General features: G+C 71.9%; 212 protein-coding genes, 1 pseudogene and 1 riboswitch (2 of these 214 only partly in view). Of the genes and pseudogenes, 85 read left to right on the top strand and 128 right to left on the bottom strand.

Annotated features, from left to right (window positions below; translation table 11 throughout):
- Positions 1-464, bottom strand: partial view of an inositol monophosphatase family protein gene (locus FHR37_RS07735; protein ID WP_175542607.1) — the 5' portion only. 349 nt of this gene lie to the left of the window's left edge; 464 of the gene's 813 nt are visible here — the first part of the coding sequence; its start codon is at positions 462-464; its stop codon lies beyond the left edge, outside the window.
- Positions 465-522: 58 nt separating this feature from the next.
- Positions 523-1,878 (bottom strand): histidinol dehydrogenase, encoded by a 1,356-nt coding sequence (hisD, locus tag FHR37_RS07730; RefSeq protein WP_092884862.1) that lies wholly within the window; start codon positions 1,876-1,878, stop codon positions 523-525.
- A gap of 143 nt (positions 1,879-2,021) precedes the next feature.
- Between hisD and FHR37_RS07725 the strand changes: the two genes are divergently transcribed.
- Complete coding sequence (locus tag FHR37_RS07725; protein ID WP_092884864.1) at positions 2,022-2,876, top strand: LLM class F420-dependent oxidoreductase; 855 nt, start codon at positions 2,022-2,024, stop codon at positions 2,874-2,876.
- Between the two features lie 35 nt (positions 2,877-2,911).
- The gene (gene ybaK, locus FHR37_RS07720; RefSeq protein WP_330831728.1) at positions 2,912-3,448 is read left to right on the top strand and encodes a Cys-tRNA(Pro) deacylase; all 537 of its coding nucleotides are present in this window, start codon (positions 2,912-2,914) and stop codon (positions 3,446-3,448) included.
- Positions 3,449-3,596: 148 nt separating this feature from the next.
- Here ybaK and FHR37_RS07715 read toward each other — a convergent pair whose 3' ends face one another.
- The 25 genes and pseudogenes from FHR37_RS07715 to mraZ all read right to left on the bottom strand — a co-directional run bounded on the left by FHR37_RS07715 (position 3,597) and on the right by mraZ (position 33,174).
- Positions 3,597-5,561, bottom strand: a complete 1,965-nt coding sequence (locus tag FHR37_RS07715; protein ID WP_139239044.1) for a DUF3352 domain-containing protein — start codon at positions 5,559-5,561, stop codon at positions 3,597-3,599.
- 133 nt (positions 5,562-5,694) lie between these two features.
- The gene (locus FHR37_RS07710) at positions 5,695-6,312 is read right to left on the bottom strand and encodes a hypothetical protein (RefSeq protein ID WP_092884868.1); all 618 of its coding nucleotides are present in this window, start codon (positions 6,310-6,312) and stop codon (positions 5,695-5,697) included.
- Between the two features lie 68 nt (positions 6,313-6,380).
- Complete coding sequence (gene dnaE / locus FHR37_RS07705; RefSeq protein WP_092884870.1) at positions 6,381-9,914, bottom strand: DNA polymerase III subunit alpha; 3,534 nt, start codon at positions 9,912-9,914, stop codon at positions 6,381-6,383.
- Between the two features lie 208 nt (positions 9,915-10,122).
- Positions 10,123-10,452: a chorismate mutase gene (locus FHR37_RS07700; RefSeq protein WP_237768901.1), complete on the bottom strand. Its 330-nt coding sequence runs from the start codon at positions 10,450-10,452 to the stop codon at positions 10,123-10,125.
- Between the two features lie 57 nt (positions 10,453-10,509).
- On the bottom strand, positions 10,510-11,469 hold the full coding sequence (locus FHR37_RS07695; protein ID WP_092884872.1) for an RluA family pseudouridine synthase: 960 nt from the start codon (positions 11,467-11,469) through the stop codon (positions 10,510-10,512).
- Positions 11,466-12,110: a signal peptidase II gene (gene lspA / locus FHR37_RS07690; protein ID WP_092884874.1), complete on the bottom strand. Its 645-nt coding sequence runs from the start codon at positions 12,108-12,110 to the stop codon at positions 11,466-11,468. The genes FHR37_RS07695 and lspA overlap by 4 nt, the downstream gene beginning before the upstream one ends.
- Entirely contained in the window at positions 12,083-12,925 is an 843-nt protein-coding gene (locus FHR37_RS32965; RefSeq protein WP_139239045.1) for a TraR/DksA family transcriptional regulator, read from the bottom strand. Before FHR37_RS32965 ends, lspA begins: the two co-directional genes overlap by 28 nt.
- Before the next feature lie 250 nt (positions 12,926-13,175).
- A complete protein-coding gene (locus FHR37_RS07680) occupies positions 13,176-14,042 on the bottom strand; it encodes a DivIVA domain-containing protein (protein WP_092884879.1) in 867 nt (288 codons plus the stop codon).
- 244 nt (positions 14,043-14,286) lie between these two features.
- Positions 14,287-14,580 carry a YggT family protein gene (locus tag FHR37_RS07675; protein WP_092655839.1) on the bottom strand — a complete coding sequence of 98 codons (294 nt, stop codon included), beginning with the start codon at positions 14,578-14,580 and terminating at the stop codon, positions 14,287-14,289.
- A gap of 145 nt (positions 14,581-14,725) precedes the next feature.
- On the bottom strand, positions 14,726-15,250 hold the full coding sequence (locus tag FHR37_RS07670; RefSeq protein WP_092884882.1) for a cell division protein SepF: 525 nt from the start codon (positions 15,248-15,250) through the stop codon (positions 14,726-14,728).
- A 66-nt stretch (positions 15,251-15,316) separates the two neighbouring features.
- The gene (locus tag FHR37_RS07665) at positions 15,317-16,060 is read right to left on the bottom strand and encodes a YggS family pyridoxal phosphate-dependent enzyme (RefSeq protein WP_092884884.1); all 744 of its coding nucleotides are present in this window, start codon (positions 16,058-16,060) and stop codon (positions 15,317-15,319) included.
- Between the two features lie 595 nt (positions 16,061-16,655).
- Positions 16,656-17,624 (bottom strand): annotated as a pseudogene (gene ftsZ / locus FHR37_RS31340) (cell division protein FtsZ); the annotation flags it as partial.
- A 249-nt stretch (positions 17,625-17,873) separates the two neighbouring features.
- Positions 17,874-18,662 carry a cell division protein FtsQ/DivIB gene (locus FHR37_RS07655; RefSeq protein ID WP_092884888.1) on the bottom strand — a complete coding sequence of 263 codons (789 nt, stop codon included), beginning with the start codon at positions 18,660-18,662 and terminating at the stop codon, positions 17,874-17,876.
- Complete coding sequence (murC, locus tag FHR37_RS07650) at positions 18,662-20,098, bottom strand: UDP-N-acetylmuramate--L-alanine ligase (protein WP_092884890.1); 1,437 nt, start codon at positions 20,096-20,098, stop codon at positions 18,662-18,664. The genes FHR37_RS07655 and murC overlap by 1 nt, the downstream gene beginning before the upstream one ends.
- Entirely contained in the window at positions 20,095-21,240 is a 1,146-nt protein-coding gene (murG, locus tag FHR37_RS07645) for an undecaprenyldiphospho-muramoylpentapeptide beta-N-acetylglucosaminyltransferase (RefSeq protein ID WP_202884496.1), read from the bottom strand. The genes murC and murG overlap by 4 nt, the downstream gene beginning before the upstream one ends.
- Positions 21,227-22,495 (bottom strand): putative lipid II flippase FtsW, encoded by a 1,269-nt coding sequence (gene ftsW, locus FHR37_RS07640; protein ID WP_237768902.1) that lies wholly within the window; start codon positions 22,493-22,495, stop codon positions 21,227-21,229. Before ftsW ends, murG begins: the two co-directional genes overlap by 14 nt.
- 37 nt (positions 22,496-22,532) lie before the next feature.
- A complete protein-coding gene (murD, locus tag FHR37_RS07635) occupies positions 22,533-24,053 on the bottom strand; it encodes a UDP-N-acetylmuramoyl-L-alanine--D-glutamate ligase (RefSeq protein WP_092884894.1) in 1,521 nt (506 codons plus the stop codon).
- Positions 24,050-25,135 (bottom strand): phospho-N-acetylmuramoyl-pentapeptide-transferase, encoded by a 1,086-nt coding sequence (gene mraY, locus FHR37_RS07630; RefSeq protein ID WP_092884896.1) that lies wholly within the window; start codon positions 25,133-25,135, stop codon positions 24,050-24,052. The genes murD and mraY overlap by 4 nt, the downstream gene beginning before the upstream one ends.
- On the bottom strand, positions 25,132-26,571 hold the full coding sequence (locus tag FHR37_RS07625; protein ID WP_092884898.1) for a UDP-N-acetylmuramoyl-tripeptide--D-alanyl-D-alanine ligase: 1,440 nt from the start codon (positions 26,569-26,571) through the stop codon (positions 25,132-25,134). Before FHR37_RS07625 ends, mraY begins: the two co-directional genes overlap by 4 nt.
- Positions 26,568-28,271 carry a UDP-N-acetylmuramoyl-L-alanyl-D-glutamate--2,6-diaminopimelate ligase gene (locus FHR37_RS07620; RefSeq protein WP_092884900.1) on the bottom strand — a complete coding sequence of 568 codons (1,704 nt, stop codon included), beginning with the start codon at positions 28,269-28,271 and terminating at the stop codon, positions 26,568-26,570. The genes FHR37_RS07625 and FHR37_RS07620 overlap by 4 nt, the downstream gene beginning before the upstream one ends.
- A 202-nt stretch (positions 28,272-28,473) precedes the next feature.
- The gene (locus tag FHR37_RS07615) at positions 28,474-30,606 is read right to left on the bottom strand and encodes a peptidoglycan D,D-transpeptidase FtsI family protein (RefSeq protein WP_237768903.1); all 2,133 of its coding nucleotides are present in this window, start codon (positions 30,604-30,606) and stop codon (positions 28,474-28,476) included.
- The gene (locus FHR37_RS07610; protein WP_092884902.1) at positions 30,603-31,271 is read right to left on the bottom strand and encodes a hypothetical protein; all 669 of its coding nucleotides are present in this window, start codon (positions 31,269-31,271) and stop codon (positions 30,603-30,605) included. Before FHR37_RS07610 ends, FHR37_RS07615 begins: the two co-directional genes overlap by 4 nt.
- Complete coding sequence (gene rsmH / locus FHR37_RS07605) at positions 31,268-32,260, bottom strand: 16S rRNA (cytosine(1402)-N(4))-methyltransferase RsmH (RefSeq protein WP_092884904.1); 993 nt, start codon at positions 32,258-32,260, stop codon at positions 31,268-31,270. The genes FHR37_RS07610 and rsmH overlap by 4 nt, the downstream gene beginning before the upstream one ends.
- Positions 32,261-32,275: 15 nt before the next feature.
- A complete protein-coding gene (locus FHR37_RS07600) occupies positions 32,276-32,500 on the bottom strand; it encodes a hypothetical protein (RefSeq protein WP_092884906.1) in 225 nt (74 codons plus the stop codon).
- Positions 32,501-32,733: 233 nt separating this feature from the next.
- The gene (gene mraZ / locus FHR37_RS07595; protein WP_092884908.1) at positions 32,734-33,174 is read right to left on the bottom strand and encodes a division/cell wall cluster transcriptional repressor MraZ; all 441 of its coding nucleotides are present in this window, start codon (positions 33,172-33,174) and stop codon (positions 32,734-32,736) included.
- A 940-nt stretch (positions 33,175-34,114) separates the two neighbouring features.
- On the opposite strand from mraZ, the gene FHR37_RS07590 reads away from it, so the two are divergent.
- Genes FHR37_RS07590 through FHR37_RS07580 form a run of 3 tightly spaced genes read left to right on the top strand, consistent with a single transcriptional unit; the run spans position 34,115 to position 38,972 of the window.
- Positions 34,115-35,140 carry an AAA family ATPase gene (locus tag FHR37_RS07590; protein WP_092884910.1) on the top strand — a complete coding sequence of 342 codons (1,026 nt, stop codon included), beginning with the start codon at positions 34,115-34,117 and terminating at the stop codon, positions 35,138-35,140.
- A 5-nt stretch (positions 35,141-35,145) separates the two neighbouring features.
- Complete coding sequence (locus FHR37_RS07585; RefSeq protein ID WP_092885079.1) at positions 35,146-36,618, top strand: DUF58 domain-containing protein; 1,473 nt, start codon at positions 35,146-35,148, stop codon at positions 36,616-36,618.
- The gene (locus tag FHR37_RS07580) at positions 36,615-38,972 is read left to right on the top strand and encodes a transglutaminase TgpA family protein (RefSeq protein ID WP_092884912.1); all 2,358 of its coding nucleotides are present in this window, start codon (positions 36,615-36,617) and stop codon (positions 38,970-38,972) included. The genes FHR37_RS07585 and FHR37_RS07580 overlap by 4 nt, the downstream gene beginning before the upstream one ends.
- 248 nt (positions 38,973-39,220) lie before the next feature.
- On the opposite strand, the gene FHR37_RS07575 is transcribed toward FHR37_RS07580, so the two are convergent.
- The 3 genes from FHR37_RS07575 to FHR37_RS07565 form a co-directional block, all read right to left on the bottom strand.
- Positions 39,221-39,691: a DUF3040 domain-containing protein gene (locus tag FHR37_RS07575; protein WP_092884914.1), complete on the bottom strand. Its 471-nt coding sequence runs from the start codon at positions 39,689-39,691 to the stop codon at positions 39,221-39,223.
- 216 nt (positions 39,692-39,907) lie between these two features.
- Positions 39,908-40,717, bottom strand: coding sequence for a methyltransferase domain-containing protein (locus FHR37_RS07570; protein ID WP_237768904.1), 810 nt, complete (start codon positions 40,715-40,717; stop codon positions 39,908-39,910).
- 110 nt (positions 40,718-40,827) lie between these two features.
- Complete coding sequence (locus FHR37_RS07565) at positions 40,828-41,322, bottom strand: SAV_6107 family HEPN domain-containing protein (RefSeq protein ID WP_175542608.1); 495 nt, start codon at positions 41,320-41,322, stop codon at positions 40,828-40,830.
- 558 nt (positions 41,323-41,880) lie between these two features.
- On the opposite strand from FHR37_RS07565, the gene FHR37_RS07560 reads away from it, so the two are divergent.
- From FHR37_RS07560 to FHR37_RS07550, 3 genes are all read left to right on the top strand, one after another.
- Positions 41,881-43,287: an MFS transporter gene (locus FHR37_RS07560; protein ID WP_175542609.1), complete on the top strand. Its 1,407-nt coding sequence runs from the start codon at positions 41,881-41,883 to the stop codon at positions 43,285-43,287.
- A gap of 288 nt (positions 43,288-43,575) precedes the next feature.
- Positions 43,576-44,250: a DUF4126 domain-containing protein gene (locus FHR37_RS07555; RefSeq protein ID WP_237768905.1), complete on the top strand. Its 675-nt coding sequence runs from the start codon at positions 43,576-43,578 to the stop codon at positions 44,248-44,250.
- A 27-nt stretch (positions 44,251-44,277) separates the two neighbouring features.
- On the top strand, positions 44,278-45,654 hold the full coding sequence (locus tag FHR37_RS07550) for a phytoene desaturase family protein (protein ID WP_092884918.1): 1,377 nt from the start codon (positions 44,278-44,280) through the stop codon (positions 45,652-45,654).
- 89 nt (positions 45,655-45,743) lie between these two features.
- Here the strand turns inward: FHR37_RS07550 and metF are convergent, their stop codons facing one another.
- Positions 45,744-46,667, bottom strand: a complete 924-nt coding sequence (gene metF, locus FHR37_RS07545; RefSeq protein ID WP_092884920.1) for a methylenetetrahydrofolate reductase [NAD(P)H] — start codon at positions 46,665-46,667, stop codon at positions 45,744-45,746.
- A 49-nt stretch (positions 46,668-46,716) separates the two neighbouring features.
- Here metF and FHR37_RS07540 point away from each other — a divergent pair, with 49 nt between their 5' ends.
- Positions 46,717-47,913 carry a polyprenyl synthetase family protein gene (locus FHR37_RS07540; RefSeq protein ID WP_237768906.1) on the top strand — a complete coding sequence of 399 codons (1,197 nt, stop codon included), beginning with the start codon at positions 46,717-46,719 and terminating at the stop codon, positions 47,911-47,913.
- 72 nt (positions 47,914-47,985) lie between these two features.
- Here FHR37_RS07540 and FHR37_RS07535 read toward each other — a convergent pair whose 3' ends face one another.
- The 3 genes from FHR37_RS07535 to FHR37_RS32960 all read right to left on the bottom strand — a co-directional run bounded on the left by FHR37_RS07535 (position 47,986) and on the right by FHR37_RS32960 (position 50,255).
- Positions 47,986-48,411 carry a barstar family protein gene (locus FHR37_RS07535; protein WP_092884922.1) on the bottom strand — a complete coding sequence of 142 codons (426 nt, stop codon included), beginning with the start codon at positions 48,409-48,411 and terminating at the stop codon, positions 47,986-47,988.
- A 150-nt stretch (positions 48,412-48,561) separates the two neighbouring features.
- Entirely contained in the window at positions 48,562-49,002 is a 441-nt protein-coding gene (locus FHR37_RS07530) for an Rv2175c family DNA-binding protein (RefSeq protein WP_237768907.1), read from the bottom strand.
- On the bottom strand, positions 48,999-50,255 hold the full coding sequence (locus tag FHR37_RS32960; RefSeq protein ID WP_175542610.1) for an NAD(P)/FAD-dependent oxidoreductase: 1,257 nt from the start codon (positions 50,253-50,255) through the stop codon (positions 48,999-49,001). Before FHR37_RS32960 ends, FHR37_RS07530 begins: the two co-directional genes overlap by 4 nt.
- Before the next feature lie 76 nt (positions 50,256-50,331).
- Between FHR37_RS32960 and FHR37_RS07520 the strand changes: the two genes are divergently transcribed.
- The 10 genes from FHR37_RS07520 to aroF all read left to right on the top strand — a co-directional run bounded on the left by FHR37_RS07520 (position 50,332) and on the right by aroF (position 62,009).
- Positions 50,332-51,153, top strand: a complete 822-nt coding sequence (locus FHR37_RS07520) for a class I SAM-dependent methyltransferase (RefSeq protein WP_092884923.1) — start codon at positions 50,332-50,334, stop codon at positions 51,151-51,153.
- 198 nt (positions 51,154-51,351) lie between these two features.
- The gene (pknB, locus tag FHR37_RS07515; RefSeq protein ID WP_237768908.1) at positions 51,352-53,340 is read left to right on the top strand and encodes a Stk1 family PASTA domain-containing Ser/Thr kinase; all 1,989 of its coding nucleotides are present in this window, start codon (positions 51,352-51,354) and stop codon (positions 53,338-53,340) included.
- A gap of 93 nt (positions 53,341-53,433) precedes the next feature.
- Positions 53,434-54,351: a GNAT family N-acetyltransferase gene (locus FHR37_RS07510; RefSeq protein WP_092884925.1), complete on the top strand. Its 918-nt coding sequence runs from the start codon at positions 53,434-53,436 to the stop codon at positions 54,349-54,351.
- A gap of 12 nt (positions 54,352-54,363) precedes the next feature.
- Positions 54,364-55,293: a deoxyribonuclease IV gene (locus FHR37_RS07505; RefSeq protein ID WP_092884927.1), complete on the top strand. Its 930-nt coding sequence runs from the start codon at positions 54,364-54,366 to the stop codon at positions 55,291-55,293.
- A complete protein-coding gene (locus FHR37_RS07500) occupies positions 55,290-56,315 on the top strand; it encodes a DMT family transporter (protein WP_237768909.1) in 1,026 nt (341 codons plus the stop codon). The genes FHR37_RS07505 and FHR37_RS07500 overlap by 4 nt, the downstream gene beginning before the upstream one ends.
- Before the next feature lie 179 nt (positions 56,316-56,494).
- The gene (locus tag FHR37_RS07495; RefSeq protein WP_237768910.1) at positions 56,495-57,454 is read left to right on the top strand and encodes a carbohydrate ABC transporter permease; all 960 of its coding nucleotides are present in this window, start codon (positions 56,495-56,497) and stop codon (positions 57,452-57,454) included.
- Between the two features lie 44 nt (positions 57,455-57,498).
- Positions 57,499-58,395, top strand: coding sequence for a carbohydrate ABC transporter permease (locus FHR37_RS07490; RefSeq protein ID WP_237768911.1), 897 nt, complete (start codon positions 57,499-57,501; stop codon positions 58,393-58,395).
- Between the two features lie 44 nt (positions 58,396-58,439).
- A complete protein-coding gene (locus tag FHR37_RS07485) occupies positions 58,440-59,789 on the top strand; it encodes an ABC transporter substrate-binding protein (protein ID WP_092884929.1) in 1,350 nt (449 codons plus the stop codon).
- A gap of 378 nt (positions 59,790-60,167) precedes the next feature.
- Entirely contained in the window at positions 60,168-60,731 is a 564-nt protein-coding gene (locus FHR37_RS07480) for a molybdopterin-dependent oxidoreductase (protein ID WP_237768912.1), read from the top strand.
- Between the two features lie 198 nt (positions 60,732-60,929).
- On the top strand, positions 60,930-62,009 hold the full coding sequence (gene aroF / locus FHR37_RS07475; protein ID WP_092884931.1) for a 3-deoxy-7-phosphoheptulonate synthase: 1,080 nt from the start codon (positions 60,930-60,932) through the stop codon (positions 62,007-62,009).
- 27 nt (positions 62,010-62,036) lie between these two features.
- Here aroF and FHR37_RS07470 read toward each other — a convergent pair whose 3' ends face one another.
- Complete coding sequence (locus FHR37_RS07470) at positions 62,037-63,134, bottom strand: threonine aldolase family protein (protein ID WP_330831727.1); 1,098 nt, start codon at positions 63,132-63,134, stop codon at positions 62,037-62,039.
- Between the two features lie 123 nt (positions 63,135-63,257).
- Here FHR37_RS07470 and FHR37_RS07465 point away from each other — a divergent pair, with 123 nt between their 5' ends.
- The 3 genes from FHR37_RS07465 (at position 63,258) to FHR37_RS07455 (ending at position 66,444) form a co-directional block, all read left to right on the top strand.
- On the top strand, positions 63,258-64,148 hold the full coding sequence (locus FHR37_RS07465) for a phytanoyl-CoA dioxygenase family protein (protein WP_092884933.1): 891 nt from the start codon (positions 63,258-63,260) through the stop codon (positions 64,146-64,148).
- Between the two features lie 170 nt (positions 64,149-64,318).
- Positions 64,319-65,176: an RraA family protein gene (locus tag FHR37_RS07460; RefSeq protein WP_092884935.1), complete on the top strand. Its 858-nt coding sequence runs from the start codon at positions 64,319-64,321 to the stop codon at positions 65,174-65,176.
- The gene (locus FHR37_RS07455) at positions 65,119-66,444 is read left to right on the top strand and encodes a mandelate racemase/muconate lactonizing enzyme family protein (protein WP_092884937.1); all 1,326 of its coding nucleotides are present in this window, start codon (positions 65,119-65,121) and stop codon (positions 66,442-66,444) included. The genes FHR37_RS07460 and FHR37_RS07455 overlap by 58 nt, the downstream gene beginning before the upstream one ends.
- A gap of 90 nt (positions 66,445-66,534) precedes the next feature.
- Here the strand turns inward: FHR37_RS07455 and FHR37_RS07450 are convergent, their stop codons facing one another.
- The 5 genes from FHR37_RS07450 to FHR37_RS07430 all read right to left on the bottom strand — a co-directional run bounded on the left by FHR37_RS07450 (position 66,535) and on the right by FHR37_RS07430 (position 72,085).
- Positions 66,535-67,863, bottom strand: a complete 1,329-nt coding sequence (locus FHR37_RS07450) for a class II 3-deoxy-7-phosphoheptulonate synthase (protein WP_092884939.1) — start codon at positions 67,861-67,863, stop codon at positions 66,535-66,537.
- Between the two features lie 69 nt (positions 67,864-67,932).
- Complete coding sequence (locus FHR37_RS07445) at positions 67,933-68,958, bottom strand: 6-phosphofructokinase (protein ID WP_092884941.1); 1,026 nt, start codon at positions 68,956-68,958, stop codon at positions 67,933-67,935.
- Positions 68,959-69,059: 101 nt separating this feature from the next.
- On the bottom strand, positions 69,060-69,716 hold the full coding sequence (locus tag FHR37_RS07440) for a response regulator (protein ID WP_092884943.1): 657 nt from the start codon (positions 69,714-69,716) through the stop codon (positions 69,060-69,062).
- 33 nt (positions 69,717-69,749) lie between these two features.
- Positions 69,750-71,207 carry a MacS family sensor histidine kinase gene (gene macS, locus FHR37_RS07435; RefSeq protein ID WP_202818185.1) on the bottom strand — a complete coding sequence of 486 codons (1,458 nt, stop codon included), beginning with the start codon at positions 71,205-71,207 and terminating at the stop codon, positions 69,750-69,752.
- Positions 71,208-71,221: 14 nt separating this feature from the next.
- The gene (locus tag FHR37_RS07430; RefSeq protein WP_092884945.1) at positions 71,222-72,085 is read right to left on the bottom strand and encodes a lysophospholipid acyltransferase family protein; all 864 of its coding nucleotides are present in this window, start codon (positions 72,083-72,085) and stop codon (positions 71,222-71,224) included.
- A gap of 265 nt (positions 72,086-72,350) precedes the next feature.
- Between FHR37_RS07430 and FHR37_RS07425 the strand changes: the two genes are divergently transcribed.
- Together FHR37_RS07425 and FHR37_RS07420 are read left to right on the top strand one after the other, a co-directional pair.
- The gene (locus FHR37_RS07425) at positions 72,351-73,205 is read left to right on the top strand and encodes an alpha/beta hydrolase (protein ID WP_237768913.1); all 855 of its coding nucleotides are present in this window, start codon (positions 72,351-72,353) and stop codon (positions 73,203-73,205) included.
- 2 nt (positions 73,206-73,207) lie between these two features.
- Positions 73,208-74,122: a hypothetical protein gene (locus FHR37_RS07420; RefSeq protein ID WP_092884949.1), complete on the top strand. Its 915-nt coding sequence runs from the start codon at positions 73,208-73,210 to the stop codon at positions 74,120-74,122.
- 39 nt (positions 74,123-74,161) lie between these two features.
- Here the strand turns inward: FHR37_RS07420 and FHR37_RS07415 are convergent, their stop codons facing one another.
- The 7 genes from FHR37_RS07415 to FHR37_RS32955 form a co-directional block, all read right to left on the bottom strand.
- Positions 74,162-74,680 (bottom strand): 2,4'-dihydroxyacetophenone dioxygenase family protein, encoded by a 519-nt coding sequence (locus FHR37_RS07415; protein WP_092884951.1) that lies wholly within the window; start codon positions 74,678-74,680, stop codon positions 74,162-74,164.
- Between the two features lie 62 nt (positions 74,681-74,742).
- Positions 74,743-75,492: an SDR family NAD(P)-dependent oxidoreductase gene (locus tag FHR37_RS07410; RefSeq protein WP_092884953.1), complete on the bottom strand. Its 750-nt coding sequence runs from the start codon at positions 75,490-75,492 to the stop codon at positions 74,743-74,745.
- Positions 75,489-76,874 (bottom strand): GH1 family beta-glucosidase, encoded by a 1,386-nt coding sequence (locus FHR37_RS07405; protein WP_092884955.1) that lies wholly within the window; start codon positions 76,872-76,874, stop codon positions 75,489-75,491. Before FHR37_RS07405 ends, FHR37_RS07410 begins: the two co-directional genes overlap by 4 nt.
- The gene (locus tag FHR37_RS07400; protein WP_092884957.1) at positions 76,871-77,887 is read right to left on the bottom strand and encodes an aldo/keto reductase; all 1,017 of its coding nucleotides are present in this window, start codon (positions 77,885-77,887) and stop codon (positions 76,871-76,873) included. The genes FHR37_RS07405 and FHR37_RS07400 overlap by 4 nt, the downstream gene beginning before the upstream one ends.
- An 88-nt stretch (positions 77,888-77,975) precedes the next feature.
- The gene (locus tag FHR37_RS07395) at positions 77,976-78,710 is read right to left on the bottom strand and encodes an endonuclease/exonuclease/phosphatase family protein (protein ID WP_092884959.1); all 735 of its coding nucleotides are present in this window, start codon (positions 78,708-78,710) and stop codon (positions 77,976-77,978) included.
- Between the two features lie 56 nt (positions 78,711-78,766).
- Positions 78,767-79,414 (bottom strand): response regulator, encoded by a 648-nt coding sequence (locus tag FHR37_RS07390; protein ID WP_092884961.1) that lies wholly within the window; start codon positions 79,412-79,414, stop codon positions 78,767-78,769.
- Complete coding sequence (locus FHR37_RS32955) at positions 79,411-80,697, bottom strand: sensor histidine kinase (RefSeq protein WP_202818186.1); 1,287 nt, start codon at positions 80,695-80,697, stop codon at positions 79,411-79,413. The genes FHR37_RS07390 and FHR37_RS32955 overlap by 4 nt, the downstream gene beginning before the upstream one ends.
- 130 nt (positions 80,698-80,827) lie before the next feature.
- Between FHR37_RS32955 and FHR37_RS07380 the strand changes: the two genes are divergently transcribed.
- Both FHR37_RS07380 and FHR37_RS07375 read left to right on the top strand, forming a co-directional pair.
- Complete coding sequence (locus FHR37_RS07380) at positions 80,828-80,965, top strand: hypothetical protein (RefSeq protein WP_175542611.1); 138 nt, start codon at positions 80,828-80,830, stop codon at positions 80,963-80,965.
- A complete protein-coding gene (locus tag FHR37_RS07375) occupies positions 80,962-81,621 on the top strand; it encodes a DedA family protein (protein WP_092884963.1) in 660 nt (219 codons plus the stop codon). The genes FHR37_RS07380 and FHR37_RS07375 overlap by 4 nt, the downstream gene beginning before the upstream one ends.
- 72 nt (positions 81,622-81,693) lie before the next feature.
- On the opposite strand, the gene FHR37_RS32950 is transcribed toward FHR37_RS07375, so the two are convergent.
- The 11 genes from FHR37_RS32950 to FHR37_RS07320 all read right to left on the bottom strand — a co-directional run bounded on the left by FHR37_RS32950 (position 81,694) and on the right by FHR37_RS07320 (position 94,258).
- Positions 81,694-82,731, bottom strand: a complete 1,038-nt coding sequence (locus FHR37_RS32950) for a Gfo/Idh/MocA family protein (RefSeq protein WP_237768914.1) — start codon at positions 82,729-82,731, stop codon at positions 81,694-81,696.
- Positions 82,724-83,641, bottom strand: a complete 918-nt coding sequence (locus FHR37_RS07365; RefSeq protein WP_092884965.1) for a TIM barrel protein — start codon at positions 83,639-83,641, stop codon at positions 82,724-82,726. Before FHR37_RS07365 ends, FHR37_RS32950 begins: the two co-directional genes overlap by 8 nt.
- Positions 83,642-83,731: 90 nt before the next feature.
- Positions 83,732-84,544 carry an ATP-binding cassette domain-containing protein gene (locus FHR37_RS07360; RefSeq protein WP_092884967.1) on the bottom strand — a complete coding sequence of 271 codons (813 nt, stop codon included), beginning with the start codon at positions 84,542-84,544 and terminating at the stop codon, positions 83,732-83,734.
- Positions 84,541-85,632 carry an ABC transporter permease gene (locus FHR37_RS07355; RefSeq protein ID WP_092884969.1) on the bottom strand — a complete coding sequence of 364 codons (1,092 nt, stop codon included), beginning with the start codon at positions 85,630-85,632 and terminating at the stop codon, positions 84,541-84,543. The genes FHR37_RS07360 and FHR37_RS07355 overlap by 4 nt, the downstream gene beginning before the upstream one ends.
- 4 nt (positions 85,633-85,636) lie before the next feature.
- Positions 85,637-86,683, bottom strand: coding sequence for a sugar ABC transporter substrate-binding protein (locus FHR37_RS07350; RefSeq protein WP_092884971.1), 1,047 nt, complete (start codon positions 86,681-86,683; stop codon positions 85,637-85,639).
- Positions 86,684-86,902: 219 nt separating this feature from the next.
- Entirely contained in the window at positions 86,903-88,444 is a 1,542-nt protein-coding gene (locus tag FHR37_RS07345; RefSeq protein ID WP_092884973.1) for a CoA-acylating methylmalonate-semialdehyde dehydrogenase, read from the bottom strand.
- 63 nt (positions 88,445-88,507) lie between these two features.
- Positions 88,508-90,397, bottom strand: a complete 1,890-nt coding sequence (iolD, locus tag FHR37_RS07340) for a 3D-(3,5/4)-trihydroxycyclohexane-1,2-dione acylhydrolase (decyclizing) (RefSeq protein ID WP_092884975.1) — start codon at positions 90,395-90,397, stop codon at positions 88,508-88,510.
- A 67-nt stretch (positions 90,398-90,464) separates the two neighbouring features.
- Positions 90,465-91,334 (bottom strand): 5-deoxy-glucuronate isomerase, encoded by an 870-nt coding sequence (iolB, locus tag FHR37_RS07335; protein ID WP_092884977.1) that lies wholly within the window; start codon positions 91,332-91,334, stop codon positions 90,465-90,467.
- Complete coding sequence (locus tag FHR37_RS07330) at positions 91,331-92,245, bottom strand: Cgl0159 family (beta/alpha)8-fold protein (RefSeq protein ID WP_092885109.1); 915 nt, start codon at positions 92,243-92,245, stop codon at positions 91,331-91,333. The genes iolB and FHR37_RS07330 overlap by 4 nt, the downstream gene beginning before the upstream one ends.
- A gap of 49 nt (positions 92,246-92,294) precedes the next feature.
- Positions 92,295-93,242, bottom strand: coding sequence for a 5-dehydro-2-deoxygluconokinase (iolC, locus tag FHR37_RS07325; RefSeq protein WP_269086090.1), 948 nt, complete (start codon positions 93,240-93,242; stop codon positions 92,295-92,297).
- On the bottom strand, positions 93,239-94,258 hold the full coding sequence (locus FHR37_RS07320) for a Gfo/Idh/MocA family protein (protein ID WP_092884979.1): 1,020 nt from the start codon (positions 94,256-94,258) through the stop codon (positions 93,239-93,241). The genes iolC and FHR37_RS07320 overlap by 4 nt, the downstream gene beginning before the upstream one ends.
- 208 nt (positions 94,259-94,466) lie before the next feature.
- Here FHR37_RS07320 and FHR37_RS07315 point away from each other — a divergent pair, with 208 nt between their 5' ends.
- On the top strand, positions 94,467-95,204 hold the full coding sequence (locus FHR37_RS07315; RefSeq protein ID WP_237768916.1) for a GntR family transcriptional regulator: 738 nt from the start codon (positions 94,467-94,469) through the stop codon (positions 95,202-95,204).
- A gap of 101 nt (positions 95,205-95,305) precedes the next feature.
- Here the strand turns inward: FHR37_RS07315 and FHR37_RS07310 are convergent, their stop codons facing one another.
- From FHR37_RS07310 to FHR37_RS07280, 7 genes are all read right to left on the bottom strand, one after another.
- Positions 95,306-96,346 carry an ROK family glucokinase gene (locus tag FHR37_RS07310; protein WP_092884983.1) on the bottom strand — a complete coding sequence of 347 codons (1,041 nt, stop codon included), beginning with the start codon at positions 96,344-96,346 and terminating at the stop codon, positions 95,306-95,308.
- A complete protein-coding gene (locus tag FHR37_RS07305; RefSeq protein WP_378079732.1) occupies positions 96,346-97,407 on the bottom strand; it encodes an ROK family glucokinase in 1,062 nt (353 codons plus the stop codon). The genes FHR37_RS07310 and FHR37_RS07305 overlap by 1 nt, the downstream gene beginning before the upstream one ends.
- Positions 97,408-97,619: 212 nt before the next feature.
- The gene (locus FHR37_RS07300; protein ID WP_092884985.1) at positions 97,620-98,072 is read right to left on the bottom strand and encodes an SRPBCC family protein; all 453 of its coding nucleotides are present in this window, start codon (positions 98,070-98,072) and stop codon (positions 97,620-97,622) included.
- Positions 98,073-98,245: 173 nt separating this feature from the next.
- A complete protein-coding gene (locus FHR37_RS07295; RefSeq protein WP_092884987.1) occupies positions 98,246-99,979 on the bottom strand; it encodes an ATP-binding cassette domain-containing protein in 1,734 nt (577 codons plus the stop codon).
- Positions 99,980-100,040: 61 nt separating this feature from the next.
- Complete coding sequence (locus FHR37_RS07290; RefSeq protein WP_092884989.1) at positions 100,041-101,027, bottom strand: DUF3500 domain-containing protein; 987 nt, start codon at positions 101,025-101,027, stop codon at positions 100,041-100,043.
- Positions 101,028-101,149: 122 nt separating this feature from the next.
- Positions 101,150-101,509, bottom strand: a complete 360-nt coding sequence (locus tag FHR37_RS07285; RefSeq protein WP_092884991.1) for a VOC family protein — start codon at positions 101,507-101,509, stop codon at positions 101,150-101,152.
- A 104-nt stretch (positions 101,510-101,613) separates the two neighbouring features.
- On the bottom strand, positions 101,614-102,609 hold the full coding sequence (locus FHR37_RS07280; protein WP_092884993.1) for a sigma-70 family RNA polymerase sigma factor: 996 nt from the start codon (positions 102,607-102,609) through the stop codon (positions 101,614-101,616).
- A 144-nt stretch (positions 102,610-102,753) separates the two neighbouring features.
- On the opposite strand from FHR37_RS07280, the gene FHR37_RS07275 reads away from it, so the two are divergent.
- Positions 102,754-103,377 carry a maleylpyruvate isomerase family mycothiol-dependent enzyme gene (locus tag FHR37_RS07275; protein ID WP_092884995.1) on the top strand — a complete coding sequence of 208 codons (624 nt, stop codon included), beginning with the start codon at positions 102,754-102,756 and terminating at the stop codon, positions 103,375-103,377.
- Here FHR37_RS07275 and FHR37_RS07270 read toward each other — a convergent pair.
- The 7 genes from FHR37_RS07270 to FHR37_RS07240 form a co-directional block, all read right to left on the bottom strand.
- Positions 103,279-103,932 (bottom strand): hypothetical protein, encoded by a 654-nt coding sequence (locus FHR37_RS07270; RefSeq protein ID WP_092884998.1) that lies wholly within the window; start codon positions 103,930-103,932, stop codon positions 103,279-103,281. The two genes, FHR37_RS07275 and FHR37_RS07270, sit on opposite strands and share 99 nt — an antisense overlap.
- The gene (locus FHR37_RS07265) at positions 103,932-105,077 is read right to left on the bottom strand and encodes a glycosyltransferase family 4 protein (protein WP_092885000.1); all 1,146 of its coding nucleotides are present in this window, start codon (positions 105,075-105,077) and stop codon (positions 103,932-103,934) included. Before FHR37_RS07265 ends, FHR37_RS07270 begins: the two co-directional genes overlap by 1 nt.
- Positions 105,078-105,161: 84 nt before the next feature.
- Positions 105,162-106,427 carry a M48 family metallopeptidase gene (locus FHR37_RS07260; protein WP_202818187.1) on the bottom strand — a complete coding sequence of 422 codons (1,266 nt, stop codon included), beginning with the start codon at positions 106,425-106,427 and terminating at the stop codon, positions 105,162-105,164.
- Between the two features lie 379 nt (positions 106,428-106,806).
- Positions 106,807-108,213 (bottom strand): gluzincin family metallopeptidase, encoded by a 1,407-nt coding sequence (locus FHR37_RS07255; RefSeq protein WP_092885002.1) that lies wholly within the window; start codon positions 108,211-108,213, stop codon positions 106,807-106,809.
- Positions 108,214-108,309: 96 nt separating this feature from the next.
- Entirely contained in the window at positions 108,310-109,329 is a 1,020-nt protein-coding gene (locus FHR37_RS07250) for a C40 family peptidase (protein WP_092885004.1), read from the bottom strand.
- Between the two features lie 10 nt (positions 109,330-109,339).
- Positions 109,340-109,514: riboswitch (cyclic di-AMP (ydaO/yuaA leader) on the bottom strand.
- A gap of 213 nt (positions 109,515-109,727) precedes the next feature.
- Positions 109,728-110,045, bottom strand: coding sequence for a hypothetical protein (locus FHR37_RS07245; protein ID WP_202818188.1), 318 nt, complete (start codon positions 110,043-110,045; stop codon positions 109,728-109,730).
- A 156-nt stretch (positions 110,046-110,201) separates the two neighbouring features.
- Complete coding sequence (locus tag FHR37_RS07240) at positions 110,202-111,524, bottom strand: NYN domain-containing protein (RefSeq protein WP_237768917.1); 1,323 nt, start codon at positions 111,522-111,524, stop codon at positions 110,202-110,204.
- Between the two features lie 87 nt (positions 111,525-111,611).
- On the opposite strand from FHR37_RS07240, the gene FHR37_RS07235 reads away from it, so the two are divergent.
- The 4 genes from FHR37_RS07235 (at position 111,612) to FHR37_RS07220 (ending at position 115,491) form a co-directional block, all read left to right on the top strand.
- On the top strand, positions 111,612-112,325 hold the full coding sequence (locus FHR37_RS07235; RefSeq protein ID WP_092885008.1) for a phosphotransferase family protein: 714 nt from the start codon (positions 111,612-111,614) through the stop codon (positions 112,323-112,325).
- Between the two features lie 119 nt (positions 112,326-112,444).
- Positions 112,445-113,206, top strand: a complete 762-nt coding sequence (locus FHR37_RS07230; RefSeq protein ID WP_092885010.1) for a class I SAM-dependent methyltransferase — start codon at positions 112,445-112,447, stop codon at positions 113,204-113,206.
- A 143-nt stretch (positions 113,207-113,349) separates the two neighbouring features.
- On the top strand, positions 113,350-115,119 hold the full coding sequence (locus tag FHR37_RS07225; RefSeq protein WP_092885012.1) for a DEDD exonuclease domain-containing protein: 1,770 nt from the start codon (positions 113,350-113,352) through the stop codon (positions 115,117-115,119).
- Positions 115,120-115,209: 90 nt separating this feature from the next.
- Positions 115,210-115,491, top strand: a complete 282-nt coding sequence (locus FHR37_RS07220; RefSeq protein WP_092885014.1) for an Lrp/AsnC family transcriptional regulator — start codon at positions 115,210-115,212, stop codon at positions 115,489-115,491.
- Between the two features lie 77 nt (positions 115,492-115,568).
- Here FHR37_RS07220 and trpD read toward each other — a convergent pair whose 3' ends face one another.
- Both trpD and FHR37_RS07210 read right to left on the bottom strand, forming a co-directional pair.
- The gene (gene trpD, locus FHR37_RS07215) at positions 115,569-116,609 is read right to left on the bottom strand and encodes an anthranilate phosphoribosyltransferase (RefSeq protein WP_092885016.1); all 1,041 of its coding nucleotides are present in this window, start codon (positions 116,607-116,609) and stop codon (positions 115,569-115,571) included.
- 10 nt (positions 116,610-116,619) lie between these two features.
- Positions 116,620-117,075, bottom strand: a complete 456-nt coding sequence (locus FHR37_RS07210; protein ID WP_092885018.1) for a response regulator transcription factor — start codon at positions 117,073-117,075, stop codon at positions 116,620-116,622.
- A 152-nt stretch (positions 117,076-117,227) separates the two neighbouring features.
- On the opposite strand from FHR37_RS07210, the gene ctaE reads away from it, so the two are divergent.
- From ctaE to qcrB, 4 genes are all read left to right on the top strand, one after another.
- Positions 117,228-117,875, top strand: a complete 648-nt coding sequence (gene ctaE, locus FHR37_RS07205; RefSeq protein WP_179770985.1) for an aa3-type cytochrome oxidase subunit III — start codon at positions 117,228-117,230, stop codon at positions 117,873-117,875.
- Between the two features lie 88 nt (positions 117,876-117,963).
- A complete protein-coding gene (qcrC, locus tag FHR37_RS07200; protein WP_456237026.1) occupies positions 117,964-118,791 on the top strand; it encodes a cytochrome bc1 complex diheme cytochrome c subunit in 828 nt (275 codons plus the stop codon).
- Complete coding sequence (gene qcrA / locus FHR37_RS07195; RefSeq protein ID WP_092885025.1) at positions 118,788-119,822, top strand: cytochrome bc1 complex Rieske iron-sulfur subunit; 1,035 nt, start codon at positions 118,788-118,790, stop codon at positions 119,820-119,822. The genes qcrC and qcrA overlap by 4 nt, the downstream gene beginning before the upstream one ends.
- Positions 119,819-121,546, top strand: a complete 1,728-nt coding sequence (qcrB, locus tag FHR37_RS07190; RefSeq protein WP_092885027.1) for a cytochrome bc1 complex cytochrome b subunit — start codon at positions 119,819-119,821, stop codon at positions 121,544-121,546. Before qcrA ends, qcrB begins: the two co-directional genes overlap by 4 nt.
- A gap of 830 nt (positions 121,547-122,376) precedes the next feature.
- Here the strand turns inward: qcrB and FHR37_RS07185 are convergent.
- From FHR37_RS07185 to FHR37_RS07160, 6 genes are all read right to left on the bottom strand, one after another.
- Positions 122,377-123,576 (bottom strand): L,D-transpeptidase, encoded by a 1,200-nt coding sequence (locus FHR37_RS07185; protein ID WP_092882894.1) that lies wholly within the window; start codon positions 123,574-123,576, stop codon positions 122,377-122,379.
- A 253-nt stretch (positions 123,577-123,829) separates the two neighbouring features.
- Positions 123,830-124,225 (bottom strand): cytochrome c oxidase subunit 4, encoded by a 396-nt coding sequence (locus tag FHR37_RS07180; RefSeq protein ID WP_092882895.1) that lies wholly within the window; start codon positions 124,223-124,225, stop codon positions 123,830-123,832.
- The gene (ctaD, locus tag FHR37_RS07175) at positions 124,222-126,000 is read right to left on the bottom strand and encodes an aa3-type cytochrome oxidase subunit I (protein WP_092882896.1); all 1,779 of its coding nucleotides are present in this window, start codon (positions 125,998-126,000) and stop codon (positions 124,222-124,224) included. Before ctaD ends, FHR37_RS07180 begins: the two co-directional genes overlap by 4 nt.
- Entirely contained in the window at positions 125,997-126,806 is an 810-nt protein-coding gene (gene ctaC / locus FHR37_RS07170; RefSeq protein WP_237768718.1) for an aa3-type cytochrome oxidase subunit II, read from the bottom strand. Before ctaC ends, ctaD begins: the two co-directional genes overlap by 4 nt.
- 247 nt (positions 126,807-127,053) lie before the next feature.
- Entirely contained in the window at positions 127,054-128,055 is a 1,002-nt protein-coding gene (locus tag FHR37_RS07165) for a carbohydrate kinase family protein (RefSeq protein ID WP_092882897.1), read from the bottom strand.
- 42 nt (positions 128,056-128,097) lie between these two features.
- Entirely contained in the window at positions 128,098-128,346 is a 249-nt protein-coding gene (locus FHR37_RS07160) for a hypothetical protein (RefSeq protein ID WP_139238897.1), read from the bottom strand.
- Between the two features lie 60 nt (positions 128,347-128,406).
- Here FHR37_RS07160 and FHR37_RS07155 point away from each other — a divergent pair, with 60 nt between their 5' ends.
- The gene (locus FHR37_RS07155) at positions 128,407-128,997 is read left to right on the top strand and encodes a hypothetical protein (protein WP_092882899.1); all 591 of its coding nucleotides are present in this window, start codon (positions 128,407-128,409) and stop codon (positions 128,995-128,997) included.
- 80 nt (positions 128,998-129,077) lie between these two features.
- Here FHR37_RS07155 and FHR37_RS07150 read toward each other — a convergent pair whose 3' ends face one another.
- Positions 129,078-130,397: an enolase C-terminal domain-like protein gene (locus FHR37_RS07150; RefSeq protein WP_092882900.1), complete on the bottom strand. Its 1,320-nt coding sequence runs from the start codon at positions 130,395-130,397 to the stop codon at positions 129,078-129,080.
- Between the two features lie 247 nt (positions 130,398-130,644).
- Here FHR37_RS07150 and FHR37_RS07145 point away from each other — a divergent pair, with 247 nt between their 5' ends.
- The 8 genes from FHR37_RS07145 to FHR37_RS31330 all read left to right on the top strand — a co-directional run bounded on the left by FHR37_RS07145 (position 130,645) and on the right by FHR37_RS31330 (position 142,783).
- Complete coding sequence (locus tag FHR37_RS07145) at positions 130,645-131,646, top strand: aldo/keto reductase (RefSeq protein ID WP_092882901.1); 1,002 nt, start codon at positions 130,645-130,647, stop codon at positions 131,644-131,646.
- Positions 131,636-132,511: an amidohydrolase family protein gene (locus FHR37_RS07140; RefSeq protein ID WP_092882902.1), complete on the top strand. Its 876-nt coding sequence runs from the start codon at positions 131,636-131,638 to the stop codon at positions 132,509-132,511. The genes FHR37_RS07145 and FHR37_RS07140 overlap by 11 nt, the downstream gene beginning before the upstream one ends.
- A 55-nt stretch (positions 132,512-132,566) precedes the next feature.
- Positions 132,567-134,033 (top strand): M81 family metallopeptidase, encoded by a 1,467-nt coding sequence (locus FHR37_RS07135; protein WP_092882903.1) that lies wholly within the window; start codon positions 132,567-132,569, stop codon positions 134,031-134,033.
- A gap of 101 nt (positions 134,034-134,134) precedes the next feature.
- Complete coding sequence (locus FHR37_RS07130; protein WP_092882904.1) at positions 134,135-134,872, top strand: ATP-binding cassette domain-containing protein; 738 nt, start codon at positions 134,135-134,137, stop codon at positions 134,870-134,872.
- Positions 134,865-136,391, top strand: coding sequence for an ABC transporter substrate-binding protein (locus FHR37_RS07125; protein WP_139238898.1), 1,527 nt, complete (start codon positions 134,865-134,867; stop codon positions 136,389-136,391). Before FHR37_RS07130 ends, FHR37_RS07125 begins: the two co-directional genes overlap by 8 nt.
- Positions 136,391-138,181 carry a hypothetical protein gene (locus FHR37_RS07120; RefSeq protein WP_092882906.1) on the top strand — a complete coding sequence of 597 codons (1,791 nt, stop codon included), beginning with the start codon at positions 136,391-136,393 and terminating at the stop codon, positions 138,179-138,181. The genes FHR37_RS07125 and FHR37_RS07120 overlap by 1 nt, the downstream gene beginning before the upstream one ends.
- Before the next feature lie 13 nt (positions 138,182-138,194).
- Positions 138,195-141,170: an ATP-binding protein gene (locus tag FHR37_RS07115; RefSeq protein WP_139238899.1), complete on the top strand. Its 2,976-nt coding sequence runs from the start codon at positions 138,195-138,197 to the stop codon at positions 141,168-141,170.
- A gap of 113 nt (positions 141,171-141,283) precedes the next feature.
- Positions 141,284-142,783, top strand: a complete 1,500-nt coding sequence (locus FHR37_RS31330) for a CehA/McbA family metallohydrolase (protein WP_092882908.1) — start codon at positions 141,284-141,286, stop codon at positions 142,781-142,783.
- Between the two features lie 113 nt (positions 142,784-142,896).
- Here the strand turns inward: FHR37_RS31330 and FHR37_RS07105 are convergent, their stop codons facing one another.
- Positions 142,897-143,262: a HesB/IscA family protein gene (locus tag FHR37_RS07105; protein ID WP_092882909.1), complete on the bottom strand. Its 366-nt coding sequence runs from the start codon at positions 143,260-143,262 to the stop codon at positions 142,897-142,899.
- Between the two features lie 203 nt (positions 143,263-143,465).
- The gene (locus FHR37_RS07100; protein WP_092882910.1) at positions 143,466-144,563 is read right to left on the bottom strand and encodes a glycerate kinase family protein; all 1,098 of its coding nucleotides are present in this window, start codon (positions 144,561-144,563) and stop codon (positions 143,466-143,468) included.
- Positions 144,564-144,668: 105 nt separating this feature from the next.
- Here FHR37_RS07100 and FHR37_RS07095 point away from each other — a divergent pair, with 105 nt between their 5' ends.
- Positions 144,669-145,586 carry a GNAT family N-acetyltransferase gene (locus FHR37_RS07095; protein ID WP_175542460.1) on the top strand — a complete coding sequence of 306 codons (918 nt, stop codon included), beginning with the start codon at positions 144,669-144,671 and terminating at the stop codon, positions 145,584-145,586.
- Between the two features lie 49 nt (positions 145,587-145,635).
- Here FHR37_RS07095 and pspAB read toward each other — a convergent pair whose 3' ends face one another.
- The 4 genes from pspAB to FHR37_RS07075 all read right to left on the bottom strand — a co-directional run bounded on the left by pspAB (position 145,636) and on the right by FHR37_RS07075 (position 148,430).
- Complete coding sequence (gene pspAB, locus FHR37_RS07090; RefSeq protein WP_092882911.1) at positions 145,636-146,205, bottom strand: PspA-associated protein PspAB; 570 nt, start codon at positions 146,203-146,205, stop codon at positions 145,636-145,638.
- A 92-nt stretch (positions 146,206-146,297) separates the two neighbouring features.
- Positions 146,298-147,200: a zinc metalloprotease HtpX gene (gene htpX, locus FHR37_RS07085; RefSeq protein ID WP_092882912.1), complete on the bottom strand. Its 903-nt coding sequence runs from the start codon at positions 147,198-147,200 to the stop codon at positions 146,298-146,300.
- A gap of 130 nt (positions 147,201-147,330) precedes the next feature.
- A complete protein-coding gene (gene pspAA, locus FHR37_RS07080; RefSeq protein ID WP_092882913.1) occupies positions 147,331-147,609 on the bottom strand; it encodes a PspA-associated protein PspAA in 279 nt (92 codons plus the stop codon).
- A complete protein-coding gene (locus tag FHR37_RS07075) occupies positions 147,606-148,430 on the bottom strand; it encodes a PspA/IM30 family protein (RefSeq protein WP_092882914.1) in 825 nt (274 codons plus the stop codon). Before FHR37_RS07075 ends, pspAA begins: the two co-directional genes overlap by 4 nt.
- 346 nt (positions 148,431-148,776) lie before the next feature.
- On the opposite strand from FHR37_RS07075, the gene FHR37_RS07070 reads away from it, so the two are divergent.
- Entirely contained in the window at positions 148,777-149,379 is a 603-nt protein-coding gene (locus FHR37_RS07070; protein WP_202818024.1) for a DUF3043 domain-containing protein, read from the top strand.
- Between the two features lie 55 nt (positions 149,380-149,434).
- Here the strand turns inward: FHR37_RS07070 and FHR37_RS07065 are convergent, their stop codons facing one another.
- Complete coding sequence (locus FHR37_RS07065; protein ID WP_092882915.1) at positions 149,435-149,644, bottom strand: hypothetical protein; 210 nt, start codon at positions 149,642-149,644, stop codon at positions 149,435-149,437.
- Between the two features lie 573 nt (positions 149,645-150,217).
- On the opposite strand from FHR37_RS07065, the gene FHR37_RS07060 reads away from it, so the two are divergent.
- Genes FHR37_RS07060 through FHR37_RS07045 form a run of 4 tightly spaced genes read left to right on the top strand, consistent with a single transcriptional unit; the run spans position 150,218 to position 154,767 of the window.
- Positions 150,218-151,000: an SCO2322 family protein gene (locus FHR37_RS07060; RefSeq protein WP_092882916.1), complete on the top strand. Its 783-nt coding sequence runs from the start codon at positions 150,218-150,220 to the stop codon at positions 150,998-151,000.
- 4 nt (positions 151,001-151,004) lie between these two features.
- Positions 151,005-152,150: a CbiQ family ECF transporter T component gene (locus tag FHR37_RS07055; RefSeq protein ID WP_139238900.1), complete on the top strand. Its 1,146-nt coding sequence runs from the start codon at positions 151,005-151,007 to the stop codon at positions 152,148-152,150.
- Positions 152,147-153,856: an ABC transporter ATP-binding protein gene (locus FHR37_RS07050; RefSeq protein WP_092883205.1), complete on the top strand. Its 1,710-nt coding sequence runs from the start codon at positions 152,147-152,149 to the stop codon at positions 153,854-153,856. Before FHR37_RS07055 ends, FHR37_RS07050 begins: the two co-directional genes overlap by 4 nt.
- Positions 153,853-154,767: an ECF transporter S component gene (locus FHR37_RS07045; RefSeq protein WP_092882917.1), complete on the top strand. Its 915-nt coding sequence runs from the start codon at positions 153,853-153,855 to the stop codon at positions 154,765-154,767. Before FHR37_RS07050 ends, FHR37_RS07045 begins: the two co-directional genes overlap by 4 nt.
- Here FHR37_RS07045 and FHR37_RS07040 read toward each other — a convergent pair.
- Together FHR37_RS07040 and FHR37_RS07035 are read right to left on the bottom strand one after the other, a co-directional pair.
- A complete protein-coding gene (locus tag FHR37_RS07040; protein WP_092882918.1) occupies positions 154,722-155,285 on the bottom strand; it encodes an ATP-dependent Clp protease proteolytic subunit in 564 nt (187 codons plus the stop codon). The genes FHR37_RS07045 and FHR37_RS07040 overlap by 46 nt on opposite strands.
- A gap of 77 nt (positions 155,286-155,362) precedes the next feature.
- Complete coding sequence (locus FHR37_RS07035; RefSeq protein WP_202818025.1) at positions 155,363-155,668, bottom strand: helix-turn-helix domain-containing protein; 306 nt, start codon at positions 155,666-155,668, stop codon at positions 155,363-155,365.
- Positions 155,669-155,895: 227 nt separating this feature from the next.
- Between FHR37_RS07035 and FHR37_RS07030 the strand changes: the two genes are divergently transcribed.
- Positions 155,896-156,570 carry a hypothetical protein gene (locus tag FHR37_RS07030; protein ID WP_139238901.1) on the top strand — a complete coding sequence of 225 codons (675 nt, stop codon included), beginning with the start codon at positions 155,896-155,898 and terminating at the stop codon, positions 156,568-156,570.
- A gap of 34 nt (positions 156,571-156,604) precedes the next feature.
- Here FHR37_RS07030 and gcvT read toward each other — a convergent pair whose 3' ends face one another.
- Entirely contained in the window at positions 156,605-157,699 is a 1,095-nt protein-coding gene (gene gcvT, locus FHR37_RS07025) for a glycine cleavage system aminomethyltransferase GcvT (protein ID WP_092882920.1), read from the bottom strand.
- Between the two features lie 132 nt (positions 157,700-157,831).
- Here gcvT and FHR37_RS07020 point away from each other — a divergent pair, with 132 nt between their 5' ends.
- On the top strand, positions 157,832-159,343 hold the full coding sequence (locus FHR37_RS07020) for a leucyl aminopeptidase (protein ID WP_092882921.1): 1,512 nt from the start codon (positions 157,832-157,834) through the stop codon (positions 159,341-159,343).
- A 65-nt stretch (positions 159,344-159,408) separates the two neighbouring features.
- Here the strand turns inward: FHR37_RS07020 and FHR37_RS07015 are convergent, their stop codons facing one another.
- The gene (locus FHR37_RS07015) at positions 159,409-159,777 is read right to left on the bottom strand and encodes a hypothetical protein (RefSeq protein ID WP_092882922.1); all 369 of its coding nucleotides are present in this window, start codon (positions 159,775-159,777) and stop codon (positions 159,409-159,411) included.
- Between the two features lie 354 nt (positions 159,778-160,131).
- Between FHR37_RS07015 and lpdA the strand changes: the two genes are divergently transcribed.
- The 3 genes from lpdA to FHR37_RS07000 all read left to right on the top strand — a co-directional run bounded on the left by lpdA (position 160,132) and on the right by FHR37_RS07000 (position 164,479).
- The gene (gene lpdA, locus FHR37_RS07010; protein WP_092882923.1) at positions 160,132-161,523 is read left to right on the top strand and encodes a dihydrolipoyl dehydrogenase; all 1,392 of its coding nucleotides are present in this window, start codon (positions 160,132-160,134) and stop codon (positions 161,521-161,523) included.
- Positions 161,524-161,575: 52 nt separating this feature from the next.
- Positions 161,576-163,381: a 2-oxoglutarate dehydrogenase, E2 component, dihydrolipoamide succinyltransferase gene (gene sucB / locus FHR37_RS07005; RefSeq protein ID WP_092882924.1), complete on the top strand. Its 1,806-nt coding sequence runs from the start codon at positions 161,576-161,578 to the stop codon at positions 163,379-163,381.
- Between the two features lie 204 nt (positions 163,382-163,585).
- Positions 163,586-164,479 carry a TIGR01777 family oxidoreductase gene (locus FHR37_RS07000; protein WP_092882925.1) on the top strand — a complete coding sequence of 298 codons (894 nt, stop codon included), beginning with the start codon at positions 163,586-163,588 and terminating at the stop codon, positions 164,477-164,479.
- A 33-nt stretch (positions 164,480-164,512) separates the two neighbouring features.
- Here the strand turns inward: FHR37_RS07000 and FHR37_RS06995 are convergent, their stop codons facing one another.
- Both FHR37_RS06995 and FHR37_RS06990 read right to left on the bottom strand, forming a co-directional pair.
- Positions 164,513-166,138, bottom strand: a complete 1,626-nt coding sequence (locus tag FHR37_RS06995; RefSeq protein WP_092882926.1) for a serine/threonine protein kinase — start codon at positions 166,136-166,138, stop codon at positions 164,513-164,515.
- 126 nt (positions 166,139-166,264) lie between these two features.
- A complete protein-coding gene (locus FHR37_RS06990) occupies positions 166,265-167,884 on the bottom strand; it encodes a serine/threonine protein kinase (protein WP_092882927.1) in 1,620 nt (539 codons plus the stop codon).
- Between the two features lie 94 nt (positions 167,885-167,978).
- Here FHR37_RS06990 and lipB point away from each other — a divergent pair, with 94 nt between their 5' ends.
- Positions 167,979-168,638 (top strand): lipoyl(octanoyl) transferase LipB, encoded by a 660-nt coding sequence (lipB, locus tag FHR37_RS06985; protein WP_092882928.1) that lies wholly within the window; start codon positions 167,979-167,981, stop codon positions 168,636-168,638.
- A gap of 3 nt (positions 168,639-168,641) precedes the next feature.
- Here lipB and yjjX read toward each other — a convergent pair whose 3' ends face one another.
- Positions 168,642-169,223, bottom strand: coding sequence for an inosine/xanthosine triphosphatase (gene yjjX / locus FHR37_RS06980; protein WP_092882929.1), 582 nt, complete (start codon positions 169,221-169,223; stop codon positions 168,642-168,644).
- 103 nt (positions 169,224-169,326) lie between these two features.
- On the opposite strand from yjjX, the gene lipA reads away from it, so the two are divergent.
- Both lipA and FHR37_RS06970 read left to right on the top strand, forming a co-directional pair.
- Entirely contained in the window at positions 169,327-170,271 is a 945-nt protein-coding gene (lipA, locus tag FHR37_RS06975; protein WP_092882930.1) for a lipoyl synthase, read from the top strand.
- A gap of 73 nt (positions 170,272-170,344) precedes the next feature.
- Complete coding sequence (locus FHR37_RS06970) at positions 170,345-171,043, top strand: DUF4191 domain-containing protein (RefSeq protein ID WP_092882931.1); 699 nt, start codon at positions 170,345-170,347, stop codon at positions 171,041-171,043.
- A gap of 57 nt (positions 171,044-171,100) precedes the next feature.
- Here the strand turns inward: FHR37_RS06970 and FHR37_RS06965 are convergent, their stop codons facing one another.
- Positions 171,101-171,562, bottom strand: coding sequence for an RDD family protein (locus FHR37_RS06965; protein WP_092882932.1), 462 nt, complete (start codon positions 171,560-171,562; stop codon positions 171,101-171,103).
- 245 nt (positions 171,563-171,807) lie between these two features.
- Between FHR37_RS06965 and glnA the strand changes: the two genes are divergently transcribed.
- Both glnA and FHR37_RS06955 read left to right on the top strand, forming a co-directional pair.
- The gene (gene glnA / locus FHR37_RS06960; protein WP_092882933.1) at positions 171,808-173,232 is read left to right on the top strand and encodes a type I glutamate--ammonia ligase; all 1,425 of its coding nucleotides are present in this window, start codon (positions 171,808-171,810) and stop codon (positions 173,230-173,232) included.
- Positions 173,233-173,480: 248 nt separating this feature from the next.
- Positions 173,481-174,080 carry a GrpB family protein gene (locus tag FHR37_RS06955; protein WP_175542461.1) on the top strand — a complete coding sequence of 200 codons (600 nt, stop codon included), beginning with the start codon at positions 173,481-173,483 and terminating at the stop codon, positions 174,078-174,080.
- On the opposite strand, the gene FHR37_RS06950 is transcribed toward FHR37_RS06955, so the two are convergent.
- Positions 174,068-175,045 carry a helix-turn-helix transcriptional regulator gene (locus FHR37_RS06950; RefSeq protein WP_092882935.1) on the bottom strand — a complete coding sequence of 326 codons (978 nt, stop codon included), beginning with the start codon at positions 175,043-175,045 and terminating at the stop codon, positions 174,068-174,070. The two genes, FHR37_RS06955 and FHR37_RS06950, sit on opposite strands and share 13 nt — an antisense overlap.
- Before the next feature lie 62 nt (positions 175,046-175,107).
- Here FHR37_RS06950 and FHR37_RS06945 point away from each other — a divergent pair, with 62 nt between their 5' ends.
- Positions 175,108-175,557: a hypothetical protein gene (locus FHR37_RS06945; RefSeq protein WP_092882936.1), complete on the top strand. Its 450-nt coding sequence runs from the start codon at positions 175,108-175,110 to the stop codon at positions 175,555-175,557.
- A gap of 604 nt (positions 175,558-176,161) precedes the next feature.
- Complete coding sequence (locus FHR37_RS06940) at positions 176,162-176,665, top strand: nitroreductase family protein (RefSeq protein ID WP_092882937.1); 504 nt, start codon at positions 176,162-176,164, stop codon at positions 176,663-176,665.
- 37 nt (positions 176,666-176,702) lie between these two features.
- Here FHR37_RS06940 and FHR37_RS06935 read toward each other — a convergent pair whose 3' ends face one another.
- Together FHR37_RS06935 and FHR37_RS06930 are read right to left on the bottom strand one after the other, a co-directional pair.
- Positions 176,703-177,617, bottom strand: a complete 915-nt coding sequence (locus FHR37_RS06935; protein ID WP_092882938.1) for a helix-turn-helix transcriptional regulator — start codon at positions 177,615-177,617, stop codon at positions 176,703-176,705.
- 246 nt (positions 177,618-177,863) lie between these two features.
- Positions 177,864-178,271: a hypothetical protein gene (locus FHR37_RS06930; protein WP_092882939.1), complete on the bottom strand. Its 408-nt coding sequence runs from the start codon at positions 178,269-178,271 to the stop codon at positions 177,864-177,866.
- A gap of 203 nt (positions 178,272-178,474) precedes the next feature.
- On the opposite strand from FHR37_RS06930, the gene FHR37_RS06925 reads away from it, so the two are divergent.
- Positions 178,475-178,981, top strand: a complete 507-nt coding sequence (locus FHR37_RS06925) for a P-loop NTPase family protein (protein WP_202884495.1) — start codon at positions 178,475-178,477, stop codon at positions 178,979-178,981.
- Here the strand turns inward: FHR37_RS06925 and FHR37_RS06920 are convergent.
- The 5 genes from FHR37_RS06920 to FHR37_RS06900 are packed head-to-tail and all read right to left on the bottom strand — an operon-like array spanning position 178,978 to position 181,796.
- Positions 178,978-179,328, bottom strand: coding sequence for a hypothetical protein (locus FHR37_RS06920; protein ID WP_139238904.1), 351 nt, complete (start codon positions 179,326-179,328; stop codon positions 178,978-178,980). The genes FHR37_RS06925 and FHR37_RS06920 overlap by 4 nt on opposite strands.
- 30 nt (positions 179,329-179,358) lie before the next feature.
- Positions 179,359-179,958 carry a class I SAM-dependent methyltransferase gene (locus tag FHR37_RS06915; protein WP_092882942.1) on the bottom strand — a complete coding sequence of 200 codons (600 nt, stop codon included), beginning with the start codon at positions 179,956-179,958 and terminating at the stop codon, positions 179,359-179,361.
- A 3-nt stretch (positions 179,959-179,961) separates the two neighbouring features.
- On the bottom strand, positions 179,962-180,540 hold the full coding sequence (locus FHR37_RS06910) for a GNAT family N-acetyltransferase (protein ID WP_092882943.1): 579 nt from the start codon (positions 180,538-180,540) through the stop codon (positions 179,962-179,964).
- The gene (locus FHR37_RS06905) at positions 180,533-181,216 is read right to left on the bottom strand and encodes a DUF402 domain-containing protein (protein WP_139238905.1); all 684 of its coding nucleotides are present in this window, start codon (positions 181,214-181,216) and stop codon (positions 180,533-180,535) included. Before FHR37_RS06905 ends, FHR37_RS06910 begins: the two co-directional genes overlap by 8 nt.
- Positions 181,203-181,796: a GNAT family N-acetyltransferase gene (locus FHR37_RS06900; RefSeq protein ID WP_092882945.1), complete on the bottom strand. Its 594-nt coding sequence runs from the start codon at positions 181,794-181,796 to the stop codon at positions 181,203-181,205. The genes FHR37_RS06905 and FHR37_RS06900 overlap by 14 nt, the downstream gene beginning before the upstream one ends.
- A gap of 92 nt (positions 181,797-181,888) precedes the next feature.
- Here FHR37_RS06900 and FHR37_RS06895 point away from each other — a divergent pair, with 92 nt between their 5' ends.
- The gene (locus FHR37_RS06895) at positions 181,889-182,341 is read left to right on the top strand and encodes a GNAT family N-acetyltransferase (RefSeq protein WP_175542462.1); all 453 of its coding nucleotides are present in this window, start codon (positions 181,889-181,891) and stop codon (positions 182,339-182,341) included.
- A gap of 117 nt (positions 182,342-182,458) precedes the next feature.
- Positions 182,459-183,619 carry an AAA family ATPase gene (locus FHR37_RS06890; RefSeq protein WP_092882947.1) on the top strand — a complete coding sequence of 387 codons (1,161 nt, stop codon included), beginning with the start codon at positions 182,459-182,461 and terminating at the stop codon, positions 183,617-183,619.
- A 27-nt stretch (positions 183,620-183,646) separates the two neighbouring features.
- Here the strand turns inward: FHR37_RS06890 and FHR37_RS06885 are convergent, their stop codons facing one another.
- Positions 183,647-184,237, bottom strand: coding sequence for a YceI family protein (locus FHR37_RS06885; protein ID WP_092882948.1), 591 nt, complete (start codon positions 184,235-184,237; stop codon positions 183,647-183,649).
- Positions 184,238-184,379: 142 nt separating this feature from the next.
- Between FHR37_RS06885 and FHR37_RS06880 the strand changes: the two genes are divergently transcribed.
- The 3 genes from FHR37_RS06880 (at position 184,380) to FHR37_RS06870 (ending at position 188,973) form a co-directional block, all read left to right on the top strand.
- Positions 184,380-185,123, top strand: coding sequence for an SDR family NAD(P)-dependent oxidoreductase (locus FHR37_RS06880; protein WP_202818026.1), 744 nt, complete (start codon positions 184,380-184,382; stop codon positions 185,121-185,123).
- A 134-nt stretch (positions 185,124-185,257) separates the two neighbouring features.
- A complete protein-coding gene (locus FHR37_RS06875; protein WP_092882950.1) occupies positions 185,258-187,195 on the top strand; it encodes an ATP-binding cassette domain-containing protein in 1,938 nt (645 codons plus the stop codon).
- Positions 187,192-188,973, top strand: a complete 1,782-nt coding sequence (locus FHR37_RS06870) for an ABC transporter ATP-binding protein (RefSeq protein ID WP_092882951.1) — start codon at positions 187,192-187,194, stop codon at positions 188,971-188,973. Before FHR37_RS06875 ends, FHR37_RS06870 begins: the two co-directional genes overlap by 4 nt.
- A 49-nt stretch (positions 188,974-189,022) precedes the next feature.
- Here FHR37_RS06870 and FHR37_RS06865 read toward each other — a convergent pair whose 3' ends face one another.
- A complete protein-coding gene (locus FHR37_RS06865) occupies positions 189,023-189,466 on the bottom strand; it encodes a GNAT family N-acetyltransferase (protein ID WP_092883207.1) in 444 nt (147 codons plus the stop codon).
- 486 nt (positions 189,467-189,952) lie between these two features.
- Between FHR37_RS06865 and FHR37_RS06860 the strand changes: the two genes are divergently transcribed.
- Both FHR37_RS06860 and FHR37_RS32945 read left to right on the top strand, forming a co-directional pair.
- Positions 189,953-191,038, top strand: coding sequence for a 3-deoxy-7-phosphoheptulonate synthase (locus FHR37_RS06860; RefSeq protein WP_092882952.1), 1,086 nt, complete (start codon positions 189,953-189,955; stop codon positions 191,036-191,038).
- A 169-nt stretch (positions 191,039-191,207) separates the two neighbouring features.
- Positions 191,208-192,527 (top strand): DUF2786 domain-containing protein, encoded by a 1,320-nt coding sequence (locus FHR37_RS32945; protein ID WP_092882953.1) that lies wholly within the window; start codon positions 191,208-191,210, stop codon positions 192,525-192,527.
- 26 nt (positions 192,528-192,553) lie between these two features.
- Here the strand turns inward: FHR37_RS32945 and FHR37_RS06850 are convergent, their stop codons facing one another.
- Entirely contained in the window at positions 192,554-195,574 is a 3,021-nt protein-coding gene (locus FHR37_RS06850; RefSeq protein WP_092882954.1) for a bifunctional [glutamine synthetase] adenylyltransferase/[glutamine synthetase]-adenylyl-L-tyrosine phosphorylase, read from the bottom strand.
- Between the two features lie 6 nt (positions 195,575-195,580).
- Positions 195,581-196,927, bottom strand: coding sequence for a glutamine synthetase family protein (locus FHR37_RS06845; protein ID WP_202884493.1), 1,347 nt, complete (start codon positions 196,925-196,927; stop codon positions 195,581-195,583).
- A 134-nt stretch (positions 196,928-197,061) separates the two neighbouring features.
- Between FHR37_RS06845 and FHR37_RS06840 the strand changes: the two genes are divergently transcribed.
- From FHR37_RS06840 to FHR37_RS06830, 3 genes are read left to right on the top strand one after another with little or no spacing between them, the layout of a single operon-like run.
- A complete protein-coding gene (locus tag FHR37_RS06840) occupies positions 197,062-198,867 on the top strand; it encodes an NAD+ synthase (RefSeq protein ID WP_092882956.1) in 1,806 nt (601 codons plus the stop codon).
- A 3-nt stretch (positions 198,868-198,870) separates the two neighbouring features.
- Positions 198,871-199,860, top strand: a complete 990-nt coding sequence (locus FHR37_RS06835; protein WP_139238906.1) for an EamA family transporter — start codon at positions 198,871-198,873, stop codon at positions 199,858-199,860.
- Positions 199,857-200,045, top strand: coding sequence for a hypothetical protein (locus FHR37_RS06830; protein WP_092882958.1), 189 nt, complete (start codon positions 199,857-199,859; stop codon positions 200,043-200,045). Before FHR37_RS06835 ends, FHR37_RS06830 begins: the two co-directional genes overlap by 4 nt.
- 34 nt (positions 200,046-200,079) lie before the next feature.
- Here FHR37_RS06830 and FHR37_RS06825 read toward each other — a convergent pair whose 3' ends face one another.
- The 3 genes from FHR37_RS06825 to FHR37_RS06815 form a co-directional block, all read right to left on the bottom strand.
- On the bottom strand, positions 200,080-201,117 hold the full coding sequence (locus FHR37_RS06825) for a HEAT repeat domain-containing protein (protein WP_092883208.1): 1,038 nt from the start codon (positions 201,115-201,117) through the stop codon (positions 200,080-200,082).
- A gap of 70 nt (positions 201,118-201,187) precedes the next feature.
- The gene (locus FHR37_RS06820; protein ID WP_092882959.1) at positions 201,188-201,898 is read right to left on the bottom strand and encodes a HEAT repeat domain-containing protein; all 711 of its coding nucleotides are present in this window, start codon (positions 201,896-201,898) and stop codon (positions 201,188-201,190) included.
- A gap of 268 nt (positions 201,899-202,166) precedes the next feature.
- On the bottom strand, positions 202,167-203,162 hold the full coding sequence (locus FHR37_RS06815; protein WP_092882960.1) for a TIGR03557 family F420-dependent LLM class oxidoreductase: 996 nt from the start codon (positions 203,160-203,162) through the stop codon (positions 202,167-202,169).
- A 105-nt stretch (positions 203,163-203,267) separates the two neighbouring features.
- On the opposite strand from FHR37_RS06815, the gene FHR37_RS06810 reads away from it, so the two are divergent.
- Positions 203,268-203,993 carry a hypothetical protein gene (locus FHR37_RS06810; RefSeq protein WP_175542463.1) on the top strand — a complete coding sequence of 242 codons (726 nt, stop codon included), beginning with the start codon at positions 203,268-203,270 and terminating at the stop codon, positions 203,991-203,993.
- Positions 203,994-204,269: 276 nt separating this feature from the next.
- Entirely contained in the window at positions 204,270-205,064 is a 795-nt protein-coding gene (locus FHR37_RS06805) for a histone H1-like repetitive region-containing protein (protein WP_092882961.1), read from the top strand.
- Positions 205,065-205,235: 171 nt separating this feature from the next.
- Here FHR37_RS06805 and FHR37_RS06800 read toward each other — a convergent pair whose 3' ends face one another.
- Positions 205,236-205,433, bottom strand: a complete 198-nt coding sequence (locus FHR37_RS06800) for an SPOR domain-containing protein (RefSeq protein WP_092882962.1) — start codon at positions 205,431-205,433, stop codon at positions 205,236-205,238.
- 79 nt (positions 205,434-205,512) lie between these two features.
- Here FHR37_RS06800 and map point away from each other — a divergent pair, with 79 nt between their 5' ends.
- Positions 205,513-206,376, top strand: coding sequence for a type I methionyl aminopeptidase (map, locus tag FHR37_RS06795; protein WP_092882963.1), 864 nt, complete (start codon positions 205,513-205,515; stop codon positions 206,374-206,376).
- Positions 206,377-206,398: 22 nt separating this feature from the next.
- On the opposite strand, the gene FHR37_RS06790 is transcribed toward map, so the two are convergent.
- The 7 genes from FHR37_RS06790 to FHR37_RS06760 form a co-directional block, all read right to left on the bottom strand.
- Complete coding sequence (locus tag FHR37_RS06790) at positions 206,399-207,931, bottom strand: glycosyltransferase family 39 protein (RefSeq protein WP_092882964.1); 1,533 nt, start codon at positions 207,929-207,931, stop codon at positions 206,399-206,401.
- A 53-nt stretch (positions 207,932-207,984) separates the two neighbouring features.
- Positions 207,985-208,137, bottom strand: a complete 153-nt coding sequence (locus tag FHR37_RS06785; protein ID WP_175542464.1) for a hypothetical protein — start codon at positions 208,135-208,137, stop codon at positions 207,985-207,987.
- Positions 208,138-208,456: 319 nt separating this feature from the next.
- Positions 208,457-209,017 (bottom strand): PH domain-containing protein, encoded by a 561-nt coding sequence (locus FHR37_RS06780; RefSeq protein ID WP_237768720.1) that lies wholly within the window; start codon positions 209,015-209,017, stop codon positions 208,457-208,459.
- Positions 209,014-209,859, bottom strand: coding sequence for an ATP phosphoribosyltransferase (hisG, locus tag FHR37_RS06775; protein WP_092882966.1), 846 nt, complete (start codon positions 209,857-209,859; stop codon positions 209,014-209,016). Before hisG ends, FHR37_RS06780 begins: the two co-directional genes overlap by 4 nt.
- 100 nt (positions 209,860-209,959) lie before the next feature.
- Positions 209,960-210,223 (bottom strand): phosphoribosyl-ATP diphosphatase, encoded by a 264-nt coding sequence (locus FHR37_RS06770; RefSeq protein WP_092882967.1) that lies wholly within the window; start codon positions 210,221-210,223, stop codon positions 209,960-209,962.
- A 97-nt stretch (positions 210,224-210,320) separates the two neighbouring features.
- The gene (locus FHR37_RS06765; RefSeq protein WP_092882968.1) at positions 210,321-210,995 is read right to left on the bottom strand and encodes a response regulator; all 675 of its coding nucleotides are present in this window, start codon (positions 210,993-210,995) and stop codon (positions 210,321-210,323) included.
- Between the two features lie 10 nt (positions 210,996-211,005).
- Positions 211,006-212,187, bottom strand: a complete 1,182-nt coding sequence (locus FHR37_RS06760; RefSeq protein WP_092882969.1) for a GAF domain-containing sensor histidine kinase — start codon at positions 212,185-212,187, stop codon at positions 211,006-211,008.
- A 205-nt stretch (positions 212,188-212,392) separates the two neighbouring features.
- Here FHR37_RS06760 and FHR37_RS06755 point away from each other — a divergent pair, with 205 nt between their 5' ends.
- The 3 genes from FHR37_RS06755 to FHR37_RS06745 all read left to right on the top strand — a co-directional run bounded on the left by FHR37_RS06755 (position 212,393) and on the right by FHR37_RS06745 (position 214,961).
- On the top strand, positions 212,393-213,115 hold the full coding sequence (locus tag FHR37_RS06755; RefSeq protein WP_092882970.1) for an SDR family NAD(P)-dependent oxidoreductase: 723 nt from the start codon (positions 212,393-212,395) through the stop codon (positions 213,113-213,115).
- Positions 213,112-214,242: an S-adenosylmethionine:tRNA ribosyltransferase-isomerase gene (locus tag FHR37_RS06750; protein ID WP_092882971.1), complete on the top strand. Its 1,131-nt coding sequence runs from the start codon at positions 213,112-213,114 to the stop codon at positions 214,240-214,242. The genes FHR37_RS06755 and FHR37_RS06750 overlap by 4 nt, the downstream gene beginning before the upstream one ends.
- Before the next feature lie 92 nt (positions 214,243-214,334).
- Positions 214,335-214,961: an SGNH/GDSL hydrolase family protein gene (locus FHR37_RS06745; protein WP_202818027.1), complete on the top strand. Its 627-nt coding sequence runs from the start codon at positions 214,335-214,337 to the stop codon at positions 214,959-214,961.
- A 76-nt stretch (positions 214,962-215,037) separates the two neighbouring features.
- Here the strand turns inward: FHR37_RS06745 and fabI are convergent, their stop codons facing one another.
- Entirely contained in the window at positions 215,038-215,808 is a 771-nt protein-coding gene (gene fabI, locus FHR37_RS06740) for an enoyl-ACP reductase FabI (RefSeq protein ID WP_092882972.1), read from the bottom strand.
- 3 nt (positions 215,809-215,811) lie between these two features.
- Complete coding sequence (locus tag FHR37_RS06735; protein ID WP_175542465.1) at positions 215,812-216,516, bottom strand: beta-ketoacyl-ACP reductase; 705 nt, start codon at positions 216,514-216,516, stop codon at positions 215,812-215,814.
- 182 nt (positions 216,517-216,698) lie between these two features.
- Between FHR37_RS06735 and FHR37_RS06730 the strand changes: the two genes are divergently transcribed.
- Positions 216,699-217,817, top strand: coding sequence for an alpha-hydroxy acid oxidase (locus FHR37_RS06730; protein ID WP_092883211.1), 1,119 nt, complete (start codon positions 216,699-216,701; stop codon positions 217,815-217,817).
- Here the strand turns inward: FHR37_RS06730 and FHR37_RS06725 are convergent.
- Together FHR37_RS06725 and FHR37_RS06720 are read right to left on the bottom strand one after the other, a co-directional pair.
- Positions 217,808-219,592 (bottom strand): ABC transporter ATP-binding protein, encoded by a 1,785-nt coding sequence (locus tag FHR37_RS06725; protein ID WP_092882973.1) that lies wholly within the window; start codon positions 219,590-219,592, stop codon positions 217,808-217,810. The genes FHR37_RS06730 and FHR37_RS06725 overlap by 10 nt on opposite strands.
- On the bottom strand, positions 219,585-221,558 hold the full coding sequence (locus FHR37_RS06720; RefSeq protein WP_092882974.1) for an ABC transporter ATP-binding protein: 1,974 nt from the start codon (positions 221,556-221,558) through the stop codon (positions 219,585-219,587). The genes FHR37_RS06725 and FHR37_RS06720 overlap by 8 nt, the downstream gene beginning before the upstream one ends.
- Positions 221,559-221,738: 180 nt before the next feature.
- Here FHR37_RS06720 and FHR37_RS06715 point away from each other — a divergent pair, with 180 nt between their 5' ends.
- A complete protein-coding gene (locus tag FHR37_RS06715; RefSeq protein WP_092882975.1) occupies positions 221,739-223,361 on the top strand; it encodes a CocE/NonD family hydrolase in 1,623 nt (540 codons plus the stop codon).
- A 19-nt stretch (positions 223,362-223,380) separates the two neighbouring features.
- Here the strand turns inward: FHR37_RS06715 and FHR37_RS06710 are convergent, their stop codons facing one another.
- From FHR37_RS06710 to FHR37_RS06695, 4 genes are read right to left on the bottom strand one after another with little or no spacing between them, the layout of a single operon-like run.
- Positions 223,381-223,995, bottom strand: a complete 615-nt coding sequence (locus tag FHR37_RS06710; RefSeq protein ID WP_202818028.1) for a response regulator transcription factor — start codon at positions 223,993-223,995, stop codon at positions 223,381-223,383.
- The gene (locus FHR37_RS06705) at positions 223,992-225,299 is read right to left on the bottom strand and encodes a sensor histidine kinase (protein WP_092882976.1); all 1,308 of its coding nucleotides are present in this window, start codon (positions 225,297-225,299) and stop codon (positions 223,992-223,994) included. Before FHR37_RS06705 ends, FHR37_RS06710 begins: the two co-directional genes overlap by 4 nt.
- Before the next feature lie 31 nt (positions 225,300-225,330).
- The gene (locus FHR37_RS06700) at positions 225,331-226,062 is read right to left on the bottom strand and encodes an ABC transporter permease (RefSeq protein ID WP_092882977.1); all 732 of its coding nucleotides are present in this window, start codon (positions 226,060-226,062) and stop codon (positions 225,331-225,333) included.
- On the bottom strand, positions 226,059-227,096 hold the full coding sequence (locus FHR37_RS06695; protein ID WP_237768721.1) for an ABC transporter ATP-binding protein: 1,038 nt from the start codon (positions 227,094-227,096) through the stop codon (positions 226,059-226,061). The genes FHR37_RS06700 and FHR37_RS06695 overlap by 4 nt, the downstream gene beginning before the upstream one ends.
- 246 nt (positions 227,097-227,342) lie before the next feature.
- Here FHR37_RS06695 and FHR37_RS06690 point away from each other — a divergent pair, with 246 nt between their 5' ends.
- Together FHR37_RS06690 and FHR37_RS06685 are read left to right on the top strand one after the other, a co-directional pair.
- Positions 227,343-227,672, top strand: coding sequence for a DUF3099 domain-containing protein (locus FHR37_RS06690; RefSeq protein WP_092882979.1), 330 nt, complete (start codon positions 227,343-227,345; stop codon positions 227,670-227,672).
- A gap of 281 nt (positions 227,673-227,953) precedes the next feature.
- Positions 227,954-228,166 (top strand): hypothetical protein, encoded by a 213-nt coding sequence (locus FHR37_RS06685; protein WP_092883213.1) that lies wholly within the window; start codon positions 227,954-227,956, stop codon positions 228,164-228,166.
- 142 nt (positions 228,167-228,308) lie between these two features.
- Here FHR37_RS06685 and moaA read toward each other — a convergent pair whose 3' ends face one another.
- Entirely contained in the window at positions 228,309-229,307 is a 999-nt protein-coding gene (gene moaA / locus FHR37_RS06680; protein WP_092882980.1) for a GTP 3',8-cyclase MoaA, read from the bottom strand.
- A gap of 138 nt (positions 229,308-229,445) precedes the next feature.
- On the opposite strand from moaA, the gene FHR37_RS06675 reads away from it, so the two are divergent.
- Positions 229,446-229,797: the 5' portion of an SURF1 family cytochrome oxidase biogenesis protein gene (locus FHR37_RS06675; protein ID WP_092882981.1), read on the top strand. The gene runs 596 nt beyond the window's last position; the window shows 352 of its 948 coding nt (coding positions 1-352); its start codon is at positions 229,446-229,448; the stop codon falls past the right edge of the window.

Raw genomic sequence — 229,797 nt, 5'->3', positions numbered from 1 at the left:
CGGGGCGTGCCGTCCCGGCCGAACACCTCCGCGCCGCCGGCCGCCGCCCAGTCGCCGTCGGCGGGCCGGACGACCGCGCCGGCCACGATCCGGCCGTCGCGTTCGACGCCCACGGACACGGCGTAGTCGCGGCGGCGGTGGACGAAGTTCATCGTCCCGTCCAGCGGGTCGACCAGCCAGCGCACGCCGCTGTCGCCGTCGTGCACGCCGGACTCCTCGGCCAGCACCGCGTCGCGCGGACGGGCGGCACTGACCAGTCGCAGGATCGCGCCCTCGGCCGCCTTGTCGGCCGTGGTCACGAAATCGGCGGCGTGCGCCTTGGTGTCGATCCGCAGCTCGCCGCCGCGCAGCTCACGCAGGATCGCGTGCGACCCCGCGTGGGCGGCGGCCAGAGCGAGATCGCGCAGATCCTGGTCCAGGGATGCCGGATCCTCCGGCCGCCCGGGGTGTACCGGTCTGGTCATGACTGGCTCGATTCGTCGAGAGGGGCCGCAGCGTGCGCGCCGGTGGGGCGGCGGGCCATCAGGCATACCCGTCGGACGCGGATCCGAACCGCGCCCGGACGGCCTGCCCGTGTGCGGGAAGATCCTCCGCCTCGGCCAGGGCGGTGACGTGGCCGGCCACCTCGCGCAGCGCGGCCTGGTCGTAGTCGACGACGTGCACGGCCTTGAGGTAGCTGCGTACCGACAGCCCGGAGGAGTGACAGGCGCAGCCGCCGGTGGGGAGCACGTGGTTGGACCCGGCGCAGTAGTCCCCCAGGGACACCGGCGACCAGGGCCCGACGAAGATCGCGCCCGCGTTGCGTACCCGCCCGGCCCACTCCCGGGCGTTCTCGGTGTGGATCTCCAGGTGCTCGGCGGCGTAGGCGTCGACGACCGCGAGCCCCTGCTCCAGGTCGTCGACCAGCACGATGCCGGACTGCTCCCCGTCCAGCGCCTCGGTGATGCGCTGAACGTGTTTGGCGGCCGGCACCTGGTGGGCGAGCTCGCCCTCCACCGCCGCGGCCAGGTCCTCGCTCGGGGTGACCAGAACGCTGGCTGCCACGGTGTCGTGCTCGGCCTGGCTGATCAGGTCGGCGGCGACGTAGGCGGGATCGGCGGAGTCGTCGGCCAGGATCGCGATCTCGGTCGGCCCGGCCTCGGAGTCGATGCCGACGGTTCCCTTGACCAGGCGCTTGGCGGCCGTGGTCGTGATCCGGCCCGGGCCGGCGATGAAGTCGACCGGACGGCACAGCAGCCGGCTGTCGCCGGCTCCGACCCCGGCCGGCACGCCGTACGCGAACATCGCGACCGCGGCCACGCCACCGGCGGCGTAGACCTCGTCCACACCGAGCAGCTCGGCCACGGCCAGCACCGTCGGGTGCGGCAGGCCGCCGAACTCCTTCTGCGGCGAGGACGCCAGGGCCACCGACTGCACACCGGCGACCTGCGCGGGCACGACGTTCATCACCACGCTGGACGCCAGCGGAGCCACCCCGCCGGGGATGTAGACACCGACCCGCCGGAACGGGACCAGGCGCTGGGTCACGGTGCCGCCGGGGACGACCCGGACCTCGGAGTCCCGCTCCAGCTCGGCCTCACTGACCGTGCGGAGCCGGCGGATGGACTCCTCGAACGCCGCGCGTACGTCGGGGTCGAGCTCGCGCAGGGCCTGCTCCAGGGCGGCCTTCGGCACCCGGATGTCGGTGAGCTGCACGTCGTCCCACCGCGCGGCGTAGTCGCGCAGCGCCTCGACCCCACGATGGCGTACGTCGGCGAGCGTCGGGCGGACGGCCTCCACGGCCGCCTCCACGTCGAACGGAGCACGCGGGACGAGAGCGCTGTAGTCGAGGCCGGCGCCGGAGACGGCGAGGCCGCGCAGGTCGATGCGACGGATCACCCCACCGAGTCTAGGGCGTGCGCCGAGTGACCCGGGGCGAAGGGTGATCGGCCCCGGCCGCCTGGCGCCGACCGCGACCCGGGACAGCCGGCCGTCGTTTCGGCCTTGACTCTGACATTGATGTCGGGTTTTAGCGTCGGGTCATGCAGATCGGGACATTCAGCTCCATGACGGACGAGACGATCGACCCCACCGGCCTCGCGCGCGCGGTCGAGGAACGCGGGTTCGAGTCTCTCTTCGTACCCGAACACACCCACATCCCTGCCTCGCGGGAGACGCCGTACGAGGGCGGCGGGGAACTCCCCCGCGAGTACTACCGCGTTCTGGACCCCGTCTCCACCCTGGCCGCCGCCGCGGCCGTCACCACCACCCTGCGGCTGGGTACCGCGGTGAGCCTGGCCGCGCAGCACGACCCGATCGTGCTGGCCAAGCAGGTCGCCACGCTCGACCATCTGTCCGGCGGCCGGATCGAGTTCGGCGCCGGCGCGGGCTGGAACCGCGAGGAGATGCGCAACCACGGCACCGACCCGCGCACCCGGGTCCGCCTGCTGCGCGAACGACTGCTCGCCATCCGGGAGATCTGGACCCGGGAGCAGGCGGAGTTCCACGGCGAGTTCGTCGACTTCGACCCGATCTTCTCCTGGCCGAAGCCGGTGCAGCGGCCTCACCCGCCGATCCTGCTCGGCGGTGGAGGACCGACCACCCTGGCCCGCGTGGTCGACCACGCCGACGGCTGGCTCGCGCCGTTCGGGCTCAGCCCGGGCGACCTCGCCCCGCGAATGCGATCTTTGCGCGAGCTGGCCGGCGACGCGGGCCGTCCCGAACCGACGGTCACCGCGACCACGTTCGGGGAGGACCCGGCCGAGCTGGCGGAGTTCGCGGACCTGGGGGTGCACCGGGTGCTGCTCTTCCTGCCCGCCGAGGAGTCCGCGCAGGTACTCAGGCGCCTGGACCGGCTGGCGAAGCTGCTGCCGGAGGTGGCTTCGGCTGCCGTCTGAAAACCGTCTGACAACCGTCTGAAATGGTGGGAGCCGTGGCGAAGAAGAAGACCTCCCAGGGCACGCCCGCGGTGGTGGCGCTGCAGCGAGCGGGCGTGGCGCACACCGTCCATGCGTACGACCACGAGCACGGCCACGAACCCGAGGGTGGCCGGACCGGGAAGGAACGCCCGCACTACGGGCAGGCCGCGGCCCAGGCGCTCGGCGTCCCGCCGGAACGCCTGTTCAAGACACTGCTCGCCCAGGTCGACGACGAACTCGCCGTGGCGGTGGTGCCGGTGAGCGCGTCGCTGGACCTCAAGGCGTTCGCCGCGGCACTCGGGGGCAAACGCGCCCAGCTGGCCGAGCCGGCGGTCGCGGAGAAGGCCACCGGGTACGTGGTCGGCGGGATCAGCCCGCTCGGCCAGCGCCGCCGCCTGCGCACGGTGGTCGACGCCAGTGCGAAGAACCACCCGACGGTGTACGTGTCCGCCGGCCGGCGCGGCCTGCAGGTCGAGCTCGCGCCCGCCGACCTGGTGGAGCAGTGCGCGGCCACCTCCGCACCGATCGCCACCGCACCGATCGCCACCTGACCTGAGCGCCGGACGGGAAGACCTCGCCCGCTGCCCCTGAAAAGAGCACGGTCCCCGCAACTCCCTGAACTCCAGGGTGTTGCGGGGACCGCCGAACCCGCCTGTGGCTTACGGGTCCCTTCGTACGGAATCTCCGTACGTGCAGAACTCAGTCGACCAGCACCCGGAGGGTGAAGGTGCCGCCGTCGGCGTCGGTGGTGCCGGACATGCCGACCGCCTTCAGCACCTCGAGGTTGGCCCGGTCGCTCGCAGGCATGCTGGGGAGGTAGAGCTTCTCCAGCTTGTCCAGGTCGACGAACGCGCCGAACTGCGCCTTGTCAGCGCCCTCCACGGCCTTGGTGAAGGTGTCGTTGCCGCCCAGGTCGCCGCCCTTGACCAGCTCGTCGGCGTAGGCCTGGCTGGTCGCGAGGGCTACCTGGTCCGAACCGGTGGCCTTGCCCAACTGGACGCCGGCGCCGGACGCACCGAGCAGCTGGTCGATCTTCGGCAGCAGCTGCCGCGCCTTGGCGACGTCGGTGGTGGACCGGAAGCCGACCAGCGGAAGCTGCGGGGAGCCGTCCTGGCCCGCCGACCCCTGCCCGGTCAGGCGTTCCATCCCGCGCTCGTCCATGGCGAGGGTGAACTCCTTGCCCAGCAGGGTGTTCAGGTCGGCCGGAATCCGGATCCCGAACTGGCTCTGTGCCGCCTGCACGAAGGAGTCCAGTTGCGCGGCCTGGCCGCTGGCCTCCAGCGTCTTGCGGAGGTCGGGCCAGCCCTTCTCCAGCGCGGGACCCGCCCCGGACACCGACAGCGCCGCGACGGTGGACGAGGGCAGCTCACCCAGCTTGATGCCGGTGCCCTGCAGCGAGGGCAGCTTCGCTCCGCGCGTCTTGGCGACCAACTGGACCGAGTCGCTGGTGAAGCTCAGGCCACCGACCAGCCGGCCCTGCGTCGACATCGTGGGCAGCTGCGCGGCCCGCGCGCCGGTCAGCCGGCTCAGCTTGGGCACGTCGGCCCAGAAGGACATGACGCCCTCGTCGACCTCGCCGACGTCACCCTTGAACGTCTCGTTGGACGACAGCGGGCTGTCCTTCACCGAGGAGGCCAGCGCGTCGGCGCGCGACTGGGAGTCGGCCACCAGCATGTAGTCGTCGACGAACGCGTAGCCGCTCTTGTCGTCCGCTCCGCCGAGCTTCTTGATTCCGACTCGGGCCTTGTCCTCGTCCTTGATCTGGACCGCGGCGACCGTCTCGGTGTCCTTGCCGTCAGCGCCTGGCAGCACCGCCACGCCGGCCCGGTCACCGAGCCAGGGCTCGACGTCCTTCGCGTAGTCGGCGTCCCGCAGCTTCGGGTCGTCCTTCTTGATCGCGTCGAACAGCGCCTTGCGGAGGTCGTCGCCCTCGCCGATCCGCTTGCGCGCGTCGGGGAACTTCCGCACGACGTTGAAGATCGCGGCCTTCTGCTGCACCGACGGGTCGAGGTCTATCCGGAAGAAGGCGACCGCGTTGGCCGGCAGCACCTCCTCCGGCTGCGTACCGCCGCCGCCGATCCGAGAGAACGCCCACGCGCCGCCGCCGACGGCGAGAACGAGGACCGCCGCCAGCGCGGCGATCAGCCACCGCCGGCCACCGCCACCACGGCGGTCACCATCGATCACCTCGGGTCCGCCGGGTTGACCCGGAGTCCACGGAGCGTCACCGCCACCACCCTGGCCGCCGCCCTGGCCACCACCGGCGTACCCACCGGCGGCACCGGCCTGCTGGGCATAGGGGCCCGGTCCGCCCTGACCGGGCTGGGGCGCACCCGGCACCTGCCGGCCGTATGAAGACTGCTGCGCCTGCTGGTCGTACTGATCAGGCCGGCCGTACTGGCCCGAGGGGCCGGGCTGGCCGGGCTGGCCGGGCTGACCCGGCTGCGGACCGCGCGGCGGCTGCTGGCCCTGCTGATCCGGCCGGCCGTACTGACCCTGCTGACCCGGCTGCGGGCCGCGCGGCGGCTGCTGCCCCGGCTGTCCCTGCCCCTGCTGCGGCGCCGGCGGCCGGTCGGCGGGCCGCCACTGAGGCGATGGCCCGCCCGCGCCGGGCGGGCCCGGACGGTCGGGATCGCGAGGTGGTGGCGTGCGGTCGTCGGACATGTGTGGGCACCCCCGGAGGTGACGAAACCGAGGTCACGGAACTCAAGGCCGCGCAACCTTGGCTTGCTCTGTGAAGACGATCTGTGAAGACGAGGAACTCGGCCGGACGAACGTGGCCGATTCGGACGCCAAACTAGCGCATCGGAGCGTCGGGGGTCCGGCTCCGGTCGCGGCCGCTGTGGATAACCCGAGAGAAGTCGCCGTCCCGGCCGGAGCCCGACCAGACCAGCGGAATGACGGGGGCCAGCGCGGCCAGTGGCCAGCTCACCAGCACGCCGTACGCGTGCAACGTGAGCGGCGCCGACAGCGCGGTGCCCGGGGCGGCGTGCGGACTCCAGGTCCAGACCAACGAGCCGTTGGCCACCAGGCTGCCGACGACGACCGCGGCGAACGCGGCCAGCACGCTGCCCGCCAGGAGCCCGGCCACCGTGACCAGGCCGTGCCGCAGGAACAACGTGGCCAGCACCGTCCCGAGGACCAGCGCGGTGCCGGCGCCGAGCGCGGCGTACCAACCGTCCATCGAGACCAGCCGGGCAGCCTGCTCCTCGTCGTTCGGGAAGGGCCCGAGCTCGGTCATGGTCATCGCCACGTGGGGCGACGGGGCGGTCCACGCCCACACCAGCCCGGCGATCGCACCCGCCGCGACCAGCACGACGGCGACCACCCAGAACGCGCGCCCGGCGCCGGGCGCCCTGTCGGGCGGCGTCCGAGGGCCGGGAGCGGAGGCGTCAGCCGGGTACGTGGTGTTCACCGCCCCAGATCCTACGCACGCTTCCCCGGGGGCCTGGCAGCGCTCGGCGCCCCGGCCGACCGGCACGCTCAGGAACGGACACACCCCGGCCCGAGCAGTGCCTTGAGGTCGCCCATCAGCGCCGTCGACGGCGTGACCCGCCAGCGGTCCTCCAGCCGCATCACCATCGTCTTGGTCTCCGAGCGCAGGTGAAGGTGGATCTGGGTCATCCCCGGATGGGTGGAGAAGATCTCCTTGAGCCGGTCGACCACCGGTGGTGTGCACCGCTCCCGGGCCAGGGAGATCGCAAACGGCCCGGTCTGCTGGTCGCTGCTGATGTCGGGCACGGACAACTCCATCGCGATCAGTTGCGGAACGTCGTCGCGCCGGTCCAGCCGGCCCTTCACGACCACTACGGCGTCCTCGGTGAGCTGCAGGGCGGTGAGCTGGTAGGTCGACGGGAAGAACATCACGTCGATCCCACCCTCGAGGTCCTCCAGGGTGACGATCGCCCACGGGTCGCCCCGCTTGGTCATCTTCCGGGTGATCGAGGTGATCAGTCCGCCGACGGTGACGATGGAGCCGTCGGGACGGTCCTCGTCGGCGAGCAGGGTGCCGATGGTGCAGTCGGAGGCGTTCGTCAGCACGTGCTCGATGCCGAAGAGCGGGTGGTCGGAGACGTACAGCCCGAGCATCTCCCGCTCGTGCGCGAGCAGGGTCTGCTTGTCCCACTCCCCGATCTCGGGCACCTGCGGCGACATCAGCGCGGCCACGTCGGCCTGGTCGCCGCCGCCGAAACCGAACAGCGAGTCCTGGCCGATCGCCTCCTGGCGCTTCTGGTCGATGTAGTACTCCACCGCGTCCTCGTGCCAGGCGACCAGCGCGCGCCGGCGGTGGCCGAGCGAGTCGAACGCGCCCGCCTTGGACAGCGACTCCAGCACCCGCTTGTTGCACACGGTCGCGGGCACCTTTGCCATGAAGTCGCTCGCGTCGGCGAACCGGCCCTTCGCCTCCCGCGCGGCGACGATCGCCTCCACGACGTTGGCGCCGACGTTGCGGATCGCGGTCAGCCCGAACCGGATGTCGGTGCCGACGGGGGTGAAGTTGGCCGCGGAGTCGTTCACGTCGGGTGGCAGGACCTTGATGCCCGAACGCCGGCAGGCGTTCAGGTAGATGGCCATCTTGTCCTTGTCGTCCTGCACCGAGGTGAGGAGCGCGGCCATGTACTCGGCCGGGTAGTTGGCCTTGAGGTAGGCGGTCCAGTACGACACCAGGCCGTACGCGGCGGTGTGCGCCTTGTTGAACGCGTAGTCGGAGAAGGGGACGAGGATGTCCCACAGCGTCTTGACGGCGGCGTCGGAGTAGCCCCGGGAGTGCATGCCCTCGCTGAAGGGCCCGAACTCCTTGTCCAGGACCTCCTTCTTCTTCTTGCCCATCGCCTTGCGGAGCAGGTCGGCCTGTCCCAGCGAGTAGCCGGCGACCTTCTGGGCGAGCCGCTGCACCTGCTCCTGGTAGACGATCAGGCCATACGTCGGGCCGAGGATCTCCTCACACGCCTCCTCCAGCTCGGGGTGGATCGGCGTGATCTCCTGCTGGCCGTTCTTGCGAAGGGCGTAGTTGGTGTGGGAGTTGGCGCCCATCGGGCCGGGGCGGTAGAGCGCGCTGGCCGCGGAGATGTCCTCGAAGTTGTCCGGCCGCATCAGCCGCAGCAGCGAGCGCATCCCGCCGCCGTCCATCTGGAAGATGCCGAGGGTGTCGCCGCGGGCGAGGAGCTCGTACGTCTGCTTGTCGTCCAGCGGGAGCTTGAGCAGGTCGATCTGCTCGCCGCGGCTCATCGCGATGTTGCGGACCGCGTCGTCCATGATGGTGAGGTTGCGCAGCCCGAGGAAGTCCATCTTCAGCAGGCCGAGCGTCTCGCAGGTCGGGTAGTCGAACTGCGTGATCACCGCGCCGTCGGCCTCGCGCTTCATCAGCGGCACGTGGTCGGCCAGCGGCTCGGCGGACATGATCACCCCGGCCGCGTGCACGCCGGTCTGGCGGATCAGGCCCTCCAGGCCCTTCGCGGTGTCGATGACCTTCTTGACGTCGTGGTCCTGCTCGTAGAGCGCCCGGACCTCCCCCGCCTCGCTGTGCCGCGGGTGGCCCTTGTCGAAGATCCCGGTGAGCGGGATGTCCTTGCCCATCACCGCCGGCGGCATCGCCTTGGTGATCTTGTCGCCGAGCGCGTAGGGGTAGCCGAGGACCCGGGAGGAGTCCTTGATCGCAGCCTTCGCCTTGATCGTGCCGAAGGTCGCGATCTGGGCGACCTTGTCGTCGCCGTACTTCTCGGTGACGTAGCGGATGACCTCGCCCCGCCGGCGCTCGTCGAAGTCGATGTCGATGTCGGGCATCGAGACGCGTTCGGGGTTGAGGAACCGCTCGAACAGCAGGCCGTGCTGGAGCGGGTCGACGTCGGTGATGCCGAGCGCGTACGCCACCAGGCTGCCCGCCGCCGAACCACGGCCGGGGCCCACCGCGATGCCGTTGTTCTTGGCCCACATGATGAAGTCCGCGACGACCAGGAAGTACGCCGGGAAACCCATCTGCAGGATGATCCCGAGCTCGTACTCCACCTGCTTGCGGTAGGTCTCGTCGTACCCGTCGGCGAACCGGCGGTCCATGCCCCGCCAGGTCTCCTCCCGCAGCCACGAGTCGTCGGTGTGGCCCTCGGGGATGTCGAACCGCGGCATGAGGTTGCGGAACTCGAACATCCCCGTGGTGTCCACCCGCTCCGCGATCGCGAGGGTGGTACGGCAGCCGGACTGCCAGGCCTCCGAGGAGTCCAGCGCGCGCATCTCCTCCGCCGGCTTGAGGTAGTAGCCCGACCCCTCGAACTGGAAGGTCGGCGCGGCCAGCGTGGACGCGGTCTGGACGCACAACAGCGCGGCGTGCGCGGTCGACTCGTGCTCGTAGGTGTAGTGGGAGTCGTTGGTGACGACGTACTGCAGGCCGAGCTCGCCCGCGATCTTCTCCAGACCCCCGCGCGCCCGCTTGTCGATGTCGATGCCGTGGTCCATCAGCTCGACGAAGTAGTTCTCCCGGCCGAAGATGTCGCCGAAGTCGGCCGCGGCGTCCAGCGCCTCCTTCTCCTGCCCGAGCCGGATGCGGGTGGAGATCTCCCCCGACGGGCAGCCGGTGGTGGCCATCAGACCGTCGCTGTACTCCGCGAGCAGTTCCCGGTCGATCCGGGGCTTGCGGAAGAAGCCCTCCATCGACGCCCGGGTCTGCAGCCGGAACAGGTTGTGCAGGCCGACCGCGTTGCGCGCCCAGATGGTCATGTGGGTGAACGCGCCGGCGCCGGAGACGTCGTCGCCCTTCTGGTGCTGCTGACCCCAGCGGACCGGCGCCTTGTGGTAGCGGGAGGTCGGGGCGACGTAGGCCTCCAGGCCGATGATCGGCGTGATTCCCGCCGCGGTCGCCCTGGTGAAGAAGTCGTACGCCCCGTGCAGGTTGCCGTGGTCGGTGATCGCGACGGCCGGCATCTGGAGACGCTGGGCCTCGGCGAACATGTCCTTGAGCTTCGCCGCGCCGTCGAGCATGGAGTACTCGGTGTGGACGTGCAGGTGGACGAACGAGTCCGACATCAGGGAGAAGCGCCTCCTGTCTGCGCCGACGCCGAAGGCGTTGGGCGCCGACCGGGGGAAGGGCGGCGGCGCTTCGCCAACAAGTAAGAGTCAGACTCTATTGCCCTTGCACGTAAGGGCAACGCCGCCCCGCCGAAGAGTTCGTGATCAACCTCTGTTAGCGGCCGAATCGGCCGCGGGCCGACCACGATCCGCCACCGGACGATGATCAACGAGTCGTCGCGGCGCCACGCTCGGCGAGGTCGAGAGACTCCTCGATCACGGCGGTCATGATCCGGCGGAGGCGTTCCCGGCCGAGGCGGGGTGCCTGGCGGGCCATGCCGGCGACGATCTCCGCCTCCCGGTCGGGGTCACGGCCGGCGCGGCCGCCGACCGGCTTCAGCTGCTGGACCTGCTCGGTCAGCCCGGCGCGGTACTCGAGCAGGGCGGCCAGGGCGGTGTCCACCTCGTCGATCGCGGCCCGGGCCTCGGGCAGCGACGCCGGCAGCGGGCGAGCGGTCAGGGCGGCGACCGGCTGGTCGGTCACGGATCGGTGCACCACTCCACGCTAGGTAGCCGACCCCGCGGCGTTCAACATGGCGAGACGATCGTCTCGTCACCTGGACCGTTCGGAGTCGGCCCGGGCCCGCTCCAGCGCCTCGGCGAGATCGTCGGGGTAGGACGCCTGGAACGCCACCCACTCCCCCGTCGACGGGTGCTCGAACCCCAGGCGCGCCGCGTGCAGCCACTGGCGGGTGAGCCCCAGCCGGCCCGCGAGCACCGGGTCGGCGCCGTAGGTCAGGTCGCCGACACACGGGTGCCGGACCGCGCTCATGTGCACCCGGATCTGGTGGGTACGCCCGGTCTCCAGGCGTACCTCCAGCAGGGAGGCGTGCCGCAGCGCCTCCAGCGTCTCGTAGTGGGTCACCGACGGCTTGCCCTCGGCGACGACCGCCCACTTGTAGTCGTGGGTGGGGTGCCGGTCGATTGGCGCGTCCACCGTGCCACGGCTCGGATCGGGGTGGCCCTGGACGAGCGCGTGGTAGATCTTCTCCACCTCGCGTTCCTTGAACGCCCGCTTCAGGACGGAGTAGGCGTGCTCGGACTTCGCCACCACCATCAGGCCGCTGGTGCCCACGTCGAGCCGGTGCACGACCCCCTGGCGCTCGGCGGCGCCGGAGGTGGTGATCCGGAAGCCCGCGGCGGCCAGGTGGCCGATCACGGTCGGGCCCCGCCACCCGGGGCTGGGGTGAGCCGCCACACCGATCGGCTTGTCGACCACCACGATGTCCGCATCGTCGTGAACGATCCGCATCCCCTCCACCCGGGCGGGAGCGACCGGCTCCTGCGGGCGGGGAAGCTCGACCTCAAGCCAGGCGCCCGCACTCACCCGCTCGGACTTCGGCACCGCCTCGCCGTCGACCCGGACCAGGCCGTTCTCGATCAGGTCGGCGGCCTTCGTCCGGGACAGCCCGAAGAGCCGGCCGAGAGCCGCGTCCAGGCGTTCGCCCTCCAGACCCTCCGGCACCGGCAGCCCTCGCCGGTCCGCCGCTCCGGTGGCGGCCGTCGCGCTCACTCCGCCTTCCTCAGCGCCGGCTCGTCGGCGGCGACTCCGGGAGTTTGGGGCGGCTCGTGCGCCTGCCGGGCACTCGTGTCCGGCTTGTCCGAGTCGGGCCGGCGGCCGGACTCCTCGATGGTGCCGTCCCAGCGGCGGCCCCGCATCGCCAGCACGATGATCAGCGCGGCGGCCGCACAGATCGAGGCGTCGGCGACGTTGAACACCGGCCAGTTCGGCAGCGCCAGGAAGTCGACCACGTGGCCGCGCAGGAACCCCGGCTCCCGGAAGATCCGGTCGGAGAGGTTGCCGAACGCACCACCCAGCAGAAGTCCGAGCGCGATCGCCCACGGAGTGCTCCTGAGCGTGCGGGACAGCCGGAGCACGACGACCACCACGGCCAGCGCGACCAGGGACAGAATGATCGTGTAGCCCTCGGCCAGGCCGAACGCCGCTCCGGAGTTGCGGACCAGCAGCAGCGTCAGCAACCCGCCGGCCAGCCGGATGGGCTCCCGGTCGGCCAGCTGGGACATGGCGATGATCTTGGTCACGATGTCGACGGCCAGCACGACGAACGCCACCGCGGCGAAGAGCCCGAGCTGGCGGCGCCGACGGCGGTCTGCGTTGGCGTCGTTCAGCGACGCTCTTCCTTCTGTTTGCATGACACGCACAGTGTCGCACGAGGGAATGCCAGCAACCGAGCCTTGCCGATGGGTTGGCCGCAGCCCTCGCACACGCCGTAGCTGCCGTCGTCGATTCTGACCAGCGCCCGGCGGGTCTGGGCGAGCATGTCCCTGGTGTTGTTGGCGAGGGAGATCTCGTGCTCGCGTTCGAAGGTCTTCGAGCCGGTGTCGGCCTCGTCGTCGCCGGCCCCGTCGCCGCTGTCGCGCAGCAGGTCGGCGATGTCGTCGGCGGCGGAGTGCAACTCCTCCTCCAGTCGGTCGACCGTGCCGGTCAGCTCCTGGCGGACCCCGTCCAGCTCCGCCGGTGTCCACGGCTCCTCGTCCGGACGTACCACCAGCCGCGCGGCCCGCCCGGCCGGGTCGGCCGGCTCCAGCTCGGCGGGCTCCACATCGGCCGGCTCCACGGCGGGCGGTGCGGAGGGCACGGCCTGCTCACCGGGCGCACCGGCCTCGAGCCCTGGTGCCGCCTTCCCGGCCGGGGTGCTCCTGCTCGCGGGCGCCTTCCGGCCCGGGGCGGTCCTCTGCGCGGAGCCGGCCTTCTTCGCCGACGCGGCCTTCTGCGCGGATCCGGCCTTCTTCGCGGAGGCCGTCTTCTTCGCGGCCGCGGCCTTCTTCGCCGACGGGGCCTTCTTCGCAGACGCGGTCTTCTTGGCGGACGCCGTCTTCTTCGCGGCGGTCGCGCTCCCGCCCGGCGCGCCCGTCTCCTCGCCCGTGTCGCCTGCCTGCTCCACCACGTCGACCACCGCCCTGCGTACGTACGGCGAGACCGTCCCGCACTTCCTGCCAGTGTGCACGCGTCTGCCGAGTCCGCACGCTTTCCCCGCGGACGGCCCGGGCAGCCGCGGTGCCGGCGCCCGGCAAACCGGACGAGTCGACCGAAGCATGGACGGAACGGCAGCAGACCGGCACCGGGGACGAGCCCGAACCGCACCGCCGGCCGGGCCGCTGCCCGGCACGTGGCGCCCCGGGCGTTCAACCCCGGGAAACGCCGATGGCCCCCGGGAGCAGTCCCGGGGGCCATCGGTTCGTACGTGCGAAATGCGCCTACAGCGAGGAGTCGTCGTCGTCCTCGAGAAGGGCGTTGAGCCGGGGCGTGCCACCGGAGTTCATCCGGTCGCCACGTCCACCGCGCTCACGCTCCCGCTCGCCGCGCTCCTCCCGGTCACCGCCGGTCGCGAGCGCCGGCTTGTGGGAGTTGCCCGAACGCGGGCCGTTGCCCGACTCCAGGCCGTTCTCCAGGTTTCCCTGGCCCGCGAGAACCCGAAGCTGGCTCTCGAAGTAGGCCTTCAGGCGGCTGCGGTACTGCCGCTCGTAGGTGCGCAGCTCGTCGACCTCACGCTGCAGCCGGGTCTTCTCCTTCTCCAGCTGGCCGAAGAGCTGAGTGCGGCGCTCGGCGGTGTCCCGGTCGAGCTGCTCCGACTTCGACCGAGCCTCGGACTCCAGCCTGCTGGCCAGACCGCGGGCTTCGTTCTCCAGCCGCTCGGCCCGTGCCCGGGCGTCGCTCAGGATCCGGTTGCCCTGCTCCTTGCTCTCCGACACGAGCTGGTCGGCGTTCTGCGTCGCGATCTCCAGCAGGCGGGCCGCGGCGCTGGACGCCTCGGCGATGCTGGACGGGCCCGGCTGCGGCGTCGTCTGCCGGACCTGGGGCTGCTGCGGCTCGGGCTGCTCGGGCTTGCCGTAACCGCTGTCGCGCCCAGTGTCACGTCCACTGTCACGGCCGCGGTCGCGGTCTCCGTCGCCACGCTGCGCGGAGGCGAGCTTCTGCCGAAGGTCTTCGTTCTCGTGGTTGAGGCGTTCGAGTTCGGACTCGACTTCGTCGAGGAACTGGTCCACCTCTCCCATGTCGTAACCCTCCCGCAAACGGACGGGCGTGAAGCGCTTGTTGCGCACGTCCTCGGGTGTCAACGGCATGACCTCACCTCAGGCTCGCAGGGCGGACTTACGTGGATATCGGAGCAACCGTACCCGGTTTGGGTGGCAAAGACCGAGGGGGCTCCGGAAACTACCTGTTCGGCATGTTCTGGTCACCGACCGAACCGATCACCGGGCGGATCCCCGGACGATCGGCGGGCGGATCGGCGGGCTGATCAGCGGACGATCGGCGGCAGAACCGGAACGCCGGCACCGGAGCAGGAGCATCGGCACCGATCCGGGTTCACCGGCCGAAGATCGCCAGCACCAGTGCCTGGAGGACGTAGATGATCACGATCAGCAGCAGGAACGACAGATCCAGGGCGAAGCCGCCCAGCCGAAGGGGCGGGATGACCTTGCGGAGCGCCTTCAGCGGTGGGTCGGTGACGGTGTAGACGCCCTCGAGGATGACGAGCAGGACCCCGCGTGGCTCCCAGGACCGGGCGAAGAACTGCACCCAGTCCACCACCAGCCGGACGAAGAGCAACACGAGGAAGATCCATAGTACGGAGTACAGGATCTCGCCGATGATCTGCACGCGGACTCCTTCTGGTGGCCTTGCCGCCGGGTCTCGAGCCTATCCCGGCGACTCGTCACCTCAGGCCGGGCCGACCTCGGGGATCACCCGGGCAGATCCCGGAGTTCGCGCGGGCGCTTCGCGCGACCAGGGTCCGGCGCAGGCCTCAGCTCTGGTTGAAGAAACCCGCCTCGGCCATCCGCTCCTTGTCCTCGGCCCGGACCTTCACGTTGGCCGGGGAGAGCAGGAAGACCTTCGCCGTCACGCGTTCGATGCTCCCCCGCAGCCCGAAGATCAGCCCGGCCGCGAAGTCGACCAACCGCTTGGCGTCGGAGTCGTCCATCCCGGTGAGGTTCATGATCACCGGCGTACCGTCGCGGAAGTGCTCGCCGATCAGCCGGGCGTCGTTGTAGGTGCGGGGATGCAGCGTCGTGATCCGCGACATCTCCACCTCCGGTGCCGGCTGGACCTGACGTCGGTCGGGAAATGCTGCCACGGTGCCGCCCTTGTCCTCGTCGCTCTCGGCCGGCGACTGGGCAGCCGGACGGGTGCCCCGAGCCTCCCGGGTGTCGCGGTCCTCACCGTCGTCGATGTAGTCGCCCTCGTAGGCCCCGTCGTAGTCGTCCTCGTAACGGCCCTGGTCTTCTACGAGACCGAGGTACACCGCGACCTTGCGCATCGCGCCTGCCATGTGAACCTCTCGCCTTCTGCTGTCAGCTGCGCCGGGCCGAGCATGCAGCCCCGTCCGGCGTCGACGCTACCTGTCGTAACTTCGCTCACCTAGTAACCGACGCCCAAGCCGTACGTGTGTCGCGCCATGGGCGATTGCGTCCTCGAGGTCCGCGCTCATTCCGGCGGAGACCCAGGTGGCCTCCGGATGTTCCGTGCGTACCTCGGTGGCGACCCCTGCCAGCCGGGCGAACGCCGGTCCCGGTGGTACGCCCAGCGGCGCGACCGCCATCACCCCGCCGAGCACCAGACCGGGCGCCGCCGCCACCGCGCCGGCGACCTCGGCCACCTGGTCCGGCGGCACCCCGCCACGTCCGCCCGCACCGCCTGGCCGGTCCACGCCGTCGACGCCGTCGGGGTCGCTCAGGTCGACCTGGACCAGGCACCGCAGCGGTTGTTCGCGGCCGGCCACTGCCCGCCGCAGCGCGTCGACCAGCCGCACCCGGTCGACGGAGTGGACCACCGCGGCGTACTCCGCCACCGCACGCGCCTTGTTGGCCTGAAGCTGCCCGACGAAGTGCCAGGTCAGCTCCGGATCCGCCACCTCGGCCACCTTCTCCTGCGCTTCCTGGTGGCGGTTCTCGCCGAAGTCACGGACGCCGAGTTCGGCGAGCAGGCGTACGTCCTCGGCCGGGAAGGTCTTGGTGACCGCGATCAGCGTCACCTCCTCAGGTGACCGACCGGCCAGCTCGCAGGCCCGCTCGATCTGGGCCCGGACGGCCGCGAGGTTGGCGGCGAGCTGAGCCCGGCGTTCGTCGCTCGCCGGGCTCAACCGCCCGCACCCGGTCCGTGGAGAACCGACTGCCCTCTCACTTCAGGAAGTCTGGTACGTCGAGTTCGTCGTCGTCGATCGGGCGGCGGACCGGCCGCGGCGTCGACGCCGGCGAGGGCGATGTGCCCTGCTGGGTCGAGCCGTTGGGCGCACCACCGGAGGTACCCGAGGTGCCACCCGCACCGGACTCGCCCGGGCGGGCGCCGCCGAGCAGACGCTGGCGAAGCTCCTGGGTCTGTGCGGCCAGGTCGGCCTGGCTCGACGAGCCCGGCGCCTGTGCGGGTTGTGACTGCGCCGGCTGCGACTGTGCGGGCTGAGCCTGAGGCGCCGGGGCGGCCGCGGGCGGCGGCGTAGCCGGCGTGGCGGACGCGTACGACTGGCCGGACGCGTACGACTGGCCGGGCGCCGGCTGGCCGGAGCCGGTGTTGCCGGAGACGCCGTTGCCGACCGGCGTGCCCTGCGGGGCCTGCTCGCCGACCGGCGCGGACTGCGGCCGGCCGAGCTCTCCGGGCCGGCGCCCCGCGGGGGGCGGCGGCACGGCCTGGCTCGCGCCGTTGCCGGCGGACGCCTCCTGCGAACCACGGCGGCGGGGCATGCCGCCGTCGAAGCCGGCGGCGATGACGGTGACGCGTACCTCGTCGCCGAGACCGTCGTCGATGACCGCACCGAAGATGATGTTGGACTCCGCGTGCGCGGCACTGGACACCAGCTGGGCGGCCTCGTTGATCTCGAAGAGTCCGAGGTCGGAGCCGCCGGCGATGGACAGCAGGACGCCGTGCGCGCCGTCGATGGAAGCTTCGAGCAGCGGACTCGATATCGCCATCTCGGCCGCGGCGACGGAGCGGTTCTCACCGCGCGCGGAGCCGATGCCCATCAACGCCGAACCGGCGTTGGACATCACGCTCTTGACGTCGGCGAAGTCGAGGTTGATCAGGCCGGGCGTGGTGATCAGGTCGGTGATGCCGGAGACACCTTGCAGCAGCACCTGGTCGGCCTGCTTGAACGCGTCGAGCACGCTGACCTGGCGGTCGCTGATCGACAGCAGCCGGTCGTTGGGAATCACGATGAGGGTGTCGACCTCGTCGCGCAGGGCGTTGATGCCCTCCTCGGCCTGGCTGGCCCGCTTCTTGCCCTCGAAGGCGAATGGGCGGGTCACGACGCCGATGGTGAGTGCGCCGAGCGAGCGCGCGATCCGCGCGACGACGGGCGCGCCGCCGGTGCCGGTGCCGCCACCCTCGCCGGCGGTGACGAACACCATGTCGGCGCCCTTGATCACTTCCTCGATGTCCTCGGCGTGGTCCTCGGCCGCCTTGTTGCCGACATCGGGCTGCGCACCCGCGCCGAGACCGCGGGTGAGTTCCCGCCCGATGTCCAGCTTGACGTCGGCATCGCTCATCAGGAGCGCCTGCGCGTCGGTGTTGATCGCGATGAACTCGACGCCCTTGAGGCCGACCTCGATCATCCGGTTGACCGCGTTGACACCCCCGCCGCCGATGCCGACGACCTTGATGACCGCTAGGTAGTTCTGCGGTGCCGCCACGACGCTCGCCCTCTCGGTAGACATTCTTCCCCGGCCCAGAGAGGCAACCTCAACCATCAACCCTCACGGTCAAGTAGAGGGTTATAGTTATGTCAACCTCGGCCTGACATGAAGGTACGGAGCGGTCGCGGACGAATTCAACGCAACACGCCGAGCCGCCCGGTTCTTCGATAAACCGGTCGAAAATCGGTCAGCCCGTCAGTCGCGTCAGCACCGCGGAACGCCGGCCGCCGAGGCATGTTCTCCGACCCGCCCGGAGCGCGGCGGCGGTGCTCAGGCCCGGGTGGTCGGGAAGCCGGGAACGCTCACGTCGTAGACCTTCGCCTTGCGGGGAAGGAGTTCGGCGAGCACCTTGGCCTTCAGCTTCGACTGTTCGGCGTTCCCCCACACGACGGTCACGCCGTGCGTCATCCGCAACGTGACCGCGTCGGGAGTCTTCACCTCGATGGTGTCGAGCCTGCGCAGGAGCGACCTGGGCAGCGCCGCGGCCACCCGGGCACCGACCACGCGCAACTCCTCCGTGCGAGCCGGGCTCGGGCGCCCGGCCCGCAACCGCACCAGCGGATGGGCTCCGGCCGCGTCCGGGACCGTACGGAACGGAACACCGTCGGCGTCGACCAGGTGGTACGCCGATCCGTCCTGCCACACCGCGACGGCCTTGCGCTCCACGATGCGCACCGTCACCTCGTGCGGCCACGAGCGGCTCACCTCCGCACCCTTGACCGGCGGCAGCTGCGCCACGATCCGGGTGCGGACGGCCGCGACGTCGACCCGGGCCAGCGGGCGGCGCAGCGGCACCGCGGCCGCCGAGCGCACCTGTGCCGGGGTGAGTCCGGACGCGGAGGTCAGGCCTCGTACGGCAACCGTGCGGGCGTCCAGCAGGCTGGAGAAGCCGACCGCCCACACGCCCGCGCCGGTGACGAGCACGAGGGCGAGCAGGACGAGCAGCGGCCGCATCCGCAACAGCCGGCGCCGCCAGCGCCGGCGGCCGAACCTGTCTTCGGAGCGGCGTGCCGAACCGCGTGCCGACGTACGCGAGACCCCCGAGACCCCCGTCGGCATCAGCGCGCTCCCGGCTCGCTCTCCGCCGCCAGCCGGTCGCCCACGAGTTCGAGGACCTCCGGCCCGACCAGCGCGACGTCGGGTGCGCCGAGGGTGAGGACCAGGTCGCCGGGTCGGACCCGCTCGGCGACCCGCACCGGAGCCGCCGACCAGGACCGTTCGTACACGATCCGCTCCGGCGGCAGCGGGATGTGCGGGATGATCAGCGCGCCGGTGACACCCGGGATCGGGTCGTCGCCGGTGGGGTCCATCACGACCACCTCGTCGGCGAGCCCGAGGGCCTCGCCGAGCTCGCGGTAGAAGAACTGCGTCCGGGTGTGCCGGAGCGGGCGGAAGCAGACGATGACCCGCCCGTCCCCCGCGGCCCCGCGCGCGGCCTGCAGGTTGACCAGCATCTCGGTCGGGTGGTGGCCGTAGTCGTCGTAGACGCGCACACCGCCGACCATGCCTTTGTACTCGAACCGGCGCCGGGTGCCGGCGTAGCTCGACAGTCCTTCGCGAAGCTCGCCCGACGGGAAGCCGAGCGCGATCCCCGCGGCGTACGCGGCGGCGGCGTTCCAGGTGTGGTGCCGGCCGGCGACGTGCACGTCGATGGTGCCCTCGGGGCGACCGTGCACGACGACCTCGAAGCTGGAGCTGAGCGGCTGCTGGTGGACGTCGGCGATGCGGATGTCGGCGTCCTCGGCCTCGCCGTAGGTGTGGACGTCGACCCCGCGGGCGCGGGACGCCTCGGCGAGCCGGCGGGCACCCGGATCGTCGACGCAGGCGACCAGGCAGCCGCCCGGCACGATCCGGTCCACGAAGGCGTCGAACGCCCGGTGGTAGTCCTCCGGTGATTCGTACATGTCCAGGTGGTCGGGGTCGACGTTGGTCACCACGGCGACCTCGGGTGAGTACTGCAGGAACGCCCGGTCGGACTCGTCCGCCTCCACCACGAAGATGTCGCCGGTGCCGTCGTGGGCGTTGGTGCCGGTGTCGTTGAAGTTGCCGCCGATCGCGAACGACGGGTCCGCACCGCAGTGCTGGAGCGCGACCGCGAGCATCGACGACGTGGTGGTCTTGCCGTGCGCGCCGGAGACCGCGGCCACCCGGCGGCCCTCCATCACCGCCGACAGTGCGGCGGCCCGGGAGTACAGCAGCAGCCCGCGCCGCCGGGCCTCCACGACCTCGGGGTTGTTCTCCTTGATCGCGGTGGACACCACCACGGTGTCCACGTCGGCGACGTAGGCCGGGTCGTGCCCGACATAGCAGGTGGCGCCGAGGGCGCGCAGGGCGGTGAGGGTACGGGAGTCCTTGGCGTCGCTGCCGGTGACGGTGATGCCGCGGGCGATCATGATCCGCGCGATACCGGACAGACCGGCCCCGCCGATCCCGACGAAGTGGACGCGGCCGAGCTTCTCCGCGGGGATCAGCTCCGACGGGGGAGGAACGATCATCGGCCAACCTTTCCGGCATTCTTTCCGGCTTTGCCCTGCGGACCCGCGGCCGCCGCCCGGACCATCTCGGCCAGCCGTTCGTCGGCGTCGGCCGGCATGAGGTCCTGGGCGACCTTGGCCATCGCGGTCAGCCGGGCGGGGTCTGTCGCGAGCCCGACCACGTGCTCGCGCACCCAGTCGGGAGTGAGGGCGGCGTCGTCGACGAGCAGGCCGCCGCCGGCGTCCACCACGGGTTGTGCGTTCAGTCGCTGCTCGCCGTTACCGACCGCGTACGGGACGAAGACGGCGGGCAGCCCGACCGCGGCCAGCTCGGTCACGGTGTTGGCACCGGCCCGGCCGACCGCGAGGTCGGCGGCAGCATAGGCCAGGTCCATCCGCTCGATGTACGGCACCACGACGTACGGCGGGTCCCCCGGGCTGGCAGGCGGCACCTCGACGGTGTTGCGCGGCCCGGTGGCGTGCAGCACCTGGACCCCGGCGGCGGCCAGCGCGGGCGCGGCCTGGGAGACGGCCTGGTTGATCCGCTGGGCGCCCTGGGACCCGCCGGTGACCAGCAGCGTCGGACGGTCGGGGTCCAGCCCGAACTCGGCCCTGGCCTGGGCCCGGAGGGCGGACCGGTCCAGGGCGGCGATCTCGCGCCGGATCGGCAGCCCGACGAACTTCGCGTGCCGCAGCGGCGTCGCCGGGAAGCTCACCGCCACCTCGGAGGTGACGAACCGGGCCGCGAACCGGTTGGCGATCCCCGGGCGGGCGTTCTGCTCGTGCACCACGACCGGGACCTTCATCCGGCGGGCGGCGAGGTAGGCGGGCATGGCGACGTATCCGCCCAGACCGACCACGACCTGCGCGCCGGTGCGTTCGATCACCGCGGCCGAGGCCCGCACGGCGCCGGCCAGCCGGCCCGGCACGGTGAGCAGCCGGGGGGTCAGCTCCCGGGGCAGCGGCACCCGGGGAATGAGCGCCAGCTCGTATCCCGCGGCCGGGATCAGCCGAGCCTCCAGGCCCTCCTCCGTACCGAGGAAGGTGAGACCCACGTCGGGGTCGGTGCGCCGGAGCGCGGCGGCGAGGGCAAGTGCCGGACTGATGTGGCCGGCGCTACCACCGCCGGCGAGAACGACGTGCACAAACTCACCCTTCGTCATGGCGGGCCGAACTCTTCCGCCGGGCCCGCGCGGCTGCCCTGGACGCCGCCCTGTTGGCGGACCGCTCGTCGAGCGCGGCACGCGCGGCCGGCTCACGCCGCGCGAACGACACGAGCAACCCGAGGGCGAACAGAGTCGGAAGCATGGCGGACCCACCGTATGACACCAGCGGCAGGGGTATGCCCGCGATGGGGAGCAGACCCAGGACGGCGCCCATGTTGACCAGCGCCTGGGCGGTGATCCAGCCCACGATCCCGGCCGTGGCGAGGCGGGTGAAGGTGTCCTCGGTGCGCAGTGCGACCCGGATGCCGACATAGGCGAGGGTGAGGAACATTCCGAGCACCACCAGGGTGCCCACGAGGCCCAGCTCCTCCCCGATCACGGCGTAGATGAAGTCGGTGTGCGCCTCGGGCAGCCAGCCCCATTTCTCCCGGCTGTTGCCGATTCCGACACCCCACCAGCCGCCGGTGCCGAGGCCGAACAGCGAGTGCGCGGCCTGCCAGCCGGAGTTGCTGTAGTCGGCGAACGGGTCCATGAAGCTCATCAGCCGGCGCATGCGGTAGGCGCTGGTGATGGCGAGGTAGGTGACGAGCAGACCCACGACGCCGACGAACATCGCGAAGTAGCGCAGCGGCGTGCCCACCACGAACAGCAGGACCAGTACCAGCGAGAACAGCACCAGTGCCGTGCCGAGGTCGCGCTGCCCGAGCACCAGAGCGAGCACCAGCCCCGCCCCGGGGACGAACGGAATGACCAGATGTTTCCAGTGCTGGAGCAGCTTCTCCTTGCGGGCCAGCACGTCGGCGCCCCACAGCACCAGCGCCAGCTTGGCCGCCTCGCTGGGCTGCATCATGAACGGCCCGCCGAGCCGCAGCCAGTTGCGGTTGCCGTTGATCTCCACGCCCAGTGGGGTGAAGGTCAGCACCAGCAGGACGAACGCCACGATCAGCATGGGGTAGGTGAACGCCCGCAGCAGGCGCAGCGGCAACCGGGTGGCGACGAACGCGAGCGGTATGCCGGCGGCCACCCACATCAGCTGGCGCAGGGCCATCGTGTAGGAGTTGCCGTAGGTCTCCAGCGAGTCGTAGCTGGAGGCCGACAGGACCATCGCGATGCCGAGGGCCAGCAGCAGCCCGCTCACCCCGACGATCAGGTGGTACGACGTCAGCGGCCGGTCCAGCAGTCCGCGCAGGTCGGCCAGCCAGCTCGACCGGCGTTCCGCCCCTGCGTCCCCGGTGTCCTCGGCGGTGGTCACCAGACTCCCGTCCCTGTGCGCAAGCGCGGCCTCCCGTTCAACTGCTGTGCGGTGCACCTCCGGCGAGCCGCCGCGCCGCCGCGCTGAACGCGTCACCGCGCGCGCCGTAGCTCGCGAAGAGGTCGAAGGACGCGCAGCCGGGCGCGAGGAGCACGGTGTCGCCTGGTCGGGCCAGGCGCCGCGCGTGCGCCACGACGCGATCCATTACCTCAGTCTCGCCGTCGGCGACCTCCACGACGGGGACCTCGGGCGCGTGTCGCGCGAGTGCGTCGAAGATCAGCCTCCGGTCGCGGCCAAGCAGGACGACGGCCCGCAGCCGGTCCTTCACGGCGTGTACCAGGTCGCCGAAATCCTGGCCCTTGGCGAGGCCGCCCGCGACCCAGACCACCGAGTCGTACGACAGCAGCGAGGCCACCGCGGCGTGGGCGTTGGTGGCCTTGGAGTCGTCGACGTACGGGATCCCGTCCACCTCCGCGACTCGCTGGATGCGGTGCGGCTCCAGCGTGAAGTCGGTCAGGCCGGCCCGGACGGCGCCCGTGGGGACCCCGTGCGCGCGGGCCAGTGCCGCCGCGGCCAGCGCGTTGGCGACGTTGTGCGGAGCCGACGACGGCAGGTCGCGGACGTTGCACAGCTCGGCGGCGGAGGTGCGGCGCTGCTCGACGAAGGCCCGGTCGGCGAGCACCCCGTCGACCACGCCGAGCATCCCGGCGGCCGGGATGCCGGCGGTGAAGCCGACCGCGCGGCAGCCTTCCACGACGTCGGCCGCGCGGACGAGCTCCTCGGTGGCGGCGTCGGCGACGTTGTAGACGCAGGCGACCTCACAGCCCTCGAAGATCTTGCCCTTGTCGGCGGCGTACCGGTCCAGCGTCCCGTGCCAGTCGAGGTGGTCGGGCGCGACGTTCAGCACGGCCGCGGCCCGCGGCCACAGCCGGCGCGACCAGTGCAGCTGGAAGCTGGACAGCTCGACGGCGAGGACGTCGTACGGCTCGGGGTCGAGCACGGCGTCCACGACCGGGGCGCCGATGTTGCCGACCGCGGCGGTCCGCAGCCCGGCCGCGGACAGGATCGAGGCCAGCATGCCGACCGTGGTCGTCTTGCCGTTGGTGCCGGTGAGAGTGAGCCAGGGCGCGGCGTGCTCGGGGTCGCGCAGCCGCAGCGCGAGGTCGACCTCGCCGAGGATCGGGACGCCGGCGGCGGCCGCCTGAGCCAGGATCGGGGCGTCGGGCCGCCAGCCGGGCGAGGTCACCACGACGTCAGGGCCGCCGGGGATGGAGCCGGGAATGGAGTCAGGGATGGCGGCGGTCGAGCCGGGGCCGAGCCGGACGTCGGCGCCGAGCGTCTCCAGGATCGTGGCGCGCTCGCGTTCGGCGTCCCCGTCCCGCTCGTCCACCACGGCCACCCGCGCGCCCACCCCCAGCAGACCGGCGGCGGCGGAGTAGCCGGAGACGCCGATCCCGGTGACAAGCGCGGACAGCCGCGGCCAGGGTGAGTTCCGGTCGGCGGCGTCCAGCCAGTCCGGACCCGCGTGCCGGGCGTTGCGCGCGTTCGGCTCGCTCATGCCCCGGACACCCACTCGGCGTAGAAGATCCCGATCGCGCCCGCCACGCAGATCCCGCAGATGATCCAGAACCGGATCACGATGGTGACCTCGTTCCAGCCCTTCAGCTCGAAGTGGTGGTGGATCGGGGCCATCCGGAAGATCCGGCGCGGGGTGCCGGTGCGCCATCGGGTGAACTTGAAGAAGCCGGTCTGCAACATCACCGAGGCCACCTCGATGAGGAAGAGGCCGCCGATGGCGATCAGCAGCAGCTCGGTGCGGGTGAAGACCGCCATCGCGGCCACCCCGCCGCCCAGCGCCAGCGAACCGGTGTCACCCATGATGATCTTGGCCGGTGAGGCGTTCCACCACAGGAATCCGAAACAGGCCGCGGTGACGGCGAACGCCACCACCGCCAGGTCGTACGGATCCCGGACCTCGTAGCACTTCGCGGCCGGCTGGTTGAAGCACGCCTGGTTGAACTGCCAGACACAGATCAGCGTGTACGCCGCGAACACCATCACCGAGGCGCCCGTGGCCAGGCCGTCCAGGCCGTCGGTGAGGTTGACGCCGTTGGACGTCGCCGCGATCAGGAAGAGCACCCACAGCACGAAGACGATCGAGCCGAGCTCCAGCCAGGGGACCCGGATGTCGCGGATGAACGAGACGAACGTGGAACCCGGCGTGACGTTCCGCTCGTCCGGGAACTGCAGCGCCAGGATGGCGAAGATCACCGCGACCGAGGTCTGCCCGGCGAGCTTGGTCTTGGCCCGCAGTCCCAGGCTGCGCTGCCGGGACACCTTGAGGTAGTCGTCCAGGAACCCGACCAGGCCGAGCCCGACCATCAGCATCAGCACCAGCGCGCCGGACGCCGATGGCAGCCGCCAGACGAAGAGGTGTGCGGCGATGTAGCCCAGCACCGCCGCGACGATGATCACGACGCCGCCCATCGTGGGCGTACCCCGCTTGGTGTGGTGCGACGTCGGTCCGTCGTCGCGGATGATCTGGCCGTACCCCCGGGCGGCGAGCATCCGGATCGCGACGGGAGTGCCCAGCAGGGAGATCAGCAGGGAGACCCCGCCGGCGAGGAGGATGGCCTTCACGCGCCGCCCTCCACGGTGCTCGTTCCCGGACCGCCCGCACGACCGGCAGCACCCTCACTCAGGGTGTCGCCCAGATGACGCAACCCGGCGTCTCGCGAGGACTTGACGAGTACGACGTCACCGGCACGGAGCTCCCGCCGCAGCAGCGCGAGCGCCTGATCGGTGTCCGGCACGAAGACCGACTCCTCTCCCGAATAACCTTCCGCCCGGGCCCCGCGCTCGATCGCACGGGCTCCCGCGCCCACCACCACCAGCCGGGACACGCCCAGCCGCACCGCAAGTCTGCCGACACCCTCGTGGCCCTCGTCCGCGGCCTCCCCGAGTTCGAGCATCTCACCCAGCACCGCCCAGGATCGGCCGCCCCTCGCCAGCACCGGCAAGGTCTCCAGGGCCGCCCGCATGGAGTCCGGGTTCGCGTTGTAGGCGTCGTTGACGATCGTCACGCCGTCGGGACGGACGCTCACCTCCATCCGCCAGCGCGACAGCGCCACCGCCGCCGACAGGCTCTCGGCGACCGCGGCGACGTCCAGGCCGACCGCGAGGCCGACCGCGGCGACCGCGAGCGCGTTGGCGACGTGGTGCCGGCCGACCAGGCCGAGCGCCACCTTGGCGCTCCCGGCCGCGGTCACGAGTTCGAACGCCGCGCGGCCGGCGTCGTCGAGACGTACGCCCTCGGCGCGGACGGTGGCGTCGGGGCCCTCGCCCACGAACACGGTCCGGCCGCGGTTTCGCCCGGCCATCGCGGCCACCAGCGGGTCGTCGGCGTTGAGGACCGCGATGCCGTCCTCGCCGAGGGCCTCCACCAGCTCACCCTTGGCCCTGGCCGTCATCTCCTTGCCACCGAACTCGCCGACGTGGGCGAGGCCGACGTTGAGGACGACGGAGATGTCGGGCGGCGCGAGCTCGGTGAGGTAGCGAATGTGCCCGACGCCCTTCGCGCCCATCTCGAGTACGAGGTAGCGGGTCTGCTCGTCGGCCCGCAGGACGGTCAGCGGCATGCCCAGCTCGTCGTTCAGCGACCCCTCCGGCGCCACCGTCTCACCGGCTCCGGCGAGCAGCTGCGCGAGCAGGTCCTTGGTCGTGGTCTTGCCCGCCGACCCGGTGACGGCCACCACCGTGAGGTGGGGCAGCCGGTCCAGCAGATGCCGGGCCAGCCGGCCGACGGCCGCGACGGAGGCGTCCCGGTGGCCCTGCGCCGGCGGGGCGACCACGCACGGCAGGCCGGGCAGCGGCCGGCTGCTCAGCACCGCCGCGGCTCCCTTGTGGACGGCCTCGGCGGCGAAGTCGTGCCCGCGTCCGTCGGCGACGAACAGCCCGCGCGGCGACAGCTTCCGGGTGTCGGCGGCCACTCCCCCGGTGACGGTCGAGTCGGGGTCGGCGTCGTGCAGCTCCCCGCCGACCGCGGCCGCGATCTCCGCCAGGGTCATCGTGATCATCGCTGGGCCCCTTCCCGACCGGCTTCCCGACCGGCTCCGTGCTCTGCTTCGTGTCGTGCTTCGTGTGCTGCTTCGTGTCCTGCTTCGGGCCCGGCGGCCAGTCCGGCCCCGTGGCGGCCGGACATCCGCGCGAGTTCCTCCGCGACGACGACCCGGTCGTCGAAGGGGTGCACCACCCCGGCGACGTCCTGGCCCTGCTCGTGACCCTTGCCCAGCACGAGCACCGTGTCGCCGGGCCGAGCGGCCCCAAGTGCGTACCGGATCGCCTCCCGCCGGTCGGCGACCTCCCGTACCTCACCGCGGTCGGCGGCGGGCACTTCCCGGGCGCCGTGGAGCGCGGCCGAACGGATCGCCGCCGGGTCCTCCGAGCGCGGATTGTCGTCGGTGATCACCGTGAGGTCGGCGTGCCGGGCCGCGGTGGCACCCATCAACGGTCGTTTCCCCCGGTCGCGGTCGCCGCCGCAGCCCAGCACCGTGACCAGCCGGCCGGGTGTTCGCGCCCGCATCGTGTCCAGGGCCCGGGCGATCGCGTCCGGGGTGTGGGCGTAGTCGACCAGCACCACGAAGTCCTGGCCCGCGGTCACGCGTTCCATCCGCCCGGGCAGCGCGACCTCGGCGAACGCCGGCAGGAACTCCTCGGGGTACAACCCCGCGGTGGCGAGCACGGCGGTCGCCAGCAGGGCGTTGGCGACGTTGAAGTCCCCGGGCAGGGACAACGAGACGGCCACGTCGATCCCCCCGGGGCCGCGCACCCGGAAGTCGCTGCCGCCGTCGGTGGCCGCCCGGACGTCCTCGGCCCGCCAGTCGGCCGCCGGGTCGCCTGCCGCGGAGTACGTCACCACCTCGATCGGCGTCTCGTGGACCAGCCGCCGCCCGTGCTCGTCGTCGAGGTTGACGACGCCGACGCGGGCGTGCTCGGAGGTGAACAGGCTCGCCTTGGCCCTGAAGTAGGACTCCAGGTCGCCGTGGAACTCCAGGTGGTCCTGGCTGAGGTTGGTGAACCCGGCCACGTCGTAGATCGTCCCGTCCACCCGGCCGTGGACGAGCGCGTGGCTGGAGACCTCCATCGACACCGCCTGTACGCCACGCTCGAGCATCACCGCGAGCAGCGCCTGCAGATCCGGGGCCTCCGGGGTGGTCCGGGCGCTGGGCAGGATCTCGGTCCCGATGCGGGTGCCGGTGGTGCCGAGCAGGCCGGTCTGCCGCCCGGCGTACCGGAGGGCGGCCTCCAGCAGGAACGCCGTGGTGGTCTTGCCGTTGGTGCCGGTGATCCCGAGCATCAGCAGGTCGCGGGCGGGGTTGCCGTACATCCAGGCGGACAGCTCACCCACCACGGCCCGCGGGTCGGGCACCACGAGCGTCGCCAGCCCGGCCGCCTCGCACCGGTCCCGGCCGGCGGGGTCGGTCAGGGCGGCGACGGCGCCGCCGTCCGCGGCGGTCTGTGCGTAGGTGGCGCCGTGGGAGCGGTCACCCGGGCGGGCGACGTACAGGTCGGCGGGTACGACCGACCGCGAGTCCTGGCTGATGCCGGTGATCACCACGTCGGCCCATCCGGCGTCGGAGCGCTCGGCGTACGACACCTCGGCCGGCGCGAGCTCGGCCCCCGGCAGGGCGGACAGGAAGGAGACGACCTCCGGCAGCGTCCGGCGGAGCGGACGTGTCGGACGCGGGGTCACCGCGCCGGTGGCGGGGACGGCCACGGGGTTTCCTCCCTCGATGTCGAGAATCTTCGCCCACCCCCGTCCGGGGCGGGGTTCGGCGCGGTGCGGCCGGGACGCGGCCGGTCGCGCGTTCCCCCACGCGCGCCACCGTCTGGGCCGTGAGGTTACAGCGTCACAGCGGTGATCGCCTCCGGGCGCGACGCCGCCACGTCACCGGCCCACCGCGGGTCATCACCAGTGATCACCGCTCATCACCCCAGTACAGGGGCAGTATGGGCGACTTGGTGCCGGTGGGCGGGACGCCGTACTTCTGCAGGGTGAACGCCATGATGTCGTGGAAGACCGGCGCGGCGAGCGCGCTTCCGCTGTTGCCGCCCTTCTTGGGGTCCTGCAGGTCGACGTACACCACGAAACGGGGGTCGTCGGCCGGAGCGAAACCCGCGAACGACGAGGTGTAGCCCCGGTAGCAGCCACAGCTGGAGTCCGCGCGCTGGGCGGTTCCGGTCTTTCCGGCGATCCGGTAGCCCGGGATCGCCGCCTTGGTGGCCAGCGCGTCGGGGCCCTGGACGACCTGCTCCATCATCCGGGCCACGCTGGCCGCCGCCTGCTGGCTCACCACCCTGGTCCGCTTGGGCGCGGGCCTCGGCGTGAGCGTGCCGTCGTCGTCGACGAACCCCTTGACCAGGCTGGGGTCGACCCGTACGCCGCCGTTGGCGACCGCCGCAACCGCGGCCGTCAGCTGGACCGCGGTCACCGACATGCCCTGGCCGAACGAGATGGTCGCCCGGCGCAGGGCGCTCCAGTCCGAGCCCTTGCCGATGGTGCCCCCGGCCTCCCCGGGGAACCCGACAGCGGTGGGCTGCCCCATGCCGAACTTGCGGAGGTAGGAGGCCTGCAGCTTCTTCGGCATGCCTTCGGCGGCCAGCACGACACCGATGTTGCTCGACCTCGCCAGGGCGCCGGCGAAGGTGAGGTTGATCGTGCCGTGTCCCCACCAGTCGCCGATCCGGCGGCCGTCGCGGATCAGCGAGCCGGGTGCCCTGATCTTCGTCGAGGGGGTGACGTAGCCGCTGTCGACCAGCGCGGAGGCGGTGAGCACCTTGGCCACGCTGCCGGGCTCGTACACCTCCTGGAAGGGCCGGTTGACGCGGTCCTCGGCAGGCGACCTCGTCGGGTGGTTGGGGTCGAAGGTGGGCGCGGTGGCGACCGCGACGAGTTCGCCGGTACGGGTGTCCATCACCACGACGTCACCGCTGCGGGACTCGGTGGCCTTGACCTGGGCGGCGATCGCCTGCTGCGCGGTCCACTGGACGTCGCGGTTGATCGTCAACCGGACGTTGGCACCGGGTACCGGGTCCTCCTCCGAGCTGTGCGCGAGCGGGATCTGCTGGCCGTTCAGGCCCCGCTCGTAGACCATGTGGCCGTCCTTGCCGCGCAGCTTGCCGTCCAGGGCGTACTCGATCCCGGACAGGCCGCCGCCGTCGGAGCCGGCGAACCCGATGATGTTCGCCGCCACCTGGCCGGACGGGTAGGTGCGCATCGGGTCGGGCTCGGTCAGCACGCCGCCGAGGCCCTCCGCCCGGAGGGCGTCCCGCGCCTTCTTCCAGGTCTGCGTCGGAACCTTGCGGGCGAGGTAGACGAACCTCGTCTTCGGCGTCCGCAGCTTGGTCGTCAGGTCGGTCTGGTCGACCTTCAGGATCGGGGCGAGCGTCTCGGCGATCTGACCGGCGTCGGGCCGGGTGATCGACGGGTCCGCGGTGACCGCGAGCGTGTCCACCGTGGTCGCGAGGGGTACGCCCGTCGCGTCGGTGATCTCACCGCGGGTCGCGTGCAGGGTGACCTTGCTGATGCGTTCCTTCACGGCCGCGTTGGCGTACGCCGCGCCGTCGAAGCCCTGCAGCTGGACGAGCCGCCCGGCGAACACCGACATCACGAACGCGACCAGCAGGAAGCCGACCCGCAGGCGGCGTTCGGTGCGGCCGAGCCGCATGGTCCGGGGTGGGCGGCCGGGCGAGGGCCGGACCACCCGGGCCTGGGTGGCGGGCCGACGGCGGCGTACGGGCACACCGCTCGCCGCCGGCGACGTCCGGCGCGGGCCGCCTCCCGAGCGCGAAGTGCCCGCGGAGCGGGAGGTGCCCGCGGAGCGTGAGGTGCCGCCGGTACGCGAGGAGCCGGCGGAGCGACCGGTGCCGGAGCGGCCGGTGGTGCGATCGCTTCCCTGCGCGGACTTGCGGCCGGTGGCCGAACGCGCCGGCCGGCCGGGTTGCCGGGCACCTGTGCCACCGGCGCCACGGCCGGACCCGGCGCCGGTGCGGCCGGTGCGGCCGGTGCCGTCGGCGCGGTCGGACGGCTTGCGCGGACGCTCGCCGCTCACTGGTCACCCCCGCCCGACGTCGGCGGTTCCAGGGTCACGAGGGGCGCCGAGCCCGAGGGCCGCCGCGTCTGCGGTTGCCCGGCCCGCGGCTCGTCGGTGCCGGCCTGAGGGTTGTCCTGGCCCGCGGTCGTTCCCGCCGTGCCGGGGTCGGTCTGAGTGGTCCCCTGGCCCGGCTGGGCGCCGGGCGGGGTGCCGGTCTGGGTACCCGGCCGGCCGGCCGACACCTGGGGCGGGACGCTGTCGCCGACCCGCGCCGACGGGGCCGGCGCCGGCGTCTGGCGTGCCTTCGCGGGCACCGCGTCACCGAGCACGGCGCCGTCGCGCAGGCGCAGGAACACCGGGTTGGTGTTGGGCACCATGCCCAGGCGCTCGGCCTGTCCGGCCAGGTGCTCGGGCGCCCGCATCACCGCGACCTGCTGCTCGAGTGCCGCCTGGCGGTCCTCCAGCAGGGTCGTCCGGCGGGACAGGTCGTGGATCGTGAACGAACCCTGCTGGACCGTGGTGTTGAGCAGCAGCAGCCCGAGCAGGCCCGCGCCGAGGATCGCCACGACGAGGATGACGAACGGCGCCCTGGACTGCTGGGGCTCCGGTTTCGGCACCACCCGCAGCCGTGGCCGCGGAGCGGCCTCCCGGACTGGTCGGTTGAGACTCTCCAGGGCACTCATGCCGCTCCCCCTCTGCTCGCCGTACGGCGACTGTCAAGAATCCGTTCCGCTGCCCGCATCCGCACCGAGGTGGCACGCGGGTTCGACTCCACCTCTTCCGGCGTGGCCTTCTCGGCCCCGCGGGTCAGCAGGCGGAGTACGGCTTCGTGGCCCGGCGGCACCGCCGGGACGCCGGGCGGGACGTCCGGGCGCGCGAGGGCGCCCAGCGTCTGCTTCACCAGGCGGTCCTCCAGCGAGTGGTAGGCGAGTACGACGACCCGGCCGCCGACCGCGAGCCGGTCCACGGCGGCCGGCAGTGCGCGTTCCAGGGCGGCGATCTCGCCGTTGACCTCGATCCGCAGCGCCTGGAAGGTGCGCTTGGCCGGGTGGCCGCCGACCTGCCGGTCGGCGCCGGGGATGGCCGAGCGCAGCAGGTCGACCAGCTGCCTGCTGGTGGTCAGCGGGGTGTTCTCGCGCTGCCGGACGATCGCGTCGGCGATCCGCCGGGCGAAGCGCTCCTCGCCGTACGCGCGAAGGATCCGGGCCAGGTCGGCGGCGGGGTAGGTGTTGAGGACGTCGGCCGCGGTCGGGCCCGTGGTCGGGTCCATCCGCATGTCCAGTGGGGCGTCCCGGCTGTAGGCGAACCCGCGCTCCACCTCGTCCAACTGGAGGGAGGACACACCGAGGTCGAACAGAACGCCGTGCACCCGGCGGTGACCGAGGTCGTCGAGGGCGTCGGGGAGCCGGTCGTACACCGCGTGGACGTAGGTCACCCGGTCGCCGAACCGCTCCAGGCGTTCTTCGGCGGCGGCCAGCGCCTGCGGGTCGCGGTCGAAACCGACCAGGGCGGCCTGGGGGCACTCCTCCAGGAGCGCCTCAGCGTGACCACCCAGGCCGAGCGTGGTGTCGACCACCACCGAACCGGGCTCGGTCAGTGCGGGCGCGAGCAGGGCCACCACCCGTGCCGCGAGGACGGGGACGTGGGTCGGCTCGCCGGCACGTGGGTTCATGGGGATTCTGTCCTCTCAGCCCGGCAGGCTCAGCAGGGTCGAGAGGGCGAACGACACGGCGGTGCAGACGAGAAGGGTGAGGCCGGCCGCAACGAACCGTGCGCGCAGCAACGGGCGTAACGCCTCCTGACCGGGGTCGAGCGGCCACGACGGGGCCGAGGCGGGGTCGGTCGCACCGGACACGTGACCGGAGCGGTCCGCGCCGTGCCGGCGTGCCGGTTCCTTCACCTCGACCCCCACTGCGTGCTGCTGCGTGTCGTCGCCATGCGGCCAGGTCCCCGCCCGCTCGCTGGGGAAACCGCCGTCTGGCGCCGGGGAAGGTGCGTCAGAAGGCGCAGGGAGCGGGCTGGAGACCTCACCGCACGACCACTGCTTGCTCGATCGGATGGACTGCCCACCGGAAGCGCCGGTGGACGGGGCATGTGACGGGGTGTATCGACGTGTGCCGACGGGTGTGCCGACGGGGCGGAACGTCACAGGATTCCTGGGAGTACCTCCTCGCTGAGTTCGGAGAACGCCTGCTCCTGGTCGCTGGAGTAACCCGCCCAGGCCTCGGCGTCCCAGATCTCGACGCGGTTCATAGCGCCGATCACGACGCAGTCGCGCCGCAGGCCGGCGTACTCCCGCAGCATCGGCGGAAGCGTGATCCGCCCCTGCTTGTCGGGCTTCTCGTCGGAGGCTCCGGCGAACAGCATCCGGAGGTAGTCGCGGGCCGCCTTGTTGGTCACCGGCGCCTGCCGCATCTGCTCGGTCAGCCGACCGAACTCGGCGAGCGGCCAGACGGAGAGACAGCGCTCCTGTCCACGTGTGACCACAAGCCCCTCCGCAAGCTCGTCCCGAAACTTGGCTGGGAGGAACAGCCGACCCTTCTCGTCCAGACGGGGGGTGTGGGTGCCGAGGAACGTGGCCGCCACCTCCCCCTGAGGCTCGCTGAGTACCGCTGTCCACCACTGCGCGCCACTTTACCCCACCCCCCTCCACCGTCAACCTGGTCTCGCCTCGGCGCGGCGCTTCTTCGTACCGGTGGCCCGTTGCATCTCCGCAGGTCAGAGCGGGTTTGGCGAACGGTGGAGGAAAAGGGAGCGGTGGAGCGCCCGCTGCGGAGCGGGTGGAGCGGACGCGGCGTCCGTACGCGTCTGTCGGCGTGTCGCCCGGCGTGTCGCTCCGGCGAACCCCGGTCCTGGCCACCGCGCGGCCGGCTTTCGTCGAACCGGTGGAGCGTTCCGCGCGTGCGACGTAAAGACACGTGAGAGGCGTGCGGAGGTGTCGTACGCACGCCCCGCGACGTGGTGGGGCGAGGTGGAGGAGCGGTGCGGTGCGCCGAGTGGGGCGGAGTGGTGGGGCTGCGTGGTGGGGCGCGGTGGCGGATGACGCACCGCCCCGGTGGAGCGAAGTGGTGCGGCCGGTGGAGCGAGGTGGAGGACCGATGCCGAAGGCACCTTGTTCGCCACGGAGGACGAGGCGACGGCACGGTCGGACAGCCGACCGGCGTCCGGGTCGGACGACGACACAGCGGCGACGACACGGAGACGACGACACAGCGGTGGGACAGAGACGGACACGCGAACGGGCACAGCGACGGACACCTGAAGAGGGGCACGAAAATCGGGGACAGAAAGAGAGAGCCGGGGAATTTCTCGTCGAGCGAGGATTCCGCGGCCCGGCCGACGTACGGTCGATGCCAGAAGTCGTCCGGCTCGGTCAGATCCGACGGGATGCCCGACAGGAGCATCGTCGTCGGCAGCGCGACAAAGCGCGGACAGCAGATGTGAACCCCCATCCCCAGCAGGACCAGAACCTGAGACACTCGGACCCACGCGCCGCTTCGCCAGCGGCCCATTGGTGAGGGAGGCCATGGTGTCGACCGGCCCGACGTTCGAGCCGACGAGGCGACCGGAGGAGCCGCGCTGGGCTCCGGCGGCGGACTTCCCCTATCTCGCACAGACCGCGGGCCGTGTCCGCGACGCGGTCCAGCGCGTGATCGAGGGCAAGCCCGACGTGGTGAGGACCGCGCTGACGGTCCTGCTCGCCGAAGGTCATCTGCTTATCGAGGACGTGCCCGGCGTGGGCAAGACGATGCTCGCCAAGGCGCTGGCGCGTTCGATCGACTGTTCCGTACGCCGGGTGCAGTTCACTCCCGACCTGCTCCCGAGCGACGTCACGGGAGTGTCGGTCTACAACCAGGAGACGCACGACTTCGAGTTCCGGCCGGGTGGCATCTTCGCCAACATCGTGGTCGGTGACGAGATCAACCGCGCGTCGCCCAAGACGCAGTCGGCGCTGCTGGAGTGCATGGAGGAGCGCCAGGTCACCGTCGACGGGACGACCTACCACCTCGACGCGCCGTTCATGGTCATCGCGACGCAGAACCCCATCGAGATGGAGGGCACCTATCCCCTGCCCGAGGCGCAGCGCGACCGGTTCATGGCCCGCGTCTCGATGGGTTACCCGAGCCCCCAGGCCGAGCTGGAGATGCTCGACGCCCACGGGTCGGCTTCTCCTCTGGACGACCTGGAGCCGGTCACCGACGCCCGCGAGGTCGCCAAGCTGGTCGACATCGTGCAGGGCGTCTACGTCTCCCCCGCGGTCAAGGAGTACGCCATCGCGCTGGTGACCGCCACCCGCAACTCCCCCGACCTGCGACTCGGCGCCTCGCCGCGGGCGACCCTGCACCTCGTCCGGGCCGCCCGGGCGGCGGCCGCGCTCGACGACCGGGAGTACGTCCTGCCCGACGACCTGCAGGCGCTCGCCGTGCCGGTCCTCGCGCACCGCCTGCTGCCGGCCGCGGAGGCCCAGATCGCCCGGCGTTCGGCAGAGCAGGTCGTCACCGACCTGGTGCGGACCGTTCCGGTCCCCGACCCGCACCGCCGCTCTCGGTGACCCGGATGGGGGGACGGTTCTCTTCCCTCACCACCCGCGGCCGGGCCTTTCTCGCCGCGGGTGTCGCCGCCGCGGTCTGCGCCGTCGCCCTCGGGCAGAAGGACCTCCTCCGGGTGGCGGTGTTCCTCCTCGCCCTTCCGCTGGTGACCGTCCTCGTGGTCACCCGCACCCGCTACCGCATCGCCGCCTCGCGGACGATCGAACCGGTGCGGGTGCAGGTCGGCGAGCAGGCGACCGTACGCCTGCGGCTGGAGAACGTCGGCCGGATGCCCACCGGCCTGCTGCTCCTCGAGGACCAGGTGCCGTACCTCCTCGGTTCCAAGCCGCGGTTCGTCCTGGACCGCATGTCGGCCCGGTGGCGCCGCGACGTCACCTACCCCGTGCGGTCGGAGGCCCGCGGCCGGTTCACGGTCGGCCCCCTGACCCTGCGGGTCACCGACCCGTTCGGGCTGGTGGAGATGTCCCGGTCCTTCCGCGCCCAGGAGGTGTTCCTGGTGACGCCGCGGGTGCACGACCTCCCGTCGGCCAAGGCGGCCGGTGAGTGGTCCAGCAGCGGCGAGAACAACCAGCGCGCGGTGTCCGCCGACGGCGAGGAGGACGTCACCGTCCGCGAGTACCGCGACGGTGACGACCTGCGCCGGGTGCACTGGCGGTCCAGCGCCCGCCGCGGGGAACTCATGGTCCGGCGCGAGGAACAGCCCTGGCAGAGCCGCGCCACCGTGTTCCTGGACACCCGCCGGATCAGCCATCGCGGCAGCGGCGCGACGTCGTCGTTCGAGTGGGCGGTGAGCGCGGCCGGCTCCGTCGGCGTGCACCTGCTGCGCCGCGGTTTCTCCGTACGCCTGCTGACCGACGCCGGCGCGTCGGTGCTGGCGACCGCGCGGGAGTCGGGCCCGTCGGTGGAGTCCGAGGGACAGATCCTGGACGCGCTCGCCGTGGTCGGCCCGTCGTCGATCGGGCACCTGTCCCAGACGTCCCTGACGGCGAGCAGTGACGGTTCGCACGGCCTGCTGGTGGCGGTGCTCGGGGTCGTCACCCCCGCCGAGGCCCAGGCGCTGGTGCAGGCTCGGCAACGCTCCAACACGGCGTTCGCGATCGTCGTCGACACCCCGTCGTGGGCGGCCGGCAACGAGCGCTCGCCCCAGGCGGTGGCCGAGCAACTCGCGGAGAGTGTGCGGATGCTGCGCCACGGCGGGTGGCGGGTCTGCGTGGTCAGGCACGGCACGAGCGTTCCGGCTGCCTGGTCCCAGCTGATGCTCGGCGAGGAGGCCGCAGCGCCCGGGTCGTCCGCGTCCCCCGCGGCCGCGTCCCCCGCGGCTGCGTCCCCCGCGGCCGCGTCCCCCGCGGCTGCGTCCTCCGCGTACTCATCGTCCTCGCCGGCACCGCCCGCCGTGCCCGGGTTCCTGGCCGGGGTGGCGAACGACTCCCCGGCTCCCCCGGCCGCCCGCGAGGAACCCTGGGGAGGACAGGCGTCATGAGCAGCGCGCTTCGCCGGAGCCTCTCGGCTTTCCTCGCCACCGTCCTCGCCTCGCTCGCACTGTTCCCCGCGTACGCCACCACCGAGTGGTTGTGGTCGACCGTGCTGGCGGCGCTGTTCGTCACCACGATCGGGTTCGTCCTGCGCCAGGTCGGTACTCCCCGGCTGCTCGTGCCCGTCGGGCAGCTGGCCGCGCTCGGCTGGGCGTTCGTGCTGGTCTACGCACCCCACGACCTGCGGTTCGGCTTCCTGCCCACCGGCGAGTCGGTGCTGGCGCTGGCCCACCGCATCAACGACGGGCTGCTGATCGTGGTGCGCTACGCCGCGCCGGTCCCCTATGACGCCGACCTGGTGATGGTGACGGCGATCGGCATCGGCCTGGTGGCGATCGCCGTGGACCTGCTGGCGGCGACCTACCGGCTGACCCCGTGGGCGGGCCTGCCGCTGCTCCTCGTCTACAGCATCCCGGCCACCACGGTCTCCGGCGGCATCTCCGCGCTCGCGTTCATTCCCGCCGCGATCGGGTACGTCGTCCTGCTGCTCGGCGAGGGCCGCGAACGCCTCGGCCGATGGGGACGCGTGATCGGCCTCGCCGACGACGTCGCCGGGCCGCAGGAGACGGTGCAGACGTCGCTGCTCGGGCAGACCGGCCGGCGGGTGAGCGCCGCGGTGATCGGGCTCGCGGTGGTCGTACCCGCGGTCGTGCCGACGCTTCCGGAGAGCGTGCTGGGGCGCGGGGAGGGCGGCGGGCTCGGACCGGCCAGCCGCACGATCAAGGTGAACAACCCGATCGTCGACCTCAAACGCGACCTGAAGCGTCCACAGGACTTCCCGGTGATGACGTACACCACCGGCACGAACTCCCCCGACTACATCAAGCTCGTCACGCTGGACGAGTTCGACGGCGACCGGTGGCGGCCCTCGCCCCGCAACGTCAGCAACGTCACCCCCGACCGTTCCGACTACGGGCGGCTCCCCGACCCGCCGGGGCTGCGGAGCAACGTCGCGAAGACCGCGGTGACGACGAAGTTCCAGGTGGCCGACTCGCTGCAGTCGAGGTGGCTGCCGACGCCGTACCCCCCGACCGCGGTGAAGACGACGGCCGACTGGGGGTACGACCCGGCGACGCTGGACATCGTGCTCCGCGGTCAGGAGTCGGCCGGGCTCTCCTACGACGTACGCACCCTGGATGTCGGTTACACCCCGGCCGAGCTGCGAAACGCCGGGCCCCCGCCGGCCGCGGTGTTCGACCGCTACACCAAGCTCCCGCCGAACATCCCCAAGGAAGTGCTGCGGCTGGCCCGGACCGAGACCGCCAAGGCGCGGACCGCCTACGACAAGGCGGTGGCGCTGCAGACGTGGTTCCGCAACGACTTCATCTACGACCTCGAGGTCCAGCCCGGCCACGGCGGGTCGGCCATGCTCGAGTTCCTCGCCGACCGGCGCGGCTACTGCGAGCAGTTCGCCGCCACCATGGCCATCATGGCGCGCTCGCTCGACATCCCCGCCCGGGTGAGCGTCGGCTACATGCCGGGCACCCGGCAGGCCGACGGGCGCTGGCTGGTGACCTCCCACGACTCCCACGCCTGGCCCGAGCTGTACTTCGCGGGATACGGATGGGTGCGGTTCGAGCCGACCCCGCAGTCGCAGACCGGCGTCGCTCCGGTCTGGACCGTCCCGGACACCGCCACGCCGAACACCCCGGTTCCCGACCAGCGCGACAACCCCGAGGACCCGCGACAGAACCGCAACCCGTCGTCGTCGCCGACGCCGCTGCCCAACCGGCACGACAACATCAACGCCGTACCCACCACACCGACCGGCCCGTCGTTCGATGTGCTGCCCGTGCTGGGCGTTCTGGCGGTGCTCCTGGTCGTGGCCATGCCGATGCTGACCCGGGTCGGGATCCGGCGGTCCCGGTTGTCGCAACGCGACCCGGAACGACTGGTCGAGGCCGCCTGGCGGGAGCTCGCCGACGTGACGACCGACCTCGGCGTCCCGTGGGACAACGCCACGACCCCGCGGGCAGCCGGAGTCCGACTGGCCGACCGGCTTCCGGCGTCAGCGCACCAGGCGCTTCGGACCGTGGTCGACGCGGTCGAACGCGGTCGGTACGCCCCGACTCCGGGCGACGTCGGTGACGTGCGCGCGGCGGTGGTCACGGTGACCCGGGCGCTGTCCGGTCAGCTGACCAGAGCGCACCGGCTCAGGGCGTGGCTGGCGCCGGTCTCCCTGTGGCGTCGGCTGCCGGCGCTGTGGTCTCCGGTGACCGGGCTGCTGGACCGGGTGGACACGCTCGGGCCGCGCCTTGCCCGCCGGGTGCGACGCGGCCGGATGGCCGGCACCAGCCGCTGAGCTTCCGTCGCCGGGCACCGTCCGCCGAACTCCGGGCACCGCACCACCTGCAGACGGTTCGCCGCGGGGCGCGGGTACCGAGCTCCGGTCGCCGCGGTGGGCGCCACATCTGCGGCCGACGCGGCAACGCCGACGTGGGTACGGCGGGGTGCGTGGAGGTAGGCAGCACGGCGAGGTGGGCACGGCGAGGGTGCATGGGAGGCAGGCGGACGGCACGGCGGACCGGGCCGAGGCGGGAGGCCGGTCGGTCAGTACCCGCCGGTTTCGCGGCGGCGCCGCCAGCGTTCTTCGACGCGCTGCATGAAGGTGCCGCTGGGCTTGGGGCGGCGGGCCTTCGGCTTCGCCTGTCCGCTCGGCTTCGCCTGGCCGCCGCGTGGTCGCTGTCCGCGCCCGCGAAGCGGCACCACCTTGGTCGTCTCACCGGCCGCGGGCATGTGCCGCAGGCTGGTCGCGACGTAATAGGCGGAGACCAGCATGACCAGGAAGCCGAGCACGCTCACCGCGACGAAGCCCGAGCTCTGGCGGGTGGTCATCATGATCGCGCCGCCCAGCATCAACACCATGCCGACGACGAAGACGGCGGCTCCGATCACGGCACGCCGACGTTGACGCGTGCGCAGATCGACCCCCCGCAACGCCGAGGCCAACTTCGGGTCCTCGGCGGCAAGGGCCCGCTCCATCTGCTCGAGCAGTCGCTGCTCGTGGTCAGAGAGAGGCACCTGACCTCCAACGGGACGCTGCCGTGTTCGATCTTCAATGAGCCTAGATGAAAGTCTAGGCAGGCTCGGAACGGCACGGTAGCCGACCTTGCACCTTCGACGGTACCGGCGGGTAAAAGTCGGCTACGACGACCTCTGTCCGCATGGCGACGTTCGAAGCGATGCTTCCCACCGACACCGTACCCGAGCCGGCGGCTTCAGGCCCGCCGGCCGGGATCACTGCCTGCGGGCGAGCAGGTGGAGCTGGGCGGACAGGGCGCGAAACTTCGGATGTGCCGAGGCCTGTGACTCCAGGTCGAGCAGGGCGGCCGTCGCCCCGGGCTCGTCGGCCAGGCCGGCCGGCAGCAGATCGGCGAAGACCCTCACGCCGCGTTCATCGACCACCGCGAGTCCGGCGTTCTCGGCGAGATCGCGTAGTTGCTCGGGAGTGAAGCGGCGCGGCGTCGGGCCGGCCTCCACCGGGTCGTCGGCGGCGTCGAGTGCCGCCCGCGCCTGGTCGAGGTGGCCGCCCAGGACCTTGGCCAGCACTGCGGCGTAGCGGTTGGCCGCCACCAGGCTGAGCGCTCCCCCGGGCCGCAGCACACGCGCCATCTCGTGCACGGCCACCTGCGGATCGTCGACCACTTCCAGCACGCTGTGGCAGAGCACCAGGTCGGTGGTCTCCTCGCCGAGAAGGTCCCGCAGGCCCACCGCGTCGCCCTGCACCGCCTGGACTCTTTCGGTGACGCGCGCCTCCGCGGCCCGGCGTTCGAGCGCGGCCAGGGAGTCGGGGCTCGGATCGACGACAGTCACCTGGTGGCCCATGCGCGCGATCGGGACCGCGAGGTGCCCGGTGCCGCCGCCGGCGTCGACCACCCGGAGGGCAGACCGGCCGGACTTGGCCACCTGGTCGTCGAGGGCTGCTCGGACCAGGCGTCCGAGCACCTCGTCCCGAAGCGACCGGCGGCGTCCGGGCGCCGAACCGCTGAGGGAGTCGGCGGCCCGGTGAGCGGCGCCACCTTCGACGTCCAGGCTGCGCTCGGGCACGAAACGGCCCTCCTCTGGGCTGGATGACTGGCGTCACCAGCCTAAGGGGGTGTTGCGACGTGGGCGCCGGTGAGGCGAGTGGCTCATCCGCGCGGGTAACCCGCCACTCGTCAGGCGGCCGCCCCCGGGCCGTGGACCCGTAGGCCCGTCCGGCCCAGGCGATCGCCGTCGGCCGGGTCGGACTGATGCGGCAGCGAGGGCTGGTGCGGCAGCTCCAGCATTGCCTCGACCACCGCGATGAAGCGCTCGACGTCGCGGACCAGATCGTCGGCGTCCCGGTCGGTCACCGCTCTGGGGAGTCCTGCCTCGGCCGCCGCGCGCTTGCCGGCTCCGGCGGCGAAGAACGCCGCCCACTCCGCGAGCTCCGGGGCGACCCGGGCCAGCAGTGTCCACGCGTCGCGGCGACCGCGGCGAACGGCCGGCCCGGTGCGCGCGGCCAGGACGGCTGCCGCCGTGCGCAGAGCGGCGATGTGGGCGGCGGAGTAGCGCTCGGTCGCGAGCTCGGCCATCCGCGCCTCGGCCAGCGACGCCCGGGCCCGGTCGAGCGCCTCGAAGACGCTCGGCCCGAGTGGAGCCTGGAACGACGGACTCGACTGTGTGCGCATGAGTTAGCCCTTCCGTTGCCTCGGAGCGCCCACCCCGGCCGTGGCCGGGACGGAGCCTGCGTGCTGCCCGTCGGCACCGGCGCCGATGAGCCGCCGAGCTCGCCTGCCGCCGAACCGGGCGGGACGCTTTCCCCTGCCCCTGCGCGTCCCGCCCGGGGTCAACGGCGATCCAGCGGGGGCAGGGACGAGCCACCCCCGTCGGACTTCGCGAACCGACTCGGGAGATCGCTCGGCTCCCCCGAATCGGCAGCTCGAACATACGTTCGACCTACGAGAGAAGTTAACCCACCGGGCCGTCGCCGTCAACCGGACCCGGTGCGTTCGCCCGGGCGAGGTGGCGCGGAGCCTCGCGTGACACCCACGTACTGCCATGGCGCCAGTCTTGCGGTGACCACCGACACTCCCGGCCGACGCCGATCGCCGGGGTGCAGTCAGCGCCGGGGGCGGCGGGTCGGCGACCGCCGTCAACGGGACAGAATCCGGGCAGCGGCGAACTTTGGTGATTTTCTGTGAAGAATGTCGCACGCACAGTGTCTTTGTTGCGGCAGGATGCACAAGGTGAGGGGTACCGACGAGTCCGCTGGGCCGGCCCAGACCGGCTATCGCGGCCTGCTCCGAAACCACGAGTTCTCGGGGCTGTTCGTCGCGGACGTCGCCTCGCGGATCGGCGGTCAGCTGGGAAAGTTCGCTCTGGCCGCCCTCGTCTACGAACGCACCCGGTCGGCCGCCCTGGCCGCGGTGGCGTTCGCCGTCACCTACCTGCCCGGCCTGCTGGGCGGCCCGGTGCTGTCCACCCTGGCCGACCGGTTGCCCCGGCGCGGCCTCCTGATCACGTGTGACGTCGTACGAGCCGTGGTCACGGGGCTGATCGCGTTCCTCGGCGACAACATTCCGCTGGCGCTCGCCCTGCTCCTGCTCGCGGAGTTCTTCCGGGTGCCGTTCGGAGCCGCACGGACGGCGATCCTGGCCGACGTCCTGCCCACCGAGCGGTTCGCCGCCGGAAACGCTCTGGTCGCCACCAGCCAGCAGGCCGTCCAGGTGATCGGCTTCGCGGCCGGCGGGTTCGTCGTCGTCCTCATCGGCTCGCCCGCGGCACTCGGTGTCAACGCACTGGCGTACGCCGTCTCCGCCGTCCTGCTCGCGGTGTTCGTCGTGCCGCGGCCGGCGCCGGCCCGTCCCGCGGGCACGCGTCAGCCGATCCTGCGCGACACCTGGCAGGGCCTGCGGGTCGTCCGGGACACCGCCCGGATGCCGAGCCTGTTCTGCCTGCTGTTCCTGGGGCCGACGGTCCTGGCCACCGCGGAGGGACTCGCCCTGCCGCTCGCAGCCGAACTCCGGCTGGGCGAACAGGGCGCGGGCATCCTGCTCGCGGCACCGCCGCTGGGCAGCGCGGTCGGTCTGCTCGTGGTGGGGCGGATGTCCACACCGACGCGGGAACGCCTGGTGGCTCCGGGGGCGGTCGCGGTCGGGCTGTGCATCGCGGCGGCGGGGCTGGCCGGGCCGGCTGTGCTCGTGGTGGCGGCGTTGCTGCTGGCCGGTCTGGCGATGGGGCACGTCGCCCAGCTTCAGGCCGCCATCGTCGGGCTGGTGCCCGCCGGCGCCCGGGGCCGGGTGGTCGGCCTGGCCAACACCGCACTGCAACTCGGCCAGGCCCTGGCCCTTCTGCTCGCCGGGGTGATCGCCCAGGCGACGTCGAGTCGAGGGGTGCTGGTCGGGGCCGGTGTGGCCGCCGGGGTCGCGGCGGCTGCCGTGGTCGGCCGGGATCCGGCCGCGCGCCAAGAGGGCCGACCAACGCCGGAGCCGGTGAACGACCTGGCGATCGCCGGTCCGGGGGCGCCGCGGGTACCTGGCCCGGCGGGAGCGTTGCCGGCGGAGGTACGGCCTGCCGGGGCGTTGCCGGCGGAAGTACGGCCGGCGGAGGTTGGGATGGCCGGCCGGGAAGCGGAGCGTCGGCCGGCAGGGTGAGCCCCACCCCCGTGGGGGCCCACCCGCGCCGTCCCGCCGCGGCGGCGAAAGGTCCGGGCCCAGGACCACCGCCGTGGCGGGCGTCCGCGGCCTTGAAAGACCGCCGAACGCGTTGGAAAGATCCTGGCTCGGACCGGCCGACGCGAGCATCCGGCGTCGTACTCATTCCCACGTAGGTACTCACCACTCCTGTGCCGGCTGTCCGCTGGGGGCCGGACACCAGCGGCCCTGGGTAGACGGCGCCGACACGGCGGCCGTCCGGCCCGGCGGCCGCGTTCGGCAGGGGTCGTGGGCGACACTGTGCTGGCGTGCAGTGCCGGCGTGCGGTCCGGGCCGGCCACCGGCGACGAGGAGACGAGAGGGGACGAGGTGGAACTGCTTCCGCTGGTGTTCACCAGCGGCTGGGCGAGCGGCGTCAACGCCTACGCGACGGTCCTGCTCCTCGGCCTGTTCGGCAGGTTCCTCGGCGTCGAGGGCATACCGGCCGCCCTGGAACGCACCGACGTCCTGCTGGCCGCGGCCGGGTTGTACGCGCTGGAGTTCGTGGCCGACAAGATCCCGTACGTCGACTCCGGCTGGGACGCGGTCTCCACCGCGATCCGGCCCACGGTCGGCGCGATCCTCGGGCTGCTGATCGCCGGGCATTCCGGCGACCTCGACCAGGCCCTGTCGGCGACCGTGGCGGGGACGACCGCGCTGGCCAGCCACGCTGTCAAGACGGGGTTGCGGTTCGCGGTCCACACCTCACCGGAGCCGGTCAGCAACGTCGCGGTCAGCCTGGGTGAGGACCTGTCGGTGGCGGGCGCCCTGGCCCTCGCGGTGACCTGGCCGTGGACGGCGTTCACGCTGGTGCTCGGCACCCTGGCGGGCGGTGGACTGCTGACGCTGGTCCTGACCCGGCGGGTCCGTCGCGGATACCGCCGATGGCGCGAACGACGGCACCAGATCCTCGAGCAACCCTGACGTCGCCGGACGCTAGGGTCTGGCGACGTGGCACAGGTGGTGGTGGTGGTCGGCGGCGGCCTCGGCGGACTCGCGGCGGCGGCCCGGCTCGCCAAGCTGGGTCACGAAGTCTGCCTGTGCGAGGCGACGGACCGGCTCGGCGGCGCCGTGGCGGGTGTGGAGCACGGCGGGTTCCGGTGGGACCTCGGTCCGGCGACGATGACCCTGCCGGCGACGGTGCGCGACCTGTTCCGCAAGTCCGGCCGCCCCCTGGAACGCGTACGCACCCTGCTGCCGGTGTCCACTCCTCGCCGGCACGTCTTCGCCGACGGGACGGCTCTCGACCTGCCGGTGGAAAGCCGGTCGGGTCAGCGCGACGCCCTCGAAGCGGTGCTCGGCCCGGCCGCGGCGACGGCATGGGAGACCACCGTCGACGACCTGACCCCGGTGTGGGAAGTCCTGCGCACCCGGGCGCTGGAGGTGCCGTTCACCGGTGGGCGGTCGCTGGGCGCCGCCGGGCTGCGAACGCTGGGATACGGGCGGTCGCTGCGCGGGTTCACCCGTGCCCGGCTGGCCGAGCCGCGGTTGCGGCAGGTGCTGGAGTACGCCGCCCTGCCCGACGGTGGCGTGCCGGCCTCCCGGGCGCCCGCGTTGACCGCGGTGGCCGCCTACGTGGAGCGCACCTTCGGGTCGTGGTACTTCCCGGGCGGCTTCACCGAACTCGTCACCGCCCTCCGCGACCGCCTGGCCGAGCGCGGCGTGCGGGTGCGACTGGGCGCCGAGGTCGTCGCGGTGACGACGGACCCGAACGCGGCCGGCGACGCCCGCGGTGCGGTGACCGGCGTACGCCTGGCCGACGGCGAGACGCTGCCCGCGCGGGTGGTGGTCGCCGACGTCGACGTACGGACGCTGACCGACCGGATGCTGGAGCGGCCGCCCGGGACGCTGCGGCGCGGTGCGCGGTCGCTGCGCGTTCCGCCGCCCCGGTCCCGGCTGCTGGTCGGTGTTCGTGCGGATGCGGGGCCGGTGCTGCCGTTCGAGACCGTCCTGCATCCGGCGCCCGGCGAGGGCGGTGCGCCGATCGTGGTCCGGGCCGCCGCCGACGAGGGGGCCGCGCCCGAGGGGCACCAGGCGGTCAGCGTGCACGCGGCCGGTGAGGTCACTCGTGAGGGCGTGCCGGACCTGCTGGACCTGCTCGCCGAACGCGGCCTCGACCTGCGGGACCGCGTCGTCACCCGGGTCGAGTCCCCGGTCCCGGCGTACGGACCCACCTGGCGCGGTGCGTGGCGCGGCCTCGGCGTACCCGCCAACCGCACCGGCGTCGGCGGGCTGTTCGTGGTCGGCGGGACGGCGCATCCCGGACCGGGAGTGCCGCTGGTGCTGCTCGGCGCCGCGACGGTCGCCCAGGAGATCGGCCGCGCCTGAGTTGGCGGCCCCGGCCCTGAGTGGTGACCTGAGTCAACCGGTGCTTGCGTACGGACGTCGTCCGTACGCAAGCACCGGTTGACAGCCGGTCAGGACGCGCGGGCGACCGGGCCGACCACGTTGGCGTAGATCTCGCGGGTCGCCGTGGACCGGTTGAGGGTGTAGAAGTGCAGGCCCGGGGCTCCCCCGTCGAGGAGCTTCCGGCACAGCTCCGTGGCGGCCTCCACCCCGATCGCGCGGACGGCCGCCGGGTCGTCCTCGACCGCCAGCAGGCGTTCGGCGAGGTCGGGCGGGAACGCCGCACCCGACAGGGCCGCGAACCGCTGGATCTGCCGGACGTTGGTGACCGGCATGATGCCCGGGATGATCGGGATCTCGCAGGACAGCTTCCGCGCCCGGTCGCGCAGCGCGAAGTAGTCGTCGGCGTCGAAGAAGAACTGCGTCACCGCGAAGTCCGCGCCCGCCGCCGCCTTCGCGGCGAGGTACTCCGCGTCGGCGTCCAGGCTGACCGCCTCCGGGTGTCCCTCGGGGAACGCCGCCACGCCCACGGAGAAGTCACCGAGCTCGCGGACCAGCGTGACGAGCTCGTCGGCGTGGTCGAGCCCCTCCGGGTGCCGGATCCAGGGTTGGTTCGGCCCGCCTTCGGGGTCACCGCGCAGCGCCAGGATGTTGCGGACCCCGGCGTCGGCGTACGAACCGATCACCGAACGCAGCTCCGCGCGGGAGTGCCCCACGCAGGTGAGGTGGGCGACCGGCGTCAGCGTCGTGTCACTGGCGATCCGGGCGATGATCCGGACCGTGCGGTCGCGGGTGCTCCCACCGGCACCGTAGGTGACCGAGACGAACGTCGGCGACAGTGGCTCCAGCTCGCGGATGGCGCGCCACAGCTGCAGCTCGCCCTGGTCGGTCTTGGGTGGGAAGAACTCGAACGAATACGAACGATCACCGCCCGCGAGCAGCTCACGGACGGTTCGGGACGGACGGGGAGCGGAGGACGCGGGCCCAGAAGCCATGCGGCCCAGGCTAGCGGTGCCGCACCCGGCCCCGTCTAGGCTGGCGCGCGTGCCGGACACCACCCAGCCGCATCGTGACCACGCCGAGACCCCCGCCGGGACCGCGCCGGCCGCCGATGATCTTGCTGTGCCGCCTGAGTCGCCCGCGCCCGGGCCGCCCGGGCCGCCCGGGCCGCCCGGGACCGAGGCGGACCTGGCCGCGCTGCGGGCCGGGGTCGACCGGGCGCTGGAGGAGTTCCTCGCCGGTCGCGCCGCCGAGCTGGCCGGCGTGGACGCCGAGCTCCGGATCCAGAGCGACCTGGTGGCGGAGTTCGTCGCGGGCGGCAAGCGGCTCCGGCCGGCGTTCGCCTACTGGGGCTGGCGAGCGGCCGGCGGCGACCCTGACGATCCGCGGATGATGGTGGCCGCCGCGTCGCTCGAGCTGCTGCAGGCCGCCGCGATCGTGCACGACGACCTGATGGACGCCTCCGACACCCGGCGCGGCCGGCCCTCCATCCACCGGCAGTTCGCCGCCCAGCACCGCGAACGCGGCTGGGAAGGGCCGGGCGAGCGGTTCGGCCTGGGCGGTGCGCTGCTGCTCGGCGACCTGTGCCTGTGCTGGTCGGACGAGATGCTGCGCACGTGCGGGTTGCCGCCGGAGCGGCTGCTGCCGGCCCTCGGCTACTTCGACACGATGCGCACCGAGGTGATGGCCGGGCAGTACCTCGACCTGGTGACGCAGTCCGCGGCCGACACGACGATGGCCCGGGCCATGCGGGTGGTGCGGTTCAAGAGCGCGAAGTACACCATCGAACGCCCGCTCCACCTCGGCGGTGCGCTCGCCGGTGCCGGCGAGGACCTGCTCGCGGCGTACTCCGCGTACGGCCTGCCGCTCGGTGAGGCGTTCCAGTTGCGCGACGACGTGCTCGGGGTGTTCGGCGACCCGGTGATCACCGGCAAACCGGCCGGCGACGACCTGCGCGAGGGCAAGCGGACCGCGCTGGTGGCCAAGGCCCTGGAGACCGCGTCCCCCGCACAGGTGGAACGCTTCCAGCGGTGGTTCGGCGACCCGGACCTGGACTCGCAGGGCGTCGGCGAACTCCGCGACATCATCGTCTCCACCGGTGCGCTGGCCGCGGTCGAACACCTCATCGCCGAACTCACCGCGGAAGCGTCACTGGCCCTCGACAAGGCGCCGTTGACAGCCGACGACGCCCGCGCCGCGCTTGCCGGACTGGCCAGAGCCGCCACCCAGCGCACCGGCTGACGCATCCGGCAGCCGGCCGGACGCGCGGGGCGCGGACCACTCCCGGTGCGGCCACATCCAGGTGCGGGCCGGTCACTCCCAGGTGGATACGTCGAGCACCGGGCCCGGGCCCGCGACCACCACCGCCAGCACGCCCTGCTCCCGGTCGGCCGCACGGGTGGCGAACTCCGTCAGCGCGAGCTCGGTCGCCTGCGGGTTCAGCTGCGCGAGCCCCGCCCAGCCCTGCCACCACACCACCACGCCGTGCTCGTCGCGTACTTCGGCAAGAAGCTCGGCGAACGCGTCGAAGCTGCGGCCGAGGTAGGCCGGGAGGCCCAGGGTCTTGGCGACCGCGTCCAGCAACCCGGCCTTGTCGACCACGGTCGCGGTGTCCAGGTCGACGAAGTGCCAGCCCTCCTGGTCGACGACGCCCTTCACCTTGACGGTGGGCGGCGCCGCCGGCCAGCGGTAGACGCCTGGGGTGAGCTCACCGGCCAGCAGCAGGTCCAGCTGCGACATCGGCGACTCCTTTCGCGCTCTGCTGCATGTCGTGGTCTGCGTGTATCCCGGGCCCGGTCACCTCGGTCCTGGGCGCGACCCGACTGTGCGCTGAGGTGTTGCACCCCAGGGGCTGAGTTGCGTCCCCGGGCTGGTTGCGAAGTAGGCGTCCTAGAACGCGAGCACCTGTGCGTGCCGGCGTACTTCCTTGATCCGGTTGCCGGCCAGCGCGTCGATCGGGCGGGTGTCCAGCCGGTCGTCGACGGAGAACAGCCAGCGCACGGTCTCCTCCGCGTCGAAGCCACCGTCGCGCAGGACGGTGAGCGTGCCGGTGAGGCCCTTCAGGATGTGGGCGCCGTCGAGGAACGCCGCGGGCACGTGCAACGCGCCGCGCTCCCCGTGCGGAACGGCGATGAGCTCGCCCTCGCGCAGCAACTGGCGTACCCGGCTGACGTTGACGCCGAGGCGCTCGGCCACCTCGGGGACGTTCAGCCACTCCGGTACGAGGGTGTGGACGTCGGCCAGGCCCCCCTGCCCGGTTTGCCCGGCCGTCTCCGGCTGCTCGGCGTGCTCCGACGGGTCCGTCTGCGTGATCGGCTCGTTCTTGCTCACCCTGCAGAGCCTGCCACGGACGACTTGACGCTAACCGCTGGGTCCGCCAGCAGCCCGGGATCGACGGCCGCGCCGGACTCGGCGATCCTGCGGCCGGCCACGAAGTCGCGTGGCTGGTCGACGGCCAGGACTGCCACCACCCGGGCGTCCGGGCCGAGCCAGAAGACCGACCAGCGAGCGTCGGCGGCCGGGTCACCGCGCCACACCAGCCGGGTGCCCGGCAGGTCCGGTCCGGCGTGGGATTCGGCGGAGGGTCCGGCGACCGGCAGTCCCGCGGCGGGGAGGCCGGCGTACTGCACCATCCGCCCGAACTGCTCACTCCAGACGTACGGGACTGGGTCGTAGGTCTGGGCGCCACCGAGCAGGTTGGCGACCGCGACCGCCGGTGCGCGCAGCGCGTCGTCCCAGTGCTCGCCGCGCACCCGCGTGCCGTAGCGCGGCGACCAGCGGGCGGCGACGTCACCCACCGCGTACACGCCGGGCCGGCCGGCGGCCAGGTCGGCGCCGACCACCACGCCGCGGTCGAGTTCCAGGCCGGAGCCGGCGAGCCAGCCGGTGGCCGGCCGCACCCCCACACCGACGAGTACGACGTCCGCGCGCAGGGTGGTGCCGTCGGCGAACTGGACGGCGTTCGGCCCGACGCCGGCGACCCGGTGGTCGAGGAGGAGATCGGCCCCGGCCTCGGCGTACCACGGCGCCAGGTGCCGCCCGACCTGTGGCGGCAACGCGTGCGCGACCGGGGTCGGCGCCTGCTCCACGACCGTGACCCGGCAGCCGACCGTCCTCGCGGCGGTGGCCACCTCAGCACCGATCCACCCGGCCCCGACGATGACCACGGTCGCGCCCGGCCGCAGTGCCGCCCGCAGCGCGTGGGCGTCCTCGTGGGTACGCAGGTAGCGGGCGCCCTCGCCGGGCAGCACGACCGGCTCGGCGCCGGTGGCGAGCACCAGCCCGTCGAAGTCCAGGTCCGGGCCGGACGTCTCGCCCGGGCCTGCCGTCTCCACCACGTCACCGCGCAGCCGGGTCGCGCGTACGCCGGGGCGGAAGTCCACCCGCAGCCTGTCCGGATCGAACGGCAGCGCCGAGTCGTCGGACTTCCCCGACAGGATCGCCTTCGACAGCGGCGGCCGGTCGTAGGGTCCCCGCGGCTCCGCACCGACCAGCGTCAGCTCACCGGCGTACCCCTGCTCGCGCAGGCCGACCACCGTGCGCAGTCCGGCCAGCCCGGCTCCCACCACCACGACTCGTTCCACGATTCCCGACCCTAGCGTCGGCCGGCCGGCGCGCTCGTTCGGCGCCGAAGTGTGCGAACGCGCCTACCCTGGGCCGATGACCCCCGACGCGAAGTCCGGCCGGACCGTCGGCGCAGCAGCCGACCGGGGCGTGCTCACCGGTGAGGAGTACGCCGACGACTCCCGGCTGTCCGACCGCATCTCCCTCTACGAATGGCAGCGGCCGCGGCTCGATCTCGGCGCGACAGTCCTGGAGAGGCTGCGCGGGCTGCCCGGGCCGGGACCGGTACTGGACGTGGGCTGGGGCACCGGCGCGCTGACCCGGCGGCTGCGCGCGGACCGGCCCGACCTGCGGGTGGTCCCCGTCGACCTCTCGGCCGGGCTGGCGCCGGAGGTGGTGGGCGAGGTGGACCGGCTACCGTTCGCCGACGGGTCGGTGGGCGCGGCGCTGGCGATGCACATGCTCTACTACGCGGCCGACCCGGCGAACGCGGTGCGCGAGCTGCGCCGGGTGCTGCGACCGGGTGGGCGGCTGGTGGCCAGCACGAACGGTGCCGGCGACAAGCCGCAGTGGGCGCGGTTGTGGACGGACACGCTGCGGGACCTGGGCGTCGCCGATCCGCCGCCGTACGACCGGGGCGACTCCCGCTTCGACCTCGAACTGGGTGCCGCGCTGGTGCGGGAGGTGTTCGGCACGGTCGACGTGCACGACCACCGGTACGAGATCGCCGTACCCGAGGCCGGGCCGGTCCTCGCCTACCTGCACAGCACCCGCGGGCAACAGGCCCGGGCGCTGCCGAAGGGCCTGACCTGGGCGGACTTCCGGTCCGCCGCGTCCGACCGAATCCAGGCCGAGGTCGACCGGGCCGGCGCGTTCGTGCTGACCGGCCACACCGGGATACTGACCGCCGTCGCGTGACGCCCGAGGCGTGGGCGGCGGTGCCGAACGTCGTGGTGGCGTACGACACAGCGTGGGGAGATGACGGACGCGGCGGGGCGATGGCGGCGAGCTCGGGCGAGGCCGGGTGTTGCGGGCAGTCGGCGCGGCCTGCCGCCCTTCTCACCTGAGGTCTTTACACTCGAGTCGTCCTAACCGCCATCTCAGCGAGGCCCCTGCGTGGACGTCACGGTCAGCGATCCCCTGGTCGGTCGCCTGCTCGACGGCAGGTACCGCGTGGGACGACGCGTCGCCCGAGGCGGCATGGCGACGGTCTACGAGGCCGTCGACACCCGTCTCGACCGCACCGTCGCCGTCAAGATCCTGCACGCCGGGCTGGTCGAGGACGCCGATTTCGTCCGGCGCTTCCAGCGCGAGGCACGGTCCGCGGCGCGGCTGTCCCACCCGCACGTGGTGGCGGTGTTCGACCAGGGCGCCGACGACGGGACGCCGTACCTCACGATGGAGTACGTCGCCGGCCGCACGCTGCGGGACGCGCTGTACGACGAGGGGCCACTCTCGCCGGAGCGGACGCTGGAACTGCTCGACCAGGTGCTGCAGGCGCTCGCCGCGGCCCACGAGGCGGGCATCGTGCACCGCGACGTCAAGCCGGAGAACGTCCTGCTCGGCCGCCGCGACCAGGGCAACCATGGCGACCACGGCGACGTGGTGAAGGTCGCCGACTTCGGGCTGGCCCGGGCGGTGTCCGCGGCCACCAACACCTCCACCCACGGCCTGCTGATGGGCACGGTGTCCTACCTCGCGCCCGAGCAGGTGACGCACGGCACCGCCGACGCCCGCGCCGACGTCTACGCGACCGGGATCATGGTCTACGAGATGCTGGTCGGCTCCAAGCCGCACGAGGGCGACTCGCCCATCCAGATCGCGTACAAGCACGTCAACGAGGACGTACCCGAGCCGTCGAAGTCCGTCCCCGGCATCCCCGCCTTCCTGGACGCCCTGGTGCTGCGGGCGACCGCCCGCGACCCCGCGGTCAGGCCCGCCGACGCCCGGGTCTTCCTCCGTCACGTCCGCCGGGCGCGCACCGCGCTGCGCGACGGCGTGGACGACCCGGAGCTGACCCAGGACCTCACCGCGTTCCGGCGGCCCGCGGAGCCGCCCACCGAGCACACCCTGATCGCGCCGCTGGAACAGATCCGGGCCGCCTCGGCGGCCGCGCTGGCGCCCGCGGTCGCGCTCCGTCCGGACCGGCTCGACGACGGGCGGCCGGCCGACTACGCGGACGTGCCCGACACCGACGAGCCCGAGCCGCCCCGCCGGGCGTGGTGGCTGCGGGCGCCGCTCGTGGGCGGCCTGGTCGCCGCCCTCCTGCTGGCCGGCGGGCTCACCTGCTGGGCCGCCGGCATCGGCCCGTTCACCAGGGTGCCGCCGGTGGTCGACGTGGCCCAGAAGAAGCTGCCCGGCCTGGCCCAGGAGTCCGGGGTGAAGTTCGTGGTCGCGGGCGAGGTCTACAGCGAGGACGTACGCAAGGGCCACGTCGTGCGGGCCGCGCCGGAGCCGCGCGCCCGCACCTGGCGCGGCGGGCCGGTGCAGGTGTGGATGTCCCTGGGGCCGGAGGTGCACGACGTGCCCCGGCTCGCCGGCACGTCCGAGGACCGCGCCCGGCAACTGCTCGGTGAGGCCCGGCTGCGGGTCGAGGAGGTGCAGACGGCTTTCAGCGACACCATCGGCGCCGGCCGGGTCATCTCCTCCTCCCCCGAGGCCGGCACGCCGCTGCGGCGGGACGGCGAGGTGACGCTGGTCGTCAGCAAGGGCCGGGAGCCGGTCGACCTGCCGCCGGTGGCCGGGATGCCGTTCGCCGCGGCCAACACCACGCTCACCGCGCTGGGGTTGAAGGTCACCCGGGTGGACGCGTTCTCCGACCAGGTGCCGGCCGGTCAGGTGATCGATCAGCAGCCCCAGCCCGGCCGGGTCTTCCGGGGCGACACGGTGCGGATCGCGGTGTCGAAGGGGCCGGAGTTCGTCCCCGTCCCGCCGGTGGCGCGGATGCCGGTGCCCCAGGCGCAGAAGACGCTCACCGACGCCGGTTTCCGGGTGCAGGTGAAGCGCAACCCCGTCTACGTCGGGCTGAACGTCGTCGTCACCCAGACGCCGGCCGGGAACGCCCGGGCGCGCGTCGGCTCGGTGATCGTCCTGGACATCGTCTGAGCCGACCCCGAGCCACCGGCCGACCAGCCGCTCTCCGCGGCGGCTCCGGCAACGCGGGTGCGCCAACGACAGGTTGACTGCTTGGGTGAGCCCATGGATCTCGACGCCCGTATCGCTCTCGTCACCCGCACCTGGGTCCCTACTCAGCAACTGCACGCGGGCAATGTGGCCTGGCACGGCAGTGGGTGCGACGGCGCCCCACCCGCCGACGCGACCCTCGACGGCGATGGCTGGTTCGCCGAGGTGTGGCACCACGACGACGAGGGGGAGGCCGAGGGGCACTTCTCTCCCGACCTGTCGCCGGACGAACGGCGCCGCGCGTTCGACGGGATCCGCTCGCATGCGCCTCGCGGTTCGATCAGCCTGGTGACGGACTCACCGATGGCGGACACGCTTCGCGCGGCCGGCGCGCATGACCTCGGCGGGCCGTTCTTCCTCCTCCAGCATCGTGGTCTCGACCAGCTGCCGAGCCTGCCCCTGCTACCCGGGTACAGCATCCTGGCTGCCGAGGAAGCCGGAGAACACGCCCGCGTCGACGCACACCGCCGCGCCTGGGCACCAGCTCGCATCAAGGACCTACTCGGCCTGCCGGTGACCGGCGATGAGCCTCATAGCGGCTTCACGCTCGACAAGTACGAAGCGATGAAGGCCGTCACCCTCTATCGGCCCGAACTCGACCTCGTGGTCATGGCACCGGACGGCAGCCCGGCGGCATTCGCACTTGGCTGGTACGACGATCGCTCCCGAAGCGTCCTCTTCGAGCCGGTCGGCACGAGCCCGGAGCATGCCCGGCGCGGTCTGTCCCAGGCTGTCTGCGTCGCGGTGATGACGAAGGCCCGGGAGCTGGGCGCCACGCAGGCGGTCGTAGGTCCGCGGGGCGACGATGCGTATCCGGCGCCGCGGCGGCTCTACCGGACCCTCGGCTTCGCCACTCTGGCCCGCACCTGCACGCTGGCATGGGGTGCGGACCAGCGGCGTGACCTGGGCAGTCGGAGCGGCGCAGACGTCTGAGATGGTGGGCCGGTGGCATCCTCAGCTCGCCCGAGCGCACCGGCCCGCGCCGCGGCGACCGCGCGGGGCCCCAGAGCCCGCGCGCGGCGGCCCGTCCCGCCGATCGGCAGCCATCTTCCGGTGGGCGCCGGGCTGGTCAGGGGTGCGTTCCGTACGGCCGTCGACATCGGCGCGGAGGCATTGCAGGTCTTCGTCGGCAACCCGCGCGGCTGGGCACGCGCCGCCGGAGATCCCGAGCAGGACGAGGCGTTCCGCTCCCGGTGCGCGGACGCCGGGATCCGCGTGTTCGTGCACACGCCGTACCTCGTGAACTTCGGCTCCCCCACACCCGCCACCCTCGAACGCTCGGCAGACATCGTGGCCCACAACCTCGTCCGGGCGTACGCCATCGGCGCCGAAGGTGTCGTCGTGCACACGGGTTCGGGTGTGGCCGAGGGCAGCCGCGAGGTCGCGATGCGGCAGGTACGCGAGTCGCTGCTGCCGATCCTGGACGCGTTGCCCGACGGCGCTCCCACGCTCCTGCTCGAACCCACCGCCGGCCAGGGCCAGTCGCTGTGCTCGGGGGTGGACGACCTCCCGGCCTACCTCGCCGCGCTCGACGACCATCCACGGCTGGGGATCTGCCTGGACACCTGCCACGTGTTCACGGCCGGAGCGCCGCTGGACACACCGGGCGGCACGACCGCGACCCTGGACCGGCTGGTCGCGCTGGCCGGCGCCGACCGGCTGAGACTGGTGCACGCCAACGACTCCAAGGATCCGCGCGGCAGCTTCCGCGACCGGCACGAGCGCATCGGCCAGGGACACATCGGCGCGGGCGCGTTCGAGGAACTGCTGCGCCATCCGGCGGTGGCGGGCGTGCCCGTGGTCGTGGAGACCCCCGGCGGCGTCGAGGCGTCCCGTGAGGACATCGCCGCGCTCAAACGTGCGAGGGGACGGTGAGCGGCGACATCCGCCACACCGGCAGCGCGGGCAACGCGGGCAACACCGGCAACACAGGCGACACCGGCAACGCTGGTTCCGTCGACGCGCCGTCCTCCCACACCGGCCGGCCCGGTGAGCATCCCGAGGGCGGGCACGGAAGCGCGGTGCCGAAGCTGGCCGTGATCGGACTGCTCGCGGTCACCGCCTCCTGGGGGTCGACGTTCTTCCTCATCAAGGACGTGGTCACCCGGGTGCCGGTGCCGGACTTCCTCGCCGTGCGGTTCGCCATCGCCGCCGTCGTGCTGGGGGTGTTCGCCGCGCCGACGCTCGCCCGCCTCGGTGCGGTCGCGTGGCGGCGGGGCGCCGTGCTCGGTCTGCTCTACGGACTTGCCCAGATCGCCCAGACCGAAGGGCTGGCGCACACCTCGGCGTCGGTGTCGGGGTTCGTCACCGGGATGTACGTCGTCCTCACGCCGGTGCTGGCCGGGGTGCTGCTCCGCCACCGGATCGGGCGGGCCACCTGGATCGCGGTGGCACTGGCCACCGCCGGGCTGGCCGTCCTCGCCCTGCGGGGGTTCGCCTTCGGACCCGGTGAGCTGCTGACGCTGCTGTCCGCGGGGTTGTACGCGCTGCACATCGTGGCGCTCGGCGCGTGGACCAGCCTGCGGGACGCGTTCGGGCTGTCCGTCGTACAGCTCGGCGTCATCGCGGTGGTGTGCGGCATCGCGGCCGCTCCCGGCGGGATCACCGTGCCGGACCGGACCGGCGACTGGATCGCCCTGCTCTACATGGCGCTGATCGCGGGCGCGTTCGCACTGGTGACCCAGACCTGGGCGCAGGCACACCTGCCGCCGACCCGGGCCGCGGTCATCATGTGCATGGAACCGGTGTGGGCGTCGGCGTTCGCGCTGGTGTTCGGCGGGGAGTCCCCGACCGTCCGGATGGTGGCCGGAGGCGGACTTATTCTGGCCGCGATGTACACCGCCGAACTCGCGCCGAGGCGCCGTCTCCCGGCGGAGACTCCCCACCTGCCGGTTTGAGACCGAGGTGTTACGGGGGCGAGTCGGTAAACGCCTTCCGGTGCCCTAGCATCTGCGCCAGCATCTACGTGATCATCACCTGGGAACGTTCCCAGAACTGACCGCAGAACTGCCCGCCGGGGCGTGTCCGGAAGGAGGTCGTTGGTTCGGCGTCATCCTTACTCACCGGAGGCATCACCTTGTCAGTAAGCACGCAGGACTCGCTGGACACCGGCTCGCCGGCCCGGCGGAGCAGCACCTCGTCGCGGCCGGGCTGGACCCCGCGCGACAAGGCCAATCTCAGGAAAGGGCTGGTGTTCATCGGCCCGTGGATCGTGGGGACCCTCGCGTTCGTGGTCTTCCCGATCTTCTACTCGCTGATCATCAGCCTTACCAAGTACAGCGGCATGCAAACCCCGCTGTGGGTCGGACTCAGCAACTACACCCGGTTGTTCCAGGACCCGCTGGCCTGGACGTCCATCTTCAACACGCTGTTCTACTCCGGCTGGGCGGTGCCGGTCGGGCTCGTCGTGGCCCTGCTGCTCGCGCTGGCGATGAACCGCAGCGTCCGTGAGGTGGCGGTCTACCGCACCGTCCTCTATCTGCCCTCGCTCGCGCCCGTCTTCGCGATGTCGTTCATCTTCATCGTGCTGGTCAACCCCGGCACCGGCATCGTCAACCAGGCGATCGCGTTCTTCGGCGGCCAGGAGCGCGACTTCCTCGGCGACCCGACCACGGCGAAGATCGTCATCGTGGCGATGGCCCAGCTCGGCGCCGGCAACGCGGCGCTCATCTACCTGGCCGGCCTGAACAACATCCCGCAGACGTTGTACGAGGCCGCCCGCATCGACGGCGCCAGCTCGCTCCAGTCGTTCTTCCGCATCACGCTGCCGCTGCTCACCCCGTCGATCCTGTTCAACCTCATCACCGGGATCAGCGGTGGTCTGCAGGTGTTCACCCAGGCCTACATCCTCACCGGCGGCGGGCCGAACAACGGCACGTTGTTCTACATGCTCTACCTGTACCGCAACGCGTTCAGCTACGCCGACCTCGGCTACGCGTCGGCGCTCGCGGTCGTGCTCTTCCTCATCGGGGTCGTGCTGGCCCTGCTCGTCTACCAGGTCTCGCGACGCTTCGTGAACTACGAAGTCGCCTCCTGACCGCGGGCTCCCAACACGTTTCCCGACGCTGCGAAGGACTTTCCATGACCACACAAACCGATACACCCGGCGCGCGCCTCGGCGGCGCCGGCCCAGTGATGTCGGCCCGGGAGCGCACGTGGCGCACCTTGGGAGACCGCATCGGCGTCCGGGTCTTCCTGGTCGCGATGTCGGTGCTGTTCCTGCTGCCGATCTACTGGATGATCATCACCTCGCTGAAGTCCAACGAGGAGCTGGGGATCACCCCGGCGACGCTGTTCCCGCAGGTGCTGCACTGGGACAACTACGTCGAGGCGTTCAAGGCGTTCCCGTTCGCGACGTACTTCGGCAACTCGCTGCTCATCACCGTGCTCAGCGTCATCGGCTCGATCGTCTCCAACCTGATCGTCGCCTACGGTTTCTCCTGCCTGGAGTGGCGCGGGCGGGACAAACTCTTCTACATCGTGCTCGCCACGCTGTTCATTCCGTTCCCGATCGCGCTCATCCCGACGTTCGACCTGTTCGCCTGGCTGCACTGGATCAACACCCTGCTGCCGCTGGTCGTCCCGAACTTCCTCGGCAGCGCGTTCTTCATCTTCCTGCTCCGGCAGTTCCTGCTGCAGATTCCGCGTGAGCACCTGGACGCGGCGCGCATCGACGGTGCGAGCGAGGCGCGGATCCTGTGGCAGGTGGTGTTCCCGATGGCCCGGCCCGCGGTCGCGGCGGTGGCCATCTTCACCGCCGTCGGCGCCTGGAACGACTTCCTGGGGCCGCTGCTCTACCTGCAGGACGAGGCCAAGCAGACGCTGGCCATCGGCATCCAGGCGTTCCGCAGCACCCACGACGTGCAGTTCAACCTGCTGATGGCCGCGTCGTTGATGATTCTCGCGCCGTTGGTGATCCTCTTCTTCGCCGCGCAGAAGTACTTCATCCGCGGCATCACCCTCGGGAGCTTCAAGTGAGCGAGACGACGCCGAACGAGAAGACACCGACAGGACGGGCAGACATGAGGTCGCGACCACGTCGTATCCGAAGGGTCGTCCTCGCCGTGCTCGCCATGGCGCTGGTGGCAGGTACGGCGGGTGCGTGCTCGGGAAACTCCTCCGACCGCAAGCTGCTGGTCTGGACCCAGCTCGGGGGCGAACGCGAACTCAAGGCGCAGAACCTCGTCATCGACGCGTTCGAGAAGGCCAACCCCGGCGTCACGGTGCAGATCGTGCCGAAGTCGGGGCAGTTCACCGGCGACTCCGCGGCACTGATCGCCGCGGTGCGCGGCAACACCCCGCCGAACGTCTACATCATCGACCGGTTCACCACCGCGCAGGCGGCCTCGGTCGGGTTGTTCGAGGACCTGCAACCGCGCATTGACAAGGACGGGGAGAACCTCCGCAGCAAGTACCTCCCGTACGCCGCGGACGAGGCGACGTACAAGGGCGACATGTACGCGCTGCCGTTCGACACCGACGTGCGCGGGCTGATGTACAACAAGAAGACCATGCGCGACGCCGGCATCGACCCGGCGGTGCTCGACCCGAAGAACGGCCCGCCGACCATCGACGAGGTCGTCGCCCTCGGCAAGAAGATGGACAAGAAGGACAAGCGCGGGAACTACACCCGGATGGGCTTCATCCCCTGGGACGGTCAGGCGTTCCACGCCACCTGGGCGATCATCAACCGGGCGCAGTGGTTCGACGACAAGACCTGCGAGCTCACCCTGAACAGCCCGGGGTGGACCAAGGCGATGCAGGACTTCGCCGACTGGGCCAAGGAGTTCGACTACTCCCGGGTGCAGACGTTCCTCGCGACCTACCGGCCGCCGAACCAGCCGCCCACCCAGTCGCCGTTCTACACCGGCCACATCGGGATGGCCGTCGACGGCAACTGGTCGGTCGGCAGCATCAAGGAGTACGCCCCGAAACTCGACTACGGCGTGACCTACCTGCCGGTGCCGAAGAAGGGCGACAAGCCGCTGACCTGGGCCGGTGGTTTCGCGCTGACCATGCCCAAGGGCGCACCGAACCAGGACCTCACCTGGAAGTTCATGAAGTTCATGGCCGGTGAGCAGGGCCAGCGCATCTACGCCAAGTCGGCCAGCAAGATCCCGACCTGGCAGAGCCTGGTCGACGACAAGAGCGTCACCGGCGACCAGGGCATCTTCCCGAGCATGGTGAAGTTCACGACCTCGCGGCCGCCGCTGCCGGTGGGCGCGCAGATCTCGGACTCCATGGACGCCGCGCAGCAGGCGGTGCTCCTCGGCGACTCCACGCCGAAGGAGGCGCTGTCGATCGCGCAGGACCGGGCCGGTCCGCAGATGAAGCAGTTCTGCCCGTTCAAGCTGCCCTCCCACCCGGAGTAGCGGAACGGCGGAACCCGCGAACACCTTTGCCGGCGGCGATCCCGCCCGCTGAGGAGCTGACGACGAGAACGGCGGGGCGGTCGGGCCTACGGTCCGACCGCCCCGCCGTTTCGGGTGCCGACCGCCGTTGGACCGGGAGAGTACGGCGTACAGCGACTGGGACAGGTCCGGCTGTGCTCGCCTGGTTTCCAGCCGGGTCCGGCCCGGTTCCGGCCCGGTTCCCGGCCCGTTCCGGTCGGGTTCCGCCCTCCACGCACGCCGGCGCCGGTGATCTGCGACCATGACTGGGTGCAGGGTCGGCACTTCGGAGCGGATGTCACACCGGAGCGCCTGGCGCGAATCGACGCCCGCCGGGGTGTACCGCCAGGGCAGACCTGTGTGTCCTCGTGGAAGGTCATGCACTACGGCCGGGTCCCGCGCTCGACCGATCCGCAGGGCTGGGACTTCCGCGTCATCGGCGCCACCGCCAGCGGCACCGAGCACATCCTGGACTTCGCGACCCTGGCCGCCCTCCCCCGGGTCGACGTGCTGGCCGACCTGCACTGCGTGAACGGGTTCAGCCTGCTCGACCTGACCTGGACGGGCATCCCCACCCGGGCACTGCTGGAGCTGGCGCCGCCCCGTGAGGACGTACGCCACGTCATGGCCTGGGCGCAGTACGGCTACTCCGCCAACCTCCGGCTCGCCGACCTGCAGGCCGAGGGCACCCTGCTGGCGACCGGCGCGGGTGGTGAGGACCTCTCCCCCGAACACGGCGGGCCGCTCCGCCTGGTGCTCCCCCACCTGTACGCCTGGAAGGGCCCGAAGTGGCTCCGGGCGATCGAGTACCTCACCGAGGACCGGCGCGGCTTCTGGGAGGAACGCGGCTACCACAACTCCGCCGACCCCTGGTCGGGCGAGCGGTACGCCTACCAGGAAGGCGCCGCCGCCGGCCCGAACTAGGTCGTGTGGACTCCTCCGTTCGGGCCGGGATCCCAGCGTACGAAGGCGTCTGCCGACCCGCCGCACAACCGCAACCTGATTGAGACCTCGGCCGCGTCCACATGCCGGACGTTTCGGTCAACGGAGCCGAGTCCGCCGGTTACGCTCACCCTCTCGCCGGCCGGAGTGTGGCCGGTGTGGGACGGAGGTGCGCCTCACATGGTCGTGGTGATGAATCCTGGCGCACCGCCGGAGCACCTTGCCGCGGTGGTGGCCCGGATCGAGTCGGCGGGTGCGCAGGCGTTCGTGAGCCGGGGCATGGACCGCACCATCGTCGGGGTCATCGGCGAGGGGTCACGCATGGCCGAGCTCACCCTCGCGGGGATGCCGGGCGTGGCCACCGTTCTCCGGGTCACCGAGCCGTACAAACTCGTCAACCGCCAGGCCCGGACCGAACGCTCCGTCGTGTGGGTCGGTTCCGGCGGCCGCGAGGTGCCGGTCGGCCCGGGGACCTTCACCCTGATCGCCGGTCCGTGCGCGGTGGAGAGTGCCGCGCAGACGCTCGGCGCGGCCCGGCTGGCGGCCGGCGCCGGGGCCACCCTGCTGCGCGGCGGGGCGTACAAGCCGCGCACGTTTCCCGCCGGCTTCCAGGGGCTGGGCAAGGACGGGTTGCGGATCCTCGCCGACGTCCGCGAGGCCACCGGACTGCATGTCGTCACCGAGGTGATCGACCCTGCCGACGTCGACCTGGTGGCGTCGTACGCCGACATGCTCCAGATCGGCGCGGCCAACATGCAGAACTACCCGCTGCTGGACAGCGTGGGCCGCCAGGACAAGCCTGTCCTGCTGAAGCGCGGGCTGCAGGCCAGCGTGGACGAGTGGCTGATGGCCGCGGAGTACCTCGCCCAGCGCGGCAACTGCGAGATCGTGCTCTGCGAACGCGGCATCCGGACGTTCGAGACCGCCACCAGCGCCACGCTCGACCTGGCGTCGATCCCGCTCGTCCAGCGGCTGTCCCACCTCCCGGTCGTGGTCGACCCGACGCACGCCGCCGGCCGCCGGGACCTGATCGTGCCGCTGGCCCGGGCGGCGATCGCCGCCGGAGCGGACGGCCTGCTGATCGACGTGCACCCCGACCCGGAGAACGCCCTGGTCGACGGTGCGCAGGCGCTGGCCGGTGCCGAACTACGCGAGCTCGCCACGGCCGTACGCCGGCTGCCGCCGATGCTCGGCCGCAGGGCGGCCCTGCCGCGTGGTGAGGGCGCGGATGCCGTACGCCTGGGTTCGCCGGCGTCCTGAGCGCTGCCCGTTCCCCTTCAGGCTCCCCTACTTCAGGGCGGTGGTCAGCACCTCGCCCGCATGCCGGCAGCCGGCCTCGTCCACGTCCAGGTGGGTGACCAGCCGCAGCGCGGTCGGCCCGAGGACGGACACCAGGACCCCGGCCGCCCGGGCCCGCTCGGCGACCTCGGCCGCGCCGGTGCCGATCCCGGCGGCGGCCAGGTCGAGCACCACGATGTTGGTCTGTACGCCGGCCGGCTCGACGATGCCGGGCGCGACCTCGGCCAGCCGGTCGGCCAGGGCGCGGGCGTTCGCGTGGTCCTGCGCGATCCGGTCCAGGTGGTGGTCCAGGGCGTACATCCCGGCCGCGGCGAGCACCCCGGCCTGCCGCCAGCCGGCGCCGAGCCGCTTGCGCCAGACCCGGGCGTCGGCGATCGCCGCCGCCGGCCCGGCCAGCAGCGAGCCCACCGGCGCGCCGAGTCCCTTGGACAGACAGACCGACACCAGGTCGGCGCAGGCGGCGTAGGTGCCCGGCGCCACCCCGGTCGCGGCGCAGGCGTTCCACAGCCGGGCGCCGTCCAGGTGCACGCCGACGCCGTTGGCCGCGGTGAGCTCGCGCAACTCGCGCAGGGATTCCAGCGGCTGGATCGACCCGCCGCCGAAGTTGTGGGTGTTCTCCACCGACACCGCGGCGGTGGACACGAAGTAGGGCCCGGCGTCCGGCGCGAGCAGTTCGCGTACGGCCGCCAGGTCGACCAGTCCGCGCGGATGCGACCACGTCCGGCTGGTGACGCCGAAGACCGTCGCGTGGGCGCCGAGCTCCGCGCGGGCGATGTGCGCCCGCGCCTCGCACAGCACCTCCTCCCCCGGCTTCACCAGGGCGCGGACGCCGAGCAGGTTGGCCAGCGAACCGGTGACGGTGAACAGCGCCGCCTCGGTGCCGAGCAGATCGGCGACGCGTTCCTCCAGGGCGCGGCAGGTGGGGTCCTCGGCGTACACGTCGTCGCCGACCTCGGCCCGGGCCATCGCCGCCCGCATCCCCGCCGTCGGCGTGGTCACGGTGTCGCTTCGCAGGTCCACCGGACGGTCGCGGTCCGTGTTCTCCACCTCGGCGTTCTCCAGCTCGGTGTTATCCAGCTCGGCCACGACCTGCACGCTAGCCGACCTCGCCGGTGTTCAGGTGCCCGGCCGATAGCAGACACGTCCGGCCGGAGCGGACCGGGCCAAACCTAAGGTGGACGAATCGCTCAACGAAGGGAACCTCGAGGAATGGGCACCATTCGCGAAGCGGACCACCAGCACTGGCGCGAGCACGGGTACGTCGTGGTGCCCCTGCTCGACGACGACCAGGTACGAGCGACCGTCGAGAACATCCACGAGTACATGCCGCCGTGGGAGGAGTACGCCCGGCACCCGCGGTGGTACGAGGAGTCGGTCGCCGCGAAGAGTGGGCGGCTGCGCACGTTCGCCACCTTCCCCTTCGTCGGTGACGCGCTGAACGAGACGACGCTGCATCCGGAGCTGATCGCGTTCGCCGAAAGGGTCATCGGCACCGACCGGCTGATGCTCAGCCACGGCCAGCTGGGCGGGAAGTACGCGGGTACGCGCGACTTCGAACAGCAACTCCACCTTGACTACGGCAACAACACGCTGGTGTGCCCGCCGCCGGACGACGAGATCGTCGACCTGCCGGCGATCATCTACTACACCGACGTGACCGTGGACCTCAGCCCCACCTACGTGGTGTCGCAGAAGTTCACCCGCGACCTCCCCCGGGAGCCGCGTTTCCACACCCGCGAGGGATCGCCGGAGGTGTACGCACACGAGGTGCCGGTGGTCGTTCCGGCCGGGTCGGTGCTGATCTACTCGATGAACACCTTCCACCGCGGTTCCGCGCTCACCGCGTCCGAAGGCCTGAGGTATGCCCAGAACATCGGCTTCAAGCGGGTGGACACCCCGTGGTGTGGCCAGGTGACGTTCCAGCACGACGGCGGCAGCCCGGAGATGAACCACTTCCTGGAGCACGCCACCCCACGCCAGCGTGAGTTCGTCGGCTTCCCCCGGGTGGGCGACGCGTACTGGAACAAGTCCACCGTCGCCAACGTCGGCGCCCGCTACCCCGGCATGGACATGAGTCCGTACCTCGCCGCGATCTCCTAGAGCAAGCCCTGGAGGGGCCTGGAAAGCCCTGGAAAAGAAGGCCTGTTCCGGCCGCCCGGTCGCCACATCCGGGCACAGGTAACCGGCTCAGGACGTACGCGTTGTCCTGCCCCCGGCAACCCTCCTACGATCTGGCGAAGATCCACCGACGGCGGAGGTTCCCTTCACTCATGCGAATCCAACCCACTCCCGAGGACCTGATCGAGCTGACGTCCTCCTGGCAGGGCGAGCGCTTTCCGGACGGGCGGCCGAAGGTCCCTGACGAGGTGCTGGAGGAGATCCGGCTGGCCACCACCGAGGAGGCGTGGGGTGTCCTCCGCCGGCAGGGCCACGACCGCCAGTTCGCAGGTGGCTGGCGCCAGACCCACCCCGGCAACGTCCTCGTCGGCCGGGCGGTCACCTCGCAGTTCCTGCCGCACCGTCCCGACTTCGACAGTGCGGTCGTCGCCGCAGGTGCCCGCGAGGGTCACCTCGCACCCGACAAGCAGAACTCCTGGATCATCTCCACGCTGGTGCCCGGCGACGTCATGGTCACCGACATCTTCGGCAAGGTCCGCGACGGCACGGTTGTCGGTGACAACCTCAGCACCGCCATCGCCGCACGCACCGGTGTCGGCGCGGTGATCCACGGTGGCATCCGTGACTACCAGGGAATCAGCCAACTCGACGGCGGTGTCAACTTCTTCTTTCGCGACGCCGACCCGACCGCGATCAGGGACGTGACCCTGGCCGGCATCAACCTTCCCGTCCGGATCGGCGACGCGACCGTGCTCCCCGGCGACGTGGTGCTCGGAACGCCGAGCGGACTCATCTTCATCCCACCGCACCTGGCCGCCATGGTCGCCGAGTCCAGTGCGGACATCCGTACCCGCGACGTCTTCGGCAAGCTCCGGTTGGCAGAGCAGGTCTACAGCAGCGCGGAGATCGACGTCGGCACGTGGGAAAGCCACATCGAGGAGGACTTCCAGCGATGGCGCAAGGAGCAGGAGCAGGCGGACCGGGCCGGGCAGGCCACGACCAGGAGCTGACCGGCGACCAGTTGCTGGACCGGGTGAACACCCACTCTCGGCCCAGCGACCTGAGGATCACCGACCTGCGGGTGGCCTCGCTCACCGGGGTGCCGTTCCGGTCCACGATCATCCGGATCGACACCAACCAGGGCATCAGCGGGTACGGCGAGGTACGCGACGGCGCGAGCCGCAGCTTCGCCCTGCTGCTGAAGGCCCGGCTGGTCGGTGAGAACCCCTGCAACGTCGACAAGCTCTTCCGCGCCATCAAGCAGTTCGGCCACCACGGCCGGCAGGGCGGCGGGGTGTGCGGTGTGGAGATGGCGCTGATGGACCTTGCCGGCAAGGCGTACGGCGTTCCGGCGTACGCCCTGGCCGGCGGGAAGTTCCGCGATCGGGTGCTCTGCTACGCCGACACCCCGAACTCCCCCGACCCGCAGGTGCTCGCCGAACGGCTGGTCGGGCGGCGCAAGCTGGGCTACCAGTTCCTGAAGATGGACGTGGGCATCAACCTGCTCTGGGACGTGCCCGGTGCGCTGATCGCACCGCCGGGCGCCCGCGAGCAGACCACCACGATGCACCCGTTCACCGGGATCCGGGTCACCGACAAGGGCGTCGACCTGCTGGCCGAGCACGTCGCGACCGTACGTGAGGCGGTGGGGTACGACATCCCGCTGGCCGTCGACCACTTCGGCCACATCGGCGTCGACTCCTGCCTGCGGGTCGGCCGGGCGCTGGAGCCGTTCGCCCTTGCCTGGCTGGAGGACCTGGTCCCGTGGCAGTTCACCGCCCAGTGGCGGGAGCTCACCACGGCACTGTCAACCCCGACCTGCACCGGGGAGGACATCTACCTCGCGGAGAACTTCAAGCCGCTGCTGGAGGCCGAGGCGATCCGGATCGTGCACCCCGACCCGGCCACCTCCGGCGGCATCCTGGAGACCAAGCGGGTCGGCGACCTCGCCGAGGAGCACGGCGTCGCGATGGCGCTGCACATGGCCGCCTCGCCGATCGCGACGCTGGCGAGCGCCCACATCGCGGCGGCCACGCACAACTTCCTGGCGCTGGAACACCACGCCGTGGACGTGCCGTGGTGGAGCGACCTGGTGACCGGGCTGCCCAGCCCGCTGATCGAGGACGGCCACATCACCGTGCCGGACAAGCCCGGGCTGGGCTTCGACGACATCAACGAGGAACTCTTCCGCGAGCACCTCGACCCGGCGTTCCCGAGTTTCTTCGAGCCGAGCGAGGTGTGGGACACCGAGGTTCACCGGGACCGGCTGTGGAGCTGACCACGGCGGCTCACAAAGGCCGATGAACGAACGGGCCGGGCGACTCCCCTGTGGGGAGCACCCGGCCCGTTCGTGGCGTACGGCGAAACCTCAGGCGCGGTGCAGCATCTCCGCGACGAGGAACGCGAGCTCCAGCGACTGCGCGCGGTTGAGCCGCGGATCGCACACGGTCTCGTACCGGTGCACCAGGTCGGCCTCGGCCAGGGCGTGCCCGCCGCCCACGCACTCGGTCACCGCGTCGCCGGTGAGCTCGACGTGCAGCCCGCCCGGCACGGTGCCGAGCGACCGGTGCACCTCGAAGAAGCCCTCGACCTCCTCCAGTACGTCGTCGAAGCGGCGCGTCTTGTAGCCGTTCGGCGCCTCGAAGGTGTTGCCGTGCATCGGGTCGCACACCCAGGCGACCGAGGCGCCGCTCGCGGTGACCTTCTCCACCAGCTCAGGCAGCGCGTCGCGGATCCGGCCCGCACCCATCCGGGTGATGAACGTGAGCCGGCCCGGCTCGCGGTCGGGGTCGAGCCGCTCGATCAGCGTCAGCGCGTCCTGCGGGGTCGTGGTGGGGCCGAGCTTCACCCCGATCGGGTTGCGCACGTGCCGGGCGAACTCCAGGTGCGCGCCGTCGAGCTGACGGGTCCGCTCGCCGATCCACAGGAAGTGGCCGGAGGTGTCGTAGGGCAGGCCGGTCCGGGAGTCGATCCGGGTGAGGGCCTCCTCGTAGTCGAGCAGCAGGGCCTCGTGGCTGGCGTAGAAGTCGACGGAGTGGAACTCCGCCGGGTCCGCGCCGCAGGCGTGCATGAACGAGATGGCCCGGTCGATGTCGCGGGCCATCCGGTCGTAGCGCTCACCGACCGGGCTGTCGCGCACGAAGTCGGTGTTCCACGCGTGCACCTGGCGCAGGTCTGCCTCGCCGCCGACGACGAACGCCCGGGCGAGGTTGAGCGTGGCCGCCGAGGAGTGGTACATCCGCACCAACCGGTCCGGATCGGGCGTGCGGTCCTCGGGGGTGAACGGGAAGCCGTTGACCGCGTCGCCGCGGTAGGCGGGCAGCTCGACGCCGTCGCGCACCTCGGTCGGCTTGGACCGCGGCTTGGCGTACTGACCGGCGATCCGCCCGACCTTGACCACCGGCACGCTGCCGGCGTAGGTGAGGATCACCGACATCTGCAGGATCGTGCGGAGTTTGTTGCGCAGCGCGTCCGCGCCGACGCCGTTGAACGTCTCCGCGCAGTCACCGCCCTGCAGGAAGAACGCCCGCCCCGCCGCGACGTCGGCGAGCCGCGCCTTGAGGGAGTCGCACTCGCCGGCGAAGACCAGCGGAGGGAACGTCCGCAGCTGTGCGGCGGCGGCCCGCACCGCACCCGCGTCGGGCCATTCCGGCTGTTGGGCGGCCGGGAGGTCACGCCAGGCCTGGAGAGAGTTCACGTCACGAGAGTATGACCGGGGCCGGCGCGCGGACGCGCCGACCCCGGACGACGATCTTCGAGGAGCGGCTCAGCCGAACAGGACGCCGGCCTCGGCGTACAGCTCGGGGGTGACGACCTTCAGCTCACGGGTGGCCTCGGCCAGCGGTGCCCGCACGATGTCGGTGCCGCGCAGCGCGACCATCTGGCCGAAGTCGCCGTCGTGCACCGCCTCGATCGCGTGCAGGCCGAACCTGGTGGCCAGCCAGCGGTCGAACGCGGTCGGCGTGCCGCCGCGCTGGGTGTGGCCGAGGACGACCGCGCGGGCCTCCTTGCCGGTCCGCTTCTCCAGCTCCGCGGCGATCATGTCGCCCACCCCGCCGAGGCGGACGTGGCCGAAGGAGTCCAGCTCCTCGTTGGCGAGGGCGTGGGTGCCCTCCTTCGGGGTGGCACCCTCGGCGACCACGATGATCGGCGAGAAGTTGGTACGGAAGCGGCTCTCGACGTCCTCGACGACCTTCTCCAGGTCGAACGGCACCTCGGGGATCAGGATGACGTTGGCGCCACCGGCGAGGCCGGAGTGCAGCGCGATCCAGCCCGCGTGCCGGCCCATGACCTCCACCACGACGATCCGGTGGTGCGACTCGGCCGTGGTGTGCAGCCGGTCGATCGCCTCGGTGGCGATGTTGACCGCAGTGTCGAAGCCGAACGTGAAGTCGGTGGCGCCGAGGTCGTTGTCGATGGTCTTCGGCACGCCGACGACGTTGACACCGAGCTCGGACAGCTTCGTCGCCACGCCGAGGGTGTCCTCGCCGCCGATCGCGACCAGGGCGTCCACGCCGTTGCTCGCCAGGTTTTCCTTGATCCGCTCGACGCCGCCGTCCACCTTGAACGGGTTGGTCCGCGACGATCCGAGGATGGTTCCGCCGCGCGGGAGGATGCCCCGCACCTGCGGGATGCCGAGTTCGCAGGTGACGTTTTCCAGCGGGCCCTTCCAGCCGTCCCGGAACCCGACGAAGTCATAGCCGTACTCGGACGCTCCCTTGCGTACGACGGCCCGGATGACCGCGTTCAGTCCTGGGCAGTCGCCACCACCAGTGAGCACACCAACTCGCATTGACAGTCCTTTCCAAGACTGCAAGAACAGGTCCTGTCGAGCCTAGCCCTGCCGGGTTCGCCGCCCTCCGCAGGGCCGCCGTCAGGTCTCGTCAGGTCCCGTCAGGTCTCGTCGGCGCTGTCGAGTCCGCTTTCCAGGGCGTACCGGACGAGTTCGACCCGGTTGTGCAACTGGAGCTTGCGCAGGGTGTTCTGGACGTGGTTCTGCACGGTTCGGTGGGAGAGCACCAGTCGGTCGGCGATGTCCTTGTAGCTCAGCCCCTTGGCCACCAGCCGCAGCACCTCGGTCTCCCGCTCGGTCAGCTGCGGGGCGACCGGCTCGGCCGCGCGGGACGCGCCCGACAGGCGGCGGAACTCCCCCAGCACGAGGCCGGCGAGCCCGGGGGTGAAGACGGCGTCGCCGGCGGCGGTCCGGCGTACGGCATCGAGAAGCTCCTCGCGGGAGGCGGACTTCACGAGATAGCCGGCGGCACCGGCCTTGACCGCGGCCAGCACGTCCAGCTGCTCGGCGCTGGCGGACAGGATCAGCACCCGGGTGCGGGACTCGCTCTCGGCCAACCGGCGGGTCACCTCGACGCCGCCGAGGACCGGGATCTGCAGGTCGAGCACCACCACGTCGGGCCGGGTCGCCTCCGCGCGGCGCAGCGCCTCGTCACCCGCGCCGGCCTCCGCGACGACCTCGAATCCGGCCTGCTGCAGGTCGCTGGACACGGCACCGCGCCACATCGGATGGTCGTCGACCACCATCACCCGGATCATGCACCGACCTTACGCAACGTGCGAGCCGGTTCGTCACCCGATATCCGCTTTGGCATCCGGTTCGTGATCCGGTTGCGGCTCAGTGCCGGGCCGGGGCTCCGGCCGGGCTCGCGACCGGCCATCCAGGTCGCCATCCGGGTCGGTAGCCGGGTGGGCATCCGGTCTGGTCGAACGCCTGCCTGCCAGCCATCCCGGCGGCGTCCACCGGAGCCCGGTCGAGGCGGGCGCCGCGTCGGCGGCGGCGCGAGGCACCCGGAGCTCCCACTCGGTCCCGGCCGGGGTGGCGGACAGCGTGGCCGTGCCGCCGAGCTCGGTCAGCCGGCCCACGATCGAGCGGCTCACCCCCATCCGGCCGTCGGCCTCGGCCTGGTCCAGCCGGCCCGGGGGGATCCCCGGCCCGTCGTCGCGGACGCTCACCGTCACCGCCTCGCCGTCGTCCTCGAGCAGGATGAACGCCCTGGCGCCCGGAGCGTGCCGGGCGACGTTGTCCAGCGCGGCACGGACGGCGGCGACCAGCTCGGTGGCGACGCTGCCCGCAAGCAGCACCGGGTCGGCCGGGGTGGCGACGGAGATCCCGGCCGCGCCGAGGCCGGTGAGCCGGCCACCGACGTCGATCATGCCGGTGTCGGTCTCGTCGACGGCCTGCTGCATGGCGTGCCCCGAGAACTCCGACAACCCCGAGAGCCCCGACAGGGCCGACTGGCCGACTCGCTCCCCCGCCACCGGCATCGGCTGGCCGTTGACCAGCGCACGCAGCAGTTCGCCCTGCTCGCCGGCGGCGCGGGCGATGTCGCCGGCCTCACCGCCGAGCTCGTTCCCCCGCCGCTGGACGTACGCCAGAACCTGCAGCACGCCGTCGTGCACCGCCCGGGCGAGGCGTTCCCGCTCCGCGGTCCGGGCGGCCAGCTCGGTGGCCCGGGCGCGGTCGGCCGCGGCGCTGCGGGCGAGCGAGGCGGCGTAACCGACCATCGCCCCGGCCAGCAGCAGCAGGAAGAGGTTGCTGAACGTGGTGGAGGTGATGTGTGCCCGGGTGGCGATGTCGGCCGGGGAGATCACCAGGGCCGCGAGGACGCCGCCGATCCAGCCGTACCTGATCGCCCACGCCAGCACGGCCGCGGTCACCCAGTACGTCGGCAGGGTGAAGTCGTGCCGGTTCAGCATCTCCGGGCTGAGGACGTACGGCGTGATCAGGATCGAGCCGACCGCCACCGCGAGGTCGGCGGAGAGGAGCGGCCACCGGCGGCGTTCGGGTGCGTCGTAGGCCCAGGTGGCGACCAGCGTCCAGGCGGAGATGACGGTCAAAACGAGCCAGCCGGTCAGCGGATGGTCGAATCGCTCCCAACGGAACAGGTTGACCGCCAGCGCCTGGGCCAGCACGACGAACCGCAGGACCGCCAGCGCCTTCCACAGCGAGGCCGTGCCGTCGGCGCCGGCGTTCGCGCGCGTACGTCCAGAACCCGGCAGCATCGGCAACCGGCCGCCCGCCCCCATGGTCGGTCCCTCTCTCAGCTCGCCCTGCGGACGGCGGCGCCGTCGGTGCCCGGCTCGTCGGGTCCGGAGCCGGCTGCCTGACCGGTGCCGTTGCCGGAGCCGGTGCCGGAGCCGGTGCCGGAGCCGGACTGGGCCGCGCTGTCCGAACCGGAGCTGCCCGTGGAGCCCACCGACTTCTCACCCGCGTCGCTGCCGCGCCGCTTGCCGAGCTCGTCCTTGGCCTTCTGGGCGTACATGTCGACGTATTCCTGGCCGGACAGCTCCATCAGCTCGTACATGATCTCGTCGGTGACCGAGCGCAGGACGAACCGGTCCTCCTCCATGCCCTCGTAGCGGGAGAAGTCCAGCGGCTTGCCGATCCGCACGCCGGGCCGCATCAGCTTCGGCAGTGCCTTGCCCGGCGGCTGCATCTTGTCGGTGCCGATCATGGCCACCGGGATCACCGGGGCGCCGGAGGCCAGCGCGAGGCGGGCCACGCCGGTCTTGCCCTTGTAGAGCTTGCCGTCGGGCGAACGGGTGCCCTCGGGATAGATCCCGAACAGCTCGCCCTTCTGCAGGAGCTTGTGCCCGGCGTCGAGCGCGACCTGGCTGGCCCGGCCGCCGGTCCGGTCGATCGGGACCTGGCCGATGCCGCGGAAGAACAGCGCGGTGAGGCGGCCCTTGATGCCCGTACCGATGAAGTACTCGATCTTGGCCGGGAACGTGATCCGCCGGGGAAGGACCAGCGGAAGCCACACCGAGTCCGAAAACGACAGGTGGTTGCTCGCGAAGATGGCTGGACCTTCGCGGGGGACGTTCTCGAGGCCGTCGACCCAGGGGCGGAAGACCGTTCTCAGCAACGGCCCCAGGGCGAAGACCTTGAGGAACCAGTAGAACAAACCCCACCTCCGTCTTTGCCCGAGAACCCTAGGCCTCGTCCGGGCCCGGAGCAACGCCGACCCTCCCACGGGTCGTCACCGGGCCGGCCGCAAGTAGTGCGGGCCCGCCCGTGGGGTATCGCCTCTGTGGACCGGATCGGATCGGCGACCTGGCGACGGCCCGGCCGGGGTCCGGACCGACCCCCGGCCGCCTCCGCGCGGGTGAACCGACCGTGACACGATTCCCACCGGACCTCCGCGTCTCCGTCGCGCGACCTTCAGGAGCGTGCCTGTGCGAGTGAAGCCGTACGCCGAACCGCTGTACGCCGGCACCGGGACCGCCGGCGTGCTGCTGTCCCACGGTTTCACCGGCTCGCCCGCCTCGATCAGGCCGTGGGCCACCTACCTCGCCGAACGCGGCTTCCGGGTCGCCGTACCCCGGCTGCCGGGCCACGGCACCACCTGGACCGACCTCGACCGCACCGGCTGGCCGGACTGGTTCGCCGCGCTGGAGCGGGACTTCCTCCGGTTGCGCGAGGAGTGCGAGGTGGTGGTCGTCGGCGGCCAGTCGATGGGCGGCTGCCTCGCCCTGCGGCTGGCGCAGGTGTACGGCGACGAGGTGGACGGGATCGTCCTCGTCAACCCGGCGTTGCGTGGCAACGACCCGCGGCTGCCGGCGCTGCCCGTCCTGCGCCACTTCCTCGCCTCGGTCCCGGCCATCGGCGGTGACATCCACAAGCCCGGCGACCACGAGGGCGCCTACGAGCGGACCCCGCTGACGGCACTGCACTCCCTCACCCGGCTGTGGCGGACGGTGGCCGCCGACCTGCCGTCGGTCCGCGCGCCGATGCTCGTCTTCCGCTCGCCGCAGGACCACGTGGTCGACGGGTCGAGCCTGCGGTTGCTGCGCGCCAGGGTCGGCTCCCACGAGATCGAGGAACACTCGCTCCCCGACAGCTACCATGTCGCCACACTCGACTACGACGCGCCGACGATCTTCACCGAGACGGCCGGTTTCGTCGAACGTCTGTGCCGGACCCTGACCGGGCGGAGCTCGTCCGGTCAGCCGACCGGACGGCCCCCGGCGGGGCCGCCCCCGGCAGGCCCGGACCTGGCAGCTCGGAACGACTCCGGGAGGTAGCGATGCGGGACAACGGTCTGAGCGCCCCGTCGTACGTCGCCATCGCCGACCTCGCCCCCGAGGTCGCCGACACCATGCTGGCGATCCTGGCCGGCGCGCGGGTGGCCGCCTACGCCGACCCGTGCCCGCCGGTCGCGGAGCCGTGCCGGGAGATCCGGCTTCCACCGACTCCGTGTGACCGGCTCTACGTCGACGAGGGTGCGCAGGACCACGCCAAGGCCCTGCTCGGCGAGCAGCTGACGAGGATCCGCGAGGGTGAGGGCGCTCCCGCCGCCTGTGCGCCGGACGCCCCGTCCGACGAGGCGTCCGCCGACGGTCCCGTGGCCGAGGTCGCTCCGGCCGGTACCGGTCCCGGCGACGGCGACCACCGATCCGACGCGGCCCGGATGGCGACCTTCGACGAGGACCGGCTCTGGGCCGAGATCGTGGCGGGCTACGACCGGGTGCTCGAGGACGTCGTACCCCGGTGGCCGGCCATCGAGGACGTCGAGCCGCCGAGCCGGGACGCTGCCGGCGACGGCGATCCGGACAACGTCGAGAACAAGGACGCCGACAGCGGCAAGGCGCGCGATGGCCACAGGGCCGACGGCGACAAGGCTCGCGACACCGTGGCCGAGGATGCCGAGAAGGCCTGGCCAGCGGAGCGGCGCCCGGCCCAGCCCTCGCCGCGGCCGGCGGAGGACCGCTTCGTCCCGCCGCCTCCCCCGCCGCTGCCCAGCCTGGACCCGGTGACGAAGGCGGCCTGGGCCGCCATGCTCGGCGGACCGGCGCTGCTCCTGCTCACCGTGTTCGTCGGCGGTTACCTCCCGAGCTGGTCGGTCGCGTTCGGCGTACTGGCGTTCATCGGCGGGTTCGTCACCCTGGTGACGCGGATGAAGGGCGGCCCGCCGGACGACGACGACGGCGCCATCGTCTGACCGGACGGCGGCCCCGGTCGCGCGAGCATGCCGACCGGCTCAGCGGATGAACTGGTCCACGAAGTCCGCGCCCAGGCCGACCTTCTCGTAGTGGGCGCGGCACAGCTCGATCTTGGTCCAGACGTCCTCGTACCCGATCTGGCGCCCTTCCTCGTCGAGGTAGATCATCGCGCCGGTGATGTTGAAGAACGTCACCATGTCCTCGCAGTCCTCCGGCACCGCGAGGGTGTGGATCTCACCGGGCGGCTCGAACACGAAGTGCCCGGCCTCGGCCACCCAGTCGTGCTCGTAGTAGTGCCACTTGCCCCTGATCACGTAGCCGAACACCGCGGCCGGGTGACGGTGCCGGGACACCACACCGGACCGGGTGACGCGCAGCAGGTTGCACCACTGGCCGACCACGGTGTTGAACAGCAGCGGGCGGAAGAACACGCCGTTCTCCTGCTCGACCCACAGCCGCTCGTCGTCCGGCATCGCGGCGACCGCGATCTCCGGCTGCACTCCGAACGACTCGGTCACCTTGCCGAACACCACGTCGTGGGTGCTGGCCTCGCTCATGGGCGGTCCCTTCGTCTCGGTACACGATCTGGTGGTACGCGATCAGGGGTACGCGACGACACTCACGCGACGAGGTAGCCGCCGTCAACGGGTACGACCGCACCGGTCATGAACGCCGCCGCCGGGGAGGCGAGGAACTCCACCACGCCGGCCACGTCGTCGGGCGTACCCCAGCGGCGCAGCGGCGTGCGGTCGAGGATGCGGCGTTCGGCCTCGGGGTCCTCGCGCAGTGCGGTGGTGAGCTCGGTGCTGATCCAGCCGGGGGCGACGGCGTTGACCCGGATGCCGTCCTCGGCGAACGCGACCGCGAGGGACCTGGTGAGGGCGACGATGCCGCCCTTGCTGGCGGTGTACGCCGGCACCAGTGGCCCGCCGAAGTAGCTCAGCATCGAGGCGACGTTGACGACGCAGCCGGCCGACCTCGCCAGCAACGGCCGGGCGGCCACGCAGGCGCGCATCGTCCCGGTGAGGTTGACGTCGAGGACCCGCTCGAAGACCTCGATCCGGAACTCATCGCGCCTGCGGATGATGCCCGCGCTGTTCACCAGGACGTCCAGGCGTTCCAGGCCGGTGAGGAAGTCGGCGAGCTCGTCCTCCCGCGTCACGTCCACCTCGGCGTACTCCGCGATCGTGCCGGTCCCGTTGGCACCACTGTCGCCGTCGGCACCGCCGTCGCCGCCGGCGCCTTCGGCGCGTACGCCGGGGCGCGCGACGTCGGCGACCGCGACCCGCGCACCCAGCGCGGCGAACCGCCTGGCGACGGCACCGCCGATGCCGCCCCCGCCCCCGACGACCACGACCGAACGGCTCACGGCAGTTCGCCGGTGCGGGCGACCTGGGCGTACCACGCGGCGCTCGACTTCGGGATCCGCACCTGCGTGCTGGTGTCGAGATACACCACGCCGAACCGCTTGCTGTACCCGAAGGACCATTCGAAGTTGTCGTACAGCGTCCACGCGAAGTAGCCGCGCAGGTCGACTCCCTCGTCCATCGCCTGCCGGCAGGCCCGCAGGTGGCCGTCGAGGTAGCCGATGCGTTCGGGGTCGTGGACCTTGCCCTCGTCGTCCACGACGTCCGCGACCGCCATGCCGTTCTCCGTGACGTACAACGGGATCGGCGGGTAGTCGTCGCGCAGCCGCACCAGCAGCCGGCGCAGGCCGTCCGGTTCGATCTCCCAGCCCATGTCGGTGGTCGGGAACCCCTGTGGGACCGATTCCACGTCCTCGCAGCCGACCCACGGCGTGCTGCCCGCCGGCCCGGCCGACTCGCGCTGCCGGACGTAGGTCGGGCTGTAGTAGTTGATGCCGAGTACGTCGATCGGCGCGGCGATCGTCTCGGTGTCACCGGGCTGGATGTGCGCGGTGTCGGTGATGTCCGCGACGTCGGCGAGCACGTCGTCGGGGTAGCTGCCGCGCAGCAGGGGGTCCAGGAACGCGCGGTTGCTGATGCCGTCCACCCGGCGGGCGGCGTCCAGGTCGCCGGGCAGGTCGGTGGCCGCGGACACCGGCCACAGGTTGAGCGTGATGCCGAACCTGTTGGTGGTCTCAGGAGTGACCGCCCGCATGCCCCGGACGGCGAGACCGTGCCCGAGCAGCAGGTGGTGCGCGGCGTGCAGGGCGGCGCGCGGGTCGCGGACGCCGGGCGCGTGCTGGCCGATGCCGTAGCCGAGGTACGCCGAACACCAGGGCTCGTTCAGCGTCGTCCAGTCCGCGACCCGGTCGTGCAGGCGTTCGTACACCGCGGTCGCGTAGTCGGCGAAGCGGTACACGGTGTCCCGCGCCGGCCAGCCGCCAGCGTCCTCCAGCGCCTGCGGGAGATCCCAGTGGTAGAGCGTCACCCACGGCCGGATCCCCTTCTCCTGCAGGGCGTCCAGCAGCCGGAGGTAGAAGTCCAGGCCCGCCTGGTTGATCGGTCCGCGCCCGTCCGGCTGCAGCCGCGGCCAGGCCAGTGAGAAGCGGTACGTGCCGACGCCGAGGCCCGCGATCAGGTCGACGTCCTCGCGGTAGCGGTGGTAGTGGTCGCAGGCGACGTCGCCGCTGGAGCCGTCGCTGACGTTGCCCTGCTGGTGGGAGAACGTGTCCCAGATGGACGGGCGGCGTCCGTCCGCCTCGACCGCGCCCTCGATCTGGTAGCTCGCGGTCGCCACGCCCCAGGAGAAGCCGTCGGGGAACCGCACCGGTGTCGCGTCGGTCATGATCTGCCTTCCTCGTCGCTGCCGGGGTCGTTCCCGCTCTCGGCCAGGATCTGCAGGGACGCCCACAGCTCGTCCGGGATCGGCCAGGTCGCCCAGGCGAGGGTCTGGTCCACGCGTTCCGGCGCGGAGATGCCGACCACCGTGGAGGTGATCAGTGGTTGCCGCAGGGAGTACTGCAGGGCCGCCGCGCCGAGTGGCACGTCGTACGCCGCACAGGTGTCGGCCATGGCGCGCACCCGGGCCAGCAGGCCGGCGTCGGCCTCGCTGTAGGCGTACGTGCGCAGGGCGCCGGGTCCCTTGGCCAGCAGGCCGCCGCCGAACGGCGCGGCGTTGACGACCGCCACCCCGGCGGCCCTTGCCTGCTCGAGCAGGCCGCGGGCGGACTGGTCCACCAGCGTGTAGCGGTTGTGGGTGAGCACCACCTCGAACGCACCGGTGTCCACGAACCGGCCCAGCAGGTCCACAGGTCCGCCGGCCACGCCGAGGTGCCGGGCGATGCCCTGCTCCGCAAGGTCGATCAGCCCCTCCACCGCCCCGCCGGAGGCCGTCGCCGCCTCGAAGCCGATCACCTCCGGGTCGTGCAGGTAGAGCAGGTCGAAGCTGTCCAGGCCCAGGCGTTCCAGGCTCTGCTCGGCGCTGCGCCGCACCTGGTCACCGGAGTAGTCACCGGTCCTCGGGTCGGGGTCGACCTTGGTGGCCAGTACGAAACCGGGCGGCAGCCCACCCTGCTCGGCGATCGCCGCGCCCACCCGGCGTTCGCTCTCGCCGTCGCTGTAGCCGGCCGAGGTGTCGAGGAAGTTGAGCGGGCTCGCCAGCGCCGCACGTACGGTCGCGACGCCGCGCTCGGCCGCCACGTCGTACCCGAAGATCCCCGGCATTCCGCCCAGCACGCCGCAGCCCAGACAGATCGGCGTCACCTCCAGCCCGGTCGAGCCGAGCCGGCGCCGGGCGAGCGGGTGCTTCCCGCCCAGGTCGGGTGGACTCACGTGGCTGGTGTGACTCGTACGGCTCATGCAGCTCCGTCCTGGTTGTGTGCTGTCGGCGTCTGGGGCCAGGCCGAGTGCACGACCTTCGAATCCTCCGGGTGCACCCCGACGGCGGTCAACCGGTGCCCAGGTCAGTGCCCGGGTCGGTGCCCAGATCGGTGCCCAGCTCGACGTCCACCACAACCGGCCGGTGGTCGGAGGCACGGGCCAGCCGGGCGCGGCTCTCGTCGTCGGCCGGCAGGTCGACGGCCCGGCCGCGCACTCCTCCCCCGGACGAGACGAACACGGCGTCGATGCGGGCCCGGGGTTCGCCCGCCGGGAAGGTGTGGGCTCCGTCGCCGGCCACATCCTGCAGTCCGGCTCCGGTGAGCGCGCGCCAGCTCGGCCCGCCGGGGTGTTCGTTCAGGTCGCCGGCCACCAGGACCGGCAGGTCGCCGAACGACCGGACCGTCGCCAGCACCCGGTCGACGTCGCGCACCCGGCCGGCCGCGGACAGGCTCAGATGCACGCCCACCACGCCGAACTTCCTCCCGCCCACACCGAGCGTCGCCGACACCACGCCACGGATCGGGTCGCGGAGCCGTTGCGGGATGCGTTCCTCGGCATGGCCGTGTACGACGGTCCGCTGGTGGGCCAGCAGCAGGTTGCCGCCCGCCGTACGACCGCCCGCGACGTAAAGCAGGCCGGCGGCCCGGGCGAACCCCGCACACCGGGAGCGCCAGCGCAGCAGCTTCGGCGCCTCCTGCACGACAAGGACGTCTGGCCGGAGGTCTTCGACGACCGCCGTCAGGGCGGACAGGTCGTCCCGCAGGCCGTGCACGTTGTAGGTCATCAGCCGCACCGTCGTCACCGGTCGACCGTAGCCGACCCGGCTACGGCAAAGCGCGCGGCTCGGGTCAGGTCAGGTCAGGCCAGGTCGGCTTCGTGCACCAGGATCGCGGCCTGCACGCGGTTGTCCAGGCTGAGCTTGGCCAGCGACCTGCTGACATGTGCCTTCACGGTCGCCTCGCTCATCGCCAGCTCCCGGCCGATCTCGGCGTTCGACAGGCCACGGGCGATGGTGCGAACGACCTCGTGCTCGCGGCCGGTCAGCACCCGCAGCCTTTCCCGGGCCGCCTCCGCCCGGCTGGGACCGCGGTCGGCAAAGGAACTGATCAGCCGTTTGGTCACTTCCGGCGCCAGCATCGCGTTGCCGGCGGCGACGGTCCGGACCGCGGCCACCAGGTCACGCGGCGGGGTGTCCTTGAGCAGGAAGCCGACCGCGCCCGCGCGCAGCGCGGCGTGGACGTACTCGTCCAGGTCGAAGGTGGTCAGCATGATCACCTTCGACGGGGCCGGGGCGCGCCCGATCTCCGCCGCGGCCCGTACGCCGTCCAGCTCCGGCATGCGTACGTCCATCAGCACCACGTCGGGCCGGTGCCTGCTCACCGCGGCGATCGCGTCCCGGCCGTCCCTGGCCTCCGCCACGACCACCACGTCGTCGGCGGCCTCCAGGATCATCCGCAGTCCGGACCGGACCAGCGCCTCGTCGTCCACCACCAGAACACGGATCATGTCGCCGCTCCCCTGTCGTGTGCTGCGTACGGCAGGTCGGTGCCGGCCGTCTCGGTGCCGGCCGTCTGGGTACCGGCCGTCTCGGTGCCGGAACGGGAGGTGCGCGCGGGCAGCACGGCGACGACCTCGAAGCCGCCTCGTGCGGTCGGGCCGGCCCGGAACTCACCGCCCAGCAGGTGAACGCGCTCGCGCAGACCGACCAGCCCGAAACCGCCGCCCGGCCCGGTCGCCTGCCGGGTCGGCGCCTCGTTGCGAACCGTCACCGACACCTCCTCGGGGCCGTAGCCGACCACGACCTCGACCGGCGCCCCCGGCGCGTGCTTGTGCACGTTGGTCAGCCCCTCCTGCACGATCCGGTAGGCCGTACTCCCCACCATCGCCGGCAGCTCCCTCGGCGTGCCCTCGTCCCGGCGGGTGACCTCGACGCCCGCCGCCCGCGACTGCGCGACCAGCCCGGCCACGTCGTCAAGGCCGGGTTGCGGTGTGAGCGGAGCCGGCGCACCGGCCGGCGCGCGTAGCACCCCGAGCACCTCCCGCAGGTTCTCCAGCGCATCCCGCCCGGTGCCCCGGATCAGTTCGGCGGCCCGGGCCGTCCGCTCGTCCGGTGCGTTCACCTCGAGCGCACCCGCGTGCAGGACCATCAACGACACCCGGTGGGCCACCACGTCGTGCATCTCCCGGGCGATCCGGGCCCGCTCCTGCCCGCGTGCCTGCTCGGCCCGGGCAGCCTGTTCGCGTTCCAGGCGTTCGGCACGCTCGTGCAGGCCGGCGAGCACGTCGCGGCGTGCCCGCACCCACAGCCCCACCACCAGGCCCATGCCGATGAACAGCAGCGCGGAGCCCTTGTTGGCAAGGCCGTCCAGCTGCGCGCCGGTGCCAAGGCAGGGTTGACTGCACCCCACCATGTGCACCCCGAGGTCGGTGAAGAAGGTGTACGCCGGAAGGATCACGGCGAGGCATCCGCCCAGGAACGCCGCGAGCTCACGACGCCGGCGCAGGGTGGTTCCGGCGTAGTAGGCGGAGACCAGCAGGCCCGGCCACAGGCCGAGCAGGAGCACCCCGGCCGCCGTCGTGGTGAACAACGGCCACCTGCTCCGTCTGGCCACCCCGGCGGCCACTGCCGTCAGTGAGGTCAGGACGAGCACCACCGGCGCGGTCCAGTCGCGCACCGTCGCGATCGACTGCCCGAACACCGCGGCACCGAGCAGCCACGGCGCGCTCCGGTCGTACGCACGGGCCACCCAGCGCTGCACCCGCTCGCCGACCACCTCGGTCCTGTCCACCTCGACAGGGTAGGACGGACTCTCCGGGTGAGCCCTCGGCCGATCGTCAGCGCACCCACTACCTAAGGATGAGGCCGCACTCGACCACAGGCCGATTCCTGCCGGGTCCGCGTTCGAGAGGGTCGACCGCATGAGGTCCACGACTGGCCCCAGCACCGGGCCAACTATCGGCCCCGACACCGGATCCATTCCCAGCCCCGGCTCGGGCACCACCGCCGGCACGGGCACCACCGCCGGCAGCGCCACCGACGGACGGGACCAGCCGTGACCGAGTCGATCCTGCAGGTGGTCCACGACGTGATGAGCTCGCCGTGGATCTACCTGGCGCTGTTCCTGCTCGCCGCCACGGACGCGTTCCTGCCCGCGGTTCCGAGCGAGAGCGTGGTGATCACCGCGGGGGTGTTCGCCGCGTCGAGCGGCTCGCCGAACCTCGCCCTGGTCATACTCGCGGCCGCCGCCGGAGCATTCGTGGGAGACCACATCTCCTACGCCATCGGCCGCGGCGCCGGCGGCCGGCTGCTCGCCCGGGCCCGGCCGGGCAGCAGGCAGCGCAGGGCGTTCGACCGGGCCGCCGAGGCGCTCGCCGAACGCGGCGGCCTGGTGCTGGTGGTGGCGAGGTACGTGCCCGGCGGGCGGACCGCGGTCACCGTCACCATGGGCGCGCTCGGCTACTCCCGCCGCCGGTTCACCCGCTTCGACATCCTCGCGGCGGGGTCGTGGGCGGTCTACTCCGTACTGGTCGGGTACGTCGGCGGGATGGCGTTCGAGAACGACCCGATCAAGGGTGTGGTGCTCGGCGTCGGCCTCGCGCTCGGGGTCACCGCGCTGGTCGAGGGGGTCCGCCACCTGCGCCGCCGTCGGCGCCTCCGCCGGGCAGAGCCCGCGCGTGCGCTGGTGCCTGCAGGCGACCGGCAGTCGGCCTGAACGACCGGGGTTGTGCGCCGGCGGGCACCCGGCCCGGCGGCGCACAACCCGTCGGGTGCACAACCGTCCGGCTCAGCGCCGGGCGTACAGCTCCGGCCGTGGCGGCAGCTCCACCGGCACCGGGGTGCCCGGCCTGTCCAGCGCCGCCACTCCGGCGGCAGCCGTCACCGTGGCGACGTAGCCGTCCCAGGCGTCGGCACCGCGCTGCTCACCGGCCGCCGCGCCGCTCACCCAGTCCTGCAGCTCGCGCCGGTAGGCCTCGGCGAAACGGTCCCGCCAGTCCAGCGACACCGTGGTGGTCCGGGCGCGCTCGGTCCGGCGGCGCACCCGGACCGGCTCGTCGAGGTACAGCGACCCGAGCTCACCGACCAGCTCGCAGCGCACGTCGTAGCCGTACTGCGCGTTGACGAACACCTCCACGTCGGCCAGCAGCCCGCTTTCGGTGCCGACCAGCACCAGCAGCGGGTCGGTGGTGTCCCCGACGACCCGCGACGACGAGCGCGGCCGGAACACCGTGACCTGGGTGATCTCCTCGTCCAGCAGCCAGCGCAGGACGTCGAACTCGTGCACGGCCGAGCCGGTGATCAGCCCGGAGCTCGGGGTGTTCGGCCTGGACGAGGCGTTGCGGTGAACGCAGTGCGCCAGCAGCGGGGCGCCCACCACGCCCTCCCGCAAGCTCTCCTTGACATCGACGTAACCCGGGTCGTAACGGCGCATGAAGCCCACGCTCACCAGCCGGCGTTCGGCCTTCTCCTCCGCCTCCACGATCCGCAGGGACCCTTCCGGCGCCGGCGTGAGCGGCTTCTCGCAGAGCACCGGCTTGCCCGCCCGCACACAGGCGAGGACCAGCTCCTCGTGCGTCGCGTCGGCGGAGGCGACGAGCACCGCGTCCACCTCGTCGTCGGCCACCAGGTCGAAGGGGTCGGACAGCACGCGCGCACCGTCGATCCCGGCGATCGCGGCCCGCGCCCGCTCGGCGTCCAGGTCGGTGACCGCGCTCACCCGGGCACCCGCGACGGAGGTGTCGATCGTGCGTACGTGGTCCGCGCCCATGATCCCGGTGCCGATCACGCCGACGCGGAGTTCTCGTTCGAGTCCTCGCTCAGCCACGGTCGTTCACCTCCGCACCGAGTGCCGGAACGACCGTGTCCCGGAGGTACTCGATGCTGCGGCGGACGTCGTTGACCGGACCCTCGCCGACTGCGGGAGCGCCGCCCAGCGCGGTGTCCTGCTCGAGGACGTACCACCCGGTGAATCCCGCCCGCTCCAGCTCGACCACCACGCCGGCGATGTCCAGGTCGCCGTCGCCCAGCGGGGCGAACAACCCGCGGCGGACCGCGTCCACCCAGCTGAAGGCGCCCGCGTTGAACTCCGCCGCGACCTCGTTGCGGACGTCCTTCAGGTGCACGTGTCCCACCCGCTCCGGCGCGGACTTCGCCAGCTCCAGCGGGTCCGCCCCGCCGACCGCGAGGTGGCCGGTGTCCAGGCACAACGGAACGTCGGAGCGCGCCAGCAACTGGCGTACGGACTCGGCGGACTCGATCGCCGTCCCCACGTGCGGGTGCAGTGTGGTGCGCATTCCCAGCTCGGTGACCAGGGCCCGCACCCGGTCGAGGTTGTGCACCAGGTGGGCCCACTGGTCCTCGTCGAGGACGACCTTGCTGTCATAGCCCGCCGGCCCCGCGTCCGCGGCGAGCACCACGACCTGCGACCCGGCGGCGGCGAGGGTACGGATCGCCGCGTCCGCCTCGGTCAGGTCGACCTCGGCGCCGACGTGCAGGGTCACCGGCAGAAACCCGCCGACCAGACTCAGCCCGTGCGTGTCCAGTGTGGCCCGGACCGCGTCGGTGTCCGCGCCGAGGTAGCCGGTGGGACCGAGTTCGGTCGCCGCCAGCCCGAGCTCGGCCATCTGCGCGAGCACCAGCGAGGCCGGCAGCTCGTGGCCCCAGCCCGGCGCCTCGCACACTCCCCAGGAAATGGGCGCACCGGCCACCCTGCCGGTCAGAGGTCCCAGGTCCATACGTGTCAACTCCTTGTTGCGTATCTCGTGATGTTGCGGTGTTGCCGTGTTGCGGTCTTGCCGTGTTGCTGTTCTTGCTGTGTTGCTTCGTCACCTCTCGTCGAGCTCGTGGCTCAGCGCCTCCAGCTCGGCACCGCCGGCCATCTCCCGGGTGAGGTCGGCGACGCCCAGGTCCGCCCGCGCGTGACTCCCAGCCATCCTGCCCCGCTTCAACAACACGAAGCGGTCGCCGACGAGATAGGCGTGGTGCGGGTTGTGGGTGATGAACACCACGCCGAGCCCGTCGTCCCGGGCGGCGGCGACGTACTTCAGCACGACCCCGGACTGCTTCACCCCGAGGGCGGCGGTGGGTTCGTCCAGGATCAGCACCCTCGCGCCGAAGTACACCGCCCGGGCGATCGCGACCGACTGCCGCTCGCCGCCGGACAGCGTGCCGATCGGCTGGTCGACGTCGCGCAGGTGGATGCCCATCCGGGCCAGCTCCTCCCGGGTGGTGGCCCGCATCCGCCCGACGTCCAGCCGCCGCAACGGGCCCTTGCCCCTGGTGAGTTCCGAACCCAGGAAGAAGTTCCGCCACACCGGCATCAGTGGCACCACCGCGAGGTCCTGGTACACCGTGGCGATCCCGGCCTCGAGTGCCTGCCGGGGACTCGCGAACGTGGTGGGTGTGCCGTCCACCCGCAGCTCCCCCGAGCTGTGCGTGTGCGCGCCGGAGAGGATCTTGATCAGCGTGGACTTGCCCGCGCCGTTGTCGCCGAGCACACAGGTCACCTCGGCTGCGCGCACCGTGACGCTCACTTCGTGCAGCGCGACGACGCTGCCGTAGGACTTGCCGATCCGGTCCGCCTCCAGCAGCGACGTGCCCGCGGGCGCCGCAGTGGCGCGTTCTCCCGTGGCGTTCACCGGCTCACCTCCGCCCGCCTGCGCACGTAGGTGTTCACCAGCACCGCCGCCAGCAGCATCACGCCGAGGAACGTCTTCAGCCAGTTGTTGTCCCACTGGGCGAAGACGATGCCCTGGTAGGTCATGCCGTAGATGAGCGCGCCGAGCGCCGCCCCGATGGCCGAGCCGTACCCGCCGGTCAGCAGGCAGCCGCCCACAACCGCGCAGATGATGTAGATGAACTCCTGGCCGACGCCGGTGGACGCCTGCACCGTGGACGTACGGAACAACTGCAGCATGCCGGCCAGCCAGCCCGCGGCCGCGGTCGTCATGAACAGCCCGACCTTGGTGGACAGCACGGGTACGCCGACCTGGCGGGCGCTGGTCTGCGCCCCGCCGACGGCGAAGATCCAGTTGCCGGCCCGGGTTCTCAGCAGCACCCAGGTGGCGACGGCGGCCAGTCCGATCCACCAGGCGATGGACACCTGGAACACCGTGCCGAAGATCGCGACCGTCGAACCGAAGATCCACTTCACGTCGTAGAAGCCGGGCACCCGGTCCAGACCCTGCACCGCCACCTGCCCGATCAGCAGCTTCGTGACCGCGAGGTTGAGGCCCTGTAACACGAAGAACGTGCCGAGGGTGACGATGAAGCTCGGCAGCCCGGTCCGCATCACCAGCAGGCCGTTGCCCGCACCGACCAGCAGGGCGAAGACCAGCGCCAGCACCACCGCCAACCACACGTTGACACCGGAGTGCGTGGTGAGGATGCCGACGATCAGGCCGGTGGAGCCGACCATCGTGCCCGCCGACAGGTCGAACTCCCCGCCGATCATCAGCAGCGCCACCGCGATCGCCATGATCCCGAACAGCGCCGCGGAGTCCAGCCAGGTGGCGACGCCACCCGGGGTGAGGAACGTGCGCGTCATCGCGGAGAAGAACACGAACACCGCCACCGCCGCGATGGCCGCGCCGACCTCGGGCCGGCGGAGTATCCGGGTGAGCGTGCTCACCGCGCTCGGGGAGTCCTCGGCCGGCGCGGGTCGCTCGGGTCGCTCGGGTTGCTCGGGGCCTGGTTCGGCCTGTGTACGAACGGGTTCGGTGGCCATGACGTCACCGGGTCCCGCGCTCGGCGAACTTCCGGACCTGCTCGGCGTTGTCCTTGGTGACGAAGCCGGGCCCGGAGTAGACCGGCTGACCGCCGCCGACGTCGTTGCCGTTGCGGATCTTCAGTGCGACGAACACCACCGGCAGATAGCCCTGCAGATAGGGCTGCTGGTCGACGGCGAACAGCATGTCGCCCCGCGCGATCGCCGCGCAGATGTCGGCAGACACGTCGAACGTCGCCAGCTTCGCCTTGCTGCCGGCCTCCTGCCGGGCGGAGACGGCGGCCTTGGCGATCACCGGGTTGAGGGTGAGCACGCCGTCGACACTCTTGTCCGCGAGCAGCTGGGCCTTGATGGTGTTCTGCGCGTCGGCGACGTTGGAAACGTCCACCTGCAGGTTGCGGACCGTCCCGCCGAGAGTCTTGCGTACGCCGTTGCAGCGCGACTCCAGCCCGACGTTGCCGGCCTCGTGCACCACGCACAGCACCTTCTTCACCCCGGCTTCGGAGAGCTTGCGACCGGCCGCCTCGCCGGCGAGTTCCTCGCTCTGACCGACGTGGGTGACCGCGCCGAACTCCTTGTACTTCTCCAGGCCGGAGTTCATCGTCACCACCGGGATGCCGGCCTTGACCGCCTGGCGGACGCTGTCCTTCACGCCGTCCGGGTTGGCCATCGACACCACCAGTCCGTCCACCTTCGAGGCGACCGCGTTGTCGATCAGCTGACTCTGCCGGCCCGGGTCGCCGTCACCGTTGTAGGTGACCTTGACGTTCTCGTCCTTGCCCGCCTGGTCCGCGCCGGACTTCACGATGTCCCAGAAGGCGTCGCCGGCCTGGCCGTGGGTGACGACGGCGACGGTGAGGTCGGCCTTCGCCGTACCACCCTTGTCGCCGCCTGCGTTGTCTCCACCACCCTTGTCCGCGCCACCTCCGGCAGCGGCACCCCCACCGCCGCCCGCGTCGGTGCCGGACTGCTGCGGCGCGGAGTTGGAACAGCCGGCCAGGGTGAGCATCGCCGCCACGGCGCACACACCGAGCCCACGGATGAGTCTCATCGGTCCTCCCCTTCGGAGGTACGGATACAACCGGGCTTCACTTCGGAACCTGCGTAGCTGCCTTGCTGCGTTGCGGTGTCGCCGTACGAACGTCGCTGTGTCGCTCTGCCGTCGTGTCACTACGTCGCTGCGTTGCTGCACTGCTGCCCTGCGGGTCACGCCGTGGTCGGTCGTTCCGGCCTGCCGGGGTGGGTCTCCTCTTGGTTCTCCGCCGCTACGTCAGCCCGCCGTCGGGAAGTTGAACGCCGCGTCGTTGACGTGCTCCACGTGCGGCCAGCGGGCGGTGATCGCCTTGCCCCGGGTGTAGAAGCCGACGCCCTCAGGACCGTGGACGTGCCGGTCACCGAACAGCGAGTCCTTCCAGCCGCCGAAGCTGTAGAACGCCATCGGCACCGGAATCGGCACGTTGACGCCGATCATTCCCACGGTGACCTGACGCTGGAACGTCCTCGCCGCCTCGCCGCTGTCGGTGAAGATCGCGGTGCCGTTGCCGTACGGGTTGGCATTCACCACCGCGATCGCCTCGGCCAGCGTCTCCGCCCGCAGCACCACCAGGACCGGGCCGAAGATCTCCTCCTGGTAGACGCTCATCGCCGGCGTCACCTGGTCGAGGAGGTTCGGGCCGACGAAGAAGCCGTCCTGGTGGCCGTCGACCCGCAGGCCGCGGCCGTCCACGACCAGCTTCGCGCCCTCCGCCGTACCCTGCTCGACGGCCGCGACCACCCGGTCCCGGGCCTGCGGGGTGACGACCGGTCCCATCTCGGCCGTGTCGTCCACGCCCGGGCCGACCTTCACCGCCGCGGCGCGTTCGCGCAGCTTCTCCACCAGGGCGTCGCCCGCGGCGCCGACCGCCACCACGGCCGAGATCGCCATGCAGCGCTGGCCGGCCGAACCGTACGCGGCCGCGGTGATGTGGTCCGCGGCGAAGTCCAGGTCGGCGTCGGGCAGCACGACCGCGTGGTTCTTAGCGCCACCGAGCGCCTGCACCCGCTTGCCGGTCTTCGCGGCGTTCTGGTGGACGTACTTCGCGATCGGGGTCGACCCGACGAACGACACCGCCGCTACGTCGGGGTGCTCCAGCAACGCGTCGACGGCTTCCTTGTCACCCTGCACGACGTTGAACACACCGTCGGGCAGACCGGCCTGCTGCCACAGTTCGGCGATCAGCCGGGACGCCGACGGGTCCCGCTCGGACGGCTTGAGCACGAACGTGTTGCCGCAGGCGATCGCGATCGGGAACATCCACATCGGCACCATGACCGGGAAGTTGAACGGCGTGATGCCGGCCACCACGCCGAGCGGCTGCCGGAACGAGTACGCGTCCACCCCGGAGGAGACCTGCTCGGAGAACTCGCCCTTCAGCAGTTGGGGAATCCCGCAGGCGAACTCCACCACCTCCAGCCCGCGCAGCACCTCACCGCGCGCGTCGGAGACCACCTTGCCGTGCTCGGCGGTCACGGCCCTGGCCAGGTCGTCGACGTGGCTGTTCACCAGCTCGCGGAATGAGAAGAGGATCTTCGCCCGCTTGCTGACCGACACCTCCTGCCAGCCGGCGAACGCCTTCGCCGCGGTCTGCACGGCGAGGTCGACGTCGGTCGGCGTACCCAGCACCACCTCGGCCTGGCGTTCGCCGGTCGCGGGGTTCCACACCGGACCGCGGCGGGTCGAGGTGCCCGCGGTCGGCGCACCGCCGATCCAGTGCTCGATGACGGGCGTGGTGCTGCCGGTGCTGCCGGTGCTGGTGGAGTCGCTGGTGGACATGACCTGAACCTTCTTCTTGGTAGGTGCCGAACGCCTTCTGCCGTACGCCTTCTGCGGGACGCCTTACAGGTAGCCCCGCTGGCTGGCCTTGTTCTTCTCGTACTCCGCCCGCGCCCGTTGCGTCGCCTCGAGAGTGGAGACCTCGGCGACGGGTACGTCCCACCAGGCCGGGGAGTCGGGCGCGCCGGTGAGCGGGTCGGTCTCCACGTGCACGAGCGTGGTGCGGGTCGCCTCCCGCGCCTTCGCCAGCGCGGATCGCAACTCGTCCAGGCTGCCGGCGCGGATGACGTCGGCGCCGAGGCTCGCGGCGTTGGCGGCCAGGTCGACCGGAAGCACGTCACCGTCCAGCGCGCCGGTCTTGGGGTTGCGGTAGCGGTAGCTGGTGGCGAAGCGCTCGGAGCCGACCGACTCCGACAGCGAGCCGATCGAGGCGTAGCCGTGGTTCTGCACCAGGACGATGGTGAGCTTGACGTTCTCCTGCACCGCGGTGACGATCTCCTGCGCCAGCATGAGGTAGGAGCCGTCGCCGACCAGGACGATCACCTCGCGGTCCGGCGCGGCCATCCGCACACCGAGGCCGGCGGCGATCTCGTAGCCCATGCAGGAGTAGCCGTACTCCACGTGGTACTGCTTCGGGTCCCTGGCACGGAACAGCTTGTGCAGCTCACCCGGCATACTGCCGGCGGCGTTGATCACCACGCCGCGCTCGCCCGCCGCCTCGTTGACCGCGCCGAGCACGGCGGTCTGGGCGAGGTTGGTGGGCGCGGTCGCGGCGTACGCACCGTCCACGACCCGCTGCCAGTCGCCGGCCAGCTCGGCCGTGCGGGCGCGGTAGTCCTGGTCGACCTGCCAGCCGGCGAGGCGTTCGCTCAGCGCTGTCAACGCCGCCTTGGCGTCGGCGACCAGCGCGAGCCCCGCGTGCTTGGCCGCGTCGAAGGACGCCACGTTGACGTTGACGAACTTCACGTCCGGGTTGGCGAACACGCTCCTGGACGCGGTGGTGAAGTCGCTGTAGCGGGTGCCGACGCCGATCACCACGTCGGCCTGCGCGGCCAGCTCGTTGGCGGCGGTGGTGCCGGTCGCGCCGATGGCGCCGACGGCGGCCGGGTGGTCCCATGTCAACGAGCCCTTGCCGGCCTGGGTCTCCGCGACCGGAACGCCTGTCCTGGCGGCGAAGTCGGCCAGCACGTCGGGCGCGCCGGAGTAGATCACCCCGCCGCCCGCGACCAGCAACGGCTTACGGGCCGAGCGGATCAGCTCGACGGCGCGGTCCAGTGCGGCCGGCTCCGGCACCGGGCGGGCGACGTGCCAGACCCTGCGGGCGAAGAACTCCACCGGCCAGTCGTGGGCCTCGGCCTGCACGTCCTGCGGCAGCGCGAGGGTCACCGCGCCGGTCTCCGCCGGGTCGGTGAGCACCCGCATCGCGGCGAGGGCAGCCGGGACCAGCTGCTCCGGGCGGTTGATCCGGTCCCAGTACCTCGAGACCGGGCGCAAGGTGTCGTTGACGGAGACGTCGTAGGACCGCGGGTCCTCCAGCTCCTGCAACACCGGGTTGGCGACCCGGGTGGCGAAGATGTCACCCGGCAGCAGCAGGACGGGGATCCGGTTGATCGTGGCCAGGGCCGCTCCGGTCACCAGGTTGGTGGCGCCGGGCCCGATGGACGTCGTACATGCGAACGTCTGCAGCCGGTCCCGCAGCCGGGAGAAGCCGACCGCCGCGTGCACCATCGCCTGCTCGTTGCGCGACTGGTAGTACGGCAGCTCGTCGGGGTCGGCGTGCGCGGCCTGCGCCAGCGCCTGGCCCACACCCGCGACGTTGCCGTGCCCGAAGATGCCGAAGCAGCCGGCGAAGAACCGCTGCTCCACCCCGTCGCGCTCCGACCACTGCGCGGCCAGGAACCTGACGAGGGCCTGCCCCACCGTCAGCCGGACCGTGGATGCGCCGTCGCTCATCGCTGCCCTCCCATGTTCGTCGTCGGTTCCGTCAGCTGGTTCGTCGTCGGTTCCGTCATCGCGGTCTTCATCGCTTCGCCGTCAGCGGCAGCCGGGAGTCGACCGGCTGGTCGGTCCAGGTGTCCCGGATCCAGCCGTGGGCCGGGTCGTCGCAGATCAGCCAGGCCCGGTCGGGCGAGGGTCCGGCCATCACGTTCAGGTAGTACAGGTCGTAGCCGGGCACCGCCATCGACGGTCCGTGCCAGCCGTGTGGGATCGTCACCACATCGCCGCTGCGGACCTCCGCGAGCACGTCGATCGGACGCTCCGGGGTTCCGTAGACGCGCTGGTAGGCGACGCCGGGACCGGTGGGGCCGTCGGCCACCTCGAAGTAGTAGATCTCCTCCAGCGGGCACTCCTGCCCGGGCCGGTCCTCGTCGTGCTTGTGCGGCGGGTACGACGACCAGTTGCCGCCGGGAGTGAGCACCTCGACCGCGATCAGCTTGTCCGCCTCGAAGACCCCCGCCGCGGCGAAGTTGTGCACCTCGCGGCTGCACTGCCCGGCGCCGCGCATTTCGACCGGTACCTGGTCGGCGGGGCCGTACCGCACCGGCAGCCGTCGGTCGCAGCGCGCGGACGGCAGGGCCACCCGGGCGCCGGCACGCGAGGACACCGTGACCTCGGCATCGCGCGGGACGTAGACGAAGTCGCTCACGCCGGAGAACACGTCCGCCCGGCCGGTCAGGTCGTACGCCGTACCCTCGCACTCCACGCGGACGTCCTGCCCTGAAAGCGGCAGCACCACCAGTTCCTCCTCCCCCGTGGAGAAGGTGTGCGAGCCACCGGCGGCGAGGTCGAGGTTGTAGAGCCCGCTGTAGGTCCAGCCGGCCTGCTTGGGCGTGAGCCGCAGGCTCCAGCCGTCCTCGGCCAGCGACCCGGCGGGTAGGTGGTGGTTCACGATGCCTCCAGGTCCGTCGGGTCCGTCGGGTCCGAAGTCGGGAGCAGGCTCACGGCGGTGTCGACCGCGGCGGCCACGTCGTCGCCGGGCGGGTAGAGCAGCGAGCGCCCCACCACCAGCCCGCGCACGGTCGGCAGCGTGAGCGCCTTCGCCCACCGCGCGTACGCCGCGTCCGGGTCGGTGGCGACCTCTCCGCCGAGCAGCATCACCGGCAGGGCGGTCGCGGCGGCCACGCGTTCCATCTCCCCGGCGTCGGCGACAACGGGCAGCTTCAGCCAGGTGTAGGCGCTGGTGGTGCCGAGCCCGGCGGCGATCACCGCCGACCGCAGCACCGCCTCGCCGCCCAGGTCGTTGGCCAGCCGCCCGTCGACCCGGCGGGACAGGAACGGCTCGACCAGCGCGATCCGGCGCTGCTCGGCCAGCCCGCTCACCGCACGTGCGCAGCTTTCCAGCGTGGTCGCGGTGCCGGGGTCGGCGAGGTCGATGCGCAACAGCATCTTGCCCGCGTCCAGGCCGTGCCGGGCGATGCTCGCCGGGTCGTACGCGGTGAACCGGTCGTCCACCTCGAACGCCGCGCCCGGCAGACCGCCGCGGTTCATCGAGCCGATGACGACCTTGTTGTCCAGGGCTCCGAGCAGCAGCAGATCCTCGATCACGTCCGGCGCGGCGAGCACACCGTCCACGCCGGGACGATCGAGGGCGACCAGCAAGCGGCCGAGCAGTTCGGCCCGGTCGGCCATCGCCAGGCCGCGCTTGCCCGCGGCCAGAGCTCCGCGCGCCGGGTGGTCGGCGGCCACGATCATCAGCCGGCCGCTCGGGCCGACCAGGGGGCGGCGGCGACGTTCGGCGTAGGCCCGGGCGACCGCCTCGGGATCGGTGAACCGCCTTGTGGCCAAGGCCTGCACGTCCACGGCCGCGGCCGTCCGCGAGCCGGCCAGGGCGGACGCGTCTCGCACGGGACTAGTCATGGGCGACCTTCGCCAGCAGCGCGTCGACCTCGGCCTCGTCGGGCATCGCGTCGGCACAGGCGAGCTGCCCCGCGACGTAGGCCCCGGCGGCGTTGGCGAACCGCATGATCCGGGTCAGATCCCAACCGGACAACAGTCCGTGGCACAGCGCGCCGCCGAACGCGTCACCGGCGCCGAGACCGTTCACCACGTCCACCGGCACCGGTGGTACGACGGTCTCCTCGGTGCGCGTACGTGCCAGCACACCACGCGGTCCCTGCTTCACCACGGCGAGTTCGACGCCCCTGTCAAGCAGCGCTTGCGCGGCCTTGTCGGGGTCACGGGTGCCCACGGCGACCTCGCACTCGTCCAGGTTGCCGACCGCGACCGTGGCGTGCTCGACGGCGGCGCCGATGACCGTGCGCGCCGTCTCCACGTCGTTCCAGAACATCGGCCGGTAGTCGAGGTCGAGCACGGTGTGCGAACGATGTTCGCGGGCCCGCAGCGCGGCCAGCGTCGTTGCCCGGCTGGGCTCCTCGGACAGGCCGGTGCCGGTCACCCAGAAGATCCTGGCGGCGCGGATGGCGTCGAGGTCCAGCTCGGACTCGTACAGCTCCAGGTCGGGCGCCTTGGGAAAGCGGTAGAAGTACAGCGGAAAGTCGTCCGGCGGGAAGATCTCGCAGAACACCACCGGCGTGGGCAGGTGCGAAACCGGCGTGACGAAGCGGTCGTCCACGCCGAAGCCGCGCAGCGCCTGGTGGATGTAGTCGCCGAAGGGATCCGCGCCGGTCCTCGTGATCACCGCCGATCGCCGGCCGTGCCGGGCGGCGGCCACCGCGACGTTCGTGGCGCTGCCGCCGAGGAACTTCGCGAACGACGTCACCTCGGGCAGGCGTACGCCCACGTCGTTGGGATACAGGTCGACACTGACCCGGCCCATGGTGATCAGGTCATAGCTCACCGGCGTACCTCCTCGATCCGCACGGGACGGTTTTCCCGGCGGGACAGTTCAGCGGCGTCCGCGACGTGGAACGCCTCCAGCGCGTCCGCACCGCCGCACGGCGACGGGATCCGGCCGGCCGCCACGTCGGCGAACGCGGCGAGTTCGGCGACGTAGGCGGCAGCGAAGCGTTCGGCGAAGTTGGCGTACGCCGGGGTGTCGGTCTGGTGCGTTCCTGGTTCGGCCGGTTCGGCTGGTTCGGTGGACGTCAGCGGGGCACGGTGGTCGAGTCCGGCGACCGCCGTGCCCAGGGATCCGTGCAGCTCCAGGCGTACGTCGTAACCGGCGCCGTTGTAGCGCGACACCGCGACCGACACCAGCGTCCCGTCGTCCAGGGTCAGCAGGGCATGGCCGGTGTCCACGTCACCGGCGGCGGCGAAGAAGTCCGCTCCCCGGTTGGCGCCGGTGGCGTGCACCTCGACGACCTCCGCACCGGTCACCCAGCGCACCGCGTCGAAGTCGTGCACTCCGCAGTCGCGGAAGATGCCGCCGGAGGTGGGCAGGTAGGCCGCGGGCGGCGGGGCTGGGTCGAGGGTGCAGGCCCAGACCGAGTACAGCCGGCCGAGCTCGCCGGATCGCAGCCGCTCCCTCGCGGCCTGGTAGCCGGGGTCGAAGCGGCGCTGGAAGCCCACCTGCAGAGGAACTCCCGCGGCCTCGACCTCCGCGAGCACCGCGCGGGTGCCGGCGGCGTCGGGCGCGAGCGGCTTCTCACAGAACACCGCGACCCCGGCACGGGCGGCCCGGCCGACGAGCTCGGCGTGCGCGGCGGTGGGAGCGGCGATCACCACGCCGTCGGGCCGGGCGGCGAACAGGTCGTCGATGCTGCCTGCCGGGGTGAGCCCGAACCGGTCCGCGCAGACCTTGGCCCGGCCGGGATCGGCATCGGCGACCAGAACGGTGTCGATGCCGGGCAGGTCACCCAGGGTGCCGGCGTGCAGCGCCCCGATCCGTCCGACGCCGACCAGTCCGACCTTCATGCCCGCCCTCTCGTTCGGGGATTTCCCCGGGAGAGTGTTCTCTCCCGTCACAACCGTGTCAATAGTTTGTCAGGACATAATGACGTTAGGCTGTCGGGGTGGCCGTACGGCACACTGTCCCCCGGGAGCAACCCGCCCCATGACCGACAGCGACCGCCCACATCGAGTCCGATACTTCCAGCCCAGCTATCTCAGCCTAGGAGCGACCGTGACGCCACTCGCCGTGACGGTGGACCGGCGCAGCCCGGTGCCGCTCTACTTCCAGGTGGCCGAGCAGATCGAGGCCGAGATCGTCGCCGGCAGGCTCGCACCCGGCGCCAAACTGCCGAACGAGATCGTCCTCGCCGACCAGCTGACGCTGTCCCGGCCGACGATGCGCCAGGCCATCCAGTACCTCGTGGACAAGGGACTGCTGGTCCGCAAGCGCGGCGTCGGCACCCAGGTGGTCCAGTCGCAGGTACGCCGGTCGATCGAGCTCTCCAGCCTGTACGACGACCTGGCCCGCGCCGGCCAGCACCCCTCCACGGTGGTCCGCGATCTGGCGCTGTGCCCGGCGCCGGAGGACGCGGCCGCCGCGCTCGGCGTGCCCGCGGAGGCGGAGGTGCTGCGGATCCGCCGGCTGCGGTACGCCTCGGACGAGCCGCTGGCCCTGATGACCAACTACCTCCCGCCGGGGCTGGTCGAGGTGACCGCCGAGCAGTTGCGGGCGAACGGGCTGTACGCCGTACTCCGGGGAGCGGGCATCCAGCTCCGCGTCGCCCGGCAGACGATCGGGGCCTGCGCCGCCTCGGCCGCACAGGCGAAGGACCTGCACGAGAACAAGGGCGCCGCGCTGCTCACCATGACCCGGACCGCGTACGACGACGTGGGCCGGGCGGTGGAGTACGGCTCGCACGTCTACCGGGCCGCGAGGTATGCGTTCGAGCTCACCCTGATCGAGCGCTGAACCCGGATCTCGGTCGAGATCTCCCTGCGTACACAGCGAAATCTCGACGCACCGTTGCCCGGGGTCTGTCCTGCGGCAGACCCCGGATGTCGGGCGGATGTCTAGATGTCGGCCAGCCGGTCGACGCGCTCACGCAGCCGCTCACTCGCCGGACGGCGGCGGCGACGGCGCCGGCGGAACAGCCGGATGTTCTCCCGTGCCAGGTCGGCGGCCCCGACCAGCCCGGCCTCGTTGCCCAGTGCCGCGCGCTGGATCTGCGCCTCCGGGCGGAAACCACGACCCGTCAGCGACCGCTTGAACGTGTCCCGGGCCGGTCCCAGGAAGAGGTCGCCGGCCTCGGACACCCCGCCGCCGACCACGAACGTGCCGGGGTCGAACGCCGCGGCGAGGTTGGCCAGCCCCACGCCGAGCCAGCGGCCGACCTCCTCCAGCAATTCGACCGCCACCGGATCGCCGTCCTTGGCCGCCTCGGTCACCGACGGCCCGGTGATCCGCAGCGGGTCACCGCCCACCCGGTCGAGGAGGTTCTGCGCCACCGGCGAACCCGACGCCGCGAGCTCGCGGGCCTCCCGGACCAGGGAGTTGCCGCTGGCGTACTGCTCCCAGCAGCCGCGGTTGCCGCACTCGCAGCGATGCCCGCCGGGAACGATCGTCATGTGGCCGAACTCCCCCGCCACGCCGTACTTCCCGCGCAGCATCACGCCGTCGGTCACCACCGCGCCGCCGATGCCGGTCCCGAGCGTCACGCAGACCAGGTGGCTCTCCCCCTGGCCGGCCCCGAACCGCCACTCCGCCCAGGCGGCGGCGTTCGCGTCGTTCTCGATGATGACCGGCAGCCGGACCCGGCGGCGTACGGCGTCCCGCAGGGGTTCGTGCCGCCACGCCAGGTGAGGCGAGAAGAGCACAGAGGCGCCGGTCACGTCGATCCAGCCGGCGGCGCCGATGCCGACGGCGGTCACTTCGTACCGGCTGCGCAGCTCCGCCACCACGTCGGCGATGGTGTCCTCGGTCGCCTGGGGACTGGTCGACGGGGTGTCCCGCCGCAGGCGTTCGAGGATGTTCCCCTCCGGGTCGACCACGCCGGCGGCGACCTTCGTACCGCCGATGTCGACCCCGACGGTCAGTGCCTGGATGAACGCCATCATCGCCGCCGGGCGAGGTCGGCCGCCCCGATGATGCCGGCCTCGTTCCCGAGGACCGCGGGGCGGATCTCCAGGGTGGGCCGGTGGCCGCGGGCGGTGAGCTGCCGCCAGAAGGCGTTCCGGGCCGGCTCCAGGAGCAGGTCGGCCGCCTCCGAGACGCCGCCGCCGATGACCACGACGGCCGGGTCGAGGATGGCCGCCAGGGTGGCGATGCCCTCGCCGAGCCAGCGGCCGAGGTCCTGGACGAGTTCGGTGGCCGCGGTGTCGCCGGCGGCCGCGGCCTTGGTCACCATCGGTCCCTCGATGCGGTCGGCCGTGCCGCCGGCGAGGGCGAGCAGCGCGTCGGCCTGGGACGGGCTGGACCGGGCGAAGTCGCGGGCCTCCCGCACGAGAGCGCGGCCGCTGGCGTACTGCTCCCAGCAACCGCGGTTGCCGCAGCCGCACAGGTGGCCGTTGGGCACCACACGGAAGTGGCCGACCTCCCCGCCGACGCCGAACGCGCCGCGGTAGAGCTCGCCGTTGAGGACCAGTCCGCCGCCGAGCCCGGTGCCGATGGTGAGCAGGATCATGTCGTCGACGTCGCGGCCGCCGCCGAACTGGAACTCCGCCCACGCGGCGGCGTTCGCGTCGTTCTCCACCACGGTGGGCAGGGAGGTGCGGGCCTGCACGGCCTCCTTCAACGGCTCCTTGCGCCAGGCGAGGTTCGGCGCGAACAGCACCTCGGAGCGGCTGGCGTCGACGAAGCCCGCGGCGCCGACCCCGATCGCCTCGACCTCCTGGCCCTCCGCACGGCTGCGGAGTTCCTTCACGACCTCGACGATCGCCGCGACGATCTCGGGCGGGCTGGTGGCAGGGGTCTCCCGGCGGCCTTCGGCGACGATCTTCCCCGCGCTGTCGACCAGCCCGGCGGCGATCTTGGTGCCGCCGACGTCCACGCCGATGGTCAGCCCACGGGTCGGCCCACCGGTCAGCCCGGTGGAGTCTTCGACGTCGGCAGTTGCCCTCGCGGCTGCCGGCGTACCCGCCGGGCCGTCCTGACCGGCCTCGCGCACGTCACTCACGCCAGTGTGCCCCTCTCACCGTCTGTTGCTGATGCCGAAGCGATGCTCCCGGGCAGGTCCGTCGGGTGGCCGGGGCACCAGGAGCGGACCCGAGCTTCCGGCAGAGGTTATCGGGTCGCGCACGCACCGAAACCGTCGCTGTCACCGGTCGGCCCGCCGCGAGCCGCGCGGCCGGGACGGCCCAGCACTGCCCAGCACTGCTCAGCACTGCCTCAGGCCGAGCCCTGGCCCTGCTCGACCTTCTTCTTCAGCTCCTTCAGCGCGGTGTCGATGATGACCTTCTCCGCCTTGCGCTTGATCAGGCCGATCATCGGGAACGTCACGTCCACCGCCAGCCGGTAGGTGACCTCGGTGTTGCCGCGGCCCTTGTCGCGCAAGGTGTACGCACCGTCCATCGCCTTGACGACCTTGCCCTCCACCAGGGTCCAGCGCACCTCGCGGTCGGCGTCCCAGGTGTAGCCGAGGGTGTACTCGTCCTTGATCGCGCCGGCGTTCAGCACGAAGCGGACCCGCTCCGGCCGGCCGGTCCGGTCGTCGACGGAGAGCACCTCCGCCTCCTTCACCGCCGCCGCCCAGCTCGGATAGGACTCGAAGTCGGCGATGACGGACATGATCTGCGCCGGCTCCGCCGCGATGGTGACGCTTGAGCTCGTCTGCTCTGCCACTGTGCCCTGCCCTCCGACTGAACCCTTGGTGTCCCCGCCTTGGCAGGTTATCGAAAAGGAGGTGCCGGGTCCCGGCACCCGCCCCGGCAGGGCCCAACCGGCCACGAGGGCCGGGTCCGGTCAGGTCGGTCCGTGGTCGGTCAGTGGTCGGCCGGTGGTCGGCCGGTGGTCGGTCAGTGGTCCCAGACCGGCTCGGGCACCTCCGTGACCGTACCGTCGGCGGAGAACACCACGAACCGGTCGAACGACCTGGCGAACCACCGGTCGTGGGTCACCGCGACGACCGTGCCGCCGAAGGAGTCGATCGCCGACTCCAGCGCCTCGGCCGAGGCCACGTCGAGGTTGTCGGTCGGCTCGTCGAGCAGCAGCATCGTCGCGGCCGCGCGGTCGGTGCCCACCGGCGTGTCCCCCGACCTGCCGCCGGGCAGGTTCGCCGGATCGCCCGCGCGAGTGCCCGCCGAGGTGCCCGCAGACGGGCGTGCGGACACCGACCCGGGCGTACGTACGCCGTCGCGGCGGACTCCGAACTCCAGCAGCAGGATCTGGAACCTCGCCTGCTGACCGCCGGACAGGGTCTCGAACCGCTGGTCCCTGGCCGCGGTCAGCTCGTAGCGGTTCAGCGCGGGCGCGGCCGCCGCGAGCGCGACGGCGTGGTCCTCCCAGAGGATCTCCAGCAGGGTGCGGCCGGTCAGCTCCGGTCGCTCGTGGGTCTGGGAGAAGTGGCCGGGTACGACCCGGGCGCCGAGCTTCCAGGTTCCCTCGTGCGCGACCGCGTCCTCACGTGGCCAGCCGGCGAGCAGTCGCAGGAAGTGCGACTTGCCGGTGCCGTTGGCGCCGAGCACCGCGAGCCGTTCGCCGTAGAACACCTCCAGGTCGAACGCGGAGGTGAGACCGGACAGCGCAAGGCGTTCGCAGGTCAGCGCGCGAACGCCGGTACGCCCACCGGTGAGCCGCATCCGGATGTCCTGGCGGCGCGGCGGTGCGGGCGGCGGCCCGGCAGCGTCGAAGCGGGCCAGCCTGCTCACCGCCGCCTGCGTCTTGGGCGACTTGGCCGCGCGGAGGGTGTCGACCAGCGTCTGCAGCTTCGCCCGGTCCTCGTCCCACCTGCGCCGTAGTTCCCCGAACCGGGCGTGCCGGTCCAGGCGAGCCTCGTGGTAGGAGCGGAAACCGCCGCCGTGCACCCAGGCCGCGTTGCCCTCCCGGCCGCCTTCCAGGGTGACGATCCGCTCGGCCGTCGCCGCCAGCAGCTCGCGGTCGTGGGAGACGAACAGCACCGTCTTGTCGGTCTCCCGCAACCGGCCCTCGAGCCAGCGCTTGCTGGGTACGTCGAGATAGTTGTCCGGCTCGTCCAGCACCAGCACCTGGTCGGGGCCGCGCAGCAGGGCCTGGAGCACCAGCCGCTTCTGCTCACCACCCGACAACGTGGTGACCGGCCGCCAGGACGCCCGGTCGAAGGACAGCCCGAACGCCTCGGTGCAGCAGATGTCCCACACCACCTCGGCGTCGTAGCCGCCGGCGTCGGCCCACTCCGCGAGCGCGGCGGCGTAGGCCACCTGGGTGGGCTCGTCGTCGCGGTCCATCATGGCGAGCTCCGCGCGCTCCAGCCTGGCCGCCGCGGACCGGATCCGCGGCTGGGCCACCGACAGCAGGAGGTCCCGCACGGTCTCCGTGCCCCGTCCCGTGCCGACGAACTGCCGCATCACGCCGAGACCGCCGCTGCGGGACACCGCACCGGCCGCGGGCTCGAGGTCGCCGGCGACGATGCCGAGCAGGGTCGTCTTGCCCGAACCGTTCGCACCGACCAGGGCGACCTTCGCGCCCTCGCCGACGCGGAAGCTCACGTCGGTCAGCAGCGGCCGTCCGTCGAGCAGCTGGTAGCGGACGTTCACCACGTCGACATGGCCCATGACAGCCCAGTGTGGTGGCGGCTCGCGGCCGACCGCGAACCATTAACGGCCCGGCGTCGGATCAGCGGTGCTGCTGGGCGTAGTGCGCGGCCAGGAGGTCCTCGCCCCAGTCGTTGCGCAGGTCGCGCCAGACGGTGTGGATGTGGTTGGCGTCGTTCTGGGTGTTGTCGTACTCCAGCACGAACGTCGGGCCGGCCACGGCGTAGTAGTGCCGCTCGCCGACGCCCGGACGCAGCGAACCCGCCCAGCTGAAGGTGACCCGCTCCAGACCGGCCTTCTGCACGTCGTGCCAGGACGCCTCGGCCACCTCGGGCGCCGACCGGCCGAGATAGTGCCGGACCAACGTCTCGAGGTGCCCGCGCTGGGGGTCGGTCATGTCGGCGTACGCCAGACCGCGGGGAATCGGGCCCGCGTCGGCCACCGGGTCGCGCCGGGTGAGGATGTCGTCCGGCGCCTCCGCGGCGACCACCGCTCGCGCCTGCCGGTCGGAGTCGAGGGAGGCCAGCAGGGCGCGGCCGAGGTCCTCGGACTCGGGAAGGGTGCGCAGGCCGGTGTGCGGTCCGGACAGCACGGTGGCCGGGTTGGCGCCGAAGAACTGCGGAGTGGACGCCACCTGGTCACCGACCACGGCGAAGTGGACGGCCAGGTGGTGGCCGTTGACCCGCCACGCCCACGGCTCCGGGCCGGCAGGGTCGCCGAGGACGCGGACCCAGAAGAACCCGGAGTTGCGCTGCTGCCACATGTCCGAACCGGCCTCGCGCTCGACCTCGCGCAGGATGCCGTCCAGCGTCATGATCGCCTGCGCCCGGCCGTGGCCCTCGGCGCTCAGCCCGGTCGCCAGCAGCGCGGCGGCCAGGCCTCGCTGATCGTCGGACATGTCGGCCAGGGCGAGGCCGGGCCGCGGGCCGGGCAGGTAGGTCCAGGCCCGGTGGTCGTCGGTGTCGAACGGCGCCGTGGCGGCCGTCCGCTGGTCCGGTGTCAGCGCGGCCAGGAACGTCGTCGCAGCCGCGACCATCCGAGCTGTCGTACCTGCCTGGGTTGCGGGCATCGGTCCTCCACGTTCGCCGTCCAGAACGCCAGTCAGGCTAGCCGGGGCCACCGACAGAACCCGGCCCGCTCGGGCACGCTGTCCCTCATCGGCCGGAGGGGCGACGTCCGGCCGTGATGCCCTCAGAGGATCTGGGTCAGGTTGACCATGTTGCCGTCGGGGTCGTGAACGTGGGCCACGCGTTCGCTCCACGGCATGTCGTTCGACGGGCCGAGCACCCGGCCGCCGGCCGCCTCGACCTCCTCCAGCAGGCCGTCGACGTCGTCGACTCGCACGCTCAGCAGGATCCGCGACGGGACGGACAGGTCTGCCGCCGCCTCACCGACCAGTCCGAGTTCGGAGTCGCCCACCTTCAGGCCCACGAAGAAGGCGGGTCCGTCGTCCGGGAAGCTGCGCGTCTCCACCGCGCCGAGCAGCCGCTCGTAGAAGGACCGCAGCCGGGGCAGATCAGGAGTGACGATGATGGGGTGGACGCTCGCCATGTCCGCTCCTTTGTTCGCTTCACGTCGCTGTCCACGGTGGTACGGCCCGGCGGAGCGAAACTCATCGGTGGACAGGGAATTGCCCGCGGCCACCGGGACGCGCGTCAACCGGAGGCGCCGACGGCGGCCGGGGAGACACCGGCGGGGAGGCCGAAGAGCGGGAGCAGCCGGTCGATGTCGAGGCAGGTGGTGCTGCCGGTGACCAGCCCTGCCGACACGTCGAGGACGACCAGCCCGAAGGGGACGTGGACGCCGTCGGGGCCGGGCCGGGTCTGCCAGAACGCCGGTGAGCCGTTCGCCGCGACCGGGACGAGCCGCGCGCCCTCGCAGGACGCGCCGGGGGCCAGCAGCACTCGCCTGATCTGCTCCCGGCCGCGCAGCCACCAGACGAAGGGCGGCATGGACATCGTCGCGTCCTCGTGCAGCAGGGCGACCAGCGCGGCGACGTCGTGCCGTTCGAACGCGGCGCAGTAGCGGGCGAGCAGCTCGCGCTGGGCGTGGTCGGACGGCCGCAACGGCTCACCGGGCACGCCGCCGACCGCCCGGAGCGTCGATCTCGCCCGCTGCAGCGCGCTGGTCACCGACGCGACGGTGGTCTCCAGGAGGACCGCGACCTCGTCGGCCTTCCAGGTCAGAACGTCGCGCAGGATCAGCACCGCCCGCTGCCGGGGCGGCAGGTGCTGCAGCGCGGCGACGAACGCCAGGCGGATCGTCTCGCGCCGTACGGCCAGCTCCCCGGGGTCACCGTCCATCGGCAGCACGAGGGCATCCGGGACCGGCTGGACCCAGAACCGCTCCGACGCCGGCTCGCCGATGCCCGACCCGGCCTCCGACGCCGGGCCGAGGTCCATCGCCAGAGCGCGGCGCTGGGCGCTGCGCAGCATGTCGATGCAGATGTTGGTGGCGATGCCGTAGAGCCAGGTGCGCAGCGACGCCCGCCGCTCGTCGTAGCGGTCGAACGACCGCCAGGCGCGCAGCAGCGTCTCCTGCACGGCGTCCTCGGCCTCGAACCCGGAGCCGAGCATGCGGTAGCAGTAACCGGTCAGCTCGGTCCGGAACGGCTCCAGCCGGGACCCCTCACCGGTCGTCGTCTTGGGCATTCCCAGACCATACGGGCCGGCACCGACACATCCCGGCGGGACGGGACCGATGAGTTTCCGGCCGTGCGTCCGTACCCCTGCCGAGACAACGGTACGGACGACAGACGACACATCCGACACGGACTACAGGGACAGGAGAACGGGATGACCGAGGACGACCTTCGCAAGGCGGTGGCGGCGGAACGCGCCGAGCAGGCGGAACTGCTCGCGGCCCTGAGCCCGGAGCAGTGGGACGCGCCCACGCTGTGCGAGGGATGGCGGGTGCGCGAGGTCGTCGCCCACACGACCATGCCCTTCCGCGTCTCACTCGCCGGGACGCTGGCGGGGTTGGTGAGGGCGCGGGGAGACTTCAACCGCATGGCCGACCGGTACGCGCGTCGCGCCGCCGCCGAGCTGCCACCGGAGAGACTGATCGCCACGCTGCGGGACAACGTCGGGCACCCGTGGAAGCCGCCGGGCGGTGGCGTCGGGGGCGCGCTCGCGCACGACGTCATCCACGGGCTCGACATCACGGTGGGCCTGGGGCTCGACCGCCCGGTCCCGCCGGAGCGGGTCGCCGCGGTGCTGGCCGGGATGCGGCCGAGGAACATCGCGTTCTTCGGGGCCGACCTCGCGGGGGTGAGGTTGCAGGCGACCGACCTCGACTGGAACCACGGCACCGGGACACCGCTACGGGGTCTGGCGCAGGATCTGCTGCTCGTCGTCTGCGGGCGGCGCCTGCCGCCGGGCCGGCTCACCGGAGAGGCCGCGGCGCGGTTCTCCCGGTAGTGCCCGAAGGCTACGGCCGGCGCCTGACCGATCCGGCTCGACCGTCGACGCGGGCTCGGAGCCGGCGACCGGCCCGGAGCCGGCGACCGGCCCAGAGGCAGCGACAGCCTCGGAGTCGGCGGCAGCCCCGGAGTCGGCAACAGGGCCGGGCAGCGGCCGCCGGCCGACGCCCACCGTCCGGTCCGCCTCCACCTCGTCCTTGACCGCGAACATCGCCGACTTCACCGCCACGGCGAACTCCCGTCGCACCCGCCCCGCCCGCCGGCCGGCCACCGGCCCCGAGGCCGGATCCGATGCTGGATCCGAGGCCGGATCGGCCCGCAGGAACACGTGCACGACGGTGCCGTCCCGGTAGGGCTCCAGCCACAGTTCGGCGGTGCCGGTGAACTCGCCCCGGACGTACCACCGCATGCCTTCCACGCCCCGGTCGTGGTACGGCTCGAGCCGTACCGACGGCCAGCAGGCGCGCCAGAACTCAGGCGCGGTCAGCTGCCGCGCCAGCCGCTCCGGTTCGGCCACGACGAAGGTGTCGTCGGCCAGGTCCACCAGCGGCATCAGGCGTCCTCGCCGGGATAACCCAGCAGCCCGCGCAGCCTGGCCACCGACGCGTCCCACGTCCAGTTCTCCCGAACCCACGCGCGGCCCCGCTCGCCCATCGCCCGCGCGGCGGCCGGGTCCCGGAGCAGCGTGACGACCTTCGACGCCACCGCCACCGGGTTGTACGGGTCCACGACGTAGCCGGTCTCCCCGTGGCGTACGGCGTCCGGCGCGCCGCCGGAGTCGCCGACGACCACCGGCAGCCCGCTGGCCTGCGCCTCCAGGAACACGATCCCGAGCCCCTCCGGCTCCAGGCCGGCCAGCCGGGTGCGGCACGGCATCGCGAAGACGTCGCCGGCGTCGAAGTACGGCGGGATGTCGGTCCACGGCACGGCGCCCGCGAACTCGACGTTCCCGCGTACGCCGGTCTCCTCGGCCAGCCGCTCCAGGTCGGCGCGGTAGGGACCGTCCCCGACGACGAGCAGGGTCGCTCCCGGCACCTCGCGCAGCACGTGCGGCCAGGCCGTGATCAGCGTGTCCTGGCCCTTGCGCTCGGTCAGCCGCGCCACGCACACCACGACCGGCCGGTCGGCGGGAAGGCCGAGCCGCTTGCGGACCACCTCCCCGCCGGTGCCCGGCCGGAACGTCTCCGTGTCCACCCCCGGAGTGAGGCGGGTCAGCCGGGCCGCGTCCTCGGGGGCGAGCCCGCGGGCCAGCACCGAGCGGGTGTACTCCCCCAGGTAGGTGAGCGCGTCGGTGGAACGCCCGATCCGGCGGAACAGCCCGCGTGGACCCGGCACCCGCGCCCACCACGTCTCGTGGCCGTGGGTCAGCCCCACGATCCGCTTCGCCCCGGCCCGGCGCAGCGCCGGCGCGAGCAGGCCGAGGGGTGCGGCGGCCCCGAACAGCACCCGGTCACAGCCTTCGGAGCGCAGCACGCGGGTGGTACGCCGGGCCAGTCCCGGGGTGGGCAGCAGCGTCGAGGTGCGGTCGCGGATCACCGGGAACGGCAGGGTGGCGTCGTACTCACGGCCACCGGCCATCGACGCGGTGTAGACCACCACCTCCGCCGGGGGCATCCGCTGGCACAGTGCGAGTACGAACGCCTCGATGCCTCCCTGCCGGGTCGGGAAGTCGTTCGTCACCACCAGAGTGCGGGCCACGACGACCGACCCTATCCGGCACCCGGTCCGCGGCCGGTACGCACTCGGCTCGCCGCCCCGTCGTCGTCTGATGCCATCGACGGCTCACTCGGTGGTGGCCATCGCGGGAACGGCCGGCAGGCCCTGGCGCCGCGACCACGACCGGATCAGCGCGATCCGCTCCGGCGCGGTGGGATGCGTGGCGTAGAAGACGTACAGCACCGGTGCCGGGGTCAGGTCGCTGCGATTGGACACCGCGAGCCAGCGCTGCACCTGGGCGTACCCCTGCGGGTCCCGGGTCAGGTCGAGGGCGTGCACGTCCGCGCTGGCCTCTATCCGCCGGGAGATCGCGTTCTGCAGCGGCAGGCTGGCCTGCATGCCGATCGCGGTGAGGGCGATCACGAGGGCCACCACCCGCGGGTCGGCGGCCGACCTGAGGCCGGCCCGCCGGCGCAGCCGGGCCGAGTCCAGCAACAGCGCGAGCGCGACCATCCCGGACGCCACCCCGACCGCGCCCACCACGGTCCCGCGCAGCACGTCGTTGTGCTTGGCGTGCCCGAGTTCGTGCGCGACGATCAGCCGCACCTGGTCCGGGGTGGCGTCGGTCAGCAGCGTGTCGTAGACGACGATCCGGCGGGTGGAGCCGAACCCCGACACGTAGGCGTTCAACCGGGTGGTGCGCCGGGACTCGTCGGCGATCAGAACGTCGCCGACGGGCACGTGGTCGCGGGCGGCCAGGTCGAGCAACTCCGTGCGCAGCTGCCCGGGAGGCATCGGGGTGAAGTGGTTGTAGAGAGGTTCGACCAGAACGGGATAGACGAACGACCCGGCCACCACCATCCCCGCGCCGATCGCCGAGCCCAGCGCCCACCACCAGCGCGGAAAGGTCCGGACCAGGGCCAGCATGCCGACCAGCAGCACGGCGGTGACCGCGAACGTCACCCCGAAGGCGATCGCGGTGTCGCCCGCCCAGCCGGCGTAGCTCTGCGTGGACACCCCGCTGTCCCGGCGGACGTTCTCCAGCCACAGGTCGAACGGCAGCACCAGGATCCGTACCGCCAGAGTCACCGCGAAGGTGCCCAGAACGACCCGAAGCCACCACCGTCGTACGCGGGGCAGCAACGCGCCGGCGATCCGGGCGCCGGTCCTGGTCAGGCCGAGCCATGCCGAGACCACCAGCCCGGCCAGGCCGGTGAGGTACGCCGGAGCACGCACCAACTGCTGGAACGCCACACTGCTGGCGATCTCGGTCCGGTCGAAGTCCTCGGTCAGCGGCGCGGTCGACGTCGGCAGCAGCGTACTCGTGCGAGCCCACGGGCTCCACGGCGTGGTGACCAGGACGAGTAGGACGAGCCCGGCCAGCAGCGCCACCAACACGACCGTCGCCGACCGTCTGTCAATCCCTGGTTGACAACAGTCCGCCTGGTGACGCGCAGCCGTCCGGCCACGCCCGATCTGTCGCGGACGTACGGAATCCGGCCGAGGTACGGATTCCCGTAGCCGCACGTTCCCCCGTCGACGCACGTTTCCCCCAACGCACGCTCCGAGCCCGGCCGGCTAGGTCCCTGCGGCCCGCGGTCTCGCCACAATCCTCACCCCGTCGTCAGCCGGTCGCCGCCAATTCGGCCAGCCGGTCCGGCAGTAGGCCGGTCGTTGCGCACCGACCGTTGCCCGGCGCGCGGCAGCCGGTCGTTGTCAATCGGCGGTTGTCAAATCGGTCGTTGTCAATCGGTCGTTGCCAGCCCGGCGGTCAGTCGTCGTCGCTGTGTTCTCGTACGTACGCACGCCATCCCTGCACGAACCGGTCGGAGGAGGTGCCGAGGACGCGCCGATAGACGCGTTCCTGGTCGGCCTTCGTCCGGGCACCGTCCATCGCGACGTAGAAGCGCAGCAGCGTGGCCTGGTCCCAGTGGTACGCGACGTAGCGGCAGGCCGTCCACGCCGACTCGTACGCCTCGTCCAGCGCCCTGGCCCGCGGGTCGAACTCCGCGCCGCTCGGCAACGCGTCCGGAGCACCGCGACGGTGCACGTCGCGAAGGAACTCGTGGGCGATCACCGCGGACGGCAGCCCGGACCGGTGGAAGCCCACGTAGTCGGCGAAGCCCTCCGACAGCCACACCGGCATGCCGCTCACGGTGGCGTGCGACGCGACGTGGGTCGCCTCGTGGGTGAGGACGACGAGCCGGCCGAGGCTGCCGATCTGGTCGAACGTGTGCGGGTTGACCACGATGTGGGAGGCGAGGGCAGGATCGGGCCGTCCGACCGAGGTCGTCACCGCCGCCACCGCGGTCTGGGTGTGTGAGTCGACCCCGATCAGTCGTTCCATCTGCGTCTGGCTGGGTGGCACCAGAACGACGACGTACTGGTCCCACCTGCGTCCCCACACCTCCGACACCCGCCGGACCGCGAGATCGGCGGTGCGCGCGAAGCGGCGAAGCTCGTCCCGGCCGGCGGATCCCGCCACCATGCTGTGCTCGCCGTGAACGACGTCGATCCGTTCGGTCAGCCACAACGGCAGCGACGTGTCGGGCCCCTGCCCTTCCCGGTCGCCGGCGAGATAGCTGGCTCCGTCGCGGTCGACGAACACCATCCGCAGCGTGGTCCTCCACGGCTGGGTGTCGCCGGCGGCGAGCCGGAAGGACAGTTCGGCCGAGGCGACCCAGGCGGACGGCCCGAGTGCGGCCCGCCGGGCGGGAGCGAACCCGCGCGTGTCGACCACCGGGGTGCCGAAGTGCACCTGGCGCACCCGCATCCGCTGGAGGTTGTCGAAGGTACGGGCGGCTGTCGCGGCGAACGCACGGGCCCGCGGGTCGACCGTGGCGAGGTAGGCACGCCTGTCACCTGACCGGATCGCGGCGGCCTGCCGGCCGAGCAGGTCCTCCGCGACGGCGACGCGCTGGGCGGTGAGGTGTCCACTCCGTGCGGCGAGCGTGGGCCGGACCGCCGGGGCGAGGTCGCCGGCACCGCGGGTGGCGCCGCGGGAGTCCAGTGAGCCGACCGCGGACGGAACAGCCGATCCGGTCATCACCGCCACGGTGGACGCGAACACCCCGGACACCAGCAGAATGCCGGCGACGAGGGCGGCGAGGGTCCGTGCCGCGAACCGTCGGCGTGGAGCGGCCCGACGGCGTACCCGCTGCGCAGAGTCGCCGATCACACCCGCATCGTACGGAAAAAGCTCGCCGCCTCTCCCGCTGAACGAGGAGAGGCGGCGAGTGGACAGCTTTGTGCCGTACGAGGATTCTGCGGGACCCTATCCGGGTCGCACCGCGCCGGCGTACGGCATGTATCGCATCGGGAGGTATTCGACACTCTTGCCCGGGCGGGGCGCGTGCAGAACCATGCCGTTTCCGGCGTACAGGCCGATGTGGTGCCGGTCGGAGTAGAAGAGCACCAGGTCACCGGGCCGCAGCTGCGAACGCGACACCTTGGCCGACATGGCGTACTGCGACCTGGATGAGTGCGGAAGGGACACTCCCGCCGCCTGCCAGGCCATCATCGTCAGACCGGAACAGTCCCAGCTGCTCGGGCCAGCGGCACCGAAGACGTAGGGCTCGCCCAGCTGGGCACGGGCGAACGCGAGCGCGGTGGCACCCCGGCCGCTGCCGGACGGAAGCGGAATGCGCTCCTGCCCACGGGAGGGCCGGTCCGCCGCCTGCTCGCGTGCCTGCACCCGGCGCCGCTCGGCGGCGGTGAGCTGGTTGAGCACGGTCTTGGCCTTGGCGACGTTGGCGTCGGCCTGCTTCTTGCGGGCCTTCGCGGCGTCACGCGCGTCGCGGAGCCGGGCCAGCTCCGCCTGGCGGGCCGCCTTCTGCTCCGACAGCCGCTTCTGCTCGGACTGGAGCTGCAGGAGGAGATCCCCCTGCTGTCCCGCGAACGCCTCCGCAGTGCTCATCTGCGCGATGTATTCCTTCGGGTCCTGCGCGACCAGCAGCTGCACCGTGCTGTCGACGGCACCCGCGCGGTATTCGGCAGCGGCGAACTGGCCGATCTGGCCGCGCATCGAGTTCAGCCGCTTCTGCTGCCGGGCGACGTCGACGTCGAGCTTGCCGAGGCGGCGGTCGATGACCTTCGTCTGGTCGTTCAGCTCGTTGGCCTGCTCGGCGGCCTTCTCCGCCTGCTCGTACAGATCGTCGACCTGCTTGCGAACCTGGCCGATGTCGCGGCGGGGTTCTGCGTAACTGGCCCCGGGGACCGCGGCGACGAGCGCGACGGTGGCGGTGCCGACGGCGAGCAACGCGCGCCCGGGTGGGCAGGTGCGGCGATTGGACATCGGGCGGTGAGCCTCTTCTCCTCGGACGCCTACCGGGTCAGCTGACGGGTTCGGGCCAGGAAGCCGCCCTACGGAGGTCCTGCCGATCCACGTGACCACGTGATCACGTGACCGCCAAGGCCGCCGATTCACCCCGGGAAACCTGGGTCCCCGGCTCTCCTCCGGGTGTCCGGCGGAGACTAAGCGGGTGCCCGCGCCGACTGGGTAGCCGACTTACGCAGAACGGACACTTCGGGCGGCACTGTAGTGAATCGCACCCGAAGCTTTCAAATCCTGCCGACATGTCGCGTACAGGTCCCACGGAAACAGGGCACCGCGGGACCGGTCACGCCGACACGCGGTGGTTGCCGATCGTGGCGACTTCCGCACTCCTCGCTTCCGATGGCGTCCCGGACCGGTCACCGGGCGGCCGAGACGCCGCCCCGATGCGGTGTTTCCGGCTCCGCCAGCCACGGTGGGTGGTCCGGCGACCAGAGGCCGGATTCGGCCAGCACCCGCAGTGCCTTCCGGTCTGCCTCGTCGAGCTCGAACCCCACCTCGCCGAACTCCGGCGGGGCCACCCCCGACGCGTCCAGCCACGCCGCGTCGACCGCGACCGGCACCACCTCCGCCCCCGCGGGCCCGACGGGCTCGACGCCCACGGGCTCGATCGACGAGGGTGGCGCACCGAGAACGACCCCGACCACGCAGTCCTCACAGCGACGCTTCCGCACCACGCAGCGATCGCACTGGATCCGCATGCTGCCCTCCGTCCGTCTCCTCGGCGGCCGTTCGCCCGGCACCTGATGGCGCCTGTCTCGCGTCCGGCTTTCGCCGTTGCCGGAAACGTTAGACACGACCACCGACAGTGCCGCCGAACGAGCACACGGGGGTCAGCGCGCGAGCAGGCGCACCAACGCGTCGGAAGCGATCGGGCGGGCGCCGGAGCGGCGTACCCCGTCCGCGATCTCCCGGTCGCTGGACACCACCACCACCGGACGCCCCTCCGGCTCGGCCGCCACCAGCTGGCGGATCACGTCGTCGGCGCTGACCCCGGCCGGGCTGAACCGGACACGCACCCCTCTCGGGGTGTTCAGCTGCGGCGGCACGGCGAGCTTCGCCCCGTCGAAGACGCAGGTCACCTCGGCGCCGGTACGGGCGGCCACGCCACCGAGCGCGGTCACCAGCCGGGTGCGCTGGGTCTCCAGCGGCAGGGTCGGCCAGGCCGTCTTGGTCACGTTGTAGCCGTCCACCACGAGGTGGACCTGGGGCACGGTGAGCAACGTCTCCAGCGGAATGACGCCCTCCGGCCCCGACGGCAGCCCTCCGGCCGCCGCCTCCCTGGCGGGCACCGAGTCGGCCGGGCGCGACTGCGTGGGCGGCAGTGCGAGCTCCCGGCGCAGCCCCTGCGCCGCGTCCACCAGCGTGTCCAGCAGCAACCGCAACCGGACGCTGGCCAGGTCACGGCCCTCCCTCGCGGAACGACGGTTGACCTCGATCGCCGCCTCCGCGTCCGCGATGCGGGTCCGCAGCCGGCGCAGCTCGGCCTCCGCGCGGGCGGTGTCGGCTGCCGCGTCCTCCCTGGCCCGGGCGGCCAGCTCCGCCTGCCGGGCCGCCTCCTCCTCCGCCGCCCGGGTGCGCTCACGGGACTGGCGCAGGGTGCGCCGCAGAGTGGCGTTCTCCTCCTTGAGCGCGGCGAGCTCGTGCCGGCGCCGGTCGCGTTCCTGGCGTACTCCGGCGCGCGCCTCCGCCACCTGCTCCCGCAACCGGGTGAGCGACTCGGACTCGCGCTCACCGGCCAGCGAGGCGGTCTCGCGTTCGAGCTGGTCGAGCACCTCGCCGACGACGCTCTCCCACCCCTCCGGTCGCAGGACGTACGCCGTGGCGGCCACGTCCATCGGATCGACCGCGGACGGTCGGCGGCCCTCGGTCACCGCCGCGGCGAGATCGGGCACCAGGGTCCGGATGCGGTCGGCCACCCGGGCCCGGAAGTCGGCGTCGGCGTCGACGGCCGCCGCGATGGGGATGGCCGCCAGCCGGGCGCGCCGGCCCGGGGCGAACCGGGCGAACGGCCGCAGAGCAGAGGGCACCTCGTCGGCGGTCAGCTCGCCGAGAGTGTCGGAGGCCATTCCGACGACCCGCTGCCGCACCGGCTCGGGCAGCGGCCGGCCCAGGTCGTCGGGCGGGTCCTGCGACGCCGCTGCTCCGTTGCTCACGGCTGCGAGCGTATCGGCGCACCAGCCGACTCGGGCCCGACTCCCGGCCCCGCCCCCGGCCGAAGACCGTACGGGAGAATGCCCGCCATGCGACCTTTGCCACACGGTTACACCAACCGCACCGTCGGCGACGGTTCGGTCGTGGTCAAGGAGTACGCCGGTCCGGACGCGCGGGGCCGGCGGCGCCGGGAGCAGATGGTGCTCGACCGCCTGGCCGGCACGATTCCGTTGCCGCCGCTGGTTTCCGCCGGCGATCTCCGCCTGACGACCGGCTTCGTCCGCGGAACCCACGGCCAGGACCTCCTCGCGCCGAGCGAGCCGCCGCACCGGGCCGCCGCCGTGCTCGCCGCCTGCGGGCGCACTCTGCGGGAGATCCACTCGGTCGATCCGGCGCGCCTTTCCGGCCTGCCGACGTCGGACGGGGCGCCGGCCGTCCCCGATCTGCCCGGCGGCACCGTCCTCGTGCACGGCGACTACGGGCCGAACAACCTGCTCCTCGACCCCGCCAACACCGCCGTCACCGCCGTACTCGACTGGGAGTTCGCCCACCTCGGCTCCGCGATCGAGGACGTGGCCTGGTGCGAGTGGATCGTCCGGACCCACCATCCCGACCGGACTCCGCTGCTCGGCGAGTTCCACGCCGCGTACGGCGGTCCGCCGTACGCCTGGCCTGCCCGCCGGGCGGTGATGGTCGCGCGCTGTCACGCGCTGGAGGCGTTCTGCACCCGATGGAAGCTCGGCGGTGAGGGAGCTCGGCAGTGGTCCCGGCGCGCGGCCGTCACCGCGGCCTGGCCGGAGTGAGTGGAAGGTGAGCCGAAGGTGAGCGGAAGGTGAGCGGAGGAGCCCCGTCAGGCGCGGAGCAGGCTCGCACGGCGAGGTGGCTCGGTGCGCCCTACCGAGGCGTGGTTAACTTCGCCAGCGTGACGACGAAGGACCGGGAAAACCTCCTCTACCAGCTGCGCTACGCCGTGCGAAACCCGGCGAAAGTGCCGCCCTACGCCCGACGGCTCGCCCGGGACACGGTGCTGCGCCTGCGCAACCGCGACCACGTGGACTACTACCGGGCGGTGATGAGGTCCGACGCGTCCCGCAGCGCCGAGGCCGCGGTGGGCAGCAAGTCCCACGCGCGCTGGCTGGCCCTGGGCCGGATGCAGTTCGACTACCTCGTCGAACACGGCCTGCAGCCCGGCGACCGGATGCTGGAGATCGGCTGCGGAAACCTCCGCGCCGGACGGTTGTTCGTCGACTACCTCGACGCCGGCAACTACTACGGGCTGGACATCTCCCCCGACATCCTGATCGCCGCCCAGCAGACGCTGGTCGAGGACGGCCTGCAGGACAAGGTCCCGCACCTCACCCCGGTGCGCGACCTGAGGTTCGAGTTCCTGCCGGACGCGTACTTCAACGTCGTGCACGCGCACAGCGTCTTCTCGCACTCCCCGCTCCCGGTGATCGAGGAGTGCTTCGCCCACGTCGGCCGCGTCCTCGCTCCCCGCGGGTTCTTCGACTTCACCTTCGACCGCACCGAGGGACGAGAGCACCAGGTGCTGCGCGAGGACTTCTACTACCGCACGGAGACGCTGCTGAAGCTGGCCCAGCGGCACGGCCTGCGCGGACGGTTCATGGCCGACTGGGAGAAGCGGCCGCACGGCCAGTCCAAGATCCGGCTCGGCCACGCCTGACCCCATCCGCGCCGGCGGTAGCCCCGCCGGCGCGGTACCGATGACGTCGTACGAGAACCCACATCGGTCCGCCACCGGCGAGGACCGGACCCGTGGCGCGTCGTTTCGGCCGGTTGTCGGTGGCCGCCCGTAGCGTCTGGCGCATGACCGTCGCGGAACCCTCCCTGCCCGTCCAGGCGAGCTTCGACGAGCTCGGCACCCCCTTGCGGGACGTGACCTTCTGTGTGGTCGACCTGGAGACCACGGGGGGTTCGCCGCAGCAGGCGGGGATCACCGAGATCGGTGCGGTGAAGGTCCGGGCGGGCGAGGTGCTCGGGGAGTTCCAGACGCTGGTCAACCCGGGTGCGGCGATCCCGCCGTTCATCGCCGTGCTCACCGGCATCACCGACTCGATGGTGTCCTCGGCCCCGGGGGTCGGGTCCGCGCTGCCCGCGTTCCTGGAGTTCGCGCAGGGCTGCGTGCTGGTGGCGCACAACGCGCCGTTCGACGTGGGATTCCTCCGGGCCGCGGCGCAGGAGCACGGCCGGCCGTGGCCGTCGTTCGAGGTCCTGGACACCGCGCGGCTGGCCCGGCGGGTACTCACCCGCGACGACGCGCCCAACTGCAAGCTCGCCACCCTGGCCCGCTTCTTCCGTTCGGGCACCGTTCCCCAGCACCGCGCGCTCGGCGACGCCCGGGCGACGGTCGACGTGCTGCACGGGCTGTTCGAACGCCTCGGCCCGCTGGGCGTGCACTCCCTGGAGGAGCTGGCCGCGTTCAGCTCGCGGGTCACCCCCGCCCAGCGCCGCAAACGCCACCTCGCCGACCAGCTGCCGCATGCGCCGGGGGTCTACGTCTTCACCGACGACCGCGGCCGGGTGCTCTACGTCGGCAAGTCCAAGGACCTCCGCACCCGGGTGCGCACCTACTTCACCGCGTCGGAGACCCGCTCGCGGATGGGCGAGATGGTGAGCCTCGCGGCGAAGGTGACCGGCATCGAGTGCGCGACGCCACTGGAGGCGGAGGTACGCGAGCTGCGCCTGATCGCCGCGCACAAGCCGAGGTACAACCGCCGGTCCAGGTTCCCTGAGCGCGCGACCTGGCTCAAGGTCACCGTGGAGCCGTTCCCGCGGCTGTCACTGGTCCGTGAGGTGAAAGCCGACGCGGCGACCTACCTGGGCCCGTTCGGTTCCCGGCGGGTGGCCGAGCGGGCCGTCGCCGCGATCCACGAGGCCTTCCCGATCCGGCAGTGCACCCAGCGGCTGTCCCGCACCCCGCGCCCGGGCTCCGCGTGCGCGCTGGCCGAGATGGACCGGTGCGTGGCGCCGTGCGTCGGTGCGGTCGACGTACAGACGTACGCCACCCACGTCGACGCGATCCGGCACGCCGTCGGCGCCGACCCGACCCCGGTGATCGAGGCGGCCACCCGGCGGATCGGCCGGCTGGTGGTGGAGTCGAGGTTCGAGGAGGCGAGTGTCCACCGCGACCGGATGGCCGCCTTCGTCCGTGCCGCGGCCCGCTTCCAGCGGATGAGCGCCCTGGCGCGCTGTCCCGAGCTGGTCGCCGCGAAGCGCACCGAAGAGGGCGGCTGGGAGGCACACGTGGTGAGGTACGGCCGGCTGGCCGCGGCCGGCGTCGTTCCGCGCGGCACGCCCGCCCGCGCCGGAGTGGACGAGATCGTGGCCACCGCGGAGACGGTCGAGCCGCCACCTCCGCCGACACCGGCCGCGACCGCCGAGGAGACCGAGCGGATCCTCGCCTGGCTGGAGCAGCCCGGCGTACGCCTGGTCGAGCTCGCCGGCGAGTGGAGCTGCCCGGTCGGCGGCGCCCAGGCCCACACCGAGTGGCTGGACACCGCGTACGCCGCTCGTGACGACGTCGTACCCTGCCAGGACCGCAGGCGCCTGCGGCCGACCCACCGGCCGGCCCGATGACGGCGTCCGCCCCGCCCCACCCGCCCGACCCTGCTCTCCGGCCGGCTCAGCCGGCCGCCGCAACCCACCCGAGCGCCCCGTGGAGGGAACTTGATCACCGCCATCGTGTTCGTCCAGGCAGATGTCGCGCGCATCCCGGAGGTGGCCCAGGAGATCGCCGAGCTAGACGGCGTGAGCGAGGTCTACTCCGTCACCGGCGACATCGACCTGATCGCGCTGGTCCGCGTCCGCGAACACGACCAGGTGGCCGACGTCGTGGCCGATCAGCTCAACAAGGTGCCGGGCGTGCTGTCCACCGAGACCCACATCGCGTTCCGCGCCTACTCCCAGCACGACCTGGAAGCGGCGTTCAGCCTGGGCATCCCCGAGTAGCCCGCACGGCGAACGGGACCATCCATCCCGATCCGGGTGGCCGGTCCGGGTGGCCGGGTCTTTCCTGCGGCAGGCCGCTAACCGCGGGCCGCGGCCACCCAGCGCTTGAGGGTCGCCTCGGCCCGTCCCTCGTCCACCGACTCCTCGGCACGCGCATAGCCCGCGCGGATCCGGTCCAGCAGCGGCGCGGTGGAAGGTTCGTGCACGGCGAGCGCGGCAGCGGCGTTCAGCAGCACAGCGTCCCGCACCGGCCCGCGTTCACCCGCGAGCACCCGCCGGCAGGCGTCTGTGTTGAACGTCACGTCGCCACCGCGCAGGGCGTCCGCCGCCGCCGGGGCGATCCCGAGGTCGGCCGGGTCCAGCTTCTCCTCGCTCACCCCGCCGTCGCCCACGACCCACACCGACGAGGTGGTCGTGGTGGTGAGCTCGTCCAGCCCGTCGTCGCCACGGAAGACGAAGGCGTCCACGCCACGTGCGGCGAAGACCCCGGCGACGATCCGCGCCATCCGCGGGTCGGCCACACCCACCGCCTGGGCCTGCGGCCGGGCGGGGTTGGACAGCGGACCGAGGATGTTGAACGTCGTGGGGACGCCGAGCTCACGCCGGGTCTGCGCGGCATGGCGCATCGCGGCGTGGAAGTGCGGGGCGAAGCAGAACGTGATGCCCACCTCGGCCGCGATCTCGGCTACCCGGGCGGGTGGCAGGTCGAGCGGGATGCCGAGGGACTCCAGCAGGTCGGCCGCACCACACAGGGACGAGGCGCTGCGGCTGCCGTGCTTGGCCACCCGGGCGCCCGCGCCGGCGGCCACCAGGGCGGCCATCGTGGAGATGTTGACCGTGTGCGCGCCGTCCCCGCCGGTACCCACCACGTCCACCGCGCGGCCGGGCACCTCGATCGTCCGGGCGTGGGCGTACATCGCCCGGACCATGCCGTCGACCTCGTCGACGGTCTCCCCCTTCAGGCGCAGCGCCACGGCGAAACCCGCCACCTGCACCGGGGTGATCTGACCGTCGAGGATCTCGCCCATCGCCCAGGACGCCTGCTCGCCGCTGAGGTCCTCCCCGCGCAGGAGCAGGCCGAGGAGCCGCGGCCAGGTCAGGGCCGGTTGCTGCGCCATGACGGCCGGCTCATCGGCCGGAGGTGGCGGCCAGGCGCTGCCGGGCGAGGGCCACCGTCGCCCGGCACAGGGCGATCGGGTCGATGGGGTAAGGAACCGCCGCCTCGGCCCGCGACCAGGTGGCCAGCCAGGCGTCCTGAACCCGTCCGGTCAGCACGAGAATCGGCGGGCAGTTGAAGATCTCGTCCTTGAGCTGGCGGGCGATCCCCATGCCTCCGGCCGGGACCGCCTCCCCGTCGAGGATCACCACGTCGATGCCGCCGGCGTCGAGGGTCTTGAGGACGGCGTACTGCGTCGCGCACTCGACGAACTCCACCGGGGGAAGATCGCGTTCGGGCCGCTTGCCGATGCCGAACCTCACCTTGTCGCGGGTGGTCCGGTCGTCGGAGTAGACGAGGATCCGGAGGGAACCCGGGGGCGAGCCGGCGGTCGAACCGGACTGGGACGCGGTGGCTTCAGCGCTCATCGGGGTGTCCTCGGCGAGAGTTCGTCACTGGCGGGCGGCGTCGGTCACGACGCCTGTCGGCGTACGGCGGTGATGTTACCCGGCTCCCCCTCGCACGCCCGACCCGCGGGCGCCCGGGGGTCGCCCGAAGGCAGCGGGGATCGACCGACATAATGGCGCACGTGGCGACAGCAACCGTAGAACCCACCGCGCGCTTCCACGGCCACCCGAACCGCCCCTCGATGGTCAGTGTCGGGACGATCGTGTGGCTGGCCAGCGAGCTGATGTTCTTCGCCGCGCTCTTCGCGGCATATTTCACGATTCGGGCGGTATCGCCGGACCTGTGGGCGCAGGAGACGGCGAAACTCAACGTCCCCTTCGCGTTCGTCAACACGACGGTGCTCGTGCTGTCGTCGGTGACCTGCCAGATGGGCGTCTTCGCCGCCGAGCGCGGCCAGGTGGGCCGGGTCGGCAGCATCCTGAACCCCGCCAAGTGGGGCCTGCGTGAGTGGTTCGTCCTCACCTACCTCATGGGTGCGTTCTTCATCGGCGGCCAGACCTACGAGTACTCCGAGCTGATCCACGAGGGCGTCTCGATGTCCTCCACGGCGTACGGCTCGGTGTTCTTCCTCACCACCGGCTTCCACGGCCTGCACGTGACCGGCGGCCTGATCGCCTTCCTGCTGGTCCTCGGTCGCACGTTCATGACGAAGCGGTTCACCCACGAGCAGGCGGTGAGTGCCATCGTGGTGTCGTACTACTGGCACTTCGTCGACGTCGTGTGGATCGGACTGTTCGCGACGATTTATCTCATCAAGTAGGACGGAGCGGGAAGACGTGCCTTTCGGCGTCCGGGGTCGCCCCCGGTTCCAGACGGTCGGGTTCCGGGCTCGTCCCCGGCTGAGCACCATCCTGAGCGCGCGACGTCGCAACCGGTTCGCCGGCTTGGTCGTCGTGGCCCTGGCGTTGACGGTCTTCGGCGGCGTCTACGCCGTCGCCTCCCCGTCGTCGAAGGCGTCCGCTGACGCCGCCCAGTCGACGCAGGTCGAGCAGGGCCGCAGGCTGTTCGCGGTGAGCTGCTCCTCCTGCCACGGCATGAACGCGCAGGGGACCAACGCGGGTCCGCCGCTGATCGGGGTCGGCGCCGCGGCTGTCGACTTCCAGGTCGCCACCGGGCGGATGCCGGCCCAGCAGCCGGGTGCCCAGATCCCGAAGAAGCCGGTCGCCTTCAGCGACGAGGAGATCGCGGCGCTGGCGGCCTACGTCGCCTCGCTCGGGCCGGGCCCGTCGGTGCCCTCCAAGCAGGACCTCGACACCTCCGACCTCAGCGACGCCGAGATCGCCCAGGGCGGTGAGCTGTTCCGTACCAACTGCGCCTCCTGCCACAACGTGGCCGGCAAGGGCGGTGCGCTCACCCACGGCAAGTACGCCCCCAACATCGACGGCTCGTCGGACAGGCACATCTACGAGGCGATGCTCACCGGCCCGCAGAACATGCCCGTGTTCTCCAACCAGGTGATCACGCCGAAGAACAAGCGGCAGATCATCGCCTACCTCAACGAGCTGAAGCAGCAGCCGAGCCAGGGCGGCTTCGGCCTCGGCGGTCTCGGCCCGGTGAGTGAGGGCGTCGCCGCCTGGCTGGCCGGACTCGGCGCCTGCGTCGTTCTCGCGGTGTGGATCGCGGCCAAGACCGCACGGACCACACGCACCAACGGAAAGGGAGCACAGGGCAAATGAGCGACGAGACCTCTCGTGGCGAGGTTCCCGTCCCGGCCGGCCAGACCGGCACCGGGCACGAGGGCCCGGTGCCCAACCCCGGTCTGCCGACGCACGAGCCGCGTCCCACCGACGTCGACGAGCGCGCCGCCAAGCGGGCCGAGCGCCAGGTCGCCACGATGTTCGGGCTGGCCACGCTGCTGACGCTCGGCTTCGTGGTCGCCTACTTCGCCGTCCCGATGGACGCGTCCTTCCTCGGCTTCGGCGCGTCCAGCTTCATCATGGGCTGCGCACTCGGCATCGCGCTTCTGCTGATCGGGATCGGCGCGGTCCAGTGGGCCCGCAAGCTGATGTCCGACCACGAGATGGTCGAGGAACGCCACCCGGCCAAGTCGACCGACGTGGAACGCGCCGAGGCCATCGCGACCGTCCGGCAGGGTGGTGAGGAGAGCGGGATCGGCCGCCGCAAGCTGATCCGCAACTCGCTGATCGGCGCGCTGGCCGCGCTGGGGCTGCCCGTGATCGTGCTGTTGCGCGACCTCGGCCCGCTGCCCGGCAACGCCTCCGCGCACACGATCTGGCGGCGCGGCACCCGGCTCGTCAACGACGTCACCTTCGAGCCGATCAAGGCCGAGGACCTCGAGCTCGGCCAACTGGTCAACGGCGTACCCGAAACGTTGGAGAAGGTGCCCGAGGGCGCCAAACGCCAGGACGCCCGGGCGAAGTCCTCGATCATCATCGTCCGGATGAAGGAAAACGACATCCGGGCCCTCCCGAACCGCCGCGACTGGGGTGTTTCCGGCATTCTGTGCTACTCCAAGGTGTGCACTCACGTGGGCTGCCCGGTTAACCTGTGGGAACAGCAGACACACCAGGTCCTGTGCCCCTGCCACCAGTCGACGTTCAACCTCGCCGACAATGGAAGGGTCGTCTTCGGGCCGGCTGCGCGGTCGCTGCCACAGCTGCCGATCATGGTCGACGCCGAGGGATACCTGGTCGCCCGAAGCGACTTTCACGAGCCCGTCGGACCGAGTTATTGGGAGCGCGGATGAGCAGCGCGACACCACACCCCCTCGGCAAGCCCCTGGAGTTCCTGGACGACCGCATCGGGTTGGCCAAGCTCGTCAAGAAGAACATCCGCAAGGTCTTCCCCGACCACTGGTCGTTCCTGCTCGGCGAGATCGCGCTCTACAGCTTCATCATCCTGTTGCTGTCGGGCACCTTCCTGACGCTGTGGTTCAAGCCGAGCATGCAGGAGGTCGTCTACAGCGGCCCCTACCTGCCGCTGCGCGGCGTGCACATGTCCGAAGCGTTCTCCTCGACGCTGGACATCTCCTTCGGCGTGCGTGGCGGTCTGCTGATGCGGCAGATCCACCACTGGTCGGCGATGCTGTTCATCGGTGCGATGACGCTGCACATGCTCCGGACCTTCTTCACCGGCGCGTTCCGCAAGCCGCGGGAGCTCAACTGGCTGATCGGCACCATCCTGCTGCAGCTGGGGCTGGTCGAGGGCTTCACCGGCTACTCCCTACCCGACGACCTGCTCTCGGGCACCGGCCTGCGGTTCATCGAGGGCCTGCTGCGGGCGTTCCCGGTGGTCGGCACCTACCTGTCGTACTTCGTGTTCGGCGGAGCGTTCCCGGGTGACGTCGTGATCCCACGGCTGTACCCCGTGCACATCCTGCTGCTGCCCGGAGTCATCCTGGCGCTGATCACCGCGCACCTGGCGCTGGTCGTCTACCACAAGCACACCCAGTTCCCGGGGCCCGGACGGACCAACCAGAACGTCGTCGGCTACCCCCTGCTGCCGGTGTACATGGCGAAGGCCGGCGGCTTCTTCTTCATCGTCTTCGGCGTCACCGCCCTGATGGGCGCGCTCTTCCAGCTGAACCCGGTCTGGGTGTACGGGCCGTACAACCCGTCCCAGGTCGGCGCCGGCACCCAGCCCGACTGGTACATGGGCTGGGTCGAGGGCGGGCTGCGCCTGATGCCCAACTGGGAAACCCACTTCGCAGGCTTCACCATCAGCTGGAACATCTTCATCCCCGGCTTCGGCCTGCTCGGGCTGATGGCCGTCGTCCTCGCGCTCTACCCGTTCATCGAGTCCTGGGTGACCGGTGACCGGCGTGAGCACCACCTGCTGGACCGGCCCCGCAACCAGCCGGTGCGGACCGCGTTCGGTGTGGCCGGGATGACGTTCTACGGCCTGCTGTGGATCGGTGGCGGTAACGACATCCTCGCCACCACGTTCCACCTGTCGATCAACTCCATCACCTGGTTCCTCCGCTTCGCGATCTTCATCGGCCCGGTGATCGCGTTCCTGGTCACCAAGCGGATCTGCATCGGCCTGCAGCGCGCGGACCGGGACCGGCTGCTCCACGGCCGGGAGACGGGCATCGTCATGCGGGCCCCCAACGGCGAGGTCACCGAGATCCACGCTCCTCTCGACCCGGAGGAAGCCTGGTCCATCGCCGGCCACGACAGCCAGGAGCCCCTGCAGGTCGGTTCGGGCGTGGATGCCCACGGTGTGGCCGACCCCCACTACCGGCGGCGGAAGCTACGGGCGCGTGCGTCCCGCTTCTACTTCAGCGACCAGCTGAAGGTGCCGACGAAGGCCGAACTGGAAGCCGCTCACAGCAACGGACACGGCCACGAGCTGGCCAACGGCAACGGCCATGCCCGCGAGCTTGCCGAGGGCAACGGTCACGCCGGCAGCAACGGCGAGGGCACCAAGCAGGTCGGCGCCGGCGGCGGGAGTTCCCGCTCCGAGCACTGAGAGGCGCCCCCAGCGCACCCGCACCTGTGCCGCGGTCCACCACCTGGTGGCTGCGGCACAGTGCTGTTCAGGGATCGCCAACGGCACCGGCCCGAACACTGCGGTCAGGACGCTGGTGAGGTTGTCGGGACACGGTGCCGGTGCCCGCGGACTCCAGCAGAGCGTTCGCCCGTGTCTGCGGCTGGGCGGCTCGGTCGAGGTAGTGGCGTTCGATACCTGGGAGCCGGCCGGGTGGCCGGACCCGCTCCCCCACACCGACGGCCTCATCCAGTTTTCGGAGGAACGTACGGCGGAAACCCCAAGGCCGTGGACCAAGCGCTCGACGGCCCGGGCGAGCGCTTCACGATGGGCTACACCACCTTGGTGACGACCGCGGTCCACGCCGGCTCCGGCGCCTGATCGGCAGGGCCGCGAAACACGAACGGACCGCACCGGGGACACGCAACGGGTCCCCCATCCTCGCGGACAGGGGACCGCACCGGGAACACGCAACGAGTCCCCCATCCTCGCGGACAGGGGACCGCACCGGGAACACGCAACGAGTCCCCCATCCTCGCGGACAGGGGACCGCACCGGGAACACGCAACGAGTCCCCCATCCTCGCGGACAGGGGACCGCACCGGGAACACGCAACGAGTCCCCCATCCTCGCGGACAGGGGACCGCACCGGGAACACGCAACGAGTCCCCCATCCTCGCGGACAGGGGACCGCACCGGGAACACGCAACGAGTCCCCCATCCTCGCGGACAGGGGACCGCACCGGGAACACGCAACGAGTCCCCCATCCTCGCGGACAGGGGACCCGCTTCAGCCGTTCGGCCTCGCTCACCTACAGCGCGCTGCCGGCCTTCCAGTCGCTCCAGGACATGTTCCAGTCGCCGTACCCGTTGCCGGTGGTCTGCATCGGGGAGCCGTGCTTGCTGGACACCTCCACCGGGTCACCGACGTGGGCCACGTGCCACAGCCAGTCGGAGTCACGCGTGCTCATGCCCACGCAGCCATGGCTGGTATTGGCGTGGCCCTGTGAGGCGGTCGACCAGGTGGCGGTGTGCAGGAACTCACCACTCCAGGTCAGCCGGAGCGCCCACCGTCCGGTCAGCCGGTAGTGCTCCTTCTCGCCGATGGCCTCGTTCTTGAAGAGGACGTTCTCCCGCTTCTCCAGAATCACCTTCGTGCCGTTGCGGGTCCGCCAGCCCTTCTTTCCGCCGGTCACGTCGATCGTGCGGGCCAACTTGCCGTCGACGTAGACCTTCGCGGTGTGGGTGCGGTCGAGGTCGACCTTGGTGACCACCGAGTTGGTGATGCTGAAGCGGCGGACCTTGTCCTTGATTCCCCAGGCCCCGTTGCCGGCGTCGAAGTCCTTGGTGTTGACCTTCAGTGTCACGTTGGTGTGCGCGGGCCAGTAGGTCCTCGGACGGTAGTGAACCTCGGAGTCGCTGAACCAGTGCCAGGCGCCCTCGACCGGCTTGGACGTCTCCAGCACCAGCCGCTTCTGCGCCGCGGCACGGTTTTCGACAGGCTCGCTGAACTTCACGATGACCGGCATCCCCACGCCGACGTTGTAGCCGTTCAGCGGGGTGACGTCGGTGCCCAGCACCTTGGCCGGCGGTGCCGTGGTGAAGCTCTGGTGGAGGCCTGTCGGCCGCCCTTCGGAGTTCTTGGCGATCGCCTCGACCTTGTAGGTTCTGCCCGGCAGAAGCGCGCCGGCCTTGGCGGTCCAGAGCGTCCTGGCGGCGTTCATCGATCCCTGGAGGTCGTCGACGCCCTCGCTGGTGACCGTCACCTCGTCGAGCTTTCCGCCACTGACGGAGACCTTCACCGGATCGGTGAGTGCCACCTTCGCCGACTCCTTCGCCGAAAGCGCGACCTTCGCCGGTGCTGCCGTCTTCTTGGGAGTCGCCGCCGACCGGTCGCCCGGATTGGCGTTGGCCTCGATCGGATTCCCCGTGGACTGCGACTGACAACCGACCACCAGCACTATTGCCAGCATCGCTGCCAGCACCCCTGCTTTACGCACCGTTGACCGCATGCGCCCCCGATTCCCCATGAATGCTCCCGTCCCGGCGGTCCTACTCAAGCAGGTCGATCCCCCCTGCAGGGACCTCCGGGTGGAAGACGTCTCGATCCCCCGGGAAGTTGCACATGAGTAGGCGTGTCCTGGTAAAGGATACTGAACCGGATCAACCGAACACAGAACGAGGGGCCGGTCCCTGTGGACCGGCCCCTCGCTTCCAGGACGCCGACGGGTGGGTGTGAGCCGACCCGCATTCAGCGAGCGTCGATCAGTGCGCGTGCTCCCCGCGGTAGTACTCGAAGACCATGCCGAGCACGGACACCGCGCCCACCGCGGCACCGATGATGAAGAGCCACCAACCGAAGACGATGCCCAGGACGACCACCGACAAGGACGCCGCGCAGGCCAGCGGCCACCAGCTGTGCGGGCTGAAGAAGCCGAGTTCGCCGGCCCCCTCCGCGATCTCGGCGTCCTTGCGGTCCTCCGGGCGCGGGCCCACCCGTCGGGCCGTGAGGAGCACGTAGAACGCCACCAGGGCGGCGAGCAACGTGGTCATCACCAGCGCGCTGGTCCCCGTCGGGTCGTGGGACAGAAACCAGTAGATGGGCGTGACGAGCACGAAGAATCCGGTCAGGATCGCGAAGATGTATCCCTCGGCCTTCACGAGCGGTCCTTCCGGTTCTGCTGCGAGCTGGAGTGGAGTTGACTGTCGCGGCCGCTCTGCTCAGGCATGTCGGCGACACCGTGCGGATCGTTCTGCGCGAGTTCGAGCAGCGCGATCTCGGGGTGGTGGACGTCGAACGCCGGGCTTTCCGAACGGATCCGCGGGATCGAGGTGAAGTTGTGCCGCGGCGGAGGGGACGAGGTGGCCCACTCCAGCGAACGGCCCCAGCCCCACGGGTCGTCGACGCCGACCTTCGGCGACTTCCAGGACATGATCACGTTGAGCAGAAACGGCAACGTGGACATCCCGAGAAGGAAGGCGCCGATGGTGGAGACGGTGTTCAGCGTGGCGAAGCCGTCCTCGACCGGGTAGTCGGCGTACCGGCGGGGCATGCCCTCCACGCCCAGCCAGTGCTGCACCAGGAAGGTCAGGTGGAAGCCGAAGAACAGCGTCCAGAAGTGAACCTTCCCGAGAGTTTCGTTCAGCATCCGGCCGGTCATCTTCGGCCACCAGAAGTAGAAGCCCGCGAACATCGCGAACACCACGGTGCCGAACACGACGTAGTGGAAGTGGGCGACCACGAAGTAGGTGTCGCTGACGTGGAAGTCCAGCGGCGGCGCGGCGAGGATCACGCCGGTGAGCCCACCGAACAGGAACGTCACCAGGAAGCCGATCGCCCACAGCATCGGGGTGTCGAAGCTGATCGAGCCGCGCCACATCGAGCCGATCCAGTTGAAGAACTTCATCCCGGTCGGCACCGCGATGAGGAACGTCATGAACGAGAAGAACGGCAGATCGACCATGCCCGTCACGAACATGTGGTGCGCCCACACCGCGACCGAGAGGGCGGCGATCCCCATCGTGGCCAGCACCATGCCGACGTACCCGAACAGCGGCTTGCGGCTGAACACCGGGATGATCTCGGTGATGATCCCGAAGAACGGCAGCGCGATGATGTAGACCTCGGGGTGGCCGAAGAACCAGAACAGGTGCTGCCACAGCAGCGGACCTGCGCCTCCGTTGGCCGGGTCGAACACGTGCGCACCAAACTGCCGGTCGGCCTCCAGCATCAGGAGCGCACCGGCGAGGATCGGGAACGCGATCAGCGCGAGGACGCTGGTCACCAGGACGTTCCAGGTGAAGATCGGCATCCGGAACATCGTCATGCCGGGCGCCCGCATGCAGAAGATCGTGGTGACGAAGTTGACCGAGCCGAGGATCGTTCCCAGACCGGCGATGTAGAGGCCCATCACCCACAGGTCGCCGCCGACGCCGGGGGTCCGCACGGCGTCCGACAGCGGGGTGTACGCCGTCCAGCCGAAGTCCGGGGCACCGGAGGGCGTCAGGAACGACGCCATCACGATCAGGCCACCGAACAGGAACATCCAGTAGCTGAGCATGTTCATCCGCGGGAACGCGACGTCCGGCGCGCCGATCTGCAACGGCATGATCACGTTGGCGAACCCGACGAACAGCGGCGTCGCGAACAGCAGCAGCATGATCGTGCCGTGCATGGTGAACAGCTGGTTGTAGATGAGTTCGCCGTTGGTCTTGCCGAGGATCTGCATGCCGGGGCGGGCCAGCTCGGACCGCATGATCAGCGCCATCAGACCGGCGACCAGGAAGAACGCGAACGACGTGACGAGGTAGAGGTGGCCGATCACCTTGTGGTCGGTCGTGGTCATCCACGACACGATCTTCGCGCCCGTACTGCGGGTGCGTACCGGCTCGGTCGGGAAGTCGGACGCCTGCCGGCGCTCACTGAGAATCGTCACTTGGTTCCCTCCACCTGCAGACCCTGCTGGGTGCGTGTAGCCGCGCCGCCGAGGTTCAGGCCCGTCTGGCCCTTGGCCTTGAGCTGGCGCAGGTGCGCGTCGTACTTCTCCTGGCTCACCACGTGCACGGTGAACAGCATCCGGGAGTGGTAGACACCGCAGAGCTCGGCGCACTTGCCGGCGAACTCACCCTCCTTGGTGGGGGTCAGCTCGAAGTAGTTGGTCTTGCCCGGGAAGACGTCCATCTTGAACAGGAACGCCGGGATGAAGAAGGAGTGCACCACATCGGGTGAGTTGAGCTTGAAACCGACCTTCTTGCCCACGGGAAGGTAGAGCGTCGGGAGGTGCTCGGGGTTCCCCGTCTCCCACACCGTGCCGACGCCGGGAGCGTTCTCGTAGTTGAACGTCCAGCTCCACTGCTGGCCGACGACGTTGACGACGGTGGCCGGCGGCTCGTTCTTGTCGACCTTGAGGATGGCGTTCTGGTCGCGCACGGTGAAGAAGAACAGCACCGCGATGATCACGAACGGGACCGCGGAGTAGAGGATCTCGATCGGCAGGTGGTAACGGACCTGCGGCGGAACGGAGTCGTCCCGGCGGCGGTAGGCGATCACCGCCCAGATGATCAGCCCCCAGACCAGCACGCCGACCGCGAGCGCGGCGATCCAGGCGCCCTGCCACAGACTCAGGGTGTGGGTGGCCCGGTCACTCGCCGGCGGGGGCATGCCGCCCCGCTTCCAGGTGTCGAGCTGCTCGGTGGAGCATCCACTCACCACCAGCAGTGCGATGCCTACGAGCGACGCCACGGACGCCCTGCGCAGAATCGGGCGCGGAGCGCGTTCGCCAGCGTTCGACCTCACGGGATGCCTTTCTCCCTCAGACCCTCCGCACCGGCGACTACACAGACCCACCGGGTGCACAGCGGCGCAACCTCGTATCAGCGACAGAAACCCTACTCGCAGGACTTGTACGCACCGCGACGCCCCTCCCGGCGGACGGACGGTCCGCTCAGGGTGCACGGCGCCGCGCCCGTCCGGCGGGTGGACGGTGCGCTCAGGAGCCGGTGATCTTCTCCTGGACGCGGGTGAGCATGGGCTCGACGTCGGCCGCGGCGTCGTCGCCGTACGCCTCGGCGAGCCGGCCGAGGAAGGTCTCCCGGGTGAGGTGGTACTCCTGCGGGCCGACGGTCTCGATCACGTGCGCCGCGAGCAGGCAGCCGACCTGGGCGGCGCGCTCGAGGTCGAGCCCCCAGCCGACCGAGGCCAGGAAACCGGCACGGAAGCCGTCGCCCACGCCGGTGGGGTCGACCAGGCCCCGCACAGGTGCGACCCCCACGTGGATGGGCGCCTCGCCCTTGCGGTGGATGCGGACACCCTCCGAGCCGAGCGTGGTGACGACCACGCCGACCCTGGTCAGGATCTCCTCGGTGTTCCAGCCGGTCTTCTGCTCGGTCAGCGCGGATTCGTACTCGTTGGAGAGGAAGTACGTGGCGCCGTCGATCAGCTCCCGGATCAGCTCGCCGTCGGACCAGGCCAGCTGCTGGGAGGGGTCGGCGGCGAACGCGTAGCCGCGGTCACGGCACTCGTCGGTGTGCCGGCGCATCGCCTCGGGGTCGTTGGCGCCGACCACCACCAGGTCGAGCCCGCCGACGCGATCGGCGACCGGTGCGAGCTCGATCTTCCTGGCCTCGCTCATCGCGCCGGGGTAGAACGTGGCGATCTGGGCGTGCGAGGAGTCGGTCGTACACACGAATCTCGCGGTGTGGTGTTCGTCACTGGTGTGCACCGAGCCGCAGTCGACGCCGTGTCGCTCCAGCCACGAACGGTAGTCGGCGAAGTCGTGGCCGACCGCGCCGACGAGGACCGGGTCCAGGCCGAGGCAGGCCATGCCGAACGCGATGTTGGCGGCGACGCCACCCCGGCGCACCTCGAGGTCGTCGGCGAGGAAGGACACCGAGATCTTGTCCAGCTGGTCGACCACGAGCGAGTCGCGGAACTTGCCGCCGAACGTCATGAGGTGGTCGGTGGCGATCGACCCGGTAACCGCGATTGGCACGAAGAATTCCCCTTAGGAATGGTCGGACGGCGAACCGGCAGCTCACCATACCCAGCCCGGCCCGGTCGGCGCCGGGCTCGTCCCGGCGAGTCCGGTCGGGCCGGCCGTCTCCCCGCACGCCTCCCCCTCGGCCGCCTCGGCCACCTCGGCTCCCTCGGTCCGCTCGGCGCTCCGGAGGCGGTGCGGATGGCCCGTGCCCAGCCGGCGACCGGAACCGGCGGCGGCGGGACCGCGTCCATCGGGCGGGCAGGTGTTCGCCCCGGTCGCGGCTCCACCGTGGTCGTCCGGCACCACCGGTCCTCGCCGGTACGCCGGCGAAGCCAGGCAAACTCGACGTCCCCGGGGGAACACATGAGGTCTCTGTCCGCGGGTTCCGCCCGCTCCACCCGCACTTTCCGCGGCGTACGCACATCCGGCACCGCCCGTGCACCGGCCACCCTGGCCGCGTTGGCCGTACTCGCCCTGCTCACCTCGTGCGGAGCCGGTACGGCCGTCGAGTCCGGCGACCAGGCGGCCTCGCCCACGCCGTCGCCCACCGCCTCGGCCACGAAATCGGCCATGCCGACCTCCTCCCCCAGCCCGAGCGGTACGCCGGGCGGCAAGGGCCCGGGCAAACCCGGCATGCCACCGGCGCATCCGCCCGGCGACACCTGGCAGCCGCTGATCCGGGTGGACGCCGTCGACGGCACGCCCTCCGCACGAACGCTGAAGGTGCACTACACCCTGCCGACGCCGTGCTCGCCGGGCCTGCGCCGCGCCGAGGTGACCGAACGCCCGGACGCCGTGGTGGTGAAGCTGCACCGCGACCCACCCGGAAAGAGCGACGTGATCTGCGCCCAGGTGATCAAGGAGGACGCCGTCGACGTCCACCTGGACACGCCGGTCGGTGACCGGCCGCTGGTCGACGGGTCCTCCGGCCGGGTGGTCAAGCTGCGCGGCTGACGACTCCTATCCCACGGGTCCCTATCCCACGGGTCCCTATCCCACGGGTCCCTATCCCACGGGTCCCTGTCCCACGGTCCCTATCCCACCGTGCCGGCCGGTTCCGGCGAGCCCGCCCACACCGGACCGTCCGGGTAGCGGTAGTCGGCGAGCGTGGACGGGAGCAGCTCCGCCGACATGCCGGGCGCGGTCGGCGCGGCGTAGGCGCCGGCCACGATCCGTACCGGGTCGGCGAAGTGCTCGTGCAGGTGGTCGACGTACTCCACCACCCGGTCCGGCCGGTGCCCCGCGACGGCCACCTCGTCGAACATCGCCAGGTGCTGCACGAGTTCGCACAGGCCGACGCCCCCGGCGTGCGGGCACACGGGCACACCGAACTTCGCGGCCAGCAGCAGGATCGCGATGTTCTCGTTCACCCCGCCGACCCGGGCCGCGTCCGGCTGCAGGACGTCGATCGCGCCCGCCTGCAACAGCTGCTTGACGATGACGCGGTTCTGGGCGTGCTCACCGGTCGCCACCCGGATCGGCGCGATCCCCCGCCGGATCGCGGCGTGGCCGAGCACGTCGTCGGGTGAGGTCGGCTCCTCCACCCACCACAGGTCGAAGTCACGCAACCGGTCCACCCAGCGGACCGCCTCCGCGACGTCCCAGCACTGGTTGGCGTCCACGGCGATCCGGACGTCCGGGCCGACCGCCCGGCGGGCCACACCGAGCCGGCGCCGGTCGTCGTCGACGTCCCGGCCCACCTTCAGCTTGATCTGCCCGAACCCGTCCGCGACGGCCTGCCGGGACAGCCGGTCGACCGTCTCGTCGTCGTACCCGAGCCAGCCCGGCGTGGTGGTGTACGCCTTGAGTCCGTGCGTACGAAGGCGTTCCTCGCGGGCGGCGCGGCCGGGTTCGGCCGCCCGGAGCAGGTCGAGCGCCTCCTCCGGGGTGAGCGCGTCGCGAAGGTAGCGCCAGTCGACCAGGCCGACGATCTGCTCCGGCGTCAGGTCCGCGAGCAGTTTCCACACCGGCAGGCCCGCGCGCCGGCCGGCGAGGTCCCAGACGGCGTTGACGACCGCGCCGATCGCCATGTGCATCAGGCCCTTCTCGGGGCCGAGCCAGCGAAACTGCGAGTCGTCCACCAGGTCGAAGTAGACCCGGCCGAGGTCGGCGCAGATCTCCTCGACGTCCCGGCCGACCAGGGCCGGGGCGAGCGCCCGGATCGCCGCGCACTGCACCTCGTTGCCCCGGCCGATGGTGAACGCGAAGCCGTGTCCGTCAGGTCCATCGCTGGTACGCAGGACGACGTACGCCGCGGAGTAGTCGGGGTCGGGGTTCATGGCGTCGGAGCCGTGCAGCTCGCGGGACGTCGGGAACCGCACGTCGTGTACGTCGACCGCGACCAGTTTCGCCACCGGGTCTCCTCGTTCTGGATGATCTGGGCTTCTACGGGACCTGCCGACGCGCGACCTCGGCCGGAAGGGTGTTCGCGGCTACCGGAGACGGCCGCCCGCGCGACCAGCCGAATCGTCAGACGACCACTAGGATCCGGAGTCAGCTTGCCACGTGGCCGGGCGGGGCCGGACGACCGATCGGGGCGAGCGGCCGCCGGACCGTACGCCACGCCCCGCCGTGTGCGAAGCAACGCGAAACGAGGCAAGCATGGGCAAGCGGGCCACGCAGCGCCACCGGCTCGGCACGAGCGACGTCGAGGTCACCACGCTGGGGCTGGGAACCGCCCCTCTCGGCGGGCTGTTCACCTCCGTCGCCGACGAGACCGCGGCCGCGGTGGTGAAGGCCGCGCTGGACGCCGGCCTCAACTACCTCGACACCGCTCCTCTGTACGGCCACGGGACCGCCGAGCGCCGGGTGGGCACCGCGCTGTCCGGAATCGGCCGTTCCGAGTACGTCCTGTCCTCCAAGGTCGGCCGGCTGATCGTGCCCGTCGAGGGTGCGGACGGCGGTGAGGCCGGCGGCGGGCCGAACGCCAACGGGTACGCCGACGCGCCGCCGTCGGAGGCGACGTTCGACTACACCCGCGACGGCATCCTCCGTTCGGTGACCGAGAGCCTGGAACGCCTCGGCCTGGACCGGGTGGACGTCCTCTACATCCACGACCCCGACGACCACGAGGAGGAGGCCCTCACGGTCGCCTACCCCGCGGTCCGCGAGCTGCGCGACCAGGGCGTCGTGCGCGCGATCGGCGTGGGCATGAACCAGTCCCGCATCCCGACCCGGTTCGTCCGCGAGACCGACGTCGACGCGGTCCTGCTGGCCGGGCGGTACACGCTGCTGGAGCAGCCCGGAGCCGAGGACCTGCTGCCGGCCTGCCTGGAGCGGGACACCTCGATCGTGATCGGCGGCGTCTACAACTCCGGCCTGCTGGCCGACCCCCGCCCGGGCGCGACGTACAACTACGCGGAGGCGCCGGAGCACCTGATCGCCCGGGCACTGGAGCTGGCCGGGATCTGCGAGCGGCACGGCGTACCCCTCAAGGCGGCGGCGATCCAGTTCCCGCTGTGGCATCCGGCGGTGGCGACCGTCCTCACCGGCGCGCGCAGCGTGGCCGAGCTGGAGGAGAACCTCGCGATGATGGAGTACGACATCCCCGGCGCGTTGTGGGACGACCTCGCCGACGCGGGAGTGAAGCGGTATGGCGCCTGACGCCGGCGCCGCGGCCGAGCCCGGCGGCGTGGACGCCCACCACCACGTCTGGGATCTTTCCGTACGTCCGGAGCCGTGGATCGAGGGGCCGGAGATGGCCCCGATCGACCGGACGTTCCACCTGTCCGACCTCGCGCCGCACGCGAAGGCGGCCGGGGTGACCCGGACGGTGCTGGTGCAGACGGTGCCCGACGTCGACGAGACGCGGGACTTCCTCGCCCTCGCCGACGACAGCGACCTCGTGGGTGCGGTGACCGGCTGGGTCAACCTCACCGCGGACTCCGTTGCCGACGACCTCGCCGAGCTGGCAGCCGCGCCGGGCGGGCGGTTCCTGCGGGCCATCCGGCACGGGGTGCAGGGCGAGGACGACCCGGCCTGGCTGTGCCGGCCCGACGTGCGGCGCGGCCTCGCCGCTGTGGCCGGCGCCGGGCTGCGCTACGAGCTGCTCACGATCCCGGTGCAGCTGCCGGCGGCGGTGGAGACGGTGCGGGCGCTTCCGGACGCGGCGTTCGTCCTCGACCACTGCTCCAAGCCGGAGATCGCCCGGGGCCGGCTCGAGCCGTGGGCCGGGCAGATCCGCCGCCTCGCCGCGTACCCCAACGTCACCTGCAAGCTGTCCGGGCTGGTGACCGAGGCCGACCGGGCGTCCTGGGACGTCGCCGCCCTGCGTCCTTACGTCGACGTGGTGCTGGAGGCGTTCGGCCCGGACCGGGTGATGTTCGGCTCGGACTGGCCGGTGTGCCTGCTGGCCTCGTCGTACGCCGACTGGGTGGCGGCCGCCCGGGAGCTGACGGCGCACCTGACGCCGACTGAACGCGCCGGCGTGTTCGGCGGCACCGCCCGCCGGGTGTACGCGCTGGAGTGACCCACGCCGGACTCCGGAAACGGGATTGTCGCCGCCCTGGTGTAGAACCTCCGGCATGACCTACCGCATCGCCATCGCCGGCATGTCCACCGAGTCGAGCACCTTCACCACCCACCGCACCGGCCTGGCCGACTTCCGCGTCGTCCGGGGCGAGGAGCTCGCCGACCGCTACCCGTTCCTGACCGGCTGGCGGCTGCCCGAGCACCCCGAGGTGGAGTTCGTCCCGCTGCTGCAGGCGTCCGCGCTGCCGGGCGGTCAGGTACTGCCGGAGGTGTACGACCAGATCGAGGCGGAGATCCTGGAGCGGCTGCGGGCCGCGCTGGACGAGGGCGAGCTGCACGGGTTCTACTTCGACATCCACGGCGCGATGGCGGTCGAGGGGCGGCGGGACGCGGAGGCCGCGCTGGCGCACCGGATCCGCTCCCTGGTCGGTTCGGACTGCGTGGTCTCGGCGTCGATGGACCTGCACGGGCAGGTGTCGGAGGACCTCGCCGAGACCGTCGACCTGCTCACGGCCTACCGCACGGCTCCGCACGTGGACTACGTCGAGACGCGCGAGCGGGCGGTACGCAACCTCGTCCGCTGCCTGGTCGAGGAGATCCGGCCGGTGCGGGCGTGGGTGCGGGTCCCGGTGCTGCTCCCGGGCGAGATGACCAGCACCCGGGTGGAGCCCGCGCGGTCGGTCTACGCCTCGGTCGAGGAGGCCGAACGCCTGGACGGCGTCATGGACGCCTCGTTGTGGGTGGGGTACGCCTGGGCGGACGAGCCGCGCTCGGCGGCGACCGTGGTCGTGTACGGCACCGACCACGACGTGGTCGGCACCCAGGCCGAGCGGATCGCCCGGGCCTGGTGGGACGCCCGGCACGACTTCGAGTTCTGTGCACCGGCCGGACCGGCCGGCTGGTGCGTGGCGCAGGCGTTCGAGTCCGGCCGGCGGCCGTTCTTCGTCAGCGACTCCGGCGACAACCCCACCGCGGGCGGATCCAACGACGTCGCCTGGCTGCTCGGCCACCTGCTGGCCACCCCCGCCCTGGCCTCCGGTGACCGCACCGCGATCTGGGCCAGTTGCGTCGCCCCCGACGCCGTACGCACCTGCGTGGACGCGGGAGTCGGCGCGCGGGTCGACGTCGAGGTCGGCGGCGTCTTCGGCGGCGGCGAGCCGGTGGCGATGAGCGGCGAGGTCACCCACGTCACCCGCGAGGACCAGGTGGGCGGCGACATCGCGGTGGTGCGTTCCGGCGGAGTGTCCGCGGTGCTCACCAGCAGGCGCAAGCCGTTCCACTACGTCGCCCACCTGCAGGCGCTCGGGCTGGAGCCGGCCGACCACGACCTGACCGCCGTGAAGATCGGGTACCTCCAGCCCGACCTCTACCAGGCCGCCAAGGGCTGGGTGCTGGCGCTCACCCCCGGCGGCGTCGACCAGGACCTGCTCCGGCTGGACCACCAGCACGTCGTACGTCCGGTGCACCCGCTGGACGCCGATTTCGCCGACCCCGACCTGACGCCGGTGATCTTCGGGTAGGCAACCGGTCGAGCATGATCATCTAGGGTTTTCTCGCGGGACACGGACCCTAAGGTGGTCTACCTGTCTTTGGTGGGCTGGCTGTCGGCACGGGGAGCGGCATGGCCGGATTGCGACTGGACGACCTCAGCGTCGAGGGCGTGTGCACGTCCTGGTCGTTGACCGTGCCCGCCGGCACCGTCCGCGCCGCCGTCGTACGTGACCAGGAGTCGGTGCGCGACCTGCTCGAGGTGGTTCTCGGGCTCGCGGCACCGGCCGGCGGCCGGGTGCTGGCCGACGGCGTGAACGTCCTGGAGCAACCCGACGACCACCACCGGCGCCGCCGGCACCGCGCCGGTAACGACGACCAGTGCCGGGTGCGGTACGTCCCGGCCTCGGGCGGGCTCGAGCCCGGGCTGACCCTGCAGCAGAACCTCACCCGCGCGAGCTGCCCTGCTGTGCGGGTGCCCCGCCGGAGGGCGGCCGCGCAGGCCCGGGAGACCGCGACCCGGCTGGGGTTGCGACGGCTGCTGGGCCGCTACCCCGAACACCTCACCGTCGGCCAGCGTCAGCTCGCGGGGTTCGCGATGGCGCTGTGCTGGCGGCCGTGCGCGCTGGTGGTGGAGGACTCCCCCGACCTGCCCACGTGGGACGCGGCGCTGGAGTTCGAACGCCTGCGGCTGGACCCGACGGGCGGGCCCGGGCCGAGGCGGCTGTTCGCCGACGTGGCCGGGCTGGTGCTCACCACCGACCCGGCCCGCACCAGGCTGCTCGACCCCGACCCGATAGGCGTACAGCCCGGCGAGCCGGTCGGTGGAAGCACGCCCCCGGACACCGACCGCGGCAGTGGCCATGCCTGAGTCCCGCGCGCCGACGCGGCGAGCCCTGCTGCGCGTGGCCGCCCTCACTCCGCTGGCGGGTGCCGCGACCGGTTGCGGTGTGTCCACCGTCCTCGGGGAGCGGCCCACCGTGCGGGTCGCGGTGAGCTGGAGCGCGGGTGAGCTGGCGGCGTTCCGCAGCGTGCTCGCCGGGCTGAACCACCTGCCCGGCTTCGGGCCGATGACCTACGACGTGACGCCGGTGCCGTTCGGGGACGACATCGGGACCGCGCCGGCGGCGCGCGGCGCGGGGCGGCTGGACCTCGTGATGCTGCCGCTGCCGGGTGAGCTGCGCCGCCACCTCGACACGCTCGCGCCGATCCCCACCGACCTGTGGCCGGGCTCCCCCACGCGATCCGCCGGGTCCGCGGGGTCCGCCGGGTCCCCCGGGCCTGCCGATCGCTACGCGCCGGTGTGGCGGTCGCTGTTGTTCGCCGCCGACCCGCGGGCGAGCGGACCCCATGCCGAGCGCCCCCGGCCGTACGCTCTGCCGTTCAAGATGTCGAACAAGTCGGCCGTCTGGTACGACCGCGACCTCTTCCGCCGCCTCCACCTGCGGCCGCCGAGCACGTGGGCCCAGTGGCTGCGGCTCAACCAGACCCTGCGGTCGGCCGGCATTCGTCCCCTCGCCCTGGGCGTGGCGGACGGGTGGTCGCTCACCGACTTCTTCGAGAACGTCCTGCTCGGCACCTCCCCGTCGACGTACGAACGCCTGGCCGGCGACCCCGCGCACCGGCCGGCCCTGTGGGGCAGCGCACCCGTGCGCACGTCCCTGCGCCGGCTGGCCGACCTGTGGGGTCCGGCCGGGACGCTGGCCGGCGGCGTGACCGGGTCGCTGGTCCGGCAGTTCCCCGAGTCGGTGTTGGAGGTGTTCGCCTACCGCCGGGCCGCGATGGTGGTCGTGGCCGACTACGCCGAGCCGTACGTACGCCGGTTCACCGCCGGCGAACGGGCGAGCGTCGGGGTGTTCCGCTTCCCACGGATGTCACCCGGCGTGCCCGCTCCGCTGGTCGCCGGTGGCGACGTGATGGTGCTCACCCGGCCGGCCGGTCCGGAGGCGGTGGACCTGCTCCGCCGGCTCGCCCACCCGCTCGCTCCGCGTCCGTGGATCGCGAGCACGGGCGGCTTCATCGCCGCGGACCACGACACGCCCCTCACGTCCTACTCCCCGCAGTCCGCCGCCCTCGCGAACGAGCTGCGCACCGGCGCCTTCCACTTCGACCTGTCCGACCAGCTCGGCGCGGTCGGGTCGCGAGAGGGCATGTGGCGGGCGCTGAAGGACTTCCTCGCCGACGTGGCGCCCGAGCCGGACGGCGGCGCGGGCCGAACCGTGGAGGCGGCGATCGGGCGGTTCGTCACCCGGATGCGGCTGGCCGAGGAACGGGAGCGGGCGTCCGCCGGCAACGGCACCGGCACCGGCGACGGCAACGACGGTGGCACCGGCGGCGACGGCCCCGGCAGCCCGTCCCGGGACACCGGCGTCGTAACCGGGGGCGGCTGATGGTGATCCGCAGTCACCGCGGCCTGCGGCTGGAGGTCACCAGCCGGCCGATGTCCGGCCCGCTCGTCCCGGGCGGCCGCGGGTTCGCCGGGCTGTACGCCGCCCTGATCGTCGTGGCCGCCGCACTCCTCGTCGCGCTGCTGGTGGTGCCGACACTCCTCACCGCGGGCTCGGCGCTCGGGTCGCCGCGCTGGCTGCACTTCGGGCACCTCGCCCAGGTGTTCACCGATCGGGACTCCCGGAGGGCGTTCCTCAACACCATCGGCTGGCTGGTGGTGGCGCTGGTCCTGGTGCTGGTCGGCTTCTGGATCGCGCTGCTCAGCCGCCGGCTGGGCCGCTGGTCGGTGGTCTTCGTCAACGTGCTGATGTTGCCGTTCGGGCTGTCCGCGCTGGCCTCCGGTGCGGCGTTCCGGATCATCTTCGACCCCGCGCCCGAACGCGGCACCGCCACCGCCCTGCTGACGTACCTCTTCGGCGGCAGCCCGGTCTGGCTCGGCCCGTGGTGGGTCTGGTGGGTGCTGGTGTCGGCGTTCGCCTGGACCTGGCTCGGCTTCGTGGTCTCGTTGTTCCGGGCCGGTCTGGAAGCGATCCCGCCCGAGCTCATCCGCCGCGCCCGGGTGCAGGGACCGACCGGTCGGCTGGACGGTGTGTGGCGGCTGCAGTGGCGGATGCTCCGGCCGGTCACCGCGGTCGTCGTCCTCACCCTCCTCGTCGCCGCCGCCCGGATCTTCGACCTGGTGCTGATCGTGGTGCCGGTGCCGATGCAGGACGAGGTGGACGTGGTGTCGGTGCGCTGGTGGCGGCTCACCACGTCGGCCACCGAGCAGGGCCAGCCCGCCGCGATCGCACTGGTCCTGCTCGCCGTGGTGGCCGCCGCCGCGCTGGGCGCCCGTAAGGGGATGCGCATCCCGCACGGCGTGCCCCAGCCGCCTCCGCCATGGTGGCGACGGCAGTTGCTGGCCGGCTGGCGGCGCCGCGTCCCGTGGCTGAGCGGCATGGTCGGGATCGTGGTCGGTCTGCTGTGGGCGTTCCCGTTGTTCGTACTCCTCGCGACCGCGATCCGCGCACCGGCCGACGCCGGCATGCTCGGCTGGTGGCAGCCGGCGAGCCACCTGCTCAGCCTCGCGTCGCTGGCGGAGGTCTGGAACGCCGGACTGCCCGGAGCGCTGCTCGGCACCCTCGGCGTGGCCACCGGCTCCGCGCTGCTCGTGGTCAGCGTCGCGGTCGTACCCGCGCACGCGCTGGCCGCCGGTGTCGTACGGGGCCGCGCCCTCACCGTCGTCCTGGCCGTGCTCGCCGTCCTGGCGGTGCTGCCGGTGCAGATGTACGTCGGTCCGCTGCGCCAGGCGTTCACCGCGATCGGCCTGAGCGGCTCGCGCCTGCCGCTGGTCCTGATGCACGCCGCGGCCGGGCTGCCGTTCGCGATCCTGCTGCTGCGGGCGGCGCTGTCCGCGGGCAGCGAGGGCCGCTACGCCGACGCGCTCGGCGGGTTGACCGGCTACCGCACCGGGGCGACCCGCGTCTGGCGTACCACCGGGCCGGCGATGGTGGCGGTGGCGGTGCTGGAGTTCGTACTCGTGTGGGACGACTTCATCGTGAGCTTCCTCGTCAGCGGCCCGGGCGCCAGCCCGCTCACCCTGGTGTTGTGGGGCGAGGCCCGGCAGTTCGCCACCTCGACCGGCCCGGTCGCCGCGGCGGCCGTCGTCTCCGCGGCGGTGCCGGCGATCCTGCTGCTGCTGACCTGGCGGCGCTGGGTCGTGCCCGGCCTCACCGGCGGGGTGCTGCGATGAGCGGGGTGCCGCGATGAGTACGCCACCGGTGGACGGCAACCGGCCACCGAGCGCTCCCCCAGCGGCCGGCGCCGCAGCCGGCACCGTGTCCGGCCCCGCGTCCGGCGGACCGAGCCGGCGGCCGGGCAGTGCACCGTCGGGTCACGGGTACCAGCCGGGCACGGTGCGGCACCCCGAACGCGCCGCCCCGGCCGACGTCACCGACCTCGGCGGCCCGGAGCCGTGGGTGCTGCGCCGGCCACGTTCGGGTCCGCTGCACCTTCTCCTGCGCAGCACCAGCGCGATCGCCCTGGCACTGCTCAGCGGCGTGGCGGTGAACGTCCTCACCGACGTGTGGAACACCAGCCCCCTCGGCACCGACCTCAACGGCGCGGTCCGGGTTGGACTGGTGCTGGTGCTCGTCGGCGTGGTGCTGGTCGCCGTGGTCCTCCGGGTGCTGGAGCGGCGCCGCGCGCAGGCGGCCGGCCGGGCGACGGAGCCGGCGCTGGTCGCCCCGGGTACGCCGATCCGCCCGGCCTGGCATCGGGCCGAGCCGGTGCTGGACGACCGGGAAGCCGCCGTCGCGCACGGTGTCCGCGTACTCCGTGAGCACGGTGTCGCCGCGATCGTCGGCGAGCCCGGCACCGGCACCTCGGCGGTGGCCGCCGGTGTCGTGCACGCCCTCCTCGAGCCGGGCACGATCAGGGCCGGCCAGGTCGCGCCGTTCGACCTGCGGGGATGGGCATGGGAGCCGGACAGCCCGCTGACGCTGGCCAGCCACCTGCTGCCGGCGTTCGGGCTGACCGCGCCGACGTCGGACGCCGACCTGCCGGAGGCGGCCCGCCGGTTGCACGGCGTACTCACCGAACGCCGGGTGCTGCTGGTGCTGGACAACCTCACCGCGACCAGCCAGCTGGAGTGGCTGGCGCCGGTGTTGTTCGCACGGCCGCGCGAACCCCGGCTGCTCGTAGTCGGGCGGCCGGGACTGGCCGAGCTGTTCGAGCCGCTCGAGCCGGTCGAGCCGCTGCGGACGAGGCAGGAGGACCGGCCGGACCGGCCTGGCCCGACCTGCCGACCCGAGGATTCCGCAGGGCCGGCCGGCGACGGCGAGCGCACCGAGCCCGGCAGCGATGGCGACGGCGACAGATCGGGCGGACGATCGTACGAGGTGGTGACGCTGGCGCCGGTGGGCACCGAGACTCTCCGTGCGGTCTGGGAGGCCGCGGGCGGGCCGAGTGTCCCGCCCGGTGGCTGGCTGGACGGCGTACTCCCCCGCTGCGGCGGCCTGCCCAAGGCGGCGCACGACCTCGCCCGCGAGTACACCCGCCTGGGCGGACCGTGGACGCCGGACGAACTGCTCCGCGCGCTCGACGGCTCAGCGGGCCGGCCCGGGATGGAGCTCGTCTGGACGGTGATCCTGGAACGCACCGGGGGCAGCCTGTCCCGGCGGGCCAGGCTGCTGCTGGGGGCGCTGGCCGAGCTCTCGGTCACCGAGCTGACGGTGGAGGCGATCGAGGCGGTACGCGGCAGCCTGGACGACCTGATCGACATCCTGGAACGCGGCGAGGACCTGCTGCCGGGCGGCCGGCCCGATCCGGCACCCGATCCGGTCGCCGAGCTGCGCGACCGTCGGCTCGTCCGGGAGACCGCGGCCGGGAGGTACCGCCTGCCGGACGAGATCCGGACGGTGATCCGCGCACCGGGGACCACCGCCGAGGGCGCGGCGGGCGCGGCCGTGGCCCGGCAGGCGCTGGTACGCCACTACGCCACCCTGGCCCGCACCTGGATGCGAGCGCTGGACTCCGCCCGCGGCGCCGCGGCGGCGGCCCGGTGGTTCCAGACGACCGAGCCGCTGCTGAACGCCCTGCTGGCCGGCGCCCCACGCGAGGAGAGCCCCGAGCTCGGCGCGGGATCGACGCCAGGAGCCGGCCCGTGGTTCCTCGGGCGCGGACTCGGCGCGGGCCTGGGCGCGGGGTCCGGACCCGGACCCCGCGACGGATCGGGCGCCGGGCTGGTCGACGACCTCTGCACCCTCGCCGACGCCCTGGACCGCTGGCGCGCCCGGACCGGACGGCCCGGCAACCCGGCCGGGCAGCCGGTGGAGTTCGTCCGCGTACTCCGGCAGTCTCGCCGGCCCGACCTCGCCCAGCTCGCGCGGATCCGGCAAGCCGCCACCCTGCGCCAGGAGGGACGGCTGGCCGAGGCCGAGGCCGAGCTCGAGCGGGCCGCGCACACCCCGCTGCCGGTTCGCCACCGCAGGTACGCCTCCGCGCTGCAGGCCCGCCGGCACCACGAGACCGCCCTGCAGCAGTTGGCGCTGGCCGCCGCCGCCGACGATCCGACCGCCGCGGGCGTACGACTGCGGGACGCCGAGCAGGAGCTCAACCTGTGCTGGGCCGCTCTGCCGGTCCGGGACGTGTCCGGCGAGGTGACCACGCTGCTGACGATGGCGGAGGTCCATCTGCGCCAGGGGCTGCCCGGCCGGGCACTGGACCGGCTTGACCTGGCCGAGGTCCGGGCCGTCGACACCGCCGACCCGAGCGGGCTGGCGTACACGCACGAACTCCGCGGCGTCGCCGCCTGGATGCAGGGCCGCTCCCCCGCGGCGGTCGTCCGCTGGCAGCGCGCGCTGACCGGGTTCCGCCAGATCGCCGACACGGCCGGCCAGGCCCGATGCCTGCAACACCTGGGCTCGGCGGTGCTGGTCGCACCCGAGTTGACCGGGCTGTTGCTGGAGGAACGTCGCCGCCCGCACGACGAGGTGGCCGCGGCACGACAGGCGCAGGCCTGGCTGGAACGCAGCCGGCGCCTGCGCAGCGGGCCCCCGACCGCCGTGGCCGAGGAGTACCTCACGCTGGCCCGCCGGCACGCCCGCCGCGGTGGGGCCGGGTCGCCGTCCGGGCCGGAGGAGCTCCCCGCCGATGCGCAGCCCTCGCGGCCTGGGCCGGACGCCGCACCGGCCACCCGGATCGGCAGGTTCCTCGCCGGATTCGGCCGCCGTACGTCCTGAACCCTCCCGAACTCCAGCCCGACCGCCGGACCCCACCGCCCGAGTGAACACCGGCACGAGGCCGGTCCCGGCACCGCACCCGCCGACGGGGACGCCCGGCCATACTCGGTGCCGTGACCTTCTCCCCGGAAACCCCGGAAACTCCGGACGCCTCGGAAATCCCGCACGCCCCGGACCCAGCGCCCGATCCCGCGACCCCTCAACGGGACGACTTCCTCACCCAGGTCCTCTCGGGCCGGCTGGAGCCCGGTGCGCCGGACTGGGTCTACCTGCCGGTCGACGTACCGCCCGGCGTGGCCGAGCTCGCGGTCGGCTACGACTACGACCGGCCGGCCACGCCCTCCGGGGTGCCCGGCAACGCGCTCGACCTCGGCGTCTTCGACCCGCGCGGGCACCGCGTCGAGGACCCGGCCGGGTTCCGCGGCTGGTCCGGCGGCGCACGCGACGGCTTCGTCCTGTCCGCCTCCGACGCGACCCCCGGCTACCTGCCCGGACCGATCCAGCCCGGCACCTGGCACATCGCGATCGCCCCCTACACCGTCGCGCCGCAGGGCCTCACCTACCGGGTCGAGGTGACGGCGCGCACCGGCGACCAAGGGGAGCCGTTCGTCCCGAACCCCGCCCCGCAGCGGGCCGCCGGTCGTGGGCCGGCGTGGTACCGCGGCGACCTGCACACGCACACCGTCCACTCCGACGGCGTACGCGAACCGGCCGAACTCATCACCGCCGCACGGTCGGCCGGCCTGGACTTCCTCGTCTCCACCGAGCACAACACGACCTCGGCGCACGGCATCTGGGGGCACCACGTGCCGGACGACCTGCTGGTCGTGAACGGCGAGGAGGTGACCACCCGCAACGGCCACCTGGTGGTGGCGGGCCTGCCGGCGGGCACCTGGGTCGACTGGCGGTTCCGGGCCGTCGACGGCGTGCTCCCCCGCGTGGTGGAGACGCTGCACGGGTTCGGCGGACTGGCGATCGCGGCGCACCCGTTCTGCCCGTACGTCGGCTGTGCCTGGAAGTTCGGCTTCGCCGAGGTGGACGCGGTGGAGGTCTGGAACGGCCCCTGGACACCCGACGACGAGGTCTCGCTACGGCAGTGGGACGCGGCCCTGGTCGCGGGCGGTGCCGGCGGACGCTGGCTGCCGGCCGTCGGCAGCAGTGACACCCACGCCCACGACGACGCGGTGGGCCTGGGGCAGACGGTGGTGTGGGCGGAGGACCTGACCCGGGACGCGATCCTGGCCGGCGTGCGCGCGGGCCGCAGCTACGTCGCGGAGTCGGCCACGGTGGAGGTGACGTTCGACGCGAGTGCCGCCGGGCGGACCGCCGGGATCGGCGAGCGGCTGCCGGCCGGGCCGGAGGTACCGGTGGAACTCGCGGTGACGGTACGCGGGGTCGAGAACGGATTCGTCCGGTTCGTCTCCGACGTGGGCACCCTGGCCGAACTCCCCCTGCCGGACGACACCGGCCGGGTCGCCTGGACCACCACCGCCGCGGTGTCGAAGTACGTCCGTGCGGAGGTACGCCACACCTCTGCGCAGCCGGCCGTCTTCGAGGGCATGGCGGCGTTCACCAACCCGATCTTCCTGGACGCGGAGACGGGAAACAGCTGACAGAAACGGCCCCGTCGGTACGGGCCTGAGGTCCGTACCGGCGGAGCCGTCTCGTGCTTTGACAGCCGTCAGCTACGCCGACCCACCGAACGTGGCGGGCCGTGCGGGTCGACTCAGTGGAAGGAGTCGCCGCAGGCGCAGGAGCTGGTGGCGCTGGGGTTGTCGATCGTGAAGCCCTGCTTCTCGATGGTGTCGACGAAGTCGATCACCGCACCCTGCAGGTAGGGAACGCTCATCCGGTCGACGACCACACCGACGCCCCCGAACTCACGGACCGTGTCGCCGTCCAGGTCGCGCTCGTCGAAGAAGAGCTGGTAGCGCAGACCCGAACAGCCACCCGGCTGCACGGCGAGTCGCAGTCGAAGATCGTCTCGGCCCTCCTGCTCGAGGAGGTTCTTGACCTTGGACGCGGCCGCGTCGGTGAGCACCACGCCGTCGGCCTGCTGGTCCTGCTGGGTCACGTCGCCCTGAATGGTCATCCTTCGGACTCCCGTGGTTGTCCCGGAGATAGATGTCGTGAGGCTCAACGCCTGCGGGGGCACCGTACATTCCGATGCACCGGATCCATGGTCGCATAGTTCGGACCGGGCGACGCTCATCGGGACCTCATCGCTCATCGGGACCCCAACGGGACTGCGCGACCCGGCACGACTCGGCGGGACTCAGCGCGACCCGGCGGGACTCAGCGTGACCAGGTCCGTGCCACCCGCCGGGCCAGCTCGACCAGGCTGTCCCGCGGCGCGCCGAGCGCCCGCTCGCGGCCCACGAGGTCGACCAGCGAATAGCCGGACTCGACGCCCATCGTCCGCATTTCCCGGATTCCGACCAGGACCTGCCCGGCCAGTACGAGGCACGGCCGGATCGCCTCGCCGGCCACCGACGCCACGCCGGAGACCACCTTGCCGCCGGCGGACTGGAAGTCGAACGAGCCCTCCCCGGTGAGCACCAGGTCGGCCGCCCGCGCCCGGTCCGGCAGCCCCACCGCCGCCGAGATCGTCTCGATGCCAGGCACCCGAGTGCCACCGAGCAGCGACAGCGCGTAGCCGAGTCCGCCAGCCGCGCCCGCGCCCTTGGCGTCGGCCAGTGACCTGTCGGCCAGGTCGGCGAAGCGCTCCAGGGCCGCGTCCAGGGTGACCCGGCGTTCCTCGGCGACGCCCTTCTGCGGGCCGAACACGTTGGTCGCGCCCCGCAGTCCCAGCAGGGGGTTGTCGACGTCGCTGGCGGCGAGAATCTCGACGCCGGCCAGCCGCGCCCGGGCAGGCGCCAGGTCCAGGGCCGTCACCTCGGCCAGGGCCGCACCGCCGGAGGCCAGGACGCCGTCCGGCTGCGCGGTCGCGCCGAGTGCTGCGAGCAGGCCCGCGCCCGCGTCGTTGGTTCCGCTGCCGCCGAGGCCGAGCACCAGCCGGCGAGCACCCGCCTCCAGGGCCGCCGCGACCAGCTCGCCCACGCCGTACGTCGTGGCGCGTTCGGGGTCCCGCCGCTCCGGCGGCACCAGGTCCAGCCCGCACGCCTGCGAGGTCTCGACGTAGGCGGTGCCCTCGTGCAGCAGGACGGTCGCCGGGGTGGGTTCACCGAGAGAGCCGGTGACCGTCACCGCGAGCAGCTCACCGCCCAGCGCGGCGGACAGCACGTCCACGAAGCCCGGGCCGCCGTCCGACATGGGGACGGTCACCACCTCGTCGTCCGGCGCCTGTTCGAGCCAGCCGGTGGCCATCGCCTGCGCGGCCTCCACTGCGGTGAGGGTGCCGGCGAACTTGTCGGGAGCGATCAACACGCGCACGGCGCCATCCTTGCGGGTCGGCGCGGTGCCCGCCGCTGCGGGGTGCTTCGCGATGCCCCGTAATGCCAGGTAGTGCTGCGTAGTGCCACGTAATAAAGTCGCAGCGTGCTGATCAGGCCGATGCGGGACGACGACATCGGGGCGGCCCGCGCACTCACCCACGAGGCCCTGCAGCTGAGCCGATCGCTCACCCGGCCCGCGGGGTTGCCCGCTCCGTCGGCCGGCCCGGCGACCTCGGACTGGAGCGGCCGGTGGGAACGCCGCGCCAAGCACCTTCTGCGGCATGACGCCGAGGGATGCTGGGTGGCCGAGGCCGACGGCGGGAACGGCGGTGGCGGAGCCGCCGGGGGCAGCCGGGTGGTCGGTGTGGCGATGTCGCTGCGCCGGGAGAAGTCGTGGGGCCTGTCGTCGTTCTTCGTCCACCCGAAGGCCCAGGGCGCCGGCGTCGGCGCCGCACTGCTGGACGCCGCCCTCGGCTACAGCCGGGGCTGCCTGCGCGGCATCATCATCTCCACCGAGGACCCCCGAGCCGCCCGCCGCTACCGGCTCGCCGGATTCACTTTGCACCCCACCATCCGGATCGCCGGTACGGTCGACCGCTCGGCGCTGCCGGTGGTGGACGGCGTACGGACCGGCGGGCCCGGCGACCAGGACCTGTGCGACTCGGTGGACCGGCGGGTGCGCGGCGCGGCGCACGGCGTCGACCACGAGTTCCTGTGTGCGGAGTACGGCCTGCTGGTGTCGGACACCCTCACCGGGAGCGGCTACTGCTTCGTCGACCCGTCCGGGTCACCGGTGCTGCTGGCCGCCACCAGCCGCAAGGTCGCCCAGCGGCTGCTGTGGGCCGCGCTGGCGGTGTCGCCGGAAGGTGCGGACGTACGGATCGACTACCTCACCGCCGACCAGGAGTGGGCCGTCGACGTGGCCCTCGCGGCCGGGCTGTCCCTGCGTACCGAGGGCTACCTGTGCCTGCGGCACATGCGCCCACCGGCGCCGTACCTGCCGTCCGGCGCGTTCCTCTGACCCCTCCGCCGCGAACCGCTTTGCCGCGGACCACTCCACCGCGGACGGGTCACAGACCGGGAGCGCCCCACACCGGGAACCAGCGGGACAGGTCCTCCTCGATCTTCAGGTCGTTGGCCACCATGCCCCGGGTCTGCAGCTCCAGCGCGTTGTCTCGGCGTTCGCCCGCCAGCGGTGCGAAGGGGTAGAACGCGCCGCGCTTGTAGAGGTAGACCAGCGCCAGCCGGCGGCCGTCGCCGTTGACGAAGGTGACCAGCGAACACAGCAGGGACGGGCCGAACCCGGCGGCCTCCAGCGAGGAGTTGACCGCGTGCAGGTCGGTGACGAGTCCCGAGCTGTCCTCCGGGTCGTGGCGTACGACCAGCCAGGTGAAGCCGTAGTCGTCGGTGACCCGCTCGACCTTCGGTCCCTCGTCGGCGTCCAGCAACTCCTGGATGTCGGCCTGGGTGGTGGCGAACGCCCCGCCCTCGGCTGCGCGGTAGCAGACCGAGCCCACCCCGGTGGGCCGGAAGTCCGCGGCGGCCTGCAGCGTCAGCGCCGCCTGCGGAAGGCCGAACAACTGGTCGAGGTCGGGCCGCTTCGGCTGGCTACGTCCGAGGATCGCGTCGAGGAACTTCATGCCGGCAGCCTTTCGGGTCCGCGGGGACGGAGGCGAGGGAGAGCACTGGCCGTGGGCGCCCGCACGGTGCGGGCGCCCACGGCGTGCGTCGTCTAGAGCATCGGCTTGCCGAGCTCGGCGCTCACCTGCGCCAGCCGGGCCAGGCGCTGCTCGGTCGTCGGGTGGGTGGACAGCAGCTTGCCCAGCGACTTGCCGACCGCGGCCGGGGCGAAGAAGAACGCCTGGGCCGGCTGCGACCTGCGCAGGTCCCGGGTCGGGATCTGGGCGATGTCGCCGGAGATCTTGGTGAGGGCGGAAGCCAGCTCGGAGGGGTTGCCGGTGAGGTAGGCACCGGCCCGGTCGGCGGCGAACTCGCGGTAGCGGGACAGCGCCCGGGTGAGCAGGAAGCTGATCACGTAGACCGCGATGCTGGTCAGCCAGACCACCGCGAACACCATCGCGGCGTTGTTGTCCCTGCTGCCGCGGCCCATGCCGGAGTACATCCCGAACCGGGCGACCAGACCGGCGAGCACACCGAGGAACGACGCGATGGTCATCACCGCGACGTCGCGGTGGGCGACGTGGGACAGCTCGTGGGCGAGCACTCCCTCCAGCTCGGTCCGGGTCAGTCGGCGCATGATGCCCGTGGTGACACACAACACGGCCTTGTTCGGGTTGCGGCCGGTGGCGAAGGCGTTCGGCATGTCGGTGTCCGCTATGGCCACCCGCGGCTTGGGCATGTCGGCGAGCGCGCACAGCCGGTCGATCACCGCGTGCAGCTCGGGCGCCTCGTCCGGTGAGACTTCGCGGGCGCCCATCGCGGCCAGCGCGATCTTGTCGGAGAAGAACCACTGTGCCAGCAGGAACCCGCCGGCGATGATGATCACCCAGGCGAAGTTCAGCCCGGCGGCGATGAGCCCGCCGACAGCCGCGACGTACAGCAGGCCGAGCAGGAACATGACCAGGACCATCCGCGAGGTGAGGCCCCGGTCGGGTTGGAATCGTGTGCGAGCCATGTGTTTCACCGCTCCTTGAAGGGTCACTCATACGACGACGCGCGAGCACCGGAATGTTCCCGGCGCTCGCGCGTGTGGCGTATGAGCTCACTCACCTGCTGTTGGTCGGGTCGGTGCGAAACCGTCCGATCTATCCGGGGATGAGGCCTTCCTCCCCCAGAAGCTCCTTCACCTCGTCGACCGTGGCGTCCTCCGGCGGGAGGAACAGGTCGGACTCCTCCAGCGAGTCGTCCGGCAGCTTCGTGCCCACCGTGCGTACCTGGTCGAGGAGAGCGGTCAGCGCTCCCCGGAAACCTTCCTCGTCCCCGGCGTTGACCGCGGCTTCCAGCCGCGCGTCGAGCTCGTTCAGTGCGTCGAGGTGCTCGTTGGGTACCCGAAGCTGCCCCTCGCCGAGGATGCGAACGATCACGATCCCTCACCCTGCCTTTGCGGCTGGTCCGGTGCGGGCTGGGCGGACTGCTGCGTCGCGGACGGCGATGCCTGCTCGCCCGGGGTGGCCTGGCCCTCGATCTCGCGGGCCGGTGCCGAGCCCCCACCGAGCTGGGCCTTCATCGCGGCCAGCTCGCTCTCGACGTCGTTGCCGGACGCCATCCGCTCCAGCTCCAGGGAGATGTCGTCCTTGCTGGTGCCGGTGACGTCGTCCAGCGCGCCGGAGGCCAACAGCTCGTCGATCGCACCGGAACGGGCCTGCAGCTCGGCCGTCTTGTCCTCGGCCCGCTGCACGGCCATGTTGACGTCGCCCATCTCCTCGGAGATCCCGGTGAACGCCTCGCCGACGCGGGTCTGCGCCTCGGCCGCGGTGTAGGTGGCCTTGATGGTTTCCTTCTTGGTGCGGAACGCCTCGACCTTGGTCTGCAGGCGCTGCGCCGCGAGGGTGAGCTTCTCCTCCTCGCCCTGCAGCGTGGCGTGCTGCGTGCTGAGGTCGGACACCTGCTGCTCGACCCCGGACCGGCGGGTCAGCGCCTCGCGAGCGAGGTCCTCCCGGCCCATCGACAACGCCTTCTGCGCCTGGTCCTTGAGCTTGTTCGACTGCTGGTTGAGCTGGTTCATCTGCAGCTCGAGCCGCTTGCGGCTGGTCGCGACGTCAGCCACACCACGCCGGACCTTCTGGAGCATCTCCAGCTGCTTCGTGTAGGAGTAGTCGAGCGTCTCGCGCGGGTCTTCGGCGCGGTCCATCGCCTTGTTGGCCTTCGCGCGGAAGATCATCGCGAAGCGGTTGAGAATACCCATCGAGGTCGGCCGCCCCCTTCGTCTCACAGAAAGCCGGTCGTGCCTCCCTGCCGCGGATGGCACGGGACGGCGTCGTGTGTGGGTTCACCCTATGCCGACGAACGTACAAGGGCGACCCCACCTCCCCCGGACATTTCCCCTAGACGAGCGGCGAACTCACGGAGTTCCCGGCGGAGCGTTTCAGCCGTTTCCGGCGGTATTTCCGGGCGGTTTCCGTGGCGGTTCGCGCGTGGCGGCGCCGATGGAGACGCGGGTCGGGTTCGCGGGCGGATCCGGTCGCGGACCACGCCGGTCACCTCCCGGGCCGGGCTGGGGCGCGGATTTGCCGGACCGTTACTCTGTGGGCGTGTTCCGACGCCATACGACAACCGAGGCCCCCGCCGAGACGGCCACCGAGCCGACGCCGTCCGAGAAGACCGGCGGCTCCGGCGGCAAGGGACGCCCCACGCCCAAGCGCCGTGAGGCAGAGCAGGCCCGCAAGACCCGGGTCAGCGCGCCGCGCGACCGCAAAGAGGCGATCCGCCAGCAGCGGGAGAAGTCCCGTTCCGAGCGGGCCAGGATGCAGCAGGCGATGGCCACCGGCGACGAGCGCTACCTCCCGGCGCGGGACAAGGGACCGGTCCGCAGGTTCGTCCGCGACTACGTCGACTCGCGCCGCACCCCGGCGGAGTACCTCCTGCCGTACTTCCTGGTCATCTTCATCTTCATGACGTTGCCGATGCCGCAGGTACGCGTGGTGGCGACCTACCTCTGGCTGGTGGCGATCATCATCGTGCCGCTGGACCTGGTGCTGTTGGGACGGCGGCTGAAGAAGGGGCTGCGGGAGCAGTTCCCCAATGAGAGCCACCGCGGCGCACTGTCGTACGGCATCATGCGCTCGACCCAGATCCGGCGGCTGCGGATGCCCAAGCCGCAGGTCAAGCCCGGCGGGGAGAAGATCTCCGCCTAGGCGGCACGACCTGCGACCGCCCGGACGGTCGGGCCGTCCGGGCCGGTCGTTCAGCTCAGTCGGCGGGGTGCAGGCTCATCGGGCCGTAGACCTCGCGCCCGGCTTCGAGCAGCGTCACCCGGTCGACACCGCTTCCGGCGAGTTCGCGCCAGGTTTCACCGATCCAGCTCTCCGCGTCGCTCTGCGACGGGAACTCGCTGCGGGCGAGCTCGCCGGCGTCCACGGGGTTGCCCTCGGAATCTTCGAGTCGCCACGTCCAGGTCATGAAAGCCGAGCTTAGAGGTTTCCCGGGGCCTGTCGTGGTCGGCTCGGTCGGGCACGGCCGGTGCCGGTCGCGCGGCCGGGCCGGTCGGCCCGACACCAGGCCCGGCCCAGGCCCGGCACCCGACTCGACACAGACCTGGCATAGGCGCCTCGCACCGGAACGTCTCGCCGGGTTCGGGACATCTTTGACTTCCCGGGGCGGCCGTGAGAGCGTCCGTCCTGCACGACGTCGTCGGGCGGGACCCACCCGGGTTTCCGCACGCAGGGAAAGCCGGTCCGAATCCGGCGCTGACCCGCAACCGTAGGCCGCGTGCCCGCAGGTCCGCACGACCTGGCCCGACCCGCCGTCGAGCCGAGATCGTACGAACTCACCGGGTGCCCGCGGCGAGCCGGAGCACCTGCCGACGACGACCGGCTCCACGACTCCCGTCGAGGTCTGCGGGCGGAGCGCGGGTCACGCACCCGAGCCCTGCCCTCGGCTACCGGCGTTCCACGCCGCACGTAGCCGGGGGCGTTCTCATGTGTGGTCCCGGTTCCCTTGGCCGTGACCGCACCATGAGAAAGAGGGACCCGAATGAGGCTCGCCCCGTCGAAGGCCCGGCGTTCTGCCGCGGCCATCGTCCTGACCACCCTGGCGACCGTGCTGGCCGCCGGCCTGCTCGCCACGACCCTCGGCGCCGGGGTCGCGCAGGCGTCCGCGTACCGCTACTGGGGCTTCTTCCAGTGGACCGACCACGCCTGGAAGATGGCCTCGGTCGGCCCCGGCTCGGTCACCCCGAAGGACGGCGCCGTCGACGGCTGGCGGTTCGCGGTGTCGGGTGAGAAGTCGCCGCCCCGGCTGCCGCGGGCGGCCGCCGACTTCGCCGAGCTCTGCGGTGACACCAAGGCCCAGGCCGGAAAGAAGCGGGTCGGCGTCGTCCTCGACTACGGCCTGGCCGACGAGGCGCCCGGCGGGCAGTCCCCCGCGAAGCCCCGGGGCGCGTGCGCGCTCGTGGACGCCAAGGCGAACTCCGCGCAGGTGCTCGCCGCCGTCGCCGACGTCCGCGACCAGAAGAGCATGATCTGCGGGATCGACGGCTTCCCCTCCAGTGGCTGCGGCGACCCGGTGAAGAAGGAGCCGGCGGTCGCCTCGCCGGAGCCGACCGTCGCGCTGGCGTTGCCCGCGGTTCACGCCGAGGCCAAGGCGGGCGGAAAGAAGGCCGGCGCCGGTGAACCCCGCGAAGGCGCCGGCGATCGGGCCGTCGACGCGGGCTCCGGCGGGCTGCCGGTCCTCCCGGTGGTGGCGGTCCTCGTCGTCCTGCTGGGCGGCGGGCTGCTGTTCCTGCGCAGCCAGCGGAACGCCGACCAGGGCGCCTGAGCCGATGCGCGCCGTCCACCGTCCCTCGCTGCCGCGCACCCTCCACCCGGGTGCGTGGTGGCTGTGGGCGCTCGGCCTGGCGACGGCGGCCAGCCGCACCACGAACCCGCTCCTGCTGGTGCTGGTGCTCGCCGTCGCCGGCTACGTGGTGGCGGCTCGTCGTACGTCCGCGCCGTGGGCACGGTCCTATGGCGCGTTCCTGCGGCTCGGGCTGGTGGTGATCGCGATCCGGGTGGTCTTCCAGTCGCTGTTCGGCGCGGCGGTGACCGGGCGGACCGTGCTCCTCACGTTGCCCCAGGTGCCGCTGCCCGGCTGGCTGGAGGGGATCCGAATCGGCGGTGCGGTGACCGCCGAGGCGCTGGCGTCCGCGGCGTACGACGGGCTCCGGCTGGCCGCCGTCCTCGCCTGCATCGGCGCCGCGAACGCGCTGGCCAACCCCAAGCGGCTGCTGGCCGCGATGCCGGGTGCGCTGTACGAGCTCGGCGTGGCCGTGGTGGTCGCGATGACGTTCGCGCCCCAGCTGGTCGGGGACGCCGCGCGGGCCCGGGCGGCACGCAGGCTGCGCGGCCGGGCCGACCGGGGCCTGCGTTCGCTGCGCGCCACCGCCGTTCCTTTGCTGGAGGGTGCGCTGGAACGCTCGCTGGCGCTGGCCGCGGCGATGGACTCGCGAGGGTACGGCCGGGTGGGTCAGGTGCCGCGGGCCACCCGGACGGTGACCGCGGTCCTCGTCCTCGGCGGCCTGGTCGGTCTGTGCGCGGGCGCCTACGGCCTGCTCGCCGCCGACGGCGGGCCGTTGTTCGGCGTGCCGATGCTGGTGGCCGGCGGCGCGGCCGCGGTGGCCGGCCTGGCGCTGGCCGGGCGGCGGGCCGTGCGCACGAGGTACCGCCCCGACCCGTGGGCGCTGCCGGAGTGGCTGGTCGCGGCCAGCGGCGTGGCCGTCGCCGCGGCGTTCACCTGGGCCGCGTCCACCGGCGTACCCGACGTCGTCGTGTCCGCCTCTCCCCTGACTTTGCCCGGCCTGCCGGTGCTGCCCACGATCGGTGCCCTGCTGGGCCTGCTGCCCGCCTGGTGCTCACCGCCGCCGCTGCCAGTGACCGGTTCATCGGGATCGGCAGGCTCGTCCGACCCGTCCTCGGAGGTGCTCGCGTGATCAGGTTCGAGTCGGTGACCGTGCGCTATCCCGGCGCCGCGTCGCCGGTCCTGCAGGACGTCACGTTCGAGGTCGCCGAGGGCGAGCTGTGCCTGGTCGTCGGGCAGACCGGCGCCGGCAAGAGCACGCTGCTGCGGGCGGTCAACGGGCTGGTGCCGCACTTCACCGGCGGGACGATGGCCGGCCGCGTCCTCGTCGACGGCCGGGACACCCGCACCCACCGGCCACGTGACCTCGCCGACGTGGTGGGTGTGGTCGGGCAGGATCCCCTCGCCGGGTTCGTCACCGACACGGTGGAAGACGAACTGGCGTACGGCATGGAGTCGCTGGGGCTGCCGCCGGACGTGATGCGTACCCGCGTGGAGGAGACCCTCGACCTGCTCGGCCTGGCCGGCGTACGCGGGCGGCCGATCGCCTCGCTGTCCGGCGGGCAGCAGCAGCGGGTCGCGATCGGCGCGGTCCTCACCACCCATCCCCGGATCCTGGTGCTGGACGAGCCGACGTCGGCGCTGGACCCGCAGGCCGCCGAGGAGGTGCTCGCCGCCCTCCAGCGGCTGGTGCACGACCTCGGGGTGACGGTGCTGCTGGCCGAGCACCGGCTCGAGCGCGTGGTGCAGTACGCCGACCGGGTGGTGCTGGTCCGCGGGACCGGCGACGCGCTGGAGGTCGGCCCACCCGCGCAGATGATGGCCCGTTCCTCGGTCGCGCCGCCGGTGGTCGCGCTCGGCCGGCTCGCCGGGTGGGACCCGCTCCCCCTCAGCGTCCGGGACGCCCGGCGGATGGCCGGTCCACTGCGCGAACGTCTCGCGCCGATGCGCCCGCCGGTGCGGACCGGCGTACCCCGAAAGCCTGTCTCGAACGGCCGGCGCTCGGTTGACACGGTGGACACGGTGGACACGACCGACCCGGTGAGGACGGTGGCGACGGTGCACGAGCTGACCGTCCGGTACGGCGGCCGCCGATCCGCGCAGCCGCCGGCGGTGCGCGACCTCACCCTCGACGTCGCGGCCGGCGAGGTGGTCGCGCTGATGGGCCGCAACGGCGCGGGCAAGTCCACGTTGCTCGGCTCACTGGTGGGGCTGGTGCGTCCGGTGGCGGGCACGGTCCGGGTCGGCCGGGCGGACCCGGTGGGCACGGTGGACCCGGCCACCGCCAAGCCGCGCGCGATCGCCCGGGCGGTCGGGCTGGTGCCGCAGGATCCGGGCAGCCTGCTGTACGCGGAAACGGTGGCGCAGGAGTGCGGCCAGGCCGATCGGGACTTCGACGCACCGGCCGGGAGCTGTGCCCGGCTGCTGGAGCGGCTGGCGCCCGGCGTACCCCCGAACCGTCATCCCCGCGACCTGTCCGAGGGGCAGCGGCTGTGCCTGGCGCTGGCCGTCGTGCTCACCGGGCAGCCACCGCTGCTGCTCCTGGACGAGCCCACCCGCGGCCTGGACTACACCGCCAAGGCGCGGTTGACGCGGATCGTCCGGGACCTCGCCGACGCCGGGCACGGCGTGGTGTTCGCCACTCACGACGTCGAACTCGTCGCGGAGGTGGCCACCCGGGTCGTCGTGCTCGCCGACGGGGAGGTGGTCGCCGACGGGCCGGTGGGTTCGGTGGTGTCGGCGTCGCCGACGTTCGCCCCGCAGGTGGCGAAGATCCTGCGGCCTCAGCCCTGGCTCACTGTCACCGACGTGGCGGCCGCGCTGGAACCCGCGTCGTGACCGAACGGTCCGGGCGGTCCGAGGTCGTCCGGCTGCGGCCCAGGTCGGTCGCGGCCCTCGCCGCGGCAGGCCTGGCCGGCGTGCTGGGGTTCGGCTGGCCGTTCCTGACCGGAGCCGGTGACGCGGCTGGCGGCGCCGGCCCGAACGCGCCGTACCTCTTCCTCGTCCTGCTTCCCCTCGTCATCGCGGTCGTGCTGGCCGAGCTGACCGAGGGCGGCATGGATGCCAAGGCGGTCGCCATGCTGGGCGTGCTGGCCGCGGCCGGGACCGCGCTGCGGGCACTCAGTCCGGGCACCGGAGGGTTCGAACCGACGCTCTTCCTGGTGATCCTGGCCGCCCGGGTGTTCGGCGCGGGGTTCGGGTTCGCGCTGGGTTCGGTGATGATCCTGGCCAGCGGGCTCGCCACCGGCGGCGTGGGGCCGTGGCTGCCGTTCCAGATGGTCGGCCTGGCCTGGGTCGGGCTGGCTGCCGGTCTCCTGCCGCACGCTTCCGGCCGGGCCGAGCGGATGCTGCTCGCGGGGTACGCGGGCGTGGCGGGCTTCGCGTACGGCGCGCTGCTGAACCTGTCGTTCTGGCCCTTCTCGACCTCGCTGCCGGCCGGGATGAGCTACGCCGCGGGCGAGCCGGTGCTCACCAACCTCCGCCACTACGCGGCGTTCTACGTCACCACGTCGTTCGGGTGGGACTTCGTACGCGGTGTGGTGAACGCCGTCCTGATCCTGCTCGCCGGCCGGGTGGTGCTCGGCACGCTGCGCCGGGCGGCCAGGCGGGCGGCGTTCGAGGCACCGGTGGACTTCGCGGCGCCGGTGGACTCTGCGGCGCCGGTGGACTCTGCGGCGCCGGTGGACCTCGCAGCGCCGCCGGCTCAGCGGACGGAACGCCCCGAGGCCACCCGCTGGGCGAGGCCGTAGCCGACCGCCTCCTCGGCGGTGAGGAACCGGCCCGCGCGCAGGTCGGCGGCGACCGACTCGGCCTGCCGCCCGGTCGCCTCCGCCAGCAGGTCCACCAGGTCGTCGCGCTGCCGGAGGTACTCCTGGGCGTAGGTGTCCACCTCGGAGGCGGTGCCGCTGCGCTCGGACGCCTTCGGCTCGGCCAGCAGGAACCGCGCGTGTGGGTAGGCGACCCGCACCGGCGCCGCCGCGAACGCCCCGACCGCCGGGCCGTTCACCTCACCGACCGCGACCGCGGTGAGCTCGGCGCGCAGGACCCGCACCGTGTCGGCCAGGCTGAGCGCGGCGGCCAGCGTGCCGTCCGGGCAGGACAGGTGCAGCTGGATCGGGTCGGGCGCCAGCGCCTCCAGGGTCAGCAGCTGGGCAGCCGTACGGGTCGCGTGCTCCTCGTCGAGGAAGCCCCGGGCCAGCACGACCCGGCGCTGGAACAACTGCTCGGCGACGTAGGAGTCGAAGGTCGTCGCCCGGTCGTCGGTCATGACGGCTCCTCCGGGTTGTCGGTCAGGGGCTGCCGGTCAGCGGTTGCCGATCAGCGGTCAGCGGTACAGGTCAGGCGTCACGTGTCACCGCCGAGCCGGACGTCGAGCCGGTGACCGACGGCGGCGGCGTAACGCTCCAGGGTGGACAGGCGTACGTCGGCCTCACCGGCCTCCAGCCGGGCGACCGCCGACTGGGACGTACCCATCCGGGCGGCCACCTGAGTCTGCGACAGCCCGGACCGGCGGCGCAGGTCGACCAGCGACTCGGCCAGGGCCCGCCGCCGCAGCGCCATCTCCCGGAAACCGGGCATCACCGGCAGGTCGTCGTCCCCGGCAGCGGAGTCCGAGGAGTCCGCGGAGGCCCGGGAGGGCTCGTTCGCCATACCGGAAACGCTATCTCGAAAACGCGATAACCGCGACTGTCCCGGGGGGCACCCAGGGACACGGGTCGTCCCCGAAACCTCGACCGGAAGGCCCGCGTTGATCACAGGTGATCCCGCATGATCACGGGGGCGGACCCCGGGAAGGACAGGAGGCCGACGTGCGCCAGGCAGGCGGAGACGACGACCTGAACAGCAGGCGGCGATGGCGGGTCGTGGCCGGGATGGTGGTGGTCTTCGTGCTGGTGTCCGCCGGGCTGGTGGCCGCGACCCGACCGGCGATCGCGGCGACGCTGTGCCCGCGGTGCTACGGGCTCTTTGGACTGGGCGGTGACATCTACACCGACCGACGCGACACGGCGTACCGGCGAATTGTCGATGAGGCGGAAAGCGACATCGCCGCGTTCTACGGCGACCTGAAGACGCGTCCGCGAGTGCTGATCTGTAGCACTGCGGCGTGCTACCGGCGGATCGGTGGTGGCAGTGAGAGGGGAAAGGCGTTCGGTACCTCGGCCCTGATGCTCGCACCCGCCGGTGCAAACCGCACCATCGCCACCCACGAGCTGTCCCACGTGGAGTTCCACGAACGGCTGGGCAGGACGCGCGCAGATGTGCCGCACTGGTTCGACGAAGGACTGGCCGTGCTGGTCTCGGGCGACTCCCGCTACCTGAAGCCCTCGTCCGAAGCGGACCGATGCCGCCTGCCCTATCGGAAGGCCCTGCCGATCGTCACGGAGAAGTGGGCCGCCGCGGTCAAGGGCGGCACGGACCAGCCGTACCGGCAGGCCGCCTGTGTGGTGAGCCGCTGGGCAAGCTCCCACGGCGGCCGGACCGGCGTACTTGAGCTGATCGCCACGCTCCGCGCCGGTGGCACGTTCGGCGAGGCTGTGGACGTATCGGGCTGAGCGCGGCCGCCGGATGCGGCCGATGCCGGCGAACTCAGGACGTGGGCGAGGCCTCTACGAAGGGCGGGCGGCGGACCGTGAACGCCTCCCGCCGGCCGCGTACGTCGACCGCGACCTCCGAGCCCTCGCTCACCCCGGCGTCCAGCAGCGCCAGCCCGACCCCCACCCGCCGGGTCGGGGAGAACGTCCCGCTGGTCACCACGCCCACCGGCGAACCGTCGGCGTCGACCACGGACATGCCCGGCCGGGGAATCCCCCGCCCGGCCGCCTCCAGTCCGAGCAGCCGCCGGCTGGGCCCGGCGGCGCGCTCCGCCGACAGCACCGACCGGCCCCAGAACGCCGGCTTCTTCCAGCCGACGGCCCAGCCGAGGCGGGCCTGCACCGGGGTGATGTCGAGGGAGATGTCCTGCCCGTGCAGGGGGTAGCCCATCTCGGTGCGCAGCGTGTCGCGGGCGCCGAGTCCGCAGGCCGCGATGTCGTACGCCTGCCCGGCGGCGAGGATCGCGTCCCACAGGGCCGTCCCCGCGTGCGCCGGCGCCACCAGTTCGTACCCGCGTTCGCCGGTGTAGCCGGTACGGCAGACGGTGACCGGCGCCCCCTGCCAGTCGGCCTGGACGAAGGACATGTACCCGTGCCCGGTCGGCAGCCCGGCGGCGGCGAGGACGTCGTCGCTGCGCGGTCCCTGGACGGCGAGCACCACGAACTCCTCGTGCAGGTCGACGACCTCCACCCCGTCCGGCGCCTGGGCGGCCAGCCGGCGGACGACCTCGGCGCAGTTGGCGGCGTTCGGCACGAGGAACACCTCGTCCGGTCCGCGCAGGTAGGCGATCAGGTCGTCCACGACACCGCCGGTCGCGTCGTCGCAGCACAGGGTGTACTGCGCCTTGCCCGGCTCGATCCTGGCCAGGGAGTTGCTCAGGGTGGAGTCGACGTAGTCCGCCGCGCCCGGTCCGCTGACCCTCGCCTTGCCGAGATGGCTCACGTCGAAGACGCCGGCGCCGGACCGCACCGCCGCGTGCTCGCGCAGCACGCCTCCTCCGGCGTACTCCAGCGGCATCTCCCAGCCGCCGAACTCCGCGAACTTCGCGCCCAGGGCCTGGTGCCGGTCGTGCAGCGGCGAACGTTTCATGACCGCGAACCTACCGAACCGGATCCCTGGGGGACCCACGGCGTAGCATCCGCCGGACAGGCGTTTCGAAGTTCTCACATCCGTTCCCCCGCACGATATCCGCGACGAATCGGCAACGAGGAGAGATCAAGCGTGAGTGTGAAAAGTCCGAGCATCTCCGTCCGCAAGGCGTCCGCCCCCTCGGTGAAGGTGGACGCGCTGGTCGTCGGCGTGTCGCCCGGTGACCGGGAAGTGACGCTCGACTCCGGAGCGCGCGAACTCGACAAGGCGTTCGGCGGCCGGCTCGCCGCGACCCTCACCGCGCTCGGCGCGAAGGGCAAGGCGGAGGAGGTGACGCTGCTCCCCTCCCCCGACGGCGTGGACGCCGCCGTGGTCGCGGCGGTCGGGCTGGGCGGTGACGAGCCCGCGGCCGAGGCGCTGCGCCGGGCCGCCGGCGCCGTCGTACGCCGGCTGGCCGGCAAGGCGGAGACCGTGGCCTTCGCGGTGGGCGACGGCGCGGCCGAGAGTGTCGGCGCGCTCGCCGAGGGCGCACTGCTCGGGTCGTACGCCTTCGACCGTTACCGCACCAACGCCGACAAGCGGCCGGCGCCGATCTCCGCGGTCACCGTGCTGACCGGCAAGGTACGCGACAAGGCTGTCAAGGCCGCGTTGACGCGAGCCGAGGCAGTGGCGGCGGCGGTCAACCTCACCCGCGACTGGGTCAACACCGCACCCTCCGACCTCTACCCCGAGGTGTTCGCCGACGAGGCGAAGGCGGCCGGCAAGCGGGCCGGGCTCACCGTCGAGGTGCTCGACCGCAAGGCGATGGAGGCCAAGGGGTACGGCGGAACCCTCGGCGTCGGCCAGGGCTCCGAACGCGACCCGCGGGTCGTCCGGCTGAGCTACAAGCCGGCCCGCGCCAAGAAGCACCTGGTCTTCGTCGGCAAGGGAATCACCTTCGACACCGGCGGCATCTCCCTCAAGCCCAACGAGGGCATGCTCACCATGAAGAGCGACATGGCCGGTGCGGCGGCGGTGCTCGCGGCGGTCACCGCGATCGCCGACCTGCAGCTCCCGGTCGCGGTGACGGCCTGGGCACCGATGGCGGAGAACATGCCGTCCGGGTCCGCCCAGCGGCCCTCCGACGTGCTGACCATCTACGGCGGCAAGACGGTGGAGGTGCTCAACACCGACGCCGAGGGCCGGCTCGTCCTGGCCGACGCGATCGCCCGGGCCAGCGAGGACAAGCCCGACGTCATCGTCGACGTGGCCACCCTCACCGGCGCCTGCGTGGTCGCGCTCGGCGGCCGGACGTTCGGGATCATGGGCAACGACGAGGACTTCAACTCGTTCGTACGCCAGACCGCCGGCCGGGCCGGTGAGGAGGGCTGGCCGCTGCCCATCCCCGAGGGCACCAGGGAGAGCCTGGACTCCAAGGTCGCCGACCTCGCCAACGTCTCCCGCGGCCGGCTGGGGGGTGCCCTGGTGGCCGCGAGCTTCCTGAACGAGTTCGTCGGCGAGGGGATCCGGTGGGCGCACCTGGACATCGCCGGTCCGTCGTACAACGACAGCGCCGCGTGGGGCTACACCCCCGTCGGCGGGACGGGCAGCGGCGTGCGCACGCTGGTCGGCCTGGCCGAGGCCGCCGCCGTGGGCGAGCTGTAGCCCGGCCGAGCCGGAGCACACCCGGCCCGAACGCCCGAGGCACGAACCGCTCTCGGTGGGGTGGGTCAGCCCACCTCGCCGGGAGCGGTCGGCCCCAGGGACTTCGCCTGCTTCTCGGCGGCCGCGCGCCGGGTGTTCCAGGCGCGCATGCGCTGGGGGTAGCCGACCACCTGCGCGTCGTAGCTGGGGATGCCGAGCCGGTTGGCGAACTCGTGCGCCCTCGCGGCGTCGGGCACCCGGCGCCGGGTCCACTCCCCGTCGTCGGCGACCAGCAGCAGGGTGGTCTCCGTCACGGTCGTCCGCGGCTCGACGAAGCCCTCCACCCCGCGGCGGGTGCGGGCGAACTCCGTCAGGTGGGCGACGTCCTCGCTCGCACCGGATCCCCGGCCGCGGGCAGGCGCCGAGTCGGCGCGCCGCCGGAACCATCGCGGCATCGCGACCTCCTTCGCAGCCGAGCTGACTTGTCGATCGAACGCACGAAGTGTGCCGCAGGTTCCGGGCGTCCGGAAGGCCCGGACTCCACCCTGGCGACGAGCGACCTCTACCCGGTCACAGACACCCCCAAGCCCGTACGAATCCGCACGATTCGCCGGTCCGGCTACCACGCCGACGCGGCCGGGACGGACCCTTTGGGCACTTGGGCGCCGAGGGTGGAAAGATGACGGTGGCGTGACGACCCCGTGCCGGTTCCCGCCGGCCCGGGGCCGTCGACACCGTCGACACCCAGTCAGTACGCAGTCAGTACGCAGTCAGTTCAGTCAGGTTCGATCAACGGCACGGAGGAACCCGTGGCGGACAACGACGCCGGCACCTCGTTCGACCTTGTGATCCTTGGCGGAGGCAGCGGCGGGTACGCGTGCGCACTGCGCGCGGCCGAGCTCGGCCTGCGGGTCGCGCTGGTGGAGAAGGACAAGCTCGGCGGCACCTGCCTGCACCGCGGCTGCATCCCCACCAAGGCGCTGCTGCACGCCGCCGAGATCGCCGACAACGCCCGCGACGGCGCCGACTTCGGCATCCGCTCGACGTTCGAGGGCGTCGACATGGCGGGGGTCAACAAATACAAGGACGGCGTCGTCAACCGCGCGTTCCGCGGCGTCGGCGGACTCCTCAAGGCCCGTGGCGTCACGGTCGTCGAGGGCGCGGGCCGGCTGGTCGCGCCGAACGCCGTCCAGGTCAACGGCACGAGGTACGAAGCACCGAACATCCTGCTGTCCACCGGGTCCTACTCCCGCACCCTGCCCGGCCTCGACGTCGACGGCGAGCGCGTCCTCACCAGTGAGCACGCCCTGCAGCTCACCGACGTTCCGTCCTCGGTCATCGTGCTCGGCGGCGGCGTGATCGGGGTCGAGTTCGCCAGCGTCTGGCGTTCCTTCGGCGCCGACGTGACGATCATCGAGGCACTCCCCCGGCTACTGGCCGCCGAGGACGAGGCCTGTTCCAAGGCCGTCGAACGCGGCTTCCGCAAGCGCGGCATCACCTACAAGACCAACACGCCCTACAAGAGCGTCGAACACACCGACCAGGGTGTACGCCTGACCGTCGAGTCCGGTGAGACCTACGACGCCGAGCTACTCCTCGTCGCCGTGGGCCGCGGCCCGTCCACCGCCGACCTCGGCTACGAGGACGTGGGTGTGGAGCTGGACCGCGGGTTCGTCCGCGTCGACGAGCGGCTGCGCACCAGCGTTCCGGGCGTACGCGCGGCCGGCGACATCGTGTTCGGCCTGCAGTTGGCCCACCGCGGCTTCCAGCAGGGCATCTTCGTCGCCGAGGACATCGCGGGGCTCGACCCGCCGGTGATCGACGAGACCGGCATCCCACGGGTGACCTACTGTGACCCCGAGGTGGCGTCGATGGGCCTCACCGAGGCCGCGGCCAAGGAGAAGCACGGGGCGGACGGGATCGAGACGTTCACCTACGACCTGGCCGGCAACCCCAAGAGCCAGATCCTGAAGACGCAGGGCTTCGTGAAGGTGGTCCGGGCCAAGAACGGCCCGGTCGTCGGCATCCACATGGTGGGTGCCCGGGTCGGCGAACTCGTCGGCGAGGCCCAACTGATCTACAACTGGGAGGCGTTCCCCGAGGAGGTCGCCCAGCTGGTCCACATGCACCCGACCCAGAGCGAAGCGATCGGCGAGGCTCACCTGGCCCTCGCCGGAAAGCCGCTGCACGTGCACGGCTGAGGCGCCTCATCCCCAAGGCCCAGGTTCGGAATAACCACGACAAGGAGCAAGCATGCCGGTCTCCGTCACCCTTCCCGCCCTAGGGGAGAGCGTCACCGAGGGAACTGTCACGCGGTGGCTGAAGCAGGTGGGCGAAACCGTCCAGGCTGACGAGCCGCTGCTCGAGGTCTCCACGGACAAGGTCGACACCGAGATTCCCGCGCCGAGTGCCGGCGTCCTGCTGCAGATCACCGTCGGTGAGGACGAGACCGTCGAGGTCGGCGCCGAACTCGCCGTCATCGGTTCGGAGGGCGAACAGGCCGAGGACGGCGGCGCGGACGACTCCGCCCAGGCCGAGCAGGAGTCCGAGCAGGAACCCGCTCAGGAGGAGGAGCCGGCGGAGGACGCGGCCGCGCAGGAGCAGGAGGAGCCCGCCCCGGCGTCCGCGAACGCCTCGGACGGCGGGTCCGCCGAGGGCACCTCGGTCACCCTGCCCGCGCTCGGCGAGAGCGTCACCGAGGGCACCGTCACCCGCTGGCTGAAGCAGGTCGGCGACAAGGTCGAGGTCGACGAGCCGCTGCTGGAGGTCTCCACCGACAAGGTGGACACCGAGATCCCGGCCCCGAGCGCCGGCACCCTGGTGCAGATCACCGTCGCCGAGGACGAGACCGTCGAGGTCGGCGCCGAACTCGGTGTGATCTCCAGCGGTGCCGCGGCGGCCCCCCGGCACGCCGCGCCGAAGCCCACCGAGCCGGAGCAGGCCGAGGAGAAGCCGGCCCAGAAGGCCGAGCCGGAGCCGAAGCCGGAGCAGAAGGCCGAGCCGAAGCCTGAGGCCAAGCCCGAGCCGAGGCGTGAGCCCGAGCAGCCGGCGGCCCGCCAGGAGCCGGCCCGCCCCGCGGCGCAGAAGCCGGCCGCCACCGACGAGGGATCGGCGGCGTACGTCACTCCGCTGGTACGCAAGCTGGCGGCCGAGCACCAGGTCGACCTGTCCTCGGTGTCCGGCACCGGCGTCGGCGGGCGCATCCGCAAGCAGGACGTGCTGGACGCGGCGAAGGCCCGGCAGGAGGCGGAGAAGGCCACCAGCCAGCAGGCGGAGTCCGCCGAGGGCCTGCCCGGTGCGGCGCCGGCCGTCCAGTCCGCGCCGGCCCAGCCCAGCCCGCTGCGCGGCACGACCGAGAAGCTCAGCCGGCCCCGCAAGGTGATCGCCCAGCGGGTGCACGAGTCGCTGCAGAACACCGCCCAGCTCACCACGGTGGTCGAGGTCGACGTGACGGCCATCGCCCGGATCCGTGACCGGGCCAAGCGCGGCTTCCAGCAGCGGGAGGGCATCAAGCTGTCCTTCCTGCCGTTCTTCGCCAAGGCGGCGCTGGAGGCACTCAAGGAGCACCCGAAGCTCAACGCCAGCCTGGACCTGGACAAGGGCGAGGTGACCTACCACGCCAACGAGAACCTCGTGATCGCGGTCGACACCGAGCGCGGGCTGATGGTGCCGGTCATCCACGACGCCGGTGACCTCAACGTCACCGGGCTCGCCAAGCGGATCACCGACCTGGCCGAGCGCACCCGTACCAACAAGATCACGCCGAACGAGATCTCCGGCGGCACGTTCACCATCACCAACACCGGCAGCCGGGGCGCGTTGTTCGACACGCCGATCTTCTTTCAGCCGCAGGTCGCCATCCTGGGCACCGGCTCGGTGGTGAAGCGGCCGGTCGTGGTCGACACCCCGCTCGGGGAGACCATCGCCATCCGGCACATGGTCTACCTCGCGCTGAGCTACGACCACCGGCTGATCGACGGGGCGGACGCCGCGAGGTTCCTGGTCGCGGTCAAGACCCGGCTGGAGGACGGCAGCGTGGCCGCGGAGTTCAGCAGCTGAGTTCTCCGCGCACGGTCCCCGCGTTCGGTTCGTGACGACTGAACCAGATCCGGCAAGGACACCTGTCGGCCCGTTCCCGGACTCTCCGGGGACGGGCCGACGCGCGTCCTGAACCTGCCCGAGCCAGCCCCGAGCCAACTGCGAGCTGTCCGGGACCTGATCTTGGCTGAGCATGCGGGCCGCCTCCCAGGGCATGCTGGCCGCATGAGATTCGTTCTGGCGGGTGCGTCGGGGTTCCTCGGACAGGCGCTGCGTACGCGGCTCACCGGCGAGGGGCACGAGGTGACCCAGCTGGTACGCCGGCCGCCGCAGGCCGCGGACCAGGCACAGTGGGACCCCGACCGGGGCCAGGTCGACGCCGAGGTGCTCGCCGGCGCCGACGCGGTGGTCAACCTCGCCGGGGCCAGCATCGGCCGGGTGCCGTGGACGCCGTCCTACCGGCAGACGATCCGGACCAGCCGGCTCGCCACCACCTCGACGCTCGCCCGGGCGCTGGCCGACCTGCCCGAGCCGCCGGTGTTCGTCTCCGGGAGCGCCACCGGCTACTACGGCAAGGACCGCGGCGACCTGCTGCTGGACGAGGACTCACCTCCCGGCGACGGCTTCCTCGCCGAGCTGTGCCGCGACTGGGAGGCGGCCACCGATCCCGCCGAACGCGCCGGCGTCCGGGTCGTGCACCTGCGTACGTCACCGGTGTTCGACCGTTCCGGCGGGGCGTTCAAGGTGATGGAGCTGCAGTTCCGGCTCGGTGCGGGCGGCCGGCTCGGATCGGGCCGGCAGTACCTCCCGATGATCGCGCTGGACGACTGGCTGTCGGCCGTGCGGTTCCTGGTCGGCCGAGCGGACGCGCGCGGCCCGTACAACCTCACCATCCCCGAGCCCACGACCAACGCCGAGTTCACCAAGGTGCTCGGCGCGGCCCTGCGCCGGCCGACGCTGCTGCCGGTGCCCGCGGTGGCGCTGCGCACGGCGCTCGGGGAGTTCTCCGCGGAGATGCTCGGCAGCGTCCGGCTGGTGCCGCGCCGGCTGCTGGACGCGGGGTTCACCTTCGCCGCACCCGACGTCTCCTCACTGGTGGACAGGGCGCTGCACCGTTGAGGCCGGGCCGATCCGCTGCTGCGACGCGCCGGGTCAGCGCTCCTCTATCCGGGAGATCAGCCAGCCCTGGCCGGTCCGTACGAGCGTGATCCGGCGGTTCTTCGGCTCACCGGCCGGTCGGGGCACTCGTTCCCCGTCGTCGGACACCACGGAGTACGCCTGCAACTGGTCGACGACCCGGAGCACCGCCCGGTCAGGGCGTTCGCTGTCGACGTGCAGCGTCCGGACCGCGAACCGCAGGCCCTCCAGATGGCAGCCCGCGCGCACGCACTTGTCGATCTCGGTGCGGTCGTCGGCAGCCAGGTCGGAGCCGGCCGGGTAGTAGACGCCCGCGAGCACTGCCGGGTCGTTCGTGGCGTACGCCTGCGCGCGGCGCGCGTCCAGGGTGGCGAGCACCTTTCGCCACCTGGCCTCCGCGCCGGCCGGGCCGGGTGGAATCCGCGGCGTGGCGGACCTGTTCAGCGTCGGCGTGGGCTTCGCCGTGGGACGGCTCGTCGCGCTCGGGGCCGGAGTCTCGGGCGCGGCCGGGGCCGTCGGCGAGGTGCTCGGCGCCGCCGTCCGCCCGGCGTCCGGAGCGTTGTCGGAACGCTTCGCCCAGGCGATCCCGCCGACGACCGCGCCGGCGACCAGCACCACCACGGCCGCCGCGGCGGCGATCACGCGAATCCGTGAGCGGCGTTCGTCGTCTTCGTCGTCCAGGTCCAGATCCAGGTCGCCGTCCGGGCCGCCGGGTACACCGGGCACGGTGAACTCACCCGGATCAGCCGAGGTGCGCTCGGCGGTCGGGCTCGCCGGAGGCGATCCGTCCTCCGGGGTGGCAGCAGGGGCTTCCGGAGCCGGGGAGGCGCCGGTCATCGCCGCGAGGTCGGCGTCGGTGAGTACCAGCCCGACCGGGAAGCGCACCGGCGCCGGCGGGCACGCGGCGTAGAGGAGGTCGGCGAACTGCGCGGCGGTGGGCCGGCGAGCAGCCACCGGCTGAAGTCCCGCTCCGACGGCGTGCAGCAGGCCGGGTGGTGCGTCGGGCACGGCCTCGGCCAGCGGCGGGCGGGCCTGGCCCGGCCGCGGGACCACCCCGGTCAGCGCGGTGTAGCAGACCGCGGCCAGCCCGTAGACGTCCCCGGCCGGGGTGGTCGCGGGTCCGGGCGGGCCGTCGGGATCGGTGTAGCCGTGCGTGCCGAGACTCTCGCCGCCCTCGACCAGCGCGAGAACGCCCACGTCGGTGAGCAGGGGCCGCCCCTCGGCGGTGTAGAGGATCGCCTCCGGAGTCACGTCGCCGTGCAGGAGCCCGCGCTCGTGCGCCGCGGCCAGTGCCTCGGCCACCGGTGCGGCCGTGGTGACCACCTCACCGGGATCCAGCTGGCCGCGCCCGTGCAGGAGCTGGTCGAGGCTGCCGCCGTCGGCGTGGTCCAGCACCCAGACGACCTCGTCCCCGAGGGGCAGCGCCTCGTGCACCCGCACCAGGTGCGGATGGCCGATCATGGCGAGGACGGCCGCCAACCGGCGTACGTCCTCCCGTGCGTCCGGTGTGCGGGGGCGGATCCGCCGCAGGGCAACGTGGTCACCGGTGCCGTGGCGGTGGGCCTCCCACACCTCGCCGGTGGCGCTCGCGCTGATCAGCGCACCCAGGTCGTACCCCTGAACGCGAAACTGCGCCCCCATGGTCGCCTCTCGTACGGTCTGAACGGTGTCGTCGTCGGACGGTGTCGCTCGTCGAACAGCCTCGAACGGTGTCGCTTGTCGAACGGTCTCGAACGGTCTCGAACGGTCTCGCCGGAGGCCGAAACCCTAGCGGGACGGCTCGGCCGGCGTCGTCCCGGCGATCTCCCTGCTCGCGGCGATCAGCCAGCCGCCGTCGGTGCCGGAGCGTTCGAGGGTGATGCGGAAACGCCTCGGTGGCTCGCCGTCGCGCGGATAGTAGTTGCCGTCGATCTGGATGCGGTAGCGCTGCAGCTGGCTCTCGGCGTCCACGACCACGCGGTCCGAGCCCTGCGACACCACATGCAGGGAACGGATCGGCGTACGAAGACCGTCCACGCTGGTGACGCCACCCTGCTCGTACTTCCGCAGCCTGGTGAGGTCGTCGTTCATCGGGACGGAGCCTGGCGTGTAGACCTGGTTGAGCAGTGCGGGTTTCCACTCCTTCCAGGCCCTGGCCCGGCGTACGTCGAGGTCGTCCAGCACCTTCGCCCACCGGGCCTCAGCCGGCGACATGGCCGCCATGGTCGAGGTCGGTGTGGGATCGGCGGCGGGCTCGCGGACGGCCCGCCAGCCGAGTACGCCGGAGACCGCGACCACCACCAGCAGCACCGGAACACCGGCCAGCAGGAGCAGCCGCCGGCGGCCCGAACGCCTGGCCTCGTCGACGCCTTCGGTGTCCTCGGTGTCCTCGGAGTCTTCCGAGTCCGTCGCCTCGGCCGCCGGCGCGTGGCCCGCTTCCGCGGGCGCCGCGCCGGTGTCGCCGTACGCGCTCGGGAAGTCCGGTGGCGGGGTCGGCCCGGCTGCGCGCGGCCGGGTCCCGCTCCCCCGTGCCGGATCCCATCCGCCCCGCGTGCCGGAGTCGCTGCCCAAGTCGGTGCCGGACTCGGTGCCGGGCCCGAGGTTCGGACCGAACGGCGCGGAGTCTCCGCCACCCGAACCGGACGGGAAGCGGACCGGCGAGGTCGGGCAGGCCGCGGCGAGCTGGGCGCCGAACTGCGCCATCGCCGGGCGCTGTGAGGGCCGGGCCTGCAGGCCGGCCTCGACGATGTGCGCCAGCGCCGGCGGAACCCCCGGCGCCATCTGGTGCAGCGGGCGGCGGCCGACCCCGGTCTCCGGTGTCGCCCCGGTCAGCGCGGTGTAGCAGACGGCGGCCAGCCCGTAGACGTCACCGGCCGGCGTCGGCGGCGTGCCGTCGTGGCCAGCCGGGTCGGAGTAGCCGACGGTGCCAGCCTCGCCGCCCTCCACGAGTCGCAGCAGCCCGGCGTCGGCGAGCAGCGGGCGGGCGTCGGCGGTGAAGAGTACGTTCTCCGGCGTCACGTCCCCGTGCACGATGCCGCGCCGGTGCACCGCTTCCAGCGCGCCGGCCATGGCGGTCGCCACCGTGACGACCTCACCGGGGTCGAGCGCCGGCCGGGCCAGCAGCAGCTGGCCGAGGCTGCCGCCCTCGGCGTAGTCGAGGACGAACACCACCTCACGCTCGTACGGCAGCATCTCCCGGATCCGCAGCAGGTGCGGGTGGTCCAGGGGCTCCAGCGCGGAGACGATCCGGCCGGCCTCCTCCTGCGCGGCGGTGTCCCGGGGACGGACCCGCTTCAGGGCCGCCTGTGCACCCGAGGCCGGCTCCCGGGCCAGCCAGACCTCACCCGCCGGTCCGGCGCCCAGCAACCCCTCGATGTCGTATCCGTCGACGTGGAAGTCACCCTGCATAGTGGGCCAATGATTCCATGGTGATCGAGTCGGGAGCGCGTCGCGGCGAGACCCGTTCCACGGCGGGGATCCGGGAGCGTTCTAAGCTGCGGGCATGGGTTCCCCGCGGTTCGTCCGGGCCGGCTTCGGGCCGGACGCGGTCGACTACACCACCGCCTGGGCACGTCAGCGCGAGGTGCATGCCGCGCGCGTCGCCGGCCAGGCCCCCGACACGGTGCTTCTGCTGGAGCACGAGGCGGTCTTCACCGCCGGCAAGCGGACCGAGCCGCACGAGCGCCCGGTCGACGGTACCCCCGTCATCGACGTGGACCGCGGCGGCAAGCTCACCTGGCACGGTCCCGGTCAGCTGGTCGGCTACCCGATCGTGCGGCTGACCGAGCCGATCGACGTGGTGGCGTTCGTCCGCCGGCTCGAGGACGCGCTGATCGCGGTCTGCGCCGACGCGGGTGTCCACACGGACCGGATCGAGGGCCGCAGCGGGGTGTGGGTGCGAGCCGACGAACGCGGCCCCGACCGCAAGATCGCCGCCATCGGGCTGCGGGTCGCCCAGGGCGTAACCATGCACGGGTTCGCGCTCAACTGCGACTGCGACCTGTCGGCGTACGACCGTTTCGTACCCTGTGGCATCACCGACGCGGGCACGACCTCGCTGTCGGTCGAGCTGGGCCGGCCGGTGGGGGTGGCAGACGTGCTCGACTCCGTCGAACGCCGGCTCACCGAGGCGCTGGCTCCGGTGGCCGGCCAGGTGGCCTGAGGACTACTCCGGGCGTCCGCCGAGCACCGGCTCCGCCGACGGGAACGTCAGGTCGACGTTGCGGAACGGCACCATCGCCAGCACCAGCGCGTGGGCGTAGAACGCCACCCGGTCGATGACACCGCCGGTGAGCGGGCCGACCGTCCCGGTCGTGGACTTGGTGTCGGTTCCGCCCAGTACGTCGTCGGTGGCGGTGCCGAGCTCCACACCCGCGCGAACCCGGTCGGCGATCTCCGCGGGGAGGGCGAACGTCGCGGTCCGGCTTTCGCCCCGGATAACCGGACCGTCGGGCCCGCGGCGGCCGAGGACGACGATCCAGGCCATGCAGTCCAGGGCGCCGTCGCGTTCGATCACGCCGCCCTCGACCCCGACCCACAGGTTGGCGTCCGGGCGGTCCTGACGGGCGGCCTCGGCGCGGTTACGGGCACCGCGCAGGGTCTCCTCGTCGCCGACCGGCTGCTGCGGCACTCCCGAGGCGACGTCCACCGTGACGGCGTCCACCTCGTCCTGACCCAGGGCGACCTTGACTGCTTCGAGAGTGGCGCGGCGCTTGACCGGATTGCCCGAGGCGATGACTACACACATAGACACGCGCACAACCTAACCCCGAGCGGCAAACCCGGGGCACGGGAGGGCGGCGTACGCACGCACTTCCGGACGACTCGCCACCGCACCGTACGCTGAGGGGGTGACTGCGCTGGCCCCTGACGGACGAAAGCTGCTGCGGCTCGAAGCGCGCAACAGCCGGACACCGATCGAGAAGAAGCCCGAATGGATCAAGACCCGGGCCCGGATGGGTCCGGAGTACACCGAGCTCCGCTCACTGGTCAAACGTGAGGGGCTGCACACGGTGTGTCAGGAGGCGGGCTGTCCCAACATCTACGAGTGTTGGGAGGACCGCGAGGCGACCTTCCTCATCGGCGGCGACCAGTGCACCCGGCGGTGCGACTTCTGCCAGATCGACACCGGCAAGCCGGCCGACCTGGACCGTGACGAGCCGCGCCGGGTGGCCGAGAGCGTCCGCCAGATGGGCCTGCGCTACGCCACGATCACCGGCGTCGCCCGCGACGACCTGCCCGACGGCGGTGCCTGGCTGTACGCCGAGACGGTGCGCGTCATCCACGAGCTCAACCCCGACACCGGGGTGGAAAACCTCATCCCGGACTTCAACGGCAAGCCCGACCTGCTGCGCGAGGTGTTCGACTCCCGGCCGGAGGTGCTGGCCCACAACGTCGAGACCGTGCCCCGGATCTTCAAGCGGATCCGCCCCGGTTTCCGGTACGAACGCTCGCTGGACGTCATCCGGCAGGCCAGGGAGTACGGCCTGGTCACCAAGTCCAACCTCATCCTGGGCATGGGCGAGGAACGCCACGAGATCAGCGCGGCGATGCGCGACCTGGTGGACGCCGGCTGCGAGTTGCTGACGATCACGCAGTACCTCCGCCCCTCCGTGCGCCACCACCCGGTCGAGCGCTGGGTGAAGCCGGAGGAGTTCGTCGAACTCTCCGAGGAGGCGAGTGGACTAGGCTTTGCGGGAGTGATGTCCGGACCGCTCGTCCGCTCCTCCTACCGCGCCGGCCGGCTCTACCGCCAGGCGCTGGAGTCCCGGGAGCAGCCGGCGCCGTCCGCCTGACGCAACCACCCGTGCCGGGGCAGCCGACCCGGCATGGCCCAGCAGACCTTGAGGAAGGACCCAGCAGCCGACCATGGCCAAGCGCGACGAGACTCCCGAGAAGCAACAAGGCCGGGTCGCCCAGGTCCGTGCCGCCTACTCGATCACGAAGGAAGTCCAGCCGCGGATCGGGCTGATGCTCGCGGGGATCTTCCTCGCCGTGATCGTGGTGTTCGTCGCCGTCGGCTTCGTGCTCAAGAACCCCATCCTGTGGGGTGTCACGGGCATTCCGTTCGCCGTACTGCTCACCGTGATCTTCTTCGGCCGGCGCGTGGAGAAGGCCGCCTACTCCCGCCTGGAGGGCCAGCTCGGTGCCGGGGCGAACGCCCTGTCCACCCTGCGCAAGGGCTGGACGGTCGACCCGGCGGTCGCGGTGACGCGCAACCAGGACGTCGTACACCGGGTGGTGGGCCGGCCGGGGATCGTGCTGGTCGCCGAGGGCGCGCCCAACCGGGTCGGCAACCTGCTCGCCAACGAGAAGCGCAAGCACGCCCGGGTCGCTCCCGACACGCCGATCTACGACGTCGTGGTCGGTGACGGTGAGGGACAGGTTCCGCTGCGCAGGTTGTCCGGCCATGTCATGAAGCTCCCCCGCAACCTCCGCCCGGCCGAGGTCACCGAGGTGCTCAACCGGCTGAAGGCGCTGTCGGCCAACCGCAGCCAGCTGCCGATCCCGAAGGGTCCGCTCCCCCGCAACGCCAAACTGCCCCCGGGCGCCTCCCGCCCCCGCTAGCCCGCGACGTCCCGCGCCCCGGGTAGTCCCGGGGTGTCCAGGCGTCCGGGTGTGCGGTCAGCGTGCGCGAACCAGGACGGTGCCGGCCAGCCGGTCGTGCAGACCGCGGCCGTCGGAGTCCACGACCAGCGGCGGGATGACGAGCAGGACGAGCACCGCGCGGATCAGCGACCGGGCGAAACCCACCGGCCGGCCGTCCAGGCGGGCGACCACCAGGTGCCGCATCCGCTGGCCGATGCTGGCGCCGACGAACGCCGTCATCAGCCAGATCTCCACCCCGAACACCATCAGCGGGACGAAGTCGACGGCCGTCACCGGCGACTGCCAGACGCCTACGTCGCGGACCAGGGCGATCGCCACCAGGTTGGCCAGCAGCCAGTCCAGGAGCAGTGCGGTGACCCGGGCGCCCCAGCCGGCCAGCGCGCCGCGGCCTTCCTCGGGCAGGCCCAGTCGATAGCCGGCGTACTGCTGCTCGGTGGCCGCGTCCGGACTCCGGCGAGACCTCTGCTGCTCGGGCATGGTCTGAGGTTATCCTCTGACACTTCCGGTCCCACGGGACCGTGGACGGGTCCCGTCAGGCGGCCGAAAGGCCCCACGAGGCCTCCGGCGCGGCTCCTTCCGCGCCCTCCGGCGAGGTGCGGGGTCGGTGCCCCGCGCCAGGTCCGAGTGCGCCAAACTGGCCGTAACACGCGCGCAACATTGGCGATACGGCAGGGAAACGGCCAGCTCCTAGCGTCGCCTGCCAAGAGACGGAGGAGGGCCGAATGTTCGAAAGCGCCGACGAGCTGTTGGCATTCGTACGTGACGAGGGCGTCGAGTTCATCGACGTTCGCTTCTGTGACCTGCCGGGGGTCATGCAGCACTTCAACGTGCCGGCGGGGTCGTTCACCGAAGACGACATCGCCAACGGCCTGATGTTCGACGGGTCCTCGATCCGCGGCTTCCAGGCCATCCACGAATCCGACATGAAGCTGGTTCCGGACCCGGCGACCGCGTTCGTCGACCCGTTCCGGGAGCACAAGACGATCGCGATGAACTTCTCGATCGTCGACCCCTTCACCGACGAGCCCTACAGCCGCGACCCGCGCAACGTCGCCGCCAAGGCCGAGGCCTACCTCAGGGCGAGCAACATCGCCGACACGGCCTACTTCGGGCCCGAGGCCGAGTTCTACGTCTTCGACGACGTGCGGTTCGAGACCAAGCAGAACGCCGGTTACTACCACATCGACTCGATCGAGGGTGCGTGGAACACCGGCAAGGAGCAGGAGGGCGGCAACAAGGGATACAAGCCGCGCTACAAGGGTGGCTACTTCCCCGTCGGGCCGACCGACCACTTCGCCGACCTGCGCGACAAGATGGTTGCCCAGCTGCTGGCGTCGGGCATCGAGGTCGAGCGCGCGCACCACGAGGTGGGCACCGCGGGCCAGGCCGAGATCAACTACAAGTTCGACTCGCTGCAGCACGCGGGCGACACGCTCATGCTGTTCAAGTACATCGTCAAGAACGTCGCCTGGAACGAAGGCCACACCGCGACGTTCATGCCGAAGCCGCTGTTCGGTGACAACGGTTCGGGCATGCACTGCCACCAGAGCCTGTGGAAGGACGGCCAGCCGCTCTTCTACGACGAGCTCGGCTACGGCGGGCTGTCGGACATGGGCCGGTGGTACATCGGTGGGCTGATCAAGCACGCGCCCAGCCTGCTGGCGTTCACCAATCCGACGGTCAACTCCTACCACCGGCTGGTCCCGGGCTACGAGGCTCCGGTCAACCTGGTCTACAGCCAGCGCAACCGGTCCGCCGCGGTGCGGATCCCCGTCACCGGTACGAGCCCGAAGGCCAAGCGGATCGAGTTCCGGGTGCCGGACCCGTCCTGCAACCCGTACCTCGCCTTCGCCGCCATGCTGATGGCCGGCATCGACGGCATCCGCAACAAGATCGAGCCGCCGGAGCCGGTCGACAAGGACCTGTACGAGCTGCCGCCGGACGAGCACGCGGCGGTCGAGCAGGTTCCGGCGTCGCTGGGCGCGGTCCTCGACCGGCTCGAGGTCGACCACGACTACCTCCTCGAAGGTGGCGTGTTCACCCCGGACCTGATCGAGACCTGGATCGACTGGAAGCGCACCAACGAGATCGACCCCGTGCGTCTGCGTCCGCACCCGCACGAGTTCGAGCTGTACTACGACATCTGATCCGCCCGGCCTTCGGGCCGACGGATCCGACGAACGGCGGCCGGCCCGCACTCGCCCCAGTGGCGGCGTGCGGGTCGGCCGCCGTTTTCCACAATCATGTGTACCGAATGTGTACCGGCGCGGCCCCTGAGCTGGTGCGCCTCACGCGGCATCCACATGGAGCACTGACGATCATGCGGCGGACCGGTCGGCCGAGGTCATCACTCGTAGTCACAGAGAGTTGCGAGCATTGGACCCGAGCAGCGACGATGATCCATATGAGTCCTGTGGATGAGCCCATCGAGGTTGTCGCGGCCAGGCCCGAATGGCAGGCACAAGGTCAGGTGCTGCGCATGGAGGTGTGTGACGCATTGGGGATGGACCCGGCATGCGTGGAGCACATTGGCTCGACCGCAGTAGCCGAGTTGGCGGCGAAGCCTGTGATCGACCTGATGGTGGGTTGCAGGGACGACCAGCGACACCCCGTGGCCGAACTGCTCGCTCACCGTGTCGGCTACGAGTATCTGCACGATTTCGGTGCACCAGGACGGGAGTATCTCCGACGACGGACGGGCTCCCCTTGGGCCAACGCCCACATCGTCGAACTGGGCGGCACGCTCTGGCGTGACAACCTGATGTTGCGCGACTTCCTGCGCGGCGACCCCGAGGCTGCCCGCGAGTACGGCGCAGCAAAGAAGGCGGCCGCCGTACGGACCGGTCATCTGCGTGCCTACTCGGCCGCGAAGTCGGACACCGTTCTAACACTGCTCGACCGTGCTCGGGCCTGGTCACGGCGCTGCGAGGCGCCGCTCGGCCTTTGGGCCAACGGATCCGACGAACGCCCGTTTCGCATGGGTCAAGCGGGATAGAGGCGGGCCATCGTCTGGATGGCGTCGGTCAGGTGGGTGACGAGCTGCGTCGGGGCGAGGGCCTGGACGTTCGGGCCGAGGCGAAGCAGCGTCGCCGCGGTATGCGCAACGTTCTCCATCGGGATGGTGGCGTTCCGCCAGCCGTCCGGGTCAGCGGGCGTGAGGGTGCGAAGGGCCAGCCGGGCGGCCTTTGGACCGAGGACGTCGGGGAGGGCGGTGACCCCGCTCGGGGTCAGGCGCACGACGGCGACCTCGTCAGTTTCGGCCCGCTCGTACCGGTCGACATGGGACGCCCAGAACGCAGCCAGATCGAAGTCCTCAGGCCGGGTGACTGTCTCGGGCAGCGGGCGAAGGTCCACGATCGCCGAGACGCGGTACGTACGTGGCTGACCGCGTCGCGCGGCGATCAGGTACCAAACCCCGGCCTTGAGCACCAGTCCCAGCGGGTGGAGCCGCCGGGTGACCTCGCCGGGCCGGGGCGCCCAGCGACGGTACCGGACCTCGATGGTCTGGTCCTGCCAGAGTGCCTCGGCGACGGCGAGCAGGTGTGGCACCGCGTCGGGCTCCCGGTACCAGCCACGTGTGTCGAGATGGAAACGCTGCCTGATCCGCATCGACGCGTCCCGGTACGGGGTCGGCAACGCCGCCATCAGCTTGAGTTCGGCGGCGGCCACCTGGGCGCCCAGGCCGAGTTCGGCGGCCGGCTGCGGCATGCCGGTCAGGAACAGCGACTCCGCCTCGTCGGAGGTCATCCCGGTCAACCGCGTGCGGTAGCCGTCCATGAGCTGGTAGCCACCGGTCGGGCCCTGCTCCGCATAGATCGGCACACCTGCCGCGGCGAGGGCCTCGACGTCGCGGTAGACGGTTCGGGCGGTGACACCGAGTTCCCCTGCGAGTTGTGCGGCGCTCATCCGCCCCCGGTTCTGCAGTAACAGCAGCAGGGACAGCAGTCGGCTCGCGCGCACCGGAGGCAGTCTGCCAGACCACTGACAGAGGATGTCAGGGGTAGTCCGCCACCATCGTTGTCATGAACGACTTCGACTTCTTCATCGGCTCGTGGAACGTGGTCAACCAACGACTCAGGACGCTCTTCGCCGAGAGCGACGACTGGGAGACCTTTCCCGGCACCACAACCTGCCAGCCGATCTTCGACGGCGCCGGCAACACCGAAGAGATCATCTTCCCGACGGCCGGCAACCGCGGCTTCACCCTGCGCCTGTTCGACACCGAGCGAAAGGAATGGTCGATCTACTGGGCGAACAGCCGCACCGGCGTGCTCTTCCCGCCGGTCGTCGGCACCTTCACCGACGGCCGGGGCGACTTCTACGGCGACGACACCCATGAGGGCAAGCCGATCAAGGCACACTTCATCTGGTCCGACATCACGCCCACCTCAGCGCGGTGGGAGCAGGAGTTCTCCCCCGACGGCGGAAAGACCTGGGAACCCAACTGGGTCATGGACTTCACCCGGGCCTGACCGAGCGGCTCCGGCCGGCAGGGGCCGAGCCGCACCCCTACCGGCCGCCGCGTGGAAGACCAACTTCAGCCGGAGGTGCGGAAAAGATCATCCGGATCTGTGTGTTGCGGTACCCGGCGCGGTCGAAAGCCGCGGCCATCGGAGCGTTGGCGCGTCGGTGGGGGCTGTGATCAGCTCCGCACCGTTCCCGTCGTGGCACCAACACGTCACCCTGGAGCGGGACGTCCACATAGGCTCCGGGGGTGACTTTTCCCGAGCGCGATGACTACCTGGCCGTGGCGCCTCTCACCGACGCTGAGATCGTCAGGGCCCCATGGGGCGAGTGCAGTTCTCTCGAAGCCGCGCTCGTCTGCGCGGAGTCATGTACGCCGATCCGGTAGCCGCTGACAACAAAACGTCTGCCACGAAACAGTTGGCCAACCTGCGGGACATCGACGTCCGTGAACTGCTTTCCGGACGTCGAAGTCACCCGTGATGGCCGGCGCACATGGCCCCCGGTCCGACAGTGAGGACGTCGATGACATTTGATTAAGACACCGACGACGGTGACTACTCCCAGCAGAGGCCACGGTTACATCCGGCGCTCGCAGCCCGATTCAGTCCCCTGGTCTTCGACCCTGCGCACCGCCTGACAGATGCTGCTGAGGACATACTGCTGGAGGCGGCTCGATGGGCACCATCGGCCGGCAACTCACAGCCGTGGATGTTCCACTTCCTGCGCCGCAGCACGTCGGGCCATGACGGTCTCGTGGCGCGGCTGGCTCCAAGTTCGGCCCGATGGGCGCCGTCAGCGAGTGCGCTCGTGGTCAACCTCGCGCATCGCCAGGTGGAAGGAACGGACTGGCCGTACTCGGAGTTCGCCGACTACGACCTTGGGCAAGCAGTCGCCCACATGACGATCCAGGCAACGACTATGGGCCTGTCCTGTCGACAGTTCCGAGCGTTCGACCTCGAGAAGTTGACTGACGATCTCCGCGTCCCGGCGGGATGGGCCATCGTGAGCATGACCGCGATTGGCAGAGCCAGCGACAACGGGTCGAGTCGAGAGCGGCGCAGCATTGACGACATACGCCTGCTGCGTCGGTGCCCCATCACGTCCGGGATGTGAGCGCTATGTTCGTCGTCCACGCCGGCCGGCGAACAGGCTAGGTGGCGCCTTGCGCGACCCAGCGCATCGGGTCACCCCAGCCGAGGTCGGAGATGCCCGCCGCGTCCAGTGCCAGCGCGACCAGCGTGCGCCGGTGGGCGGCGAAGGTCAGGACGTGGGCGATCATCCCGCCGTAGGTGAACACCTCGGCCGGCTCGCACAGCGCGTCGACGAACGTGTCGTCAAGCCGGCCTTGCCCGGCGGTCCCGACTACGTGCGCCAGGAAGGTCGGGCCTTCCTCGGCAAGCCGGCTGCGCAGCGAGTCCACCGCTTCGTGCTCCTCGACCGACCAGTCATAGGGCCGGTTGGCTATCGCCGCGTTCCACATGCCCATCTGCCCCACGAGGCGCGACAGCAGGGATCGGATCGTCTGCCGGTCCTCGTCGACCGACAGTTCGATCACGGCGTCGAGCCGCTCGTCGTCGAGCCGGGCGGCGCGTTCGACCATCTCGCCGACGAGCCAGATGTGGTGCTCGACCATCTTGGTCAGCAGGTCCATCGAGGTCACCTTCTTCTGGGCAGGCAGCCGAAGGCTGCCGGGTGGGTGGAAGTGCACGCTGCTCGGCCCGTCGAGGCGTAGCCGCGTGGGCCGGGTCCGGTACCGGTCCGGTCCCACCCCGTAGGCCCGGGTGAAGGCCCGCGTGAACGCCTCGTGTGAGCCGTAGCCGGCCTCGATCGCGATGTCGAGAATGGTCAGTTGGGTGGACAGCAGGCGGTACGCCGCCCGCTCGAGCAGTACCCGGCGGCGCAGGGCGGCCGGAGGTTCCCCGCCCGCCGAGGACACGATCCGGTCGAGGTGGAACCGGGACAGGTGCAGGCGTGCGGCCAGGTCAGCTGCGGTGGCGTCGTGGTCGTCGAGCACCGACGCGAGGACGTCGACGAACCCGAGGAAGTGGTCTGCTGCTGCTGGCATGCCCTCATCCTGCCGGTGCCGGAGCCCGCCGCGTTTGATCGTCGTTGCGCAACCGTCGGCGCAAAGGCGGACAAGCTGCCCAATGAGCTCAGAGGCACCAATGCCGACAATCCGCGCTTGAGGGCCTGGCCAGGGGCGCGCATCGCCATCGTCACCCCCGGACAAGGATCACCTGCCGCGCCGACGAATGCCGGGCCGGCAAGCTCGCGGCGCTTCCGGCGCCGAGCGGAGGAACTCCCCCGGGGGCTAGTGGAACTTCGCAACCAACGGGTCGTCCTCGACCACCGCCAGCTGCCAGGTCGCGTCGGGCTCCACGTCGATCCGGAGAGTCTGCGGACCGCCATCGGTGGGGTACGCCCCACTGAATTGACCGCCGTCGCACGTGTACAGCCTCGACCTCTCGTCTCCTTCGGGAAAGATGCGGTAATGCCCACCTCCCCTGCAAACGAAAGCAACGCTGAAGACCTCGGTGGGTGGGGTGAACGACAGCGTGTGGTCGCCGGTGTGGCGGAAGGGTTCGACGATGTAGTTGACTCCCGGCGGGATTCCGAGAACCTCCTCCAGGTCGGCCTCTCGCTGTGCCGAACAGGCCGTGGCCGCCACAGTCAGCAACAAGGCCGCCGTCAGGGCGGTGAAGCACCGATGTCCCCTCATGCACGTCTCCCCCGTACTCGTCCCCGCTTCGTTCGACTGATTATGGGGTCCGCACGACCTCCTGTGGAGAGAGATTTGCGGGCGGTGACCGGTTCGCCTGACGGGGACAGCTGCGCTGGTCGACGTACATCGTGCGACGCTTCGTCCGTGACGTTGGTGTGGGTGACCGGCCGAGCCCGGGCCGAGTCGTGAGGAGAGTTGCGGTGATCGGCTGCGGAGGAAGTGGAAAGTCCCACGTCGCCCGGCAGCTCGGGCAGTTACTCGGTGCGCCGGTTACCCATCTGGATGTCGTCTTCTACGACGAGGCATGGAATCGACTGCCCACGGAGGAGTTCGAGGCGGCCCAACGTGACCTGGTCCGGAGCCCGACCTGGGTCATCGACGGTAACTACAACTCGACGTTGCACGTACGGCTTCCAGCGTGCGACGCGGTGATCTTCCTTGATCTCCCCACTCGTGAATGCTTCTGGGGTGTCCTCACTCGCCAGGCCGCGCACGGTCACGGGCAGAACCGAACCCACGGGGTGTTCAACCGCGTCGACCTGGACTTCCTGCGCTACGTCGCGACGTACCGGCGAAGGATGCGGCCACGTGTGCTGAAGAAGCTTGACGATCTCGCCGGCCATGCCGAGATCGTCACGCTCACCAGCCGCCGGCAGGTACGTCGATGGCTGGCAGGACTGGAGCGACGCTCAACAGCGTGCCGCTAGAGCGGGCGGTGGAACTTGACGTACAGGCGGACGTTCCCGCCGGTCACGTTGACACCCCTGCAGACTTCTCGTCTGTCGACCAGGCTGCGAGGGCTGCACGTCTCCCGCCGCAGGCCGAGGCTGGCTGCGATCTCTGTCGGGGACTCGTTCGCAGGCCCGGCCAGGGTCAGTTCGCGCCAGCAGCCACCGGAACCGCACTGCACCTGTTCGTCGACGACCCGCACGCCAGTAGGCAGCGCGGGAACATCCGAGCGCGGTGGCACAGCCGCCTCGTCGACAGCCAGCCAGATCACCGGCGCGACGAACACGACCGCGACCGCCAGGAACGCGACTACCGTCGCGATCATGATCTTCCGGAGCACCTGCGCAGGCTAGCGCTACCCCGCGTTCGGTCCTCGTCGCAGCCTGACGGAGAGGAAGCAGGGAGCGGTGTGCAGCTTGTCGTGTGCTTCGGGATCGAGCTTCTGTAGCTCCGGTACGGGGCGAGGTTCGACAAGGCGCTCCAGCACGAACCCGGCGCCGAGGAGTTCGCCGAGGAACGTCTCCAGCGGCATACGCCAGTAGTGCGTACGCCAACGCCCTTTCGCCACAGGTCTATCGACCTTCTCGACCGCGTAGTACGAACCACCGAAGCGGTTCCAGTCGGCGGTCGGATGCATCGTGGACACCACCAGCCAGCCGCCTGGTCGTACGACGCGGGCGAGCTCGGCGAGCAACTGGTCGCGTGCGTCGACGTAGTGAATAACCAATGCCATGACGGCTCCGTCGAAGCTCGCGTCATCGGCGAATGCCAACGGCGTCTCGAGGTCGTGCTGACGGAGTTCGGCCCGCCCTTCGAGCCGGTTGGCGGCATGTTCGAGAAGTCGCGGACTTCCCTCGATGCCGACTACCGAAGCTCCACGCGCGGTGAGTTCGGCGGCGTAGTGGCCGGCACCACAGCCGACGTCGAGTATCCGCTGGTCCTGGCAGTCACCGATGCTTCACACCTCATGGCCGGCCGAATCGTAGTCACGCCGGAGTAGGCCGTAGATGGCCCCGTCGTGGTACGTGCCGTCGTCCTCCAGGGAGTACGCCCGGCGCAGGCCCTCACGCTGGAAGCCAACTCGTTGGAGGAGGCGTACCGAGCCGTGGTTGTCGGCGATCGTCTGTGCCTCCACGCGGTTGAGCTGCATCGTGGTGAACCCGAACCGGAGTATCGCGCCGAGCGCCTCGCTTGCGATCCCACGTCCCCAGTAGTCCCGGCGAAGGTCGTAGCCGACCTCTGCTCGATGATGGAACCTCTGCCAGGAGACGAACCCGAAGAGTCCGACGGCGCGGCCGTCACCGGAAAGCGTGACTGCCCAGTGGATGCCCTTCCGCGCGGCGTACTCGGCTCGCAGTTCCTCGATCAGTTGCGAGGCCTGCCGCACATCCCACATCGGCTCGGAGTTGTATCGCTGAACCTCCGGATCGCTACGCCAGACGAACAGATCGGCGGCGTCCTCGGGCTGGAACTCCCGTAGCACCACCCCCTTGCCCGTCAGCGTGGGAAATGTCGAGAAGTCGAAGATGTCAGTCACCCAGCTCACTCCACTCCGTTGGAACGGCCGTTGCGTTGACAGGCAGGGTCGGTAGCTCCCAGCGGGTCTCGCGGCGCCATGAGTGCCAGCGTTCGTCGAACGGCCAGGAGCGCTGGTCGAGCAGCGCAAGCGCCTGCTCGCGTGCCTCCTGCACGTGGCGGTGCTCGTCCTCGGTCACAATGTCGAGCCGGCGTCCCTGGTCGTCCTCGAGTTCGTCCTTCCACAGGCATGTCCCGTCCGGCTCGATCACCAGATCCAGCAGGAGGTCGAAGGTGTCGACGCCGATCGGCGTACGCCGGAAGGGACGCTGGAAGTTGACGTACGAAATCACCAACTCACCGGCAGCACCGAAGAAGAGGTCCACGCCGAAGTAAGTGCCCGGCTCCACGAGGGTGAGCTTCGTGTGGGTCTGCCAGGTCAAGGCTGTCAACTCCCACTTGCCGTTGACCAGGTTCGGTAGCGCGACGTCGCGAACGATCTCCTCTCGCCGCGAGGACGACAGCGCCGGCTGGTGGGTGGGCGCGAGTCTGCTCACTCCGGGCCAGATGGCGACTGCGAGGAGGTCGCGGGTGTCGCTCACGACCCGGAACGGTGTAGCGGTCCACACCTTGCCGCGGAGGACGTCACGGCGTACGACGGTGCTGCCCGTCGCGAACGCGCGGTCAGTGCACCTCATGGCGATCCTCGTGGATCCCGATGAGCGAGCGTTGGTACTCGACCTCACGAAGCTGTCTTCCACCACCGAAGTCGTGGACCCTGGCGTTGCCGGTCCCGCGGAATCCTGCCTTGCCGTAGAACCGGCGAGCGCGAGCGGCGCCCTCGAGCGTCCACAGACACACGTTGCCGAACGACTGCTCAGCGAGACCGATCCACGCATGGGACATGAGCAACGCGGCCACGCCGCTCCCCCATGCCGTCGGATGCGCGTAGAACCCGTACACCTCACCCAGGGTGGTGGAAAGCCCTTTGTCGTCGCTCCAGCCACCGGCGGGTCCGAAGTGGGCGAACCCAACCGACCGGCTACCGTCCTCGGCCACAAGCACGGTCGTGTCCCGCATCCTCGGATCGTCGAACAGGCCGCTCCACATGCCTCGCCGTCGACTGGCAGCGGCGGCCAGATAGTCACGGTCGAACAGATGGGCAAAGCCGGTCACCCACGCAGCGGCATGGACCTCCCCGATCGCGGTCGCATCACCGCGAACGGCCTTTCGAACAACGAAGGGCCCGAGTGGAGAGCGCGTCACTTCGGCGTCCAAGTTCGTGGCCCCTTCATCGTCGCGATCCGAGCACTCTAGGACCGTCGAGGAGGGAAGTCACCGACGCTGGCGACCCTGGGATGCTGGTCGGCATGTCCGACCAGATCATCGACGCCTTCGAAGCCGAGCACCTCGACACCGCTGCTCGTCTGTTCGTCGCCGTGTTCAACGCCGCGCCATGGAACGACAGCTGGAGTGAGGCGTCTGCCCGAGCGCGCCTTGCGGATGTCGTGGGGACGCCGGGCTTTGTCGGGGTGACCCTTGTGGACGGTGCCGAACTCGGCGGGTTCGCGATCGGACACACCGAGCAGTGGTTCACCGGGCGGCACTTTCTGCTACAGGAGATGTGCGTGCGTGCGGACCTGCAACGGAAGGGCGCCGGCACCGCACTACTCGGCGCGCTGGAGGCACATTTGGGCGACGTGGAGCAGATCTACCTCCTCACCGAGCAGAACGGTGCCGCCCACAGGTTCTACCAGCACCGCGGGTTCCGAGCCGCTCAGCGGACAGGCGTGATGACGAAGCGGATCCCGCTCACCCCGTAGTGCAAGGAGGCGGTCCGTTCGGCAAGCGTCCAGCAGTGAATCTTGGAACCCTGCGGTATCGGCTCGAGCAGGACATCTGATTGTCGCAAGGGCAATCGGCTGGGTAGCGTAGCCGAGGTGATTCGCTGTCTGGCCGTGGAGAACTACCGGTCGCTGCGCAGCCTGATCGTCGAACTCGACCAGCTGACCGTGGTGACCGGGGCGAACGGCACCGGCAAGTCCAGCCTTTACCGCGCGCTGCGGCTGCTGGCGGACTCCGCTCGCAACGGCGCCGTGGCCGCGCTGGCCCGGGAGGGTGGGCTTCCCTCGACGCTGTGGGCCGGGCCGGAGACGATTGGCAGGTCGGTGCGTGCGGGCGAGCATCCGGTGCAAGGAACGGTACGCCGCCAGCCGGTCGCCCTGCGCCTGGGTTTCGCCGACGACGACTTCGGATACGCGATCGACTTCGGACTGCCGCAGCCCGCCCGGTCGGCGTTCCAGCTGGACCCGCTGGTGAAGCGGGAGGCGGTGTGGTCCGGACCTGTCCTGCGGCCGGCGGCCCTGCTGGCGGAGCGGGCCGGCACCATGCTGAAGATCCGTGACGGCCGCTCGTGGTCGACCTTCCCTGACTCGGTGGGGCCTTTCGACAGCATGCTCAGCGAGTACACCGATCCGCAGCGCGCGCCGGAGCTGCTGATGCTCCGCGAACGGGTGCGGTCGTGGCGGTTCTACGACCAGATCCGTACGGATCAGGGGGCACCGGCCAGGCAGGTCCGGATCGGCACCCGTACGCCGGTACTCGCCCCCGACGGCGCCGATCTCGCCGCCGCGCTGCAAACGATCCTGGAGATCGGCGACGAGGCGGCGCTCGCCGCCTCGATCGACACCGCGTTCCCCGGCAGCCGGGTGGAGATCGGGGTCGAGGGCACGCGGTTCGAGGTGCGGCTGCACCAGCCCGGGATGCTGCGGTCCCTCGGCGCGGCCGAGCTGTCCGACGGGACGCTGCGCTACCTGCTGTGGACCGCCGCGCTGCTGTCCCCGCGACTGCCCGCCTTGCTCGTACTCAACGAGCCGGAGACCAGCCTGCACCCGGAGCTGATCCGGCCGCTGGCGGACCTGATCGCGGCCGGTGCGGAGCGTACGCAAGTGGTGGTTGTCAGCCACTCACGTGCCCTGATCGACGCGCTCACCCGGGACGGCAAGGCGACGAGAATCGAACTGGTGAAGGAACTCGGCGAGACCCAGGTCGACGGGCAGGGACGTTTCGACCACCCGCCGTGGCAGTGGCCCAAGCGCTGACGCCACGTCGGCACGGGCAGTGGAGGATCACTGACGAACCGCCTGTACGTCGAGTTCGACGCGAATCAGCTTGCTCAGCAGCAGTCCGCCGGTCTCCAGCGGCTGGTTGAACGTGATGCCGAACTCGTACCGGTCGATGGTCGTGGTTGCGGAGAATCCGATGCGTGGGCGGGTCGCGTCGCCCATCGGATCCGGGCAGGCGCCGTCGAAGTCCGCGTCGAGGATGACCGGACAGGTCTTGCCGTGGATCGTGAGGTCACCGTGGATGGTGAGGTCACCGTGGATCTGCAGCGACTCGCCGGCGAACTCCACGCCAGTACTGGAGAAAGTGAACGTGGGATGGTCCTCGACGCCGAAGAAGTCGGTGCTCCGCAGGTGCGCGTCCCGCTGTGCCTGGGCGGTGTCCACACTGTCGGCCTGGATGGTCACCTCGACGAAGGAGTGCAGTGGTTCCTCGGCGACGGTGATCGTTCCCTCGAAGTCGGTGAAACGTCCGCGCACCTTCGAGAAGCCGAGGTGCTTCACCTGGAACGCCACGCTGCTGTGCATGACGTCGATCGCGTACGTGCCCGGGACGGGGAGTTCCAGGCCGTCGACAGTGCGGGTGAGGGTGGTCATGATTCCTGCCTCCGTTGGGCGTTCGGGTTCGTTGTGCTCGCGGGGTAGACCGCCGTGGGGGCGCCGGCTCATCGGTCGTTCGCGATCTCTTTGCGTACGGTGGGCCGTGGCGTGTCGTACGTACGCAAAGGAGATCGACCTCGTGCCTGACCCACAGTCCTACGTCGTCACCGGTGGCGCCCACGGCGTCGGCCGCGCGACGGCCGAGCGTCTCGCCCAGGACGGGCACGTGGTCGTCCTCGACCCGGTTGCCCACCTGGACTGGGACCACCCCCGCGTCGAACTGGTGAGCGGCGACGCCCGCGACCCCGACGTCGCGGGCCGTGCCGCGGCCGCAGCCGAGGAACGCGGTGCGCTCACCGGCTGGGTGAACAACGCCGCGATCTTCCGGGACGCCGGCCTCGATCAGGCCTCCGCGCAGGAGATCCTCGAACTCGTCACGGCCAACCTGGCCCTCGCGGTCACCGGCTGCCACGTCGCGGTGAACCACTACCTTTCCCGCGGTCGCCCCGGGGCGATCGTCAACGTCTCCTCCCACCAGGCACAGCGCCCCGTCCGTGGCGCGCTCCCCTACGCCACGGCGAAGGCGGCCGTGGAAGGACTCACCCGCGCGGTAGCGGTCGACCACGGGCCGAACGGGATCCGCACCAACGCGGTGGCCCTCGGATCCATCAGCACCGACCGGTACGAGGCCTACCGCACGGCCAACCCGGAGGTCGACGAGCAGATGGCCGCGCTGCATCCTCTCGGCCGGGTCGGCACCGCCCACGAGGTCGCGGACACCATCGCGTTCCTGGTCTCCCCGTACGCCGGATTCGTCAACGGCGCGGTGCTTCCGGTCGACGGTGGCCGCGCGGCCCAGGGCCCGGACCCCGAGGCCACCTGAACTCGCGCCCGGCCGGCGGAAGCGTCCGGGAGCGGCCAGCCGAGGTGCCCGGGCCGCAACTTCCTTGACCGGGCCGGGCGTACCTGCGAGCTTTCTTCGGCGCCCGCACGGCAGCGGGAACGGGGAGGGGACACGTGCACCGATACACCGAGACAACTCGGCGGTACGCCCTGCACGCCCGGTTGCTGTGGCGCGCCGCGCCGGGGCATTCCGTACTGAACCTGTTCCTGGTACTGGCCAGTGCGGGAACGGTGACGTTCGGCATCGTCGCGACCGGACACCTGGTCGGCGCACTGCCCGCGGCGGTGCGGGCGGGCGCCGGCTCACCCGCTGCGGGCCGGGTGTGGTGGTGGCTGGCGGCGGCCGCCGCGGCGTACGCCCTCGCCCCGCTGATCAACGCGGGACAGAACGTGGTCGCACAGGTCGTCTCCGCCCGCTATCTGCGGCTGGTCTTCGGCATGGTCGCCGACGTCGGAACCGCGCCGTACGGCATCGGGCATCTGGAGGACCCCGAGCTCGCCGGCCGCCTGGACGCGGTCAAGCGGGCCATGCGGGACTGGACGTTCGTCAGCGGGGTGGAGTGGACCTGGGGCCTGCTGGCGACCCGCGTCACCGGGCTGGGCTCGTTGATCCTGGTGGCGACCTGGAACTGGTGGGCGGCACTGCTCGCCGCCGGGTCGTACGTCCTGCTGGCCAAGGTGTTCGTCGCCTGGATCGGAACCATCTTCGACGACCTGCTGGAGGTGACGGGCAACCAGCGCCGGCAGGCGAGCTACGTACGCGACCTGATGACCGGCGCACCGGCGGCGAAGGAGCTCCGGCTGTTCGGGATGGCGGACTGGCTGGTGCACCGCTACACGACTGCCTGGCGGGACGCGATGACCGTCGTCTGGCGCAACCGCTACCACAACCTGCGGCCGATCCTCGGCGCGTGTGCAGTCATGCTTGTGGTGAACGCGGGAGTGTTCGCACTGCTGGCCCGCGACGCCTCGGCGGGCACTGTCTCCCTCGCCTCCCTGGTGACGCTGGTGCAGGCGTTGCTCGCGCTGGAGGCGTTCGGGCCGCTCGGCGACGGCCAGAGCGCGCTGGCCCGCAACACCTCGGCGACCACCATGCTGGTCGGATTGCGGACGAGGCTCGGCCTGCCCGACGTTCCCCCGCACTCCCCCGGTGCGCCGGGCGGCAACGAGCCGGAGCCCTTGCAGAGCACGCGTTCCGCGGCCGCGGCGATCGACCTGCGCGAGGTGACGTTCCACTACCCGACCCGCGACGAGCCGACGGTCGAACGGCTGTCCCTGCACGTCCCGGCCGGGCAGTCGGTCGCGATCGTCGGCATCAACGGCGCGGGCAAGTCCACCCTGATCAAGTTGCTGTGTGGGCTCTACCCGCCCGACGCCGGGACCATCCGCATCGACGACGGCGACCCGTCGGCGGACGAGGCGACCCGCAACCGGGTCGCGGTCATCTTCCAGGACTTCGTGCGCTACCACCTTCCGCTGCGCGACAACGTGGGGTTCGGCGCGCACACCCGGCACGACGACGAGGCGGTGCTGGCCAGGGCGCTCGAGGACGCCGGCGGCACCTCGCTGCTGGACCGGGTCGAGCACGGCTGGGACACCGTGCTCAGTGCGGAGTACGCCGAGGGCACGGACCTGTCCGGCGGCCAGTGGCAACGGGTGGCGCTGGCCCGCGCACTGGCCGCGGTCGCCGGCGGCGCGGGCGTCCTCGTGCTGGACGAGCCCACCGCCGCTCTCGACGTCCGGGCCGAGGCGGCGTTGTTCGACCGGTTCCTGGAGGTGACCCGCGGGATGACCACACTGCTGGTTAGCCACCGGTTGTCCAGCGTGCGGCACGCCGACCGGATCGTGGTGATCGGTCCGACGGACGACCCGACTCGCACCGGAACCGGCATCGTCGAGGACGGCAGCCACGAGGAGCTGATGGCCGCGGGTGGTGCGTACGCCCGGATGTTCTCGTTGCAGGCGGCGCGGTTCGCGGCCGCCGGAGCGGACGAGACGGCCGGGGCGGACGAGACGGCCGGGCCGGACGAGACGGCGGTGGAACGCCGATGAAGACGGCACTGCGCGGCATCTGGCTGGTCGTGGCCAAGTCGGTCCGGGTCAGCCCCTGGCAGAGCCTGCTCTGCATGGCCGAGTCGCTGGGCGGCGTCATCTCGCTGCTGCAGCCCTTGTATCTCGCGTGGTTCGTGGACGGCGTACTCCACCACGACACCGGCAAGATGGCGCTCGCCGTGGCCGCGGTCGCCGCGTCGACCGGCCTCAGCGGCGCCCTGAACATGGCCGGCTGCGACGCGCGGGTCCGGCAGTTCGAACGCGTCGGCTTCGCGTTCGACACCGAGATCGCCCGGATCACCGCGTCCATCCCCACCCTCGACCACCTGGAGTCCAGCAAATATCTCGACCAACTGCAGGCGCTGCGTGACCAGCAGGGCGCGCTCGGCGGCGCTCTGAACAGCTTCCTCAACACGTTCCGCAACGTCGTCTTCGCCGGCGGGACGCTGGTGCTCGCAGCCGGCGCCGACGCGCGGCTGCTGCTGCTCGTCCTCGCCGGCCTGCCCAGCGTGGTCGCCACCCGGTGGATCGTGCGCTGGCAGGCCCGGGCGGAGGAGGAGTCGGCGGAGCCGGGGCGCCTGGCCACCCACCTGCTGGAGCTGAGTACGACCGCCGGGCCCGGTGCGGAGGTCCGGGTGTTCGGTCTGCGCGAGGTGGTACGAGCCAGGCTGACGGATGCGGTCGCGCGCTGGCGGGCGCCGATGGTCGCGCTCGCCCGGCGTACCGAGGTGGTCAACGCCGCCTGCTCGGTGTTCTTCTTCGGCTGCGCCGTCGCGGTGCTCGCCTGGATGGTGCACGACGCGATCCGCGGGCAGGTGCCGGTCGCCACCCTGGTGCTCGCGGTGATGCTGGTCGGCCGGCTGCAGAACACCGCTAACGTGCTGCGCTGGTCGATCGGCAACATCACCCAGTTGGCCCGTACGACCGGGCGGTTCCTCTGGCTGCGCGACTACGAGCGGGAGGTCCGCGAGGCGCACGACGGGACGCAGGCGCCGCCGGCGATCCTGCGGGACGGCATCACGATCGAGGGTCTGGCGTACGCCTATCCGGAGGCGGTCGAACCCTCGCTGCGGGACGTCAGCCTGCACCTGCCGGCGGGCTCGGTCGTCGCGCTGGTGGGTGAGAACGGCGCCGGAAAGTCGACCCTGGTGAAGCTGCTCACCGGGCTGTACCGCCCGACGGCGGGCCGGGTGCTGGTCGACGGCGTCGACCTCGCCGACCTCGACCTGCCCGCCTGGCGGGCGCGGGTGTCGGGTGCCTTCCAGGACTACGCGAAGGTGGAGTTCACCGCCCAGGAGTCGGTCGGGGTCGGCGACCTGCCCCGGGTGGACGACGACCGCGAGGTACGCCGCGCGCTGCGCGAGGGTGCCGGCGAGGACGTCCTCGCCTCCCTGCCGTCCGGCCTGGCCACCCAGCTCGGCTCGTCCTGGCCGGAAGGGGTGGAGCTGTCCGGTGGGCAGTGGCAGCGGCTGGCGATCGCCCGCGGGATGATGCGGACCGAGCCGTTGCTGCTGGTCCTCGACGAACCCACCGCGGCGCTGGACGCCGCCACCGAACACGCGTTGTTCGAACGCTACGCCGAGGCCGCGCGGGCCGCCGGCGGCCGGGGCGCGGTCACCCTGCTGGTCACCCACCGGTTCTCGACCGTGGCCGCCGCCGACCTGGTGGTCGTCCTGGACGGCGGCCGGGTCGCCGAGGTCGGCACCCACGCCGAACTCGTGGCGGCGCGCGGTCACTACGCCGAGCTGTACGAACTGCAGGCACGCGGCTACCGCTGAGGCCGACCGCCGAGCACCGACCGATGTGTGCCGGATCCGTCGTACGGCCTCAGGGGGTGCCTGTGCCGGGGTGTCTGCCAGGGCGTTCGAGGTAGGACGGGTCCGGCGGCCCGAAGCCGAACTTCCCGTACAGGCCATGGGCGTTCGCGGTGTGCAGCATCCACCGGAAGTCCGCGCCCGGCCCGCCCTCCACCATGACCTCCACCAGGCGGGTGCCGAGCCCCTTGCCGCGCAGGTCCGGGAGTACGTACACGTCGGCGAGGTAGGCGAGGGCCACCCCGTCGGAGACCGCCCGCGCGAAACCCACCATCCGCCCGCTCACCGACTCGTACACGCCGACCACCCGCCAGGCCGAGGCGACCTGACGGCGAACGTGGTCGCGGGTACGCCACTTGCCCCAGTAGACCTGGGTGGACAGCACCTCCCACAGGGCGTCCAGGTCCACCCGGTCGGGGTCGTCGTCGAACTCGAACTCGCCGTCCACGCTCTTCACGCCGTTCACCCTAGGCAAGCTCGGCACCGGGCCGCCCCGGAATTTCTTCCGCGGAAGAATCCTGGGCCGGCTGACCCGGCCCCGGGCTGTATGCGCGTACCTGTCCGGCTTCGCCCGGACTGCCCCGATGCGGCGCGTCCTGCCATCGGATCCCGACACCGCGTTGCCGCTCGCCGGGATCGGCGGCTAAGGTACTCCGCATGCAGTGGTGCTATCGGTTTGGCGAGCCGGCCCTGGGTGGGCCCGGCAGCGACCGCATCCGCTGACATCCACCACCCAGAGCCGGCAGGGCAGCGTCCGCAAAGGACCTGCCCTTTTTGCATGCCCCGACCAGGGGGCCGGCCCGAGGTGACGCGGGCCGGCTCCCGACGTAGACCCAGCGAAAGGACCGTCCCCGTGTCTGCCAGCCCCGCTTCATCTGTCGGCCCCGCCTCGTCCGCCGGCCCCGCCTCCGATTCGTCAGGTTCCGCGCTCTCCACCGACGCCGTGCCCGGCTCGCCGCGGGCCCTCAGCGACGTCCGGATCACCCGGTCCCGTCCCCTGCTCTCCCCCGCGCTGCTGCGCGACGAACTCCCGCTCCCGCACGAGTCCGCGCAGGTCGTCGTCCGCGGCCGCGACGACGTGACGCGCATCCTGGCCGGCGAGGACGACCGGCTGCTCGTCGTCGTGGGCCCGTGCTCGATCCACGACCCCGAGGCGGGACTGGAGTACGCCCGGAGGCTGGCGGCGTTCGTGCCCGAGGTGGCCGCGGACCTGTGTGTGGTGATGCGGGTGTACTTCGAGAAGCCGCGTACGACGGTCGGCTGGAAGGGCCTGATCAACGACCCGGACCTGGACGGCAGCTACAACGTCAACAAGGGCTTGCGCACCGCGCGGAAGGTCCTGCTGGACGTGCTGGCCACCGGTCTGCCGGCGGGATGTGAGTTCCTCGACCCGATCATTCCGCAGTACATCGCCGACACCGTGAGCTGGGGCGCGATCGGCGCGCGTACCTCCGAGAGCCAGGTGCACCGGCACCTCGCCAGCGGCCTGTCCATGCCGGTGGGCTTCAAGAACTCCACCGGCGGCGACGTGCAGGGCGCGATCGACGCGATCGGCGCGGCCGCCGTGAGCCACGTCTTCACCGGTGTCACCGAGGACGGCGTGGCCGCGATCCTCACCACCAGCGGCAACCCCGACTGTCACGTCATCCTGCGCGGCGGGCAGACCGGACCCAACTACGACGCGGCCAACGTCACCGACGCCCTCGGTCGGCTGGCCAAGGCGGACCTGCGCGAGCACGTGGTGGTCGACGCCAGCCACGGCAACAGCGGCAAGGACCACCTGCGCCAGCCCGTCGTGGCCGCGGACGTGGCCGGCCAGCTCGCCGACGGTCAGCGCGGAATCGTCGGCGTGATGCTGGAGAGCTTCCTCGAGCCCGGCCGGCAGAACCTCGTCGAGGGCGCGGCCGGCACGTTGGCGTACGGCCAGAGCATCACCGACGCCTGCATGGGCTGGGAGCCCACGGTCGAGGTGCTGCGGGAGCTGGCTGCCGGAGTGCGTTCCCGCCGTTCGGTAGCGCCTACGGACTGACCTGCCGGCTCGTTCCTCACGGCCCGTCGCGGTGTCCCGCGAGGCCGTGGATCTCCCCCTACGCCAACAGGGACAGGGTTTTCGGTGTTGTCGGTGGGCCCTGGCATTCTCGCCGTCCACCAGCAACATCGACGACACCGATGTCCAGAACTCACGGGGAGATGGTCACGTGCGACACCAGGATCCGACGACATGGGCGCAGGCGCTGCTGTGTGAGACGGCGCGGCGGGCGGCCGGCGGAATGCGCTACGGATGGGAGGCCGCCGTCGTCGAGCTGGCCGACCCGAGTCTGCCTGCGCAACTGGTCGACGGGGTGGTCGACGAATGTCTCACCGGTGCCGTCGGCGGGCTCTGGGAACGCGGCTGGCAACCGCTGGACGTGGCGGAGTTCGCGGCCCGGCGCCTGTCCGCGCCCGCCCGCCAGCTGGCGCTCGACATGACGGCACACCAGGCCGCGCGTTATCCCAGGTCCACGCTCGACCCCCGCTGGCGATCCCAGCTGGAAGAGCTGGAGACCTCCCCCCACTGGGCGACCGACGGCGCGCGGCTGACGCGGTGGGCGGCCCGCCGGCGACTCGACCGGACGGAAACGATCAGCGTGGCGCTCAGCGTGCTGACCTTCCTGTACGCCGCACCGGCGCTGGAGTCGGTGCTTCCCCCTCCCGGCCGATCCGCGGCGACCGGTCACGCGGGGGCAACCGGCATGCACGGGTCACCGCCCGGCTCGGGCGAGCGTCCCGGACCCGACGCGGCCGGGGAGAAGATGCTGCATCGGATCCGGGCTTTGCTGGCCAAGGCCGAGTCCACCGAGTTCCCCGAGGAGGCCGAAGCGCTGAGCAGCAAGGCGCAGGCGCTGATGACGAAGTTCTCCCTGGACCAGGCCATGCTGGCCACCGATCCGGCGGGGTCCCCGGTCGGCGCGTCCCGCGCCGCCGGTGCGCACGCACACATCCGCAGGGTCTGGCTGCGGACGCCCTACCTCAACGCCAAGGCGTTGCTGGCGTCCGTCGTCGCGGAGGCCAATCGCTCTCGCGTGGTGGCCTGCACCGGAATGGGATTCGTCACGATCATCGGCGTGGAGGCCGACCTGGCTCTCGTGGAGCTGCTGCTCACGTCGCTGCTCCTGCAGGCCGACCGCGCCATGCTCGCGGCGCCGCCGTCGACCCGAGCGGGTGGCCAGAGCCGCACCCGTTCGTGGCGGCAGTCCTTCCTGGTGTCCTACGCCACCAGGATCGGCCAGCGGCTCACCGAGGCGAGCGAGGCCTCCATGGCCGAGTACGACACCGGAAACCCCGGCGCCTCCGCCCGGCTGCTGCCCGCGCTGACCGCCCGCGACCAGGCCGTCCAGAAGCTGGTCACCGAGCTGTTCCCCCGCATCCGGAAGTCGGCGGTGTCGACGTCCAACCGGGACGGCTGGGCGGCCGGCAAACTCGCCGCCGACATGGCGGACCTGGGCGCGCGCCGAGGCGTCGGCCGGGCCGCCTCGTGACGGCCCGGCTCACTCCGGCGCCGAGCTCACTCCCAGAAGACACGCTCGACGACCGAGCGGGCATGCCGGGTGATCCGGCGGTAGTCCTCGAGGAACAGCCCGGACTCCTGCGGCCCGTAGCCGAGCAGCCGCGACACCGCGGCGAGGTCGCTCGGGTCGCGGGGCAGGGAGTCCGAGCGACGGTCGCGCACCAGCATCATCGCGTTGCGGGCACGGGTCGCCAGCCGCCAGGCGGCGAGCAGGTCGTCGGCGTCCTCGCGGGTCAGCAGCCCGGCGTCGGCAGCCGCCTCCAGCGCCCGGACGGTGCGGGTGGTGCGCAGGCCTGGCACCTCCGCACCGTGCCGCAGCTGCAGCAGCTGGACGGTCCACTCCACGTCGGCCAGGCCGCCCCGGCCGAGCTTGGTGTGCGTGGTCGGGTCCGCGCCGCGGGGCAGGCGCTCGGCGTCCACCCGGGCCTTGATCCGGCGGATCTCCCGTACGTCGTGCTCGGTCAGTCCGGCGTCCGGCCAGCGGAGCCCGTCGACGAGCTGCATGAACCTCTCGCGCAGCCCCGGGTCGCCACACACCGCCTCGGCCCGCAGCAGAGCCTGCGCCTCCCACACGTGCGACCAGCGCGCGTAGTAGGAGGAGTACGACGCGAGCGTGCGCACCAGCGGGCCCTGGCGTCCCTCGGGACGCAGGTCGGCGTCCACCCCGACAGGCGGGTCGGGTGCGGGCGCGGCGAGCAGCCGCCGGAGCTCGCTGACCACCGCGGTGGCCGCGTCGGCGGCCTCCTTCTCGTCCGCTCCGTCGTACGGCTCGTGCACGAAGATCACGTCCGCGTCGCTGCCGTAGCTCATCTCGTGGCCGCCGAACCGCCCCATCGCCACCACCGCCAACCGGGTGGGGATGGTGGGCCGGCCCTGGGCGGCGACCGAACGGACCGCCGCGACCAGCCCTCCGCTGAGGGTGGCCGCGGCGATGTCGGTGAGCGCCTCCCCGACGGCGTCGGTGTCGATCAGCTCCAGGACGTCCGCCGCGGCCAGCCGCAACAGCTCCCGGCGCCGGATCGCCCGAACCGCGGCGGCGGCCGACCCCGGGTCGTCGTACCTCCCGGCGGCGGCGAGCATCTCGGTCTCCACCTGCTCGCGGCTGCGGGGGCGAAGCTCCCGGTCGTCGCCGAACATCGCCACCGCCTCCGGCGCGCGCCGGAGCAGGTCGACGACGAACCTGCTGGAGGCCAGCACCCTGGCCATGCGTTCGGCGGTGACGCCCTCGTCGCGCAGCAACCGCAGGTACCACGGCGTGGACCCGAGCTCCTCCGACACCTGACGGAACGCCAGCAGGCCGCCGTCGGGGTCGGGTGCGTCGGCGAACCACTCCAGCATCACCGGCAGCAGCGTGCGCTGGATGGACGCCCGCCGCGACACCCCGGCCACCAGCGCCTCGATGTGCCGCAGCGCGGCAGCGGAGTCGGTGTAGCCGAGGGCGGTGAGCCGGGCCCGGGCGGCGTCCGGAGTGAGCCGGGTCTCCTCGGTGGAGATGCGTGCGACCGCCGCGAGCAGCGGGCGGTAGAAGAGCTTCTCGTGCAGCCGGCGTACCTCCCGGACGTGCTTCTTCCACTCCTGGGTGAGTTCCTTGACCGGCTCCGCCCACATCCCCAGGGAGCGGCCGAGCGCACGCAGGTCCTGCTCGTCCTCGGGAAGCAGGTGCGTACGCCGCAACCGGGACAGCTGGATCCGGTGTTCGAGCGTACGCAGGAAGCGGTAGGCCTCGGCGAGCGCGGCGCCGTCGTCGCGGCCGACGTAGCCACCCGCGGTGAGCGCGTCCAGCGCCCGCAGGGTCGACGGACGGCGCAGCGACGGGTCGGAGCGGCCGTGCACCAGTTGCAGCAACTGCACCGCGAACTCCACGTCGCGCAGCCCGCCCGGCCCCAGCTTGAGCTGCCGGTCCAGCTGTGCGGCCGGAATGTGGTCGACCACCCGGCGCCGCATCGCCTGCACGTCGGCGACGAAGCCGTCGCGTTCGGCCGCGCGCCACACCAGCGGGTCGATGGCTTCCAGGAAGCGGCCTCCGAGCTCGTGGTCGCCGGCCACCGCGCGGGCCTTGAGCAGCGCCTGAAACTCCCAGGTCTTCGCCCAGCGCTGGTAGTAGGCGTCGTAGCTCGCCACCGACCGGACCAGCGGGCCCGCCTTGCCCTCGGGCCGCAGGCCCGCGTCGACCGGCCACAGGGTGCCCTCGCCGCTGTGCTCGGAGCAGATCCGGATCACCTGCGTGGCGAGCTGGGTCGCCGTCCGGGTCGCGTCGCCCTCCCCTGCCTGCTCGGCTGCCTCCGCGGCGGGTTCGGCGGGTTCGGCGACGAACAGAACATCCACGTCGCTGACGTAGTTGAGCTCCCGCCCACCGGTCTTGCCCATGCCGATGATCGCCAGCCGGCAGGGCATGGAGTTCTCCGGCAGCCTGGCCTGGGCCACGGCGAGTGCGGCCTCCAGCGCGGCGGCAGCGAGGTCGGCGAGCTCGGCGGCCGCGTCGTCGACCCGTACCTCGTTCCCGAGATCGCGGACGGCGAGCCGGAGCAGCAGGCGGTGGTAGGCCACCCGCAGGGCGTCCGCGGTGCCGGGGTCACCGTCCGCGGCGACGGGCGCCTCCGCCTCGGGGTCCGCGCCGACCGCGGCCAGCATCTGGGCGCGCAGTGCCCTGGTCGTGGGCCGGGTGATGGACAGATGCGGGTCGGCGAGGTCGTGCCAGTGCTCGGGGTGCCGGATCAGGTGTTCGGCCAGCCCCGTGCTGGCACCCAGCAGGCGCAGGAGCCGGCGCCGCAGCGTCTCGTCGTCCACGAGCGCGGCGACCAGGGCGGCCCCTTCGCCTTCGTCCTCGACCAGGTCGGCCAGGAACGCCACCGCCTGGTCCGGGTCGGCGGCCGCTCCGGTCGCGTCCAGCGCCGGGACCAGCGCGGCCGGAAGTTCGGCGATGCGGCGCAGGGCCGCCTCGGGCTCGGCGAACCCCCACCGCACCAGTTGTCCCTCGCCGGGAAGTCTGGCCTCGTCGGGGGTTCGCAGCTCCGTCAACGTGTCTCAGATCACCGGGAGGAGCCGGTCACGTTCGAACGCCGTCACCTGCTGGCGGTACTCCTCCCACTCGGCCTTCTTGTTCCGCAGGAAGAAGTCGAAGACGTGCTCGCCCAGGGTCTCCGCGACCAGCTCGCTGTTCTCCATGGTGCGGATGGCCTCGTCCAGGCTCTGCGGCAGCGGGTCGATGCCCATCGCCCGGCGCTCGCCCTCGGTCAGCGACCACACGTCGTCCTCGGCCTCCGCCGGCAGCTCGTACCCCTCCTCGACACCCTTCAGGCCGGCCGACAGCAGGACGGCGTAGGCGAGGTAGGGGTTGGCCGCGGAGTCCAGCGAACGGAACTCGATCCGGGTCGACTGGCCCTTGTCCGGCTTGTACATCGGCACCCGGACCAGCGCCGAGCGGTTGTTGTGGCCCCAGCAGACGTATGCCGGCGCCTCACCGCCGCCCCACAGCCGCTTGTAGGAGTTGACCCACTGGTTGGTGACCGCGGTGATCTCGCCGGCGTGGCGGAGCAGTCCGGCGATGAACGACCGCGCGACCTTGGACAGGTGATACTCCGCGCCCGACTCGAAGAACGCGTTGCGGTCGCCCTCGAACAACGACATGTGCGTGTGCATGCCGGACCCGGCCCACTGCGTGAACGGCTTCGGCATGAACGACGCGTAGATGCCCTGGCCGAGCGCGACCTCCTTGACCACCACCCGGAAGGTCATGATGTTGTCGGCGGTCGCCAGCGCGTCGGCATATCGCAGGTCGATCTCCTGCTGCCCGGGCGCGCCCTCGTGGTGGCTGAACTCCACCGAGATGCCCATCGCCTCGAGCATGGTGATCGCCTCGCGGCGGAAGTCCTGGCTCATCCCGTGGGCGGTGTGGTCGAAGTAGCCGCTGCGGTCGACCGGCGACGGCACCCGGCCCTTCTCCGGCGCGTCCTTGAAGACGAAGAACTCGATCTCGGGGTGGGTGTAGAAGGTGAAGCCCAGCTCGGCGGCCCGGCTCAGCGTGCGCTTGAGCACGAACCGCGGGTCGGCGTACGACGGCGACCCGTCGGGCATCTGGATGTCGCAGAACATCCGCGCCGTGGCCGGGGAGTTGCCCCGCCAGGGCAGGATCTGGAACGTCGACGGGTCCGGACGGGCCACCATGTCGGCCTCGTAGACCCGGGCGAAGCCCTCGATCGCCGAGCCGTCGAAGCCGATCCCCTCCGCGAACGCCCCCTCCAGCTCCGCCGGCGCGATCGCGACCGACTTGAGGAAGCCGAGCACGTCGGTGAACCACAGTCGGACGAACCGTACGTCTCGCTCCTCGAGCGTACGGAGTACGAACTCCTGCTGTTTGTCCACTGGTCCCATCTCCGCTCGGATTGCGGGGTTCCGGCCGACGCCGGCTCGCTTGTCAGCACGTTACCGCCTGGGTCCGCCCGACACCGTGCGAGGCCGCACCGGCTGCGTCGGTCAGATCACCTCGCACCCATTACGCTGCGAACGTGGCACAAATCCGTCTCGCGCTCGCGCAGCTCAACGTCACCGTCGGGGACATCGCGGGGAACGCCGAGGCCATCAAGAGGTGGGCACAGCACGCCGCCGACCGCGGTGCCCACGTGGTCGCGTTCCCCGAGACGGCTCTGACCGGTTACCCCGTCGAGGATCTCGCCCTGCGGTCGTCGTTCGTGGAGGCCAGCCGGACCGCGGTGGAGGAGCTGGCCGGCAAGCTCGCCGCGGCCGGGCTCGGCAACCTCGTGGTCGTCTGCGGCTACCTCGACCGGGCCGAGGACGGCTACGAACGTACCGGCCGGCCGAAGGGGTCGCCGCAGAACGCCGCCGCCGTCATCCACCGGGGGCGGATCGTCGCCCGGGCAGTCAAGCACCACCTGCCCAACTACGGGGTGTTCGACGAGTTCCGCTACTTCGTGCCGGGCGACAGCCTGCAGGTGGTCACAGTGCACGGCATCGACATCGCGGTGACGATCTGCGAGGACCTCTGGCAGGAGGGCGGGCCGGTCCGAGCGGCGCGGGCCGCCGGTGCCGGGCTGCTGCTGACGATCAACGCCTCTCCGTACGAGCTGGCCAAGGACGACGACCGGCTCAACCTCGTCACCCGCCGGGCCCGCGAGGCCATGTGCCCGCTCGCCTACGTCAACCTGGTCGGCGGCCAGGACGAGCTCGTCTTCGACGGGGACTCCCTCGTCGTCGACGAGACCGGCACCGTGCTCACCCGCGCGCCGCAGTTCACCGAGGGCCTGCTGACCGTCGACCTGGACCTCGCCACCACCACCCGGGGCGCCGACGAGTACGCCGGGATCCGGATCGAGCGCACGGTGGTGAGCGACACCGCGCTGCCCGCCTACGACGTGAGCCCGTCCGGAGAGGCGCCGAGGCTGGACGAGGAGGCCGAGATCTACACGGCCATCGTCACCGGCCTGCGCGACTACATCCACAAGAACGGCTACGAAAGCGTCGTCCTCGGCCTGTCCGGCGGCATCGACTCCGCACTGGCGGCGACCATCGCCTGCGACGCCCTCGGCCCGGAGAACGTCTACGGCGTGTCCAACCCCAGCCGCTTCTCCAGCCAGCACTCCCGCGACGACGCCGCCGACCTCGCCGCCCGTACCGGCCTCAACTACCGCGTCATCCCGATCGAGCCGATGGTGTCCGCGTTCGCTGACAACCTCGAGTTGACAGGGATCGCTCAGGAGAACCTCCAGGCACGCATCCGCGGCATGATCTGGATGGGAATCGCCAACGAGGAGGGCCACCTGACCATCGCCACCGGCAACAAGAGCGAGCTGGCGGTGGGCTACTCCACGATGTACGGCGACGCGGTGGGCGCGTTCGCGCCGCTGAAGGACGTGCCGAAGACCCGCGTCTGGGCGCTCGCCCGCTGGCGCAACCAGGCCGCCCTCGACCTCGGTGAGACCCCGCCGATCCCGGAGAACTCCATCACCAAGGAGCCCTCCGCCGAGCTGCGCCCGGACCAGCGCGACACCGACTCGCTGCCGCAGTACGACCTGCTCGACCAGATCCTGGAGGACTACGTCGAGGAGGACGCCGGCGCGGCCGACATCGTGGCCGCGGGCTTCGACGTCGAGGTCGTCGAGCGCATCATCCGGATGGTGGACGCCGCGGAGTTCAAGCGCCGGCAGTACCCCCCGGGCCCGAAGATCACGTTCAAGGCGTTCGGCCGCGACCGGCGGCTGCCGATCACCAACGGCTGGCGCGAGGCGGTCGTCGCGGGCCACCAGCCGAAGGCGCCCGTGCGCACCGCTCCGCCCGGCGAGGGTCCTCGGGCCTAGGTCGTGGCGGCCAGGGACGTCACCGAGGTCCGCGGTCCTGGCACCCGCGGCGGCTCACCCACACCTGGCGCAGGTGAGGCCCGCTCGGTGGGCCTGGTGCTCGGCAGTGCGGTGTCGTTGCAGGTGGGTGCGGCGTTCGCGGTGGTCCTGCTCGCCCGGATCGGCCCGGTCGGAGCGGTCACCCTGCGGATGGTTCTCGCCGCCGCCATCGTGTGGGCGCTGGTGCGGCCGCGGCTGCGTCACCTCGACCGGCGCGACCTCCTCGTCGGCGTCGCGTTCGGGCTGGTCCTGGTGTTGATGAACACCTGCTTCTACTCCGCGGTGGCCCGGCTGCCGCTCGGCGCCGCGGTCACGATCGAGTTCCTCGGCCCGCTCGGCCTGGCGGTGGCGACGTCGCGTCGGGTGCGGGACCTGCTGTGGGTCGGGCTGGCCGGCGCCGGGGTGTTCCTGCTGGGCGAGACCGGGTTCGAGCCGCTGGACCCGACGGGCGTCGCGTTCGCGCTGGGCGCTGGCGTGTGCTGGGCGGGTTACATCCTGCTCGGCGCCCAGGCGGGGCGGCGCCTCGGTGGTACGAACGCCCTGGCGGTCGCGCTCGCCGTCGCCAGCGTCGCGATCGTTCCGGTGGCCGCGTTCACCTCCGGACCCGAGCTGGTGCAGCCGGGTACGCTCCTGCTGGGACTCGGCGTCGCCGTGCTGTCCTCGGCGCTGCCGTACTCCCTGGAGCTGGCCGCGCTGCGCCGGATCCCGCCGCGGACGTTCGGGGTGCTGATGAGCCTGGAGCCGGCAGTGGCCGCGTTCGTCGGGTTCGCCGTCCTGCGGCAGCGGCTCACCGGCTGGCAACTCCTCGCGATCGCCCTGGTGGTCCTCGCCAGCGTCGGCGTCACCCGCGCCGGGCCGGCTGCGGCGGCGACCCGCACCGCCGAACCCGTTCCGAACGTGTCCCGCACAGGCCCGGGCGTGTCCAGCACAGACCTGAGGGGGCCGAAGCCGTGACCGAGGTCCCGGAGAGTGCGGTCGTGCGGGTGGTGTGCCCCCGCTGCGGTGGCACCGGCGTGGTCATGGCCGAACGCTCGGCGGTCGAGCTGCACGGCGACCGTGCCGGGACCGGCCTGGTCCGCCGGCCCTGCGGCACCTGCGACGGCGAGCTCTGGCTGCCCGGCGTCGCCGGCTTCGCCTGACCGACCGCTGCCCAGCCGGTGACCGACCGTCTCGTCAGCGTTCGTCGCGCAAGGTTTCGTCGCGCATGGTGAGGATGTACGTCGCGATCAGCGCGACCACCCGGTCCTCGTCCCGGGACAGCTCCGCCAGCGCCCGAGCTGCCGCGTCTCCCGGAATGTCCGCGAGCGCCTGCGTCAGCCGCTGACGAGCCGGCGAACCGGCGCCATCCTCGGCAAGGCGGCCGGTGAGCCTGGCGACGATCCGGTCCGCCGACGCCGGATCGTTCGCCAGCGCACTCAGCGCGTCGGCCGCGACGACGTCGTTCACCTCCTCGACGATCATGTCGACGAGCGTGGGGACCGCATCGGCCACTCCCCGTGTCCCGAGCGCCAGCGCCGCGCTCCGGCGGACCGCGAGGTCCGCGTTCGTGAGCGCGTCCCTCAGCAGTGCGGTCGCCTCGGCGTCCGGAATCTCGGCGATCGAGTCGACCGCCCGCTTGCGCACCTCGGCCGCCGGCGAGCCGAGCCCCTCGGCCAGCAGCGCCAGCCCGCGATCACCTCCGCCCCCGCCCTCGCCGGACCGGGCCAGCGCCCATCGAAGGGCTCCCGCGACGCTCGGGTCGGACTCGCTCAGCGCCGCCTCGACCAGAGCCTCCACCGGCACCGGAACCTCCCCCGTCGAGGACAGTGCCGCGCGCTGGCGCTTCCCGGCGCTGTCGGATCCCAGCCCCTGTAGGAGAGCGACGATCCGGAGTACGTCCTCCCAGCCGGCGGGGCCGGCGGCACCGATCCGCCGGAGCCGGGTGAGGAGTTCCAGCTCGGCGGCGACGCGTTCTCGCGTACGGCGGACAAGGTCGTCGACCAGCTCACCCGGCCGGAAACCGGGCTCGTCCAGCGCCTGCCCGACCTCACGCAGCGACAGTCCCAGCGACCGCAGGATCTCGACGTGCAGGATTCGCCGGAGGTCCTCTCCGGAGTACTCCCGGTAGCCGGCGTCGGTCCGGCCCGTCGGCCGCACCAGGCCGAGCGACTCGTAGTGCCGGAGCATCCGGGCACTGACCCCGGATCGCCGGGCCACGTCACCGATCAACACCGCCGCCACCCCTCCTGGCCGTCATCCATCCTGGCCATCACCGCTCCCGGCCGTCACCGTTCCCGGCAGGTCAACCCTCCTGGCTGGTCGGCCCCAGGGCGGCGACCCGCTTCGCCTCCTCGACCGCGAGCTCGAATCCGGCGTCCGGGTCGCACCACAGCCGTTCCGTGACGACCGCGTGCTGCCGTACCCGAGAGTCCGAGGCCGTCATCGCGGCCCGCAGGGTCGGCATCATCCCCTCACCGAGCGCGATCAACGCCCGGCTGAGGCTCAACCGCGTCTCCCGGTCTCCGCGCCCGAGCTGGGTCGCCAGCACCGCGGCCAGCGCTGCCTCCTCACCGTCGGGCACGAGTACGACGGCGGCCCGCCAGGCGGCGCGCGCGACCTCGTCGTCGGTGTCGGTCAGCAGCGCCCGGGTGATCGCCGGCCACGCCTGCCGGTCCCCGATCTTGGACAGCGTGTGCAGTGCCTGGCTTCGCGCCTGGGGCCGCTCGGAGCGGAGTTCGTCCATCAGCTTCGGAACCGTGATCGACGGCGAGTGGCGGGTGAGCGCCCAGGTGAGCATCTCGCGTACGTGGAACTCGGGCTCGACCGCGCATCGCTCGACGAGCTTTCCGACGAACCGCGGGTTCGGGTTCGTGCCCACGGCCAGCGCCGCCTGCACCCGCACCGACGCGCCGGCGTGCTCCAGCGCCCGGAAGGCCCGCGTCGCGTACGTCTCCTGCCGCGGTGCCGGCTCCAGGTCCTGCGTCGATCCCTGCGCCGGCTCCTGCATGGTCATCGGGACCACCTCCCCGCCACAGTGAAGACGTTGTCACTGTGTCAAGGTCAAGCGGAGCCGGCGCGCGGGGCGCGCCCTCACGCGGCAAGTGCCGGGCGAACGAACGAGACGAACGAGACGGGCGGGCGGCGCGGACGACCTCGGCGGACCAGGGTGGATACCCCGGACCACGATCGAGAGATCGTCCGCACCGCCCGCCCGTCAGTCCTGGCCGTCAGTCCTGGCCGTCAGTCCTGCCCGTCAGCCCTGTGAGGCGAGTGCGGTCAGGTCAGGACCAGCGGTCCCGCAGCTTCGGCAGCACGTCCCGGGTGAACAGCTCGAGGAACCGCCGCTGGTCGTTGCCGGGCCCGTGGAAGACGAGCTCGGTGAAGCCGAGGTCGACGTACGGCGCGACCCGCTCGACCACCTCGTCGGCGTCGTCGGTGACGATGAACCGCTTCGTCGCGATCAGCGGGTCCTCGTCGGCGAGGCGCTCCAGCTCCAGCGGGTCGTCGACGCCTTGCTTCTGCTCCGCGCTCAGCCCCAGCGCCGCCCACCAGGTGCAGGCTTCCTTCGCCGCCTGCAGGTCGGTGTCGTACGACACCTTGATCTCGATCTGGTGCGGGAACTTGCCCGGGTCGCGACCGGCCGCCCTGGCCGACTCGGCCACCTGGCCGAGGACGTTCTCGTACAGCTCCGGCGGCTTTCCGCTGGTGGCGATCACACCGTCACCGATCCGGCCGGCGAGCTTGCCGGCCAGCGGCCCGCCCGCGGCGACATAGATGGGCAGCGGCACGTCGGGGTGTTCGTACACCGACGCCTTGTCGGTCCGGTAGTACTCGCCCTCGAACGTCACCCGGTCCTCGGTCCACAGCTTCCGGATCAGCGTCACCGCCTCGGCCAGCCGGGCCCGCCGCTCCTTGCCGCCCGGCCATGCCGAGCCGGTGGCCGGCACCTCGTTCATCGCCTCACCGGTGCCCACGCCGAGGAAGACCCGGCCGGGCGCGAGCTGGTCGATGGTCCCGAATCCCTGGGCGACCACGGAGGGGTGGTAGCGCAGCATCGGGGTGAGCACGCTGGTCCCCATCTCGATGCGTTCCGAGGCCTGGGCGAGGGCGCCGAGCCAGCTGAACACCAGCGGCGCGTGCCCTCCGTGATGGCGCCAGGGCTGGAAGTGGTCGGAGACCGCCACGATGTCCAGGCCGAGTCGCTCGGCCAGCAGCGCGTAGTCGAGTAGTTCCCGGGTGCCGAACTGCTCCGCCGACGCCTTGTAGCCGTATTTCACTGCGCTCCCCTTCCGCCGTTCACGCTGGTCTTCCGCGGTCCCGCCCGCCGCGCGGCGTTCGCGGACCGCGTGATACCCCTTCGTCAGTCTGGCACGCTAGAGCCAATGGACCTTCAGCAGGCGAGAGTGCTCCGCGACCTCCTGGCCGACACCCGATGGTGGGACCGCACCCGGGCGTTCGGCGCCGCGTTGCGTACGTCGACAAGGACTCCCGGCGGCCTGCTCCTCGTCGGCCCGCCCGCCGCCGAGCCGTGGCACCTCACCGCGCACCTCGACGACGAGGCGAGGTACGCCCAGCTTCCCGAACTCTCGCCAACCCTGGTGCGCTGGAACCCTCCGCCGGACGCGCCGCGGCACCTGTCGGTCGGACTGGACCGGCTGGCCGCCGCCCGGCGCGGTGAGTCCCTGCTGGTGGTCGCCGAGTCCGCGCCGGAGTCCCTGCTCGAACGCGTCCAGGACGTACGCCGGGCGGGTGCCACCATCTTCGCCATCGACACCGGCCGGACCGAACTCGCGGGTCTCGCCCACGAAATCCTTTCCGTGGACTCGACTATTACCGACACAGGACCTGTGGACGATGGGACGTTCGGCTTTCCACCGGACGGAGATGCTGCCGGCGCCAATTCCGAATCCGCGTGGAAATCCCCGATCGGTGCGCCGGTCTCCTTCGACAGTGCACAGCATCTGCTCAGCATCGCGGCCGCCGAATCCGCGTCCGGCACGCGTGGTTCGGGCGGCCCCAGGGGCACCGGCGCGGGCAGTGCGGACGCCGGGGGAATGCGCTCTCGCCTGGCCAGACTCCTCGATCTGATCTCCGGGCCGAGTTCCTGAACGCACTTCACCGCACGTCCGCGCACCATCGGATGACCGGCGTACGAGGAACAAGAATCCCGAGCGCCCGGAGAAATTCAGCAAAGCTCTGTCGGGCAGAAATCGTTAATCCTCAAGAAAGCACGAGTGCGCGACCGGTAGTCGAGAAGTTGCTGTCTCCCTTGTGGTTTACGAAGCCGCCGAATGTTGCAGATCCCCTCCAGATGGCGGGGTCACGTCCTTGCCATAGCAACGGTCCGGTCAATACCGGATGTCCCCTCAGAGGGAGGCAGTGCGGTGCCCACCACAGCGACATCAGCAAGAAAGACCGCGGCCCGGTCCATCGCGAAGCGGACCACGGCTGCCAAGCGGACCGCCTCGACGGTCGCGCGCAAGGTCACCAAGCGGGTCACGGGGAAGTCGACCTCGCCGGCGGTCAAGCGAACGACAGCGAAGCGGACCACAGTCAAGCGGGCCACCGCGGCCCGGAAGACCACGGCCAAGAAGTCGCCGGCCAAGCGCGCCACCGCCAAGCGGACGACGGCGAAGCGCGCACCGGCCAAGCGGACCGCGGCGAAGCGGACCACGGCCAAGAAGACCACGGCCAAGAAGACCACGGCTCGCAAGACCGCGGCCAAGAAGACGACTGCGCGCAAGACGACGGCCAAGAAGGCCGCCGCCAAGCGGACCACGGCCAAGCGCGCCACCGCCAAGCGGACCACGGCCAAGCGCACGACCGCCAAGAAGACCGCGGCGAAGCGCACCACGAAGAAGGCCACAGCCAAGCGGGCTCCGGCGAAGAAGTCGACGGCGAAGCGGGCTCCCGCCAAGAAGTCGACCGCCAAGCGCGCGCCGGCGAAGAAGGCGGCCGCCAAGCGGGCCACGGCCAAGCGGACCACGGCCAAGCGCGCCACCGCGAAGCGCACGACGGCCCGGCGGACCACCACCGGGACCCGGAAGACGGCGACGCGCGGACGCACGCGGGCGGCATCGATGGACACTGCCATGCCCATCGACATGCCCGTCGACACCGACACCATGATGCCGATGGTGCGGCCGGCGAGCTCGCCCCGCTCGACGCGTCGAGGCTGAATCCGCTGCCTGGGTGTGGAGGCGTGACTGCTGGCACGCCACCACACCCATCGGCACGGGTGGAGCGCCTCCGCCGGTCCGGTCGGCTCGGCCGACACGGCGTCCGACGGGATCGGGCGAGCCGGCCGGACTCCGCACCCGGCGGGATCGGGACTCAGCGTCCGGCAGCGGTCACTTGTCCTCGTCGTCGTCGGACCAGTTGGGGTCGTGATCCCACGACTCGTTGCGCTCGGCCACCTTGTCCAGCGCCCGCTCCGCCTCGGCCCGCGAGGAGTAGGGGCCGAGCCGGTCGGCGGCCTTGCACCCCTCCTCGGGCTCGACGGTGTGGTGCCGCAGACAGAAGTACCATTCCGGGTGCTCGGTGCTCATGACCCGAGCTTTCCCCAGCCGGGCGGTCCCGGCAACTCCTGACGATGCGTACCCCGGGGCGTCGTAGACTCCGGGAATCATGGGCACTCTCGCACCGGCCACCATCTCACCGCGTCGTTCCGTACCCCGCACCATCGAACGCCCGGAATACGTCGACCGGAGCGGTCCGAGCCCGTTCACCGGCTCGGAGGTCAAGGATCCCGGCACCGTCGCCCGGATGCGGGTCGCCTGCCGGCTCGCCGCCCAGGCGCTGCAGGAGGTCGGGCGGCACGCGAAGCCAGGTGTCACCACAGACGAACTCGACCAGATCGGGCACGAGTTCCTGGTCGCGGCCGGTGCCTACCCCTCCACGCTCGGATACCGCGGTTTCCCCAAGTCGCTGTGCACCTCGGTCAACGAGGTCATCTGCCACGGAATCCCGGACTCCCGTCCGCTGCAGGACGGCGATCTGGTCAACGTCGACATCACCGCGTTCCTCGACGGCGTACACGGAGACACCAACGCGACGTTCTTCGTCGGCGACGTGGACGAGGACAGCCGGCTGCTGGTCGAACGCACCCACGAGTCGATGATGCGCGGTATCAAGGCGGTTCGCCCCGGCCGCCAGGTCAACGTGATCGGCCGGGTGATCGCGTCGTACGCCAAGCGGTTCGGCTACGGCGTGGTGGAGGAGTTCACCGGCCACGGCATCGGCACCGCCTTCCACTCCGGGCTGATCATCCCCCACTACGACGAGCCGCGGTTCGACACCGTGATCGAGGCCGGGATGACCTTCACCATCGAGCCGATGCTCACCCTCGGCACGCACGAGTGGGACATGTGGGACGACGGGTGGACGGTCGTCACCAAGGACCGCGGGCGGTCGGCGCAGTTCGAGCACACCGTGCTGGTGACCGAGCAGGGCGCCCAGATCCTCACCCTGCCGGACGCCCCGGAGTCCTGACCGCCGCTGTTGCCCTGACCGCTCAGCCGGTGAAGCCGGTCCGGGCCCACAGGCCGACCCGCAGGCCGGGCACGCCCACGGTCCGCAGGTGCCGCAGGCCGGTGACGCCGGCCGGGTCGCCGTGCTGCCAGTCCGGCTGCACCACCCACACCCGGCGTACGTCGTCGGGCAGTCGCCCGTCCAGCCAGCGGGGTACGCAGCGCGCCTGGCGCAGGTAGTACGGCAGCGTCTGCACGGTGGAGACCGTGCGCTGTACGCCGTCGCCCGGGCGGCAACCGGCGGCGACCACCCCGGCCGCGGACCGGATGTCGGGCCCGTGCCCGGTGACGCCGCGTACCTGCGCGAGCGAGGACCAGGCCACCGTGCCGGCGAGGGCGACAACCACGGCGAGGCCGGCAGCCGTCGCCGCGATCGTCCTCCCCGGCGGGGAGTCCGTCGTACGCGACCTGCCGGGGGCGGCGAACGCCGAAGAGGCCAGCAGCGCCAGGGCGGGTGCGCACACCAGCAGGTAGCGCGGAAGGAACACCGGCGTGACCAGGCCGAGGGCCGCCAGCGCGAGCGGCGGGACGGCCAGCCAGCACAGGGAGGCGACGAGGAGCCGGCCTCGTTCGGCACGTGCAGGACCGCGGGTCGCCCTCAGCGCACCGGCCACCGCCAGTGCGCCGAGCAGCAGGAGGTACGCACCGCCGCCGGCCATCGCGACGAAACTGTCGAGCAGAACGGACCGGCTGGTGGGTGGGATCCAGGAGACCGTCGCCCGCTGACCGAACGCCGCCACCGCGACCAGGGCGGGCAGCACCAGCCCGGCGCCGGTGGCGAGGACGTACGCCCGCCACGGCGCCCCGCTTCCCTGCGGACCGGGTCCCTGCGCACCGGCCTGCTGCGGATCGTCTCCCCGGGTCCGGCGAGTTCGCCCGGATGCTGCCGACACGAGCAGCGGGTGTGCGACCAGGACGACCAGCGCGACCACGTGCACGACCCCGAGCGCGGCCGACGCCACGGCGTACGCGATCCACCAACGCCGCGCCGACCCTGCCGACCGTGGCGACTCTGCCGACCCGGCCGCCCGCCACAGGCACCAGGCCGCGGCCACCGAGGCCAGCACGGCGAGCGCGTAGGGCCGCGCCTCCTGGGCGTACCGCGACGCCATCGGCGAAAGAGCCAGCAGCAGACCCGCGGCGACCCCAGCACCGCTCCCCCACCACCGCCGTCCCAGGTCGGCCAGCATCCCGACCGCGACCGCCATCGCGACCGCCGACGGGAGCCGCAGCCAGGCCTCACCGTCGCCGAACGACGTCCAGCCGTGCATGAACAGGTAGTAGGCGCCGAGTCCGGCGTCACGCTCGGCGAGGAACCCGAGCAGTCCGGACAGCGACCGGCCGGACTCGCCGGCGGTGGCGGCCTCGTCCAGCCACAGCGCCGGGGTGCCGATCCGGAACAGGTAGAGAACCAGCGCACCAAGGGCCGGCAGCACCGCCACCGCGAACGCCGTCAAGGGCGCCGGACGCGACGATGCGGGCGGCGCGGGCCGCATCTGCGCCACCACCCGCGTCACGCCCGCACCTCCACCCGTCGGCACCGCACCATCGGCAGGCACCGTCGGTGTCGTTACAGCTCAGCCTCACCGCGCCGAAGCTCGGCGACGATCTGCTCGGCGTCGCGCTGGGTCATGTCCAGCCGCCGAATCCACCAGTCGCCCGCCCTCATGTCCCAGATACCGTAGCCGTACTCGGTTTCTCGTACCTCGAATCGATCGCTCACCAGCTGCCCTCCCCATACCCAGTACCCCCAGGGTATCGAACGCGTGTTCGAACGCAAGCCCGGATCCCACACCGGACAGCGATCGCGCCCGGCCGGTGGCGGCGCCGCCCCAAGGAGGGCGGTCACGAACCCATCGCACACCCGTCGTGGTGAACGACTCGGAGCGGCCCGGAGTCACCGGCCAAACGGTCACGCTCCGGACACGGATGAACGAGCCGAGTCGGATTCACGCCTCGTTCGGCGCGGTTCGAGCCCGGCAGACCGGGCGATCGGGAGTTCGGGCCGGTCGGTCGGGAGTACGGCCGTACTCAGTCGTCACTCAGTCGTCGCGGCTCGTGCCGGAGTGCGCGACGACCAGGCGGGCGAGCTGCCGGGCCGCCGACCGCGCCCGGTCGCCGTCGGCGGACTGGATGGCCATCACCGAGACGGTGGTCCCGTCGTCCAGGTCGAGCTGCACCCAGGGGTCGCCGCGGCGCAGGTTGACCCGCACCACCTGGGCCCATTCCAGCGTGTGTGTGCGGGTCAGGTTGACGATGGTCAGCCCCGTCTCGTCCGCGCGCGCCCGCATCCGGCCGAGGCGGTACAGCCCGAACAGCAGCACCGCGAGGAACGCCAGCAGGGTCAGCGTCTGCGGCCAGCTGAACTTCGCCCGGATCTCGGCCGGGAACGCGATCCACAGGCCCGCCGCGGCGGCCGCCAGCAGGATGCCCATCGCCACCGCGACCACCAGGCCCAGCTGGGAACGCCAGGTGTGCGGCAGCGGCGGGACCTCCGGCCCGGCGCCGCCGCGGTCACCGCCACCACCGCGAGCACCGGCATGGTCACCGGCGTCGCCCGGATCGGGTTGGCGTACGGACATCGAGGGCACCGATCCGCTCACAGTCGGCAGGCGTGGATGCTGGTCACCAGGATGGCACGGGCGCCGGCGTTCCACAGCTCGTCCATCAGCCGCTGGGCGTCCGCGCGCGGCACCATCACCCGCACCGCGACCCAGCCCGACCGATGCAGCGGCGAGACCGTGGGACCCTCCAGGCCCGGCGCGATCCTGGACGCCTCGTCCACCTGGTCCGCGGCGATGTCGTAGTCCATCAGGACGTAGTCGCGGGCGACCAGCACACCCTGCAGCCTGCGCAGCATGAGGTCGAACCCCTCCGGGTCGGCCGTGCCGTTGCGCCGGATCAGCACGCCCTCCGACCGCAGGATCGGGTCGCCGAACAGCTCCAGGCCGGCCTGGCGGAGGGTGGCGCCGGTCTCCACCACGTCGGCGATGGCGTCGGCGACACCGAGCTGGATCGCGGTCTCCACCGCGCCGTCGAGGTGCGTCACGTGCGCGGTGACGCCGTTGTCGGCGAGGTAGCCCCTGATCAGTCCGGCGTACGACGTGGCGATCCGCAGGCCCTCGAGGTCGTGCACGGACTTCGCGGTCCCCGGCCGGGCGGCGAGGCGGAACGTCGACCGGGCGAAGCCGAGGGTGAGGACCTCGTTGGCGGGGGCGCCGGAGTCCAGCAGCATGTCCCGGCCGGTGAAGCCGGCGTCGAGGGTGCCCTCGCCGACGTAGACCGCGATGTCGCGGGGACGCAGGTAGTAGAACTCGATCTGGTTGTCGGGGTCGATCAGCACCAGCTCGCGGGAGCTGCCGCGCTGGCGGTAGCCGGCCTCGCGCAGCATCTGGGCGGCGGGCTCGGCCAGCTGACCCTTGTTCGGAATGGCCACACGCAACATGGTCGGACGCTCTTTCCTCAAGCCTGGAAGGAAACCCGGAGAGATTCTGGGAGTCCTGGGCGGTACTCGGTCGTCGGTCGGGGGTGAGGGCCGCTCACCCCTACAGATGCTTGTAGACGTCCTCGAGCTTCAGGTCGCAGGCGAGCATCAGCACCTGGGCGTGGTAGAGCAGCTGGGAGATCTCCTCCGCGGCGCGCTCACGGCCCTCGTGCTCGGCGGCCATCCAGGACTCCGCCGCCTCCTCGACGAGCTTCTTGCCGATGGCATGAACGCCCGCGTCCAGCGCCGCGACCGTGCCCGAACCCTCCGGGCGGGTGGCGGCCTTCGCGGCCAGCTCGGCAAACAACTCGTCGAACGTCTTCATTCGAATGGGTTCCTGGGATCCGGGGGCGTGCGGGGCGTATGAGGCGTACGGCAGTACGTGGGACGCGCCCCAGCCTATGGTCCGGTCCGTCGGCCGCTCAGGCCAGCCCCCGGCGGACCGCGTACAGCGCCGCCTGGGTCCGGTCGGCCAGGCCCAGCTTGGCCAGGATGGACGACACGTGGGTCTTCACGGTCTTCTCCGACAGCACCAGCGCCCGGGCGATCTCCCGGTTGGACCGGCCGTGGGCGATCTCGACCAGTACCTCCCGTTCGCGTTCGGTGAGGGCCCCGCCGGCGCGTTCGGCCGGATCCTCCCCGCGGAGAAGCGCGTCGGCCACCTCGGGTTCGAGGAGCACCTGGCCCGCGTGCACGGCCCGGATCGCCTGCGCGAGCGCCTCGGGATCGACGTCCTTGAAGAGGTAGCCCGCCGCGCCCGCCCGCAGCGCCGGCACCACGGTGGCGGGTTCGGTGAACGAGGTGAGGACGAGAACCCGCACCGTGCTCCCCCGGTCGCGCAGCATCCGCAGCGCCGACACGCCGTCCACGCCGGGCAGCTGCAGGTCGAGCAGCATCAGGTCCGGCCGCAGCGTCTCGGCCAGCTCCACCGCGGCGCCGCCGTCGCCGGCCTCGCCGACCACCTCGATGTCGTCCTGGATGTCGAGGAACGTCCGTAGGCCGTGTCGTACGACCTGGTGGTCGTCGACGACGACGACCCGGATCGGACCGGCCGGCCGGGCGGCGTCCGGCGCGCTCTCGGGGGCACTGTCACTCATGGGGGCACTGTCACTCATGCGGAACCTCCAGCCGAAGTGTGGTGCCCGCGCCGGGACGGGAGTCGACCCGGAGCCGCCCGCCGGCCTGCCGGGCGCGTTCACGCATCGACGCCAGGCCGAGGTGGTGGCCGCCGTCGCGGGCCGGGTCGCCGTCGAACCCCTTCCCGTCGTCGGACACCACGAGCACCACCTCGTGGTCGGACGTGGTCAGGTCGATGTTCACCGTCGCCGGCTCGGCGTGCCGCAACGCGTTGTGCAACGCCTCCTGAGCCACCCGGAACACCACGTCCTCCACCTCGCCGGGTAGCTCGCAGCGGCCGTCGCAGTCGGAGTCGAAGCTGACCCGGACCGGATAGGCGCGCGAGACCACCGCGACGTGCTTGCGCAGTGCCGGCACCAGGCCGTCCTCGCGCACCGCGGGCGGGCGCAGCTCGGTCACCACGGCCCGCAACTCGTCCAGCGCGGAGCCGGCGAGTTCCTTCACCCGGGCGAACTGTTCGCGCGCACGGTCGCGATCCCCCTTCACCGTAAGGGCTTCCGCGGCACCGACGGTCAGGCGCAGGCTGAACAGCTTCTGCGCCACCGCGTCGTGCAGGTCGCGGGCGATCCGGGCGCGTTCCTCCACCAGGGTGAGCTCCCGGTCGCGTTCGAACATCCGGGCCCGGGTGAGCGCGATCGCGGCGTGCGCGGCGAGGATGCCGAGCAGGCGTTCGTCCTCGTCGCCGAACACCCGCGCGTCCGGCCCGTTCGCGACGTAGATGGCGCCCATGATCTCTCCCCGGTCGACGATGGGTACGCCGAGGAAGCCCCGCATCGGCGGGTGGGCGGCCGGCCAGCCGGAGAAGCGCGGGTCGGCCTGGACGTCCTCGGCGCGGTAGGGCCGGGCCTGCGCCATCATCACGCTCAGCAGGCCGTGCGCGCGGGGCAGCGGACCGATCGCCTGCCACTGCTCGGGGCTGATCCCACTGGCGTAGAACTCCGCGAACCGGCCGCGCTCGTCCGGCAGGCCCAGGGCGGCGTACTCCGACCTCACCAGCGAGCGTGCCGACTCCACGATCATCTGCAGCACCTCGCGGGTCGCGGTCTGCTCGGTGATCGCGAGCAGCGCGCGCGACAGCGCCTCGAGATCGTCCCGCCGCGAGCCGTCGGCGGGGTCTGGGCGCTGGTCGGGGCGCTGGTCGGGGGTGGACACGTTCCGAACGCTACTCGCCGACCGGGCCTATCGGACCGGCCACGCCGCCCCGTCGCTGGTCCTAGGCCCATCGGCGGAGACCGGTCCGATCCGCGGGCCGATGGCCCGGGCCGCCGGCGCTCCTAGCGTCGGGACCAGCGCATCGAAGCAGGCGGTTCCCGACCAGCGAGGAGCCGCCGGAACCCTGACCATCCGGAGGTACGCCATGCCTGTCGCCCTCGTCACCGGAGCTTCCCGCGGCCTCGGGCTCGCCCTCGCCGGCGGGCTCGCCGACCGTGGCTGGTCCCTCGTCGTCGACGCCCGCAACGACGCCCCGCTGCGCGACGCGGCGGCCGAGCTGACCAGCCGGGCCGGCCCGAGCGCGCGGGTGGAGGCCCGCGCCGGTTCGGTCGGCGACGCCGCCCACCGTGCCGACCTGGTGGCCGCCGCCCGCGATCTCGGCGGCCTGGACCTGCTGGTCAACAACGCCGGCCTGCTCGGCCCCAGCCCGCTTCCGTCGCTGGCGACGCTCGGCGCTCCGGCGTACCGGGAAGTGCTGGAGGTCGGCGTCGTCGCCCCGCTCGCCCTCACCCAGCTGGCGCTGCCGCTGCTGCGCGAACGGTCCGGCGCCATCGTGAACGTCACCAGCGACGCGGCCGTGGAGGCCTATCCCGGCTGGGGTGCCTACGGCTCGGCCAAGGCGGCGCTGGAGCACTGGTCCCGCGTCCTCGCGGTCGAGCTCGCCGAGGCCGGTGACGACGTGCGCGTGTGGTGGGTGGACCCGGGCGACCTGCGTACCCAGATGCACCAGGACGCCTTCCCCGGCGAGGACATCTCCGATCGGCCGCTGCCGGACACGGTGGTGCCGGCGTTCGTCCGGCTGGCGACCGAGCGGCCCGCCAGCGGCCGCTACCGCGCCACGGATCTGCTCACCGAGGTGGCGGCATGAGCAGTAGCACGAAGACCGGGGTCCAGGCGACCCGGACCGCGCCCACCATCCTCCCGGCGCCCAGGGTCGACTTCGTTCTCCCGCCCGAGCTGGAGGCGCACGAGCCGCCGGAGGCCCGCGGCCTGAGCCGGGACGGCGTGCGGCTGCTGCTCGGCCGCGGCGACGGTTCCGGCGACGGGCCGGCGAACGAGGTCGCGCACCACAGCTTCGTCGACCTGCCACGGCTGCTCGAACCCGGCGACGTCGTGGTCGTGAACCGGTCCGGCACCCGGCCCGCCGCCGTGGACCTGCCCCCGGGACCCGACGGCACCGGGACGGGCGAGCGGCGCAGCGTGCACTTCTCCACCCTCGCCGCCGACGGTTCGTGGCTGGTAGAGCTCCGCCGCGGCGACGGCCCCGACCCCGGCGGCCGGCCGGGTCAGCGGGTCGACCTCCCCGGTGATCGGCAGGGCGGCGCCGCGCTGGTGCTCCGCGAACGGCACCGGTCCGGCCGGCTGTGGCATGCCGTACCGATCCTTCCGTCCGGGGTTCCCGACGTACCGGCGTATCTCGCCCGGCACGGCCGCCCCATCCGGTACGGCTACGTCGGCCGGGAGTGGCCGCTGCACGCCTACCAGACGGCGTTCGCCACCACGCCCGGAAGTGCCGAGATGCCCAGTGCCGGGCGGCCGTTCACACCGGAGGTGGTGACCGAACTGGTGGCCCGCGGCATCCTCGTGGTGCCGATCACCCTGCACACCGGCGTGGCGTCCGCGGAGTTCCACGAGCCGCCGTACGCCGAGTGGTTCGAGGTGCCGGCCGCGACGGCCGCGGTGGTGAACGACGCCAACCGGCGCGGCGCCCGGGTGGTGGCGGTCGGCACGACGGTGGTGCGCGCGCTGGAGTCCGCGGCGCACGGACCCTGGGTGCGCGGCGCCTCCGGCTGGACCGAGCTGGTGATCACCGCCGAGCGCGGGGTCGCGGTGGTGTCGGGACTGCTCACCGGGTTCCACGAGCCGCAGGCGTCGCACCTGCTGATGCTGGAGGCGATCGCCGGGCCGGATCTCGTACGCCAGTGCTACTCGGCCGCGGTGGACGGCGGCTACCTGTGGCACGAGTTCGGCGACGTCAACCTGCTGTTGCCCTGACCGGCAACCTCGTGCACGCACCGGTCCGAAACGCAGTCCAGGACCGGACCCCGGGGCCGCCGAACGGGGCGAGTCGGCCTAGGTTCGAACACGTGAGCGTACTGACCCCGAACACCACGGTCCTGTTCATCGGCGACAGCGTCACCGACGCCGGCCGGGAGCGTTCCGACCCGAACGGCCTCGGCGGCGGGTACCCCCGCCTCGTCGCCGAGACCTACACCAGGGCGCGGCCCGGCGACGGCGTGCGGTTCCTCAACCGCGGCATCAGCGGCAACCGGGTCCGCGACCTGCGCGCCCGGTGGCAGGAGGACTGCCTGGATCTCACCCCGGACGTGGTGTCGATCCTGATCGGGATCAACGACACCTGGCGCCGCTACGACAGCGGTGACGCCACCTCGGCGGACGACTTCGCCCGCGACTACGACCACATCCTGGCCCGGACCACCGACGCGCTGCCCGCCCGGCTGGTGCTGGTGGAGCCGTTCCTGCTGCCGGTGACGGCGGGCCAGCACGGCTGGCGGGAGGATCTGGACCCCAAGCTCGAGGTGGTCCGCCGGCTGGCCAAGGAGTACGCCGCGACGCTGGTCCCGCTGGACGGGCTGATGGCCGGGGCCGCCGCCGACCGGGAGGCGACCGACCTCGCCGCCGACGGCGTACACCCCACCGACGAGGGGCACGCGCTGATCGCCCGGTCCTGGCTGGAGGCGACCACCTCCTGAGGACGCGGACAGGCGCCGCGCACGGTGCGCGGCGCCTGTCCGATCGAACTCGTTCGGCTTTCGGGACCTGCGGCGGTCAGGCGCCCATCGCGTGGTAACCGCCGTCGACGTGGATGATCTCTCCGGTCGTCTTCGGGAAGAAGTCCGACAGCAGCCCGACGACCGCGCGGCCGGTGGCGTTGCTGTCGGTCGGGTCCCAGCCGAGCGGCGCCCGCTCGCTCCAGACGTTCTCCACCTTCTCGATGCCGGGAATGCCGCCCGCGGCGATCGTCTTGGTGTAGCCCGCGGAGACGAGGTTGACCCGGATGCCCTTCGGCCCGAGGTCGCGGGCGAGGTAGCGGGCGCAGGACTCCAGCCCTGCCTTCGCCACCCCCATCCAGTCGTACGCCGGCCAGGCCACGGTGGCGTCGAAGGTGAGGCCGACGACCGACGACCCCTCCTTCATCAGCGGCAATGTGGCCATCGTGAGCGACTTCAGCGAGTACGCCGAGACCTGCATCGCCGTAGCGGCGTCGGCCCAGCTGGTGTTGAGGAAGTTGCCGCCGAGCGCGTCCTGCGGGGCGAACGCGATGGAGTGCACCACGCCGTCCAGCCCGTCGACGTGGGACCGCAGCGCGTCGGCCAGCCCCGCCAGGTGTTCCTCGTTGGTGACGTCGAGTTCGAGCACCGCCGGCTCCACCGGCAGCCGCTTGGCGATCCGCCGGGTGATCGCGAGTGCCCGGCCGAAGTTGGTGATGACCACCTGCGCGCCCTGCTCCTGCGCGACCTTCGCGACCGCGAAGCCGAGCGAGGAGTCCATGGTCACGCCCGCGACCAGGATGCGCTTGCCCTCGAGGATCCCGCCCATGTCTTAGTGCCCCATCCCTAGTCCGCCGTCCACCGGGATGACGGCCCCGGTGATGTATGCCGCCTCGTCGCTTGCCACCCAGCGGATCACCCGCGCCACTTCCTCGGTGCTGGTGTACCGGCCGAGCGGGATCTGCTTGAGGTACTGCTTTTGTAGCTCGTCGGAAAGCTCGGCCGTCAGGGCGGTTTCCACAAAACCCGGGGCCACGACATTGGCGGTGATTCCCCGCGAACCCAGCTCGCGGGCGATGGACCGGGCCATGCCGACCATGCCGGACTTGCTGGCCGCGTAGTTGACCTGGCCGGCGCCGCCGAACAGCCCGACCACCGACGACACCAGCACGATCCGGCCGCGGCGCAACCGCAGCATGCCCTTCGCGGCCCGCCGGGCGAAGCGGAAGGCGCCGGTCAGGTTGGTCTCGATGACGCTGGACCAGTCCTCGTCGCTCATCCGCAGCAGCAGGGTGTCGCGGGTGATGCCGGCGTTGGCCACCAGCACCTCGACCGGCCCCTGCTTCTCCTCGACCTCGGCGAACGCCGCCTCCACCGTCTCCGGCTCGGTCACGTCGCACTTCACCGCCAGGAAGCCCTCCGGGGGCTCCCCGCCTCGGTAGGTGATCGCGACGTCGTCGCCGGCCTCGCGAAACGCCTGCGCGACAGCGAGTCCGATGCCGCGGTTCCCCCCTGTCACCAGCACGGATCGACCCACGTACGCCTCCCTGGTCAGCTGCCGTCCTTCGATCCCAGGCACGCTAGCAGCCCGGGTGTCGATCATCGGTCCAGGCACGGTGGGCGTCGCCATCCGGACAGCGCCTCGGACGGAACCTCGGGCGACGCGGAAACTCCCGGCGACCGGCGGAACTGCGGAAGAGAGACGGAACAATGGCCGTCATGACCTCCGTGCCTCCCACTCCTCGTCCGGACGCACCCACTCCCGTTCCCGTGGCGGCGTCGGCCGCCGTGACGGCCCCGCCGGTCGAGCCCCGCGACCTCGAGGCGGCGGCCCGGGCGGTGCTGCCGGCGCAGGTGTACGACTACATCGCCACCGGCTCCGGGGTGGAGGAGACGCTGGCCGCCAACCTGGCCGCCTGGCGGGAGCTGGCCCTGGCGCCGCGGGTGCTGCGTGACGTGGGCAGGGTGGACACCTCCACGACCGTGCTGGGTACGCCGGTCAGCTCGCCGGTCCAGGTGGCCCCGACCGGCTACCAGCGGCTGGTGCATCCCGACGGCGAGCTGGGCACGGCCACCGGCGCCGCACACGCGGGGTCCCTGCTGGCCCTGTCCACCCGGGCCACCGCGACGTTCGGCGAGCTCGCCGGCGCGGCCGGGCCGTGGTGGCTGCAGCTGTACGTCCTCCGCGACCGCGACCTCACCGCGACCGTGGTCGAGCGGGCCGCGGCCGCCGGTGCGAGGGCGCTGGTGCTGACCGTCGACACGCCGTACGTCGCGAAGAAGGCGCGGTCCACGGCGTTCCCGCCCGCCGCGGTCTCCCCCGTGCTCGTCCCGGAGCTGCGCGCCCGCGGGGACGAGGGCGTGTGGCAGGACCCTGGGGTGACGTTCGCCGACCTGGCCTGGCTGGCCGAGGTGTCCGGCCGGCTGCCACTGGTGGTGAAGGGCGTGGTGCGCGGCGACGACGCCCGCGCCTGTGCCGACGCGGGCGCGGACGCGGTGTGGGTGTCCAACCACGGTGGCCGCCAGCTGGACGGCGCCGTACCCACCGCGCGTGCGCTGGCCGAGGTGCGGGCCGCGCTGCCGGAGGAGGTGGAGGTGTACGTCGACGGCGGGATCCGCACCGGCCGCGACGTCGTCCGCGCGCTGGCCCTCGGCGCCACCGCGGCCTTCATCGGCCGGCCGGCGGTGTGGGCGCTGGCCACCGGCGGCGCCGCCGGGGTGCGCGACCTGCTGGTGGCGATGCGGGCCGACCTGGAGGAGACGCTCGCCCTGTGCGGATGCGCGTCGATCGCCGACGTCACGCCCGACCTGCTGCGCCCGGCTCACCCTCACCGGTAGGCGCGCGACTGCAGGCCGTACAGCTCGGCGTACAACCCGCCGTGCTCCATCAGCTCGGCGTGGCTGCCCTGCTCCAGCACCCGCCCGCGCGACAGCACGACGATCAGGTCGGCCATGCGTACGGTCGAGAACCGGTGCGAGACCAGCAAAGTGACGGTGCCCTGGCGCGCCCCGCTGCGCGCGGCCGCGGCGAAGCGTTCGAACATCGCGTGCTCGGTCTGCGGATCGAGCGCGGCGGTGGGCTCGTCGAACACCACCAGCAGCGGGTCGGTGCGCATCAGGCCGCGGCCGAGCGCCAGCCGCTGCCACTGGCCGCCGGACAGGTCGACCCCGCCCTCCCAGGACGTGCCGAGCTGGGTGTCCAGGCCGTTCGGCAGCGCCGTCAGCACCCCGCTCGCGCCGGCGCGTTCCAGGCCGGCCAGCACGGCCGCGTCGTCGTCGACCCGGCGCAGGTCGGCCACCCCGACCGCCTCCCGGGCGGTGAACTCGAACGGCACGTGGTCCTGGAACGCCGCACTCAGCCGGGACCGCCACTCCTCCACCGGGAAGTCCGCCAGCGGCGTACCGTCCACCAGGATCGCCCCTGCGTCCGGACGGTAGAAGTCGCACAGCATCTTCACCAGGGTGGTCTTCCCGGCGCCGTTCTCGCCGACCAGGGCGACGACCTTGCCGGCCGGCAGCCGCAGCGACAGCCGGTCCAGCACCTTCCCGCCGGTGTCGGGGTAGCCGAACGACACGTCGCGCACCTCGATGCCCTCGCGCAGCCGGGTCGGCACCGCCGCCGGGTGGGCCGGGACGTACGCCTCCTTCGCCGCGTAGTCCTCCAGCCAGAGCAGCCGCAGCCCGACCTTCAGCACGTGCATGAGACTCGTGCCGTACGAGACGGCCGTGGACACGATCGAGGTCAGCTGCGCCGCCAGCCCGATGGCCAGCACCACGTCGCCGGGGGTTGCCTGCCCGCGCACGGCGAGGACCAGCACGAACGCGATCGCGGTGACGTACGCCGCGGCGAACACCAGCGCGTCCACCGCACCCAGCACCGCGCCCCGCCAGGTGGCGCGGTTGCGTTCGGCGACGACGCGGCCGGCTACTTCGTCGTGGCGGGCGCGGAGCTCGCCGGTGAGCCCGAAGACCCGCAGCTCCTTACCGGCCGAGGCGGAGGTCGCGACGTCGAACAGGTGCCGGCGCAGGCGTTCGGGCTCGGTGGTCACCTCCTGCGCGGCGACGTCGAGGTCCCGGGCCCGCCGGCCGATCACGATGGACACGACCGCGACCAGTGGCAGCGCCAGCAGCGCAGGGTGCACCCGGCCCAGGAGCACGCCGGCCCCCGCCAGCGACACCAGCGACCGCAGCATCCCGGCGGTGGCGTTCACCATCGTCCCGAGGGAGCGGCTCTCCTCCCGGATGCGCTGCACCTGGTCGAGGTACTCCGGGCGCTCGTGGTGCGCCAGGCCGTCCACCCCGCCGAGCAGCACCATCAGCCGCCGTTCGGCGTAGGCCTGGGCCCGTTCGATCACGCCGAACACGCAGTCGCAGTAGTAGAAGACGTTGACCAGGCTGACCGCGACCACACCGGCGAGCAGGCCGGCGGCCCACAGCGCAGGTCCCAGGTCGCGGGCCATCGCGGCGTCCACGACGAGTTTCGCGCCGTACGCCAGCACCACCGGCACCAGCGCCTCGATCACACCGGTGACCAGCTGGAACGTCGCTCGCCAGGGTGCCGCGCGGAACCCGATCGCCATCGTCATCCGGTAGGCGCGTAGTGCCTCACGCATGGGTCTGCGTCCCTTCTCCGGTGGCCGCGAGCCCCTGCCCGTCAGCCGAGTGCGCGGTCTGTTCGTCGAGGAACCTCGAGGCCTGCAGGGTGAACATCTCGGCGTACCGCCCGTCCAGGTCCATCAGCTCCTCGTGGCTGCCGTCCTCGACCACGCCGCCGTCGGCGAGGACGACGATCCGGTCGGCCCGGCGTACGGTCGAGAAGCGGTGCGAGATCAGGCACGTGGTGAGCCCCTCGGTGAGCTCCAGGAACCTCTCGTACAGCTCCGCCTCCGCGCGCACGTCCAGCGCGGCGGTCGGCTCGTCCAGGATCAGCAGCCGGGCGCCGGCCTGCACCGCGAACATCGCCCGGGCGAGCGCGATCCGCTGCCACTGGCCGCCGGACAGGTCGACGCCGCCGGTGTACTCCCGCGACAGCACGGTGTCGAAGCCGTGCGGCAGCGACTCGACCAGGTCCAGGACGCCGGCCTTGTGGGCGGCCGACCGCAGCCGGTCCTCGTCGTGGGCGTACGCCGGTGCGCCGAGCCCGATGTTGTCGCGTACGGGCAGGTGGTAGCGGGCGAAGTCCTGGAAGAGCACGGCCACCTGGTCCCGCCACGCCGCGGGGTCCAGGCCGGCGAGGTCGTGGCCGTCCACCAGCAGCCGCCCCTCGGTCGGCGCGTACAGGCCGCACAGCAGCTTGACCAGCGACGTCTTGCCGGCGCCGTTCTCCCCCACGATCGCCAGCGACCGGCCGGCCGCGATGGTGAGGTCGAGTCCGTGCAGGGCGGTACGCTCGCCGCGCGGGTACCGGAACGTCACGTCGTCGAACCTGACGTCGGTACGCGGGCGGTCCCGTCCGGTCGCCGACGCGGTCGGCTCGACGACGGTGACCGGCGCCCGCGAGGAGCCACCGCTTGCGTCCGAGTAGCCGCCCGGGCCACCCAGCCGGGCGTCCAGGGCGAGCACCTTCGGCACCGTCACCGCGGCGTAGGACAGGTAGACGTTGCGGTCGTCGAAGGCGGTGTAGGAGTTCACCCCGGCGAGCGCCTGCGTGTAGATCGCCACCGCCGCCACGGACAGGTCGCCGCGGGTCGCGGCCCAGGCCAGCAGTCCGTACGACACGGCGTTGACCGCCAGCACCGCACCGCTGGCCCCGAACAGCACGCTCCCCCGTGGGCTGCGCACCTTCCACACCGGCGCCATCGCGGTGTACCACGCGCGTTCGAACGCGGCGACCAGCCAGCCGAGCATCCCCCACACCCGCACCTCCTTGCCGGCGGCGGGTCCGAGCGCGACGTCGCGGAGGTACTCGGCACGGCGCAGGGCGTCGCTGCGGCCGTAGCCGACCTCGCCGACGCGGAGGTACTCCTGCTGCATCGCGAACACCACGATCGGCCAGACCACCAACCACAGCAGGCCGATCCACCAGGAGAAGAACAACAGGACCACGGCCGAGCCGAGCGCCTGCAGCCAGGACGGCAGGACGTAGCCGAGTCCCTCGACCGCGAGACCCGGCCGCTGCGCGTCGGCGCCGAGCCCCTTGACCAGGCGTACGTGCGCGAGGACGTCGGGGTCCTCCAGGTGCGCGATCCCGCCCGGGCGGCCGACCGCGGCGAGCACGCGATCCTGCAGGTAGCGGTCGGTCTCCCGGCCGAGCGTCATCGAGACCGCGCGCAGCAGCGGCGCGACGAAGCGCTGCACCACGATCAGCACGCCGACGGCGACGAGCAGGTCGAGCGTCCGGTGGCCGGCCGCGGAGTCCAGTCCGCCCCGGACAGCCGCCGGGATCGAGCCCACCAGCAGGCCGGTCAGCGCGATGGCGGCCACCGGAAGCGCGGCGGCCAGCAGGACACCCACCCCCAGCAGGACGGACAGCCGCCGGCTCACCGAGGGCAGCAGGCGCAACAGGATCGGAATGCCCCGAATCGACTCGAAACCGGGCCAACGGCGCGGAAGCGCACGAACTCGTTCGGCCAATGTCATGACGGCAGCATGGCGTCACAAAGACGTCATGTCAACGTCAACAAGGCGTCAGCCAGCGCCACTTCGATGTCAGGGCGCGGGAGGTTCGCTTAAGGGCGCCGGCGAGCGCAGGCGACCAGGGCCGGACAGCCAGGCCGCCGGGCCACCGCTCACGCGGCGTCGCGAACGTAGGCTCCCCACGTGATCTCGGCCCCGCGCGTCCTCACCCTCGACACCACCGTCACAACCGCCGACGGGACCGCGCTGGCGACCGACGTGACGGTCGCCGACGACGGGCAGCAGCACCCGGCGGTACTGGTCCGCACCCCCTACGGCCGCGCGTCCGCCCGGGCCGCACACGACGCGGTCGGCCTGGCCCGGCTCGGCTTCGCGGTCGTCACCCAGGACGTCCGCGGGCGCTGGGACTCCGCCGGGCAGTTCACGCCGTTCCGGTCCGAACGCGACGACGGCGCGCGCACCGTCGCCTGGTGCGCCACCCAGCCGTGGTCGGCCGGCGCGGTCGCGATGATCGGCGCCTCCTACAACGGCTTCACCCAGTGGCTCGCCCTGGCCGACCGCCCCGCCGGGCTGCGGGTGGTCGCGCCGGCCGTGGCCGGGCCGCGGATCCGGTCGGCGGTGTACGAGGGCGGCGCGCTCCAGCTCGGCGTCTTCTCCTCCTGGACGTTGGGGATCGGCGCGCTCGGCAGCAACCTCGACGACGGCGTACGCCAGGCGGCGGTCGGGGCACTGGACACCTGGCCGGCCTCCCTCCCCCAGGCCGAGAAGACCCTGGCGGCGATCAGCCCGGACTGGCAGAACTGGCTGAGCTCCACCGGCGCCGCGTCCGGCGCCGCCGCCGGCTCGGGCGATGCCGCGGGCGACCCGTGGGCCGAGCTCGACGCCACCACCAGCCTCGACGGGGCCGGCGCCGACGTCGCCGGCTACCACCTCGCCGGCTGGCACGACCTGTTCTGCGAGAACACCATCGCCGGCTACTCCCTGCTGGCCGGCGACGACGGGCGGGCGGCTCATCGCCAGCGGCTGGTCGTCGGCCCGTGGTCGCACCTGTCGATGTTGCGGCGGACGACCGGGCAGCTCGACTTCGGCGTCGCCGCGATGGGCGACTTCAACGGGCTGTTCGAGGAGCAGTCCGGCTTCCTCGCCGCGGGCCTGGCCGGTGGGGACGTGCCGCACGGCGTACGGGTCTACGTCATGGGTGCCAACCGGTGGCTCGACCTGGCGGCCTGGCCGCCCCCTTCGAACGAGACCGCCTTCTATCTCGCCGCCGACGGCCGGCTGGACCGGCCCACACCTCAGGAGTCGGGCGCCGACCGCTACCGCCACGATCCGGCCGACCCGGTACCCACCAACGGCGGGCGCACCCTGCATCCCGTACTCCCCGAGGCAGGTCCGCGCGACCAGCGCGACGTGGAACGCCGGCCGGACGTGCTCGTCTACACCGGCGACGTGCTCAACCAGGACCTGACGGTGCTCGGCACGGTCCGCGCGCACGTGGTGTTGGAGTCGACGGCACCGGTCGCCGACGTCACGGTGAAGCTGGTCGACGTGCACCCGGACGGCACCGCGATGTCGGTGGTCGACTCGATCCAGCGGGTGGAGCCGGCAGCGGGTGGGAGCACCGAGGTGGAGGTGACCGTCGGGTCGACCGCGATGACATTCCGGGCCGGGCACCGGATCCGGGTGGAGATCGCGTCGTCGAACTACCCGAGGTTCGACCTGTGCCCGGCCGGTGACCAGGCTGTCCACCGCGGCGGCCGGGCGGCGTCGCGGATCGTCCTTCCCACGTACGCCGGAACGCTGTAGGGCCTGTCCCGGCGGCTCCTCACAGCCAGCCGTTGGCGTCGGCGATCCGCACCGCCTCCGCGCGGGTACGCGCACCTGTCTTGCCGATGGCGCTGGACAGGTGGTTGCGTACGGTCCCCTCCGACAGCACCAGCGCCCGGGCGATGTCGGCGACCGTACCGCCGCCGCGGGTCTCCAGCAGCACGTCGCGTTCCCGCGCGGTCAGCGGGCTCTCCCCCGCCGTGAGCGACTCCACCGCCAGCGTCGGGTCCACCACCCGCAGCCCCTGGTGCACCCGCCGGATGCTGTCGGCGAGCTGGGACGCGGGGGTGTCCTTCACCACGAACCCGCTCGCGCCCGCGGCCAGCGCGCGGCGAAGGTAGCCGGGCCGGCCGAACGTCGTGACCACCAGCACCCGGCAGTCCGGCAGCGCCGCCCGCAGCTCCCGGGTGGCGGTGATCCCGTCGGCACCGGGCATCTCCACGTCCAGCAACGCCACGTCGGGTTTGGTCTCCCGCGCGCGATCCACCACCTCGTCGCCCCGGCTCACCTCGCCGACCACCTCCAGGTCGGCCTCCAGCGACAGCAGTGCGGCGAGCGCACCACGGACCAGGTGCTGGTCGTCGGCGAGCAGGATCCGGATCTGCCCGCTCACGCGGGCACCTCCGCCCGCAACGCGAACCCGCCCTCGGGCAGCGGACCGGCGGTGAGGCTGCCACCGGCGGCGCGGACTCGCTCGGCCAGGCCGACCAGTCCGTGTGAGGAGGAGGTTTCGTCGAATCCGTCGGAGAGGTTGAACGGCCGCTCGACCGATGCCTGGCCGGCCTGTTCGTGACCGTTGCGGATCCGGCCGTCGCGACCCTTGCCGGAACGCGACCCGCTCCCGTCGTCGACGACCTCCACACTGGTGGGCGTCAGCCGTACGGTGCAGGTCGCCGCCCCACTGTGCCGTACGACATTGGTCACGCCCTCGCGCACGACCCACCCGAACACCTCGCGCGGCGGGCCGGTCACCTCGTCGGCGGAGTTCGGCAGCACCGCCTCGATCCCGGCCGACTCCAGCGCGTGCCGGGCCTGGCTGAGCTCGGCGGCCAGGCTGGTGGCGCGGTATCCCGCGACCGTCGCCCGGACGTCGGCCAGCGCCTCCCGCGCCAGGCGTTCGACGTCGGCGATCTCGTCGGCGGCGCGTTCGGGCCGCTGCTCGATCAGCCGCCCTGCCAACTCCGCCTTGACAGTGATGACGGTGAGGCTGTGCCCGAGGATGTCGTGCAGGTCGCGGGAGAAGCGCAGCCGCTCGTCGGCGACGGCCAGCCGGGCGATCGTGCCCTGGGCCTCGCGCAACTGCCAGTTGCGCCGGAGCAGGCTGACGAACGCCGAGGAGGCCAGCGCTCCCAGCAGCACCGACATCGTGCCTTCCGGGGTGAGGTGCCATCCCGGCACGGCCAGCGGTGCCGCGATCGTCGCCGCGACGCATCCCGCCGTCCACCATGCCGACGTGCGCGCCGGGAGCTCGGCGGCACCGCCCGCGGCGAGGTAGACCAGACAGAACATGCCGTCCTCGCCGGCCAGCAGACAGAACGCGACGCACAGCGCCGCCAGAGTCACCAGCAACACCATCGCGCGCGGCTGATCGGCTCCCCGTCGCACCAACAAGAAGATCGGGACATAGGTCGCGCAGAACGCCACGGTGACCGCGGCGACGAGCAACTGCCCCTCCCAGGAGGGATGCCGCTCCAGTGCCGTCGACACCGGCGAAGCCAGGAAGACCAGCCACAGGGAGGCGCCGACGACGCCACGCCACCGTCCCAGGCGGCTCCGCCGGATCAATGCGGGCTCGCGGGAGTCGCCCGGGCCCGCGACGTCCGGGAAGCCGGCACCGGAGGACGCGGCCACCGGTCGACCGGCGTCCGGTCGATCGGGTGCCGCATCCTTGCCGTTCACGACTGGGGTCACGCTCATCGACTCCAGTTTGCGGTAGGTGTTCGCAAGGTCACGTTCGGGCGGTGTCGACGCGGTAGCGCCGCACCACGATCAGTGTGAGCACCACGGTCCAGGCCAGCAACACCGGCACGGCCTTCCACTCGAACCCGCCGAGGCCGAGCGGGCTGCGGCCGATGATGCCGAGCCAGTACGACGGGAGCAGCTGCGCGAGGTTGGCCATCAGCTTCGGCATCGCCTCCACCGGGATGAAGATGCCCCCGAACAGCGACAGGGTCATGAAGATCGCGGGGAAGATCGCCTGGGCGCTGTCGGGCGAGGCGACGTACCCGATGACGACCCCGATCACCGCGAACGGGATCAGCGCCAGCCACAGCCCGGCCGCCGACACCACCCACTCCTGCGGGCTGAGCCGGACGTGCGCGACCAGGGCGCCCGCGCCGTAGACCAGGATGACGGAGGGAACGGCCACCACCATGGCCACCGCGGCCTTGGCCACGAGGTAGGAGACCGGCTTGAGCGGCGTCAGCCGGAGCTGGCGGTTCCAGCCGCTCTGGCGTTCCAGCGCGATCCGCGTGCCCGCCGACATGGCGCCACTCATCGCGCCGAACGCCGCCATCGAGACCATGAGGTACGCCCGGACGTCCACGCCGTGGATGGCTCCCTTGCCGTACATCTGGACGTAGATCAGGAACAGCACCACCGGCATTCCCACGGTGAAGACGAGGAACCGCTTGTTCCGGTAGGCGCGGCGCGCCTCCAGCATGAGGTATCGCGTGGTCATGAGGAACTCCTCCGGTCCTCGGCGGCCAGCTTCCCGGCCCGGTCCTTTGCCTGGTCCTCGGCGGCGGAGGTGAGAGCCACCACGGCGTCCTCGAGGTCGACACTGCGCACCTCGATGTCCGCGGCCTGCTCGTACGCCGGCAACAGCGCGCGCAGCGCGGCGTCCGCGTCGGTGCAGTGCAGCGTCACCTGGTCACCGTGCACCGCGACCTCGGACACACCGGGCAGGGCACCGAGCCGGGCGGCGTCCGCGCCGGGCAGGCGAGCGCTGATGCGCCGGCCGCTCACCTGGTTCTTGATCGCGGCGGCGGTCCCGTCGGCGATGATCCGGCCGGACCGCATCAGCACCACCCGGTCGGCGTAGTCGTCGGCCTCGTCGAGGTAGTGGGTGGCGAACAGCACGGTCCGGCCGGCCGCGGTGAGGTCGCGCATCGAGGCCCAGAAGGCGCGCCGGGACTCCACGTCCATCCCGACGGTGGGTTCGTCCAGGACGAGCAGGACCGGGTCGGGTACGACGGCCAGGGCGAACCGCACCCGCTGGGCCTGCCCGCCGGACAGCTTGCCGGTGGGCCGGTCCGCGAGGTCGGCGATGCCCGCCCGCTCCAGCGCCTCCTTCACCGGCAACGGCGCGCGGTGCAGGGCCGCGAACATCGCGACCAGTTCGCCGACCGTCGCGTCCGGGAGCAGCGACCCGGCCTGCAGCATCGCGCCCACGTGTCCCTGCGCGACCGCCTGCGCGGGCTCGACACCGAACAACGAGACCGTGCCCTGGTCGGGCCTGGCCAGGCCGAGCAACATGTCGACGGTGGTGGACTTGCCGGCGCCGTTGGGGCCGAGCAGCGCCACCACCTCGCCGGGCGCGATGTCGAGGTCGACACCGCGCACCGCGTGCACGTGGCCGTAGCTCTTCACCAGCCCGGACAGGTGGACCGCCATGCCGGTCGTGGCCGGGAATGCGCCCGAGGATGCCGTACGCCGTCGTGACGTACGGGATGAATTCGTACGGGACCGTGCCGTACTGGATGGTGTCGTCACGGAGTCCACGGTGCCCGTCCGGCGGCGTTTCACCCTGCGCCGGTGATCCTGGTCCCGGCATGACATCTGTCACGTCCGGGGCGGACGGTGTCACGTTCTGGCACGCCGGGCGGTCCTGAGGGGGTAGGGACACGGTGATCCGGGGCGGACCGGGGCGCATCCCGGCCGCTCGGGGGCACCGGGGGTCCGATGCCGGTGGGACCTGTCGGTGGTCACGCGTACCGTAGATCAGGTGCGGGAGGTGGAATGAACCAGAAGTCGGATCAGAGCGTGTTCCGGATCTCCGGAGCTCCACGCAGTCTGAAGGCCGATGTTCGGTCCCGGGAGGTGCGCTACCTGATCTCCATGGGGGTGCGGACGCTCTGTTTCGTGGGCGCGTTCGTCACTCAGGGCATCGCTCGATGGCTGCTCATCGTGGCCGCGGTCTTCCTGCCGTACATCGCTGTCGTGATCGCCAACGCCGGCCGGGAACGCACCAAGACTCCGCCGCCGGCCTTCCTGCCTGATCATCGGCTGGAGCTTCCGGCGCCCCCGGAGCGCCCTGTCCCCCCGCAAAATAACGTGAGGACCGGCTAGACCTACCTGGTGCCTTCGTGCCAGACTCGTTCTGCGCGCTCCGCTTCCCCCGTCGGAGTGCGACGTGATGCGATGCCGGGCGGCTTCCCCCGTGGCTGCCCGGCATCGCTTCTTGTCATCTACGGACCGTTATTTATGACTCAGCGTGAGCTTCCCCGCCGAATGTGGGCACTCTCAGCGACTCTTTGCAGTCAGGCTGACCGGAGCCCCAACCGGCCCTGTCGGCCCGGCTCCCCAGGGTCGCCCTCGCAGGAGCGGCAGTCGCGCGGTGAGGTGTGGTCGTGACCGAGAGCGTCTTCGAGGACGAGCCGATCTGTTCGGCCAAGGGCTGCACCGCGCCCGCCGAGTGGGCGCTGCGCTGGAACAATCCGCGCATCCACACCGAGGAACGACGCAAGACCTGGCTCGCGTGTGACGCTCATCGCGCCCAGTTGTCCGACTTCCTGTCGGCCCGCGGCTTCCTGCGCGAAGTGGAACCCTTCTCCCCCGCCTGACGGCAACGCCGCCGGCATGGATGCGGGGGCAGCGCCGGGCCCGGTGTTCCCGCGCCGCACTGGCAAGGCGGAGGAGGAACGCGTAGCGGGGTTCTACGCGAGACGACGACAACGCCGCCCGGGTGGATGCGGGGGCGCCGGGCTAGCCGCCGATGGCGGACATGGGGCGGGATGGTTGCAGGAAGCTGGGGTCGTCGATCCCATGCCCGGGCAGCTTGTTGGCCATCGCGGCCTGCCAGCGCCGGGCGAGTTCGTCGTCGTCGGCGCCTGCCCGCAGCGCGGTGCGCAGGTCGGACTCCGACCGCGCGAACAGGCAGTTGCGGACCTGCCCGTCGGCGGTGAGCCGGACGCGGTCGCAGTCGCCGCAGAAGGGCCTGGTCACCGAGGCGATCACCCCGACCCGGCCCGGGCCGCCGTCGACGAGGAACGACTCGGCGGGTGCGCTGCCCCGTCGGGCGGGGTCGTCGGGCACCAGAGCGAAGCGCGCCTCCAGCCGGTCGATGATCTCCTCAGCGGTGACCATCGTCTGGCGGTCCCAGCCGTGCTGGGCGTCCAGCGGCATCTGCTCGATGAACCGCAGTTCGTATCCGCGCTCCAGGCACCAGGCCAGCAGGTCGGGCGCCTCGTGGTCGTTGGTGCCGCGCATCAGCACGGAGTTGACCTTCACCGGGGTCAGCCCCGCGTCGGCCGCGGCGGCGAGTCCGTCGACCACGTCGTTCCACCGGTCGCGGCGAGTCAGCCGGGCGAACGTGTCCGGGCGCAGCGTGTCGAGGGAGACGTTGATCCGGTCCAGCCCGGCGTCGCGTAGTGGTGCGGCCAGCCGGGTGAGCCCGATGCCGTTGCTGGTGAGCGAGATCTCCGGCCGGGGCGACAGTCGGGCCGTACGGGAAACGATGTCGACCAGGCCACGCCGGACCAGTGGCTCGCCGCCGGTGAAGCGGACCTCGCGTACGCCGAGCCGGCACACGGCGACCTCGACCAGCCGGGCCACCTCGTCGTCGCTGAGCAGCTCCGGCCCGGGCAGCCAGGCGAGCCCTTCGGCGGGCATGCAGTAGGTGCAGCGCAGGTTGCACCGGTCGGTCAGGGAGACCCGCAGATCGGTTGCCACCCGGCCGAAGGAGTCCAGTAGTTGCGCGACCATTCGCCCAGCCTAGGTCACGCCTCCGACAGACGCCCCAGCTCGAGGCCGTACCCGCCAGCGGACTCCACCCAACACCGAGGTCGGCCCACCGCCACCCCGATGGGTGGCCCGCCGGGCTGGTTCGGTTAGCGTCACATCGTGTACCGCTTCCTGTTGCGGCCACGCTGGCTCGCCATGATGGTCGCGGTCGTGATCGCGGCCGCCGTGTGCGTCGAACTCGCCGGCTGGCAGCTGCACCGCCTGGAGGCGCGCCGCGCGCAGAACGCCCTGATCACCAGCAACTCCGGCGTGTCCGCCCGCCCCGTCGGCGACGTGCTGGTGCCGGGCCGTTCGGTGGGCTCGGGCAGGGAGTACGCGACGGTGAAGGCCCGCGGCACCTACGACGCCGCACACCAGATCCTGGTCCGCTACCGCCCGCTGCAGGGCGAGCCCGGCTTCGACGTCGTCACCCCGCTCCGGCTGGCCGGGTCGAAGTACGCCGTGCTGGTCA

The sequence above is a fragment of the Actinopolymorpha cephalotaxi genome (genome assembly GCF_013408535.1).
GTDB lineage: Bacteria > Actinomycetota > Actinomycetes > Propionibacteriales > Actinopolymorphaceae > Actinopolymorpha > Actinopolymorpha cephalotaxi.
This window is presented reverse-complemented; position numbering and strand designations above follow the sequence as displayed.

Excerpts from the sequence above, each read along its gene's own strand:
- FHR37_RS07350 (WP_092884971.1), bottom strand. The coding sequence starts at position 86,683 with ATGAGACTCATCCGTGGGCTCGGTGTGTGCGCCGTGGCGGCGATGCTC.
- FHR37_RS06700 (WP_092882977.1), bottom strand. The coding sequence starts at position 226,062 with ATGACCACGCGATACCTCATGCTGGAGGCGCGCCGCGCCTACCGGAAC.
- rsmH (WP_092884904.1), bottom strand. The coding sequence starts at position 32,260 with ATGAACCCACGTGCCGGCGAGCCGACCCACGTCCCCGTCCTCGCGGCA.
- FHR37_RS06920 (WP_139238904.1), bottom strand. The coding sequence starts at position 179,328 with ATGATCGCGACGGTAGTCGCGTTCCTGGCGGTCGCGGTCGTGTTCGTC.
- FHR37_RS07060 (WP_092882916.1), top strand. The coding sequence starts at position 150,218 with ATGAGGCTCGCCCCGTCGAAGGCCCGGCGTTCTGCCGCGGCCATCGTC.
- FHR37_RS07250 (WP_092885004.1), bottom strand. The coding sequence starts at position 109,329 with ATGTCCAATCGCCGCACCTGCCCACCCGGGCGCGCGTTGCTCGCCGTC.
- metF (WP_092884920.1), bottom strand. The coding sequence starts at position 46,667 with ATGGCTTCTGGGCCCGCGTCCTCCGCTCCCCGTCCGTCCCGAACCGTC.
- FHR37_RS07565 (WP_175542608.1), bottom strand. The coding sequence starts at position 41,322 with ATGCGCACACAGTCGAGTCCGTCGTTCCAGGCTCCACTCGGGCCGAGC.
- FHR37_RS07715 (WP_139239044.1), bottom strand. The coding sequence starts at position 5,561 with ATGTCCGACGACCGCACGCCACCACCTCGCGATCCCGACCGTCCGGGC.
- iolD (WP_092884975.1), bottom strand. The coding sequence starts at position 90,397 with ATGAGCGACGGCGCATCCACGGTCCGGCTGACGGTGGGGCAGGCCCTC.
- FHR37_RS06820 (WP_092882959.1), bottom strand. The coding sequence starts at position 201,898 with ATGACCATGCAGGAGCCGGCGCAGGGATCGACGCAGGACCTGGAGCCG.
- FHR37_RS07015 (WP_092882922.1), bottom strand. The coding sequence starts at position 159,777 with ATGCCGCGATGGTTCCGGCGGCGCGCCGACTCGGCGCCTGCCCGCGGC.
- FHR37_RS06905 (WP_139238905.1), bottom strand. The coding sequence starts at position 181,216 with ATGAGGTGCACTGACCGCGCGTTCGCGACGGGCAGCACCGTCGTACGC.
- sucB (WP_092882924.1), top strand. The coding sequence starts at position 161,576 with ATGCCGGTCTCCGTCACCCTTCCCGCCCTAGGGGAGAGCGTCACCGAG.
- FHR37_RS06690 (WP_092882979.1), top strand. The coding sequence starts at position 227,343 with ATGAACCAGAAGTCGGATCAGAGCGTGTTCCGGATCTCCGGAGCTCCA.
- hisG (WP_092882966.1), bottom strand. The coding sequence starts at position 209,859 with ATGTTGCGTGTGGCCATTCCGAACAAGGGTCAGCTGGCCGAGCCCGCC.
- FHR37_RS06810 (WP_175542463.1), top strand. The coding sequence starts at position 203,268 with ATGGACCTTCAGCAGGCGAGAGTGCTCCGCGACCTCCTGGCCGACACC.
- FHR37_RS07055 (WP_139238900.1), top strand. The coding sequence starts at position 151,005 with ATGCGCGCCGTCCACCGTCCCTCGCTGCCGCGCACCCTCCACCCGGGT.
- pspAB (WP_092882911.1), bottom strand. The coding sequence starts at position 146,205 with ATGAAGTTCCTCGACGCGATCCTCGGACGTAGCCAGCCGAAGCGGCCC.
- FHR37_RS06750 (WP_092882971.1), top strand. The coding sequence starts at position 213,112 with ATGAGCAGTAGCACGAAGACCGGGGTCCAGGCGACCCGGACCGCGCCC.
- FHR37_RS06755 (WP_092882970.1), top strand. The coding sequence starts at position 212,393 with ATGCCTGTCGCCCTCGTCACCGGAGCTTCCCGCGGCCTCGGGCTCGCC.
- FHR37_RS06730 (WP_092883211.1), top strand. The coding sequence starts at position 216,699 with ATGACCTCCGTGCCTCCCACTCCTCGTCCGGACGCACCCACTCCCGTT.
- FHR37_RS06720 (WP_092882974.1), bottom strand. The coding sequence starts at position 221,558 with ATGACATTGGCCGAACGAGTTCGTGCGCTTCCGCGCCGTTGGCCCGGT.
- FHR37_RS07275 (WP_092884995.1), top strand. The coding sequence starts at position 102,754 with ATGACCGAGGACGACCTTCGCAAGGCGGTGGCGGCGGAACGCGCCGAG.
- macS (WP_202818185.1), bottom strand. The coding sequence starts at position 71,207 with ATGGGGGCGGGCGGCCGGTTGCCGATGCTGCCGGGTTCTGGACGTACG.
- fabI (WP_092882972.1), bottom strand. The coding sequence starts at position 215,808 with ATGGGCGGGATCCTCGAGGGCAAGCGCATCCTGGTCGCGGGCGTGACC.
- FHR37_RS07105 (WP_092882909.1), bottom strand. The coding sequence starts at position 143,262 with ATGACCATTCAGGGCGACGTGACCCAGCAGGACCAGCAGGCCGACGGC.
- FHR37_RS07145 (WP_092882901.1), top strand. The coding sequence starts at position 130,645 with ATGGGCAAGCGGGCCACGCAGCGCCACCGGCTCGGCACGAGCGACGTC.
- murC (WP_092884890.1), bottom strand. The coding sequence starts at position 20,098 with ATGATCGTTCCTCCCCCGTCGGAGCTGATCCCCGCGGAGAAGCTCGGC.
- yjjX (WP_092882929.1), bottom strand. The coding sequence starts at position 169,223 with ATGTGTGTAGTCATCGCCTCGGGCAATCCGGTCAAGCGCCGCGCCACT.
- FHR37_RS06770 (WP_092882967.1), bottom strand. The coding sequence starts at position 210,223 with ATGAAGACGTTCGACGAGTTGTTTGCCGAGCTGGCCGCGAAGGCCGCC.
- FHR37_RS07485 (WP_092884929.1), top strand. The coding sequence starts at position 58,440 with ATGAGGTCGCGACCACGTCGTATCCGAAGGGTCGTCCTCGCCGTGCTC.
- dnaE (WP_092884870.1), bottom strand. The coding sequence starts at position 9,914 with ATGTCGGACTCGTTCGTCCACCTGCACGTCCACACCGAGTACTCCATG.
- FHR37_RS06970 (WP_092882931.1), top strand. The coding sequence starts at position 170,345 with ATGGCCAAGCGCGACGAGACTCCCGAGAAGCAACAAGGCCGGGTCGCC.
- aroF (WP_092884931.1), top strand. The coding sequence starts at position 60,930 with ATGGTCGTGGTGATGAATCCTGGCGCACCGCCGGAGCACCTTGCCGCG.
- FHR37_RS06800 (WP_092882962.1), bottom strand. The coding sequence starts at position 205,433 with ATGAGCACCGAGCACCCGGAATGGTACTTCTGTCTGCGGCACCACACC.
- FHR37_RS07420 (WP_092884949.1), top strand. The coding sequence starts at position 73,208 with ATGCGGGACAACGGTCTGAGCGCCCCGTCGTACGTCGCCATCGCCGAC.
- FHR37_RS07140 (WP_092882902.1), top strand. The coding sequence starts at position 131,636 with ATGGCGCCTGACGCCGGCGCCGCGGCCGAGCCCGGCGGCGTGGACGCC.
- FHR37_RS06930 (WP_092882939.1), bottom strand. The coding sequence starts at position 178,271 with ATGAGGGGACATCGGTGCTTCACCGCCCTGACGGCGGCCTTGTTGCTG.
- FHR37_RS07040 (WP_092882918.1), bottom strand. The coding sequence starts at position 155,285 with ATGACCGACGACCGGGCGACGACCTTCGACTCCTACGTCGCCGAGCAG.
- FHR37_RS06955 (WP_175542461.1), top strand. The coding sequence starts at position 173,481 with ATGATCCATATGAGTCCTGTGGATGAGCCCATCGAGGTTGTCGCGGCC.
- glnA (WP_092882933.1), top strand. The coding sequence starts at position 171,808 with ATGTTCGAAAGCGCCGACGAGCTGTTGGCATTCGTACGTGACGAGGGC.
- FHR37_RS07065 (WP_092882915.1), bottom strand. The coding sequence starts at position 149,644 with ATGACCTGGACGTGGCGACTCGAAGATTCCGAGGGCAACCCCGTGGAC.
- FHR37_RS07655 (WP_092884888.1), bottom strand. The coding sequence starts at position 18,662 with ATGCCGACGGGGGTCTCGGGGGTCTCGCGTACGTCGGCACGCGGTTCG.
- FHR37_RS07285 (WP_092884991.1), bottom strand. The coding sequence starts at position 101,509 with ATGGCGAGCGTCCACCCCATCATCGTCACTCCTGATCTGCCCCGGCTG.
- FHR37_RS07075 (WP_092882914.1), bottom strand. The coding sequence starts at position 148,430 with ATGGGTATTCTCAACCGCTTCGCGATGATCTTCCGCGCGAAGGCCAAC.
- FHR37_RS07120 (WP_092882906.1), top strand. The coding sequence starts at position 136,391 with ATGGTGATCCGCAGTCACCGCGGCCTGCGGCTGGAGGTCACCAGCCGG.
- FHR37_RS06945 (WP_092882936.1), top strand. The coding sequence starts at position 175,108 with ATGAACGACTTCGACTTCTTCATCGGCTCGTGGAACGTGGTCAACCAA.
- FHR37_RS07455 (WP_092884937.1), top strand. The coding sequence starts at position 65,119 with ATGGCGCAAGGAGCAGGAGCAGGCGGACCGGGCCGGGCAGGCCACGAC.
- FHR37_RS07510 (WP_092884925.1), top strand. The coding sequence starts at position 53,434 with ATGGATCTCGACGCCCGTATCGCTCTCGTCACCCGCACCTGGGTCCCT.
- FHR37_RS07405 (WP_092884955.1), bottom strand. The coding sequence starts at position 76,874 with ATGACCGACGCGACACCGGTGCGGTTCCCCGACGGCTTCTCCTGGGGC.
- FHR37_RS07130 (WP_092882904.1), top strand. The coding sequence starts at position 134,135 with ATGGCCGGATTGCGACTGGACGACCTCAGCGTCGAGGGCGTGTGCACG.
- FHR37_RS06845 (WP_202884493.1), bottom strand. The coding sequence starts at position 196,927 with ATGGGACCAGTGGACAAACAGCAGGAGTTCGTACTCCGTACGCTCGAG.
- trpD (WP_092885016.1), bottom strand. The coding sequence starts at position 116,609 with ATGGCGCAGCAACCGGCCCTGACCTGGCCGCGGCTCCTCGGCCTGCTC.
- FHR37_RS07210 (WP_092885018.1), bottom strand. The coding sequence starts at position 117,075 with ATGAGCGCTGAAGCCACCGCGTCCCAGTCCGGTTCGACCGCCGGCTCG.
- lipB (WP_092882928.1), top strand. The coding sequence starts at position 167,979 with ATGGGTTCCCCGCGGTTCGTCCGGGCCGGCTTCGGGCCGGACGCGGTC.
- FHR37_RS07320 (WP_092884979.1), bottom strand. The coding sequence starts at position 94,258 with ATGAAGGTCGGACTGGTCGGCGTCGGACGGATCGGGGCGCTGCACGCC.
- FHR37_RS06705 (WP_092882976.1), bottom strand. The coding sequence starts at position 225,299 with ATGAGCGTGACCCCAGTCGTGAACGGCAAGGATGCGGCACCCGATCGA.
- FHR37_RS06870 (WP_092882951.1), top strand. The coding sequence starts at position 187,192 with ATGAAGACGGCACTGCGCGGCATCTGGCTGGTCGTGGCCAAGTCGGTC.
- FHR37_RS07590 (WP_092884910.1), top strand. The coding sequence starts at position 34,115 with ATGGTGTCGACCGGCCCGACGTTCGAGCCGACGAGGCGACCGGAGGAG.
- FHR37_RS07440 (WP_092884943.1), bottom strand. The coding sequence starts at position 69,716 with ATGATCCGGGTGATGGTGGTCGACGACCATCCGATGTGGCGCGGTGCC.
- FHR37_RS07520 (WP_092884923.1), top strand. The coding sequence starts at position 50,332 with ATGACCCCCGACGCGAAGTCCGGCCGGACCGTCGGCGCAGCAGCCGAC.
- FHR37_RS07535 (WP_092884922.1), bottom strand. The coding sequence starts at position 48,411 with ATGTCGCAGCTGGACCTGCTGCTGGCCGGTGAGCTCACCCCAGGCGTC.
- FHR37_RS07125 (WP_139238898.1), top strand. The coding sequence starts at position 134,865 with ATGCCTGAGTCCCGCGCGCCGACGCGGCGAGCCCTGCTGCGCGTGGCC.
- murD (WP_092884894.1), bottom strand. The coding sequence starts at position 24,053 with ATGAGCGAGCCGAACGCGCGCAACGCCCGGCACGCGGGTCCGGACTGG.
- FHR37_RS07415 (WP_092884951.1), bottom strand. The coding sequence starts at position 74,680 with ATGAGCGAGGCCAGCACCCACGACGTGGTGTTCGGCAAGGTGACCGAG.
- FHR37_RS07670 (WP_092884882.1), bottom strand. The coding sequence starts at position 15,250 with ATGGCAGGCGCGATGCGCAAGGTCGCGGTGTACCTCGGTCTCGTAGAA.
- FHR37_RS07280 (WP_092884993.1), bottom strand. The coding sequence starts at position 102,609 with ATGCCCAAGACGACGACCGGTGAGGGGTCCCGGCTGGAGCCGTTCCGG.
- lspA (WP_092884874.1), bottom strand. The coding sequence starts at position 12,110 with ATGCAAACAGAAGGAAGAGCGTCGCTGAACGACGCCAACGCAGACCGC.
- FHR37_RS07225 (WP_092885012.1), top strand. The coding sequence starts at position 113,350 with ATGACCGTCGCGGAACCCTCCCTGCCCGTCCAGGCGAGCTTCGACGAG.
- FHR37_RS07270 (WP_092884998.1), bottom strand. The coding sequence starts at position 103,932 with ATGCCGCTGGTGGACCTGGCCGACGACACCTTCGTCGTGGCCGAACCG.
- FHR37_RS06965 (WP_092882932.1), bottom strand. The coding sequence starts at position 171,562 with ATGCCCGAGCAGCAGAGGTCTCGCCGGAGTCCGGACGCGGCCACCGAG.
- FHR37_RS07000 (WP_092882925.1), top strand. The coding sequence starts at position 163,586 with ATGAGATTCGTTCTGGCGGGTGCGTCGGGGTTCCTCGGACAGGCGCTG.
- FHR37_RS06990 (WP_092882927.1), bottom strand. The coding sequence starts at position 167,884 with ATGCAGGGTGACTTCCACGTCGACGGATACGACATCGAGGGGTTGCTG.
- gcvT (WP_092882920.1), bottom strand. The coding sequence starts at position 157,699 with ATGAAACGTTCGCCGCTGCACGACCGGCACCAGGCCCTGGGCGCGAAG.
- FHR37_RS07725 (WP_092884864.1), top strand. The coding sequence starts at position 2,022 with ATGCAGATCGGGACATTCAGCTCCATGACGGACGAGACGATCGACCCC.
- FHR37_RS07115 (WP_139238899.1), top strand. The coding sequence starts at position 138,195 with ATGAGTACGCCACCGGTGGACGGCAACCGGCCACCGAGCGCTCCCCCA.
- FHR37_RS07135 (WP_092882903.1), top strand. The coding sequence starts at position 132,567 with ATGACCTACCGCATCGCCATCGCCGGCATGTCCACCGAGTCGAGCACC.
- FHR37_RS07460 (WP_092884935.1), top strand. The coding sequence starts at position 64,319 with ATGCGAATCCAACCCACTCCCGAGGACCTGATCGAGCTGACGTCCTCC.
- FHR37_RS07680 (WP_092884879.1), bottom strand. The coding sequence starts at position 14,042 with ATGCCGTTGACACCCGAGGACGTGCGCAACAAGCGCTTCACGCCCGTC.
- htpX (WP_092882912.1), bottom strand. The coding sequence starts at position 147,200 with ATGGCTCGCACACGATTCCAACCCGACCGGGGCCTCACCTCGCGGATG.
- FHR37_RS06935 (WP_092882938.1), bottom strand. The coding sequence starts at position 177,617 with ATGCCAGCAGCAGCAGACCACTTCCTCGGGTTCGTCGACGTCCTCGCG.
- FHR37_RS07465 (WP_092884933.1), top strand. The coding sequence starts at position 63,258 with ATGGGCACCATTCGCGAAGCGGACCACCAGCACTGGCGCGAGCACGGG.
- FHR37_RS07580 (WP_092884912.1), top strand. The coding sequence starts at position 36,615 with ATGAGCAGCGCGCTTCGCCGGAGCCTCTCGGCTTTCCTCGCCACCGTC.
- FHR37_RS07185 (WP_092882894.1), bottom strand. The coding sequence starts at position 123,576 with ATGCGGTCAACGGTGCGTAAAGCAGGGGTGCTGGCAGCGATGCTGGCA.
- FHR37_RS07035 (WP_202818025.1), bottom strand. The coding sequence starts at position 155,668 with ATGGCGAACGAGCCCTCCCGGGCCTCCGCGGACTCCTCGGACTCCGCT.
- FHR37_RS07445 (WP_092884941.1), bottom strand. The coding sequence starts at position 68,958 with ATGCGAGTTGGTGTGCTCACTGGTGGTGGCGACTGCCCAGGACTGAAC.
- murG (WP_202884496.1), bottom strand. The coding sequence starts at position 21,240 with ATGACGAAGGGTGAGTTTGTGCACGTCGTTCTCGCCGGCGGTGGTAGC.
- ctaE (WP_179770985.1), top strand. The coding sequence starts at position 117,228 with ATGGCGCACGTGGCGACAGCAACCGTAGAACCCACCGCGCGCTTCCAC.
- FHR37_RS07400 (WP_092884957.1), bottom strand. The coding sequence starts at position 77,887 with ATGAGCCGTACGAGTCACACCAGCCACGTGAGTCCACCCGACCTGGGC.
- FHR37_RS07365 (WP_092884965.1), bottom strand. The coding sequence starts at position 83,641 with ATGGACCTGGGACCTCTGACCGGCAGGGTGGCCGGTGCGCCCATTTCC.
- FHR37_RS07345 (WP_092884973.1), bottom strand. The coding sequence starts at position 88,444 with ATGTCCACCAGCGACTCCACCAGCACCGGCAGCACCGGCAGCACCACG.
- FHR37_RS07295 (WP_092884987.1), bottom strand. The coding sequence starts at position 99,979 with ATGGGCCATGTCGACGTGGTGAACGTCCGCTACCAGCTGCTCGACGGA.
- FHR37_RS07290 (WP_092884989.1), bottom strand. The coding sequence starts at position 101,027 with ATGCCCGCAACCCAGGCAGGTACGACAGCTCGGATGGTCGCGGCTGCG.
- FHR37_RS07380 (WP_175542611.1), top strand. The coding sequence starts at position 80,828 with ATGAGGTCCACGACTGGCCCCAGCACCGGGCCAACTATCGGCCCCGAC.
- FHR37_RS07355 (WP_092884969.1), bottom strand. The coding sequence starts at position 85,632 with ATGGCCACCGAACCCGTTCGTACACAGGCCGAACCAGGCCCCGAGCAA.
- FHR37_RS07625 (WP_092884898.1), bottom strand. The coding sequence starts at position 26,571 with ATGATCACGATGACCCTGGCGGAGATCGCGGCCGCGGTCGGCGGGGAG.
- FHR37_RS06995 (WP_092882926.1), bottom strand. The coding sequence starts at position 166,138 with ATGGGGGCGCAGTTTCGCGTTCAGGGGTACGACCTGGGTGCGCTGATC.
- FHR37_RS06765 (WP_092882968.1), bottom strand. The coding sequence starts at position 210,995 with ATGAGTGACAGTGCCCCCGAGAGCGCGCCGGACGCCGCCCGGCCGGCC.
- FHR37_RS06885 (WP_092882948.1), bottom strand. The coding sequence starts at position 184,237 with ATGACCACCCTCACCCGCACTGTCGACGGCCTGGAACTCCCCGTCCCG.
- FHR37_RS07610 (WP_092884902.1), bottom strand. The coding sequence starts at position 31,271 with ATGAGTGCCCTGGAGAGTCTCAACCGACCAGTCCGGGAGGCCGCTCCG.
- FHR37_RS07235 (WP_092885008.1), top strand. The coding sequence starts at position 111,612 with ATGCGACCTTTGCCACACGGTTACACCAACCGCACCGTCGGCGACGGT.
- qcrA (WP_092885025.1), top strand. The coding sequence starts at position 118,788 with ATGAGCGACGAGACCTCTCGTGGCGAGGTTCCCGTCCCGGCCGGCCAG.
- FHR37_RS06725 (WP_092882973.1), bottom strand. The coding sequence starts at position 219,592 with ATGCGTGAGGCACTACGCGCCTACCGGATGACGATGGCGATCGGGTTC.
- FHR37_RS07310 (WP_092884983.1), bottom strand. The coding sequence starts at position 96,346 with ATGGCGTTCATCCAGGCACTGACCGTCGGGGTCGACATCGGCGGTACG.
- moaA (WP_092882980.1), bottom strand. The coding sequence starts at position 229,307 with ATGGTCGCGCAACTACTGGACTCCTTCGGCCGGGTGGCAACCGATCTG.
- map (WP_092882963.1), top strand. The coding sequence starts at position 205,513 with ATGGGCACTCTCGCACCGGCCACCATCTCACCGCGTCGTTCCGTACCC.
- FHR37_RS07155 (WP_092882899.1), top strand. The coding sequence starts at position 128,407 with ATGAGGTCTCTGTCCGCGGGTTCCGCCCGCTCCACCCGCACTTTCCGC.
- qcrB (WP_092885027.1), top strand. The coding sequence starts at position 119,819 with ATGAGCAGCGCGACACCACACCCCCTCGGCAAGCCCCTGGAGTTCCTG.
- FHR37_RS07585 (WP_092885079.1), top strand. The coding sequence starts at position 35,146 with ATGGGGGGACGGTTCTCTTCCCTCACCACCCGCGGCCGGGCCTTTCTC.
- FHR37_RS07390 (WP_092884961.1), bottom strand. The coding sequence starts at position 79,414 with ATGATCCGTGTTCTGGTGGTGGACGACGAGGCGCTGGTCCGGTCCGGA.
- FHR37_RS07490 (WP_237768911.1), top strand. The coding sequence starts at position 57,499 with ATGACCACACAAACCGATACACCCGGCGCGCGCCTCGGCGGCGCCGGC.
- FHR37_RS06895 (WP_175542462.1), top strand. The coding sequence starts at position 181,889 with ATGTCCGACCAGATCATCGACGCCTTCGAAGCCGAGCACCTCGACACC.